This window comes from Streptomyces sp. NPDC001315 (assembly GCF_042896175.1).
GTDB lineage: Bacteria > Actinomycetota > Actinomycetes > Streptomycetales > Streptomycetaceae > Streptomyces.
Map to the genome: position 1 here is coordinate 881,583 of NZ_JBIAWZ010000001.1, position 204,135 is coordinate 1,085,717.

General features: G+C 70.8%; 183 protein-coding genes, 6 pseudogenes and 1 riboswitch (1 of these 190 cut by a window edge). Of the genes and pseudogenes, 86 read left to right on the plus strand and 103 right to left on the minus strand.

Annotated elements, in window-relative coordinates:
• Window positions 1-194 carry the 3' end of a nucleopolyhedrovirus P10 family protein gene (locus tag ACFY16_RS03845; protein ID WP_390645449.1) on the plus strand. 520 nt of this gene lie to the left of the window's left edge, so 194 of the gene's 714 nt are visible here — the last part of the coding sequence; its start codon lies beyond the left edge, outside the window; the stop codon is at window positions 192-194.
• A 3-nt stretch (window positions 195-197) separates the two neighbouring features.
• On the opposite strand, the gene ACFY16_RS03850 is transcribed toward ACFY16_RS03845, so the two are convergent.
• The 3 genes from ACFY16_RS03850 to ACFY16_RS03860 all read right to left on the minus strand — a co-directional run bounded on the left by ACFY16_RS03850 (window position 198) and on the right by ACFY16_RS03860 (window position 3,275).
• A complete protein-coding gene (locus ACFY16_RS03850; protein WP_390645450.1) occupies window positions 198-1,001 on the minus strand; it encodes an enoyl-CoA hydratase/isomerase family protein in 804 nt (267 codons plus the stop codon).
• A gap of 118 nt (window positions 1,002-1,119) precedes the next feature.
• The gene (locus tag ACFY16_RS03855; protein ID WP_006123601.1) at window positions 1,120-1,341 is read right to left on the minus strand and encodes a helix-turn-helix domain-containing protein; all 222 of its coding nucleotides are present in this window, start codon (window positions 1,339-1,341) and stop codon (window positions 1,120-1,122) included.
• A 335-nt stretch (window positions 1,342-1,676) separates the two neighbouring features.
• Entirely contained in the window at window positions 1,677-3,275 is a 1,599-nt protein-coding gene (locus ACFY16_RS03860; RefSeq protein WP_390645451.1) for an ABC-F family ATP-binding cassette domain-containing protein, read from the minus strand.
• 306 nt (window positions 3,276-3,581) lie between these two features.
• On the opposite strand from ACFY16_RS03860, the gene ACFY16_RS03865 reads away from it, so the two are divergent.
• Window positions 3,582-4,472: a neutral zinc metallopeptidase gene (locus ACFY16_RS03865; RefSeq protein WP_390645452.1), complete on the plus strand. Its 891-nt coding sequence runs from the start codon at window positions 3,582-3,584 to the stop codon at window positions 4,470-4,472.
• 81 nt (window positions 4,473-4,553) lie between these two features.
• Window positions 4,554-4,967, plus strand: a complete 414-nt coding sequence (locus ACFY16_RS03870; protein ID WP_390645453.1) for a VOC family protein — start codon at window positions 4,554-4,556, stop codon at window positions 4,965-4,967.
• An 11-nt stretch (window positions 4,968-4,978) separates the two neighbouring features.
• Here the strand turns inward: ACFY16_RS03870 and ACFY16_RS03875 are convergent, their stop codons facing one another.
• The 3 genes from ACFY16_RS03875 to ACFY16_RS03885 form a co-directional block, all read right to left on the minus strand.
• Entirely contained in the window at window positions 4,979-6,418 is a 1,440-nt protein-coding gene (locus tag ACFY16_RS03875; RefSeq protein WP_390645454.1) for a hypothetical protein, read from the minus strand.
• A gap of 169 nt (window positions 6,419-6,587) precedes the next feature.
• Window positions 6,588-7,715, minus strand: a complete 1,128-nt coding sequence (locus ACFY16_RS03880; RefSeq protein ID WP_390645455.1) for an alpha/beta hydrolase — start codon at window positions 7,713-7,715, stop codon at window positions 6,588-6,590.
• 80 nt (window positions 7,716-7,795) lie between these two features.
• Window positions 7,796-8,548, minus strand: a complete 753-nt coding sequence (locus ACFY16_RS03885; protein WP_390645456.1) for a class II aldolase/adducin family protein — start codon at window positions 8,546-8,548, stop codon at window positions 7,796-7,798.
• A gap of 196 nt (window positions 8,549-8,744) precedes the next feature.
• On the opposite strand from ACFY16_RS03885, the gene ACFY16_RS03890 reads away from it, so the two are divergent.
• The 10 genes from ACFY16_RS03890 to cobI all read left to right on the plus strand — a co-directional run bounded on the left by ACFY16_RS03890 (window position 8,745) and on the right by cobI (window position 22,638).
• Window positions 8,745-9,494 (plus strand): lysozyme, encoded by a 750-nt coding sequence (locus ACFY16_RS03890; protein WP_390645457.1) that lies wholly within the window; start codon window positions 8,745-8,747, stop codon window positions 9,492-9,494.
• A gap of 143 nt (window positions 9,495-9,637) precedes the next feature.
• Window positions 9,638-10,906 (plus strand): anion permease, encoded by a 1,269-nt coding sequence (locus ACFY16_RS03895; RefSeq protein ID WP_390645458.1) that lies wholly within the window; start codon window positions 9,638-9,640, stop codon window positions 10,904-10,906.
• A 34-nt stretch (window positions 10,907-10,940) separates the two neighbouring features.
• Window positions 10,941-11,162 (plus strand): hypothetical protein, encoded by a 222-nt coding sequence (locus tag ACFY16_RS03900; RefSeq protein ID WP_390645459.1) that lies wholly within the window; start codon window positions 10,941-10,943, stop codon window positions 11,160-11,162.
• A 162-nt stretch (window positions 11,163-11,324) separates the two neighbouring features.
• Window positions 11,325-11,460, plus strand: a riboswitch (cobalamin riboswitch).
• Between the two features lie 100 nt (window positions 11,461-11,560).
• A complete protein-coding gene (locus tag ACFY16_RS03905; protein WP_390645460.1) occupies window positions 11,561-12,505 on the plus strand; it encodes a cobalamin biosynthesis protein in 945 nt (314 codons plus the stop codon).
• Window positions 12,502-14,034, plus strand: coding sequence for a cobyric acid synthase (locus tag ACFY16_RS03910; RefSeq protein WP_390645461.1), 1,533 nt, complete (start codon window positions 12,502-12,504; stop codon window positions 14,032-14,034). The genes ACFY16_RS03905 and ACFY16_RS03910 overlap by 4 nt, the downstream gene beginning before the upstream one ends.
• The gene (cobN, locus tag ACFY16_RS03915) at window positions 14,031-17,681 is read left to right on the plus strand and encodes a cobaltochelatase subunit CobN (RefSeq protein WP_390645462.1); all 3,651 of its coding nucleotides are present in this window, start codon (window positions 14,031-14,033) and stop codon (window positions 17,679-17,681) included. The genes ACFY16_RS03910 and cobN overlap by 4 nt, the downstream gene beginning before the upstream one ends.
• Window positions 17,682-17,781: 100 nt before the next feature.
• On the plus strand, window positions 17,782-19,779 hold the full coding sequence (locus ACFY16_RS03920) for a putative cobaltochelatase (protein ID WP_390645463.1): 1,998 nt from the start codon (window positions 17,782-17,784) through the stop codon (window positions 19,777-19,779).
• The gene (gene cobO / locus ACFY16_RS03925) at window positions 19,779-20,387 is read left to right on the plus strand and encodes a cob(I)yrinic acid a,c-diamide adenosyltransferase (RefSeq protein WP_390645464.1); all 609 of its coding nucleotides are present in this window, start codon (window positions 19,779-19,781) and stop codon (window positions 20,385-20,387) included. The genes ACFY16_RS03920 and cobO overlap by 1 nt, the downstream gene beginning before the upstream one ends.
• Window positions 20,381-21,892: a cobyrinate a,c-diamide synthase gene (locus ACFY16_RS03930; RefSeq protein WP_390645465.1), complete on the plus strand. Its 1,512-nt coding sequence runs from the start codon at window positions 20,381-20,383 to the stop codon at window positions 21,890-21,892. The genes cobO and ACFY16_RS03930 overlap by 7 nt, the downstream gene beginning before the upstream one ends.
• Window positions 21,889-22,638: a precorrin-2 C(20)-methyltransferase gene (gene cobI / locus ACFY16_RS03935; RefSeq protein ID WP_390645466.1), complete on the plus strand. Its 750-nt coding sequence runs from the start codon at window positions 21,889-21,891 to the stop codon at window positions 22,636-22,638. Before ACFY16_RS03930 ends, cobI begins: the two co-directional genes overlap by 4 nt.
• 20 nt (window positions 22,639-22,658) lie before the next feature.
• Here the strand turns inward: cobI and ACFY16_RS03940 are convergent, their stop codons facing one another.
• A complete protein-coding gene (locus ACFY16_RS03940) occupies window positions 22,659-23,387 on the minus strand; it encodes a ZIP family metal transporter (RefSeq protein WP_390645467.1) in 729 nt (242 codons plus the stop codon).
• 83 nt (window positions 23,388-23,470) lie between these two features.
• Between ACFY16_RS03940 and cobM the strand changes: the two genes are divergently transcribed.
• From cobM to cobC, 6 genes are read left to right on the plus strand one after another with little or no spacing between them, the layout of a single operon-like run.
• On the plus strand, window positions 23,471-24,289 hold the full coding sequence (gene cobM, locus ACFY16_RS03945; protein ID WP_390645468.1) for a precorrin-4 C(11)-methyltransferase: 819 nt from the start codon (window positions 23,471-23,473) through the stop codon (window positions 24,287-24,289).
• Entirely contained in the window at window positions 24,286-25,533 is a 1,248-nt protein-coding gene (gene cbiE, locus ACFY16_RS03950) for a precorrin-6y C5,15-methyltransferase (decarboxylating) subunit CbiE (RefSeq protein WP_390645469.1), read from the plus strand. Before cobM ends, cbiE begins: the two co-directional genes overlap by 4 nt.
• Window positions 25,530-27,257: a precorrin-3B C(17)-methyltransferase gene (gene cobJ / locus ACFY16_RS03955; protein WP_390645470.1), complete on the plus strand. Its 1,728-nt coding sequence runs from the start codon at window positions 25,530-25,532 to the stop codon at window positions 27,255-27,257. Before cbiE ends, cobJ begins: the two co-directional genes overlap by 4 nt.
• Window positions 27,254-27,844 (plus strand): precorrin-8X methylmutase, encoded by a 591-nt coding sequence (locus ACFY16_RS03960; RefSeq protein ID WP_390645471.1) that lies wholly within the window; start codon window positions 27,254-27,256, stop codon window positions 27,842-27,844. Before cobJ ends, ACFY16_RS03960 begins: the two co-directional genes overlap by 4 nt.
• A complete protein-coding gene (locus ACFY16_RS03965) occupies window positions 27,841-28,767 on the plus strand; it encodes a sirohydrochlorin chelatase (RefSeq protein WP_390645472.1) in 927 nt (308 codons plus the stop codon). Before ACFY16_RS03960 ends, ACFY16_RS03965 begins: the two co-directional genes overlap by 4 nt.
• Window positions 28,757-29,824 (plus strand): Rv2231c family pyridoxal phosphate-dependent protein CobC, encoded by a 1,068-nt coding sequence (gene cobC, locus ACFY16_RS03970; RefSeq protein ID WP_390645473.1) that lies wholly within the window; start codon window positions 28,757-28,759, stop codon window positions 29,822-29,824. The genes ACFY16_RS03965 and cobC overlap by 11 nt, the downstream gene beginning before the upstream one ends.
• Window positions 29,825-29,924: 100 nt before the next feature.
• Here the strand turns inward: cobC and ACFY16_RS03975 are convergent, their stop codons facing one another.
• From ACFY16_RS03975 to ACFY16_RS03995, 5 genes are all read right to left on the minus strand, one after another.
• Window positions 29,925-30,845, minus strand: a complete 921-nt coding sequence (locus ACFY16_RS03975) for an SCO1860 family LAETG-anchored protein (RefSeq protein WP_390645474.1) — start codon at window positions 30,843-30,845, stop codon at window positions 29,925-29,927.
• A 246-nt stretch (window positions 30,846-31,091) separates the two neighbouring features.
• Entirely contained in the window at window positions 31,092-32,183 is a 1,092-nt protein-coding gene (locus tag ACFY16_RS03980) for an amidohydrolase family protein (protein ID WP_390645475.1), read from the minus strand.
• Window positions 32,184-32,204: 21 nt separating this feature from the next.
• Window positions 32,205-32,996 (minus strand): amino acid ABC transporter ATP-binding protein, encoded by a 792-nt coding sequence (locus ACFY16_RS03985; RefSeq protein WP_390645476.1) that lies wholly within the window; start codon window positions 32,994-32,996, stop codon window positions 32,205-32,207.
• Window positions 32,993-33,829, minus strand: coding sequence for an amino acid ABC transporter permease (locus ACFY16_RS03990; protein ID WP_390645477.1), 837 nt, complete (start codon window positions 33,827-33,829; stop codon window positions 32,993-32,995). Before ACFY16_RS03990 ends, ACFY16_RS03985 begins: the two co-directional genes overlap by 4 nt.
• Window positions 33,826-34,677, minus strand: a complete 852-nt coding sequence (locus ACFY16_RS03995) for a transporter substrate-binding domain-containing protein (RefSeq protein ID WP_390645478.1) — start codon at window positions 34,675-34,677, stop codon at window positions 33,826-33,828. Before ACFY16_RS03995 ends, ACFY16_RS03990 begins: the two co-directional genes overlap by 4 nt.
• A gap of 207 nt (window positions 34,678-34,884) precedes the next feature.
• Between ACFY16_RS03995 and ACFY16_RS04000 the strand changes: the two genes are divergently transcribed.
• From ACFY16_RS04000 to thpD, 6 genes are all read left to right on the plus strand, one after another.
• Window positions 34,885-35,985, plus strand: coding sequence for a pyridoxal-phosphate-dependent aminotransferase family protein (locus ACFY16_RS04000; RefSeq protein WP_390645479.1), 1,101 nt, complete (start codon window positions 34,885-34,887; stop codon window positions 35,983-35,985).
• Window positions 35,986-36,210: 225 nt separating this feature from the next.
• Window positions 36,211-36,726 (plus strand): DinB family protein, encoded by a 516-nt coding sequence (locus ACFY16_RS04005; protein WP_390645480.1) that lies wholly within the window; start codon window positions 36,211-36,213, stop codon window positions 36,724-36,726.
• A 305-nt stretch (window positions 36,727-37,031) separates the two neighbouring features.
• On the plus strand, window positions 37,032-37,547 hold the full coding sequence (gene ectA, locus ACFY16_RS04010) for a diaminobutyrate acetyltransferase (protein ID WP_390645481.1): 516 nt from the start codon (window positions 37,032-37,034) through the stop codon (window positions 37,545-37,547).
• 13 nt (window positions 37,548-37,560) lie between these two features.
• A complete protein-coding gene (gene ectB / locus ACFY16_RS04015; RefSeq protein ID WP_390645482.1) occupies window positions 37,561-38,832 on the plus strand; it encodes a diaminobutyrate--2-oxoglutarate transaminase in 1,272 nt (423 codons plus the stop codon).
• Between the two features lie 63 nt (window positions 38,833-38,895).
• The gene (locus tag ACFY16_RS04020; protein WP_390645483.1) at window positions 38,896-39,318 is read left to right on the plus strand and encodes an ectoine synthase; all 423 of its coding nucleotides are present in this window, start codon (window positions 38,896-38,898) and stop codon (window positions 39,316-39,318) included.
• A 7-nt stretch (window positions 39,319-39,325) separates the two neighbouring features.
• Window positions 39,326-40,216, plus strand: a complete 891-nt coding sequence (gene thpD, locus ACFY16_RS04025) for an ectoine hydroxylase (protein WP_390645484.1) — start codon at window positions 39,326-39,328, stop codon at window positions 40,214-40,216.
• A 67-nt stretch (window positions 40,217-40,283) separates the two neighbouring features.
• Here thpD and ACFY16_RS04030 read toward each other — a convergent pair whose 3' ends face one another.
• From ACFY16_RS04030 to ACFY16_RS04050, 5 genes are all read right to left on the minus strand, one after another.
• Window positions 40,284-41,336 carry an aminotransferase class V-fold PLP-dependent enzyme gene (locus tag ACFY16_RS04030; RefSeq protein WP_390645485.1) on the minus strand — a complete coding sequence of 351 codons (1,053 nt, stop codon included), beginning with the start codon at window positions 41,334-41,336 and terminating at the stop codon, window positions 40,284-40,286.
• Between the two features lie 95 nt (window positions 41,337-41,431).
• Window positions 41,432-42,148, minus strand: coding sequence for a DsbA family oxidoreductase (locus ACFY16_RS04035; protein WP_390645486.1), 717 nt, complete (start codon window positions 42,146-42,148; stop codon window positions 41,432-41,434).
• A 75-nt stretch (window positions 42,149-42,223) separates the two neighbouring features.
• Window positions 42,224-42,769 carry a GNAT family N-acetyltransferase gene (locus ACFY16_RS04040; RefSeq protein ID WP_390645487.1) on the minus strand — a complete coding sequence of 182 codons (546 nt, stop codon included), beginning with the start codon at window positions 42,767-42,769 and terminating at the stop codon, window positions 42,224-42,226.
• 111 nt (window positions 42,770-42,880) lie between these two features.
• Window positions 42,881-43,489, minus strand: a complete 609-nt coding sequence (locus ACFY16_RS04045; RefSeq protein WP_390645488.1) for a DUF1349 domain-containing protein — start codon at window positions 43,487-43,489, stop codon at window positions 42,881-42,883.
• Window positions 43,490-43,560: 71 nt separating this feature from the next.
• On the minus strand, window positions 43,561-45,090 hold the full coding sequence (locus ACFY16_RS04050) for an aldehyde dehydrogenase (NADP(+)) (RefSeq protein WP_390645489.1): 1,530 nt from the start codon (window positions 45,088-45,090) through the stop codon (window positions 43,561-43,563).
• Window positions 45,091-45,234: 144 nt separating this feature from the next.
• Here ACFY16_RS04050 and ACFY16_RS04055 point away from each other — a divergent pair, with 144 nt between their 5' ends.
• The 3 genes from ACFY16_RS04055 to ACFY16_RS04065 all read left to right on the plus strand — a co-directional run bounded on the left by ACFY16_RS04055 (window position 45,235) and on the right by ACFY16_RS04065 (window position 48,096).
• Window positions 45,235-46,008 carry an IclR family transcriptional regulator gene (locus tag ACFY16_RS04055; RefSeq protein ID WP_390645490.1) on the plus strand — a complete coding sequence of 258 codons (774 nt, stop codon included), beginning with the start codon at window positions 45,235-45,237 and terminating at the stop codon, window positions 46,006-46,008.
• A gap of 3 nt (window positions 46,009-46,011) precedes the next feature.
• Window positions 46,012-46,485, plus strand: coding sequence for a GNAT family N-acetyltransferase (locus ACFY16_RS04060; RefSeq protein WP_390645491.1), 474 nt, complete (start codon window positions 46,012-46,014; stop codon window positions 46,483-46,485).
• Between the two features lie 153 nt (window positions 46,486-46,638).
• A complete protein-coding gene (locus ACFY16_RS04065) occupies window positions 46,639-48,096 on the plus strand; it encodes a peptidoglycan D,D-transpeptidase FtsI family protein (protein WP_390645492.1) in 1,458 nt (485 codons plus the stop codon).
• 87 nt (window positions 48,097-48,183) lie between these two features.
• Here ACFY16_RS04065 and ACFY16_RS04070 read toward each other — a convergent pair whose 3' ends face one another.
• Entirely contained in the window at window positions 48,184-49,635 is a 1,452-nt protein-coding gene (locus tag ACFY16_RS04070) for an NCS2 family permease (protein ID WP_390645493.1), read from the minus strand.
• 268 nt (window positions 49,636-49,903) lie between these two features.
• On the opposite strand from ACFY16_RS04070, the gene ACFY16_RS04075 reads away from it, so the two are divergent.
• Together ACFY16_RS04075 and ACFY16_RS04080 are read left to right on the plus strand one after the other, a co-directional pair.
• Entirely contained in the window at window positions 49,904-50,470 is a 567-nt protein-coding gene (locus ACFY16_RS04075) for a SigE family RNA polymerase sigma factor (RefSeq protein WP_390645494.1), read from the plus strand.
• Entirely contained in the window at window positions 50,467-51,324 is an 858-nt protein-coding gene (locus ACFY16_RS04080; RefSeq protein WP_390645495.1) for a hypothetical protein, read from the plus strand. The genes ACFY16_RS04075 and ACFY16_RS04080 overlap by 4 nt, the downstream gene beginning before the upstream one ends.
• 187 nt (window positions 51,325-51,511) lie before the next feature.
• On the opposite strand, the gene ACFY16_RS04085 is transcribed toward ACFY16_RS04080, so the two are convergent.
• From ACFY16_RS04085 to ACFY16_RS04150, 14 genes and pseudogenes are all read right to left on the minus strand, one after another.
• Window positions 51,512-52,306, minus strand: a complete 795-nt coding sequence (locus ACFY16_RS04085) for an HAD family acid phosphatase (RefSeq protein WP_390645496.1) — start codon at window positions 52,304-52,306, stop codon at window positions 51,512-51,514.
• Between the two features lie 292 nt (window positions 52,307-52,598).
• Window positions 52,599-52,655 (minus strand): annotated as a pseudogene (locus ACFY16_RS04090) (hypothetical protein); the annotation flags it as partial.
• A gap of 93 nt (window positions 52,656-52,748) precedes the next feature.
• Entirely contained in the window at window positions 52,749-54,068 is a 1,320-nt protein-coding gene (locus tag ACFY16_RS04095; protein ID WP_390645497.1) for a polysaccharide lyase family 1 protein, read from the minus strand.
• A 257-nt stretch (window positions 54,069-54,325) separates the two neighbouring features.
• Window positions 54,326-55,663 carry an ABC transporter substrate-binding protein gene (locus ACFY16_RS04100; protein WP_390645498.1) on the minus strand — a complete coding sequence of 446 codons (1,338 nt, stop codon included), beginning with the start codon at window positions 55,661-55,663 and terminating at the stop codon, window positions 54,326-54,328.
• An 83-nt stretch (window positions 55,664-55,746) separates the two neighbouring features.
• Window positions 55,747-56,223, minus strand: a complete 477-nt coding sequence (locus ACFY16_RS04105; RefSeq protein ID WP_390645499.1) for a hypothetical protein — start codon at window positions 56,221-56,223, stop codon at window positions 55,747-55,749.
• Between the two features lie 33 nt (window positions 56,224-56,256).
• The gene (locus ACFY16_RS04110; RefSeq protein ID WP_390645500.1) at window positions 56,257-57,801 is read right to left on the minus strand and encodes a family 43 glycosylhydrolase; all 1,545 of its coding nucleotides are present in this window, start codon (window positions 57,799-57,801) and stop codon (window positions 56,257-56,259) included.
• On the minus strand, window positions 57,798-58,643 hold the full coding sequence (locus ACFY16_RS04115) for a PmoA family protein (protein ID WP_390645501.1): 846 nt from the start codon (window positions 58,641-58,643) through the stop codon (window positions 57,798-57,800). Before ACFY16_RS04115 ends, ACFY16_RS04110 begins: the two co-directional genes overlap by 4 nt.
• Window positions 58,643-59,806 (minus strand): Gfo/Idh/MocA family protein, encoded by a 1,164-nt coding sequence (locus ACFY16_RS04120; protein ID WP_390645502.1) that lies wholly within the window; start codon window positions 59,804-59,806, stop codon window positions 58,643-58,645. Before ACFY16_RS04120 ends, ACFY16_RS04115 begins: the two co-directional genes overlap by 1 nt.
• A 160-nt stretch (window positions 59,807-59,966) precedes the next feature.
• A complete protein-coding gene (locus ACFY16_RS04125; RefSeq protein WP_390645503.1) occupies window positions 59,967-60,863 on the minus strand; it encodes a carbohydrate ABC transporter permease in 897 nt (298 codons plus the stop codon).
• Complete coding sequence (locus ACFY16_RS04130; RefSeq protein WP_390645504.1) at window positions 60,860-61,795, minus strand: carbohydrate ABC transporter permease; 936 nt, start codon at window positions 61,793-61,795, stop codon at window positions 60,860-60,862. The genes ACFY16_RS04125 and ACFY16_RS04130 overlap by 4 nt, the downstream gene beginning before the upstream one ends.
• A gap of 171 nt (window positions 61,796-61,966) precedes the next feature.
• Complete coding sequence (gene araD / locus ACFY16_RS04135) at window positions 61,967-63,712, minus strand: L-arabinonate dehydratase (RefSeq protein ID WP_390645505.1); 1,746 nt, start codon at window positions 63,710-63,712, stop codon at window positions 61,967-61,969.
• On the minus strand, window positions 63,709-64,620 hold the full coding sequence (locus ACFY16_RS04140; protein WP_390645506.1) for a dihydrodipicolinate synthase family protein: 912 nt from the start codon (window positions 64,618-64,620) through the stop codon (window positions 63,709-63,711). The genes araD and ACFY16_RS04140 overlap by 4 nt, the downstream gene beginning before the upstream one ends.
• Window positions 64,617-65,273, minus strand: coding sequence for a GntR family transcriptional regulator (locus tag ACFY16_RS04145; protein WP_390645507.1), 657 nt, complete (start codon window positions 65,271-65,273; stop codon window positions 64,617-64,619). Before ACFY16_RS04145 ends, ACFY16_RS04140 begins: the two co-directional genes overlap by 4 nt.
• 156 nt (window positions 65,274-65,429) lie before the next feature.
• Window positions 65,430-66,179 (minus strand): MBL fold metallo-hydrolase, encoded by a 750-nt coding sequence (locus tag ACFY16_RS04150; RefSeq protein WP_390645508.1) that lies wholly within the window; start codon window positions 66,177-66,179, stop codon window positions 65,430-65,432.
• 186 nt (window positions 66,180-66,365) lie between these two features.
• Between ACFY16_RS04150 and ACFY16_RS04155 the strand changes: the two genes are divergently transcribed.
• The gene (locus ACFY16_RS04155) at window positions 66,366-67,598 is read left to right on the plus strand and encodes an MFS transporter (protein ID WP_390645509.1); all 1,233 of its coding nucleotides are present in this window, start codon (window positions 66,366-66,368) and stop codon (window positions 67,596-67,598) included.
• Here ACFY16_RS04155 and ACFY16_RS04160 read toward each other — a convergent pair.
• Both ACFY16_RS04160 and ACFY16_RS04165 read right to left on the minus strand, forming a co-directional pair.
• Complete coding sequence (locus ACFY16_RS04160; protein WP_390645510.1) at window positions 67,535-68,698, minus strand: hypothetical protein; 1,164 nt, start codon at window positions 68,696-68,698, stop codon at window positions 67,535-67,537. The genes ACFY16_RS04155 and ACFY16_RS04160 overlap by 64 nt on opposite strands.
• Window positions 68,695-69,636: a 5-dehydro-4-deoxyglucarate dehydratase gene (locus ACFY16_RS04165; RefSeq protein ID WP_390645511.1), complete on the minus strand. Its 942-nt coding sequence runs from the start codon at window positions 69,634-69,636 to the stop codon at window positions 68,695-68,697. The genes ACFY16_RS04160 and ACFY16_RS04165 overlap by 4 nt, the downstream gene beginning before the upstream one ends.
• Window positions 69,637-69,907: 271 nt before the next feature.
• Here ACFY16_RS04165 and ACFY16_RS04170 point away from each other — a divergent pair, with 271 nt between their 5' ends.
• Both ACFY16_RS04170 and ACFY16_RS04175 read left to right on the plus strand, forming a co-directional pair.
• Window positions 69,908-70,717, plus strand: a complete 810-nt coding sequence (locus ACFY16_RS04170) for an NAD-dependent epimerase/dehydratase family protein (RefSeq protein WP_390645512.1) — start codon at window positions 69,908-69,910, stop codon at window positions 70,715-70,717.
• A 118-nt stretch (window positions 70,718-70,835) separates the two neighbouring features.
• Window positions 70,836-72,047, plus strand: a complete 1,212-nt coding sequence (locus ACFY16_RS04175) for a TerD family protein (protein ID WP_390646089.1) — start codon at window positions 70,836-70,838, stop codon at window positions 72,045-72,047.
• Between the two features lie 94 nt (window positions 72,048-72,141).
• Here the strand turns inward: ACFY16_RS04175 and ACFY16_RS04180 are convergent, their stop codons facing one another.
• Window positions 72,142-72,708 carry a TetR/AcrR family transcriptional regulator gene (locus ACFY16_RS04180; RefSeq protein ID WP_390645513.1) on the minus strand — a complete coding sequence of 189 codons (567 nt, stop codon included), beginning with the start codon at window positions 72,706-72,708 and terminating at the stop codon, window positions 72,142-72,144.
• A gap of 144 nt (window positions 72,709-72,852) precedes the next feature.
• On the opposite strand from ACFY16_RS04180, the gene ACFY16_RS04185 reads away from it, so the two are divergent.
• Complete coding sequence (locus ACFY16_RS04185; RefSeq protein ID WP_390645514.1) at window positions 72,853-74,289, plus strand: MFS transporter; 1,437 nt, start codon at window positions 72,853-72,855, stop codon at window positions 74,287-74,289.
• 102 nt (window positions 74,290-74,391) lie between these two features.
• Here the strand turns inward: ACFY16_RS04185 and ACFY16_RS04190 are convergent, their stop codons facing one another.
• The 3 genes from ACFY16_RS04190 to ACFY16_RS04200 form a co-directional block, all read right to left on the minus strand.
• Window positions 74,392-75,972 carry a TROVE domain-containing protein gene (locus tag ACFY16_RS04190; RefSeq protein WP_390645515.1) on the minus strand — a complete coding sequence of 527 codons (1,581 nt, stop codon included), beginning with the start codon at window positions 75,970-75,972 and terminating at the stop codon, window positions 74,392-74,394.
• Between the two features lie 496 nt (window positions 75,973-76,468).
• Entirely contained in the window at window positions 76,469-77,917 is a 1,449-nt protein-coding gene (locus ACFY16_RS04195) for an alkaline phosphatase PhoX (protein ID WP_390645516.1), read from the minus strand.
• 174 nt (window positions 77,918-78,091) lie between these two features.
• Window positions 78,092-79,534, minus strand: coding sequence for a hypothetical protein (locus ACFY16_RS04200; protein WP_390645517.1), 1,443 nt, complete (start codon window positions 79,532-79,534; stop codon window positions 78,092-78,094).
• Between the two features lie 293 nt (window positions 79,535-79,827).
• Between ACFY16_RS04200 and ACFY16_RS04205 the strand changes: the two genes are divergently transcribed.
• The gene (locus ACFY16_RS04205; protein ID WP_390645518.1) at window positions 79,828-81,654 is read left to right on the plus strand and encodes an endonuclease/exonuclease/phosphatase family protein; all 1,827 of its coding nucleotides are present in this window, start codon (window positions 79,828-79,830) and stop codon (window positions 81,652-81,654) included.
• 15 nt (window positions 81,655-81,669) lie between these two features.
• Here the strand turns inward: ACFY16_RS04205 and ACFY16_RS04210 are convergent, their stop codons facing one another.
• The 6 genes and pseudogenes from ACFY16_RS04210 to ACFY16_RS04235 all read right to left on the minus strand — a co-directional run bounded on the left by ACFY16_RS04210 (window position 81,670) and on the right by ACFY16_RS04235 (window position 84,968).
• The gene (locus ACFY16_RS04210) at window positions 81,670-82,422 is read right to left on the minus strand and encodes an SRPBCC domain-containing protein (protein ID WP_390645519.1); all 753 of its coding nucleotides are present in this window, start codon (window positions 82,420-82,422) and stop codon (window positions 81,670-81,672) included.
• Window positions 82,423-82,446: 24 nt separating this feature from the next.
• The gene (locus ACFY16_RS04215) at window positions 82,447-83,064 is read right to left on the minus strand and encodes an ArsR/SmtB family transcription factor (protein ID WP_390645520.1); all 618 of its coding nucleotides are present in this window, start codon (window positions 83,062-83,064) and stop codon (window positions 82,447-82,449) included.
• A gap of 233 nt (window positions 83,065-83,297) precedes the next feature.
• Window positions 83,298-83,828, minus strand: coding sequence for a DUF3618 domain-containing protein (locus ACFY16_RS04220; protein ID WP_390645521.1), 531 nt, complete (start codon window positions 83,826-83,828; stop codon window positions 83,298-83,300).
• Window positions 83,825-83,995 (minus strand): annotated as a pseudogene (locus ACFY16_RS04225) (phage holin family protein); the annotation flags it as partial. The pseudogene ACFY16_RS04225 and the gene ACFY16_RS04220, both read right to left, overlap by 4 nt.
• Before the next feature lie 83 nt (window positions 83,996-84,078).
• Entirely contained in the window at window positions 84,079-84,819 is a 741-nt protein-coding gene (locus tag ACFY16_RS04230) for a hypothetical protein (RefSeq protein ID WP_390645522.1), read from the minus strand.
• On the minus strand, window positions 84,816-84,968 hold the full coding sequence (locus tag ACFY16_RS04235; RefSeq protein WP_390645523.1) for a hypothetical protein: 153 nt from the start codon (window positions 84,966-84,968) through the stop codon (window positions 84,816-84,818). The genes ACFY16_RS04230 and ACFY16_RS04235 overlap by 4 nt, the downstream gene beginning before the upstream one ends.
• 112 nt (window positions 84,969-85,080) lie before the next feature.
• On the opposite strand from ACFY16_RS04235, the gene ACFY16_RS04240 reads away from it, so the two are divergent.
• The 3 genes from ACFY16_RS04240 (at window position 85,081) to ACFY16_RS04250 (ending at window position 87,600) form a co-directional block, all read left to right on the plus strand.
• Window positions 85,081-85,809, plus strand: coding sequence for a class I SAM-dependent methyltransferase (locus ACFY16_RS04240; RefSeq protein ID WP_390645524.1), 729 nt, complete (start codon window positions 85,081-85,083; stop codon window positions 85,807-85,809).
• Between the two features lie 93 nt (window positions 85,810-85,902).
• A complete protein-coding gene (gene dapA, locus ACFY16_RS04245; protein ID WP_390645525.1) occupies window positions 85,903-86,805 on the plus strand; it encodes a 4-hydroxy-tetrahydrodipicolinate synthase in 903 nt (300 codons plus the stop codon).
• Window positions 86,806-87,096: 291 nt separating this feature from the next.
• Window positions 87,097-87,600, plus strand: coding sequence for a hypothetical protein (locus ACFY16_RS04250; protein WP_390645526.1), 504 nt, complete (start codon window positions 87,097-87,099; stop codon window positions 87,598-87,600).
• A 238-nt stretch (window positions 87,601-87,838) separates the two neighbouring features.
• Here ACFY16_RS04250 and ACFY16_RS04255 read toward each other — a convergent pair whose 3' ends face one another.
• The 3 genes from ACFY16_RS04255 to ACFY16_RS04265 form a co-directional block, all read right to left on the minus strand.
• A complete protein-coding gene (locus ACFY16_RS04255) occupies window positions 87,839-88,114 on the minus strand; it encodes a hypothetical protein (RefSeq protein WP_390645527.1) in 276 nt (91 codons plus the stop codon).
• Between the two features lie 687 nt (window positions 88,115-88,801).
• Window positions 88,802-89,239, minus strand: coding sequence for a DUF6228 family protein (locus ACFY16_RS04260; RefSeq protein ID WP_390645528.1), 438 nt, complete (start codon window positions 89,237-89,239; stop codon window positions 88,802-88,804).
• Window positions 89,240-89,498: 259 nt separating this feature from the next.
• Entirely contained in the window at window positions 89,499-89,780 is a 282-nt protein-coding gene (locus tag ACFY16_RS04265; RefSeq protein ID WP_390645529.1) for a hypothetical protein, read from the minus strand.
• Window positions 89,781-90,013: 233 nt separating this feature from the next.
• Between ACFY16_RS04265 and ACFY16_RS04270 the strand changes: the two genes are divergently transcribed.
• Window positions 90,014-90,328, plus strand: a complete 315-nt coding sequence (locus ACFY16_RS04270; RefSeq protein ID WP_390645530.1) for a hypothetical protein — start codon at window positions 90,014-90,016, stop codon at window positions 90,326-90,328.
• 1,085 nt (window positions 90,329-91,413) lie between these two features.
• Window positions 91,414-91,592, plus strand: a pseudogene (locus tag ACFY16_RS04275) (GntR family transcriptional regulator); the annotation flags it as partial.
• Here ACFY16_RS04275 and ACFY16_RS04280 read toward each other — a convergent pair.
• The 3 genes from ACFY16_RS04280 to ACFY16_RS04290 all read right to left on the minus strand — a co-directional run bounded on the left by ACFY16_RS04280 (window position 91,575) and on the right by ACFY16_RS04290 (window position 94,448).
• Window positions 91,575-91,709, minus strand: a complete 135-nt coding sequence (locus tag ACFY16_RS04280) for a hypothetical protein (protein WP_390646116.1) — start codon at window positions 91,707-91,709, stop codon at window positions 91,575-91,577. The pseudogene ACFY16_RS04275 and the gene ACFY16_RS04280 overlap by 18 nt on opposite strands.
• 385 nt (window positions 91,710-92,094) lie before the next feature.
• A complete protein-coding gene (gene dapD, locus ACFY16_RS04285) occupies window positions 92,095-93,084 on the minus strand; it encodes a 2,3,4,5-tetrahydropyridine-2,6-dicarboxylate N-succinyltransferase (RefSeq protein ID WP_390645531.1) in 990 nt (329 codons plus the stop codon).
• Between the two features lie 152 nt (window positions 93,085-93,236).
• The gene (locus tag ACFY16_RS04290) at window positions 93,237-94,448 is read right to left on the minus strand and encodes an MFS transporter (protein ID WP_390645532.1); all 1,212 of its coding nucleotides are present in this window, start codon (window positions 94,446-94,448) and stop codon (window positions 93,237-93,239) included.
• Window positions 94,449-94,567: 119 nt separating this feature from the next.
• Here ACFY16_RS04290 and ACFY16_RS04295 point away from each other — a divergent pair, with 119 nt between their 5' ends.
• Window positions 94,568-95,464, plus strand: coding sequence for a winged helix-turn-helix transcriptional regulator (locus ACFY16_RS04295; protein ID WP_390645533.1), 897 nt, complete (start codon window positions 94,568-94,570; stop codon window positions 95,462-95,464).
• Here the strand turns inward: ACFY16_RS04295 and ACFY16_RS04300 are convergent.
• Entirely contained in the window at window positions 95,430-96,050 is a 621-nt protein-coding gene (locus tag ACFY16_RS04300; protein WP_390645534.1) for a TetR/AcrR family transcriptional regulator, read from the minus strand. The two genes, ACFY16_RS04295 and ACFY16_RS04300, sit on opposite strands and share 35 nt — an antisense overlap.
• Window positions 96,050-96,370 (minus strand): DMT family transporter, encoded by a 321-nt coding sequence (locus ACFY16_RS04305; RefSeq protein WP_390645535.1) that lies wholly within the window; start codon window positions 96,368-96,370, stop codon window positions 96,050-96,052. The genes ACFY16_RS04300 and ACFY16_RS04305 overlap by 1 nt, the downstream gene beginning before the upstream one ends.
• Before the next feature lie 209 nt (window positions 96,371-96,579).
• Here ACFY16_RS04305 and ACFY16_RS04310 point away from each other — a divergent pair, with 209 nt between their 5' ends.
• On the plus strand, window positions 96,580-97,422 hold the full coding sequence (locus ACFY16_RS04310; RefSeq protein WP_390645536.1) for an AbfB domain-containing protein: 843 nt from the start codon (window positions 96,580-96,582) through the stop codon (window positions 97,420-97,422).
• 89 nt (window positions 97,423-97,511) lie between these two features.
• On the opposite strand, the gene ACFY16_RS04315 is transcribed toward ACFY16_RS04310, so the two are convergent.
• Genes ACFY16_RS04315 through ACFY16_RS04350 form a run of 8 tightly spaced genes read right to left on the minus strand, consistent with a single transcriptional unit; the run spans window position 97,512 to window position 104,091 of the window.
• Entirely contained in the window at window positions 97,512-97,844 is a 333-nt protein-coding gene (locus ACFY16_RS04315; protein WP_094214784.1) for a metal-sulfur cluster assembly factor, read from the minus strand.
• Window positions 97,841-98,308: a Fe-S cluster assembly sulfur transfer protein SufU gene (sufU, locus tag ACFY16_RS04320; RefSeq protein ID WP_390645537.1), complete on the minus strand. Its 468-nt coding sequence runs from the start codon at window positions 98,306-98,308 to the stop codon at window positions 97,841-97,843. Before sufU ends, ACFY16_RS04315 begins: the two co-directional genes overlap by 4 nt.
• A gap of 16 nt (window positions 98,309-98,324) precedes the next feature.
• A complete protein-coding gene (locus tag ACFY16_RS04325) occupies window positions 98,325-99,581 on the minus strand; it encodes a cysteine desulfurase (RefSeq protein WP_390645538.1) in 1,257 nt (418 codons plus the stop codon).
• Window positions 99,578-100,342: a Fe-S cluster assembly ATPase SufC gene (gene sufC, locus ACFY16_RS04330; RefSeq protein WP_390645539.1), complete on the minus strand. Its 765-nt coding sequence runs from the start codon at window positions 100,340-100,342 to the stop codon at window positions 99,578-99,580. The genes ACFY16_RS04325 and sufC overlap by 4 nt, the downstream gene beginning before the upstream one ends.
• A gap of 7 nt (window positions 100,343-100,349) precedes the next feature.
• Complete coding sequence (locus ACFY16_RS04335) at window positions 100,350-100,673, minus strand: non-heme iron oxygenase ferredoxin subunit (RefSeq protein WP_390645540.1); 324 nt, start codon at window positions 100,671-100,673, stop codon at window positions 100,350-100,352.
• Window positions 100,673-101,854: a Fe-S cluster assembly protein SufD gene (gene sufD, locus ACFY16_RS04340; protein ID WP_390645541.1), complete on the minus strand. Its 1,182-nt coding sequence runs from the start codon at window positions 101,852-101,854 to the stop codon at window positions 100,673-100,675. The genes ACFY16_RS04335 and sufD overlap by 1 nt, the downstream gene beginning before the upstream one ends.
• Before the next feature lie 57 nt (window positions 101,855-101,911).
• The gene (sufB, locus tag ACFY16_RS04345; RefSeq protein ID WP_390645542.1) at window positions 101,912-103,333 is read right to left on the minus strand and encodes a Fe-S cluster assembly protein SufB; all 1,422 of its coding nucleotides are present in this window, start codon (window positions 103,331-103,333) and stop codon (window positions 101,912-101,914) included.
• A complete protein-coding gene (locus ACFY16_RS04350) occupies window positions 103,330-104,091 on the minus strand; it encodes a helix-turn-helix transcriptional regulator (protein ID WP_390645543.1) in 762 nt (253 codons plus the stop codon). The genes sufB and ACFY16_RS04350 overlap by 4 nt, the downstream gene beginning before the upstream one ends.
• Before the next feature lie 229 nt (window positions 104,092-104,320).
• Between ACFY16_RS04350 and ACFY16_RS04355 the strand changes: the two are divergent.
• The 4 genes and pseudogenes from ACFY16_RS04355 to ACFY16_RS04370 form a co-directional block, all read left to right on the plus strand.
• Window positions 104,321-104,431, plus strand: a pseudogene (locus ACFY16_RS04355) (aminoglycoside N(3)-acetyltransferase); the annotation flags it as partial.
• Window positions 104,432-104,462: 31 nt separating this feature from the next.
• The gene (locus ACFY16_RS04360) at window positions 104,463-105,386 is read left to right on the plus strand and encodes an ABC transporter ATP-binding protein (protein WP_390645544.1); all 924 of its coding nucleotides are present in this window, start codon (window positions 104,463-104,465) and stop codon (window positions 105,384-105,386) included.
• Window positions 105,387-105,442: 56 nt separating this feature from the next.
• Window positions 105,443-106,159 carry an ABC transporter permease gene (locus ACFY16_RS04365; protein WP_390646090.1) on the plus strand — a complete coding sequence of 239 codons (717 nt, stop codon included), beginning with the start codon at window positions 105,443-105,445 and terminating at the stop codon, window positions 106,157-106,159.
• A gap of 70 nt (window positions 106,160-106,229) precedes the next feature.
• Entirely contained in the window at window positions 106,230-107,243 is a 1,014-nt protein-coding gene (locus tag ACFY16_RS04370; protein WP_390645545.1) for a heme A synthase, read from the plus strand.
• 1 nt (window position 107,244) lies between these two features.
• Here the strand turns inward: ACFY16_RS04370 and ACFY16_RS04375 are convergent, their stop codons facing one another.
• The 3 genes from ACFY16_RS04375 to ACFY16_RS04385 form a co-directional block, all read right to left on the minus strand.
• Window positions 107,245-108,354, minus strand: a complete 1,110-nt coding sequence (locus tag ACFY16_RS04375; RefSeq protein WP_390645546.1) for an amidohydrolase family protein — start codon at window positions 108,352-108,354, stop codon at window positions 107,245-107,247.
• A gap of 170 nt (window positions 108,355-108,524) precedes the next feature.
• Window positions 108,525-108,881, minus strand: coding sequence for a hypothetical protein (locus ACFY16_RS04380; RefSeq protein WP_390645547.1), 357 nt, complete (start codon window positions 108,879-108,881; stop codon window positions 108,525-108,527).
• A gap of 110 nt (window positions 108,882-108,991) precedes the next feature.
• A complete protein-coding gene (locus ACFY16_RS04385) occupies window positions 108,992-109,945 on the minus strand; it encodes a heme o synthase (RefSeq protein WP_390646091.1) in 954 nt (317 codons plus the stop codon).
• A gap of 377 nt (window positions 109,946-110,322) precedes the next feature.
• On the opposite strand from ACFY16_RS04385, the gene tkt reads away from it, so the two are divergent.
• Genes tkt through pgl form a run of 5 tightly spaced genes read left to right on the plus strand, consistent with a single transcriptional unit; the run spans window position 110,323 to window position 116,958 of the window.
• On the plus strand, window positions 110,323-112,410 hold the full coding sequence (gene tkt / locus ACFY16_RS04390; protein WP_390645548.1) for a transketolase: 2,088 nt from the start codon (window positions 110,323-110,325) through the stop codon (window positions 112,408-112,410).
• Window positions 112,411-112,444: 34 nt separating this feature from the next.
• Window positions 112,445-113,563: a transaldolase gene (gene tal, locus ACFY16_RS04395; RefSeq protein ID WP_390645549.1), complete on the plus strand. Its 1,119-nt coding sequence runs from the start codon at window positions 112,445-112,447 to the stop codon at window positions 113,561-113,563.
• 4 nt (window positions 113,564-113,567) lie between these two features.
• Window positions 113,568-115,091 (plus strand): glucose-6-phosphate dehydrogenase, encoded by a 1,524-nt coding sequence (zwf, locus tag ACFY16_RS04400; protein ID WP_390645550.1) that lies wholly within the window; start codon window positions 113,568-113,570, stop codon window positions 115,089-115,091.
• On the plus strand, window positions 115,088-116,179 hold the full coding sequence (gene opcA / locus ACFY16_RS04405) for a glucose-6-phosphate dehydrogenase assembly protein OpcA (protein WP_390645551.1): 1,092 nt from the start codon (window positions 115,088-115,090) through the stop codon (window positions 116,177-116,179). The genes zwf and opcA overlap by 4 nt, the downstream gene beginning before the upstream one ends.
• Window positions 116,176-116,958, plus strand: coding sequence for a 6-phosphogluconolactonase (gene pgl / locus ACFY16_RS04410; RefSeq protein ID WP_390645552.1), 783 nt, complete (start codon window positions 116,176-116,178; stop codon window positions 116,956-116,958). Before opcA ends, pgl begins: the two co-directional genes overlap by 4 nt.
• 194 nt (window positions 116,959-117,152) lie before the next feature.
• On the opposite strand, the gene pgi is transcribed toward pgl, so the two are convergent.
• The 11 genes from pgi to uvrC form a co-directional block, all read right to left on the minus strand.
• On the minus strand, window positions 117,153-118,808 hold the full coding sequence (gene pgi, locus ACFY16_RS04415) for a glucose-6-phosphate isomerase (RefSeq protein ID WP_390645553.1): 1,656 nt from the start codon (window positions 118,806-118,808) through the stop codon (window positions 117,153-117,155).
• 201 nt (window positions 118,809-119,009) lie between these two features.
• Window positions 119,010-119,297: an RNA polymerase-binding protein RbpA gene (locus ACFY16_RS04420; RefSeq protein WP_007448238.1), complete on the minus strand. Its 288-nt coding sequence runs from the start codon at window positions 119,295-119,297 to the stop codon at window positions 119,010-119,012.
• 257 nt (window positions 119,298-119,554) lie between these two features.
• Window positions 119,555-119,791: a preprotein translocase subunit SecG gene (secG, locus tag ACFY16_RS04425; protein ID WP_351142251.1), complete on the minus strand. Its 237-nt coding sequence runs from the start codon at window positions 119,789-119,791 to the stop codon at window positions 119,555-119,557.
• 124 nt (window positions 119,792-119,915) lie between these two features.
• Window positions 119,916-120,692 (minus strand): triose-phosphate isomerase, encoded by a 777-nt coding sequence (gene tpiA, locus ACFY16_RS04430; protein WP_390645554.1) that lies wholly within the window; start codon window positions 120,690-120,692, stop codon window positions 119,916-119,918.
• Window positions 120,693-120,698: 6 nt separating this feature from the next.
• Window positions 120,699-121,910 carry a phosphoglycerate kinase gene (locus tag ACFY16_RS04435; RefSeq protein WP_390645555.1) on the minus strand — a complete coding sequence of 404 codons (1,212 nt, stop codon included), beginning with the start codon at window positions 121,908-121,910 and terminating at the stop codon, window positions 120,699-120,701.
• Between the two features lie 127 nt (window positions 121,911-122,037).
• Window positions 122,038-123,048: a type I glyceraldehyde-3-phosphate dehydrogenase gene (gene gap / locus ACFY16_RS04440; RefSeq protein ID WP_390645556.1), complete on the minus strand. Its 1,011-nt coding sequence runs from the start codon at window positions 123,046-123,048 to the stop codon at window positions 122,038-122,040.
• A 194-nt stretch (window positions 123,049-123,242) separates the two neighbouring features.
• Window positions 123,243-126,200, minus strand: a complete 2,958-nt coding sequence (locus ACFY16_RS04445; protein WP_390645557.1) for a M14 family zinc carboxypeptidase — start codon at window positions 126,198-126,200, stop codon at window positions 123,243-123,245.
• A 153-nt stretch (window positions 126,201-126,353) separates the two neighbouring features.
• Complete coding sequence (gene whiA / locus ACFY16_RS04450; RefSeq protein WP_351142255.1) at window positions 126,354-127,343, minus strand: DNA-binding protein WhiA; 990 nt, start codon at window positions 127,341-127,343, stop codon at window positions 126,354-126,356.
• The gene (gene yvcK, locus ACFY16_RS04455) at window positions 127,334-128,401 is read right to left on the minus strand and encodes a uridine diphosphate-N-acetylglucosamine-binding protein YvcK (protein ID WP_390645558.1); all 1,068 of its coding nucleotides are present in this window, start codon (window positions 128,399-128,401) and stop codon (window positions 127,334-127,336) included. The genes whiA and yvcK overlap by 10 nt, the downstream gene beginning before the upstream one ends.
• On the minus strand, window positions 128,398-129,477 hold the full coding sequence (gene rapZ / locus ACFY16_RS04460) for an RNase adapter RapZ (protein ID WP_390645559.1): 1,080 nt from the start codon (window positions 129,475-129,477) through the stop codon (window positions 128,398-128,400). Before rapZ ends, yvcK begins: the two co-directional genes overlap by 4 nt.
• On the minus strand, window positions 129,474-131,558 hold the full coding sequence (gene uvrC, locus ACFY16_RS04465; RefSeq protein ID WP_390645560.1) for an excinuclease ABC subunit UvrC: 2,085 nt from the start codon (window positions 131,556-131,558) through the stop codon (window positions 129,474-129,476). Before uvrC ends, rapZ begins: the two co-directional genes overlap by 4 nt.
• A 429-nt stretch (window positions 131,559-131,987) precedes the next feature.
• On the opposite strand from uvrC, the gene ACFY16_RS04470 reads away from it, so the two are divergent.
• Window positions 131,988-132,185 (plus strand): hypothetical protein, encoded by a 198-nt coding sequence (locus tag ACFY16_RS04470; RefSeq protein ID WP_390645561.1) that lies wholly within the window; start codon window positions 131,988-131,990, stop codon window positions 132,183-132,185.
• A gap of 209 nt (window positions 132,186-132,394) precedes the next feature.
• Window positions 132,395-133,354 (plus strand): hypothetical protein, encoded by a 960-nt coding sequence (locus tag ACFY16_RS04475; protein ID WP_390645562.1) that lies wholly within the window; start codon window positions 132,395-132,397, stop codon window positions 133,352-133,354.
• A gap of 28 nt (window positions 133,355-133,382) precedes the next feature.
• On the opposite strand, the gene ACFY16_RS04480 is transcribed toward ACFY16_RS04475, so the two are convergent.
• Window positions 133,383-133,802: a Rieske 2Fe-2S domain-containing protein gene (locus ACFY16_RS04480; protein WP_390645563.1), complete on the minus strand. Its 420-nt coding sequence runs from the start codon at window positions 133,800-133,802 to the stop codon at window positions 133,383-133,385.
• A gap of 330 nt (window positions 133,803-134,132) precedes the next feature.
• On the opposite strand from ACFY16_RS04480, the gene ACFY16_RS04485 reads away from it, so the two are divergent.
• Window positions 134,133-135,182, plus strand: a complete 1,050-nt coding sequence (locus ACFY16_RS04485) for a LacI family DNA-binding transcriptional regulator (protein ID WP_390645564.1) — start codon at window positions 134,133-134,135, stop codon at window positions 135,180-135,182.
• Window positions 135,179-136,090, plus strand: a complete 912-nt coding sequence (locus tag ACFY16_RS04490; protein ID WP_390645565.1) for a carbohydrate kinase — start codon at window positions 135,179-135,181, stop codon at window positions 136,088-136,090. The genes ACFY16_RS04485 and ACFY16_RS04490 overlap by 4 nt, the downstream gene beginning before the upstream one ends.
• 116 nt (window positions 136,091-136,206) lie before the next feature.
• Here the strand turns inward: ACFY16_RS04490 and uvrA are convergent, their stop codons facing one another.
• Window positions 136,207-139,245: an excinuclease ABC subunit UvrA gene (uvrA, locus tag ACFY16_RS04495; protein WP_390645566.1), complete on the minus strand. Its 3,039-nt coding sequence runs from the start codon at window positions 139,243-139,245 to the stop codon at window positions 136,207-136,209.
• A gap of 223 nt (window positions 139,246-139,468) precedes the next feature.
• On the opposite strand from uvrA, the gene ACFY16_RS04500 reads away from it, so the two are divergent.
• Window positions 139,469-140,155, plus strand: a complete 687-nt coding sequence (locus tag ACFY16_RS04500) for a maleylpyruvate isomerase family mycothiol-dependent enzyme (RefSeq protein WP_390645567.1) — start codon at window positions 139,469-139,471, stop codon at window positions 140,153-140,155.
• 46 nt (window positions 140,156-140,201) lie between these two features.
• Window positions 140,202-140,858, plus strand: a complete 657-nt coding sequence (locus tag ACFY16_RS04505; RefSeq protein WP_390646092.1) for an MBL fold metallo-hydrolase — start codon at window positions 140,202-140,204, stop codon at window positions 140,856-140,858.
• A gap of 648 nt (window positions 140,859-141,506) precedes the next feature.
• Here the strand turns inward: ACFY16_RS04505 and ACFY16_RS04510 are convergent.
• Window positions 141,507-143,027: pseudogene (locus ACFY16_RS04510) on the minus strand (zinc ribbon domain-containing protein); the annotation flags it as partial.
• A gap of 562 nt (window positions 143,028-143,589) precedes the next feature.
• Between ACFY16_RS04510 and ACFY16_RS04515 the strand changes: the two are divergent.
• From ACFY16_RS04515 to ACFY16_RS04525, 3 genes are read left to right on the plus strand one after another with little or no spacing between them, the layout of a single operon-like run.
• Window positions 143,590-144,474: an ABC transporter substrate-binding protein gene (locus ACFY16_RS04515; protein ID WP_390645568.1), complete on the plus strand. Its 885-nt coding sequence runs from the start codon at window positions 143,590-143,592 to the stop codon at window positions 144,472-144,474.
• Window positions 144,471-145,412, plus strand: a complete 942-nt coding sequence (locus ACFY16_RS04520; RefSeq protein ID WP_390645569.1) for an amino acid ABC transporter permease — start codon at window positions 144,471-144,473, stop codon at window positions 145,410-145,412. The genes ACFY16_RS04515 and ACFY16_RS04520 overlap by 4 nt, the downstream gene beginning before the upstream one ends.
• The gene (locus ACFY16_RS04525; RefSeq protein ID WP_390645570.1) at window positions 145,409-146,164 is read left to right on the plus strand and encodes an amino acid ABC transporter ATP-binding protein; all 756 of its coding nucleotides are present in this window, start codon (window positions 145,409-145,411) and stop codon (window positions 146,162-146,164) included. The genes ACFY16_RS04520 and ACFY16_RS04525 overlap by 4 nt, the downstream gene beginning before the upstream one ends.
• 10 nt (window positions 146,165-146,174) lie before the next feature.
• Here ACFY16_RS04525 and aroQ read toward each other — a convergent pair whose 3' ends face one another.
• Window positions 146,175-146,648, minus strand: coding sequence for a type II 3-dehydroquinate dehydratase (aroQ, locus tag ACFY16_RS04530; RefSeq protein ID WP_390645571.1), 474 nt, complete (start codon window positions 146,646-146,648; stop codon window positions 146,175-146,177).
• A 184-nt stretch (window positions 146,649-146,832) separates the two neighbouring features.
• Here aroQ and ACFY16_RS04535 point away from each other — a divergent pair, with 184 nt between their 5' ends.
• On the plus strand, window positions 146,833-148,104 hold the full coding sequence (locus tag ACFY16_RS04535) for an MFS transporter (RefSeq protein WP_390645572.1): 1,272 nt from the start codon (window positions 146,833-146,835) through the stop codon (window positions 148,102-148,104).
• Window positions 148,105-148,237: 133 nt separating this feature from the next.
• Here the strand turns inward: ACFY16_RS04535 and ACFY16_RS04540 are convergent, their stop codons facing one another.
• The 6 genes from ACFY16_RS04540 to ACFY16_RS04565 form a co-directional block, all read right to left on the minus strand.
• Window positions 148,238-149,338, minus strand: coding sequence for a calcium:proton antiporter (locus tag ACFY16_RS04540; RefSeq protein WP_390645573.1), 1,101 nt, complete (start codon window positions 149,336-149,338; stop codon window positions 148,238-148,240).
• Between the two features lie 177 nt (window positions 149,339-149,515).
• Window positions 149,516-150,517 (minus strand): TerC family protein, encoded by a 1,002-nt coding sequence (locus ACFY16_RS04545; RefSeq protein ID WP_390645574.1) that lies wholly within the window; start codon window positions 150,515-150,517, stop codon window positions 149,516-149,518.
• A 288-nt stretch (window positions 150,518-150,805) separates the two neighbouring features.
• A complete protein-coding gene (locus tag ACFY16_RS04550) occupies window positions 150,806-152,965 on the minus strand; it encodes a TerD family protein (RefSeq protein ID WP_390645575.1) in 2,160 nt (719 codons plus the stop codon).
• Between the two features lie 51 nt (window positions 152,966-153,016).
• Window positions 153,017-153,595 (minus strand): TerD family protein, encoded by a 579-nt coding sequence (locus tag ACFY16_RS04555; protein WP_390645576.1) that lies wholly within the window; start codon window positions 153,593-153,595, stop codon window positions 153,017-153,019.
• Window positions 153,596-153,749: 154 nt separating this feature from the next.
• Window positions 153,750-155,894: an excinuclease ABC subunit UvrB gene (gene uvrB, locus ACFY16_RS04560; protein WP_390645577.1), complete on the minus strand. Its 2,145-nt coding sequence runs from the start codon at window positions 155,892-155,894 to the stop codon at window positions 153,750-153,752.
• A 39-nt stretch (window positions 155,895-155,933) separates the two neighbouring features.
• On the minus strand, window positions 155,934-156,800 hold the full coding sequence (locus ACFY16_RS04565) for an MHYT domain-containing protein (protein WP_390645578.1): 867 nt from the start codon (window positions 156,798-156,800) through the stop codon (window positions 155,934-155,936).
• A 281-nt stretch (window positions 156,801-157,081) separates the two neighbouring features.
• On the opposite strand from ACFY16_RS04565, the gene ACFY16_RS04570 reads away from it, so the two are divergent.
• The 4 genes from ACFY16_RS04570 to ACFY16_RS04585 all read left to right on the plus strand — a co-directional run bounded on the left by ACFY16_RS04570 (window position 157,082) and on the right by ACFY16_RS04585 (window position 160,568).
• A complete protein-coding gene (locus ACFY16_RS04570) occupies window positions 157,082-157,954 on the plus strand; it encodes a glycerophosphodiester phosphodiesterase (RefSeq protein ID WP_390645579.1) in 873 nt (290 codons plus the stop codon).
• Window positions 157,955-158,037: 83 nt separating this feature from the next.
• Window positions 158,038-158,592, plus strand: a complete 555-nt coding sequence (locus tag ACFY16_RS04575; RefSeq protein ID WP_390645580.1) for a methylated-DNA--[protein]-cysteine S-methyltransferase — start codon at window positions 158,038-158,040, stop codon at window positions 158,590-158,592.
• A gap of 153 nt (window positions 158,593-158,745) precedes the next feature.
• Entirely contained in the window at window positions 158,746-159,654 is a 909-nt protein-coding gene (locus tag ACFY16_RS04580; protein ID WP_390645581.1) for a pseudouridine-5'-phosphate glycosidase, read from the plus strand.
• Window positions 159,651-160,568 carry a carbohydrate kinase family protein gene (locus ACFY16_RS04585; RefSeq protein ID WP_390645582.1) on the plus strand — a complete coding sequence of 306 codons (918 nt, stop codon included), beginning with the start codon at window positions 159,651-159,653 and terminating at the stop codon, window positions 160,566-160,568. Before ACFY16_RS04580 ends, ACFY16_RS04585 begins: the two co-directional genes overlap by 4 nt.
• 267 nt (window positions 160,569-160,835) lie before the next feature.
• On the opposite strand, the gene ACFY16_RS04590 is transcribed toward ACFY16_RS04585, so the two are convergent.
• Window positions 160,836-161,630, minus strand: coding sequence for a methyltransferase domain-containing protein (locus ACFY16_RS04590; RefSeq protein WP_390645583.1), 795 nt, complete (start codon window positions 161,628-161,630; stop codon window positions 160,836-160,838).
• A 254-nt stretch (window positions 161,631-161,884) separates the two neighbouring features.
• Here ACFY16_RS04590 and ACFY16_RS04595 point away from each other — a divergent pair, with 254 nt between their 5' ends.
• Complete coding sequence (locus ACFY16_RS04595; protein WP_390645584.1) at window positions 161,885-163,012, plus strand: magnesium and cobalt transport protein CorA; 1,128 nt, start codon at window positions 161,885-161,887, stop codon at window positions 163,010-163,012.
• 265 nt (window positions 163,013-163,277) lie between these two features.
• Here ACFY16_RS04595 and ACFY16_RS04600 read toward each other — a convergent pair whose 3' ends face one another.
• A complete protein-coding gene (locus ACFY16_RS04600) occupies window positions 163,278-163,910 on the minus strand; it encodes a uridine kinase (protein WP_390645585.1) in 633 nt (210 codons plus the stop codon).
• Between the two features lie 664 nt (window positions 163,911-164,574).
• Between ACFY16_RS04600 and ACFY16_RS04605 the strand changes: the two genes are divergently transcribed.
• The 3 genes from ACFY16_RS04605 to ACFY16_RS04615 all read left to right on the plus strand — a co-directional run bounded on the left by ACFY16_RS04605 (window position 164,575) and on the right by ACFY16_RS04615 (window position 167,555).
• Window positions 164,575-165,273 carry a DUF2293 domain-containing protein gene (locus ACFY16_RS04605; protein ID WP_390645586.1) on the plus strand — a complete coding sequence of 233 codons (699 nt, stop codon included), beginning with the start codon at window positions 164,575-164,577 and terminating at the stop codon, window positions 165,271-165,273.
• 155 nt (window positions 165,274-165,428) lie between these two features.
• Entirely contained in the window at window positions 165,429-165,908 is a 480-nt protein-coding gene (locus tag ACFY16_RS04610; protein WP_390645587.1) for a DUF1772 domain-containing protein, read from the plus strand.
• Between the two features lie 159 nt (window positions 165,909-166,067).
• Complete coding sequence (locus ACFY16_RS04615; protein WP_390645588.1) at window positions 166,068-167,555, plus strand: glutamate synthase subunit beta; 1,488 nt, start codon at window positions 166,068-166,070, stop codon at window positions 167,553-167,555.
• A 78-nt stretch (window positions 167,556-167,633) separates the two neighbouring features.
• On the opposite strand, the gene ACFY16_RS04620 is transcribed toward ACFY16_RS04615, so the two are convergent.
• Window positions 167,634-168,146: a carboxymuconolactone decarboxylase family protein gene (locus tag ACFY16_RS04620; protein WP_390645589.1), complete on the minus strand. Its 513-nt coding sequence runs from the start codon at window positions 168,144-168,146 to the stop codon at window positions 167,634-167,636.
• Between the two features lie 47 nt (window positions 168,147-168,193).
• Between ACFY16_RS04620 and ACFY16_RS04625 the strand changes: the two genes are divergently transcribed.
• On the plus strand, window positions 168,194-169,621 hold the full coding sequence (locus tag ACFY16_RS04625) for a PLP-dependent aminotransferase family protein (protein WP_390645590.1): 1,428 nt from the start codon (window positions 168,194-168,196) through the stop codon (window positions 169,619-169,621).
• Between the two features lie 132 nt (window positions 169,622-169,753).
• Here ACFY16_RS04625 and ACFY16_RS04630 read toward each other — a convergent pair whose 3' ends face one another.
• The 3 genes from ACFY16_RS04630 to ACFY16_RS04640 all read right to left on the minus strand — a co-directional run bounded on the left by ACFY16_RS04630 (window position 169,754) and on the right by ACFY16_RS04640 (window position 171,833).
• Window positions 169,754-170,569, minus strand: a complete 816-nt coding sequence (locus tag ACFY16_RS04630) for an SAM-dependent methyltransferase (RefSeq protein WP_390645591.1) — start codon at window positions 170,567-170,569, stop codon at window positions 169,754-169,756.
• Window positions 170,570-170,696: 127 nt separating this feature from the next.
• Complete coding sequence (locus tag ACFY16_RS04635) at window positions 170,697-170,972, minus strand: DUF397 domain-containing protein (protein ID WP_390645592.1); 276 nt, start codon at window positions 170,970-170,972, stop codon at window positions 170,697-170,699.
• Window positions 170,973-171,833: a helix-turn-helix transcriptional regulator gene (locus ACFY16_RS04640; protein WP_390645593.1), complete on the minus strand. Its 861-nt coding sequence runs from the start codon at window positions 171,831-171,833 to the stop codon at window positions 170,973-170,975. It lies immediately after the preceding gene.
• Between the two features lie 281 nt (window positions 171,834-172,114).
• Between ACFY16_RS04640 and ACFY16_RS04645 the strand changes: the two genes are divergently transcribed.
• The 3 genes from ACFY16_RS04645 (at window position 172,115) to ACFY16_RS04655 (ending at window position 175,485) form a co-directional block, all read left to right on the plus strand.
• A complete protein-coding gene (locus tag ACFY16_RS04645; RefSeq protein ID WP_390645594.1) occupies window positions 172,115-172,849 on the plus strand; it encodes an ATP-binding protein in 735 nt (244 codons plus the stop codon).
• 32 nt (window positions 172,850-172,881) lie between these two features.
• Window positions 172,882-173,283 (plus strand): hypothetical protein, encoded by a 402-nt coding sequence (locus ACFY16_RS04650; protein WP_390645595.1) that lies wholly within the window; start codon window positions 172,882-172,884, stop codon window positions 173,281-173,283.
• Window positions 173,284-173,541: 258 nt separating this feature from the next.
• On the plus strand, window positions 173,542-175,485 hold the full coding sequence (locus ACFY16_RS04655) for an ABC transporter ATP-binding protein (RefSeq protein WP_390645596.1): 1,944 nt from the start codon (window positions 173,542-173,544) through the stop codon (window positions 175,483-175,485).
• A 21-nt stretch (window positions 175,486-175,506) separates the two neighbouring features.
• On the opposite strand, the gene ACFY16_RS04660 is transcribed toward ACFY16_RS04655, so the two are convergent.
• Both ACFY16_RS04660 and ACFY16_RS04665 read right to left on the minus strand, forming a co-directional pair.
• Entirely contained in the window at window positions 175,507-175,677 is a 171-nt protein-coding gene (locus ACFY16_RS04660) for a hypothetical protein (protein WP_351142327.1), read from the minus strand.
• Between the two features lie 281 nt (window positions 175,678-175,958).
• Window positions 175,959-177,902: an FUSC family protein gene (locus ACFY16_RS04665; RefSeq protein ID WP_390645597.1), complete on the minus strand. Its 1,944-nt coding sequence runs from the start codon at window positions 177,900-177,902 to the stop codon at window positions 175,959-175,961.
• Window positions 177,903-178,153: 251 nt separating this feature from the next.
• Between ACFY16_RS04665 and ACFY16_RS04670 the strand changes: the two genes are divergently transcribed.
• From ACFY16_RS04670 to ACFY16_RS04705, 8 genes are all read left to right on the plus strand, one after another.
• The gene (locus ACFY16_RS04670) at window positions 178,154-179,854 is read left to right on the plus strand and encodes a trypsin-like serine peptidase (RefSeq protein WP_390645598.1); all 1,701 of its coding nucleotides are present in this window, start codon (window positions 178,154-178,156) and stop codon (window positions 179,852-179,854) included.
• Between the two features lie 4 nt (window positions 179,855-179,858).
• Window positions 179,859-182,141, plus strand: coding sequence for a tetratricopeptide repeat protein (locus ACFY16_RS04675; protein ID WP_390645599.1), 2,283 nt, complete (start codon window positions 179,859-179,861; stop codon window positions 182,139-182,141).
• Window positions 182,142-182,238: 97 nt separating this feature from the next.
• The gene (locus tag ACFY16_RS04680) at window positions 182,239-183,648 is read left to right on the plus strand and encodes a VWA domain-containing protein (protein WP_390645600.1); all 1,410 of its coding nucleotides are present in this window, start codon (window positions 182,239-182,241) and stop codon (window positions 183,646-183,648) included.
• Window positions 183,645-184,604, plus strand: a complete 960-nt coding sequence (locus ACFY16_RS04685) for a hypothetical protein (protein WP_390645601.1) — start codon at window positions 183,645-183,647, stop codon at window positions 184,602-184,604. Before ACFY16_RS04680 ends, ACFY16_RS04685 begins: the two co-directional genes overlap by 4 nt.
• On the plus strand, window positions 184,601-185,842 hold the full coding sequence (locus ACFY16_RS04690; protein WP_390645602.1) for an ABC transporter substrate-binding protein: 1,242 nt from the start codon (window positions 184,601-184,603) through the stop codon (window positions 185,840-185,842). The genes ACFY16_RS04685 and ACFY16_RS04690 overlap by 4 nt, the downstream gene beginning before the upstream one ends.
• Window positions 185,843-185,866: 24 nt before the next feature.
• Entirely contained in the window at window positions 185,867-186,199 is a 333-nt protein-coding gene (locus tag ACFY16_RS04695) for a CU044_2847 family protein (RefSeq protein ID WP_390645603.1), read from the plus strand.
• A 394-nt stretch (window positions 186,200-186,593) separates the two neighbouring features.
• The gene (locus ACFY16_RS04700) at window positions 186,594-187,013 is read left to right on the plus strand and encodes a RidA family protein (protein ID WP_390645604.1); all 420 of its coding nucleotides are present in this window, start codon (window positions 186,594-186,596) and stop codon (window positions 187,011-187,013) included.
• Entirely contained in the window at window positions 187,010-187,468 is a 459-nt protein-coding gene (locus ACFY16_RS04705; RefSeq protein WP_390645605.1) for a GNAT family N-acetyltransferase, read from the plus strand. Before ACFY16_RS04700 ends, ACFY16_RS04705 begins: the two co-directional genes overlap by 4 nt.
• A 137-nt stretch (window positions 187,469-187,605) precedes the next feature.
• On the opposite strand, the gene ACFY16_RS04710 is transcribed toward ACFY16_RS04705, so the two are convergent.
• Complete coding sequence (locus tag ACFY16_RS04710; RefSeq protein WP_390645606.1) at window positions 187,606-188,295, minus strand: uracil-DNA glycosylase; 690 nt, start codon at window positions 188,293-188,295, stop codon at window positions 187,606-187,608.
• An 86-nt stretch (window positions 188,296-188,381) separates the two neighbouring features.
• Here ACFY16_RS04710 and ACFY16_RS04715 point away from each other — a divergent pair, with 86 nt between their 5' ends.
• Window positions 188,382-188,942 carry an RNA-binding S4 domain-containing protein gene (locus tag ACFY16_RS04715; RefSeq protein WP_390645607.1) on the plus strand — a complete coding sequence of 187 codons (561 nt, stop codon included), beginning with the start codon at window positions 188,382-188,384 and terminating at the stop codon, window positions 188,940-188,942.
• A gap of 16 nt (window positions 188,943-188,958) precedes the next feature.
• Here ACFY16_RS04715 and ACFY16_RS04720 read toward each other — a convergent pair.
• Together ACFY16_RS04720 and ACFY16_RS04725 are read right to left on the minus strand one after the other, a co-directional pair.
• Window positions 188,959-189,231, minus strand: a pseudogene (locus tag ACFY16_RS04720) (DoxX family protein); the annotation flags it as partial.
• A 39-nt stretch (window positions 189,232-189,270) separates the two neighbouring features.
• Window positions 189,271-190,182, minus strand: a complete 912-nt coding sequence (locus ACFY16_RS04725; protein ID WP_390645608.1) for an acyltransferase domain-containing protein — start codon at window positions 190,180-190,182, stop codon at window positions 189,271-189,273.
• A 77-nt stretch (window positions 190,183-190,259) separates the two neighbouring features.
• Between ACFY16_RS04725 and ACFY16_RS04730 the strand changes: the two genes are divergently transcribed.
• Window positions 190,260-190,526 carry a DUF6343 family protein gene (locus ACFY16_RS04730; RefSeq protein ID WP_390645609.1) on the plus strand — a complete coding sequence of 89 codons (267 nt, stop codon included), beginning with the start codon at window positions 190,260-190,262 and terminating at the stop codon, window positions 190,524-190,526.
• Between the two features lie 17 nt (window positions 190,527-190,543).
• On the opposite strand, the gene ACFY16_RS04735 is transcribed toward ACFY16_RS04730, so the two are convergent.
• The 5 genes from ACFY16_RS04735 to rpsA all read right to left on the minus strand — a co-directional run bounded on the left by ACFY16_RS04735 (window position 190,544) and on the right by rpsA (window position 196,146).
• Window positions 190,544-190,924 (minus strand): tetratricopeptide repeat protein, encoded by a 381-nt coding sequence (locus tag ACFY16_RS04735; RefSeq protein WP_162469890.1) that lies wholly within the window; start codon window positions 190,922-190,924, stop codon window positions 190,544-190,546.
• A 72-nt stretch (window positions 190,925-190,996) separates the two neighbouring features.
• Window positions 190,997-191,617: a dephospho-CoA kinase gene (gene coaE, locus ACFY16_RS04740; protein WP_390645610.1), complete on the minus strand. Its 621-nt coding sequence runs from the start codon at window positions 191,615-191,617 to the stop codon at window positions 190,997-190,999.
• Between the two features lie 135 nt (window positions 191,618-191,752).
• Window positions 191,753-192,691: a PAC2 family protein gene (locus ACFY16_RS04745; protein ID WP_390645611.1), complete on the minus strand. Its 939-nt coding sequence runs from the start codon at window positions 192,689-192,691 to the stop codon at window positions 191,753-191,755.
• A 141-nt stretch (window positions 192,692-192,832) separates the two neighbouring features.
• Complete coding sequence (locus tag ACFY16_RS04750) at window positions 192,833-194,359, minus strand: flavin monoamine oxidase family protein (RefSeq protein ID WP_390646093.1); 1,527 nt, start codon at window positions 194,357-194,359, stop codon at window positions 192,833-192,835.
• Window positions 194,360-194,652: 293 nt separating this feature from the next.
• Window positions 194,653-196,146 carry a 30S ribosomal protein S1 gene (gene rpsA, locus ACFY16_RS04755; RefSeq protein WP_351142370.1) on the minus strand — a complete coding sequence of 498 codons (1,494 nt, stop codon included), beginning with the start codon at window positions 196,144-196,146 and terminating at the stop codon, window positions 194,653-194,655.
• Window positions 196,147-196,512: 366 nt separating this feature from the next.
• On the opposite strand from rpsA, the gene ACFY16_RS04760 reads away from it, so the two are divergent.
• Both ACFY16_RS04760 and hrpB read left to right on the plus strand, forming a co-directional pair.
• Window positions 196,513-197,322 (plus strand): class I SAM-dependent methyltransferase, encoded by an 810-nt coding sequence (locus ACFY16_RS04760; protein ID WP_390646094.1) that lies wholly within the window; start codon window positions 196,513-196,515, stop codon window positions 197,320-197,322.
• Window positions 197,323-197,326: 4 nt separating this feature from the next.
• Window positions 197,327-199,903, plus strand: a complete 2,577-nt coding sequence (hrpB, locus tag ACFY16_RS04765) for an ATP-dependent helicase HrpB (RefSeq protein ID WP_390645612.1) — start codon at window positions 197,327-197,329, stop codon at window positions 199,901-199,903.
• Here hrpB and ACFY16_RS04770 read toward each other — a convergent pair.
• The 3 genes from ACFY16_RS04770 to ACFY16_RS04780 form a co-directional block, all read right to left on the minus strand.
• A complete protein-coding gene (locus ACFY16_RS04770; RefSeq protein ID WP_390645613.1) occupies window positions 199,893-200,885 on the minus strand; it encodes a DUF3068 domain-containing protein in 993 nt (330 codons plus the stop codon). The genes hrpB and ACFY16_RS04770 overlap by 11 nt on opposite strands.
• Before the next feature lie 21 nt (window positions 200,886-200,906).
• A complete protein-coding gene (locus ACFY16_RS04775) occupies window positions 200,907-201,041 on the minus strand; it encodes an SPW_0924 family protein (protein ID WP_390645614.1) in 135 nt (44 codons plus the stop codon).
• A gap of 141 nt (window positions 201,042-201,182) precedes the next feature.
• The gene (locus ACFY16_RS04780; RefSeq protein ID WP_390645615.1) at window positions 201,183-202,904 is read right to left on the minus strand and encodes a lytic murein transglycosylase; all 1,722 of its coding nucleotides are present in this window, start codon (window positions 202,902-202,904) and stop codon (window positions 201,183-201,185) included.
• Window positions 202,905-203,171: 267 nt separating this feature from the next.
• Here ACFY16_RS04780 and ACFY16_RS04785 point away from each other — a divergent pair, with 267 nt between their 5' ends.
• Window positions 203,172-204,038, plus strand: a complete 867-nt coding sequence (locus tag ACFY16_RS04785) for a DUF4184 family protein (protein ID WP_390645616.1) — start codon at window positions 203,172-203,174, stop codon at window positions 204,036-204,038.
• The last annotated feature ends 97 nt before the right edge of the window (window positions 204,039-204,135 follow it).

The following is a 204,135-nucleotide window of genomic DNA, read 5'->3' on the forward strand; positions in this document are numbered from 1 at the left end:
CGCTCGGCGGCCGGTCGGTGCACATCGGGGAACGACGGAGTGAGGCCGCACTGCCGCACCGCCACGCGCGCGTGGAGATCACGGTGCTGCCGGACCACCGGGCCCTGGACGTGGCCCGGGCGGTCCGCACGGTGGTGGGCGAGGTGCTGCCGGATCACCCGACGGTGGCGGTGCTGGTGACTTCGGTCAGCTGAGGCTCATTCGCCGACGCCGGCCAGATCCCGCAAGCGCCGGGCCTGGGCGGCCCGCTCGGCGCCGCGCTGCTCGTCGTACGTACGGTCCGCGGCCCCGCGCAGCAGAGCCTTGGTCTCGATCACCGCGTCCCGGGGCGCGGCCAGGATCGCCGCGGCCAAGTCCCGCACGGTGGCGTCGAGTTCCGCCACCGGCACCGAGACGTTGGCCAATCCGGTGTTCACGGCCTCCTCGGCCGACACGAACCGGCCGGTCAGACAGATCTCGACCGCACGGCCGTACCCGACGAGGGACACCAGCGGATGCGTACCCGTGAGGTCCGGAACGAGTCCCAGACTGGTCTCGCGCATGGCGAACTGCACATCGTCGGCGACGACGCGCATGTCACAGGCGAGCGCGAGCTGGAAGCCCGCGCCGATGGCGTGTCCCTGCACGGCGGCGATGGACACGACGTCGTTGCGCCGCCACCAGGTGAAGCCCTCCTGGAACTCGGCGATGGCAGCGTCGAGCTCGGTGTCGCTACCGCGCGCGAGGTCGATGAAGGACGGCTCGCCCTCGATCCCTTCCGGCGTGAACATCTGCCGGTCGAGGCCGGCGGAGAAGGACTTGCCTTCGCCGCGCAGCACGACGACCCGGACGGAGCCCGGCAGCAGCCGCCCGGCCTCGGCGAGCGCCCGCCACATCGCGGGGCTCTGCGCGTTGCGCTTGGCCGGGTTGACCAGCGTCACCGTGGCGATCGCGTCGTCAACGGTGAGCCGTACGCCGTCCTTGTCGAGCAGAGGAGCGAGTTTCTGGTCGGGCGAAGCCATGGGGCGCCTCCGATGGGTGCGGTCAGCTAGCGGTCAGCTAAGTGACTGCACAGTAACCACCCGGCCGATCAGCCGACCGACCGGGTGGTCACCATCGAAGCCGACGGGCCGCCCGGGGTCAGGCCGAAGCGGCCTTCTTGCCCCGTGTCGCCCCGCCACGCCCACGAAGCGTGACGCCCGATTCGCTGAGCATCCGGTGCACGAAGCCATACGAGCGGCCGGTTTCCTCGGCCAGTGCCCGGATGCTCGCACCGGAGTCGTACTTCTTCTTCAGGTCTGCCGCGAGCTTGTCGCGCGCGGCGCCGGTCACCCGGCTGCCCTTCTTCAGAGTCTCGGCCACCCGTGCCTCCTCATGGGAAGTGCGCTCTGGTCCCCTCATGATCACCCCTCCGGGGCTTCATGGCCACCCATTCGGCAAGGTCCGTACGACAGGCTTGTGACGACAGGAGTGTGTCCCCACATACGGAATCTGTGATTCCACCGACGGACATACCTGCGGCCGAACGGGTTATTCAGCGAAGTGCCAGGTCAGGGACGCACGACGGCCGATCCCTTGTCGACAAAGGGATCGGCCGTGAAATGGATGTAGGACACACCTCGATACGAGGAGATCTCACACAGATGATGGATCACGGATCGGCCGAATGATCCATACGCTGTGGATCAGGCTTTCGATCAAGCCAGGGCGACGAGATCCGCGTAGTCCGAGCCCCACAGGTCCTCGACACCGTCGGGCAGCAGAATGATCCGCTCCGGCTGGAGTGCCTCGACCGCGCCCTCGTCGTGCGTGACCAGAACGACCGCGCCCTTGTAGGTGCGCAGCGCGCCGAGGATCTCCTCGCGGCTGGCCGGGTCGAGGTTGTTGGTCGGCTCGTCGAGGAGCAGGACGTTCGCCGACGACACCACGAGGGTGGCGAGGGCGAGACGGGTCTTCTCGCCGCCGGAGAGGACACCGGCCGGCTTGTCGACGTCGTCGCCGGAGAAGAGGAAGGAGCCGAGCGTCTTGCGCACCTCGACGAGATCGAGGTCGGGGGCGGCGGAGCGCATGTTCTCCAGGACCGTGCGCTCCGGGTCGAGGGTCTCGTGCTCCTGCGCGTAGTAGCCGAGCTTGAGGCCGTGGCCCTCGACGACCTGGCCGGTGTCGGGCGTCTCGACGCCGCCGAGCAGCCTGAGGAGGGTGGTCTTGCCGGCGCCGTTCAGACCGAGGATGACGACGCGCGAGCCCTTGTCGATGGCCAGGTCGACGTCCGTGAAGATCTCCAGGGAGCCGTACGACTTCGAGAGTCCCTCCGCCATGAGCGGGGTCCTGCCGCACGGCGAGGGCTCGGGGAATCGCAGCTTGGCGACCTTGTCCTGCTGGCGCACCGCTTCGAGGCCCGAGAGGAGCTTGTCGGCGCGCTTGGCCATGTTCTGCGCGGCGACGGTCTTGGTCGCCTTGGCGCGCATCTTGTCGGCCTGCGCGTTGAGCGCCGCGGCCTTCTTCTCGGCGTTCTGGCGCTCGCGCTTGCGGCGCTTCTCGTCGGCCTCGCGCTGCTGCTGGTAGAGCTTCCAGCCCATGTTGTAGACGTCGATCTGGGCGCGGTTGGCGTCCAGGTAGAAGACCTTGTTGACGACCGTCTCGACCAGGTCGACGTCGTGGGAGATCACGATGAAGCCGCCGCGGTACGTCTTCAGGTAGTCGCGCAGCCAGACGATCGAGTCGGCGTCCAGGTGGTTGGTCGGCTCGTCGAGCAGCAGCGTGTCCGCGTCCGAGAACAGGATCCGGGCCAGCTCGATACGGCGGCGCTGACCACCCGAGAGCGTGTGCAGGGGCTGGCCGAGCACGCGGTCGGGCAGGTTGAGCGCGGCGGCGATGGTGGCGGCCTCGGCCTCGGCGGCGTACCCGCCCTTGGTGAGGAACTCCGTCTCCTGGCGTTCGTACTGCCGCAGGGCCTTGTCGCGGGTGGCGCCCGAACCGTTGGCGATGCGCTGCTCGTTCTCGCGCATCTTGCGGATCAGGGTGTCCAGGCCGCGCGCGGAGAGGATGCGGTCGCGGGCGAGTATGTCGAGGTCGCCGGTGCGCGGGTCCTGCGGCAGGTAGCCGACCTCGCCGGAGCGGGCGACGGTGCCGGCGGCGGGGATGCCTTCGCCGGCGAGGACCTTGGTGAGCGTTGTCTTGCCCGCGCCGTTGCGACCGACCAGGCCGATGCGGTCGCCCTTGGTGATACGGAAGGTGGCGGACTCGATGAGGATGCGGGCACCGGCGCGCAGCTCGATACCGGAGGCGGAGATCACGGACAGACTCCAGGACGGGAGGGTTGGCGGGTGGGCGGCTGAGGACGTTCCCGCCGTCTAATGCGCGAGGAGAATGGCCATAGACGTCAGTCTAACGGGGCGATGCAACCACTTTTTCTGCGTTCAGGCGTTCGACGCGCCCGCCGTGACGTACGGCACGCTCGGGCCCGGAGGTGCCTGACTCCCGGTGCCGCCCGGGTGGGCTCAGAAATGCGTCCTTCGTACGGGAGGTCGTCCGGGGTGCCCCGCACGACCTCCCGGGTGAGGATGGCGACTGGGGGACGACGTTGCGGAGGCGATGCGCCCATGCAGTTCGACGACGACGCCCGGCTGGACACCTCCGAGGTCCAGGACGTGCGCGGCAGCCGGATCCCCGGCGGCAGGGCGACCATCGGCGGCGGCATCGCGGGGCTGATCGCGCTGCTCCTCGGGCTGTTCTTCGGCGTCGGCCCCGACGAGCTCGGTCTGTCGTCCGGGAACGACCAGCCGGCCGCGACCTCGTCCTCCCTGGCCCAGGTCCAGCAGAGCTGCCGTACCGGGCAGGACGCGAACGCGAAGGACGACTGCCGGATGGTGGCGGTGGTCAACAGCGTGCAGGGCTTCTGGAGCCAGGAGTTCCAGCGCCGCGGCGGCAGGTATACGCGCTCTCCCACGGTCTTCTTCAGCCGGCAGGTCGGTACGGCGTGCGGTACGGCGACCTCCTCGGTCGGGCCGTTCTACTGCCCGGGCGACCGGAAGGTCTATCTGGACCTGGGGTTCTTCGACGAGCTGCGGACGAAGTTCGGCGCCGGCGGCGGGCCGTTCGCGCAGGCGTACGTCGTGGCGCACGAGTACGGGCACCACGTGCAGGACCTGGTGGGCACGCTCGGCCGGGCCCAGGACGGGCGGCAGGGGGCGAACAGCAACGCGGTGAGGGTGGAGCTCCAGGCGGACTGCTACGCGGGGGTGTGGGCGCACCACGCGACCACCACGAAGGACGCGTCGACCGGGCGCCCGCTGATCACCAGCCTCACGAACGCCGACATCCGGGACGGCCTGGACGCGGCGGCGGCCGTGGGCGACGACCGGATCCAGGCGAGGTTCCAGGGGCGGGTGACGCCGGAGACATGGACGCACGGGTCGGCGCAGCAGCGGCAGCAGTGGTTCTACCAGGGCTACCGGACCGGCGACATGGCGCAGTGCAACACCTTCCGGTGAGGCGGGGGCCGTTGTCAGTGGGCGCTGCGAGACTGGGCGGCGGGTGACTTTCCCGGCAGCGCGCACGAGGGAGTGGTCGGCATGGCAGGCACGAGCGGCGGGCGCCCGAGCATCTACCCGACGCTGCTGTACGCGGACGCGAAGGCGGCGATCAGGCAGCTCACGGAGGCCTTCGGGTTCATGGAGCTGTCCGTGTACGAGGGCGAGGACGGCTCGGTGATGCACGCCGAGCTGGTGCAGGGCAACGGCGCGGTGATGGTCGGCTCCAAGGGCCGCGGCGGCGTCTTCGACACGGCGATGAAGGGCGCGGGGCCGGTGGGGGTGTACGTCGTCGTGGACGACGTCGACGCACACCACCAGCGCGCCGTGGAGCACGGCGCGGAGATCGTCATGCCCCCGACGGACCAGGACTACGGGTCGCGGGACTACATGGCCCGGGACACCGAGGGCAACATCTGGAGCTTCGGCACGTACGCCCCCGAGATACAGGGCTGACCCCCGGGAGGTCAGTTCCCCCCGGTGTGCACCTGGAAGGCCGCCCGGCGGACCGCCTTGGCCAGGGCCGGGTCGGGGTGGGCCGCGGCGAGCGCGACCAGGACCTGCACGGTGCGCGGGTGACCGACGGCACGTACCTCGTCGAGCAGCCGGGGGACGGTGGGCTGCAGCGCGGACTCCAGGTGGCGGACGAGCATCGGGGCCTCTCCGTGGTCGGCGACGGCGGCGGCGGTGTCGACCCACAGCCATGTGGCCTCTTCCCGGGTGAGCACCTCGTGGGCGTCCTCGGGGTCCACGCCGTCGTGCTCGGCGAGCCACAGCAGGGCGTACGGCCGCAGCGTCGGCTCGTCGGCCACCGAGCGGACGACCGGCTCGGCGGGGGCACCGACGACGCGCAGCGCCTCGAAGGCGAGGCCGCGCAGCAGGGCGTCCTCACCGCGGGCGGCGGCCAGGAGATCGGTGACGGCGCGGCCGACGGGGCGGGCGGCGAGCCAGGCGCGGTACTCGGCGCGGGCCGCGTTGGGGCGCAGCTGGGCGCAGCCGCGCAGCATGTCCTCGGCGGCCTGCTCGATGTTCCCGGCGGGGCTCTGCGCGGCGACGCAGATCTGCTCCAGCTTGACCCAGACCGCCCAGCTGCCCAGCGGGGTGAGCGTGGCCTGTCCGTCGCCGTAGGTGAGCGCGCCCACGGAGGCGAGGGCGTGCAGCGACCAGTCGAGAAGGGGGGCGAGTTCGGACTCCTGGGCGGGCTCCGCCGGGTCGGCGTATGCGGAGGGCGCGGTGGGCACGGCGGCGGCGCTGGGTACGGCATGGGGGCCGTACGGGATCTCGCAGCGTTCGGTGCGCAGCTCGGTGACCCGCTGGGCGAGCAGGTCGAGGAGTTGGGCCACGGGAACGGGCCCGGCGGACAGCTGGAGGAAGGAGAGCACCTGCGGCATGGCCGAGACGACCTCGGCGACGGTCGCGGGCTCATGGTCCGCGGGTTCCGGCGAGGCGAGCGACCAGGCGTCGAACAGGGCGACCCAGCCGCGCAGTACGGCGCTGTCGTCGCGGTTCCAGGCGCGCAGCCGCCAGCCGGGGCGGGCGCTGTCGCCGTGCACCTCGACGAGGCCGGCGAGGCGGGCCGTGTCCCAGTCGGCGCGGACCTGAGCCGGGGTCAGGCCGAGATCCAGGGCCGCCTGTTCCGCGGTCGCGTCGGCGAGGGTGGCCTTGCCGTCGGCGGTCGCGCCGTCGCGGCCGGGGCCGAGGGCGGCGTCGGCCCAGCGGGCGACGCGGGCGGCCGGGGCCAGACCGGAGCGAGCCATTCTGGCCAGTTCCGCGGGGGCCGGTGTGCCCTCCGGAGGTCGGGGTGCGGGGCGGCGCGAGCGCCGCTGGTTCACAGCTCTGGGGGCGGCGGCCAGGGGTCGGGGGCGGACGAGTCGAAGCCTGGAGTCGCGCGGGATACGGGACGTCACGGGTGCAGTCTTCCGGTTGACCGTGCGAAAACCCAAACGGAATGTCACGGCGGGCGACGGGACTGGCCAACGCACGTGCTCGGGAGAGGGGCTGACAGGTGTGATCAGGCCAGTGGTACGGCATTAAACGGAATCGGGCCGACCGGTCGGTGACGGGTGCTCGGCACGGTCACATCAGGGGGGTCAGAAAACGCCGCAGGCCCTCCTCGTAGGTCGCCGGGTCGGCGTTCCACATGGCGCCGTGCGGGGCGCGCGCGACGGGCTGGAGGGTGACCAGGTCGGGCCGGCGGCCGGCGAAGCGGCGGGAGAGGGGCCAGGGGGCCACCGTGTCGTCGGGGCCGTGGAAGATCAGGGTCGGCACCTGGAGCAGGCCGGGGTCGGCGGCCTCGTCGGCCCCGTCGCTGTTCATGCCCGTGCGGCCCTGCGCGGCGAGGACGGCCAGCGGCAGCAGCGCTTCCGGCGTGCGGCGGGCCGCGGCCAGGGCGCGCAGCGTGGTCTCCCAGCTGAGGACCGGGGAGTCCAGGACGAGTCCCGAGACCCGGTCACGCAGTCCCGAGTGCGCGGCGGCGCGCAGGGCCATGTTGGCGCCGGTGGACCAGCCGTGCAGGACCACCCGCTCGGCGCCGTAGCGCACCGCGTAGTGGATCGCGGCGTCCAGGTCGCGCCACTCGGTCTCGCCGAGGTGGTTCAGGCCGTCCGCAGGGCGGGGTGCGCCGAGGTCACCGCGGTAGGCGAGGGCGAGCACCGGGAAGCGGTGGCGGTGCAGGAACTCCATGATGTTCATCGGGTGTTCCCGGGTGGTCCCGAGGCCGTGGACCGCGATCACCCAGGTTTCGCGGGCGCCCGGGACGAACCATGCCGGGAGGGAACCGAGTTCGCCCGGGACGTCGACGTCGGCGTGGTCGAGGCCGAGGGCGGCACTCGGGTTGCCGATGTGCACGTTCGGGGTGAGCCACACCTTGTCGTGCTGCCGCAGCGTGCCGTGGGTGACGCGTTCCAGGCGGCGTACGACGGTGTCGGCGGTGTGCGGGGCGGCGTCCAGGACGTCGCCGACCACGGCGTGGGAGCCGTCGCCCGCGAGGCCGTAGACGCCGGGCCGCAGCGAGGCCAGGTCCCTGGTCAGGGTGATCTGCCCGGCGGCCGTGCCGTGCACGGTGAGCCGGGGTTCGGTGGGCAGGGGCCTGCCGGGTGGCGCCTTGAGGGCGGCATCGCTGGCGAGTCGGCCCGCGGCCACGGCGGCGGCACCGGCCCCTATCACTGCGGTGACGGCAGCGGCCGTCGCTTTGGCAGGGCGCACCAGTCCAGTGTCGCGGCGGACCGGGCGAGCGGCCAGTGGGCGGCCCGGGCGGGGTGACGTGAGCAAGCGCGGGAGGGGAGTCAGCGCCGCTGCCCGTACCCCCGCAGCCGCTCCCCCGCCTCCGCCATCTGCTCGGCCGACAGCAGGTTCGGCGTCAGGCCCGGCACCGAGGACGCCGTCAGCCACAGCCGGCACATCCACTCCAGCTGGGCCGTGCGGTCGTAGGCCTGGTCGAGGGTGGCGCCGTAGGTGAGGGTGCCGTGGTTCTGGAGGAGGCAGCCGGTGCGGTCGGCAAGGGCGTGGCGCACGTTCTCAGCCAACTGATCGGTGCCGTATGTCGCATAAGGGGCGACCCGGACGGGTCCGCCGAGGGCGCCGGCCATGTAGTGGATCGCCGGCAGCTCGGGGACGAGCGTGGAGACGGCCGTGGCGTGCACGGCGTGGGTGTGCACGACGGCGCGGGCGTCGGTGCTGCGGTAGACGGTGAGATGCATGGGCAGCTCGCTGGTCGGGACGAGGGTGCCGAGCACCTGGCGGCCGTCGAGGTCGACGCCGGTCACGTCGTCCGGCGTCAGCCGGTCGTAGGGCACACCCGACGGCGTGACCAGCACGGTGTCCCCGACGCGCACCGAGACGTTGCCGGAGGTGCCGACAACCAGCCCCTCGGACACGGTCCGGCGGGCCGTCGCGACGAGGGCGGCCCAGGCGCGCGCCCCCTCCTCACCCACACCGCTCCCCCGCGGCTCCCCCACACCTCCGGCGCCCTCCCGCACAACCTGTGCGCCGCCCCGGACGCCCCGTCCGCCCCGCTCGTCGCGCCGCTGCTCAGCCATGCCGCGATCCTGCCAGGCGCGGCCGCGGCGCGCTGCGGGGCCGGGGCACTGTAGGCCGGAAGCCGCAGCTCCGTAAGGGCGCATATACGTATAGATGCCTTTCTCGAGCCCCTTGGCCGGAGATCGACGGGCATGCACCGGTCCTCCAGTAGCCTCTGGGGGATTTGTCGTGCACGCAGCCATTCCGGGGGGAAACATGGCCCGTGATCGCAAACCGTCCCGCCACCGTGCCGGCGTGATAGCCGCATCGGTGGCGGCTCTCACGCTCGGGGGGACCGCGCTCACCGAGCTGCCGGCCTCGGCGGCGAGCCCGCCCAAGGGGCACGATGTCTCGTCGCACCAGAAGAACGTCGACTGGCCGAAAGCGAAGGCCAAGGGAGCCACGTTCGTCTACGTCAAGGCGACCGAGTCCACCACCTACCGCAATCCCTACTTCGACCAGCAGTACAACGGCTCGCGCAACGCGGGCCTGGTCCGCGGGGCGTACCACTTCGCGCTGCCGGACAAGTCGTCGGGCAGGACACAGGCGGCGTACTTCGTGCGCAACGGCGGCAGCTGGACCTCGGACGGCAGAACGCTGCCGCCCGCGCTCGACATCGAGTACAACCCGTACGACGGCAAGCACAAGTGCTACGGGCTGAGCAAGGCGAAGATGGTCGCCTGGATCTGGTCGTTCAGCGACGAGGTGAAGCGGCTCACCGGCCGCCGTCCGGTGATCTACACGACCACCCACTGGTGGAACACCTGCACCGGCGGCAGCAGCGCCTTCGCCTCCAGTCACGCGTTGTGGATAGCCCGCCACAACTCGGCCGAAGCCGGATCACTGCCCGCCGGGTGGTCGTTCTGGACCTTCTGGCAGTACGACAACAGCGGCAGCCTGCCGGGTGACCAGAATCTCTTCAACGGCTCGGCGAGCCGCCTGAAATCGTTCGCCCGGGGCTACTAGCCGTGCGGCATCCGGGCCGCTGCCTCCGAACGGAGCGGCGGCCCTCCGTTTATGACACTCCAACGCCCGCCTCAGTTCACCTTCCGTTCACCCAGGTTACTTACCTTCGTCCAGCCAATGACCTCGAACGATTGCCTGGGTAAATGGAAAGCTTCTCGCTGATCCTCGCGATTGTGGTGGTAACCGCACTTGCGTTCGATTTCACGAACGGTTTCCACGACACCGCCAACGCGATGGCCACGACCATCTCGACCGGTGCCCTCAAGCCCAAGGTCGCGGTGGCCATGTCCGCCACGCTCAACCTTGTGGGCGCTTTCCTCTCCGTGGAGGTCGCCAACACGATCTCCAAGGGTCTCGTCGACGAGACCGGCATCCGTCCCGAGGTCATCTTCGCCGCCCTGGTCGGCGCGATCCTCTGGAACCTGGTGACCTGGCTGGTGGGCCTGCCCTCCAGTTCCTCGCACGCCCTGATGGGCGGTCTGATCGGCGCCACCATCGCCTCGGCGGGCACCGGCGCCGTCCACGGCGACGCACTGGTCACCAAGGTCATGATCCCCGCCGTCGCGGCCCCGATCGTCGCGGGTGTCGCCGCGCTGTTCGCCACCCGCCTGTCGTACACGCTGGGCAAGAAGGCCGACGGCAAGTCCGCCGCGAAGGGCTACCGCGCGGGCCAGATCGCTTCGGCCGGCCTGGTCTCGCTGGCCCACGGCACCAACGACGCGCAGAAGACGATGGGCATCATCACCCTCGCCCTGGTCGCCGGCGGCGCCGTCGCGCCCGACTCCGACCCGCCCGTCTGGGTCATCCTCTCCGCCGGTCTGGCCATCGCGCTCGGCACGTACCTCGGCGGCTGGCGCATCATCCGCACCATGGGCACGGGCCTGACCGACCTCCAGCCGCAGCAGGGCTTCGCCGCCCAGACCAGCGCCGCGACGGTCATCCTGGCCTCCTCCCACCTCGGCTTCTCCCTCTCCACCACCCACTCGGTCTCCGGCTCGGTGATGGGCGCGGGCCTCGGCCGCAAGGGCGGCGTCGTGCGCTGGTCCACCGCGACCCGCATGCTCGTCGCCTGGGTCCTGACCCTGCCGGCGGCCGCCGTGGTCGGTGCCCTCGCCGAGTCCGTGACCGACCTGGGCGACTGGGGCACGGCGGTCGTCGCCGTCTTCCTGATCGCCTCCAGCGCCGCGATCTGGAAGCTCTCCCGACGCGAGGTCGTCGACCACAACAACGTCAACGCCACCCAGGAGCCGGCCGGCGTCGTGACCACGGCGATCGCCGCGGTGACCCCGCCCCCCGCGGGCACGGTGACCGAGGACCTCACGGCCACGATCCCCGCCCCGGCCACGATCCCCGCCCAGGCCACCGCCGCGGCCGCCGCCGACCCGGTGTCCCCGCCGGCCGCCGCCGTCTGAGCCCCGCGCACCCGGTTAAGAAGGAAGCATCACCATGAAGATCGACTGGGCAACCCTGGGTTCCGTGTTCGGCGTCAGCCTCGTGGTCACCGTGGCCCTCGTGTCCCTGTTCACCCTCGGCATCATGGGCCTCTCGCGCCAGGAGCGGGCCTCCGCGCAGGGTGGGTCCGCCACGCTGGCCGTGACGGGCGCGTACGCGTGCTTCGCGGCCTGCGCGGCCGCGGTGGGCTACGGGATCTACCTGATCGTCGCCTGACTCCCAGGCACACCGTTCGTCGAGACGAGGGCGGGAGGCACCCACGGGTTCCTCCCGCCCTCCCCTTTGCCCAACCGGCTTCACACAGCAGGCACATGCCGCGCGTGTGGGCCTTCACACACTCCTCCACCCCAGGTCAACAGCAGGTTGACGGCCCTTCCGGGCCCGTGGTGGACTGCCGGAGCCATCTACGGCGGCAGGAGAGGAAGCCGGTGCGAATCCGGCGCGGTCCCGCCACTGTCACCGGGGTAGTAAGCCCCGGGAGCCAGGAACTCTCACCGCCGGTCTCGTCGAACCAGGGCGCGGACACCCTGAGTGAGGACATATCGCCATGCTCGGCTGCGGATTGAGACTCAGCACCAGGTCGTTGCCCGGTCCCGCCGCGATCGGCTGAGCGGATGCGTGCCGATCGCGTCTTCGCGTACGGCGCCACGGCCGGCCTCCTGGGCGACCTGTTCCTCGGCGATCCGCGCCGTGGGCATCCGGTCGCCGCGTTCGGGCGGGCGGCCGGGGCCGTGGAGCGGGTGTTGTGGCGGGACCATCGGGGCCGGGGCGCGCTGCACACCATGGTGTGCGCCGGCGGCGCAGTGGCGCTCGGCGCCGTGGCCACCCGCGCCGTACGCACCTCCACCGCCGCCTCCGTCGCCCTCACCGCCGCCGCCACCTGGGCCGTCGTCGGGGGGACTTCGCTCGCCCGGGAGGCCCGGGCCGTCGGGCGGGCCCTGGAAGCCGGGGACGTCGAGGGTGCCCGCGCCCGGCTGCCGCATCTGTGCGGGCGGGATCCGCAGGCCCTCGACGCCGACGGGATCGCCCGGGCGGTCGTCGAGTCGGTCGCCGAGAACACCTCGGACGCCGTCGTCGGCGCGCTGGTGTGGGGGGCCGTCGGGGGCGTGCCGGGGCTGCTCGGGTTCCGGGCCGTGAACACCCTCGACGCCATGGTCGGCCACAGGTCGCCCCGCTACCTGCGCTACGGGTGGGCGTCCGCCCGGCTCGACGACGTCGCCGGCTGGCCGGGGGCCCGCCTCACCGCCGTACTCGCGGCCGTGGCCGGAGACGATCCGCGGGGGGCCGTACGGGCCTGGCGGGCCGACGCGGCCAGGCATCCGAGTCCCAACGCCGGTCCCGTGGAGGCCTCGTTCGCGGGGGCCCTCGGCGTGCGGCTCGGCGGGACCCTCTCCTACGCCGGGCGGGTCGAGCACCGGCCCGTACTCAACGGCGGTGACGGGCGCGCCGTCCGGGTCGCGGACATCGACCGGGCCGTACGGCTCTCCCGTCGCGTCGGCTGGCTCGCGCTCGGTGTCAGTGCCGCCGCGCGACTTCTCGTGAAGGGGCGTACGTCATGAGCGGTGGTCTCCTGGTCGCCGGCACCACCTCCGACGCCGGCAAGAGCGTCGTCACCGCGGGGATCTGCCGGTGGCTGGTGCGGCAGGGCGTCAAGGTCGCGCCGTTCAAGGCGCAGAACATGTCCCTGAATTCCTTCGTCACCCGCGAGGGCGCCGAGATCGGGCGCGCGCAGGCCATGCAGGCGCAGGCCGCGCGCGTCGAGCCGACCGCACTCATGAACCCCGTGCTGCTCAAGCCCGGGAGCGACCGGAGCAGCCAGGTCGTCCTCATGGGCAAGCCCGTGGGCGAGATGACGGCGCGCGGCTATCACGGCGGGCGGCAGCAGCAGTTGCTCGGCACCGTCCTCGACTGTCTCGCCGAGTTGCGGGGCACGTATGACGCAGTGATCTGTGAGGGGGCGGGCAGCCCGGCCGAGATCAACCTGCGGCGTACCGACATCGTGAACATGGGCATCGCCCGCAATGCGCGGCTACCCGTCCTGGTCGTCGGGGACATCGACCGTGGGGGCGTGTTCGCCTCCTTCTTCGGGACGGTCGCGCTGCTGTCGCCCGAGGACCAGGAGTTCGTCGCCGGGTTCCTCGTGAACAAGTTCCGCGGCGATGTGTCGCTGCTGGAGCCCGGGCTCGACATGCTGCACGGCCTCACCGGGCGACGGACGTACGGTGTCCTGCCCTTCCAGCACGGCCTCGGGATCGACGAGGAGGACGGACTGCGGGTCTCCCTGCGGGGAGCCGTGCGGGAGTCCACGGTCTCCTCCCCCGTCGGCGAGGACATCCTGCGGGTCGCCGTCTGCGCGATCCCGCTCATGTCCAACTTCACGGACGTGGACGCGCTGGCCGCCGAACCGGGTGTCGTCGTGCGGTTCGTGGACCGGGCGGAGGAACTCTCCGACGCCGATCTCGTCGTGATCCCGGGGACCCGGGGGACGGTGAAGGCCCTGGAGTGGCTGCGGGAGCGGGGCCTCGCGGACGCGGTGGCGCGCAGGGCCGCCGAGGGGCGGCCCGTGCTCGGCGTCTGCGGCGGCTTCCAGATCCTCGGCGAGCACATCGAGGACGAGGTCGAGAGCCGCGAGGGGCACGTCGACGGGCTCGGCATCCTGCCCGTACGGGTGCGGTTCGCCCGCGAGAAGACCCTCACCCGCCCCGTCGGCGAGGCCCTCGGTGAGCGCGTCGAGGGGTACGAGATCCATCACGGGGTCGCCGACGTCACCGGCGGGGAGGCGTTCATCTCTGACGCCGACGGACACAGCCTGGACGGCTGCCGGGTCGGCCAGACCTGGGGCACGCACTGGCACGGCTCGCTGGAGTCGGACGGTTTCCGGCGGGCCTTCCTGCGCGAGGTGGCGGCCGCCGCGGGCCGTCGGTTCGTACCGGCCCCGGACACCTCGTTCGCCGCGCTGCGCGAGGAGCAGCTCGACCGGCTCGGCGACCTGATCGAACAGCACGCGGACACGGACGCGCTGTGGCGGCTCATCGAGTCGGGCGCGCCGCAAGGACTGCCTTTCATCCCACCGGGAGCGCCCGCATGAGCACAGTGTTGTTGTTGTCGACCGCCGACACCGATCTGCTGGCGGCCCGGGCCTCCGGCGCGCCTTACCGGATCGGCAACCCGACCCGGGTCGACGTCGCCGAGGAGCTCCCGGGGCTGATCGAGGGCGCCGGCATCGCCGTCGTACGGCTGCTGGGCGGCAAGCGGGCCTGGGAGGACGGGCTGGCCGCGCTGAAGGCGTCCGGGATTCCCACCGTGCTGCTCGGCGGGGAGGCCGTGCCCGACGCCGAGCTGATGGCCGAGTCGTCGGTTCCGGCGGGGGTCGTGGCGGAGGCGCTGCGGTACCTCGTGGAGGGCGGGACCGCGAACCTGGTGGAGCTTGCCCGGTTTCTGTCCGACACCGTCCTGTTGACCGGTGAGGGGTTCGTCGAGCCGCTGAAGATGCCGGAGTACGGGGTCCACGGTGACCGTGGACGGGAAGAGGGCCGTCCGACCGTCGGCGTGCTCTTCTACCGTGCCCATGAGCTCAGCGGCAACACCGGCTTCGTGGACACCCTGTGCGACGCGATCGAGGCGCGGGGCGCCAACGCGCTCCCCGTGTACTGCGGTTCGCTGCGCGGTGCCGACGCCGGACTGTACGAGATCCTCGGGAAGACCGACGCGCTCGTCGCCACCGTCCTCGCGGCGGGCGGTACGCACGCCTCGCAGGCGTCCGCGGGCGGCGACGAGGAGGCCTGGGACATCGGCGCGCTCGCCGACCTCGACGTGCCGGTCCTGCAGGGCCTCTGCCTCACCTCCTCGCGCGCCGCGTGGGACGAGTCGGACGCCGCGCTCTCTCCCATGGACGCGGCGATGCAGGTCGCGATCCCGGAGTTCGACGGGCGTCTCATCACCGTGCCGTTCTCCTTCAAGGAGCAGGGCCCGGACGACGTCCCGGTGTACGTCGCCGACCCGGAGCGGGCCGCGCGGGTCGCCGGCATCGCCGTACGGCACGCGCGGTTGAAGCACAAGCCGAACGCGGAGAAGAAGCTCGCGCTGGTCTTCACCGCCTACCCCACCAAGCACTCACGGGTCGGCAACGCGGTCGGGCTCGACACGCCCGCCTCGGCCGTACGGGTCCTCGACGCGCTGCGTGACGCCGGGTACGGGCTCACCGCCTACCCCGACAACGGCGACGAGCTGATCCACCGGCTCATCGAGGCCGGCGGCCACGACGTCGAGTGGCTCACGGAGGACCAGTTGGCCGCCGCGCCCGCGCGCGTGCCGCTCGCCGACTACCAGGCGTGGTTCCACGAGCTCGACCCCGAGCTGCGCGACGGGATGGTGGAGGCGTGGGGCGAGCCGCCGGGCTCCCTGTACGTCGACGGGGACGACATCGTCCTGGCCTCCCTCCGGTTCGGGAACGTCGTCGTCGTGATCCAGCCGCCGCGCGGCTTCGGCGAGAACCCGATCGCGATCTACCACGACCCCGACATGCCGCCGTCGCACCACTACATGGCCGCGTACCGGTGGCTCGAGAACTCCTTCGGCGCGGACGCCGTGGTCCACATGGGCAAGCACGGCACGATGGAGTGGCTGCCGGGCAAGGGTCTGGGGCTCAGTGGCGGATGCGCGCCGGACGCCGTCCTCGGCGAACTGCCCCTGATCTACCCGTTCATCGTCAACGACCCCGGCGAGGGCACCCAGGCCAAGCGACGCGGCCACGCCACGGTCGTCGACCATCTGGTGCCGCCGATGGCCCGCGCCGACACCTACGGCGACCTGGCCAAGCTGGAGCAGCTCCTCGACGAGTACGCGCTCGTCTCCGACCTGGACCCGACCAAGGCGCCGGCCGTCCGGGCCCAGATCTGGACGCTGGTCAAGGCGGCCGAGCTGCACCACGACCTGCATGTCGACGAGCAGCCCGACGACGGTGACTTCGACGAGTTCGTCATGCACATCGACGGCTACCTGTGCGAGATCAAGGACGTGCAGATCCGGGACGGGCTGCACATCCTCGGCGGCGGGCCGGAGGCCGAACCGCGCGTGAACCTCGTGCTCGCCGTGCTGCGCGCCTCGCAGGTGTGGGGCGGTACGGCGAACGCCCTGCCCGGCCTGCGTGCGTGCCTCGCCGAGCATTTCGGCCTGGTCGAGAAGGAGTTGCTGGGCGAGCCGGGTGCGCCGGTGAAGGTGCCGGACGGGCTGACCTCGCTGGTCGAGGGACCCGCACGCACGGGAGCCGACGCGATCGACCTGCTGGAGCAGTTGTGCCGCCGGTTCGCCGAGGGCATGGAGGAACGCCGCTGGGACACGGCGGCCGTTCCCGCTCTGGTGCGCGAGGTCGTGGGCGTCGAACTGCCGGCTGCTGTCGCGGTGTTGGAGTTCGCGTGCGACGAGGTCGTGCCGCGGCTCGCGAAGACGACCGACGAGATCGACCACATCCTCAAGGCACTTGACGGCGGTTACGTCCCGGCGGGCCCGTCCGGCTCGCCAACCCGTGGGCTCGTCAACGTCCTGCCGACCGGCCGGAACTTCTACTCCGTCGACCCCAAGGCCATTCCGTCCCGGCTGAGCTGGGAGGTCGGGCAGTCGCTGGCCGACTCCCTCGTACAGCGGTACCTCCAGGACACCGGCGAGTACCCGAAGTCCGTCGGCCTGACGGTGTGGGGTACGTCGGCCATGCGCACGCAGGGCGACGACATCGCCGAGATCCTCGCGCTGCTGGGCTGCCGTCCGGTCTGGGACGACGCCTCGCGCCGCGTGACCGGGTTCGAGGTCGTGCCCCTGGCGGAGCTCGGCCGGCCGCGCATCGACGTCACGGTGCGTATCTCCGGTTTCTTCCGGGACGCGTTCCCGCACGTCGTGGGGCTGATCGACGACGCGGTGCGGGCGGTGGCGGAACTGGCCGAGCCCGCCGAGCAGAACTTCGTCCGCGCGCACGTCGACGAGGACGCCGGGGAGCACGGTGACCGGCGGCGGGCCACGGCTCGTATCTTCGGCTCCAAGCCGGGGGCGTACGGGGCCGGGCTGCTGCCGCTGATCGACGCGCGGAACTGGCGCTCCGACGCCGACCTCGCCGAGGTGTACGCGGTGTGGGGCGGCTACGCCTACGGGCGCGGGCTCGACGGGCGGGCGGCGCGCGGCGACATGGAGACGGCGTTCAGGCGGATCGCGGTGGCGGCGAAGAACGTCGACACGAGAGAACATGACATCGCGGATGCCGACGACTATTTCCAGTACCACGGCGGCATGGTCGCCATGGTCCGGCACCTGACGGGGACCAACCCCGAGGCGTACGTGGGTGATTCCGCGACACCGGACCAGGTGAAGACGCGCACATTGGGCGAGGAGACGCACCGGGTTTTCCGGGCGCGGGTGGTCAATCCGCGCTGGATGAGCGCCATGCGGCGGCATGGCTACAAGGGCGCCTTCGAAATGGCGGCGACTGTGGACTACCTCTTCGGGTACGACGCCACGGCCGGGGTCGTGGACGACTGGATGTACGAGAAGTTGTCGGCCGAGTACGTCTTCGACCCGGAGAACCGGGACTTCATGCGGGAGTCCAACCCATGGGCGCTGCGCGGCATCACTGAGCGTCTCCTGGAAGCAGCCGACCGAGGGCTGTGGGCCGAGCCGGACCAGGAGACCCTCGACCGGCTCCGAGCGACCTACCTCGAGCTCGAGGGAGATCTGGAGGGCGACGAATGAGCACCTTCCGAACCCCCGCGTCGGCGGGGAGCACACACGCGGCCCCGCAGCGTGCAGCCGAGCCGAACTCCCACCCGTCATCCGAAGGAGTGATCACCGCGTGAGCACGCCCTACCCGTTCACTGCCATCGTCGGCCAGGACGACCTGCGCCTGGCGCTGCTCCTCAACGCGGTGAGCGCCAGAGTCGGCGGAGTTCTCGTGCGCGGCGAGAAGGGCACCGCGAAGAGCACGGCCGTGCGCGCCCTGTCGGCGCTCATGCCGGAGGTGGACGTCGTCGCCGGGTGCCGGTTCTCGTGCGACCCCGCCGTGCCCGACCCGGCCTGCCCGGACGGGCCACACGAGATGGGGTCCGGTGCGTCGCGGCCCGCGCGGATGGTGGAGCTGCCGGTGGGCGCGTCGGAGGACCGGCTCGTCGGCGCGCTCGACATCGAGCGTGCTCTGGCCGAGGGCGTGAAAGCCTTCGAACCAGGTCTCTTGGCCGACGCGCACCGCGGCATCCTGTACGTCGACGAGGTCAACTTGTTGCACGACCATCTCGTCGACCTCTTGTTGGACGCCGCTGCCATGGGCGCCTCCTACGTCGAGCGCGAGGGTGTCTCCGTACGGCACGCCGCTCGCTTCCTGCTGGTCGGAACCATGAACCCCGAAGAGGGCGAGTTGCGACCCCAGTTGCTGGACCGTTTCGGCCTGACGGTGGAGGTCGCGGCCTCGCGCGAGGCGGAGCAGCGGGTGGAGGTCGTGCGGCGGCGGCTGGCGTACGACGACGACCCGGCCGGGTTCGCGGCGCGTTGGGCCGACGAGGAGGCCGCCGTACGTCAACGCATCATCGCCGCACGGCAGTTGTTGCCGTCCGTGCGCCTCGGCGACGGGGCGCTGCTGCAGATCGCGGCGACGTGTGCGGCCTTCGAGGTCGACGGCATGCGGGCCGACATCGTGATGGCGCGTACAGCGACGGCGCTGGCGGCCTGGGCGGGGCGTACCGACGTGCTCGCCGAGGACGTACGGCAGGCGGCGCTGCTGGCGCTGCCGCACCGGCGCAGGCGGAATCCCTTCGACGCGCCCGGGTTGGACGAGGACAAGCTCGACGAGACGCTGGAGGAGTTCGGCGGCGAGGACGAGGATCCCGACCCGGACGGGCCCGGTGGCGGTGGTGGGCATCCCGTGCCCGACAGCGGTCCGCAGGGCGGTGACACGTCCGCTCGGCCCGAGGCCGGGAAGGACGGGGAGCCACAGGCCTCCGGTGCCGGCTCGGGCGAGCAGGCCCCCGCACGGGCTGCCGAGCCGTTCCGCACCAAGGCGCTGAGCGTGCCCGGGATCGGCGAGGGTGCCGCCGGGCGGCGTTCCCGGGCGCGGACCGAGCACGGGCGGACGACGGGGTCACGGCGGCCGCAGGAGAAGCTCTCCAAGCTGCACCTGGCGGCGACCGTCCAGGCGGCGGCACCGCATCAGCGGGCGCGGGGTCGCTCCGGGCCGGGGCTGGTCGTGCGCCGGGGCGATCTCAGGCAAGCGGTGCGAGAAGGCCACGAATCCAATCTCGTGCTGTTCGTCGTCGACGCCTCCGGGTCGATGGCGGCCCGGCAGCGGATGAGTGCCGTGAAGGGTGCTGTCCTGTCGCTGCTGCTCGACGCGTACCAGCGGCGGGACAAGGTGGGGCTGGTGACCTTCCGGGGGGCGGCGGCGGAGGTGGCGTTGCCGCCGACGTCGTCCGTGGACGCGGCTGCGGCGCGGCTGGAGTCGCTGCCGACCGGCGGGCGGACACCGCTCGCGGCCGGGCTGTTGCGCGCGCACGAGGTGTTGCGTGTGGAGCGGCTGCGGGATCCCGCTCGGCGGGCGCTGGTCGTGGTCGTGACGGACGGGCGGGCCACGGGTGGGCCGGAGCCGGTGGCCCTGGCCGGGCGCGCGGCCCGGTTGTTCGCGGCCGAGGGTGTCGCGTCCGTCGTCGTGGACTGCGAGTCCGGGCCCGTGCGGCTGGGGCTCGCCGGGCAGCTGGCGGGTGAGCTGGGCGGTACGGCGGTGACGCTGGACGAGCTGCGGGCGGACTCGATCGCCGGGCTGGTCAAGGATGTGCGGGGGAGCAGCAGGGGGAGGGCCGCGTAATGCCTCAGGGACAGCCGAGTGTCGTGCCGGACGACGGACTGACGACCCGTCAGCGGCGCAATCGTCCACTGGTCGTCGTGCACACCGGGATCGGCAAGGGCAAGTCCACCGCCGCGTTCGGGCTCGCGCTGCGTGCCTGGAACCAGGGCTGGCCCATCGGGGTGTTCCAGTTCGTCAAGTCGGCGAAGTGGAAGGTCGGCGAGGAGAACGCTCTTCGGGTGCTGGGGGCGTCCGGTGAGGGCGGGACCGTCGACTGGCACAAGATGGGCGAGGGCTGGTCGTGGGTGCAGCGCGATCTCCAGGGGGACAACTTCAGCAACGAGGAGAAGGCCCGGGAGGGCTGGGAGCAGGTCAAGCGGGACCTGGCGGCCGAGACGTACAAGTTGTACGTGCTGGACGAGTTCGCGTACCCGATGCACTGGGGCTGGATCGACACCGATGAGGTGATCTCCGTGCTGCGGGACCGGCCCGGTACGCAGCATGTCGTCATCACCGGGCGGAACGCGCCCGAGAAGCTCGTCGGCTTCGCCGACCTCGTCACCGACATGTCCAAGGTCAAGCACCCGATGGACGCGGGCCAGAAGGGCCAGAGGGGCATCGAGTGGTGACGTCCGTACCCCGGCTGGTGATTGCCGCGCCGTCCTCCGGCAGCGGCAAGACCACCGTCGCCACGGGGTTGATGGCCGCCTTCGCGGCGCGGGGGCTTTCCGTGTCCCCGCACAAGGTCGGTCCCGACTACATCGACCCCGGGTATCACGCGCTCGCCACCGGGCGGGTGGGGCGCAACCTCGACGCGTACCTGTGCGGGCCGGAGTTGATCGGGCCGCTGTTCGCGCATGGGGCGCGCGGGTGCGATGTCGCTGTCGTCGAAGGTGTCATGGGGCTCTACGACGGTGCCGCGGGGGAGGGTGAACTGGCGTCCACCGCTCATGTCGCGAAGCTGCTGCGGGCGCCGGTGGTACTGGTCGTGGACGCCTCGTCGCAGTCGCGGTCCGTGGCGGCGCTGGTGCACGGGTTCGCGTCGTGGGATCCGGAGATCCGGGTCGGGGGCGTGATTCTGAACAAGGTCGCGTCGGATCGGCACGAGGAGTTGTTGCGGGAGGCGTTGGACTCGGCGGGGGTGCCCGTGCTGGGGGTGCTGCGGCGGGTCGCGCAGGTGGACACGCCGTCCCGGCATCTGGGTCTGGTGCCGGTCGCCGAGCGGCGGGCGGAGGCGGTGGCGGCTGTCGCCGCGATGGCTGCGCAGGTGCGGGAAGGGTGTGATCTGGAGGCGTTGCTCGGGCTGGCGCGGGGCGCGGGGGCGTTGTCGTGTGCGGCTTGGGACGCGGCTGAGGTGATTGCTTCTTCGCCCCTGCCGCCCCTTCCCTCCCCCACTCTCGGCTTCGCTCGAGCGGGGGGACCCCCATCGTCCCTGGGGGCTCTGCCCCCAGACCCCCTTTTTCAGCCCGGACGGCCTCGTCCGCAAGCTCCCCCGCTCTCGGCTTCGCCCGAGCGGGGGGACCCCCGCGACGGGCTGGCAGTAGCCGTTGCCGGTGGGCCCGCGTTCACCTTCTCCTACGCCGAGCACGCCGAGCTGCTCACCGCCGCCGGCGCCGAGGTCGTCCCCTTCGATCCCCTCCGGGACGAGCAACTCCCGGAGGGTACGCGGGGGTTGGTCATCGGCGGTGGCTTTCCCGAGGTGTACGCCGCCGAGCTGTCCGCCAACGAGCCGCTGCGCAAGGCCGTTGCCGAGCTCGCGCTGGGTGGTGCTCCCGTCGCCGCCGAGTGTGCCGGGCTGCTGTATCTGTGCCGGGAGCTGGACGGGCTGCCCATGTGCGGGGTGCTCGACACCCGGGCGCGGATGAGCGAGCGGCTCACCCTCGGGTACCGGGACGCCGTGGCCGTGAGTGACAGCGTGCTCGCCGCCGCCGGGCAGCGGATGCGCGGGCACGAGTTCCATCGGACCGTCGTCGAGCCGGGGGCGGGAGAGAGTCCCGCCTGGGGGGTTCGTGCTCCTCGGCCGCGGGTCGAAGGTTTTGTACAAGCAGGTGTGCACGCGAGCTATCTGCACACCCACTGGGCGTCCGCGCCCGGTGTCGCCCGTCGGTTCGTCGAGAGGTGCCGGACGTCATGAGCAGCAGGCTGATCGGAGTCGGGGTCGGTCCCGGCGACCCCGAGCTGGTGACCGTCAAGGGGGTCAACGCGCTGCGGGAGGCCGACGTGGTCGTCGTACCCGTCATGGCCGCGTCCGACGGCTCCGATGGCGGTGAGCGCGGGCGGGCCGAGGCGACCGTGCTGCACTACGTGCCCGAGGAGAAGGTCGTCCGGGTGGTGTTCGCGCTCAACGAGCGCAGCGACCGGGCGCGGCGCGAGGCCGCCTGGGACGCGGCCGGGACGCGGGTCGCCCGGCTGCTCGAGGCGCACGACAGCGTCGCCTTCGCGACCATCGGTGACCCGAACGTGTACTCCACCTTCACCTATCTCGCGCAGACCATCGCCGAGCTGGTGCCGGGCGTCGTCGTCGAGACCGTGCCCGGGATCACCGCCATGCAGGATCTCGCGGCGCGTTCGGGGGCGGTCCTCACCGAGGGGACCGAGCCGCTGACGCTGGTGCCCGTCACCGCGGGGGCCGCCGTGCTCAAGGACGCGCTGAACGGGACCGGCACCGTCGTCGCGTACAAGTTCGGGCGGCAGGCCGAGGAGGTCGCGGAGGCGCTGCGCGAGACCGGACGGATCAAGGACGCCGTGTGGGGCTCGGCGCTGGGGCTGGCGGAGGAGTCCATCCGGCCGGCCGCCGACCTCGGGGACGGCCCCCTGCCCTATCTCTCGACGCTCATCGCACCCGCGCCGCGGGCCGGCGGGCGGGGCGGCAAGCTGTGACGGCCCGCGGACGGTCCGGCTCACCCGGCCAGGCCCACCACCAGCCAGATGAACGCCGCGCCCGCGATCGTGCACAGCAGGGTCGAGCGGGCGGGGTGCTCGTGGTGGGCCTCGGGGAGGATCTCGGCCGCCGCGAGGTAGAGCAGCACACCGCCGAAGAGGCCGAGATAGCCGCCGAGCAGTTGCTTCGGGATGGTGAAGAACAGGGTCGAGGCCGCGCCGACGACCGGTGCCGCCGCGTCCGCGAACAGCATGATGAGGGCCTTGCGGCGGGCGTTCCCGTACAGGCTGGTGAGCGTGTACGTGTTGAAGCCGTCCGCGAAGTCGTGGGCGATCACCGCGAGCGCGACCGCCGTGCCCATCCCGCCGCCGACCTGGAAGGCCGCGCCGATCGCCACACCGTCCAGCGCACTGTGCCCGACCATCGCGGCAGCCGCCGTCAGACCCACCTCGGGAGCCCGGCCGTCGGTCTCCTCGGCGCCATGTGCGGCCTGGCGGGCGGCCAGCAGACGTTCCACCAGATGGGCGAGCAGGAAACCGGCCACGAAGAGCAGGAGCGCGGCCGGCACGCCGTAGATCTCGGTGCCCGCCGCCTCCAGTGCCTCGGGCAGCAGGTCCAGGCCGACCACGCCCAGCATCAGGCCGCCGGCCAGGCCGAGGACCAGGTGGCGGCGGTCGGTGACCCGCTGTGCCGTCCAGCCGCCGGCCAGCGTCATCAGGAACGCGCCGAGCGCGACGAAGACCGCCATGTGCCCTTGCTATCCGATCGACCCCCGCTCGCGCACGTCCGACCCCCATCACGTTGAAGTTCCGTACGAGAGGACTCGAACCCATGGCCGATGCCCCCACCGGCAAGGTGACCTTCGTCGGTGCCGGCCCCGGCGCCGCCGACCTGCTGACGTTCCGGGCCGCGCGCGCCATCGCCGAGGCCGACGTCGTGATCTGGGCCGCGAGCCTGGTCCAGGCGGATGTCCTCGAGCACGCGCGGGAGGACGCGGAGATCCTCGACTCGGCGACCATGTCCCTGGAGGGCGTGGTGGCCGTCTACGAGCGGGCCCGGGCCGAGGGCCTGCGTGTCGCGCGTATCCACTCCGGCGATCCCGCTCTGTGGGGCGGTACGCAGGAGCAGGTCGACCGGTGTGCCGGGATCGGGATCGAGACGGAGATCGTGCCCGGGGTCTCCTCCTTCTCGGCCGTCGCCGCGCTCGCGCAGCGCGAACTGACGATCCCCGAGGTCGCGCAGTCCGTGATCCTCACCCGGCTCGGCGGCGGGAAGACGCCGATGCCGCCCGGGGAGGAGGTGCGCGAGTTCGCCAAGCACGGGACGACCATGGCGGTCTTCCTGTCGGCGGCGCGCAGTGGTCAGCTGGTGCGGGAGCTGCTGGAGGGCGGCTACCCGACCTCCACCCCCGTCGTCGTCGCGTACCAGGCCACCTGGCCGGAGGAGCTGATCGTGAAGTGCACGATCGGCACGCTGGAGGAGACGGTCAAGGAACACAAGCTCTGGAAGCACACCCTGTTCCTGGTCGGCCCGGCGCTCAACGCCGGCGGCACGCGCTCGCACCTGTACCACCCGGGCCACTTCCACGGCTACCGCAAGGCCGACCCGGAGGCCCGCAAGGCCTTGCGCGCACGGGGTGCCGGCACGTGATCACGGTTGTCGGCACGGGAACCGGCGCGCCGCCGCCGGGGGACGTCCTCGCGGGGGCGGAGCTCGTCGTGGGCGGCCGACGGCACCTGGACGCCGTACGGCCGCGGCTGCCGGAGACGGCCGAGCTGATCGTCCTCGGGGCGCTGGCGCCCGCTCTCGACACCATCGGGGAGTACGTCGGGAAGGGGCGGCCGGTCGTCGTGCTCGCCTCGGGGGATCCGGGGTTCTTCGGGATCGTGCGGGTGCTCGCACAGCGGTTCGGGGCCGGGGCGCTCGACGTCCGGCCCGGGGTGTCGTCCATTGCCACCGCGTTCGCGCGGATCGGGCTGACCTGGGACGACGCCGTGGTCGTCAGCGCGCACGGGCGGGAACTGCGTACGGCGGTCAATGTGTGCCGCGCCCATCCGAAGGCCGCCGTGCTGACCGGGCCCGGCGCCGGTCCCGCCGAGCTGGCGGCCGCCCTCGCCCGCGCGTCGGCCGAGCGTGTCCTCGTGGTGGCCTCCGCGCTGGGCGACCCGGAGCGCGAACGCGTCGAGCGGGTGACGCCGGCTCAGGCCGCCGCCCGTGACTGGGGTTCGACGGTGAGCGTGGTGCTGTGCCTGGACGAGTCGCGGACGGTCGGTGACGTGCGTTCGGTCGCCGGCGCGGCGCCAGGGCCCGCGGGCTGGGCGCTGGACGAGACCGGGTTCGCGCACCGCGACTCGATGATCACCAAGTTCGAGGTGCGGGCGCTGGCGCTGGCCCGGCTCGGGCCGCGCCCCGGCGACCTGGTGTGGGACGTCGGCGCGGGCTCCGGCTCCGTGGCGGTGGAGTGCGCGCGGCTGGGCGCCGCCGTCTCCGCGGTGGAGAAGACCCCGGACGGCGTCGGGCGGATCCGCGCCAACGCCGCCGCGCACGGCGTCGACGTGCACGTGGTGCACGGCACGGCGCCGGACGCGCTGGCGGAACTCGACGATCCCGACGCCGTGTTCGTCGGCGGCGGGGGCCGTGAACTGCCCGGGATCGTCACCGCGTGCGCGTGGCGGGCCCGGCGGACCGTGGTCGTCGCGATGGCCGCGCTCGACCGGGTACCGGCGGCACGTGCGGCGCTCACCGGCGCCGGGTTCGACTGCGACGGCGTACTGCTGCAGTCGTCGCGGCTCGCGCCGCTGCCGGGGGACGTGACCCGGCTGGCGGCCACCAATCCCGTTTTCCTGCTGTGGGGCACCCGCCCCGCGGTGCGTACCGAAGGAGTTGCCCAGTGATCGGCCTCATTTCCGCCACCGCGGCGGGGGCGGCGGCGCGCGACCGGCTGGCCGCGGCATGGCCGGACCGTACGCGGGTGTACGACGGACCCGTGGGGGACGCCGTACGGCGGGCGTTCGCGGAGTGCGAGCAGTTGGTGTGCTTCCTGGCGACGGGGGCGGTCGTACGGCTCGTCGCACCGCTGCTGGGCGACAAGCGGACCGACCCGGGTGTGGTGTGCGTCGACGAGGGCGGGCGGTTCGCCGTGTCGCTGGTGGGCGGGCACGGCGGCGGCGCCAACGAACTCGCCCGTGTGGTGGGCGGGTTGCTGGGTGCGGAGCCGGTGGTGACCACGGCGACGGACGCGGTGGGCGTCCCCGGGCTGGACACGCTCGGCCTCCCCCTGGAGGGGGATGTCGCCGGGGTGACCCGGGCCCTGCTGGACGGGGAGCCGGTGGCGCTCGACGCCGAGGTGTCCTGGCCGCTGCCTCCGCTGCCGGTGGCGGCGCGGGGGGCGTACACGATCCGGCTGACCGACCGCGCGGTGGAGCCCGCCGCACACGAGGTGCTGCTGCGTCCGCCGTCCCTGGTCGTCGGTGTCGGCGCCTCCAGGGGCGCACCGGCGGACGAGGTGCTCGGGCTGGTCGAGCGGGTGCTGCGGGACGCGGGGCTGTCCGCGCGTAGCGTCGCCGAACTCGCCACCGTCGACGCCAAGGCCGAGGAGCCGGGCATCCTGGCCGCCGCCGAGCGGCTCGGTGTGCCCCTGGTGACGTACTCCGCCGAGGAGCTGGCGGCCGTCGAGGTGCCGAACCCGTCCGACGCGCCGCTCGCCGCCGTCGGTACTCCCTCCGTCGCGGAGGCCGCCGCCCTCGTGCGGGGCGGTGAACTCCTCGTCCCCAAGCGGAAGTCCGAGCGTGCGGACGGGCAGCCCGCGATGGCGACCTGTGCCGTCGTACGGCGGCCGGGGCGCGGGCGGCTCGCGGTGGTCGGGCTCGGGCCGGGCGCCCGGGACCTGCTGACCCCGCGTGCCGAGGCGGAGCTGCGGCGCGCCTCCGTGCTCGTGGGGCTCGACCAGTACGTCGACCAGATCCGCGATCTGCTGCGGCCCGGCACCCGGATCCTGGCGTCGGGGCTGGGCGCGGAGGAGGAACGGGCACGGACCGCGGTCGCCGAGGCCCGGCGCGGGCAGGCCGTCGCGCTGATCGGGAGCGGGGACGCGGGCGTGTACGCCATGGCCTCGCCCGCGCTCGCCGAGGCGTCCGACGACATCGACGTGGTCGGGGTGCCCGGCGTGACGGCGGCGCTCGCGGCCGGGGCGATCCTGGGTGCGCCGCTGGGCCACGACCATGTGTCGATCAGCCTCTCCGACCTGCACACGCCGTGGGAGGTCATCGAGCGGCGGGTGCGGGCCGCGGCGGAGGCGGACATCGTCGTGACGTTCTACAACCCGCGCAGCCGGGGCCGCGACTGGCAGCTGCCGAAGGCCCTGGCGATCCTCGCGGAGCACCGGGAGCCGGCGACGCCGGTCGGTGTCGTACGGAACGCGTCTCGCCCGGACGAGTCCAGCCGGGTCACGACGCTGGCCGCCCTGGACCCGGCGACGGTCGACATGATGACGGTCGTGACCGTGGGCAACACGGCGACCCGGCAGATCGCGGGGCGCATGGTCACCCCGCGCGGCTACCGCTGGCAGGCTCCATCGATCAGTGGCTCCGCCACGGACCCGCAGGAGGACACCAAGTGAACCGTGTGGTCCACCCGATCGAGCAGGAGTCCTTCCGGCGGCTGCGCGCCCGCCTGGACACCTCGCACTTCCCGCCGCTGTCGCGGGCGGTGGTGGAGCGGGTCATCCACTCCGCCGCCGACCTCGACTACGCCACCGATCTCGTCCTGGACGAGGGGCGGTTGGAGAAGGCGCACGCCGCCCTGCACGCGGGGGCGCCGGTGGTCGTGGACGTGGAGATGGTCGCGGCCGGGATCACCCGCCGTGAGACCGTCTGCCGGCTGAAGGACGCCAGGTCCGGTCCCGGGCTGACCCGTTCGGCGCACGCGATCCGGCTGGCGTACGAGGAGGTCGGCCCCGGCGCCCTGTGGGTGATCGGCTGTGCGCCGACCGCCCTGGAGGAGCTGCTGACGCTGGACGCCTCCCCCGCGCTCGTCATCGGTCTGCCCGTCGGTTTCGTCGGGGCGGCCGAGTCCAAGGCGGCGTTGCGCGAGAGCGGGCTGCCCGCGGTGAGCAACGTGTCCGAGAAGGGCGGTTCGGCGGTCGCCGCGGCCGCGCTCAACGCCCTGCTGTACCACTCCGTTTCGCACTCCGAGGAGAAATCGTGACCACCCCGCCGCCCGCCCTGCTCATCGCCGGCCATGGCACCCGGGACGATGCCGGAGCCGAGGCGTTCCGCGACTTCGTACGGGAGCTGGGTCGCCGCCACCCCGAACTGCCCGTCGCGGGCGGCTTCATCGAGCTGTCCCCGCCGCCGCTGGGCGATGCGGTGACCGAGCTGGTGGAGCGGGGGGTACGCCGGTTCGCCGCCGTGCCGCTGATGCTGGTGTCCGCCGGGCACGCCAAGGGCGACATCCCGGCGGCACTGTCCCGCGAGAAGGAACGGCACCCCGGGATCTCGTACACCTACGGGCGTCCGCTGGGCCCGCACCCGTCGCTGCTGAACGTGCTGGAGCGGCGGCTCGACGAGGCGCTCGGCGGTACCGGCCGGACGCCCGAGGACCGGGCCGACGTGACCGTGCTGCTGGTCGGGCGCGGCTCGACGGACCCGGACGCCAACGCCGAGGTGCACAAGGCGGCGCGGCTGCTGTGGGAGGGGCGCGGATACGCGGGTGTGGAGACGGCGTTCGTGTCGCTGGCGGCGCCGGACGTGCCGAGCGGCCTCGACCGGTGCGTGCGGCTGGGCGCCCGCCGGATCGTCGTCCTGCCCTACTTCCTCTTCACCGGCATCCTGCCGGACCGGGTGCGGCAGCAGACGGAGGGCTGGGCGGCCGCGCATCCCGAGGTCGAGGTGCGGTCGGCGGACGTGATCGGTCCCGAGCCGGAACTCCTGGACCTGGTGATGGAGCGGTACGCGGAGGCGGTGAAGGGCGATCTGCGGATGAACTGCGACTCGTGCGTGTACCGCATCGCGCTGCCGGGCTTCGAGGACAAGGTGGGGCTGCCGCAGCAGCCGCACTTCCACCCGGACGACGACGGCCACCACGGGCACCACCATCACGGGGGGCACACGCACTCGCATGCGCACTGAGGATTCCATCGCGGACGGGCACGACCTGCGCCACCACGGGGACGCCGAGGTGCGCGACGACGGGGCACAGCTGGTCGACCTGGCCGTCAACGTCCGCGCGGACACTCCCCCGGCCTGGCTGCGGGAGCGGATCGCGGGGTCGCTGACCGGGCTGGCCGCGTATCCGGACGGGCGGGCCGCACGGGCGGCGGTGGCGGCTCGGCACGGGCTGCCGACGGACCGGGTGCTGCTGACGGCGGGCGCGGCGGAGGCGTTCGTGCTGCTCGCGCGCGCACTGAAGGTGCGCCGGCCGGTGGTCGTGCACCCGCAGTTCACGGAGCCGGAGGCGGCGCTGCGGGACGCGGGACACACGGTGGACCGGGTGCTGCTGCGGGCGGAGGACGGCTTCCGTCTGGATCCGGCGGCGGTGCCGGAGGACGCGGACCTGGTGGTCATCGGCAATCCGACGAACCCGACGTCGGTGCTGCATCCGGCCGCTTCGATCGCCGGACTCGCCCGCCCGGGACGGACGTTGGTGGTCGACGAGGCGTTCATGGACGCGGTGCCGGGCGAGCGGGAGGCGCTGGCCGCGCGGACGGACGTGCCGGGACTTGTGGTGCTGCGCAGCCTCACCAAGACGTGGGGCCTTGCCGGGCTGCGGATCGGGTACGTGCTGTCGTCCCCGGAGACGATCTTCGCGCTGGAGCGGGCCCAGCCGCTGTGGCCGGTCTCCACGCCGGCGCTGGCGGCGGCCGAGGCGTGCGTGGGTCCGCAGGCGCTGGCGGAGGCTGCCCACGCGGCCCATCGCGTCGCCGGTGAACGGGCCCATCTGGTCGCGGGGCTGGCGCAGTTCGCGGCGGCGGGGGTGCGGGTCGTGGAGCCGGCGGAGGGGCCGTTCGTGCTGGTGCGGATGCCGGAGGCGGGCGCCGTGCGGCATCGGTTGCGGGAGCTGGGGTTCGCGGTGCGGCGCGGGGACACGTTTCCGGGGCTGGGCGAGGAGTGGGTGCGGCTGGCGGTGCGGGACCGGGGGACGGTGAGCGGGTTTCTGCGGGCGCTGGGACGGGCGTTGGGACAGTGAGGCGGGGGGTCTCGCCCCCGCCGCCCCTTCCCGTCCCATCCCGGGGTGCGCTGCCCCGGCCCCCCGCTCCTCGAACGCCGGAGGGCCGGATTCTCTGTGCTCAGCCCCGACGCCGCGCCACCGCCACCGCTCCTCCGCCGGCCACCACCAGCGCTACCGCGCCGCCCGCGATGTACGGCGTCACCGAGCTCCCGCCGGTCTGCGCCAGGTCGGCCTTCGCGGGCGCGCCCTGCGCCTTCACGTCGGATCCCGGGTCCGCCGCGGATCCCGGGTCAGCGCTTGCCGGTGCCGCCCCCGGCGCCTCGCACGTCGCCCTCGCCAGGGACAGTGTGCCCTCCACCTCGGCCACGTTCAGCTTCAACGGGTTGACGGACACCGTGAGTTCCAGCGCGGTCGCGGCCGCCGTACGGGAGGTGGTCTCCCGCTTCGACAGGTCCAGGCGTACCTCGCCGACGCCGGGCACCTTGACGTCCGTGGGGCCGCCCGCGGTCAGCGTGACCCGCTTGCCGAGGACGGTCACCGAGCCGAGGACGTCGGACGTCGCGACCGGTGTCTTCCCGGCCTCGCAGGTCGCCTTCGAGGTGATGCCCTCGACCTCGATGACGGACAGCAGGGGCAGGCCGGGGACGTGGAGCCTGACGTGGGCGAGGTCGGTGTAGCCCTCGGCCTTGGTGGACGTGACCGTCGCCCTGGCCGTCGCCACGTCGGCGCGCAGCACGCTGAAGGGCTTTCCGCCGTCGACGCCGTCGAGGTGAGCCGTCAACGCGGTCTGCTGCGCGTCGTTCTGCTGCCGCGGCGCCTGGACCTCGTTGAGGGAGACCGCGAGCGGGACGTCCACGGTCTTGTTGAGGAGGGCCACGTCGAGGCCGGTGCGCAGGACGGCGGCGCTCGCGCGCCCCTCGTCGGTGGTCGCGTGGGCGGCGCCCGCCGTGGCGAGGGCCGCGGGACCGGCGGCCAGGGCCGTGGCCGCCGCGACGGCGGCGAGACGGCGTGCGGGCATGCGGAAGTGATTGCCGTTCAAGGTGGGGGACCCCCAGAAGAGACGTGCTTGGGACCCGGCAAGGATTACGCACTGCGAGTGAACAGGCGGCAATCCCCCGTCACTTCACTCCATCGTGGGTTTCCCGTGAACGTTTTCGATTCTCACGGCACGGGTGTTCCATGCCGCCACCCCCGTACCTCCCTCCGTGCGAGCGCACGGGTTGACGCACCCGCGCACGCGAGGGAGTGCAACGACGTGCCCGCCCAGTCGGTCACGCCTCGTCAACTACTCGACGATCCGCCCGTTCAGCACCACTCGCAGCGGAGCCGCCAGCACCCGTACGTCCGCCCGCGGATCCCCCTCGTACACGACCAGGTCCGCCGCGGCCCCCTCTTCCAGCCCGGGCCGGCCCAGCCAGCCGCGCGCAGCCCACGTCGTGGCCGCCAGAGCCTCGACCGGGGGGATCCCGGCGGTCACCAGTTCCGCGACCTCGCCCGCCACCAGGCCGTGCGCGAGGCTGCCTCCGGCGTCGGTGCCGACGTACACCGGGATGCCGGCGTCGTGGGCGGCGCGCACCGTGTCGTAGCGGCGCTCGTACAGCCGTCGCATGTGGGCCGACCAGCGCGGGTACCTGGCCTCGCCGCCGGCCGCCAGCTGCGGGAAGGTGGCGATGTTGACGAGGGTCGGGACGATGGCCACGCCCCGTGAGGCGAACAGCGGGATCAGGTCCTCCGTGAGACCCGTCGCGTGCTCGATGCAGTCGATGCCCGCCTCGACCAGGTCGCGCAGGGAGTCCTCGGCGAAGCAGTGGGCGGTGACGCGCGCGCCGAGGCGGTGGGCCTCCGCGATCGCGGCCTCGACCGCCTCGCGCGGCCAGCAGGCCGACAGGTCGCCGAGGTCACGGTCGATCCAGTCGCCGACCAGCTTGACCCAGCCGTCGCCGCGCCGGGCCTCCTGGGCGACGTACGCGACGAGGTCGTCCGGCTCGATCTCGTGGGCGAAGCCCCGGATGTAGCGGCGGGTGCGGGCGATGTGCCGGCCGGCCCGGACGATCTTCGGCAGGTCCTCGCGCTCGTCGATCCAGCGGGTGTCGGAGGGCGAGCCCGCGTCGCGGATGAGCAGGGTGCCGGCCTCGCGGTCGGTCAGCGCCTGCTTCTCCGCCACGTCCTGGTCGACCGGGCCGTGCGGGCCCAGGCCCACGTGGCAGTGCGCGTCGACGAGGCCGGGCAGGGCCCAGCCCTCGACGGTGCGGATGTCGCGGGCGCCGGCGGGACGGTCGTAGGAGATCCGGCCGCCGACGACCCACAGCTCGTCGCGGATCTCGTCCGGGCCGACGAGGATCCGCCCCTTCACGTGCAGCACCGCGTGATCGCTCATGTACGGCACCTTAGTGAGCCGCTAGGCGGACCCGCCCACCTGGTCGGACGTCTCCTCCTCCACCTCGGCCATCGCGGGGTCGAGGAGGCGGGAGAGGAAGTGGCGGGTGCGTTCGTGGCGCGGGTTTCCGATGACCTCGCCGGGGGCGCCGTCCTCGACGATCACTCCGCCGTCCATGAAGACGACCCGGTCGGCGACCTCGCGGGCGAAGGTCATCTCGTGGGTGACGACCATCATCGTCATGCCCTCGTTGGCGAGCATGCGCATGACGGCGAGGACATCCCCGACGAGCTCCGGGTCGAGCGCAGAGGTCGGCTCGTCGAACAGCATCACCTCGGGGCCCATCGCCAGTGCGCGGGCGATGGCGACTCGCTGCTGCTGGCCGCCGGAGAGTGAGGCCGGGTAGGCGTCCGCCTTCTCCGACAGGCCGACGCGCTCCAGGTTCTCGGCGGCGACCTTCGCAGCCTCCGCCTTGCCCCGCCCGAGCACCCGGCGCTGCGGCAGGGTGAGGTTCTCGGTCACCGACAGGTGCGGGAAGAGGTTGAACTGCTGGAAGACCATGCCGATACGACGGCGTACCGCGTCGATGTCGACGTCGGGGTCGGTCAGCTCGGTGCCACCGACGAAGACCTGCCCCTTCGTGGGCTCCTCCAGGAGGTTCACGCAGCGCAGCAGGGTCGACTTGCCCGAGCCCGACGGGCCGATGACGCAGACGACCTCGCCCTGGCCGATCTCCAGGTCGATGCCGCGCAGCACCTCGTTGTCGCCGAAGGACTTGTGCAGGTCGCGTACTTCGATCTCCGGTCGGCTCATTTCACGGCCTCCTGAGCCTTGGCCTCCATACGGCGTACGACGAAGCCGAGCGGGATCGTGACCAGCAGGTAGCACAGGCCGGCGACGAGGATCGGCGTGGAGTTGGCGGTCGTGCTGGCCAGGTCACGGCCGTACTTGGACAGTTCGCGTTCCTCCAGGGTGACACCGAGGAACAGCACCAGCGAGGAGTCCTTGAAGAGGAGGACGAGTTCGTTGGTCAGCGGCGGGAGGATGATGCGGAACGCCTGCGGGATGATGATCGAGACCATCGCGCGGGCGGGCGAGAAGCCCAGCGAGCGGGCCGCCTCCAGCTGCCCTTTGGGGACCGCCTGGATGCCCGCGCGGATCGTCTCCGCCATGTACGCGGCCGCCACCAGGCCGAGCGCGAGGGCGACCTTGCCGTACGTCCCGCCGGGGATCTCCGTGCCCGGGAAGGCCAGCGGGACGGCCACACCGATGAAGATGAAGATCAGCAGGGCGGGCAGCCCGCGGAAGATCTCGATGTAGACGCCGGCGAACCAGCGGTACGGGCCCACCGACGACAGCCGCATCAACGCGATCAGCATGCCGAGCACCAGGCCGACGACGAAGCCGGACAGCGTGTACAGCACGGTGTTCTTCAGCGCCAGCGTGATGACGTCCGGGAACATCTGCCGGGCGATGTCCCACTGCGCGAACTGGTTCTTCAGCCGGCCCCAGTCGGCCGTGACCGCGAAGGCGATCACGGCGGCGACGAAGACGACGTACTGCGCGCCACGCGACAGGCTGCGCTTCTGGCGCCGGGTCAGGCCCTTCCTGCGGGGCTGGACTTCGACCTTCGCGGTATCACTCATGAGGCGGACGGCGAGGCGGCGGACACGTCGTACGGGCCGATCCACTTCTCGTAGAGCGTCTTGTACGTGCCGTCGGCCTTGGCCTCGGTGATCGCCTTGTTGATGGCGGCGAGGAGCTCGGTGTTGCCCTTCTTCACCGTGAAGCCGTACTGCTCACCGGTGTTGAGGTTGTCGACGACCTTGAAGGCGTCGGCGTTGGCCTTGTCCTTCAGCCAGCCCTGGACGACCGGGAAGTCGATGACGACGGCCTTGACCTGGCCGCTGCGCAGGCCGTTGAGGACGGCGTCGGAGGACTCGAAGGAGACCGGGTCGAAGCCCTGCTTCCTGACGTAGTCCTCGCCGGTGGTCTGGGCCTGGGCGCCGAGCTTGACGCCCTTGGACTTCACGTCCGTGAGGGAGGTGATGCCGCTCTTCTTGTCGACCAGGACGGCCTGGGTGGCTTCGAAGTAGGGGTCGGAGAAGTCGACGTTCTTCTTGCGTTCCTCGGTGATGGTCATGCCGGCCGCGGCCACGTCGCACTGGCCGGAGTTGAGGAACGCGCCGGTCTTGAAGTTCTCGAACGGTGTGTCGAGGATCTCCTGCTTCACGCCCAGGTTCTTGGCGACCAGGTCGATGAGGGAGACGTCGAAGCCCTGCACCTTGCCGTCGATCTCCGACTGGAAGGGCGGGTACGGCAGGTGGGTGCAGGTGGTGAGCTGCCCGGCCTTGACGAGTTCGACCCCGCCGGCCGCGGTCTTGGTACCGCTGCCTCCGCCGTCGCTCGAGGAGCAGCCGGCCACGAGGACCAGTCCGACCGTCGCTGTGGTGGCGGCCAGGACGCGGGTCCGGCGTCCGAGGAGCGTGTTCACGGGGTGACCTCCTGAAGGGGTCCGTGGGGGGCTGTGAGTGAACTGTGGGTTCCGATTATAAGGAGATGTTTGGGTCTCTCAAATCAAACCGATGACTTCGTGACTGTCCGGCCTGGGAAGTAGCCGGTCGGAGAGGCGGTGGTGCCCGCCGGATACCCTCGACTCCGTCGACCACTCGTGAGTGAAGAGAGCGAAGAGAGCACCGCCGTGACCCACCCCTTCCTCGACCTGCCCCCGCTGAGCGCCGCGCACTTCGCCTCGATCGAGGACCGCGTGGCCCGGCTGCTCGACACCCGGCAGGACGTCGTGATCATGCAGGGCGAGGCGCTGCTCCCGCTGGAGGGCGCGATCCGCGCGACGACGGGTCCCGGCACGACGGCCCTGAACGTGATCACCGGCCCGTACGGGCAGACCTTCGGGAACTGGCTGCGCGACTGCGGGGCCACGGTGGTCGACCTGGCTGTGCCCTTCCACACGGCTGTCACCGCCGACCAGATCCGGGAGGCCCTCACCGAGCACCCGGAGATCGACTTCGTGTCCCTGGTGCACGCCGAGGCGGCGACCGGCAACACCAACCCGGTCGCGGAGATCGGCGAGGTGGTGCGGGAGCACGGCGCCCTGTTCTACCTGGACGCCGTCGCCTCCGTCGGGGCCGAGCCGGTGCTGCCGGACGCGTGGGGCGTCGACCTGTGCGTGATCGGCGCGCAGAAGGCGATGGGCGGTCCGGCCGGTGTGTCGGCGGTGTCGGTGAGCTCGCGGGCCTGGGCGCGGATGGCCGCGAACGCCGGGGCGCCGCGCCGGTCGTACCTGTCGCTGCTCGACTGGAAGGAGCGGTGGGTCGACGGCGGCCGCAAGGCGCTGCTGCACGCGCCGGCCCAGCTGGAGATGCTCGCGCTGGAGGCGTGCGTCGAGCGGATCGAGACGGTGGGGCTGGAAGCGGTGATGGCCCGGCACCGGGGCGCCGCGCTGGCCACGCGGGCGGGGGCGGTGGCTCTGGGCGGGGGGCTGGAGCCGTACGTGTACGAGGCGAAGGACGCGGCGCCGGTCGCCACGACGCTGCGGACGCCGTCCGGGGTGGCGGCGTCGGAGCTGGTGGCCCGGGCGCTGGCGTCGGACCCGACGTTGCCGCTGGCCGCGGGCGGGGGTGCGTTGGCGAAGGAGATGATCCGGGTCAACCACTACGGGGTGGACGCGACGATGGGGGCGGTGCAGGCGTGTCTGGCGGCGCTGGGCGCCGCGCTGGGCGAGAAGGGGCTGGACGTGGATCTCGAGGGGGCTCGGCGGGCCGTGGAGGATGCGTGGCGGTAGTGGCGTGGCGGTAGCGGTGGGCTGAGGTTCCGGCCTCTTTCGCCCCCGCCGCCCCTTCCCGTTCCCGACCCTGGGGGCTCCGCCCCCAGACCCCCCTTTCGACCCGAACGGCCTCGTCCTCGGACTCCCCCACTCACGGCTTCGCTCGAGCGGGGGCCCCATGACGGGCCGAAGACCCGGCTCGTCCTCAACCGGCGGACGGGCCGGATCCCTACGCTGTCGCCCATGACTGCATCCCTTCCCGACGGCCGCCCCATCCCCCTCATGACCGGCGGCGAGCGCCCGATGCTCGAGAGCTGGCTCGCCTTTCACCGCGCCACGCTGGAGCTCAAGTGCGCGGGGCTGGACGACGCGCAGTTGCGCGTCGCGGCGGCCGATCCCTCGTCCCTCACCCTGCTCGGGCTCGTCCAGCACCTCGCCGAGGTCGAGCGGAACTGGTTCCAGCGGGTGTTCGCGGGTCTCGACGTCCCACCGGTGTACGACGAGGAGAGCGGGTACGCCCTCGCCCCCGGGCGGGGTCTCGACGAGGTGCTGGCGGTCTGGCGCCGGGAGATCGCGCGGGGGCAGGAGCTCTACGCGGGACGGTCGCTGGAGGACACCGGGCGGATCGCGGACGGGCCGATGGCCGGTCTCGAGGTCAGTCTGCGCTGGGTGCTCATTCACCTGATCGAGGAGTACGCGCGACACAACGGTCACGCGGACATTCTTCGGGAGCGTATCGACGGGGTGACCGGAGCCTGAATTCGGAGTAATTCCGGAATTCCTATCGAGGGTAGCTTCCCGCATTCTTCTGCCCGCTCACCCCGTATCTAAACGCAAAGATTCCGCTAACGCTTTCCGGTGTGATTCGCGGGGATTTCGTGAAGGTCACACCCATGTGACGCGTTCCACAGGAAGGTTGTTTTGCGGCTTTCGTGCCGGACAAACCGGCACATTCACCATGCAGCTGCGCGCCTGCTCACGCCCGCGTGATAACACGGAACCGGCTCGGACGTAAGCCCCTCCCTCCATGCATTTTTTAATTTCCCTCGGTAAATTCAATTCGCATGACTGCCGCACAAGCAGACCTGCACATCGACCGCCCGTCGGTCACGGACGGGGCCGCTCTCTGGCGAATCGCCAAGGACTCCGGGACGCTCGACCTGAACTCCTCCTACAGCTATCTGCTGTGGTGCCGCGACTTCGCCGGTACGTCGGCGGTGGCACGCGGAGAGGAGGGGCGGCCCGTCGGATTCGTCACCGGATACGTCCGGCCGGAGCGTCCGCGCACCCTGCTCGTCTGGCAGGTGGCGGTCGACCCGGCGTACCGCGGCCGCGGGCTCGCCGCCTCGCTGCTCGACGGGCTGACCGCCCGGATCGCGGCCGAGCGCGGGCTCACCTCCGTCGAGACCACGATCACGCCGGGCAACACCGCCTCCGAGCGGCTGTTCACCTCGTACGCCGCCCGCCACGGGGCGACCGTCACCCGTGAGGTGCTGTTCGGCTCGGAACTGTTCCCGGACGGTCCGCACGACCCCGAAGTCCTGTACCGCATCGGCCCGTTGACCCACCCGTCGCACTGAGGAGCGTTTCGCCGTGACCATCACGCAGCCCGACCTGAGCGTCTTCGAGACCCTGGAGTCCGAGGTGCGCAGCTACTGCCGCGGCTGGCCCGTCGTCTTCGACCGTGCGCAGGGCAGCCGCATGTACGACGAGGACGGCCACCAGTACCTCGACTTCTTCGCCGGCGCCGGTTCGCTCAACTACGGCCACAACAACCCCGTACTCAAACGGGCGTTGATCGACTACCTGCTTCGGGACGGTGTCACCCACGGGCTCGACATGTCCACCGTCGCCAAGCGGTCGTTCCTCCAGACCTTCCAGGACCTGGTGCTGCGGCCGCGCGACCTGCCGTACAAGGTCATGTTCCCGGGCCCGACCGGCACCAACGCCGTCGAGTCGGCGCTGAAGCTGGCGCGGAAGGTGAAGGGGCGCGAGGCCATCGTGTCGTTCACCAACGCCTTCCACGGCATGTCGCTCGGGTCGCTCGCCGTGACCGGCAACGCGTTCAAGCGGGCCGGGGCGGGCATCCCGCTCGTCCACGGGACGCCGATGCCGTTCGACAACTACTTCGACGGTCAGGTCCCGGACTTCCTCTGGTTCGAGCGGCTCCTCGAGGACCAGGGGTCCGGGCTCAACAAGCCCGCCGCCGTGATCGTCGAGACGGTCCAGGGCGAGGGCGGCATCAACGTCGCGCGCCCGGAGTGGCTGCGGGCGCTCGCCGACCTGTGCGAACGCCAGGACATGCTGCTGATCGTCGACGACATCCAGATGGGGTGCGGGCGCACCGGCGCCTTCTTCTCCTTCGAGGAGGCCGGGATCACCCCCGACATCGTCACCGTGTCGAAGTCCATCAGCGGCTACGGGCTGCCGATGTCGCTGTGCCTGTTCAAGCCCGAGCTCGACGTGTGGGAGCCGGGCGAGCACAACGGCACCTTCCGCGGCAACAACCCGGCGTTCGTCACGGCGACGGCCGCGCTGGAGACGTACTGGGCCGACGGGTCCGCCATGGAGAAGCAGACCCGGGCCCGCGGCGAACAGATCGAGCAGAGTCTCGTCTCGATCACCGAGGAGAACCTCGCCGACGTCAAGGAGTACCGGGGCCGGGGGCTGGTGTGGGGCCTGGAGTTCCACGACAAGGGCCGGGCCGACCGGGTCGCCCGGCGGGCCTTCGAACTCGGGCTGCTCGTCGAGACGTCGGGTCCGGAGAGCGAGGTCGTCAAGCTGCTGCCCGCTCTCACCATCACCCCCGAGGAACTGGACGAGGGCCTGCGCGTCCTCGCCCGCGCCGTACGCGAAACCGTCTAGCGCCCTATACGGGGCCGACCGGCGCCGTACGCGCAACCGTCTAACAAGGAGGTACACACCACCGTGATCGTCCGTTCGTTCAAGGACATCGAAGGCACCGACCGGCATGTCAGGGCCGCCACCGGCACCTGGGAGAGCAAACGCATCGTCCTCGCCAAGGAGCGGGTCGGCTTCTCGCTCCACGAGACGATCCTGTACGCCGGGACCGAGACGTCGATGTGGTACGCCAACCACATCGAGGGCGTCGTCTGCGTCGAAGGCGAGGCCGAACTGACCGACGACGAGACCGGGCAGAAGTACACGATCACGCCCGGCACCATGTACCTCCTCGACGGGCACGAGCGGCACACGATGCGGATCAAGGAGGACTTCCGCTGCATCTGCGTCTTCAACCCGCCCGTGACCGGCCGGGAGGACCACGACGAGCACGGCGTCTACCCGCTGCTCACCGAACCCGAGCCGGAGCCCGAGCCCGAGGAGGTGTGACATCCCCGTGACCACCACCGTCACCGATCTCTACCCCAGCCGCGGCACCACCGAGGTGTCCGTCCCCCGCCAGGACCCCGTCGTCTGGGGCGCCCCCGACACGCCGGGGCCGATCTCCACCGCCGACCTCCAGACGTACGAGCGGGACGGCTTCCTCGCCGTCGACCAGCTCATCGCCGAGGACGAAGTGGCCGTCTACCGACGGGAGTTGGACCGACTGGTCGCCGATCCCGGGATCCGCGCCGACCCGCGATCCGTCGTGGAGCCGAAGTCCAAGGAGATCCGGTCCGTCTTCGAGGTCCACAGAATCAGCGAGGTCTTCGCGCGTCTCGTCCGTGACGAGCGTGTGGTCGGCCGGGCCCGGCAGATCCTCGGCTCGGACGTCTACGTCCACCAGTCGCGGATCAACGTCAAGCCGGGCTTCGGGGCCAGCGGCTTCTACTGGCACTCCGACTTCGAGACCTGGCACGCCGAGGACGGTCTGCCGAACATGCGGACGGTGTCCGTCTCGATCGCGCTGACCGAGAACCACGACACCAACGGCGGGCTCATGATCATGCCGGGCTCGCACCGCACGTTCCTCGGGTGTGCGGGAGCCACGCCCGAGGACAACTACAAGAAGTCGCTGCAGATGCAGGACGCGGGCACGCCGTCGGACGAGGCGCTGACCGCGCTGGCGGGCGAGTACGGCATCAAGTTGTTCACGGGCAGGGCCGGTTCGGCGACCTGGTTCGACTGCAACTGCATGCACGGCTCCGGGGACAACATCACGCCCTTCCCGCGCAGCAACGTCTTCATCGTGTTCAACAGCGTGGAGAACAAGGCGGTGGAGCCGTTCGCGGCGCCGGTACGGCGGCCTGAGTTCATCGGGGCCAGGGATTTCACTGCCGTCCGGTGAGTCCGGCCCGGCCGGGCTTCACGGCCCGGCCGGGTCGCCGTCGGCGCGCCGCGCGTCGCGCGCCGGGTCAGCCGGACAGGACGTCCAGCAGGCGGTCGACGTCCGCGGTCGTGTTGTACAGGTGGAAGGAGGCGCGCAGATTGCCGGCGCGGTTGGAGACCTCGATGCCGGCCCGGCTCAGCTCGGGCTGCCGGTGACCGATTCCGGGCACGGAAACGATCGCCGAACCGGGCGCGGGCAGGGGCGCGTGGCCGAGCCTGGCGAGTCCCGCGCGGAAGCGGTCGGCGAGAGCGAGGTCATGGGTGTGTACGGCGTCCACGCCGAGTTCCTCGATGAGCGCGAGTGAGTGGCGCAGCCCGGCGTAGGTGAACAGGGCGGGGCTGACGTCGAAGCGGCGGGCGGAGTGGGCGAGTTCGGCCACCGGGCCGTAGCAGCTGTCCCAGGGGTTCTCCCCCGCTACCCAGCCGGCCAGCACCGGCGTCAGGCCGCCCAGGTCCTCCGGTACGACGAGGAAGGCCGCCCCGTGCGGGCCGAGCAGCCACTTGAAGCAGGTGGAGACGGTGTAGTCGGCCGCGTCGGCGTCCACCGGCAGCCAGCCGGCGGCCTGGGACCAGTCGACGTAGGTCCGGGCCCCGTGCGTGCGGGCCGCCTCGCGGAGCGCGGGCAGGTCCGCGATCCGTCCGTCGGCGGACTGCGCGGCGCTGACCGCGACGAGCGCGGTGCCCGGGCGGACGGACTCGGCGAGCCGCTCCAGGGGCACGGCGCGCACCTTGAGGTCGCCGCGGGCGTAGAAGGGGTTCACCACGGAGGTGAAGTCGTCCTCGGCGGTGAGGACTTCGGCACCGGCGGGCAGCGAGGCGGCGATCAGCCCGGTCTGCGCGGCGACCGAGGCCCCGGCGGCCACCCGGGCGACCGGGACTCCGGCCAGCCGGGCGAACGCGGCCCGGGACGCCTCCACGTCCGCGAACAGCGGGTCCAGCGGCCTGCCGTCGGCCCTGATCTGCACGGCCTCGTGCAGGGCGGCCACCGTACGGGCCGGGAGCAGCCCGCTGCTCGCGGTGTTGAGGAAGGTGTTCTTCGGGGCGAACTCGGCACGGACGAGGCTCTCGAAGGTCTTCATGGGACCACTGTGCGGCCGCGCGAAGTCGTAGTCCATTGCGGATTTCTGCGTGGTTCCGCCAACGAACGCTTATGGATGGGCCCCTACCTGCGCTTTCAGTGCTGCGGCACGGCACACCCGTCCGGGCCGCATGCCTCCGCGCCACCGTCGTCGATCAGCTTCAGCGGCGAGCGCTCGCCCCAGGCCTGCGTCAGTGCCTGGGCGAAGACCTCCGCGGGCTGGGCGCCGGAGACGCCGTACTTGCGGTCGAGGACGAAGAACGGCACGCCGTTCGCGCCGAGCTGCGCGGCCTCGCGCTCGTCGGCGCGGACCTCGTCGGCGTAGGCGGCCGGGTCGGCCAGGACCTCGCGGACCGCGTCGCTGTCGAGCCCGGCCTCGACAGCCAGCTCGACCAGCCGCTCGTCGCCCTCGGAGAAGACGGACCGCTCCTCGGCGAAGTTGGCCCGGTACAGGATCTGGATCAGTTCGTCCTGCTTGCCCTGCTCCTTGGCGAGGTGCAGCAGGCGGTGCATGTCGAAGGTGTTGCCGTGGTCGCGGCCCCGGGTGCGGTACGCCAGCCCCTCGGCGGCGGCCTGCGTGCCCAGGTTCTCCTCACCGGCCTGTGCCTGCGCCTCGCTCATGCCGTACTTCTTGGTGAGCATCGAGAGCACGGGCTGGATGTCGTTCTTGGCCCGCCCGGGGTCCAGCTCGAAGGAGCGGTGCACGACCTCGACCTCGTCGCGGTGCGGGAAGGCCTCGAGCGCCTTCTCGAAGCGGGCCTTGCCCACGTAGCACCAGGGGCAGGCGATGTCGCTCCAGATCTCGACGCGCATGTCTTCGGCTCTCTCCAGGTCGCACGGGTACGGAGACTCCCTCCGCCGCGTGCGTGAACGTTCAAGCAGCCTGTTTCATTCCCGGCTGTTCCGTTCCCGGCTGTTCCGTTCCCCGCTGAGCTCCCCGGCCACCGCATACCGCAGGAAGAGGTGGTGATCATTCTCGGCCGGCGGGTGCTCCGGGTCCGGAACCCACCCCTGGCGGCCGTAGAAGGCCTGGGCCCGCCGGTTGTCGACGTGCACGTCGAGCAGGGCCGTGTGCCTGCCGTCGGCCCGCCACTCCCCCACGCAGGCCGCGTGCAGGGCCGAACCGACGCCGGTCCGCCAGTGGCCGGGGTCGACATGGAACTGGAACAGCTTGACCGTGCCCGCCGGGGCGCCCTCCGGTGTGCGGAAGGAGGCGAGGCCGACGATGCGGCCCTGCTCGACGGCGCACAGCACATGCCCGTCCGGGCGCGCGATGGCACCCCGCCAGGTGGCGAGCCAGTCGGTGCCGTCGTCGGGGATCCCGTCCGGGTAGTACGTGGCCCTGGCGCGTGCGTGCAGCGCGGCGACGGCCTCGGCCTCTGCGGCCAGGACGGTACGGATCACCCGGTCGCCGGTCACTCTGTCACTGATCACGCAACGAAGGACGTGGCCACCGCCGCCCCGGTTCCGAGGCGGCCGGACTCACCGCGGGGCTGCGGGTGGGCCTGCTGATCAGCGCGGCGCTGTTCGTGGTGACGTTCCCGCTCAGCTGCCGTCTCGCAGGTCGTCCGGCCAGGCAGGCCGGAACTCGAGGTGGTCGTACGTCACGACGCACCCCTCCCCCATCGGCGACTGCGCCATGAAACCGACCAGGGCCGCGCCCGTCTCCTTCTCCTCGCCCAGGGTGAACAGCCGGACGAAGGTCCAGCGCTTCCCGTCGCGGGAGGCGTGGAAGGCGAAGGCGCGGCCGGTTCTGCTCACCCGCAGCCAGACCGAACTCCCCTCCACCGTGAAGGAGTTGGCGTCGTCGGAGTGTCCCCGGGTGACCACCGTGCACACGGTGGGTACGTCCGGGGAGTACTCCAGGCAGAGCTTGGCCCAGGCCCGCTCGCCGACATGGACGTAGAGCACCCCCGCGTCGAAGGCGCCGGCGAAGCCGACCGTGACGCGGGCGATCAGCTGGAAGTCCCCCTCCGGCGACCCGAGCAGCCGGGGCGCGTCGGAGGCGGGATCCAAGGCCTCACCGGTGGGCGGGACGAACCGGTCCTGCCGGGGTCCGGCCCATCCGCTGAGGATGCCGTCCTCGTAGGACCAGTGCCCGTCGGGGCCGTAGGTGCGGAAGGGGAAGGGCAGTTCGGGAAGCTCGACGTCCATCACCACAGTCTCTCAGGCCGACTGAAGGAACCCAGGGGCGCCGGCCGCGAAAGCCGGCGCCCCTTACGGCACTATCGCTCCAACTGGCCGTTGAACCGACGAGGCAGCCCCAGCGGATTCTCGTCCCGCAGCTCCGCGGGAAGCAGCGCCTCGGGAGCGTTCTGGTACGCGACCGGCCGCAGCCACCGCTCGATGGCCGTGCCACCCACCGACGTGGACGTGGACGTCGTAGCCGGGTACGGCCCCCCGTGATGCTGGGCCGGCGCCACAGCGACACCGGTCGGCCACCCGTTGACCAGCACACGTCCGGCCAGCGGGGTCAGCTCGGCGAGGATCTCCGCGCCGCGCCCCTCACCCGCCGCCTCCTCCGCGGACAGCTGAACCGTCGCCGTGAGGTTTCCGGGCAGCCGCGACAGCACACCCCGCACCTCGGCGTCGTCCTCGTAGCGGGCCACCACGGTGACCGGCCCGAAGCACTCCTCGAGCAGCAGGTCGTGTTCGCCCTCCGCGGCCAGCCTGCTCGCCGGCACGGTCAGGAAGCCCGCGCTGACGGTGTGCTCGCCGCCCGCGCCCGGCGTCACCGGGGAGTCCACGTCCGGCAGCTCCGCACGCTCGGCGACACCGGCGATGAAGTTGTCCCGCATACGGTGGTCGAGGAGGACCCCGGAGTCCGTGTCGCTCACCGCGGCCGTGAGCGACTTGACCAGTCCGTCGCCCGCCGCGCCGGACGGCACCAGCACCAGCCCGGGCTTCACGCAGAACTGCCCGACGCCCATCGTCATCGACCCGGCGAGCCCGGCCCCGATGGCCTCCGCGCGCTCCGTGGCCGCGGCCTCGGTCACGACGACCGGGTTCAGCGACCCCAGCTCGCCGTGGAACGGGATCGGCGCCGGCCGCGCGGCCGCCGCGTCGAACAGCGCCCGCCCACCCCGGATGGAGCCGGTGAAGCCGGCGGCGCTGACCAGCGGGTGCCTGATGAGCTCGAGGCCGGCCTCGAAGCCGTGCACCAGACCGAGCACGCCCTCCGGAATGCCATGCTCCGCGGCGGCCCGGCGCACCACCTTGGCGACCAGCTCGGACAGGGCCGGGTGGTCCGGGTGGGCCTTGACCACGACCGGGCAGCCCGCGGCCAGCGCGCTGGCGGTGTCGCCGCCCGCGACGGAGAAGGCGAAGGGGAAGTTGGAGGCCGAGTAGACGGCGACGACACCCAGCGGCACCTTGTAGCGGCGCAGGTCCGGGATGGGCGGGGTGGCGGTGTCGTCGGGGTGGTTGATGACCACGTCGAGGAAGGCGCCCTCGTCGACGATGTCCGCGAAGGCCCGCAGCTGGAAGCAGGTGCGGGCGAGTTCGCCGGTCAGCCGGACCGGGCCGAGCGCGGTCTCCGCGTCGGCGGCCTCGACGAGCTGCTCCTTGGCCGCCTCCAGCTGCGCGGCGGCGCTGCGCAGGAAGGCCGCGCGGACGGTGCGGTCGGTGAGGGCGCCGCGCGCGTCGTGCGCGGCACGGACGGCGGCGTCCACCTCGTGGGCTGTGGCCTCCACCGCAACCTGTTCACGCTGCTTCCCGGTACGGGGGTCGACACTCCAGACTGGTGCTGCTGCCACCGCGGGTTCCTCCACATCAAATGCCGCATGCTATGCCGCAGTATTAACGTCATCCACCAGGGGCGTTCGATATACTGAACACTGTCTCTGATGATGAATATGCTGTTGGAGACTATTTCCCGTCGAACGAAGGGGTCAAGGGCGATGTCGGCAGGCGAGACGGGGGGCGGGGCGCAGGTCAAGTCCGCCGTACGGACGGTTGAACTGCTCGAGTACTTCGCCGGACGGCCCGGTATGCACTCCCTCGCGTCGGTCCAGGAAGCCGTCGGCTATCCCAAGTCCAGCCTGTACATGCTGCTGCGCACGCTGGTGGAGCTGGGCTGGGTGGAGACGGACGCGACGGGCACGCGGTACGGCATCGGCGTGCGCGCGCTGCTCGTCGGCACCTCCTACATCGACGGCGACGAGGTGGTCGCGGCGGCCCGCCCGACGCTGGACCGCCTCTCGGACGACACGACCGAGACCATCCACCTGGCCCGCCTGGACGGCACGAACGTCGTGTACCTGGCCACCCGTCAGTCGCAGCACTACCTGCGCCCCTTCACCCGGGTCGGCCGCCGGCTCCCCGCGCACTCCACGTCCCTCGGCAAGGCGCTGCTGAGCACGTACCCGGACGAGCAGGTCCGCAAGATGCTGCCCGAGACGCTCCCCGCGCTGACCGAGAACACGATCACGGACCGCGAGAAGCTCATAGAGGAGCTGCACCAGGTCCGGGAGCAGGGCTTCGCCGTGGACCGCGAGGAGAACACGCTGGGCCTGCGCTGCTTCGGCGTCGCGATCCCCTACCGCACCCCGGCCCGCGACGCGATCAGCTGCTCGGTCCCGGTGGCCCGCCTCACCCCCGCCCACGAACAGATGGTGAAGGACGCCCTGTTCGACGCCCGCGACCGGCTGACGCTCGCCACCCGGAGGCTCTGAACGATGGAGGTCGCTCTCCGCAAGGTGCACGACAGCGACCTGCCGGTCTTCTACCGGCAGATGAACGACCCGGAGTCCCTCCGGATGGCCGCGTTCACCCCCGAGGACCCGGCCGACCGGAACGCCTTCGACGCCCAGTGGAAGCGGATCCGCGCCACGTCCGTGGTCCGCACCGTCCTGGCCGACGGGGATGTCGTCGGGAGTGCCGCGGTGTACGGGGAGCCGGGCGAGCGCGAGGTCACGTACTGGGTGGACCGCGCGTACTGGGGGCGCGGGATCGCCACGGCCGCGCTGCGGGCCCTGCTCGCCGAGGTACGTGAACGCCCGCTGTACGCGCGGGCGGCGGCCGACAACGAGGCGTCGCTGCGGGTCCTGCACAAGTGCGGCTTCCGGGAGAGCGCCCGGGCCAGTGGGTTCGCCAACGCGCGCGGCGAGGAGATCGCGGAAGTCGTACTGAAACTCCAGCATGAGGCATGAGGCATGAGGCATGAGGCATGAGGTCTGAGGTCTGAGGTCTGAGGTCTGAGGTCTGAGGCCACCCTCACATCCGTACGATCTTCATGAACATACGATGAGAAAACCAGGCGGAAAGGAACGATTCCCTCCGCCTCGTTCGTCTCCCCGAGCGGGATGAACAAGACGATCAGGCGCGCATCGGTCTTCGCGCTGCTCCTCGTGTTCGCTCTGCTGGTCAGGGCGACATGGGTGCAGTTCTACGAGGGCACGGCGCTCGCGGACGACAAGGACAACCGGCGCAACGCGATCGAGACGTACGCGGAGCCGCTCGGGAACATCATCGTGGCCGGGGAGTCGATCACCGGCGCGGCACGGACGAAGGACGGCGACCTCGAGTACAGACGCACCTACACGGACGGCAAGCTGTACGCGGCGGTGACGGGCTACGCCTCGCAGAGTTACGCGCCGACCCAGCTGGAGGGCATCTACCAGGACCTCCTGAACGGCACGGACAACCGCCTCAAGACCGCCATGGACACGGTCACCAACAAGCGTGCGGATCCGGGCAACGTGGTCACGACGATCGACCCCGCTGTGCAGAAGGCGGCGTACAAGGCGCTCGGCGACAACAAGGGCGCGGCCGTCGCGATCGACCCGACGACCGGCAAGATCCTGGCGGTCGTGTCGACCCCGTCGTACGACCCGTCGTCGCTCACCGACGCCAACACCGCCGGGACGGCCTGGAAGAAACTCACCGCCGACTCGGAGAAGCCGCTGACCAACCGTGCGCTGCGCCAGCCGCTGCCGCCGGGCTCGACGTTCAAGCTGGTCGTGGCCTCCGCAGCGCTGGAGAACGGGTTGTACTCGTCGGTGGACGAGAAGACCGACAGCCCGGACCCCTACACCCTGCCGGGCACCACCACGGTCCTGAAGAACGAGAGCACCTCCGCGCCCTGCGAGAACGCCACGATCCGGGTCGCGCTGCAGTACTCCTGCAACAACGTCTTCGGGCACATGGCCGTGCAGCTCGGGCAGGACAAGGTGCGGGCGATGGCGGAGAAGTTCGGCTTCAACGACGACAGCCAGGACGTCCCGGTGCGGGCCTACGCCAGCGTGTACCCCTCGGACATGGACAAGGCGCAGACGGGCCTTTCGGGCATCGGCCAGTTCGACGTCACCGCGACCCCGCTCCAGATGGCCATGGTGTCGGCGGCCATCGCCAACGGCGGCAAGCTGGTCTCGCCGCACATGGTCTCGCAGATCACCGACAGCGGCGGCGATGTGCTGAAGAACTACGACGACGAGGCGGGGACCACCCAGGTCGTCAGCTCCGGCACCGCCGAGCAGCTCCAGTCGGCGATGCAGACGGTCGTCGAGAAGGGCACCGGCACGAACGCGCTGATCGACGGCGTCACCGTGGGTGGCAAGACGGGCACGGCCCAGCACGGCGAGAACAACAGCAAGACGCCGTACGCGTGGTTCACGTCGTACGGCAAGTCCGACTCGACCGGCAAGGAGGTCGCCGTGGCGGTCATGGTCGAGCAGTCGGACGCGGCCCGCTCGGAGGTCAGCGGCAACGGACTGGCCGCGCCGGTGGCCAAGGCGATGATGCAGGCGGCGCTGCAGAGCTGAGCGCCGGCTGAGCCTTGGCCGCGCGACCAGCCGCGGGCCGTCCGTGGCTGGTCGCGCGGTTCCCCGCGCCCCTTTGGGGGCGCGGGTCTACTTGACGCCGAGGATCTGCTCGATCGGGTCGATCGCGAAGTACACCAGGAACAGCGCCGACGCCGCCCACAGCAGCCAGTGGATCTCCTTCGCCTTGCCCAGGACCGTCTTGATCAGGACGTAGGCGAGGAAGCCCGCGCCGATGCCGTTGGTGATCGAGTACGTGAACGGCATCACGGCGATGGTCAGGAACGCGGGGATGGCGATCTCGTACTGGTCCCAGTCGATGTTCTTGACCTGGGTCATCATCAGGAAGCCCACGGCGACCAGGGCCGGGGCGGCCGCCTGGAGCGGGACGATGGTGAGCAGCGGGGTCAGGAACAGGGCGAGAGCGAACATGCCGCCGGTGACCAGGTTGGAGAAACCGGTGCGCGAGCCCTCGCCGACGCCGGCCGCCGACTCGATGTAGGAGGTCGCGGAGGAGGACGAGGCCGCGCCGCCGGCGACCGCCGCCGCACCGTCGATCAGCAGCACCCGGCCGAGGTCGGGCACCTTGCCCTCGTCGTCCAGCAGACCCGCCTCGGCGCTGATGCCGACGACCGTGCCCATGGTGTCGAAGAAGTCGGACAGGATCAGCGTGAAGACCAGCAGGACGACGGTGATGGCACTGGTCTCACTGAAGGAGCCGAACAGGCTGAAGTGACCGATCAGTCCGAAGTCGGGAGTGTCGACCACCTTGTCCGGCCACGACGGCGTGGTCAGGCCCCAGGTCTTGATGTCGGCGATCGAGTTGATGACGATGGCCACGACCGTCATCGTCACGATGCTGATGAGGATGGCGCCCTTCACCTTGCGGGCGAGCAGTCCGACGGTCAGCAGCACACCGAGACAGAAGACGAGGACAGGCCAGCCACTGAGGGTGCCGGTGCCGCCGAGCTGGACCGGCACGGTGGTGCCCGCGACGTCGGGGATGCGGCTGACGAAGCCGGCGTCGACGAAGCCGATGAAGGCGATGAACAGGCCGATGCCGACACTGATCGCCTGCTTGAGCGGTTGCGGGATGGCGTGCATGACGGCCTCGCGCAAGCCGGTCACCACCAGCACACAGATCAGCAGGCCTTCGAGGACGATGAGGCCCATCGCGTCGTCCCAGCTCATCAACGGGGCGATCTGGAAGGCGACGACGGCGTTGAGGCCGAGTCCGGCGGCGAGCGCCAGCGGGAGGTTGCCGCCGACGCCCATGATGATCGTCATGACGGCGGCCACCAGGGCGGTGGCGGTGGTGAGTTGGACGGCGTCGAGCTGGTGGCCGAACTTGTCCTTGGCGCTGCCCAGGATGATGGGATTCAGGACAAGGATGTAGGCCATCGTGAAGAACGTGGCGAAGCCGCCACGTATCTCCCGGCCGAAGCTGGATCCCCGCTCGGAGATTTTGAAGAACCGGTCGACGCTGTTCGCCGCGGGTGGCGCCGCACTTGGCCGGTCGGTCACCTTCTGCGTTTCGGACATGGCGGGTACTCCTCGTTGCCTGAATGATCGGTGCGCGGATGCTGGCTGGATTGTTCCCTCGTCGAACCGGTTTCAGGTTTTCTCCGTGTTACGGAATCAGGTTCGGGCAGCCATACGCCGTTCGAAGCCCCGTACGAGCCAAGCGGTCGATCACTGCTACGCTTCCGGATCTCGCCCCGGCCACCTCCCCGGGCTTCCTCATGTCATTTGCATGACACACACAGGCGGCCCGCCGGGTGCCGCACGCCGCACCGAGAAGAGGTCACCCGTGGGCACAGTCGTCGACGACGCCGCCTCGGTGGAGTTCCATGCCTTCTTCGAGCGCCACTACGCCGAACTGTCCCGCCTCGCCCACCTGTTGACGGGAGAGGCGGACGCCGCCGACGATCTGGCGGCGGACGCGCTGCTGGCGCTGTGGCACCGCTGGGACCGGGTCCTGGCGGCCGACCACCCGGTGGCGTACGCGCGGGGTGTCGTCGCCAACCTGGCCCGTACCCGCATCCGCAGCGCGGTCCGCGAGCGCCGGAGAATCGCCCTCTTCTGGTCGCAGCGCGAGGAGAAGACGGAGAACCCGGACATCGCGGGCGTTGTGGACGTCCAGTCGGCGCTGCGTAGACTCCCGTTCCGCAAACGCGCCTGCGTGGTGCTGCGACATGCCTTCGACCTCTCGGAGAAGGACACCGCGCTCGCCCTGGGCGTCTCGGTGGGCACGGTGAAGAGCCAGACCTCGAAGGGAATGGCCGAGTTGCAGAAATTGCTCGGCGCTCAGGAAACCCGGCAGAAGATGCACGCGGTGATGGCGCGCACCAGTGAGGCCGGAGGAAGGGACCGATGACGATGCAGCAGGACGTGCACGACGAGCTGCGCGCCCGGCTGCACGAGGCGGCCGAGGCACACGAGCCGGACCGGGCCCGCGTCCTGGCCCGGATCGAACGCGGGATGGCCGGGCAGGAGCGGCCGGACCACCGGGCGACGCGCCCGCCCCTGTGGAGCTGGGTGCGGATCGTGAGTGCCACGGCCGCGGTCGCGGGCATGCTCGCGGTCGGCGGGTACGCGGTCGCCTCCGCCGTGAAGGACGACGCTCCCCCGCAGCAGGCGGTCGCGGTCTCCCCGACGCCGGCCGGATCCCCGCACGCGACGAACCGTCCGCCGGCCTCACCCCGCTCGACGCCCAGCTCCGGCGGCGCGCACACCTCGGGCAAGCCGAGCACGTCCCCCTCACCCACCGCCCCGAAGTCCACGCCCTCCGCCTCCTCGCTCCCGCCCGCCGACGGCAGCGAGGACGGCCCGCTGTGGTCGGACGGCTCGGTGGACCCGCACAGCAACGACTTCTGGGCGCAGAGCAACATCACCTTCAAGACCTCCGAACAACTGACGTCGCTCACCGTTCAGTTGAAGGTGGCGCAGACCGGCGGGATCAGCTCGACCGGTGCCTGGCGCTCGCTGCCCGAGGACGACTTCACGCTGACGGTGGACAAGCAGGAGGGCTTCCTCGTCTACACCTGGGTGCTCAAGGAGGGCCGTACGGTCGCGGTGGGTGAGTGGGTGTTCGCCGGGCAGTACGACCACGACCGCGGCGGCCGGGACGCGAAGGACGACCGCTACACGATCACGGCCACCACGAGCGGCCAGGAGCGCTCGGTGGGCGGCGACTTCGCCGCCCACGACGACGCCGAGGGCGACTCGTAAGAAATCTCCGGAGAGGCGGCAACCCTTTCCCCGCCCGTGGCGACCAGAAGACGCGACGAACTTCGCGTCCGACTCGCCGGTTCTCATCCCGCTCCCAGGTGGCGTACGCGACGGGACCGGCCCCCGCTCGGTCCGTGGATCGAACGGGGACGGTCCCGTCGGTCAAGCCCGTACCGACCGTCGCGGACTAGCTGACGAAGTACGTCGGGTTGGGCAGCTTGTACGTCCGGTCGGCGTAGCCGCCGTCGAGGTCGGAGTACTGGTCGCCGAAGTTGGCGATGACGTCGTACCCGAGGTCCTCGATGTGCTTGCGGGTGCCGGACTTGTACTGGACGGTCGTGCAGGTCCAGGTGCCCGGGGTGGCGCAGGCGCTGAGGTAGGACGGCGGGTTCGCCTTGTCCTTGAGGAACATGTGGTCGGCGTCGAGGTTCACATCGGCGCCGACCTTCTTCAGGTTCTCGACGGCGGCGGAGCGCTGCGCCTCACTGAGACCCGAGTTGTAGAAGACCTCGACGCCCTTGGACTCCGCGTACCGCACGAGCTCGGGGCTGCCGAAGACGGCCGGGCGGTCGGCCTTGTTGACGTAGTCCGCCCACGTGGCCGAGTCGTAGGTGTAGTTGTAGCGCCTCTCGTAGTCGAGGCTGAGCAGCAGCGTGTCGTCGATGTCGAAGACGACCGCGGGCTTCTCACCCTTGTGGTGTCCCTTGCGGGCGGCCTGGTCGATGTACTTCTTCGCGTCGGCGTCGATGCGCGCCAGGTCCTTGGCGTACTGGCTGTCGGTGGACGGCTGGTACACGCCGTTGCCGTCGAGCGCGGTGCCGTAGTAGGTGTCGATGTCCTTCACCAGGAGCCCGATGTTGTAGGGCTCGTGGGTGGAGTTGGCCGTGGACTGGCCGGCCGTGGCGGCGCCGGCGCCGTAGAGACCGGCGCCGGCGACGACGACGGCTGCGGCGAGCGCCGCGATACGCAGTGGCTTATGCATGACAGGTTTCTACGCGCGTCACCCTGGCGGACGCGAGCCCCGTTGCCTGATCGATACCTCCTTCACAGGCAAAAAACGGGTCAAGCGCCCCGGACGGGCTGGTCCATGGTCGCGCCGATGGTGGTGCTGCCCGTCGTCAGGAACGTGGTGGCGGGCGTGTGCACGACGATCGTCCGGCCGGGGCCGGCCACCTGGTCCACGGCCGCCTGGTCCTCCCCGCCTGGACGGAGTCGCCGGGGCGGACATGGAGGACGCGGCGGTCGTGGGCGAGAGCGGGGGCGGCGCCCGCGCCGGCGCTCGTCAGGAGGAATCCCCTGCGGGAGAGGGGGTGGGGGAGGTGCGAGGGCATGCGACTGCTCCTTCGCGGTGTGGCTCGTGCGGGTCGGGGGACGGGCCGGGGCGGTGCGCCCCGGCCCGATGGGCGGGTGCGTGTGCGGGGACGTCAGCGCAGGCGGCCGGCACCGGCGCCGCAGTCGACGATGCCGGGGACGGCCTTCGCCGGGTCGACCTTGGTGCGCAGGGTGGGCGTCCAGCCGGCGCCCGACTGGAGGACCTCGCCGGGGATCTCCGCGTTGTGGACGGCGATCAGGTCGGTGAGCGTGCCGTTGACGTAGTTGTCGGCGGCGGTGACCGGCGAGACGTTCCACCTCTTCAGGGTCTTCGCCGCGCTGATCCCGTCCGGCAGGGTGAACGCGTTGTGTTCGGCGACGAGCTGGGACTCCTTGCCGATGCCGAAGCTGTAGGAGTAGCCCTCGTCGGCCACGAAGTGGTTGTTGTAGGAGTCGACCTGCCCGAAGCGGACCCGGGGCGCGCGCTCCACCAGGCCCGAGAACAGGTTGTGGTGGAAGGTGACCTTCAGGTGTCCCCGGTCGCCCACGGCGGTGGACTCGCTGTCGCTGTTGCCGATCAGGATCGTCTTGTCGTGCTCGGTGAAGACGTTCCAGGAGGCGGTGACGTAGTCGGCGCCCCGGACGATGTCCAGTTCGCCGTCGTGCTGCTGGTAGAGCATGCCGAAGTAGGTGGGCGCCGCGCTGTCGGGGTGGCTGCCGTCGGTGAACGTGTTGTGGTCCAGCCACACATGGGTGGAGCCGTAGACGACGGCGGTGTCGTACTCGGAGTTCCAGTTGCCGTTGGTGCCGTCGGTGGGGTCCCACTGCGGGAAGCAGTCGATGGGGCTCTCGAAGGCGAGGTTGCGCACGATGACGTTGTCGACGGCCTTGATCTGGAGGCTGGCGCCCTTGAAGCCGGCGTTCTTGCCGACGCCGATGATGGTGGTGTTGGCGGGGATGTCCGCCTTGATGGCCGTGTCCTGGTCGGCGGCGGAGGCGCGGCGCAGTCCCTCGGGGCTGTCGTCGGGCTCGGCGCTCAGGTCGGTGTCCAGGCCCCAGGCTTCCGGTGAGTACTTCGCGAGGTAGGCGTCGAAGTCGTAGCCGGGCGCGGCGAAGGCGTCGCAGCCCTCGGAGACGGCGTCGATCGTCCCCTGCACCTTGATGATCTTCGGTGCGGTGCCGCCCTCGGCGAGGGCGGCCTTGAACTCCGCCCAGGTGGTGACGGTGTGGACATGGGCGGAGTCGGCGGCGGCACCTCCGGTGGTGCCGGTGCCGTAGGAGCCCCAGCCGTCGTTGGCGCCCAGGGTCTGGCGGGTGACGTCTCGGGTGTGGGCCTGGGCGGTGGTGCCGGTCATGGACAGCACGAGGGCGGTGCAGCCGATCAGCGCGGCCGCTCTCACTGTGGCATGGCCATGCCATTTCTGTGTCTTCATTGTGCGGCTCTCTCTTCCGGTTCTGGGATGGTTACGCGGCGGTCTGCGGCCAGGTGGTCCAGGACTCGGGGATCTCCTCGTCGACAACGGCGGCCACAGCAGCCGAGATGACCTGTCTGCGGGTAAGAGACACAACGGTGCCTTTCGAACCGGGGTTGAGGACGTTTCCCCAGGGGCGCGGGTCCGTATCGATATGCGGCTCCGCCGCGTGGGCGCGACCGGCTCGCGGCCGCGCCCACAACCGAAACCACCCGAGCTCAGTGGTTCTTCTTCCAGTCGGCCTGTGCGGCGTTCAGCTGGTCGGCAAGCGTGTCCAGGAATTCCTTCGCGCTCATCTTCCCGAGCAGCACCTTCTGGTAGTTCGGCTCGTTGTCGGCCTTGGAAATGGTGTTCCAGTCCGGCAGGTAATACGGCAGCTGCACAATCTTCGTGTCGCCCCCGTTCAACGCCTCCGCCGCCAGCCTCGTCGGCTCGGCACTCTGAATCCACGCGTCTTTCGCGGCATCGGTGTTCGCCGGCACCTGCCCCGCCGACTCGTTGAACTTGGAGTTCTCCGCGGCCGAGACGGCGAATTCGATGAACTTCCAGGCGGCCGTCTTGTTCTTGCTGGACTTGAACAGGCTCAGCCCGTCGACCGGATTGGAGATCTGCACACGCGTGCCGTCGTCCTGCGTCGGGTTCGGGATGCCCTTGAACTTGTCCGCGCCCAGCGCCTTCAGATGGTCCTGGTAGGAGCCCAGGTTGTGGCTCAGCATGCCGATCGTGCCGCTGTCCCACTGCGCGACCATCTTGGTGAAGTCGTTGTTGACGTCGGCGGACGGGGTGTCCTTCTTGTACAGCGCGACGTACTTCTCCAGGGCGGCCACGTTCTTCGGATCGTTGACGGTGGTCTTGTCGCCGTTCCAGAAGGAGGTGATGCCGGTCTGGCCGTACACCGCGTCGAGGGCCGGCGCGATGGATCCCTCACCGCCTCGGATGGTGAACCCGAACTTGTTCTTGCCCTTGTCGGTGAGCTTGTCGGCGGCCTGGTAGAACTTCGACCACGTGGTCGGGGCGTCGAGCCCGGCCGCCTGGAACAGGTCCGTCCGGTACCACAGCGTGCCGTTGTTGGCCGAGGTCGGCACCTGGTACAGCGTGTCTCCGCCACCGGCCGACTTGCTGACGTCGAGCAGGTTCTGGCTCAGCTTGCCGTTCAGCGAGCTCTTCTCGAGCCGGCTGTCCAGCGGCTCCAGAGCTCCCTGGACCGCGACCTCGGCGAGCACCGCGGTGCCCACGCCGCCGACGTCGGGCAGGCCGCCGCCCTGGATGGCGGTGTCGTACTTGGACTGGGCGCTCGCGGCGGGGATCCCGACGTAGTTGACCTTGATGTCCGGGTACTTCTTCTCGAAGTCGGCGATGATCTGCTTCCAGATGTCGGTGCGGACACCGCCGTTGTTGTCCCAGAAGGTGATCGTGCCCTTGCCGGAGCCCTCGTTGCCCTTGTCCCCCGCCGCGCCGCTGCCGTCGTCGCCGCAGGCGGTGGCGGTCAGCGCGAGCACGGAGCCCAGGGCGACGGCCATGGCGGCGCGCCTGCTTCTGCGGATGCTGCTCTTCATAGGTCGGCTCTCTTCTTCCGGATCCACGGAGATATGACGTTGCGGGGGGTCAGTGACGGTCGTGCGGCGCCAGGTCGCCCGGCTCATGCAGGACCCGTGCCGATCTGCTTCTGCGGCCCCGAGAACCGCGTCACCAGGGCGGGCACGGCTGCCGCCGGGTCCAGCCGACAGGCGTAGAAAAAACGGGGGTCGAAAGCGGTACCCCACTCGTCCTGCCGCCCGGTCGTGTTCTTGAGAATCGACCCGCGCTGCACCAACTCGGCGGCGACGGCCCCGGCGACCCGGATGACGTACGGCCCCTCGGCGGCCGCGTACTTCGCCAGCGAGGCCTGGTCGGTGACCGTGACGACCTCGCCGCCGGCTCCGCCGGAGGTGCCGTCCGCGAGGGAGGCGAAGCCGTGGGGCTGGTCGGTCCAGCGGGAAGCGGCCGACTCGTAGGCCGAAACGGTGGCGGCCTCGGCCTCGCCGACCGTGCCGAGTCCGAGGGCGGCGACCGGGCTCGCGACGGCGGCCAGGACGACGCCCCGCGTCGGCAAGCGCTTGCTATGGAGGTGCGTCATTGCGTCTCCCAACAGGCGTGCGGGTGGGGTGGGTTACAGGGGACTGATCCGGAACTGTGTGAACGTGGCCGCACCGGCGTGCCCGTGCCCCTCGGGCGCCGACGCGAACAGGCCGAGCAGGGCGCCGACCCAGCGCCAGGGCATGGCGGCGAAGACGGGACCCGACGTACGGAGGCCGTCACCGGCATCGGACGAAAAACGGCACCGCGCTCCGGCCCCGATCTCGATCCGCAGCCTCGCCCGCCCTTCGGGCGCGAGCCGTGGATGCTCGGCATCGCGCTCCTTCCCCCACTGCCCGAAAGGCGTGGGAGGTGCCCCCACGGCGACAGCCTCGGCGAACCGGTGCACGAGATGCACCGACCCGTCCGCACCCCGCTGGAGGCCGATCCAGCCGAACGCGTCCCCGAGGACCGCGAGCCCGGCCCGCGCCCCCGGCTCCTCGCTGTGCAGCTTCAGCTCCACCTCGACGGCGACGGGCTCTCCGGGCAGCCGCTGGGTGAGTACGCTCGGCAGTTTCCGCAGGTCGTGCACGTCGGCCGAGCGTACGCAGGTCAGCCGCAGCCCGTCGCCGGAGTGCTGGGTGGCCCAGCCGTCATGGGGGTTGGCCGTCCACGACCACTGGCGCCCGTACCGTCCGCCGGGGAAGTCGTCGTCGGTGGCGGGCGCGGCGGACGGCTGCGGCGGCAGGGCGGGCCGCCGGTGTACGGCGACGGGGGCGCCCCCTTCGCCGATCACCGGCCAGCCTCCCCCATCGCCCCACCGCATCGGCTGGAGGTGGACGACACGGCCGTACGCGCCGCGCTGCTGGAAGTGCAGGAACCAGTCCTCGCCGGACCCGGTGCGCACCCAGCCACCTTGGTGGGGGCCGTTGACGTCGGTGTCCTTCTGCTCGAGGACGATCTTCTCCTCGTACGGGCCGAAGAACTCCCGGGCCCGGAAGGCGCCCTGCCAGCCGGTCTCCACTCCCCCCGCGGGCGCCAGGATCCAGAACCAGCCGTCGTGCTTGTAGAGCTTGGGCCCTTCGAGGGTGAACCAGCCGGGGATCCGGTCCCCGTCGACGATCAGCTTGCCGTCGTCGAGGAGGGAGGTCCCGTCGGGGTGCATACGGTGGCCGGTGAGGCGGTTCTTCACGCCGGAGCGGGACTTGGCCCAGGCATGGACGAGATACGCCTCACCGGTCTCGTCGTCCCACAGGGGACACGGGTCGATGAGTCCCTTGCCCTCCTTCACGAGGTGCGGGCGGGTCCAAGGGCCGCGTATCTCAGGGGCGTTGATCTGGAAGATGCCCTGGTCGGGGTCGCCCCAGAAGATCCAGAAGCGGTCGTCGTGGTGCCTCAGCGACGGAGCCCAGACCCCGCAGTCGTGGCGCGGAGCCCTGAACTCCTCCCAGGGTTCGAGGCGTTCGAGGGCGTGCCCGACCAACGTCCAGTTGATCAGGTCGCGGGAGTGCAGCAGCGGCAGGCCGGGGGCGCGGCCGAAGCTGGACGCGGTGAGGTAGAAGTCGTCGCCGACGCGGACGACGTCCGGGTCGGACCAGTCGGCGTTCAGGACGGGATTGCGGTAGGTCTCCTGGGTCACTGGCCGGCCGCCTTCCGCACCAGTGCCGCGGCCGCGTCCCGGCCGAGGCGGCCGTCGGCGACCACGGTGACGATCCGGCGTACGGCGGTGTCGCCGGGCTCGATGGTCAGCCGCTCCTCGGACGCCAGGGACGAGCCGACGCCCGGGTACTCGGTGGCGCGTACGAACCAGGGGTCGCGGCGGGTGGCGTCCGTGGCTCCGGCGAAGACCAGCGTCCAGGTGGCGCCGGCCAGGGCGAGCCAGTCGGCGCGGGTGCCGTGGACGCCGGCCTCGCCCTCGGTGTCGGCGGTGAAGACATCCGGGGGCCGGTCTTCCTTGCGGGCGCGCCAGAAGTAGCCGCCGTAGGCCGCGCCGGAGCGCCCGTTGGTGGCCGGGCTGCCGATCGACAGCGGGTCCGGGGTGACATTGGTGAGGGAGAAGGTGAAGTCCAGCGCCCAGGCGGCCTCGGTGAGTTCGACGGCCGCGACCGTACGGCGCTCGCGCAGCAGCTCCGCGCCCGCGGCCACCCAGCGCAGCTCCTCCACGAAGCCGTCGGGATCGCGCAGCTGGAAGGCCGTGTGCCGCTGGGCGCCGTGGTTGTCGAGCTCGGTCGGACCCTGGTCGCGGACGAAGGTACGCCCGCCCCAGAAGTTGTGCCCCTCGACGTCGGGAACGGCGACACCGACGCCGAGATGGTGGATGTGATCGGCAGGGCTGAGTTCGGTCACGACCGTGCCGGCCAGGGTGGTGACGGGGTGCAGATACGGGCGGGGGGAGAGCCGCCCGGGCAGCTCGGGCCGGGTCACGTAGCGGCCGACCGGGCGGCCCGCGACGCGCAGAACCGGTGAGTCGTTCGCCGTCATCAGGTACTCACCTCTTTCGGGTTCGCTGTCGTGAGCGCCCAGGGGGCGCCCAGTTCGGAGTAGAGGGCGAGGGTGTCGGCGGCGGCCGCGACGAGTCCGTCGATGCCGGGCACGACCCGGCGGCCCTCGGCGGAGAGCAGGTGCCAGGCACCGGCGGGCAGCGGCGCCGGGTCGGGGGCCAGCCGGATCGCCTCGACGACCTTCATGAACGCGCCGGTCGCGTCCGGCGGGACGAGCAGCGGGGTCCGCCCTGTCTCGTCGGTGAGGTGCTCGACGAGGTTCTCCAGCAGGTCCGTACGGCCGTACTCGTACTCCTCCGGGCCGTGATCCGCGCGCTGGAGGAGGACACGGTCCTGCTTGTACCAGAAGGTGATCCGGCCGCGGCTGCCGTGCACGACGACGTACGGCTCGTCCGGGTCCTCGGCGCACAGCGTCGCGGCGACCGTGACCCGGTGGCCCTGCGCGGTGGTGACGCGGACGCAGGACGTGTCGTCGGACTCGATGTCGTTGGCGCGCAGCAGCTCGGTCTCGATGTGGGTGACGTCCTCGGCGCGGCTGGAGCCGCCCAGGGCGAGCGCGGTGGCCACGGCGTGTGCGAGGGGGTTGGTGAGGACGCCGTCGATCACGTCGACGCCGTTCAGCCGCCGCCGGCCCGCCCAGGGCGCCCGCCGGTAGTAGGCCTCGGCGCGCGCCCAGGCGCCGGCGCCGCCGATCCCGGCCACCGCGCCGATCGCCCCCTCCGCGATCAGCTCGCGGATCGCGGGCAGGGCGTGCGCGCCCAGCGACTGGAAGCCGATCTGGCACACGACACCGGCCTTCGCGACCCCGTCGGCCATCCGGCGGAACTCGGCGTAGGAAGGGGCCGGCGGCTTCTCCAGGAGGATGTGCACGCCCCGCTCGGCGGCCGTCAGTGCGAGGTCGGTGTGGGTCGGGATGGGCGTGCAGATCACGGCGATCCGGGCGCCGGTGGAGTCGAGGAGCGCGCCGAGGTCGGCGGACTGCTCGGGCTGACCGAGGCCGTTGAGCTCGTCCGCGGTGAGCGGGGTCAGCTCGCACACGCCCGCCAGCCGTACGAGTCCCTTGTCCTGGAGCCGACGGATGTTGTCGAGGTGCCAGCGGCCGTGACCCCGTGCTCCGGCGAGGACGATGGGCAGTGCGGTCATGGGATCCTCCCGGCGCCGGCGCCGCGCGCCACCTCTCGGTCGGCCGCCTCGGCGCTGTCGATCTTTCCGTGCAGGGTAGGCGTCCGGCCGACGTCGGCTGTGAGAGCTCGCTCGCTTCCCGAAGGGTGACGCGCGCCTGATCGCCCAGACGTTCGACAACTCATCCCTTCACCGCCCCCGCGCTGAAGCCGGTGATCAGCCACTTCTGGATGAACGCGAACACGATCACGACGGGTACGGCCGCGATGATGCCGCCCGCGGCCAGCGCGCCCAGGTCGACGCTGTCCGAGCTCATCAGGGTGTTGAGGCCGACCGGGATGGTCTGCTTGCTCTGGTCGGACAGGAACATCAGGGCGAACAGGAAGTGGTTCCAGGCGTGCACGAAGGCGAAGGAGCCGACGGCGATCAACCCGGGCCGCAGCAGCGGCAGTACGACGATACGGAAGGCGGTGAACCGGGTGCAGCCGTCCACCCAGGCGGCCTCCTCCAGGGAGTACGGCACGTTCCGGATGAAGCCGCTGATGAGGATCATCGACAGCGGAAGCTGGAAGACCGTCTCGGCGATGATGACGCTGCCCAGCGAGTTGATCATCTGGAGCTTGGCGAAGATCTGGAACAGGGGCACCAGGAGCAGCGCGCCCGGGACGAACTGCGAGCACAGCAGGGCCAGCATGAAGGCCCGCTTGGCCTTGAAGTCGAACCGGGCGAGCGCGTAGCCGCCGGCCAGGGCGACGACGGTGGTCAGGAACAGGGTCGCCACGCCGATGAGCACGCTGTTCTGGAAGTACGTGCCGAAGCTCCGCTCCGTCCAGACCTTCTCGAAGTGGTCGAAGGTCATCGGCCAGGGCACGAGCGAGGTCGAGCCGGCCGGGCGCACGGCGAAGAGCAGGATCCAGTAGAACGGGATCAGGGTGAAGAGCAGGTAGACCGACAGGGGGAGGTAGATCTGCCAGCGCGGGGCCTCGTCCCAGGCCCGGCGGCGCTTGGCGGGGCCCGGGGCTTCGGGGGCGACCCGCTCGGGAGCGGGTGCGACCACGGTCGCCTCTTTGGTGATCACTTGTCCTCGCCTCCGAACTTGCTCAGCCGCAGATAGACGACCGAGCAGAAGAGCAGGATCACGAACGCGACCGTGGTCAGGGCGGACGCGTAGCCGAAGTTGTGGGCGTCGACGCTGGTGTTGGCGATGTAGAGCGGGAGCGTCGTGGTCTCGCCGGCCGGGCCGCCACCGGTGAGGGTGTAGAGCAGGTCGACGTTGTTGAACTCCCAGACCGCGCGCAGCAGCGTGGACAGGACGATCGCGTCCTTCAGGTGGGGCAGCGTGATGTGCCAGAACTGCTTCAGCCGGCTGGCGCCGTCGACCTCGGCGGCCTCGTACAGGTCCTTCGAGACGGACTGGAGGTCGGCGAGGATGAGGATCGCGAAGAAGGGGACACCGCGCCACAGGTCGGCGACGATCGCCGCCGGGAACACCGTGGAGGTGTCCGACAGCCAGCTGGTGCCGTAGTCGCCGATGCCCATGTCCGCGAGGTAACGGGTGATGCCGGTCTGGGAGTTGTAGAGCAGCACCCAGATCGCGGAGGTCAGCACGCCGGAGACGGCCCACGGGGAGAAGACCAGAGCACGGCCGAGACCCCGGCCGACGAAGGTCTGGTTGACGATCAGCGCCAGCGCGAGACCGCACAGCAACTGCAGCCCGACCTCGACGACGACCCACTTGGCGCTGAAGGTCAGCGTGTCCCAGAACTGCGGGTCGTCGGTGAAGGCGTGGACGAAGTTGTCGAAGCCCGCGTAGCCGTTTCGCCACGGCTTGGTGGGGTTGTAGTTCTGCAGGCTGTAGTAGAAGACGCTGATGACCGGGTAGGCGATGAAGCCCAGCATCAGCAGGGCCGCCGGGGCGATCAGCAGATACGGGAGCCTGCGGGGCGTGGCGGAGGCACGGCGCCGCCGGGGTGGCGCGGGCGGTTTCGCCACGGCTGCGGCTTGGGCCATGACTGTTCTCCGTTCGCTTGCGGTGGGTCGTGTGCGGGGGGCGGGTTGCGTTGCGTCGCGCAGGAAGCGCTTGCTACCAGCTCATGCGTGAAGCGCTTCGCGTGTCTCGTTCGATCTCGTTTTCTCGTTCGATCTGCGGATCAAGGGAGCGGGAGGCCCGGAAGGCCGCCCTCACCCCGCGTACGGGTCCGGCACCTTGCCCGGCCGGGCCAGGAACTCGAAGTCGCAGCCGGTGTCGGCCTGGGTGACCTGCTCGTTGTAGAGCGCGCCGTAGCCGCGTTCGTAGCGCACGGGCGGCGGTGTCCACTCCGCCCTGCGCCGCTCCAGCTCCTCGTCGTCCACGTCGAGATGGAGGGTGCGTGCCTCGACGTCCAGGCTGATCGAGTCGCCCGTGCGCACCAGGGCGAGCGGTCCGCCGATGTACGACTCCGGTGCCACGTGCAGCACACAGGCGCCGTAACTCGTGCCGCTCATCCGGGCGTCGGAGATCCGCACCATGTCCCGCACGCCCTGCTTGAGCAGATGGTCGGGGATGGGCAGCATCCCGTACTCCGGCATGCCCGGGCCGCCCTTGGGGCCGGCGTTGCGCAACACCAGCACGCTGTCCGCGGTGATGCCGAGCTCCGGGTCGTTGATGGTCCGCTGCATCGTCCTGTAGTCGTCGAAGACGACCGCGGTTCCGGTGTGCTTGAGCAGGTGCCGCTCGGCGGCGATGTGCTTGATGACGGCGCCGTCCGGGCAGATGTTGCCGCGCAGGACGGCGACCCCGCCCTCGCCCGCGACCGGGTTGTCCCGCGGGCGGATGACGTCGTCGTTGTGCACCTGGGCGCCGGTGATCTGCTCGCGCAGGGTGTCGTACGAGATCGTCGGCCGGTCGAGGTGGAGCAGGTCCGGGATGCGGGAGAGGAACCCGGGGAGGCCGCCAGCGAAGTGGAAGTCCTCCATGAGGTACGTCCGGCCGCCGGGGCGGACGTTGGCGAGAACGGGGACCGTGCGGGCGATGCGGTCGAAGTCGTCGAGGGTGAGAGTGACGCCGGCGCGGCCCGCCATGGCGATCAGGTGGATGACGGCGTTGGTGGAGCCGCCGAGGCCGAGGACGGTGGTGACGGCGTCCTCGAAGGCGTCACGGGTGAGGATGGCGGAGAGGGTCCGCCCCTTGTGGACTTGTTCAACGATCCTCATGCCGGATGACGCGGCCATCCGATCGTGCCCCGAGTCCACGGCGGGAATGCTCGACGCCCCCGGAACCGTCACACCGAGCGCCTCCGCGGCGGCCGTCAGCGTGGACGCCGTACCCATCGTCATGCAGTGCCCGGGCGAACGCGCGAGCCCGTTCTCCAGCTCGGCCATCTCGCAGTCGCCGATGAGGCCGGCCCGCTTGTCGTCCCAGTACTTCCACATGTCGGTGCCGGAGCCCAGGACCTCGTTGCGCCAGTGTCCGGGCAGCATGGGCCCGGCGGGCACGAAGACGGTCGGCAGGTCGACGGAGGCCGCCCCCATGAGGAGGGCGGGGGTGGTCTTGTCGCAGCCGCCCATCAGCACGGCACCGTCCACCGGATACGACCGCAGCAGTTCCTCGGTCTCCATCGCGAGCATGTTGCGGTAGAGCATCGGCGTCGGCTTCTGGAAGGTCTCGCTCAACGTCGACACCGGGAACTCCAGCGGGAAGCCGCCCGCCTGCCACACACCCCGCTTCACGGCCTGGGCCCGGTCCCTCAGGTGCACATGGCAGGGGTTGATGTCGGACCAGGTGTTGAGGATCGCGATGACGGGCTTGCCGAGGTGCTCCTCGGGGAGGTAGCCGAGCTGGCGGGTGCGGGCGCGGTGGCTGAAGGAACGCAGTCCGTCGGTGCCGTACCACTGATGACTTCTGAGCTCCTCCGGGCGCTTCACCGGGCGCTCTTCCCCGGGCTTCATATGGACCACCCGGCGGCGATGGCGGCGACCTCGGCCCGCTCCTGCTCCGGCAGGGCCCTGCTGGGCGGGCGGACCTCGCGACGGCACAGGCCGAGGGAGGCAAGGGCTTCCTTGACGACGGTGACGTTGTTGGCGGAACCGCCCGCCGCACGCAGTTCCTCGAAGCGGCGGATCTGTTCCCAGACCTTCATGGCGGCCGGGTAGTCACCGGATCGAAGCGCTTCGATCATGTTCAGCGAAACGGACGGGGCGACGTTCACGAGTCCGGAGGTGAAGCCGGTGGCCCCCGCGGAGAAGTACGAAGGGGCGTAGGGCTCGGCGAGACCGGCGACCCAGACGAACCGTTCCAGTACGGCGTCGCGGGCGAAGGCGGCGAAGCGGGAGGCGTCGGGGACGGCGTACTTGACGCCGATGACGTTCGGGCAGGCGTCGGCGAGCTCGGCGAGGCGGGCGCCGGCCAGCTGCGCGTTGCGGATGTACGGGACGACACCCAGCTCCGGCACGGCCTCGGCGATGGCGCGGTGGTAGTCGACCCAGCCGCGCTGCGAGACGTAGGGGTGGACTGGCTGGTGGACCATCACCATCTGCGCGCCGAGCTCGCGGGCGTGGCGCGCGGAGGCGACGGCGGTGGGGATGTCGTGCCCGACCCCGACGAGGATCATTGAACGATCCCCCGCCTCATCGATCGTCAACTCAGTGACCAGACGGCGCTCTTCGGGAGTGAGGGCGTAGAACTCGCCGGTGTTTCCGTTGGGAGTGAGGGTGGTGATCCCGCCGTCGAGCAGACGGCGCAGCAGAGCCCGGTGAGCGTGCTCGTCGACGGAGCCGTCCTCAGCGAACGGGGTCACCGGGATCGCCACCACGTCGGCCAGGGCCGCCCGCTGGGTCTCGAACGCCACGCTGCTCATTCCTGACCTTCCTCTGCCTCGGCCTGGGGAAACGCTCGCCGCACGAAGGACGCGATGTGGGCGTGCAGGGCGCTCGCCGCACCGTCCGCGTCCCCGGCCAGGGCGAGCCGCAGGATCTCCCGGTGCTCACCGGCCTCCCGCTCCCAGGAGGGCGAGGCCGCCCAGGCGACCGCGGAGACCAGGGCCGCCTGGTCGCGGACCTCGTCGAGCATGCGGCCCAGCAGCGGATTGCCGCACGGCAGGTACAGGGCGCGGTGGAACTCCCGGTTGGCCAGGGAGCGTTCGGCGGCGTCCGTGGCGTCGTCGGCCCGGGTCAGCGCGTCACGCGCGGCGTCCAGGGAGGCCCCGCGCCGTACCGCACGCTTCAGCGCCTCGGGCTCCAGGAGCAGCCGGACGTCGTAGACCTCGCGCGCCATGTCCGCGTCCACCATGCGCACCGTGACGCCCTTGTACTGGTTCATCACGACGAGTCCGGTGCCGGCCAGGGTCTTGAGCGCCTCGCGCACCGGGGTCTTGGACACCCCGAACTGCGCGGCGAGCTCGGTCTCGACCAAGGCCTGACCGGGCGTCAACTTTCCGGTGAGGATGCGGTGTTTGATCCCTTCCAGCACGAACTGCGTGCGGGAGGGGATCGGCGTGGGCACAGAGGTCATGCGCGCCTCTCGGATCTCGCGTATCGGATCTCGCGTATCGCGTCTCATATATGACGTACGAAGTACGACGCGTTGAAGGTAGGAGTGGCCCTGTGTTTCGTCAATGCTTCTGGCAAAGGAAGTCGAGGTTGCCGGGACGGAAGGGGCGCGGACGCCTCAGAAGTTCCGCGTCTCACCCTCGCGCGCGGCGGAGGTCCTGCCGCCGAAGAGCGCGGCGGCGCGTTCGACGGCCGCCTCCCGGGTGAGTGTGGGACCCACATGGGTGATCAGAAGTTCTCGCGCGCCCTTCGCGTACGCGGCCGCGTCCTCGGGTGTGAGATGCACCTGGCGTTCGCCTTCGCGACGGCGGTCGATGTCGGCCTCGCAGAGGAACACGTCGGCGCGGTGGGCGAGTCGGGTGAGCGCGTCACAGGGACCGCTGTCCCCGGAGTACGCCAGGACGCTCCCCTGGCATTCGGCGCGCAGTCCGTACGCCTCGGTGTCGTGGAGGACGGCGTGTGAGGCGAGCCGGAGGTTCCCGTGCTGTGCGACATGACCGTCGTGCACGGGACGGAGGTCGATGACGCCGCTCAGGAAGCGTATGTCCGGACGCCCGAAGAACCCGGCGAGGCGGCGCGCGCAGTCCTCCGGGGCGTACACGGGGATCGGGGCCGGCGGGGTGAGCCCGCCGTAGGCGAACGCGTAGACGGCGGAGAGCAGGTCGGCACTGTGATCGGCGTGCAGGTGGGAGATCCAGATCGCCGTGAGCCGAGCGGGATCGGTGTGCCGCTGCAACTCGGCAAAGGTTCCCGGTCCGGCGTCCACCCACACCTCGGCGCCCCCACCACGGAGCAGATAGCCGGAGCAGGGGCGGTCCGGCTGCGGGTGCGGGGAGGCGGTGCCGAGGACGGTGAGGCTCATGGGCATGGCCGGGAGACTACGTTTCCCGGCCCCCGCCCGCTCTCCGATCGGGATCGTTCACGGCTTCCGGCCCGGGTCCCGGCCGCTCAGTCCCCAGGAACGGCAGACCGACGGCGACCGCGGAACCCATCGCGGCTTCTACGGCACCTGCCCGATGCCCGTGCCCCCGCCTTAGCACCACGATGACCAGGCATGACGACAACCTGGACAGTGGTGCGCGTGCTGCGCGACCGCACCGCGGCGCTGTATCTGGCGGCCCTCGTGGTCTCCGGATTCGGCACCTCGGCGCTGTGGCTGGCGGCCGGCGTGTGGGTGAAGGACCTGACGGGTTCGGACGGGCTGGCGGCGCTGTGCATGCTCGCCATGTGGGCGCCGTCCCTGGCCGGCCCGCTGCTGGGCACCCTGGCCGACCGCACCCGCCGCAAGCCGCTGCTGATCGCGGTCGACCTGCTCATGGCGGCACTGCTGCCCACGCTCTTCATCGTCGACTCCCCGGGCGGTCTGTGGCTGCTCTTCACGGTCCTGTTCGTGTACGGCGCGGCGTCCGTCGTCCACGAGGCGGCCAAGTCGGCGCTGGCCGCCGCCGCGGTGGACCCGGCGCTGCTCGGCGACTTCAACGGGCTGCGGATGACCGCCGTGGAGGGCATGAAGCTGGTGGCCCCGCCGGCGGGGGCGGGGGTCTACGCGGCGTACGGCGGCCCGAGCGTCGCCCTCCTGGACGCGGTGACCTTCGTGTGCGCGGCCCTCCTCTACGCCTGCGTCCGGGTCCGTGAGAGCAGGCCCGAGCCGCCCACGACGGGCTGGCGGGAGCGGACCGCCGAGGGCGCCCGCCACCTGTGGGCGCACCCCAGGCTGCGCGGCCTGGTCCTGGCGGGCGGTACGACGATGCTCTTCGCGGGGCTCAACGGAGCGCTGGTCTACGCCGTCGTGGACGGCCTCGGCCACTCCCCCGCGTTCACCGGCGCGCTCGCCGCCGTACAGGGCGCCGGGTCGGTCGCGGTCGGGTTGGCCTCCGGTCCGGTTCTGCGCCGCCTCGGTGAACGGTGGTTCGCGGCGACCGGGATCGCGCTGACCGCCGTCGCCGTGGCGCTGCGGGCGGTCCCCTCCGACGCGGTGGCCCTGGGGTGCGGCGCGGCGATCGGCATGGGGCTGCCCTGCGTGCTGATCGCCGCGCTCACCGCCGTACAGCGTGAGACCCCGGGCCCGCTGCTGGGCCGCGCCGCCGCCGGCGCCGACACCCTGATGTTCGCGCCGAACGCGATCGGGCTGGCCGTGGGCGCGGGCCTGGTCGAACTGGTCCCCTACCAGCCGCTGCTGGTGCTGTTCGGTGCGGCACTGCCGGTGGCGGTCGTACCGCTGTTTCAGCGTGCGGCGAGCGCCTCCCGCACCGCAGCCAGGTCGCCGTCCGACGCCAACCCCGCGTGATAGAGGCGCAGTTGGGTGGCGCCGAGGTCGCGCGCCCGTGCCGCGTCCGCCGCCAGGGTGCCGGGGCTGCCGCCCATCCCGGAGACCACGGTGAAGTTGGCGGCGACGACCGCCCCCTCCCGCCCCTGCTCCGCGAAGGGCGTCAGGAGGCCGGTGCCGCCCGCGCAGGGCACGACCACGCCGTCCGCGACGGACAGGATGTGCGCGGGGTCGACGCCGGCGTTCGCGCCGCAGTGGTACGGCACCGGGTCCGCGTGCAGCAGGACCTGGAAACCGTCGGGTGCGGCCGCGCGGACCGCGGCGACGGCCGCCTCCTGGAGCGTGCGGGCCGTTTCGTCGCGCCACGCGCGTGTGGCGGTCGCGTACGTCTCGCCGAGCATCTTCTCGACACCCGCCCAGCCTCCGTCGTCGGCCGCGCCCTGCCACAGCGGCTCGAGCGCGTCGCGTACGGCGGTCGCCAACTCGTCGGCGTCCAGGCCCTGTTCTCCGTACCCCGCCCGGCAGGCCGGGCAGAAGCAGAGCGCCATCAGGTACTGTCCGGCGTCCCCCAGGCCGACCCCGCCGGTCTTGTCGTGGGCGTGCAGATGGGGCAGCCCGTACCAGCCGAGGGACTCCAGCTCGGTGCCGCCCGCGCCGGGGCGTACGGCGGCCTCGGCGGCCAGGTCGACGAGGTACGCGCGCGTGGCGGGCTGCGCGATGCACGGCGCCCAGGGGTAGCGGTCGCCGTAGGCGTTGACGACCGAGGTGTCCGGATGCTCGGCGCCCAGGCGGGAGTTGTGCGCGAGGACCACCCAGGTGTGCACGTCCAGACCGGCGGCCGAGAGCGCGGCGGCCGCCTCGCCGTAGGCGTCCCCGGGCGCCCAGTCCCCGGCCGGGTACGGGCGCAGGGCACGGCCCGCCCAGCGGCCGTCGGCGGGGTAGAGCACGGCCGCGTGCTCGGCGGTGACGATGCGGTGGCGCGGGTGACGCGGGGTCAGGGCGCGGGTGGAGTGGTAGGCGGCGGCGAGGGTGACCTGCTCGACGCCGAGGGCGGCGATGCGCGCGGGCGCTTCCGGATCGCCGTTGACGTCCCAGGGGTAGACGAATGCCGACGCCTTCACTTGTCCTCCTCCAGCAGCGCGTAACCGCGTTCGATCACCTGAGCGAGTTGCTTGACATGGTCCTCGGTCGGCTCGTGCAGCGGCGTCCGCACCTCCCCGACGTCGAGCCCGCGCAGCCGTACGCCGGCCTTGACCAGGGAGACGGCGTAACCACGGCCCTGGGCGCGCAGTTCGACGAAGGGGCGGTAGAAGCCGTCCAGGAGGCGGTGCGCGGTGGTGTCGTCGCCCGTCCGGAGCGCCTGGTGGAAGGCGAGGGCGATCTCGGGGACGAAGCAGAAGACGGCGGAGGAGTAGAGGGTGATGCCGAGGGCGCGGTAGGCGAGCTGGGTCTGCTCCGCGGTCGGCAGGCCGTTGAAGTACAGGAAGTCGCCGGGCACCTCGGACCGTACGGCGCTCACGATCCGCTGCATGAGGTCCAGGTCGCCGAGGCCGTCCTTGAGGCCGATGATCCCGTCCGTGCGCGCCAGCCCGACCACGGTCTCCGGGGTGAACACGGCGTTGTCGCGCTGGTAGACGATGACGGGCAGGTCCGTCGCCGCGGCCACGTCCCGGTAGTGCCGCAGCAGCCCTTCCTGGCCGGCGACCACGAGGTACGGCGGCATGGCGAGCAGGCCGTCCGCGCCGGCCGCCTGCGCGAGCCGCGCGTACCGTACGGCGAGCGCGGTCCCGTACCCGGCGCCCGCGACCACCGGGACGCGCCCGTCGGTCGCCTCCACGGCCGCCCGTACGCACGCCTCGAACTCCTCGGGCGCCAGCGCGTGGAACTCCCCGGTGCCGCAGCAGGCGAAGACGGCGGCGGCACCGGCCTCGACTCCACGGCTCACGTGCGTGCGGTAGACGTCGAGGTCGACGGAGCCGTCGGGCCCGTAGGCGGTGACGGGGAAGAACAGCGGCCCGCTGGGGATGCCGAGTCGAGCGGCGAGAGGGGCTGGCGTCACGGGCTCTCCCTGGGACAGGCGCTCACGTTTCCGATCCGCGCTCATGCTTCTGATCGGTGTCTACATTTCTGAACATGCTCACCCTATGGAGGCCGTTCCGGGCCGGTCAAGCGCCCAAATCCCCGACACAGAAGCGGATTCACCAGGTCCGCGCCACATCCGCGCCACACTTGACGGGACCTGCCGACGATCCTTAGCGTTTCCACGGATGTGAATATCGTCCACAGATGCGGCCACCTGTCTTAGGCGGCGGACCCAAGGAGACCCGAGGATGCCCGCTCCCCGCACCGTTCTGCTCACCGGCGCCGCCGGCGGGCTCGGCACCCTGATGCGGAACCTGCTCCCGGCCTTCGGCTACGAGCTGCGCCTCCTCGACGTGCGCCCGATCGAGGGCGACCCGGACGCGATCACGGCGGATCTGGCCGACCGGGAGGCCCTGCGAGAGGCCGTCCGGGGTGTCGACGCGATCATCCACCTCGCGGGCATCTCCCTGGAAGCCCCCTTCGAGAAGATCCTCAGGGCGAACATCGAGGGGACCTACAACCTGTACGAGGCCGCCCGCGAGGAGGGTGTCGGGCGCATCGTCTTCGCCTCCTCCAACCACGCGGTGGGCTTCACGCCCGCGCCCTTCGCAGACGCCCCCCTGATCCCGATCGACACCCCGCGCCGCCCGGACACCTTCTACGGCCTGTCCAAGTCGTTCGGCGAGGACCTCGCGCAGCTCTACTGGGACAAGCACGGCCTGGAGACCGTCTCGGTGCGCATCGGCTCCTGCTTCCCGGAGCCCACCAGCGTGCGCATGCTGTCGATCTGGATGAGCCCCGCCGACGGCGCCCGCCTCTTCCACGCGGCCCTGACCGCCGAGCACGTCGGCCACACCGTCGTCTACGGCTCATCCGCGAACACGCGCCTGTGGTGGGACCTGACGACCGCGCGGGCGCTCGGCTACGAGCCGCGGGACGACTCCGAGCCGTACGCCGAGAAGCTGATCGCCGAGCAGGGCGAGCTGGACCCGGACAACATCGCGCACGCCCATCTGGGCGGCCACTTCGTGAGCGACCCGCCGATCTGGCCGTACTGACCGCACCCCCTCGCGCCGAGGGGCGGGGGCGAATCACCCGCCCGGGACGCCGCACCCAATTGGCCGCTGGGTAAGGGAACGGTAAAGCGACCCCGCTCGTTCACCCGGCATGACAGCTATGACCCCCGGCTCGAACATCCCTCTGTCCGCCGCCCGCGTGACGGTGGACGTCGCCGCCCCCGTGCGGCTCGACGTATCGGGCCTGCTGCTCACCGCCGACGGCAAGGTGCGCTCCGACGACGACTTCATCTTCTACAACCAGCCGACCGGCCCGGGCGTGACGTACCGCTCGGGCGGCGGCACGGCCCCCGACGCGATCACGGTCGACACCTCCGTCGTGCCCCCGGGCATCGAGAAGATCGTCATCACCGCGAGCCCGGACGCCGCGGGCCAGACCTTCCAGGGCATCGAGCCCACGGCCACGATCCGCAACGCGGACGACAACAGCGTCCTGGCCACGTTCACGCCCCCGCAGCTCGGCACCGAGACCGCACTGGTGGTCGTCGAGGTCTACCTCCGCAACGGCGCGTGGAAGGCCCGCGCGGTCGGCCAGGGATACGCCAACGGCCTGGCCGGCATCGCCACCGACTTCGGCGTGTCGGTCGAGGAACCCGCCGCGGCCGCCCCGCCCGCCCCCGCGCAGCCGGTCGCCCCGCCCCAGCCGACCATGCAGCCCCCTGTCACTGCGCCCGCCCCGCCCCTGACCGCTCCCCCGGCTCCGCCCGCGCCGCCGGCCGCCGCCCCCGGCACCGGGAAGATCAACCTCGACAAGGGCCGGGTCAGCCTCCAGAAGAACCAGACCGTCTCCCTGGTCAAGGGTGGCCGCCCCCTGCTCTCCCAGGTCAAGATGGGCCTCGGCTGGGAACCCGCGTACCGCGGGAGCGACATCGACCTGGACGCCTCGGTCATCGCCTACGGCCCGCAGCGCAACCACGTCGACAGCTGCTACTTCGGCAAGCTCTCCATCGTGGGCGGCGCCATCAAACACTCCGGTGACAACCTCACCGGCGAGGGCGGTGGCGACGACGAGGTGATCACCGTGGACCTCGGCCGTCTGCCGCAGGAAGTCACCGGCCTGGTCTTCACCGTCAACTCCTTCTCCGGCCAGAAGTTCACCGAGGTCGCCAAGGCCTACTGCCGCCTGCTGGACGCCGCGACCGGCGAGGAACTCGTCCGCTTCGACCTCACCAACGCCGAGCCGCAGACGGGCGTGCTGATGGCGAAGCTGATCAGGCAGTTCTCCGGCGAGTGGGAAATGACCGCGATCGGCGACTTCGTCAAGGCACGCACCGTACGGAACATGGTGAAGCCGGCGGCCCAGGCGCTGTAGCCCTCCGGGCCCCGAAGGGGGCACGCGGAGACAAGGGGCTCGGCCGGCGACGGGCGAGCCCCTCCACCGCCCCCACCCGCAGCCGCTTCACCGCCTACGCCCGCAGCCCCTCCGTCAGCAGCGACACATACCGGCGGATGGACCTCCCCTGCCCGTCGGCCAGTTCCGACGCCGTCGCCACACCGTGGGCCAGCCGCAGGACTTCGATCGGCTCGATGTCGCGTCGCAGCGTCCCCTCCTCCTGCGCCGCCTCGACCAGCCGCGTCGCCGCTCCCTTCATGGAGGTGCCGCACGCCGTCACCGTGGCCGAGCTGCCGTCCGTGACGGCCGAGCCCAGCAGGGCCTTCAGGCCGCGCACCTGGATCGTCCCGACACAGAGCTCGTAGAGCCACTCCACCAACGCCTCGCCCGGAGGCAGTTCCTTCCCGAGTTCTTCGGCCCGTACGGCCAGCGCCTCGATGCGGTCCACGTACGCGGCCTCGAGCAGCGCCTGCCGCGTCGGGAAGTGGCGGTAGAGCGTGCCGGACCCGACGCCGGCCCGCTTGGCGATGTCATCCAGCGACGCGCCCTCCCCATGCTCGGCAAAGGCCTCCGCCGCAGCCTTCAGCAACCGCTCATAGTTGCGCCGAGCGTCCGCGCGCATGGGCTTGACCTGCGTCATCCAGTTACTCCTTGCAAACCGGGGACCCTCTCCGTATCTTATCGAGCATTAAACGGAGACAGTCCCCGCTTATCTCTGCGGGCAGTCCGTGCTGCCCGCATGTTCCACCACATCACCGCGGGGACACCAGACAGGGAGCACTCCATGTCCACCCCGTCCACCCGCTCCACGGCCACCGCAGCGCCCCCCGCCCCGCGCGAAAGCGCCCGGCTGCGTACCGTCCTCCTCGTCATCGTCACCGCCTATCTCATGGTCGGAGTCGATTCCACCGTCGTGAACGTCGCCCTCCCCGACATCCAGCAGGACCTCGACTTCTCCCCCATGGGCCTGTCCTGGGTCCTCAACGCCTACACGCTCGCCTTCGGCGGACTGCTGCTCCTCGGCGGACGCGTCGGCGACATCGCGGGCCGCCGCCGTACGCTCGCCGTCGGCGTGCTGCTCTTCGCCGGCTCCTCCCTCCTCGGCGGCCTCGCCACCGAGAGCGCCTGGCTGCTCGCGGCCCGCGCACTCCAGGGCGTGGGCGCCGCCCTCACCGCGCCCAGCACCCTCGCCCTGATCACCACCAACTTCCCCGAAGGCCCGCGCCGCAACCACGCCCTCGGCGTCTACGCGTCCATGGCGGGCATCGGCGCCTCCCTCGGACTGGTCCTCGGCGGCATGCTCACCTCCTGGGCGTCCTGGCGCTGGGCCCTGCTGATCAACGTGCCGATCGGCATCGCGGTCGCCGCCGCCCTCCCCCGCTTCGTCACCGAAACCCCCCGCCACGCGGGCCGGTTCGACGCGGCGGGCGCGTTCACCGGCACGGCCGGGATGACCTCGCTCGTGTACGCGTTCATCCGTGTCTCGGAGGGCGGCTGGAGCGATACCCAGGCACAGGTCGGCTTCAGTACGGCGGCGGCCCTGCTGGCCGGCTTCACGCTGATCGAGTCCCGCGCGGACCAGCCGATCCTGCCGCTGCGCCTGTTCTCGAGCCGCAACCGCGCGGGCGGCTACGCGGGCGTCCTGCTGCTGCCCGCGGGCATGTTCGGCGCCTTCTACTTCCTCACCCTGATCAGCCAACAGGTCCTGGAGTACAGCCCGTTGCGCGCGGGGTTCGCCTTCCTGCCCATGACGCTGGCGATGTTCACGACCGTGCGCTTCGTGCCACGGCTCCTGGCGCGCCTCGGCGCCAAGCCGGTGCTGCTCACCGGCATGACCCTGCTCATCGCCTCCGGCGTGTGGCTGTGGCGGCTCGAATCCGGAGACGGCTATCTGGCGGGCCTGTTCGGTCCGCTGCTGCTGATGGGCCTGGGCGTCGGCCTGAGCTTCATGCCGCTCAACGCGACCATCCTCGCGGGCGTCGAGCCGCGCGAGGCGGGCGCCGCCTCCGGCCTGCTCCAGACCCTCCAGTGGCTCGGCGGCACGCTCGGACTGTCCGTCCTGGTCACCGTCTTCGGCACGGCGACCCGGCACGCGACCGGATCGCCGGCCGAGATCCTCACCGAGGGAGCGGCCCGCGCGTTCGGCGTCGGCGCCCTGATCGCACTGGCCGCCCTGCTGGTGTCCGCGTTCGTGATCACGGGCAGGCGGCAGGCCGCCTGAAGCGACGCGCCGGCACAACGCGCTGTATGCCTTGAACGGCGGCTGCCCGTCGCACAGGAGTGGGGCCCGCACCCAGGTGCGGGCCCCACTCCGTCCGGACGGTCAGGCAATCCAGGGCCAGTCCGCGTCCCGCGCGGCCTCAAGAAGCGGAACCATCCGGAAAGCCGCGTCCGAGAGGCCGCCGAAGGTGTGCCTGTTCCCCTTCCCGGACGGGCCGTGGCCTGCCCGGTACCCGGCCAGGTTCCAGGTGTAGACCGGGACGTCGGCCGGGACCTGCTCGGTCGGGTCGCCGTGGTGGCTGTACGCGTACTGCTCGTCGGTGACGATCAGCACCCGGTCGTGCTTCTTGTAGTGACGCCGCACCGCCTCCACCGTGTCCGTGCCGCCCAGGTCGCCGAAGCGCTCCAGGACCTTCAGCACCGACTCGCCCTTGCGGAACTTCACGCGGTTGCTGCTCGTGCCGAACTGGACGAGATCCGCGTCCGCCGCCCGCAGCGCGAGCGCCGTGCCGAAGATCGCCGCCGCGTCGGCCCGGTTGAGCTCCGAGCGGTCGGACAGCCGCGAGTAGAACATCGAGCCCGAGCGGTCCACGAGCACCAGCGTGCGGCCGGGCAGCGCGGGCACATTGGCCAGCGAGTGGCCGAGCGCCTGCTCCAGCGGATACGACCAACGCAGCGAGGGCGCGTGCTGGTACGCGGCGAGGTACCGGAAGGGGAACTGCCGGGAGCGGGCGACCTCCGCCGGGTCGCTGATCCGGGCGGCGACCGTGGCAGCCACCTCGTCGGACACGCCTGCCTGGTCGAAGTTCCGCAGGTTCCGCACGAGCCCCATCGCGCCCATGGACGGGATCACGGCCTCCCAGGCCTCCTTGTCCATCGGGCCCTGCAGCCAGCCCGCCAGTGCCTCCCACGTCATCCCCGCCGCGGCGAGCCGCTCGGCACCGCCCGCCGAGGTGACCACCGCGCGCCGCTCCTCCACCGGCAGCGCCATCAGCTCGCGGTGCGTGGTCAGGACGCGGTTCGACACGGGCGGCACGGCGGTGTCCGGGTTGTGCCGGCGGTCGAGGGCGTACTGGAACAGCTCGCCCTGCCACGGCTTGTCCGGGTCCGGCGCCGCGTGCACCAGGTTGAGGATGTCGCCGAAGCGGTAGCCCTTGGACGCGGTGTCGTACTTCAGCAGCGACTTGCCGCTGTACAGGCGCCGTACGGCGTCGGCGATGCCGCGCTTGACCGGCTTCGGGACGTTGCGGCCGTACACCGAGGTCCAGTACGCGAGCAGCTCACCGGGCTCGTCCGGGCGCTGGAGCACGGAGGCCACGACCTGCCGGTTCGACGGGCCGTCGGTCGCGCCGGCGTCCAGTCGCGCCTTCACGTACTCGGCGGCGCCCACGATGGAGGCGGTACGGAGGTTGCCCTCGCCGCGCAGCCAGCCGAGCAGGCCGGCGGTCCAGGCCGGGTCCTCGACGGCGAGCCGGCGTACGAGCTCGGCGAAGCGGTCGTCGCGATCCTTGGCTCGCTCGTAGAAGGTGTCCGCGGCAAAGTGGGACACCGCCAGCAGGAAGAGCTCGGAACGCGCGTCGCGCTCGTGGCCGCGGCCGCCCTCGTAGGTGCGGAGCACCCGGCCCGTCGACGTCACCCGCGAGGTCGGCTGCGCCTTCGCGGTACGGGTGTTGAAACGCGCCATGGTGAATTCCCCCGAATTCTTCTACGACTTTCCAGTCGTGTTTCCGGAGGGAGGCGCAGCAAAAGGAGGGTGCCCGAGATCAGGGGTATCGGCGACGGACTTTATTCGGATGCTCTGCCGATTGAGCTACACCGACCCGAAGTCGATGACGGGACTTGAACCCGCACCTTCCGATCCCCGAAGTAACCGTTGCCTGCGCACCGGGCACCCACCATGAGCTGCGCCTCCCGAGATCAGAGTCGGCTGCGGCCTGAGATGTTTTACGATCGAAGTAGCCGCTGCCTGCGCACCGGGAGGTGCATGAAGTTGTGGTGTCCAGAGTTCAGGTCGGCGGAACCGACGTAGGTGCTCTAACCCCTGAGCTACACCGGCCTGTGGTGCCGGTGGCGGGACTCGAACCCGCGGCCGCCCCATTATGAGTGGAAGTAGGTCCTGCCTTCGCACCTGGACAGGAATCACTCTAGGAGGCGTACCGCGGGACGAGCGACCGAATTAATTACCCGCGCTTCTGGCGCTTCCAGGGCCCCGTGATGGCCAGCATGATGCCCGGCGTCTGAATGTTGGCGAACAGCGTCTTTCCGTCGGGCGAGAAGGTGACGCCGGTGAACTCGCTGTACTCGGGCTTCTCCGCGGTGCCGATGTTCAGCTCGTTGCGGGCGATGGGGTACGTCCGGCCGCTGTCGGTGGCGCCGAACAGGTGCTGGACGCCCTCGCCGTCCTCCGCGATGACGAGACCACCGTAGGGGGAGACGGTGATGTTGTCGGGGCCGTCGAAGGCACCGTCGACGGACGGGTCGGGGTTGACGCCGAGCAGGACCTTCAGGGTGAGCGTGCGACGCTTGGGGTTGTAGAACCAGACCGCGCCGTCGTGCTGGACGGGGCTCTCGGTGCGGGCGAACGAGGAGACGATGTACGTGCCGCCGTCACCCCACCACATGCCTTCGAGCTTGCGGGCGCGGGTGACCTCGCCGGTGCCGAACTGCTTGCGCACCGAGACCGTCTTCGCGTCGCGGTCGGGGACGTCGACCCAGTCGACGCCGTACACCGTACCGATCTTGGTGGCGCGGGAGAGGTCGTCGACGAACTTGCCGCCGGAGTCGAAGCACTTGAAGGCCTGGAGCACGCCCGCGTCCTCGGCGAGGGTGCGCAGCTTGCCGTGGCCGTGGCAGAAGTCCTCGGGCGGGGTCCAGCGGTACAGGAGGCCGTTGGGGTTGGCCGCGTCCTCGGTGAGGTAGAGGTGGCCGCGCTCGGGGTCGACGACGACGGCCTCGTGGGCGTAGCGGCCGAGTGCCTTGATGGGCTTGGGGTTGCGGTTGGCGCGACGGTCGGCGGGGTCGACCTCGAAGACGTAGCCGTGGTCCTTGGTGAAGCCGTTGGTGCCGGTCTTGTCCTCGGTCTCCTCGCAGGTGAGCCAGGTGCCCCAAGGGGTGTTGCCGCCCGCGCAGTTGGTGGCGGTGCCCGCGATGCCGACCCATTCGGCGACGTGGCCGCCGGGGCGGATCTCGACGACCGTGCAGCCGCCGGCCGCGGCCGGGTCGTAGACCAGGCCCTCGGTGAGCGGCACCGGGTGGGGCCACTGGGCGCGGGGGCCGGCCAGCTCGTGGTTGTTGACGAGGAAGGTCGTGCCGCGGGGGCCGTCGAACGTGGAAGTGCCGTCGTGGTTGGACGGGGTGAACTCGCCCGACTCCAGCTTGGTCTTCCCGCTGTAGGTGATGACGCGGTACTTGAACCCGGCGGGCAGGGCGAGGAGGCCTTCGGGGTCGGGGATCAGCGGTCCGTAGCCGACCCCGCCGTGTGCGCCGGCCGACTCCTGCCCGGCGCTGTCGGTGTCCGTGGACGCGAGGGCGTTCGGCGCGGTGGCGAGAGCGCCGACGCTGCCCGCCAGCGCGACCCCGGCACCGGTGATCGCGGATTGTCTGGCGAAGTCCCTGCGGGTGAGCGACATGGTGTCTCCTGTGACGGTGGCTGTGCCGTGGAGGGTGGCGGACCTCGGTTCGGCGCCACCGTCCCGCCCGCGTCTGAACAGGAGTTGAACACCGGGCGTCCGGTGCGGGCTCCGTTCCATGAATCCGTACGGGCCCGCCCCACAGGAAGCAAAGAAGTGCTGTGGCGGTTGCGCTCAGCCCTGTTGCTGCGACCGCGCCTTGAAGGCCGCCTTCCGGGCTTCCTTGGCCACCTTCTTGTCGGGGTGGAGGCGGCCCATCGCCTCCAGGACGTCGGCCGTGGCCGGGTGGTCCACCCGCCAGGCGGCGGCGAAGAAGCCGCTGTGCTGCTCGGCGAGTCCCTCCACGAGGGCCTGGAGTTCCTCGGAGTTGCCTTCGGCCGCCAGCTGTGCGGCCACGGTGTCGATGGTGAGCCAGAAGACCATGGCCTCCGACGGCACGGGCACGTCGGGGGCGCCCCGCTCGCTCAGCCACACCCGGGCGAGACCGCCCAGTTCGGCGTCGTCGAGGACTTCGCGCAGCGCCGGTTCGGCCTCCGCGCCAACCAGGGACAGGGCCTGCTGGCAGCGCAGTCGCCGCAGTGGTGCGCCGGCGTCGGTGCCGCGTGCCGCCGCGAGCAACTCCCGCGCCGCCGCGAGGGGTTCGCGGTGTTCCAGCCAGTGCTCGGTCTCGGCGTGGGCCGCCGCCGGCGGGAACGCGGCCGTCCCGTCGAGCAGCGCGTCCGCACCCTTGTCCGACAGGTCGCCGACGGCGGGTGCCTCGAAGCCGGCCTCCAGCAGCCTGGCGCGCAGCCCGTACCGGCCCAGGGGCGTGAGGCGGACCATGCCGTAGCGGGAGACGTCGGTGTCCTCGACCGCTGCCGAGGGTTCCTCGGCGGCGTCCTCGGTGTCCGCCATGAGCGCCTCGTCGACCGGCTGGTACTCCACCAGCCCCACGGGCTCCAGCAGCCGGAACTGGTCGTCCAGCCGCATCATCGCGTCGGACACCTGCTCCAGCATGTCGTTGGTGGGCTCGCCCATGTCGCCGGGCACGATCATCGAAGCGGCGAGCGCGGGGAGCGGTACCGGGGCGTCGCCGGGGCCGTCCTCGCTCACCGTCAGCAGGTACAGGTTGCCGAGGACGCCCTCGAGGAACTCGGCCTCCGCCTCCGGGTCCCAGTCCAGCTCGGAGAGGTCGATCTCGCCGCCCTCGCCCATCGCCGCGACCAGGTCGTCGAGGTCGGGCACGCTCGCGTCGGCCAGCACGGTCTCGAGCGCGGCCAGCCACACCCCGAGCACGTCGTGCGGCGCGCCGCCGACGAGCAGGGCGAGGTCCTCGCCCGCCGCCACGGTGCCCGCCTCCTCGTCGACGACCTCGACGAGCCCGGCGTCCACGGCGATCCGCCAGGCCTCGCTCGCGAGGGCGGCGGCGTCGTCGCCGGTCAGCCCCAGGGTCTCGGCCGCCGCGGGCAGTTGCTCCTCGACGAGTCCGCCCCCGGCGTCGACGCGGGTGCCGGGTCCGGCCCAGCGGGCGAGCCGGGCGGCCCGCGAGAGCAACGGCGTGGACAGGGCGTCCCGCGCCAGCTCCGCTTCGGGGTGCAGCCGCACCGGCGGCAGGGAGGAGCTGGGGCTGTCTGACATCGGTTGGTTCTCCTAGGGCGCCTTGACGGCTGTACGTATCACGGTTCAACCACTCAGCCTAGACGGATTTCCACCCATGCCGCCCGGTTCATGTGCTCGTCGGGGTCCGTACCTGGCTGAAACCTTGACAAGTGGCCTGAGCAGGCTGGAGATTGACGCGCGTAGAAAGCCGGCGGACATCTGTTCACCGGAATTTCTACGCGCGTCGCCACCGCCCACAGGTCGCGGCCCCATGGCTCCACGTTCCGCGCTCGTTCGTCCCGGCGCTCACCTGTGTCCCCGGAGGGATCCCGTTGCCGAGCAAGTCCTCCGCGCGCCTTGCCGCGCTCACCGTCGCAGCCGTCTGCTCCGCGGCCTCGATCGTCGTCCTCACCTCGCCCGCGCACGCGGACTCCGTGCGCATCCATGACATCCAGGGCACCACCCGGATATCCCCGTACGCCGGCCAGAAGGTCACGGACGTGGCCGGAATCGTCACCGGCGTACGCACCTACGGCTCGTCCAGAGGTTTCTGGATCCAGGATCCGAACCCGGACGCCGACCCGGCCACCAGCGAGGGCGTGTTCGTCTTCACCAGCTCCACCCCGAAGGTCGCGGTCGGTGACTCCGTCATGGTCACCGGCACGGTCTCGGAGTACGTCCCGGGCGGCGCCTCGACCGGCAACCAGTCGCTGACCGAGATCACCAAGCCGACGGTCACCGTCGTCGCCGGCGGCAACGCCGTCCCGGCCGCCGCGGTCGTCGACGCGAAGTCCGTGCCGGACGCGTACGCCCCCGCGGGCGACAGCGCCGCGAGCGGTTCGATCAACGCCCTGCCCCTGGCGCCGGCGAAGTACGCCCTGGACTACTACGAGTCCCTGGAAGGCATGAACGTCCAGGTCGCCGACGCCCGCGTGGTCACCGCCACGGACCCGTACGCCGAGCTGTGGGTCACGGTGAAGCCGCGCGAGCACGCCAACCGCCGCGGCGGCACCGTCTACGGCTCGTACGACTCGCAGAACACCGGCCGCCTCCAGATCCAGTCCCTCGGCTCGACCGCCGCCTTCCCGGTGGCGAACGTCGGCGACACCCTCACCGGCACCACCACCGGCCCGCTGGACTACAACCAGTACGGCGGCTACACCCTGGTCGCGGGCGAGATCGGCACCCTGGAGAGCGCCGGTCTGGAGCGCGAGACGACGCGGAAGCAGTCGCGCGGCGAGCTGGCGGTGGCGACGTACAACGTCGAGAACCTCGACCCGGCCGACGCCACCTTCGCGGAGCACGCCTCCGCGATCGTGAACAACCTCCAGTCGCCCGACATCGTGTCCCTGGAGGAGATCCAGGACAACAACGGCGCGACGGACGACGGCACGGTCGCCGCCGACCGGACGGTGACCAAGCTGATCGACGCGATCGTCGCGGCGGGCGGGCCGAGGTACGAGTGGCGCTCCATCGACCCGGCCGACGACACCGACGGCGGCGAGCCGGGCGGCAACATCCGCCAGGTGTTCCTGTTCAACCCGGAGCGGGTCTCCTTCACCGACCGTGCGGGCGGCGACGCCACGACCGCCGTCGGCGTCGCCAAGGTGCACGGCAAGGCTCAGCTGACGGCCTCCCCCGGCCGGATCGACCCGGCCGGCACGGCCTGGACGTCCAGCCGCAAGCCGCTGGCCGGCGAGTTCGTCTTCCGTGGCAGGACGGTCTTCGTGATCGCCAACCACTTCAACTCCAAGGGCGGCGACCAGGGTCTGACCTCGCAGTACCAGCCGGTCGCGCGCAGCTCTGAGATCCAGCGCCACCTCCAGGCGACGGCCGTCAACGCCTTCGTCAAGAGCATCCTCGACACGCAGAAGAACGCGGACGTCATCGCCCTCGGCGACATCAACGACTTCGAGTTCTCCGACACCGCGAAGATCCTCGAGGGTGACGGCGAGCTGTGGTCGGCGATCAAGTCGCTGCCCAGGAGCGAGCGTTACACCTACGACTACCAGGGCAACCAGCAGGTCCTCGACCAGATCCTGGTCAGCCCGTCGATCCGGCGGGGCTGCGACTTCGAGTACGACAGCGTGCACATCAACTCGGAGTTCAACGACCAGATCAGCGACCACGACCCGCAGGTGCTGCGGTTCAAGCCGTAGCCCGTACCGGGGCCCCTAGGTCCGGGGCTGGCTGAACACCCCGTTCAGCCAGTCCTGCCAGGCGGTCTCGTTCACCTTCGCGTCGGCGTCCGGCGCGAAGTCGTGGACGGAGATGCCGACCGGCGCACCCCAGTGGTTGCGTCCGAAGAAACGGATGAGGGCGTCGTCGGTACGCAGCCCGAGGAAGTACGGGTTGCGGTAGTCGACCACGGCGTCGAGCGCCTGCCCGGCCGGCCCGCGGGCCGTCACCCGCTCACCCTGTGCCGTGTCCTCGGCGAGGCCGAGGGCCCGGCCCACGGCGGCGAAGGCGTCGGCGGCCGTGGACGCCCCGGGCCCGTTGAGCGTCGCGAAGGCGACCGGGCGGCCCGCGAAGTGGGTGAGGTACTCGCGCAGGGTGTGCAGATAGAAGTCGGTGTGCTTGCTCGCGCCGTCGTACTGGTTGTCCCAGTCGTCGGTGAAGATCCCGCTGTGCACGTACCGCACCCAGGCACGCCGGCCGCCGTCGCGCGGCTCGATCGTGTTGTCGAGCTGGTTGAGGCTCTGGGTCGGGAAGCCGACGTCCTCGCTGCGTGAGGTAAGGCGGTGCGGCGGGTCCCAGTTCGTGAGCGTGGACCCGAAGGGGCCGGTACCGCTCTCCCCGTCGTACTCCATCGGCCACAGCCAGCCGCCGGTTCCGTGGGTGATGGCCTCCCACACCTCCTCCGGAGGGACATCGACCTCAAACTCACGGACGATCTCGAATTCCCTGGGCTCGGATTCCTTGGACATGGCTGGCTCCTGACTGCTTTCCGTTTACTTCTGGTCGAGTTCCGGGGCGGCGTGGGGCTGGGGTTTGACCGTGGGATGAAGGGCTACGACGATCCGGTGGTCGCGGCCGTCCTCGGTGTCGGGGGCGTCGTACTTGCGGATCAGGGCGCTCACCCCGGCCGTGAGCTCCTCGACGAACGCTGCCCGGTCGGCGGCCGAGGCGAAGCGCACCTCGCCGTCCAGCGCGTACGTCGCCAGCCGTTTGCGGGCCTTCGCGGCGCCGGTGATCAGCGAGCCGACGTCCCGGACCAGCCGGGCGCCGAGGGCGAGCAGCCAGCGCGCGGAAAGCTGGTCGCGGAAGCGGTCCGGGTCCGGCTGCACGGCGGCGAGCGCGAGCGGCGAGATGACGTACGACGCCGCCGTCGCACGCATCAGCCGCTCGGTGACGTTGCCCTTGCGTCGCTCGCCGGCCAGCTCCACCAGGCCGTGCCGCTCCAGGGCCTTGAGGTGGTAGTTCACCTTCTGCCTGGGCAGCCCGACCTTGCCGGCCAGCATGGCGGCGGAGGCGGGGCCCGCGGCCAGCTCGGCGAGCAGCCCGGCCCTGATGGGGTCCAGGGAGACGGCCGCGGCCTCGGGGTCCTCGATTACGGTGACGTCCAGCATGCGTCCAGCGTCTCACCGAAAACTTTTTTCGTCCAGAAGGGGTAAGTGTTCGGTGGGCGATCCTCGGACGGCCCTCAGGCGGTTGCCGGGCAGGCCCGGGGCGGTTGCCGGGCGGGCCATCGACGGCTGCCGGGCCATCCACGGACGACTTGCCGGGAGGCTGCCTGGCAGTGCTCGGCCCGGGCCGGAGAACCGGCTCGGGCCGAGATGAGCCGCCGCTGTACCGGCAGCCGCTACCGCCCGTCGCGCCGTCGCCGCAGCACCCCGGCCGCGACGATCGCCGCCCCCGCCGCCCCGACGATCAGCACCGGCCGCGGATGGCGCAGCCCGGCACGGACGGCGGTGCGGAAGGGCCCCGGGAGCACGTGTTCCGCCGAGCGCCCCGCCCGCGTCGCCGTGTCATGGAGGCTGTGCCCCGCCCGTGCGGCCGTGTCCTGCACGCCGTGCGCGGCGCGTGCGGCCGTGTCCTGCACGCCGTGCGCGGCGCGTGCGGCCGTGTCCTGCACACCGTGGCCGGCACGTACGGTCGCGCCCTGCGCGCCATGGCCCGCCTGCGTGGCGCTGCTGCGCAGCTGGACGGTCATCGCGCCGGCCCGGTCCCTGACGTCGGCGGCACGGGCCATCGCGCGCTCCTTCACGTCCGCCTTCGCCGCCAACTCATGAACGCTGTCGCCGAGTTGACTCCTCGTCCGCTCGATCCGGCGGCGCAGCTGTTCGGCCCTCTTGGCCCCGGCCGCGCCTCGCGCTGTCCTGCCCGTCGTCATCGGTGGGCCCTTTCCCTGATCTGTTCGACATCGGCCGTGACGCTGCTGAGGGTCTCCTCGGCCGTGGGGGGCAGGGCGGCTCGACGCACCTGGGCACGACCGGTCGCGGCCGACAGGCCCGCGAGCGCGAACAGCGCGCCCGTCACGATGAGCGCCGCGACCCACACACGGGCCGGACGTCCATGGTCCCGGTCACGATGTCCCGCCTCCTCTTGGTCACGGAACCTTCGGGTACCCGGGCGGAGCGCCCCTACCCCCGCCGCTCCCCACCAGGCCCACCCTCGCCCAACCGCGCCAGCTGGGTCTGGAACCAGTCCAGCCGGGCCTGCAACAGGGCGGCCTCGGCGGCGAGTTCGGGCACGCCGAGGCCGTCGGGGGCGGCGAGGTCCGCCGCCGGTGCCCGGCCACCGGTACCGGCCCGCAGCCCGTCGGCGCCCACCACGCTCCGCAGCCCGGCACCACTCGCCACGACCCGCAGCCCGTCGCCGGCCAGCCGGGCGAATGCCGCGAGCGACAGGGACGTACGGCCGCGTACGCAGCCCGCGCACGCGGCCGCCAGGGCACACCAGCCGGGCCGTCCCCAGCCGGCGTCGGCGAGTGCGGCCGCGACCGTGCCGCAGGCGCACGGTCCGAGGGTCGCCGTGCGCACCCGCTGGCGGGCGTAGCGAAAGCCGCGCTCGAAGCGGATGTAGTAGCCCAGGACGGAGACCTCGAGCAGGACGGCCGCCCGGTGCTCGGCCGTGCACAGCAGCGCCTCGGCCGCCGTACGGTCGTGCACGCAGTGGAAGCCGCAGTCGCAGCGGCGGTGCGGTGCCCGGTGCCGCAGGCCGTAGACACAGGACGCGTCGGCCACGACTCCGTACGGCAGCGCGCCGCCGAGCGACACACCGGTGAACCCGGCCCGGGTGCCGTCCTGGGACAGCACCGGGTGGGCGATCTTGAATCCGGTCGGCGGCTCCGTCGGGCGTTCCTCCGGAAGCCGCAGCCTCATCGGACGGCCGGCACCTCTTCGGGCGCGGCGGCGCGCACTTCCTGCACTTCTCCGGAGAGCTCGAGTTCCTCTTCCTCCGGCCGGACGTCCGGCCGGACCTCCGGCCGCTCCTCCGCGACGCCGGTGGCGAGTGCCTTGCCGAGCTTCATGACGCCTCCCATGACCAGGGGTCGATGACCGTCCTGCCCATAGTGACCCATGAGTGACCGAATTGGACACAGGGCCTCCACCCACCGCACCGGCCCCGCGTACCGTCGCCCCATGACTGACGAGGGGTACCGGCATCCACGGCTCGCCGCGATCTACGACCCGCTCGACCCCGATCGCGGTGATCTCGAGGCGTACGTCCGCATGGCGGAGGAGTTCGGGGTGCGGCGCGTGCTGGACATCGGCTGCGGGACGGGCGTGTTCGCGCTGCTGCTGGCCGACCGGGGCATCGAGGTCGTCGGGATCGATCCCGCCCCGGCCTCCCTGGACGTGGCGCGGGCCAAGCCGGGCGGCGGGCGGGTGCGCTGGATCTGCGGTGACGCGACGACCCTGCCGCCGCTGCGGGTCGACCTCGCGACGATGACGGCGAACGTGGCCCAGCACATCACCGACCCTCAGGCGTGGCGGCAGTCCCTGCGAGGGGCCCACGCGGTACTGCGGCCCGGCGGGCGTCTGGTCTTCGAGACGCGGGATCCGGCGCGGCGGGCGTGGGAGGAGTGGAACCGGGAGGCCTCGTACGCGGTGACGGAGATCGCGGGCGTCGGTGCGGTGGAGAGCTGGGTGGAGGTGACCGAGGTGAGCGGGCCGCTGGTGACGTTCCGCTGGACCCATGTGTTCGCGGCGGACGGGCAGGTGCTGACCTCGGACTCGACGCTGCGCTTCCGCGAGCGGGAGGAGGTCGAGGCGGACCTGGCCGCCCAGGGATACGTGGTGGAGGACGTGCGGGACGCACCCGACCGCCCCGGCCGCGAGTTCGTCTTCGTCGCACGGCGCCGTCCATGATGCCCAGGACGCGCCCACCTCTCAGCAATCCTTATGAATACCTCGTAGAAGAATTAAGTGGAGCTTCACGATCGCGCTGCCGAGACTACTCCCATGACGAACGCAGGCTCCTCGAACCCTCCCCTCGGCCGCGCCCTCTGCGCCATGATCACGCCGTTCACCGAGGCGGGCGCGCTCGACCTCGACGGTGCGCAGCGGCTCGCCGGCCGGCTGGTGGCGGAGGGGTGCGACGGACTTGTCCTGTCCGGTACGACGGGTGAGTCGCCGACCACGACGGACGCCGAGAAGTCGGCGCTGATCAGGGCCGTACGCGAGACCGTGGGCGACCGGGTCTCCCTCGTGGCGGGCGTGGGCACCTCCGACACCCGGCACACCGTGGAACTCGCCCTGGCGGCCGAAAAGGCGGGCGCCGACGCGGCGTTGGTGGTCACCCCCTATTACAGCAGGCCTCCGCAGGACGCCGTCGAGGCGCACTTCCGGGAGGTCGCGGACGCCTCCGGGCTACCGGTCGTGCTGTACGACATCCCCGGCCGCACCGGTACCCGCATCGAACCCGACACGATGATCCGCCTCGCCGAGCACCCGAGGATCGTCGCGGTGAAGGACTGCTCCTACGACTTCCTCGGCACCCAGAAGGTACTGTCCCGCACGGACCTGGCGTACTACGCGGGCTGCGACGAGCACAACCTCGCCCTGTACGCGGTGGGCGCCGCCGGATACGTCAGCACGGTCGCGAACGTGGTCCCGCGCCAACTCCGGTCGGTCCTGGACGCGTTCGAGGCCGGCCTCCCGGCGGAGGCGGCCCGCCTCCAGCAGCGGGCCACGCCCCTCATCGAGCTGATGATGGCGTCGGGCCTGCCCGGCACCGTCACCGCCAAGGGACTCCTGGGCGCCCTCGGACTGCCCGCCGGCCCGGTCCGCGCACCGCTGCGCCCCGCCGACCGCGAGGCGGTCGACGGACTCCTGGCGGCATACGAGCGGCTCGTGGCCGCCTGATCCGAGCGCTGCTCAGCGCTCGGCGAAGACAGGGTCCCGCTGCCGCCCAGGTCCTCGCCCGCGTGCCGGTCGCCGCCCTGAGCAGCACGGCGGTCTTCGGCAACGCAGACGACCCGCTGTCCACGAACTCCCGGAAACCCGCCGACGGTTCGCATCCACCTTCTCTTCCCGGGACGGACCCGGCGCCCAGCCTCTGTGTCCCATGTGACGCGAGTGCCTGGTCTCCGCTATGCCTGTCCCCGGCAGGAAAATCCCCGGTGCCTCCCGGACCCGTTGCCGTACGGTGGCCGGATGAGCCGCCCCCTGCTCTTCCTCGACGTCGACGGCCCCCTCAATCCGTACGCCGCGCAGCCGGAGCAGCGGCCCGAGGGCTATACGACGATCAGGGTCGCCCTGCACCCGGGCAGGCCACTGCGGGTCTGGCTGAACCCCGACCACGGGCCTGCGCTTCTCGGCCTGCCGTTCGAGCTGTGCTGGGCCACGACGTGGATGGACGCGGCGAACCGCTGGATCGCACCGGTCGTGGGGCTGCCCGCACTGCCGTATGTCGACTTCGGCACCCATCTGTTCGCCCAGCGGTCCGACGGCGTGCACTGGAAAACCGAGGCGATCGTGGCATACGCCGAGGGCCGGCCCTTCGCCTGGGTGGACGACGAGCAGAGCCCCGCCGACGACGCGTATGTGGCCGCCCGCCATCCCGGCCCCGCGCTGCTGCACCACGTCAGTCCGCGGCTCGGGCTGCGGGAGGACGACTTCGCGGCGCTGGCGGAGTTCGCGGAGGGACTGCCGGGGTGACGAAAGCGCCCTCCCGCCCCCAGGGCGGAAGGGCGCTCAGGCGCGCTTGCGACAGCGGCGAGCGGCCCGAGATCCCGCAGGTCACCGACTCGCCAGCTCAGCCCGGATCCGCATACGCGATCTTCCGAACTGGCGATGTACAGCAGCAAGGTGCAGCAACGCAACCACCGCGCCCGCAGCCCACCGCTACCAGCCTCGGCAGGCCGACGACGCCCCCGCAGACCACAACGGTTTCGGCCTATATCGCCCAGGTATCAAAAATGCCCGACTCCTTCCCGATGAAGAGCGCTACCGAAGCAGGAACCAGCAAGCAAACACCGATGCCGCCAAGCACATATGGCGCCACTGGCGTCGCTTTCGGGAAGTGGCCATCGGGTCGACGCATTCGCGCAACAGCGAAGCGCCGGACAAACAGAGCGGCACTCAACATGAGCAGGAACGCGCCGACAATCTGCAGCGCCATCAAGCCGCATTCAATAAGGAAGAGGAGCAAGTACGAGAGCAGCACCCCCACGACTACCCTCACTTACTCAGATTTCGGCATTACTCAGATTCCGGTCGGCTTTCATTGCCGTCGGCTGCAACCACGCGCAAGGCGGACAATAGGATCATGGCCTGGACTGCGTCAATCCGTACAGCTGAACGCGTGCCCGATGCGTGCCCGACCGGTTGGTAAGTCGCGGCCATCTACGGGCTCCCCCGCCCTGGACCAGCATCCGCGACATGCACCACCACGGCAGGTCAAGGGCACGACCGATCCATTCTCAGCTACGGATCAGAAGGCTTCTGACATCCACAGCTGACATCAACGACACCGGACGAAGGTGTACAGGGGCGGTGCCGGCTATCTGCCGATCCTCAAGGGTGATCCGCCGATGGCCGAGGTCATCTGCGATGAAGAGCTGGGAGAGCTTGTAGTCGCGAGGATGCTTGCCGCAGGGGTGGCAGTCGTAGCCGATCCGAGCGAGTGTCAAGTCACCGGCTGATGTCTGACATCAACGAATGACACCAACAGCGGCGAACCAGGACGGACCGGAGCGGTCCCCAGCAGTCATCACACCCCAGCCGAGCCAGGGCACCTCAACGTCCAGGCGGACCGTGATCGACCTGATAAGGATGAGGCCACAGATTCAAGCCGGTAGCCGTTGCGGGTGCTCGTCGCACTTCAAGGACGGTGTGCACCGACTTGGGATTCTTTCGGCTACTTAGCGATGCGCGCAATGAACGTGTGGATGTCGGCGGCGAGGGTGCGCATGTCCTCGCCTGCCGCGTGAGCCGTGGTGGTCTCGAAGTGCCATTCCTCGGAGGGCGCCCGATCGTGGATGCCCCAGGTCAGTTGGACGTGGCTACCACGGTGCTCCGCTGAGAGGGTCAGGTCGTAGCAGAGGGAGTGCCAGGTACGTGCGCCTGCCCACCCCCGGAAGCCTTCGGCAAGCGAGGCGAGGAAGGTGTCGAGGCCGTCGCCGTCCCAGGTCTGCACCGAGGTCTCAACACTTCCCCAGGGCCCGCAGGCCCTGATGAGGAAGTCGAGCGTTGGTTCATCTTCGAACGGGCGTGTCGGCTCCGACAGCAGTACGTGGACGGGACCGGGGTCCCCCACCTGGACGGCTGGGCGTCCGGAGTCGTCGTAGTCGATCACGCGAACAGGTTAGAAGACCGGGCTGGCGGACAGTCACCGCTCTCGGACGGAGCAGCATCGGGAGCGGCCTTCTTCAGACGCGATCGTCCACCATGGCTGTGGATCTCGCACACAATCTGGTTCCTGACGGCCTTTGGGATTCGGCTGTACAGCAGCGAAGTACAGCAACCGCAACGACCAGTCCCCCGCTTTGGCAGCCGCACCAGACCGATGCACGTCCGATACGACCGTCGATGACCGATCTACATAGAGCTACGGATCAGATGTTGTCCCTGACCCGTAGCTCTTCCTTCCGCCGACGGGCGTAGCCCTCCAAGTCCTGCTTGATGGTCATGACGTCCTCAACACGGATGCGGATGGGCCCGCAGTGCAGGGCATCGCAGGAGCGGGGAGAGCTGCCGTCGATGAGGGAGACGCCGCTGAGTACGATCCCCGCCACCTCATCAACCGCAGTGCATAGCACCGGATGGAACGAGCAGTCTTCGTAGATGTCGCCCACCTGGATGCCGTTCGGGTTACCGGGGTCTGGTGTCTCGCTCATGGGAGCACCGTCTCAGTTTCCGTCTCATTCAGCGACAGTCAGGAGCGTTCGGGAGGGGCCGGAAGCGAGAAGCCAACCCCCGATCATCCGCACGCGAACGCAAGTGCACCAGCCCGAATAGGACTCTGGACAGGACCAACAGACTTGGAAAGCGTGTTGGTCTCGCGCGACCGGGCGGTGAGGCGTTGCGACCTCCTGTCGACAACGCTCGCCGCCCTGACCATGATTGGCCAATGCCCGAGTTCAGTTGGCCGGACCGCTCCCTGATACCGGCCTCGGATGCCATAGACCAGAGCTGGCCAGCAACAGTCTCCGCACTACCCCTTGGATCTCACGTCAGCGGACGGGTCATCGGCCGACAGCCGTTCGGTGTCTTCCTCCTCCTCGATGGCATGCCGAATGCAGTCGGCCTTGCCGAGATCACCGCCATGCCTCACCGCATGGAACTGCCTGCCTTGGGCGCCACCGTCGCCGGCGAGGTGATCTGGCACGCGGACCACGACCGTCAGGTGAAGATCCGCCTCGATGAATGGCACGTGCGCGGCTGATCACCCCCTGGTCGCCGCAGCGCTGCACCACTACCGCACCAGAACGAGCGAGGAGCAGCGGGGAACCACGGTGAAAGCGGCCGACCCCAGGAGGAGCACGGGCCGAACGTCCGCCCAGGTCCGCACCCCAACCGCCCTCAAATGCCCGCAGCGTCCCAAGCTGATGTCTCGATGTCCCGGAGGGCTGGTTGACCGGCTGCGGTAGCAACGGGTGGGGCACAGGCGGACCAGAAGCCGCACCACAACCGCACCAGATCGGGCGGGGAACAGCACGGAATCACGGTGAAGGGAGCCATCACCCAAGACACTTCAGGTGGAGGGGTAGCGCGGCCGGACACCGAACTGCAACGGGCGACTAGCCTGCGGAACAGAGGCCGTCGTTCGGGCAGAACACAACCCCCGTGTAGTTGTAGCCAGCCCGTATGGTCACGGGATTTGGGTCGGGGGGGATGTTGACGTATGAACCCGCGTCAGCTGTAGCGCTGAAGTGGACCGTCGTCCCGATTGTGAAGCTCGCAGTGCAGGTGCCGGTCGGGTTAGGTGCCGGGTCACCGCCGTACGGATCCCATGCCAAAGTGTGGCAGTTTATCCCGGTGGGGCTGCTGGTGATGGTTCCGCCACCCCAGCCGTCACTGACGTACGCGTGAAGTTGCGCGGTGGACTGAGCTTGAGCCGGGGCGACGAAGCCGATCGCGGCGGCCGTGGCGAGTGCGGTGATGACTCCCGTCGCACGCCAGGCGCGGTTTCGGTACTTACTCATGGGCGGCCCCTCTGATCGAACCGACCCCCTGCGACTAGGCTATTCGCCCCCTCGGGGACCCACAAACCGGGCAGGTTTGCCGTCACCGCCGGCGGCGGTTGCTTTCGACGGCCGCAGACACTGTGTCTACGGAGACGGGGTTGTCCGGAGATTCCTTCGATACGCCTTCGCCGACGCGCCCCTGTCGAGCCGCGCTGATGTGAGTCATGCGGGTAACCGAGTCGTGCCCTACGACACCACCGCATAGTCGGTGAGTGTCTTACTGCGTGACAACGCCCGCGCACAGCGGCGGACACCCACGGACGCTCATGGACGGTCGCCACAGGTGAGAAGCGCCCTGGCCCAAGGTGGAGCACCTGCCCAAGTTGCTTCGGGACGAAGCGGTTTGAAGGCCGTCGGCAGACAGGGCTACTGGGAGAGCCGGACCGACGCCAAGGTGCGGCTCCGACGGAGATCGCGGCGCGTCTCGGTATCGCCGAGGGCGAGCTATGCGTCCGAACGGCACGCGTGCTGCCATGCGGAATCGGGGCCGGCGAGGGTGGGGTTCTGCCATCGCAGCGGCAGCAGGCCGTACCAGAGCCAGTACCAGAGCAGCAGAAATACGGGGACAAAGAGTGCCATGGTGGGGCGTATCCCTCCAGAAAGAGCGTTGTAACGCACAAGGTGGGGGGCTGGAAGTATGCCCCCCTGGACAAAGCCCTGCCAGGGCTTGTCGAATGCGAGTCGAAGGTCAGTCGACCAGGCGCCGGGCTCGGCAAGAGAAGCAGGTCAACAAGGGGTGTACTACTCGTGCCGCCAGGCGCCTTCTAAGCGCCTGGCCAGCCGCCCGGAAGCGAAACGCCCGCAAGGGAAGCAGGATCTCTCCCTCAACGCGCGAGCGCCCTCCCGGGCCGTCCTGGGGCCGTGGAAGGGCGCTCGATGGTGACCGACGTCGACAACCGCCGACAGCTAAGCAGCAGGTCAAAGCGTGATCGGTGGGGCGGCCGCAGGTCACCGCCGCCAGTGATCAGTTGTGGCTGTGCAGGACCTCGTTCAGACCGCCCCACTCCGCGTTGTTCGGGCGGCCCTCGACCGCGCCGGTGACCGAGTTGCGGCGGAAGAGGATGTTGGAGGCGCCGGACAGCTCGCGGGCCTTGACGATCGTGCCGTCGGGCAGGGTGACGCGGGTGCCGGCGGTGAGGTACAGGCCCGCCTCGACCACGCAGTCGTCGCCGAGGGCGATGCCGACGCCGGCCTCCGCGCCGACCAGGGAGCGCTCACCGATGGCGACGCGCTGCTTGCCGCCGCCGGAGAGGGTGCCCATGGTGGAGGCGCCGCCGCCGATGTCCGAGCCGTCACCGACGACGACGCCCTGGGAGATGCGGCCCTCGACCATGGAGGTGCCCAGGGTGCCGGCGTTGAAGTTCACGAAGCCCTCGTGCATGACGGTGGTGCCGGCCGCGAGATGGGCGCCGAGGCGGACTCGGTCGGCGTCGGCGATCCGGACACCGGCCGGGGCCACGTAGTCCGTCATCCGCGGGAACTTGTCCACACCGAAGACGCTGAGGTGCAGGCCACGCGCGCGGGCGGCGAGCCGCACGGTCTCCAGGGTGTCCACGGCGACCGGGCCGACGGAGGTCCAGGCGACGTTGGCGAGGAAGCCGAAGATGCCGTCCAGGTTCTGCTCGTTCGGCTTGACCATACGGTGCGAGAGCAGGTGCAGACGCAGATAGACGTCGTGCGTGTCGAGCGGCTTGTCGTCCAGCGAGGAGATGACCGTACGGACCGCGACGATCTCCACGTCCCGCACCTCGTCCTTGCCGAGGGCGGCGACGCCGTGCTCACCGAGCAGCTCGCGGGTGCGCTCGGCGTCGAGCCGCTCGGTGCCGGCGGGACCCGGATCGGCGGACAGCTCGGGCGCGGGGAACCAGGTGTCGAGAACGGTGCCGTCGGCGGCGACGGTGGCAAGCCCGGCGGCCACGGCGCCGGTGGTACGAGGAGCAGTCGTGTCGGTCATGAGGGAAACCTAACCGGCCAGGGGCCACGGAGGCCAACCAACCGGGGGCCGTCTCAGGTGGCGGGCGGGGGCGTCCCGAGGAACCGTCGCGGCGGTGCGTGCCGGGGACGGGGGCGGTCCGGGCTGCGGGCAACCCATGCCCCGCGCCCCTGTCACACACGTTGCTCCGCAGCCCGCACCACCACCGCCTCCCCCACCCCACGCCGCAGCCGACCCGCCCCCAGCACCGCGCCCCCGGCAACCAGACCCAGCCCCGCGCACAGCGGCCACAGCGCCCCCGGTGCCGCCTCGTACAGAGTGCCCCCGAGCGGTGCCGCCAGGACCACTCCACTGATGGACACCCCGGCGTACAGCGACTGGAAACGGCCCTGGACATGCTCCGGAGCCTGGTCGGCGACGTAGGCGGTGGCGGTGGTCTTGTAGAGGAGTTCGCCGAGCGTGAGGAGGGTCATCATCACGACGGCCGTGCCGAGGCCGGCCCCGGCCGGCAGCACCGCGTAGCCCGCGCCGACCAGCAGCAGCCCGCCGCCCACGATGTGCAGCGGCGACCGGCGGCGCAGCGCGAGCGCCACGGGCAGTTCGAGGCACAGCAGGACCCCGCCGTTGATCGCCAGCAGGAACCCGTACACGCGGGCGTCGAGGCCGTGGTCGGCGAGGTAGACGGGGAAGGTCGAGTACTGCTGCCGGTAAACGACGTCGACGACGAGGATCGCCGGCAGCACCACCAGTACCGCCGGCCGGGCCCACAACGCCGACCACACCCCGCCCTCCCCGTGGTCCGGCCCCGCCGCCCGTTTCACCGCCCCGCGGGCCGGGACCACCCGGGCCGTCCAGCAGGCGAGCCCGACACTGCCGAGCCCTTCGGCGACGTAGAGCCAGTCGTAGGAAAACCGGGTGGCGACCAGTGCGCCCAGCACGGGCCCGACGGTGAAGCCCCCGTTGGACGCGGCCCGTACCACCGCGAACGCCTGCCGCCGCGTCCCCTCGGGCACGATCACCGCGACGAGCGCGGAGTTGGCGGCGCGCTGCACTCCGGACGCGTACTGGGCGACCGGGAGTGCCAGGTACAGGGCAGGGGTCGGCAGCACGGGTACCGCGGCCAGCAGCACCCCCGAGCCCACCGCGGCCGCGAGCAGCACACGCCGGTGCCCGAACCGGTCCCCGAACCAGCCGCCGGTGAAGTTGCCGGCAACCAGGCCGACGCCCCCGGCGCCGCTGAGCAGGCCCGCCTCGCCGGCGCCCAGCCCGCGCGGGCCGGTCAGATAGAGGAAGAGGTAGGCGAAGCCGACGCTGACGACCATGTTGGCGAACGTGCCGCCGGCCAGCAGCCACACCGTGCGCGGAATGTCCCGCAGCCCTCGCATCCGTCCCCGTCCTCCCCGAGCCGACCCACCACCCAGTCAGTTCCTTTTGGGAACTTACTGTGCCAGCATGGCAGCCTCGGGTCAACGACGCCGACCGGGCGCACGAAGGGACGGGAGCCATGGCCCGCAGAACGAGCCTGGAGGACGCCACCTGCGCCATCGCCCAGGCCCTGGACGTCGTCGGCGACTGGTGGACCCTGCTGATCGTGCGCGACACCGCGCGCGGAGTGCACCGCTTCGACGACCTGCAGCGCGAACTCGGGCTGTCCCGCAAGGTGTTGACCGAGCGGCTGCGCCTCCTGGTCGAGGCGGACGTACTGACCCGGGTGCCGTACCAGGACCGTCCCGTACGCCACGAGTACCGCCTCACCCCGCGCGGCCACGCCCTGCTGCCCGTCCTCGTCGCCCTCCAGGACTGGGGGGACGCCTGGGTCCTGGGCGACGGGACGACGACGGCCACGGCGGCGGAGGCGTCACGGGAGGCCCAGCGGGTCCACGAACTGCTCGGCACCCGGATTCCCGAGCTCCGGCTTCTCGACCATCAGGGCGAGCCGCGCGACCCGGTCGCCGCGGACGCCCCGTACACCGTCCTGTACTGCTTCCCCGGCGCCTACGCCCGCCCCGACGCCTACCCGCCGGGCTGGACCGACATCCCCGGCACCCCCGGCTGCACCCTCGAGTCCTGCACCTATCGCGACCGGCTCGACGAGTTCACCGCGGCCGGCGCCACCGTGCACGGCGTCTCCACCCAACGCCCCGACGAGCAGCGGGCGTTCGCGGACAAGGAGCGGCTGCGTTTCCCGCTGTTGTCCGACGCAGAGCTGTCCCTGATCACCGCGTTGCGCCTGCCGACCTTCCGCGCGGCGGGCACGAGCCGTCTGAAGCGGCTCACCCTGGTCGTCGACCGGGACCGGGTCGTCCGGGACGTGCAGTACCCGGTCGCGGATGTCGTGGGGAGCGTGGCGGCGGCGCTGGCGACGGTCAGGCGTCTGGGCGCGCCGCCCCCGGGGGAGTGACGTCCGGGCGCGCCGACTCCGGGAGATTGACGTCCGGGCGCGCCGCCCCCGAGGGAATGACCCGCCCCAGCGCTTCTCTGGCGTACTCCTCGTCGTACGGCGAGTCGGTCAGCAGCACCTGAAGGCAGATCCCGTCCATCAGCGCGACCAGGGCCCGCGCCGTCACGGCGTCCGTGCGGGACGCGAGCAGTGCGGCAAGGCCGTCGGCCCACTCGGCGGCGACCGGCCGCAGAGCGGGGCGGCGCAGGGCGGCCAGGTAGAGCTCGTACTCCAGCTCGACGCCGGTACGGTCCCCGGCCAGCCACTCGCCCAGCAGCGCGGCCAGCTCGGCGGCCAGGTCGGCACGCGGATCGGCCAGGTCGCCGTGCGTGGCAACCACCTTGGCGAAGCCCTCGTTCGCCTGCCGCAGCGCGGCGACCATCAGCTCGTCGAGGGTCTTGAAGTGGTACGTCGTCGAGCCGAGCGGGACGTCCGCCTCGGCCGCGGCCGAACGGTGACTCAGCCCGGCCAGGCCCTTCTCCCCCACCACCCGGATCGCCGCGTCGATGATCCGTTGCCGTCGCTCGGGGTCGTAGCGGCGGGGCATCAGCGCGCGCCTCCGAGGTTGAGCACCATCACTCCGCCGACGATCAGGACGATGCCGGCGACCTTGGCGAGGGTCAACGCCTCGCCGAACAGCACGAGTCCGATGACGGCGATCGTCGCGGTGCCCGCCCCGGCCCAGATCGCGTACGCCGTACCGACCGAGACGGTCTTCAGTGTCTGCGCGAGCAGCGCGAAGGCGACGACGTAGCCGAGGGCCGTCAGCAGCGAGGGCCACAGCCTGCTGAAGCCGCCGCTGTACTTCATGGCGGTCGTCGCGGCCACCTCGGCCGCTATGGCGCCGGCGAGCGTCAGGTATCCCATGTGTACGAGCGTACATAACAGCAGGGCGCAGGCGGGCCGCGCACAGTTCGTGGAACCGGGTCTCCACCCGCAAGTCACTGCTCTCCCATGGAAACCGCTCACCGAAACAGGTGTCCGGAGCCCCGCACCTCCACTACTCTTTCACCACTCACACCCCCCACCATCACGGCCGCAGCCGTCACCCTGGTGCGTCGCCGGAGGAACCGCGCATGCCAGAAGACAAGCCCCAGCCCCCTCAGCAGCAACCGTGGGAGAACGGCTGGGCCCCGGACACCACCCGGGCTCCGGGAACGCGCCGCCTGTGGCTGGCCGGCGTTCTCGCGATATCGACCATCGCAGCCTGCGTCACCGCGATAACCGTCACCAGGAAGGGATCTGACGAGGCGTCACCCTGGACCCGGAGCACCTCGCCGGGGCCCGAGGCGACGCTGCCCGGCCTCATCTCCTTCGCCACGCCGTCCACGCCCGGCGCCAGGACACCCGGCAGGTCGGGCGACCCGTCGCCGACGGCGACAACCACGACACCCACGCCCAGTGCCACGTCCGGCGACGCGAGCGCCACGGCCTCCGCCGAGCCGACCAAGTCCGCGGGCTCCGGCGGCGGTTCGCCGTCCACGCCCAAGCCGTCGACGGCCTGGACATCCGTCCGTTCCGTCAACTACCCCGACCGCTACTGGCACGTGAGCGGTGGCCTGGTGAAGCTCGACACCGTCACCTCGGCCTCGGCCCGCCGGGACGCCACCTTCACACGGGTCAAGGGCCTGGCCGACGCCTCCTGCTACTCCTTCACCACGGCCGACGGCACCTATCTCCGCCACCGCGAATTCGTCCTCCGCGCCGAGAGCAACGACGACTCGACCCTCTTCGAACAGGACGCCACCTTCTGTCCCCGCCCGTCCGCTTCCGCCTCCGGCGCGGTCCTGCTGGAGTCGGTCAACTACCCCGGCCGCTTTCTGCGCCACAAGAACTTCCAGCTCCGCCTGGACCCGTACCAGAACACCGACCTGTACCGCGCCGACTCGACGTTCCGACTGGTGGACGGCCTGAGCTGAGGCCGGGAACGACAGTGGCCCCCGGCTGTCGCCGGGGGCCACTGCATGTCCGTCACATGTCCGCGGGCACGGACTCGGACGGCACGAACTCAGACGTTGAAGCCCAGTGCCCGAAGCTGCTCGCGCCCATCGTCCGTGATCTTGTCGGGGCCCCACGGCGGCATCCACACCCAGTTGATGCGGAGTTCGCTCACGAGGCCGTCCGTGGCCGACTTGGCCTGGTCCTCGATCACGTCCGTCAGCGGGCAGGCCGCCGAGGTCAGCGTCATGTCGATCGTCGCGATGTTCGCGTCGTCGATGTGGATGCCGTAGATCAGGCCGAGGTTGACGACGTCGATACCCAGTTCGGGGTCGACGACGTCGTACAGCGCCTCGCGGAGTTCCTCCTCGGAGGCGGGCTTCATCTCAACGGTCTCGCTCATGCCGTCTTCCTTTCGGCGTCGGCTCCGCCCAGGGCCTGGGCCGTCGCGTCCTTCCACGCCATCCAGCTGAGGAGAGCGCACTTCACCCGGGCCGGGTACTTGGAGACACCGGCGAACGCGACCGCGTCCTCCAGCACCTCCTCCATCGCGTCGTCCGGCTCGATCCGGCCCTTGGACTGCATCAGCTCCAGGAAGGTCTCCTGGATCTTCTGCGCCTCGGCCAGCTCCTTGCCGACGAGGAGGTCGTTCAGCACGGAGGCCGAGGCCTGGCTGATGGAGCAGCCCTGGCCCTCGTACGAGACGTCCTCGATCGTCGAGCCGTCGTACTTCACGCGCAGCGTGATCTCGTCACCGCACGTCGGGTTCACATGGTGCACCTCGGCGTCGCCATCCCGGAGACCGCGCCCGTGCGGGTGCTTGTAGTGGTCCAGGATGACTTCCTGGTACATGGAGTCCAGCTTCACCTTTGCAGCACGCCCCTCAGCCGAAGAAGTTCCGTACGTGCTCCAGGCCGTCGACCAGAGCATCGATCTCGGCCGGCGTGGAGTACAGGTAGAACGACGCTCGTGTGGTCGCAGGAATTCCGTAACGCAGGCACACGGGGCGGGCGCAGTGGTGCCCCACCCGGACCGCGATGCCCTGCTCGTCGAGGACCTGGCCCACGTCGTGCGGGTGGATGTCGCCGAGCGTGAAGGAGATCGCCGCGCCCCGCTCCTCGGCCGTCGTCGGGCCGATGATCCGCAGGTCGGGGACCTCGGTCAGCCGCTTCACCGCGTACTCGGTGAGCGCGTGCTCATGGGCGAGGATCTTGTCCATGCCGATCGCGGACAGGTAGTCGATCGCCGCGCCCAGACCGACCGCCTGCGCGATCGGCGGGGTGCCCGCCTCGAACTTGTGCGGAGCGGGAGCGTACGTCGACGAGTGCATCGACACCGTCTCGATCATCTCGCCGCCACCGAGGAAGGGCGGCAGGTCCTCCAGGAGCTCCTGGCGGCCCCAGAGGACGCCGATACCCGTCGGGCCACACATCTTGTGGCCGGTGAAGGCCACGAAGTCGGCCTGGAGGGCCTGTACGTCCAGCGGCATGTGCGGCGCGGCCTGCGAGGCGTCGATGCAGACCAGCGCACCGACCTCCTGCGCGCGGCGCACTATCGCCTCGACCGGGTTGACCGTGCCCAGGATGTTCGACACCAGCACGAAGGAGACGATCTTCGTCTTCTCCGTGATGATCTCGTCGATGTTGGACAGGTCGAGGCGGCCGTCGTCGGTGAGGCCGAACCACTTCAGCTTCGCGCCCGTGCGCTGCGCCAGCAGCTGCCACGGCACGATGTTGGAGTGGTGCTCCATCTCCGTGATGACGATCTCGGTGTCATGGTCCACGCGGTAGGGCTCGTCGGCCCAGCCCAGCATGTTCGCCACGAGGTTGAGCGACTCGGAGGCGTTCTTGGTGAAGATCACCTCGTCGCGGCTCGGCGCGTTGATGAACGCGGCGACCTTGTCGCGCGCGCCCTCGTACAGCGCCGTGGCCTCCTCGGCGAGCACATGCACACCGCGGTGGACGTTGGCGTTGTAGCGCTCGTAGTACTCGTTCAGGGCGTCGAGTACCTGGCGCGGCTTCTGCGAGGTCGCGGCGTTGTCCAGGTACACGAGCTTCCGGCCGTCGTGGACCTGGCGGTCCAGGATGGGGAAGTCCTTGCGGATCGCCTCTGTGTCGAGGAGGCCCGGCAGCTGTGTCACGCGGATGCGCCACCCTTCGTGTACGCCTCGTAGCCCTCGTCCTCCAGCTTGTCGGCGAGTTCGGCGCCGCCGGACTCGACAATGCGACCTGCGGAGAAGACGTGGACGTAGTCGGGCTTGATGTAGCGCAGGATGCGCGTGTAGTGCGTGATCAGCAGGGTGCCGACCTCGCCGGTCTCGCGGACGCGGTTGACGCCCTCGGAGACGATGCGCAGGGCATCGACGTCCAGGCCGGAGTCGGTCTCGTCGAGGATCGCGACCTTCGGCTTGAGCAGCTCCAGCTGGAGGATCTCGTGGCGCTTCTTCTCGCCGCCGGAGAAGCCCTCGTTGACGTTGCGCTCGGCGAAGGACGGGTCCATGTTGAGGCGCTCCATGGCCTCCTTGACCTCCTTCACCCAGGTGCGCAGCTTGGGGGCCTCGCCGCGGATCGCCGTGGCGGAGGTGCGCAGGAAGTTGGAGACCGAGACGCCGGGGACCTCGACCGGGTACTGCATCGCCAGGAACAGGCCCGCGCGGGCGCGCTCGTCGACGGACATCGCCAGGACGTCCTCGCCGTCGAGGGTGACGGTGCCGCCGGTGATCGTGTACTTCGGGTGACCCGCGAGCGAGTAGGCGAGGGTCGACTTGCCGGAGCCGTTGGGGCCCATGATGGCGTGCGTCTCGCCCTGCTTCACGGTGAGGTCGACGCCCTTGAGGATCTCCTTCGTGGCGTTGTCGGCCTCGACGGTGACGTGCAGGTCTCGGATTTCAAGCGTTGCCATGGGTGCCTCAGGACTCCTGGGTGAGGGAGACGAGCACGTCGTCCCCTTCGATCTTTACGGGGTATACGGGGACGGGGCGCGTCGCGGGAAGGCCGGACGGCTTGCCGGTGCGGAGGTCGAAGCTGGAGCCGTGCAGCCAGCACTCGATCTGGCAGTCCTCCACCTCGCCCTCGGAGAGCGAGACGTTCGCGTGCGAGCAGATGTCGTGGATCGCGAACACCTCCCCTTCGGTCTTCACGACCGAGACCGGCGTGCCGTCGAGTTCCACCCGCTTCGGGGTGTCCTCCTCCAGCTCGCTCAGCCCACAGGCGCGTACGAAGGTGGTCGTCATCAGACCGACGCCTCCAGCTCCTCGTCGATCTTCACGAGGAGCCGCTCTTCGATGTCGTCGACGCCGATCTGCTGGACCAGCTCGGCGAAGAAGCCGCGGACCACCAGACGACGGGCCTCCTCGGCGGGGATGCCACGGGCCATCAGGTAGAAGAGCTGCTCGTCGTCGAAGCGGCCGGTCGCACTCGCGTGCCCCGCGCCGACGATCTCGCCGGTCTCGATCTCCAGGTTCGGCACGGAGTCGACGCGGGCGCCGTCGGTCAGAACCAGGTTGCGGTTCATCTCGTACGTGTCCGTGCCCTCGGCCTTGGCCTCGATGAGGACGTCGCCGATCCACACCGCGTGGGCGTTGTCGCCCTGGAGCGCGCCCTTGTAGGCGACGTTCGACTTGCAGTGCGGGGTGTTGTGGTCGACGAGGAGACGGTGCTCCTGGTGCTGACCGGCGTCCGTGAAGTACAGACCGAAGAGCTCGGCCTCGCCACCGGTGCCGGCGTACTGGACACGCGGGTGGAGGCGTACGAGGTCGCCACCGAAGGTGACCACGAACGACTTGAAGGTCGCGTCGCGGCCGATCAGCGCGTTGTGCTGGCCGACGTGCACGGCCTTGTCGTCCCAGTCCTGGACCGAGACGACGGTCAGCTTGGCGCCGTCGCCCAGGACGAAGTCGACGTTGGCGGCGAGCACCGCGTCACCGGTGTGGTCGATGACGACGACGGCCTCGGCGAAGGCTCCCAGCTCGACGACCTGATGGCCGTAGGCGACGCCGCCCTCGCCGTGCACGGCGATACGGATCGGCTCGGTGAGCACCGCCTCCTTGGGGACGGTGACGACACCGGCCTTCTCGAACGCCGAGAATGCCTGCGCGGCGACGCGGTCCACCGGGGTGCCGGCCTTGCCGATCCGGGCGTCGTCACGGCCGACGGTCTCGACCGTGACGCCCTCGGGGGCCTGGACGTCGACCTTCACGCCGTCGCCGGTGGCGACCGCGGTGCCGTCGTGCAGCCCGCGCAGGCGCTCCAGCGGGGTGAACCGCCACTCCTCCTCACGGCCGTGGGGGACCGGGAAGTCCGCCACGTCGAAGGAGGGGGGCGCGCTCATGCGCGTGGCGACGGTCGACTCGGCGGCCACCGCGATCTGGCCGGCGGTGGTGGATCCCACCGGGAAGTTCTGAGCCTCAGCCATGGCTGTCGGTCTGCTCGCTTTCTTACGTGAGTGGCTTGACGGGACGGCGGGCGGTGCTTAGCCGACCGCGCCTTCCATCTGGAGCTCGATCAGCCGGTTGAGCTCGAGGGCGTACTCCATGGGCAGTTCCTTGGCGATCGGCTCGACGAAGCCGCGCACGATCATCGCCATCGCCTCGAACTCGCTCAGACCGCGGCTCATCAGGTAGAAGAGCTGGTCCTCGGAGACCTTGGAGACGGTCGCCTCGTGACCCATGGACACGTCGTCCTCGCGGACGTCCACGTAGGGGTAGGTGTCGGAGCGGGAGATGGTGTCGACGAGCAGCGCGTCGCACAGCACGTTCGACTTGGATCCGGCGGCGCCCTCGCCGATCTCGACGAGACCACGGTAGGACGTACGACCGCCACCACGCGCCACGGACTTCGAGACGATGTTGGAGGAGGTGTTCGGCGCCATGTGGACCATCTTGGAGCCGGCGTCCTGGTGCTGGCCCTCGCCCGCGAAGGCGATGGAGAGGGTCTCGCCCTTGGCGTGCTCGCCCATCAGGTAGACGGCCGGGTACTTCATCGTCACCTTGGAGCCGATGTTGCCGTCGATCCACTCCATGGTCGCGCCCTCGTACGCCACGGCGCGCTTGGTGACCAGGTTGTAGACGTTGTTCGACCAGTTCTGGATGGTCGTGTAGCGGCAGCGGGCGTTCTTCTTGACGATGATCTCGACCACGGCGCTGTGCAGCGAGTCCGACTTGTAGATCGGGGCCGTACAACCCTCGACGTAGTGCACGTAGGCACCCTCGTCGACGATGATCAGGGTCCGCTCGAACTGGCCCATGTTCTCCGTGTTGATGCGGAAGTAGGCCTGGAGCGGGATCTCCACGTGCACGCCCGGCGGCACGTAGATGAAGGAGCCACCCGACCACACGGCGGTGTTCAGCGAGGCGAACTTGTTGTCACCGACCGGGATGACGGTCCCGAAGTACTCCTTGAAGAGCTCCGGGTGCTCCTTCAGCGCGGTGTCGGTGTCCAGGAAGATGACGCCCTGCTCCTCCAGGTCCTCGCGGATCTGGTGGTAGACGACCTCGGACTCGTACTGAGCCGCGACACCGGCGACGAGGCGCTGCTTCTCCGCCTCCGGGATGCCGAGCTTGTCGTACGTGTTCTTGATGTCCTCGGGCAGGTCCTCCCAGGACTCCGCCTGCTTCTCCGTGGAGCGAACGAAGTACTTGATGTTGTCGAAGTCGATCCCCGACAGGTCCGATCCCCAGTTCGGCATCGGCTTCTTCTCGAAGAGGCGCAGGCCCTTGAGGCGGAGCTTGGTCATCCACTCCGGCTCGCTCTTCTTCTCGGAGATGTCGCGGACGACGTCCTCGTTGATGCCGCGCTTCGCAGAGGCGCCGGCCGTGTCGGAGTCGGCCCAGCCGTATTCGTACTTGCCCAGACCCTCGAGTTCGGGGTGAGCAGTCTCCGTGGGGAGAGTCATGCGGGGTTCCTCCCGGCCGTGCTTGCAGATGCGTCAGGGCTATTGAGTTGCGTATGGGAAATCTTGGGGATGAACGTCGTGCAGACGCCGTCGCCGTGCGCGATGGTCGCCAGCCGCTGCACGTGCGTGCCGAGCAGCTGGGAGAAGATCTCGGTCTCCGCCTCGCACAGCTGCGGGAACTTCTCCGCGACATGGGCGACCGGGCAGTGGTGCTGGCAGAGCTGCTCACCCTTCTGCGGGAGGGGCGCGCTGCGCGCCGTAGCAGCGTACCCGTCCACGCTCAGGGCCTTGGCGAGGGCTTCGGTGCGCTCTTCGGGGGCGGCGGCCTCGATCGCCTCACGGTACGCGGCGGCCTGCTCGGCGATCCTCGCGCGGGCGAAGGCGACGACCGCCTCGTCCCCGCCGAACCGCTCCTGGATCCAGCGCAGGGCGTCCGCGGCGAGCTCGTCGTACGACTGGTCGAAGGCGTCCCGGCCGCAGTCGGTGAGCGCGAAGACCTTCGCGGGGCGGCCACGCGTGCGTGCGCCGTACACCCGCTGCTCCCGCGGCTCCACGACGTCGTCGGCGACCAGCGCGTCCAGATGCCGTCGTACGGCCGCCTGGGTGAGCCCGAGCCGTCCGGCCAGCTCGGCGACGGTCGACGGCCCGTGGTCCAGGATGGATCGCGCGACCCGGTTGCGCGTCGAGCGCTCTCCGGTCGCGAGCTCCTCCTGCGGGGCCCCCGTGGGGGTCTCCCGAGCCTCGCCGTCGTATTTCACAACACCATTGTTGCGTAATTCCTCAGAGCCAGGCAAGCCACGTCCCCACGGCCGTACGGTGCCCTGCATCACTTAGGCATACCTAAGCTGACCTGGGAAAACGATCTTTGATCGATCAAACCATGGCGTCTGCAGGTCTCTTCCGGAACACTCCCGAACCATGCCCATACCCCCTCCCACCGGCCCACTTGTCACCTGGGGCACGGTCGCCGAGCAGCTGCGCACGCCGGGCGCGGCCGACGTACGGCTGTTCGCCGTGGCGGACGCGGTGGCGTACGCGGAGCGGTGGCCGGCACCGCACCGGCCCCGTGAGGAGGAGATCCCGCACCCGCCCGTCTGAGGCGACCGGCGCGTACCTAGACTCTGGATCCATGCGAAGTGAGCCTGTCGTCCAGGTCCAGGCCCTGGTGAAGCGGTACGGGACGAAAACCGCGGTGAACGGCCTCGACCTGGTGGCCGGGGCAGGCGTCACCGCCGTGCTCGGTCCGAACGGCGCCGGCAAGACGACCACCGTCGAGACCTGCGAGGGATACCGGAAGCCGGACTCGGGCACGGTGCGCGTCCTGGGCCTCGACCCCGTGAGACAGGCCGGTGAGCTGCGGCCCCGGATCGGCGTGATGCTCCAGTCCGGCGGTGTCTACTCGGGCGCGCGGGCCGACGAGATGCTCCGGCACGTGGCGAAGCTGCACGCGCACCCCCTGGACGTGGACGCGCTCATCGAGCGCCTCGGGCTCGGCAGCTGCGGCCGTACGACGTACCGCCGTCTCTCGGGCGGCCAGCAGCAGCGGCTCGCCCTGGCGATGGCCGTCGTCGGGCGCCCGGAGCTGGTGTTCCTGGACGAGCCGACGGCCGGCCTGGATCCGCAGGCCCGCCGCGCGACCTGGGACCTGGTCCGGGATCTGCGCACGGACGGCGTTTCCGTGATCCTCACGACCCACTACATGGACGAGGCCGAGCAGCTCGCCGACGACGTCGCGATCATCGACACGGGCAGGGTCATCGCCCAGGGCTCCCCCGAGGAGCTGTGCCGCGGCGGCGCGGAGAACACGCTGAGGTTCACGGGCCGGCCGGGCCTGGACGTGAAGTCCCTGCTGAAGGCGCTCCCCGCGGACTGCACGGCCGCGGAGCTGACGCCGGGCTCGTACCGGGTCGTCGGCAAGGTGAACCCCCAACTGCTGGCCACCGTCACCTCCTGGTGCGCGCAGCACGGGGTGATGCCGGACCGGATCTCGGTGGAGCGGCACACCCTCGAAGACGTTTTTCTGGAGCTCACGGGCAAGGAGCTGCGTTCGTGACGACGACCATCCCCGGTGCGTACACCCCGAAGCCGGGTGCGGCCCCCCTCCCCCGCATGATCGCGGCTCAGGCCGCGCTCGAGACGAAGATGCTCCTGCGCAACGGCGAGCAGCTGCTGCTGACGGTCGTGATCCCGACGTTGCTGCTCGTGCTCTTCAGCTCCGTGGACATCGTCGACACCGGCGCGGGCGAGGCCGTCGACTTTCTCACCCCCGGCATCCTCGCCCTCGCCGTGATGTCGACGGCGTTCACCGGCCAGGCCATCGCGACGGGCTTCGAGCGGCGCTACGGGGTGCTGAAGCGCCTGGCGTCCTCCCCGCTGCCTCGCTGGGGCCTGATGACCGCGAAGACGGCCTCCGTGCTGGTCACCGAGGTCCTTCAGGTGATCCTGGTGACGGTGATCGCCTTCGCGCTGGGCTGGTCGCCGCACGGCAACCCCCTCGCCGTACTGCTCCTCCTGGTCCTGGGGACCGCCGCGTTCTCGGGGCTCGGCCTGCTGATGGCCGGGACCCTCAAGGCCGAGGCCACCCTGGCCGCCGCCAACCTGGTGTTCCTGCTGCTGCTCGTCGGCGGCGGGGTCATCGTCCCGCTGGAGAAGTTCCCGTCCGGCGCCCAGGACGTGCTCGGGCTGCTGCCCATCTCGGCCCTGTCGGACGGCCTGCGGGACGTGCTCCAGCACGGGTCCGGGATGCCGTGGGGCGACCTGGGGATCCTGGCCGTGTGGGGGGTCGTGGGGCTGGCGGCGGCCGGAAGGTTCTTCCGCTGGGAGTAGGCGCCGGAGCAAGAGTGAGGCACGGCGCACCGCGGACCCTCGTGAAAGCATGCACAAGCGGCCGCCTACGATGGGGCACGTGCCAAACGTGACCCGCGCCGACGCCGTAGCGGCCGCGCGCAACCCCCTCGCCTTCATCGCCGAACGCTGGACCCCGGGCCCCCGGACGGTCCAGCGGGCGGCTCTCGCCGCGCTCGTCATGTCGGTGGTGATCGTGGTCACCGGCGGCGCCGTGCGCCTGACGGGCTCCGGCCTCGGCTGCCCGACCTGGCCCAAGTGCACCGCCGACTCCCTCACCGCCACCAGCGCGATGGGCTTCCACGGCGCCATCGAGTTCGGCAACCGCATGCTGACGTACGTACTGTGCGCGGCGGTCGGCTGGGCGATCATCGCCGCGCGTTCCGAGAAGCCGTACCGCCGCAGCCTGACCCGGCTGGGCTGGGCGCAGTTCTGGGTCGTGATGGGCAACGCCATCCTCGGCGGTGTCGTGGTCCTCGTCGGCCTCAACCCGTACACGGTCGCGGCTCACTTCCTGCTCTCGTCCGCCCTGATCGCGGTCGCCACCGTGATGTGGCAGCGCACCCGGGAGGGGGACGGGCCACCCAAGCCGCTGGTCGGCAAGTCGGTGCAGCAGCTGGTGTGGTTCCTGGTCGCCGCCTCGGTGCTGCTGATCGCCGTCGGCACGGTGGTCACCGGCTCGGGTCCGCACGCGGGCGACTCCAGCGAGGTCGAGCGGATGCCGCTGGACTGGGAGACGATCAGCAAGCTGCACGCCGTACTGGCCTGGATCGTGGTGACGCTGACGTTCGCCCTGTGGTTCGTCCTCAAGGCGGTGGACGCGCCCAAGGGGCCACTGGACCGCACCCGCGAACTGTTCCTGGTGCTGCTCGCCCAGGGCGTCATCGGCTACGTCCAGTACTTCACGAACCTCCCCGAGGCGCTGGTCGGGCTGCACATGCTCGGGTCGGGCCTGGTGTGGATCGCCGTACTGCGCGTGCTGCTGTCGCTGCGCGAACGGCCGGAGACAGCGGAAGCCGAGCTGCCGGGCCTGGCGGCCGAGGCGACGGTCGCCACGCGCGCGTGAGTCACGTTTCCAGCCCGTAGACCCGTCTGGCGTTGCCCGCCGCCAGCATCCCCGCCACGCGCTGCGCGTCCGTCAGCGACCACGCCCCCTCGGCGACCCAGGAACCGAGCACCCGGCCGAGGGCCTCGCGGAAGAGTCGTGCCCCCACCACGTGCAGCTCGGGCAACCCCTGCGCCCCGCTGGAGAAAAGGATCTTGCCGAAGGGGGCCAGCTCCAGGATCTCCGCGAGGACGGTCGCGGCGCGGGCGCCGGTGCGCACGAGAGCGGCCCCCGAGTCCGTGTAGACGTGCGGGAAGACGCCGGCGAGGTGGGCGGCGTGGCGGTGGTACGGGTAGCCGTGCAGCAGGACGAGGTCCGTGCCCAGACCCGCCGTCGCCCGTACGAAGTCCGTGAGCAGCACCGGGTCCGTACGGTCGATGCGCAGCCCCGGTTCGCCGAGCCCCGCGTGCAGTTGCAGGGGCAGCCCGGAGGCGACCGCGATCCACAGCAGATGGCGCAGCAGCACCGGGTCACTGAGCTCCCCGCCGACCCGCCGTCCGGCCAGCCAGCGGCCGGCCGCGCCGCGTACCTCTCCCGGTCCGGGCGGTTCGGGCGCGAGCGCCAGCCCGTGCCGGACCCCCGCGACCGAGGTGAAGGCGACGGCCTGCGCGGCGGCGCCGTGCACCGCCTCGGCGAGGTTGGCGAGGAAGGACTCGACGGTGCCGGAGGTGTCGGCGACCTGCTCGGCCAGGAGTTCCAGGCGCACGATCTCGTGCGCCTGCGCCTCACCGGCGGACGCCATCTCCAGGGGCCCGGTCAGGTCGCCGGGCAACCCGGTGTCGACAAGGTACGTCGTGATGCCGCTGCCGCGCAGCAGTCGGCGGCCCGCCTCCAGTACGCCGAGTTCACGACGCCGGGCGAGATAGCGGGCGGGCGTGCAGTGCGGTTCCAGGCCGAGCAGCGGGGGGCACCAGCGGCGTACCGCGAACCCGGTCTGCGTGTCGAAGAGGGTGGTGCCCGGTGCGGGCGGGCCCTCGGTGCGGGCCAGCTGGGCCTCGAAGGTGCCGAGGCCCAGCTCCGTTCTCAGTACGCCGTGGCAGTACTGGTCCACGAGGGACGGCGTGTCGATCATCCGGGCTCCCCGCGGGTTGACTACGTCGTTCTGCGGGGCCTAACGGGTGAACGAGGTGTCAGGTGGCGGGGCCATGGGTTCTTTGGCGGCTGCGGGCCGTCTGTGGCTGGTCGCGCCCACGCGGCGGAGCGACATGATGTCACCGGCCCGCGCCGCTCAGGGTGGGCTGTTCAGCCGTTGGCCGGGCCGCCCACCTGGATTCCCGCCATGCGGTTCCACTCGTACGGCCCGGTCTTCACCTTGGCCGCGAACTCGCCGTCGAACGCCTCGTGGACGGTGATCCCGGACTTCTCCACGGCCTTCTCGGCGACCGCGTGGGAGGGCGCCACCAGGTCGCCCCAGCCGCCGTCCTCGCCGACGAGCACGATGCGGGCACCGCGCTCCCCGATGTACGCGACGTGCCCCTCGGCCCCGCCGTGCTCCTTGGCGAAGGAGCTGATCCGCTTGGCGAGCTTGGCCGCGGTGCGCTCGGCCTTCGCGGCCTGCTTGGCGTCGGTGCCCTCGTCAACCTGCTTCGTTTCTGCCATGGCCAGATGCTACCGACGAGTAGATCAAACGGCGACGGGCGGGGTGCGTGGCCTTGACCACGCACCCCGCCCGTACGGAAAACCAGGGGTCTCAGGACTGTCAGGGGTGTCTAACGAAGGAAGGGGTCCACCGCGACCGCCACGAAGAGGAGCGACACATAGGTGATCGACCAGTGGAACAGCCGCATCTCCTTCAGCTTGGCGCCCGTCACCTCGGCCTTCGCCCGGTTCTGCAGGCCGTGCGCCTCCCACAGCCAGAAGCCGCCCGCCAGCAGCGCGACCAGGGTGTACAGCCAGCCGGTGTAACCGAGCGGGGTGAGCAGCAGCGAGACGATGACCATCACCCAGCTGTAGAGGACGATCTGCTTGGCGACCACCTTGTTGGAGGCGACGACCGGCAGCATCGGCACGCCCACGCGCGCGTAGTCCTCCTTGACCTTCATGGACAGCGGCCAGTAGTGCGGCGGCGTCCAGAAGAACATGACGAGGAAGAGGATGACCGGCGCCCACGACATGGAGTTGGTGACGGACGACCAGCCGATCAGGACCGGGAGGCAGCCGGCGATGCCGCCCCACACGATGTTCTGCGACGTGCGCCGCTTGAGAAGCATCGTGTAGACGACCACGTAGAAGAGGAGCGCGCCGAGCGACAGCCACGCCGACAGCCAGTTGACGGTCAGACCGAACAGCAGCGTCGAGACGACCGCGAGGGTGATGCCGAAGACCAGGCACTCGGCCGGGCTGACCATGCCGGTGACCAGCGGACGCTGCGAGGTGCGGTCCATCAGCGCGTCGATGTCCCGGTCGATGTACATGTTCAGCGCGTTGGCGCCGCCCGCGGAGAGATAGCCGCCGACACAGGTCAGCAGCACCAGCTTCAGATCCGGTACACCCTGTTGCGCCAAGAACATCACCGGAACGGTGGTGATCAGCAGCAGCTCGATGATCCGGGGCTTGGTCAACGCCACGAACGCCTTGACACGGGCCCCGAACGGCCGGTGGCCCGGGTTCTGGCTCGTCCCGAGCACCCCCACTGGACGGGATTCGACGGCCGTCACGCACACCCCTGACAGAGACATCCCAGCAAGCCTCCCCGTGTGAAGTCCGGGTAAAGGCTCGCGCGTACCACGCCACTGTAGACGTTGCCCATACCTCGGCCTTCGCGGGGGTGGGGTCGTGTTGAGAGGGGCTGCTCATCGGTCGTACTGAGGCTCGATTGAGCAGTCAGATGAGCGGCTCCGTATTCAGTTGCCAAATGCGATTCGCGCCAGTCGAGAGGCGGATCCGCGGGAGTCCCGGCAGTCTGTAATGACTCGAAAAAACGCACGTTCTTACGGGGGTAGGCTCGACAACGGCCGGTGGGCGCCCAGTGCACCGGCAGCCGGTGGGCGCACGCCCAGAACACCGGTATTCGACATGTGGAGAGGAGCCCTGACCCAGGGTGAGCACCAAGCCGACCACCACAGACCTCGAGTGGACCGAGTTGGACCAGCGGGCCGTCGACACCGCCCGCGTCCTGGCCGCCGATGCCGTACAGAAGGTCGGAAACGGCCATCCGGGTACGGCGATGAGCCTGGCGCCTGCCGCCTACACCCTCTTCCAGAAGGTGATGCGGCATGACCCCGCCGACCCCGAGTGGGTCGGCCGCGACCGCTTCGTGCTGTCCGCCGGTCACTCGTCCCTGACCCTCTACACGCAGCTCTACCTGGCCGGCTTCGGCCTGGAGCTGGACGACCTGAAGTCCTTCCGCACCTGGGGCTCGAAGACCCCGGGCCACCCCGAGTACGGGCACACCAAGGGTGTGGAGACCACGACCGGGCCGCTGGGCCAGGGTGTGGCGAACGCGGTCGGCATGGCGATGGCCGCCCGCTACGAGCGCGGTCTGTTCGACCCGGACGCCCCGCAGGGCGAGTCCCCCTTCGACCACTTCGTCTACGCGATCGCCGGTGACGGCTGCCTCCAGGAGGGCATCTCCGCCGAGGCGTCCTCGCTGGCCGGCCACCAGAAGCTCGGCAACCTCATCCTGCTGTGGGACGACAACCACATCTCGATCGAGGGCGACACCGAGACGGCCGTCTCCGAGGACACCGTCAAGCGCTACGAGGCGTACGGCTGGCACGTGCAGCGGATCGCGCCGAAGCCGGACGGCGACCTGGACCCGCATGCCATCTACAACGCGATCGAGGCCGCGAAGCAGGTGACGGACAAGCCGTCCTTCATCGCGATGCGCTCGATCATCGCCTGGCCGGCCCCGAACGCGCAGAACACCGAGGCCGCCCACGGCTCGGCGCTCGGCGACGACGAGGTCGCGGCCACCAAGCGCGTCCTCGGCTTCGACCCGGAGAAGTCCTTCGAGGTCGCCGACGAGGTCATCGGCCACACCCGCGGAGCGCTGGAGCGCGGCCGTCAGGCCAAGGCGGAGTGGGAGAAGTCCTTCCAGGAGTGGCGCAACAGCAACGCGGAGCGCGCCGCCGAGTTCGACCGCGTCGCCGCGGGCGAGCTGCCCACCGGCTGGGAGGAGAAGATCCCGGTCTTCGAGCCCGGCAAGGGCGTCGCCACCCGCGCCGCCTCCGGCAAGGTGCTCCAGTCCCTCGGCGCGGTGATCCCCGAGTTGTGGGGCGGCTCCGCCGACCTGGCCGGGTCGAACAACACGACGATCGACAAGGACAGCTCGTTCCTGCCGGCGGACAACCCGCTGCCGGAGGCGCACCCGTACGGCCGAACGGTCCACTTCGGTATCCGCGAGCACTCCATGGCCGCGGAGATGAACGGCATCGCGCTGCACGGCAACACCCGTATCTACGGCGGCACCTTCCTGGTGTTCTCCGACTACATGCGCAACGCGGTACGCCTGTCGGCCCTGATGCACCTGCCGGTGACGTACGTGTGGACGCACGACTCCATCGGCCTCGGCGAGGACGGCCCGACGCACCAGCCGGTCGAGCACCTGGCCTCGCTGCGCGCCATCCCGGGCCTGAACGTGGTCCGCCCGGCGGACGCCAACGAGACCGCGATCGCCTGGCGCGAGATCCTCAGGCGCTACACGAAGGTGTTCGGCAAGGGCGCCCCGCACGGTCTGGCGCTGACCCGCCAGGGCGTGCCGGTGTACGAGCCCAACGACGACGCGGCCAAGGGCGGCTACGTGCTGTTCGAGGCCGAGGGCGGCGACGCCCAGGTCATCCTGATCGCCACCGGTTCCGAGGTGCACGTCGCCGTCGAGGCGCGCGAGCAGCTCCAGGCCGACGGTGTGCCGACGCGCGTCGTCTCCATGCCGTCCGTGGAATGGTTCGAGGAGCAGGACCAGGGGTACCGGGACAGCGTCCTGCCGCCGTCCGTGAAGGCTCGTGTCGCGGTGGAGGCCGGTATCGGTCTCACCTGGCACAAGTACGTCGGGGACGCCGGTCGCATCGTTTCCCTGGAGCACTTCGGTGCTTCCGCCGACGGCAAGGTCCTCTTCCGCGAGTTCGGCTTCACTGCCGAGAACGTGGCCGCGAAGGCGCGGGAATCCATCGCCGACGCCCAGCGCTGACCCTCATATACGACACGTAGGAGATGCATTTTCCATGACAGACGCACTGAAGCGCCTCTCCGACGAAGGCGTCGCGATCTGGCTGGACGACCTGTCGCGCAAGCGGATCACGTCCGGCAACCTCGCCGAACTGATCGACCAGCAGCACGTCGTGGGTGTCACCACCAACCCGTCGATCTTCCAGAAGGCGATCAGCAGCGGTGACGGTTACGAGCAGCAGCTCGCCGACCTCGCCGCCCGCAAGGTCACCGTCGAAGAGGCCATTCGCATGATCACGACGGCGGACGTCCGCGACGCCGCCGACATCCTGCGCCCGGTCTTCGACGCCACCGGCGGTCAGGACGGCCGGGTCTCCATCGAGGTGGACCCGCGCCTGGCGCACAACACCAGGGCGACCATCGCCGAGGCCAAGCAGCTGGCCTGGCTCGTCGACCGTCCCAACACGCTCATCAAGATCCCGGCCACCAAGGCGGGCCTCCCGGCGATCACCGAGGTCATCGGTCTCGGCATCAGCGTCAACGTCACACTGATCTTCTCGCTGGAGCGCTACCGCGAGGTCATGGACGCCTACCTCTCCGGCCTGGAGAAGGCCAAGGAGCGCGGCCTGGACCTGTCGAAGATCCAGTCCGTGGCGTCCTTCTTCGTGTCCCGCGTGGACACCGAGATCGACAAGCGGATCGACGCGCTGGGCACCGACGAGGCCAAGGCCGCCCGTGGCAAGGCGGGCGTCGCCAACGCCCGGCTCGCCTACCAGGCGTACGAGGAGGTCTTCTCCTCGGACCGCTGGCTGGCCCTCGACAAGGCGCAGGCCAACAAGCAGCGCCCGCTGTGGGCCTCGACCGGCGTCAAGGACCCGGCGTACAAGGACACCCTGTACGTCGTCGAGCTGGTGGCGCCGAACACGGTGAACACCATGCCGGAAGCCACGCTGGAAGCCACCGAGGACCACGGCGAGATCCGCGGCAACACGATCGCCGGTACGTACGAGCAGGCCCGCGCCGAACTCGACGCGGTCGAGAAGCTCGGGATCTCGTACGACGACGTGGTCCAGCTGCTGGAGGACGAGGGCGTCGACAAGTTCGAGACGTCCTGGAACGACCTGCTCAAGTCGACCGAGGCGGAGCTCCAGCGCCTCGCCCCTTCGGAGGGCTGAAACGTTGTCAAGCAGCAACCCGCTGCGTGACCCCGCCGACCGACGGCTCCCGCGTATCGCGGGGCCGTCGGGCCTGGTCATCTTCGGCGTAACCGGCGATCTGTCGCGCAAGAAGCTGATGCCCGCCGTCTACGACCTCGCCAACCGCGGGCTGCTGCCGCCGGGCTTCTCGCTCGTCGGCTTCGCGCGCCGCGAGTGGCAGAACGAGGACTTCGCGGCGGAGGTCCACGACGCCGTCAAGGAGCACGCCCGTACGCCGTTCCGCGAGGAGGTCTGGCAGCAGCTCATCCAGGGGATGCGCTTCGTCCAGGGCACCTTCGACGACGACGACGCCTTCGAACGGCTGCGCGGCACCATCGAGGAGCTCGACAAGGCACAGGGGACGGGCGGCAACTTCGCCTTCTACCTCTCCGTGCCGCCGCGTTCCTTCCCCGTGGTCATCCAGCAGCTGAAGAAGCACGGTCTCGCCGACCAGACGAGCGGCTCCTGGCGGCGCGCGGTCATCGAGAAGCCCTTCGGTCACGACCTGAAGTCGGCCGAGGAGCTCAACAAGGTCGTGCACGAGGTCTTCGGCTCGGACCAGGTCTTCCGCATCGACCACTACCTGGGCAAGGAGACCGTCCAGAACATCCTGGCGCTGCGCTTCGCCAACACGATGTTCGAGCCGATCTGGAACCGGTCCTTCGTGGACCATGTGCAGATCACCATGGCCGAGGACATCGGCATCGGCGGCCGCGCCGGCTACTACGACGGCATCGGCGCCGCCCGTGACGTCATCCAGAACCACCTGCTCCAGCTGATGGCCCTCACCGCGATGGAGGAGCCCGCCTCCTTCGACGCGGACGCGCTGGCCGCGGAGAAGACCAAGGTGCTCGGCGCGGTACGGCTGCCGAAGGACCTGGGCAAGGACACCGTGCGCGGCCAGTACGCGGACGGCTGGCAGGGCGGCGAGAAGGTCATCGGCTACCTCCAGGAAGACGGCATCGACGCCAAGTCGAAGACCGACACCTATGCCGCGATCAAGGTGGGCGTCGACAACCGCCGCTGGGCGGGCGTGCCGTTCTACCTCAGGACCGGCAAGCGCCTCGGCCGCCGCGTCACGGAGATCGCGGTCGTCTTCCAGCGCGCCCCGCACTCCCCCTTCGACACGACGGCCACCGAGGAGCTGGGCCAGAACGCGATCGTCATCCGCGTCCAGCCCGACGAGGGCGTGACCGTCCGCTTCGGCTCGAAGGTGCCGGGCACGTCGATGGAGATCCGGGACGTGTCCATGGACTTCGCCTACGGCGAGTCGTTCACGGAGTCGAGCCCTGAGGCGTACGAACGGCTCATCCTCGACGTCCTGCTCGGCGACTCGAACCTCTTCCCGCGCACCGAGGAGGTCGAGCTGTCCTGGAAGATCCTCGACCCGATCGAGCAGTACTGGGACAAGCACGGCAAGCCCGCGCAGTACCCGTCGGGCACCTGGGGACCGGCCGAGGCGGACGAGATGCTCGCACGAGACGGACGGAGCTGGCGCCGGCCATGAAGATAGACCTGACGGACAGCACCGCCAGCAAGATCAACAAGGCCCTCGTCAAGGGCCGCCGAGCCATCGGCACCCCGGCCGTCGGCATGGTGCTCACCCTCGTCATCGTCACCGACGAGGAGAACGCCTACGACGCCCTCAAGGCCGCGAACGACGCCTCCCGCGAGCACCCCTCGCGCACGCTCGTGGTCATCAGGCGCGTCTCCCGCTCGCCCCGCGACCGCACGAAGTCCCGGCTCGACGCCGAGGTTCGGGTGGGCGCGGACGCGGGCACCGGCGAGACGGTGGTCCTGCGGCTGTACGGCGAGGTCGCCGACCACGCCCAGTCGGTCGTCCTGCCGCTGCTGCTGCCCGACGCCCCCGTGGTGGTCTGGTGGCCGGTCAACGCGCCCCTGGACCCGGCCAACGACCCGCTGGGGGCCCTCGCCCAGCGCAGGGTCACCGACACCTACGCCGCCGAGCAGCCGGTACGGGAGCTGTCCGCCCGCGCCGACGCCTACACGCCCGGCGACACGGACCTGGCGTGGACCCGCATCACGCCCTGGCGTTCGATGCTGGCCGCGGCCCTGGACCAGGTGGTCTGCGAGGTCAAGGCGGTCGAGGTGGAGGGCGAGGAGTTCAACCCGAGCTGTGAGCTGCTCGCGATGTGGCTCGCGGACCGGCTGGAGGTCCCCGTCAAGCGCTCCCTGTCGGCCGGCCCCGGCCTGACGGCGGTCCGCATGACCACCGACCACGGCTCGATCGCCCTCGACCGCGCGGACGGCACGCTGGCCACGCTGTCGATCGGGGGCCAGCCGGACCGCGCGGTGGCGCTCAAGCGGCGGGAGACCGCAGAGCTGATCGCGGAGGAGCTGCGCCGGCTCGACCCGGACGACACGTACGCCTCGGCGCTGCGGTTCGGGGTGGACCGGCTGCACGCGGCGCCGACGGTCGTACAGGAGCCGACGGCCGCGCAGGAGCCTGCGGTGGACGCGTCTGCGACCGCGCAGGAGCCGGTGGCGGAAGCAACCGCGGCCCCGGCGAAGAAGACGGCCGCGAAGAAGACAGCCGCGAAGAAGGCCCCGGCGAAGAAGGCGGCGGCGAAGTGAGCACTCCCCAGCTGGTCGTGCACCACGACAAGGAGCTGATGGCGCAGGCCGCAGCGGCCCGTCTGATCACGAAGATCGTGGACGCACAGGCCTCCCGGGGTTCGGCGTCCGTGGTCCTCACGGGCGGCCGCAACGGCAACGGGCTGCTGGCCGCACTGGCCGCGCAGCCGGCCCGGGACGCCATCGACTGGGGCCGCCTCGACCTGTGGTGGGGCGACGAGCGGTTCCTGCCCGAGGGCGACCCCGAGCGCAATGTCACGCAGGCCCGCGAGGCGCTGCTGGACTCGGTGCCGCTGGACCCGAAGCGCGTGCACGCCATGCCCTCGTCGGACGGTCCCTACGGCGCGGACGCGGACGCGGCAGCGGCCGCCTACGCGGAGGAACTGGCCCGCGCGGCCGGCCCCGAGAACCACGGTGCGGTGCCGACCTTCGACGTCCTGATGCTGGGTGTCGGCCCGGACACCCACGTGGCGTCGCTCTTCCCGGAGCTGCCCGCCGTACGGGAGACCGAGCGCACGGTGGTCGGCGTCCACGGCGCGCCCAAGCCCCCGCCGATCCGTGTCACCCTCACCCTCCCGGCGATCCGGGCGGCCCGTGAGGTGTGGCTGCTGGCGGCCGGCGAGGACAAGGCGAACGCCGCGGCGATCGCCCTGTCGGGCGCGGGCGAGATCCAGGCCCCGGCGGCCGGCGCGTACGGCCGGCAGCGCACCCTGTGGCTGCTGGACTCGGCGGCGGCCTCCCAGCTGCCGCGCTCGCTGTACCCGCCGGCGTCGCCCTGACGGCGGATTCGGCTCTTTCCGGAACCCGTACGGTCAACGACCGTACGGGTTCCGGCCGTTGCAGGGGCTGAGCGTGCCGCCCAACTCCCCCTCGAACCAGCCACCTTGCACTCCCCCGAGCCATGGCCTTCGTGATCGTCGGGGAGTCCACGGGAAGCGGACGGCCGCACGCCGCCCGCTTCCCGCATCCGTGGTCACTGCCGGCCGCGCAGCTTCCGGTAGGTGGCGACCAGGGCCTTGGTGGACTCGTCCAGGCCGGGAACGTCCGCGCCCTCGGTGAGGGCGGGTTCGACGCGCTTGGCGAGGACCTTGCCGAGCTCGACGCCCCACTGGTCGAAGGAGTCGATGTTCCACACCGCGCCCTGGACGAACACCTTGTGCTCGTAGAGCGCGACGAGCTGGCCGAGGACCGACGGGGTCAGCTCGCGCGCCAGAATCGTGGTGGTGGGGTGGTTGCCCTTGAACGTCTTGTGTGCCACCAGCTCCTCGGGCACACCCTCCGCCCGTACCTCGTCGGGGGTCTTGCCGAAGGCCAGCGCCTGTGTCTGGGCGAAGAAGTTGGCCATCAGCAGGTCGTGCTGCGCCTTGAGCTCGTCGCCCAGTTCGGCGACCGGCTCGGCGAAGCCGATGAAGTCCGCCGGGATGAGCTTCGTGCCCTGGTGGATCAACTGGTAGTAGGCGTGCTGCCCGTTGGTGCCGGGCGTGCCCCAGACGACAGGCCCGGTCTGCCAGTCGACCTCGCGCCCGTCGCGGCCTGTGGACTTGCCGTTGGACTCCATGTCCAGCTGCTGCAGGTAGGCGGTGAACTTGGAGAGGTAGTGCGAGTAGGGCAGCACCGCGTGCGACTGGGCGTCGTGGAAGTTGCCGTACCAGATGCCCAGCAGGCCCAGCAGCAGCGGCACGTTGGCCTCGGCGGGCGCGGTGCGGAAGTGCTCGTCGACGAGGTGGAAGCCGTCGAGCATCTCGCGGAAGCGGTCCGGGCCGATGGCGATCATCAGGGAGAGGCCGATCGCGGAGTCGTACGAGTAACGCCCACCGACCCAGTCCCAGAACTCGAACATGTTGGCCGTGTCGATGCCGAAGTCGGACACCTTCTCGGCGTTCGTCGACAGCGCCACGAAGTGCTTCGCGACGGCCTCCGGCCCGGCCTGCAGGTGGATGAGCAGCCAGTTGCGGGCCGAGGTGGCGTTGGTGATGGTCTCGATGGTGGTGAACGTCTTCGACGCGATGACGAACAGCGTCTCGGCCGGGTCGAGGTCGCGGGTGGCCTCGTGCAGGTCGGCGCCGTCCACGTTGGAGACGAAACGGACCGTCAGATCGCGGTCGGTGTAGGCGCGCAGCACCTCGTAGGCCATCGCCGGGCCCAGGTCCGAGCCGCCGATGCCGACGTTCACCACGTTCTTGATGCGCTTGCCGGTGTGGCCGGTCCACTCGCCCGAGCGGACCCGGTTCGCGAAGGCGGACATCCGGTCGAGGACGGCGTGCACGGCGGGCACCACGTTCTCGCCGTCGACCTCGATCACGGCGTCCCGCGGGGCACGCAGCGCGGTGTGCAGCACGGCCCGGTTCTCGGTGGTGTTGATCTTCTCGCCGCGGAACATGGCGTCCCGCAGGGCGAAGACGTCCGCGGCGGCGGCCAGCTCGCGCAGCAGCCGCAGCGTCTCGTCGGTGACGAGATGCTTGGAATAGTCGATGTACAGGTCACCGACCTGGAGCGTGTATCCGCTGCCCCGACCGGGATCGGTGGCGAACAGATCCCGCAGACGAGTGTCGGCGAGCTCCTCGCGGTGCTTGGCCAGAGCGGTCCACTCGGGCGTCTGGTTGAGCCTGGTACGGCCGTCTGCGTTCATATCCGACTTCAGCCTTCTTTCCTGCCTGTCCCTGCTGCGTACCTTGCCCCGCTACCGCTTCCAACCTAATTGATCAGTCGAGCGGCGGCGCAACTACAGGTACGTCCGGCTGACGTCCGCGTGTCAGCGCGGTGAAGGACAGGACGGAGAAGACATGAGGTCCGGTCGCACATCTCGCGATGTCCGACCGGACCTCAGTTCCTAGATCTCGCCCCGCAGTTTGGCGAGCGCCTCGGCGAGGATCGCCTCGCCGTCCGCGTCGCTGCGCCGCTCCCGCACGTAGGCGAGGTGCGTCTTGTAGGGCTCGGTGCGCGGCGGGTCCGGGGGGTTGTCCCGGTCCTGGCCGGCCGGGAAGCCGCAGCGCGGGCAGTCCCAGGTCTCGGGCACCTGTGCGTCGCTGGCGAAGCTGGGCTGCGTCTCGTGCCCGTTGGAGCACCAGAAGGAGATGCGCAGCCGCGGCGCTGACTCGCCGCGCTCGGCCTCGCCCATCGGCCCCGCCCCGACCCGGCTTCCTCGGATCGCGTTGCCACTTGCCACGGTGTAACTCCCTGCGTGATGGTGCCGCGAAGCGAGTCGGCGTTTCGCTTCACTGCGAGCGCCTCAGTCTACGTAAGGCCCAACGCGCGTCCAGTGATTGGAGTTACAGCCCCCACACTCAGACGCAAGCCCCATGATAGGCCGCGCTCAGCTGCGCGTACCGAACATGGGGCCTTACGCACGAAATGTGCTTGCGCGCACTCCGCCGATCAGCTGTTGCCCTTCATCAGGATGCCGAGCACGATGATGGACGCGAACCACAGCAGACCGATCACCAGGGTGATGCGGTCGAGGTTGCGCTCGGCGACCGAGGAGCCGCCGACGGACGACTGCATGCCGCCACCGAACATGTCGGAGAGGCCGCCGCCCTTCCCCTTGTGCATCAGCACGAGCAGCATCAGCAGCAGGCTGAAGACGATCAGGGCGATCGAGAACCCCAAAACCACGGCTGGACCAACTTCCTCGGAACTGGATGGACGACGGGGGCCGGACTCGGAAAGAGCCCCGGCCCCCGCAAGGGTACGACGGATCGCCGCTACCGCATACTCACAGATCGACTCACCGGTCGACTCACTGGTCGCGGAAGCGCACGATCTTGACGAACTCGTCGACGTCCAGCGAGGCACCGCCGACCAGCGCACCGTCGATGTCGGCCTGCGCCATGATCTCGGCGACGTTGCCCGACTTCACGGAGCCGCCGTACTGGATGCGGACCTTGTCGGCCAGCTCCTGCGAGTACAGCTCGGCGATCTTGCCCCGGATGGCGGCGCAGACCTCCTGGGCGTCCTCGGCGCCGCAGACCTTGCCGGTGCCGATGGCCCAGACGGGCTCGTAGGCGATCACGATCGACTCGGCCTGCTCGGCCGGGAGGTCCTTCAGACCACCCTCGACCTGCGCGAGGGTGTGGGAGACGTGCGTGCCCGCCTCGCGGACGTGCAGCTCCTCGCCGACACACAGGATCGGGGTCAGGCCGTGCTTGAAGGCGGCCTTGACCTTGGTGTTCACGATGTCGTCGGTCTCGTTGTGGTACTGGCGGCGCTCGGAGTGGCCGACCGCCACATACGTGCACTTGAGCTTGGCGAGCATCGAGCCGGAGATCTCGCCGGTGTAGGCGCCGGAGTCGTGCGCGGAGACGTCCTGGGCGCCGTACTTGATCCTGAGCTTGTCGCCGTCGACCAGCGTCTGCACGGAGCGCAGGTCGGTGAAGGGCGGCAGGACGGCGACCTCGACGGCGTCGTAGTCCTTGTCGGCCAGGGCGAAGGCGAGCTTCTGGACGTGGGCGATGGCCTCGAGGTGGTTGAGGTTCATCTTCCAGTTGCCCGCCATCAGCGGCGTGCGAGTGGTCATGCGGGGTCAGTCCTCCAGTGCGGCAAGGCCGGGGAGCGTCTTGCCCTCGAGGTATTCGAGGGAGGCGCCGCCGCCGGTCGAGATGTGGCCGAATGCCGACTCGTCGAAGCCCAGGATGCGCACGGCCGCGGCGGAGTCGCCACCGCCGACGACCGTGAAGGCCTGGGAGTCGATGAGGGCCTGGGCGACCGCCTTGGTGCCCTCGGCGTAGTCGGGGTGCTCGAAGACGCCCATGGGGCCGTTCCAGAAGACGGTGGCCGCGTCGGCGAGCTTCGAGGCGTACAGCTTGCGGGTTTCCGGACCGATGTCCAGACCCTCCTGGTCGGCCGGGATGGCGTCCGCGGCGACGGTGGTGGGGTTGGCCGGGGCCTTCGTCTTCAGGTCCGGGAACTCCGTGGAGACGAGGACGTCGACGGGCAGGACGAGCTCGACGCCGGTCTTCTCCGCGCGCTCGATGTACTCCTGGACGGCCGGGATCTGGTCCTCCTGGAGGAGGGAGATGCCGACCTCGTAGCCCTTGGCCTTGAGGAAGGTGTAGGCCATGCCGCCGCCGATGAGCAGCCGGTCGGCCTTGCCGAGCAGCTGGTCGATGACGGCGAGCTTGTCGGAGACCTTGGCGCCACCGAGGGCGACGACGTACGGGCGCTTGACGTCCTCGGTGAGCTTCTTCAGGACGCCGACCTCGGTGGCGATGAGGTAGCCGGCGTAGTGCGGCAGGCGCGCGGGGAGGTCGTAGACGGAGGCGTGCTTGCGGTGCACGGCCCCGAAGCCGTCGCCGACGTAGACGTCGGCGAGAGCGGCCAGCTGGTCCGCGAACTCGCCGCGCTCGGTGTCGTCCTTGGCGGTCTCGCCGGCGTTGAAGCGCAGGTTCTCGATGACCGCGACCTGTCCGGGCTGGAGGCCGTTCACCGCGTCGTGGGCGGCCGGGCCGACCGTGTCCTGGGCGAACGCGACCGGGGCGCCGAGGAGTTCACCGAGGCGCTCGGCGGCGGCCAGCAGCGAGAAGGCCGGGTCCGGGGCGCCCTTGGGGCGGCCCAGGTGCGAGGCGACGACCACCTTGGCGCCCGCGTCCACGAGAGCCTTCACGGTGGGCAGGACGGCGCGGATACGGCCGTCGTCGGTGATGACTCCGTCGGCCAGCGGCACGTTGAGGTCGGCGCGGACGAAGACCCGCTTGCCGTCCACGCCTTCGGCGAGAAGTTCGTCGATCGTCTTCATAAAGGGACTCCTAGGGAAGCTCTTCAGATCCGAGGGCTGATCGATCAATACGCAGCGCAGGGCTCGGGCAGCGCGGCTGTGCGCTGCCCGAGCCCTGGCTCACGGAGGTTCCTGCCTGCTCTGGGACTTAGAGCTGGCCGCCGACGAAGACCGTGAGGTCGACGAGGCGGTTGGAGTAGCCCCACTCGTTGTCGTACCAGCCGAGGATCTTCACCGAGTTGCCCTCCTGGACCATGGTCAGGGAGGAGTCGAAGGTGCAGGAGGCCGGGTCGCTGACGATGTCCGAGGAGACGATCGGGTCCTCGGTGTAGGCCAGGTAGCCCTTGAGGTCGCCGTCCTCGGAGGCCTTCTTGAACGCGGCGTTGACCTCGTCCTTGGTGACCTCGCGCTGGAGGGTCACGACCAGGTCGGTGGCCGAGCCGGTCGGGACCGGGACGCGCATGGCGATGCCGTCCAGCTTGCCCTTGAGCTGCGGGAGGACCAGGGCGGTGGCCTTGGCGGCGCCGGTGGTGGTCGGGATGATGTTCTCGGCGGCGGCGCGGGCGCGACGCAGGTCCGAGTGCGGGAAGTCCAGGATGCGCTGGTCGTTGGTGTACGCGTGCACCGTCGTCATCAGGCCCTTGACGATGCCGAAGTTCTCGTCGAGAACCTTGGCCATCGGCGCCACACAGTTGGTGGTGCAGGAGGCGTTGGAGATGACGTGGTGGTTCGCCGGGTCGTACTTGTCCTGGTTGACGCCCATCACGATGGTGATGTCCTCGTCCTTGGCCGGAGCCGAGATGAGGACCTTCTTGGCGCCGCCGGCGATGTGCTTCTCGGCGTCGGCCTTCTTCGTGAAGATGCCGGTCGACTCGATGACGATGTCGACGCCCAGCTCGCCCCACGGGATGTCCGCGGGGTTGCGCTCGGACAGGACCTTGATGGTGTGGCCGTCCACGGTGATCGTGTCGGCGGTGTGCGACACCTCGGCCTTGAGGCGGCCCAGGATGGTGTCGTACTTCAGCAGGTGAGCGGTGGTCGCGGTGTCACCCAGGTCGTTGACAGCCACGATCTCGATGTCAGCACCCTGCTCCAGCAGCGCGCGGAAGTAGTTGCGACCGATACGACCGAAGCCGTTGATGCCTACGCGGATCGTCACGAACCGATCTCCTCGTTGGTACGCCGGCTATGCGGTGCCGGCGAGCTCTGTTTGGGATGTCCCCGACCGCCTACGACCCTACCTCCCTGAGGCCCCCGGAGTGACATTGAGACGCCCCATACACGGCGAGGCGGTCCGTACCCGCCAGTAGGGGTACGGACCGCCCGCTATGTTCATGCCATTTTCACACAGGGTCACCCGGTGAGCGCGGTAAGCGCCTTGCCGATCAGGGCCTTGCGGTCGGCCGCCGCGGTGACGTGCTCCAGACCGAAGCCCAGCAGCACGGTGTCGTCCGTGGTGACCGCTCCGTAGGTCTGGAACAGCGCTCCGGTGCGCGTCCAGTCCTTGAGGACGGCCGGGCTGCCCGCGGGCGGTCCGGCGACCTGCCAGGAGCCCAGGGAGGTCTCGAAGCCCTCGGTCCCGGTGGCCGTGCCGCCGACGACGAGCGCGGCGTCGTCGGCGAGTACGCCGCGGCCGCCGGTGCCCGGGTCGGTGACGTAGCTGAGCGAGACCTCGACGGACCTGCCGGCGTACGCGCTCAGGTCGAAGTTCACCTGCTGCCAGCCGTTGGAGGCGCCGGTGAGAGCGTTCCAGGAGCCGCTGGAGCCGGTCGCGGTGCAGCCGTCCGACGTCAGGGTCAGGTAGTGCGTCAGCCAGGGGTGCTCACCGATGTAGAACCCGGCCCCGCACTCCGCCGGGACCTCGGTGCTGGTGGCGCCGCCCGCCTCCGGGAGGGTCGTCCAGTCCTCGGCACCCACGGTGTGCGCCTCGGCCACCGCGTTGTCGTAGCCCGGCTCGGTGTCCCACAGGAGCTGGGTTCGCAGCGTGGGCTTGTCGGCCGCGCTGACCCCCGTGAGGTCGATGGTGCGCGTGAGGCGCTTGTAGGCGTCGTCGGTGTGGACGGCGGCCGCCATGTAGGAGCCCGAGTACGGCCCGTACGGGTTCACGGTGCCGGCGAACTGGCCCGCGCCCGCGCTCGCGAACTGCGGATATGTGGCGACGGGCAGCTCGTCCGAGGTGACCTTGTAGGTACCCGCCCGGTCGAGCGGGTTGCCGGGCGCGGCGCCGAGCGTCCCGCCGGAGCCGGCGAGGTCGCCGGAGCCGGTGAAGCCGGTGGCACCGGGGGTCGACGTGCGCGAGTAGGCGCCCAGGTAGTACTGGCTGAAATCGTTCGAGGGAGTGCCGTCACCGAGGTCGACGCTGCCGCCGGCCGACTCGCCCGCCTCGATCAGCTTGCCGCCCTCGTTGAGGAAGGCGCGCAGCTGGAGCTGGGTGGGGTTGCCCGGGACGCTCGCGCCCGTGTAGTGGACGACCGTCCTGAAGTGGTCCAGCACGCCGAGCGCGTCGGGCGCGCCCTGGGTGGCGACGTCCCAGACGATCGCCTTGCGGCCGTTGGCCTTCAGCGCGTCCACGTACGTCTGCGCCTGTGTGGCGGCCGCGCCCTCCTCGGCGACGACGAGCGTGTCGGCCCTGGGCCGGTCGGCCACCGTGTAGGTGAAGTGTTCGCTGGAGGTGGGTTTCCCGCTCTTCGTCTCGCCGGTGAACCACACCTCGACCTTGTCGCCCGGCCGGCCGTCCTGGACCTTGGCCCGGTACTCGTCGAAGTAGAGGTTGTCGTCACCGCCGTACGTCTCGCCGCCCTTCCAGGGCTTGAGCGCCTGGTCGAGCGTGCGGCCGCCGTTGACGCGGTACTTGAGCTCCTTGTCGCGCACCGCCTTGCGGACGACGACGGAGACCTCCTGGTCGGCGCCGCGCGCGTACGACGTCGAGAACGCGGCCGGGGTGAAGTCGGCGGCGTTCAGGCCGACCGAGGACGACGGCTGGTCGGGGTGGGCGGCGGTCTCGGCGACGGAGAGCGCGAACGGGACGTTCTTGGCGAACTCCTGCTGGATCAGCTTCTCGTCGTCCGGGAAGTTGAAGGACGACTGGCAGTCGGAGGCGTTCCAGGTGTCGGCCGGGTCGAGGTTCGACACGGTCTGGCAGGTCGACATCTCGGGGGTGAACATCGCCATGCCGTTGACGTTGCCGGCGTGGCCGTCCGCCTCGCCGTTGGTGGTGTACAGCTCCGAGGAGACCTGCGGGTGGTAGCCCGGGACGGCGGAGTTGTCGGGGGTGCCGGCGAGTGCCCTGTAAAGCACGTCGTCCGGGGTCGGGGTGGCGACCTGCCAGCCGACGCCGTAGAGGAGGAGTTCGGCGGCGGAGTGGTAGTTGATGCCGTACGTGAAGCCGATGCGCTTCTCGAAGGCGTCCAGCGCCTGGGTCTCGGGCTCGGAGGCCGGTGAGGCGCCTCGGTAGGTCTCGCTGGTGGGGTTGGGGGACGAGCCCTCGTCGTCGTAGCCCCACTTGTAGGCGAAGTTGCGGTTGAGGTCGACGCCGTCGCCGGTGCTGATGGCGCCGTCGCCGTTGACGTCCCGCAGGTTCTTGCGCCACAGGCGCGTGTCGGAGTCCTGGAAGGTGTAGTCGTAGCCGTCGGGGTTGGCCGACAGGACGAACCACAGCTCGGTGGAGTCGACGATCTTCTTGATGCGTTTGTCGGTCTTGTAGTTGTCCAGGTAGTAGTGGAGCAGCCGCCTGGTCATCTCCGGCGTGATCCACTCGCGCGCGTGCTGGTTGGACATGTACAGCACGGAGGGCTTGGAGCCGTCCTCGGACTTCTTGGCGCCCTTGGTCAGTTTGACCGCGAGGATGTCCTGGCCGTCGACCGTCCTGCCGATGGAGACGACCTTCGTGAGGTCGGGGTTCTCCTGGCCGGTCCTGACGATCTCCTCCTTCAGACCGCCGCTGCCGCTGTACGGTCGGAACACACCCTCGGCGGCGGCCTCGACGCGGTTCTCCGCCTTGGCCGAAAGGGTGTGCTCGGTGAGGTCGAGGCCCTGCTTCTCCAGCTTTTTCGCCTGGTCGTCGGTGAGGTAGACCTCGACGCCGGCCGTGCCGCTGTCGGGCACCTGTTCGCCGAGTTCGTGGCCGTCCTGTCCGGCGGCCAGCAGCAGGGGAATCTGCTGCTTGGTGACTTCGGCACGGAAGACCTTGACCTCGTCAGCGTCGGACTTCTGTGCCGAACTCCCGGTCTGGGCCTGGGCAATGGGTGCGATGCTCGCTCCGCCGATCAGGAGCGCGCCGACAGCGAGGATCGATCTCGCTCTGTGTCTCATGAACCCCCCTAGCAGTGGTTCGCCACGACAGCGGCGAACACTTGCCAGGCTCATGACAGTTCATGATCGAGTCAAGGGCGCGCCAAGGACGGTCAAACGCCGGTGCCTACGTCCCAAGCAGGCTTCAGCACCGGCGTGTTGCGGGCTTCGGGGTCAGCCGACGAGGTTGTCGGCCAGCTCCTCGGAGATGTTGGCCTCCGTGCCCGGGATGCCCAGGTCGGAGGCCCGCTTGTCGGCCATCGCCAGCAGTCGGCGGATACGGCCGGCGACCGCGTCCTTGGTCAGCGGCGGGTCGGCGAGGGCGCCCAGCTCCTCCAGGGAGGCCTGCTTGTGCTCCATGCGCAGCCGGCCGGCGGCCGCGAGGTGCTCGGGCACCTCGTCGGCGAGGATCTCCAGGGCCCGCTGGACGCGGGCACCGGCGGCGACGGCGGCGCGGGCGGAGCGGCGCAGGTTGGCGTCGTCGAAGTTGGCGAGACGGTTCGCCGTGGCGCGCACCTCGCGGCGCATCCGCCGCTCCTCCCAGGCCAGCACGGACTCGTGCGCGCCGAGGCGGGTGAGCAGGGCGCCGATCGCGTCGCCGTCCCGGACGACGACCCGGTCCACGCCCCGGACCTCGCGGGCCTTCGCCGCGATGGACAGGCGGCGGGCGGCGCCGACGAGCGCGAGCGCGGCCTCGGGGCCGGGGCAGGTCACCTCGAGGGAGGAGGAACGACCGGGCTCGGTCAGCGAGCCGTGCGCCAGGAACGCTCCGCGCCAGGCCGCCTCCGCGTCACAGGTCGCCCCCGAGACCACCTGCGGGGGCAGACCGCGGATAGGGCGGCCCCGGCCGTCCACGAGGCCGGTCTGCCGGGCCAGCTGGTCGCCGCCGGCGACCACGCGCACGACGTAGCGCGAGCCGCGACGCAGACCGCCCGGTGCCATCACGATCAGCTCGGAACTGTGGCCGAAGATCTCCAGGATGTCCCGCTTGAGCCGACGCGCCGCCATCGCGGTGTCCAGCTCCGCCTCGATCACGATGCGCCCGCTCACCAGGTGGAGGCCGCCGGCGAACCGCAGGATGGCGGAGACCTCCGCCTTTCTGCAGCAGGTCCGGGTGACGGGGAGCCGGGAGATCTCATCCTTCACCGCTGCCGTCATCGCCATGGGCCGATCCTTCCATGCATCCGAAAAATACGGTCGTACGCGGCGGCGAGGAGCTCCGGGTCGTGTCGCGAAGTCCCATCGGCCCGGGCCACGGGCGCCAGCTCGACCGCGGCCCCGAACCGTTTGGCGGCGTCGGTCAACGAGTCGCGGTCGGGCACGGCGGCCTCGTCGGCCAGCACCACGTCCAGGGCGAGTTTAGGGGCGTGTCGTCCCAAAACCTCCAAATGACGCTGCGGGGAGAAGCCATCGGTTTCTCCGGGCTGCGGTGCGAGGTTCAGGGAGAGTACCCGGCGCGCCTTGGTCTGCGTGAGCGCGTCCAGGAGTTCGGGCACCAGCAGGTGCGGGATGACCGAGGAGAACCAGGAGCCGGGGCCGAGCACCACCCAGTCCGCGTCCCTGACCGCGGCGACGGCCTCGGGGACGGCGGGCGGGTCGTTCGGTACGAGGTGTACGGACTGCACCTCGCCGGGGGTGAGGGCGACCGTCGCCTGGCCGCGGACGGTGTCGACCTCGTCGGGCCGGTCCGGGTCGTGCCCCTTGACCAGGGCCTGGAGCTCCAGGGGCACGGCGGACATGGGCAGCACCCGCCCGTGCGCGCCAAGGAGCTTGCCCACCAGGTCCAGGGCCTGGACGTGGTCGCCGAGTTGCTCCCACAGGGCGACGATCAGCAGATTGCCGACCGCGTGCTCGTGCAGGTCGCCCTGGGACTGGAAGCGGTGCTGGATGACGCGGGCCCACGTCTGGCCCCAGTCGTCGTCGCCGCACAGGGCGGCCAGCGCCTTGCGCAGGTCGCCGGGCGGCAGCACGCCCAGCTCGTCGCGCAGGCGGCCGCTGGAGCCGCCGTCGTCTGCCACGGTGACGACCGCGGTGAGGTCACCGGTGATCCGGCGCAGTGCGGCGAGCGAGGCGGACAGGCCCATGCCGCCGCCGAGGGCGACGACCTTGGGCTGGGTTCCGCGGCGGCGCGGCTTGCCGCCACGGGCCTCGACCGGCCGGCTCGCACGCCCCTCGGGTACCACCCGGCGCAGTCGGCTCAGCCGCGGAGTACGTCCCGTCATTCCCGTCCCATGTCCCGGTGCACGACCACCGTCTCCACACCCTCGGCCGCGAGCCGCGCGGCGAGCTTCTCCGACATCGCGACCGAACGGTGCTTGCCACCCGTACAGCCGACCGCGATGGTCACATAGCGCTTGCCCTCACGGCGGTAGCCCGCGGCAACCAGCTGGAGGAGCTCCGCGTAGCGGTCGAGGAACTCCTTCGCGCCGGGCTGGTTGAAGACGTACGCCGCCACCTCCTCGTTGACACCGGTGAAGGGGCGCAGCTCCGGGACCCAGTGCGGGTTGGGCAGGAAGCGCATGTCCACGACCAGGTCGGCGTCGACCGGGAGGCCGTACTTGAAGCCGAAGGACATCACGGTGGCCCGCAGCTCGGGCTCCTCCTCGCCGGCGAACTGGGCGTCCATCTTGGCGCGCAGCTCGTGCACGTTCAGGCTGGAGGTGTCGATCACCAGGTCGGCGTCGCCGCGCAGCTCGCGCAGCAGCTCGCGCTCGGCGGCGATCCCGTCGACGATACGGCCGTCGCCCTGGAGCGGGTGCGGGCGGCGCACCGACTCGAAGCGGCGCACCAGGGCGTCGTCGGAGGACTCCAGGAAGACGATCCGGCGCGTGACACCCCGGGTGTCGAGGTCCGCGAGGGACTCCCGGAGGTTGTCGAAGAAGCGGCGGCCGCGGACGTCGACGACGACCGCGATCCGCGCCACGTTGCCCTGGGAGCGGGCGCCGAGCTCCACCATGGTGGGGATCAGGGCCGGCGGGAGGTTGTCGACGACGAACCAGCCGAGGTCCTCCAGACACTTGGCGGCCGTCGAACGGCCGGCCCCCGACATGCCGGAGATGATCACCAGCTCCGGGATGGCCGCCTCGGGGATCCCGGGCGGCGCGCTGTCCGTACTCACCTGTGCTCCGTCTTCCTGGCGTGCATCCTGCTGGCGTGCGCCTTGCTCGGGTGCGTTCTGCTGGCGTTCACCCTGCTGGGGTGCGTCCTGCTGGGGTGCGTCCTGCTGCGGGGAATTCTCGCGTGCTTCCCTGAGCGTCTGATCTCGCTGCGCTGTGGGCTGTGTCTCGTGATCGTTCATGGTTCCTGCCCCCGTCGTTCGTCCGGGGCGCCCGCGGTCACGGGCTCCCCCGGGGAGCCCGCCGTCGTCTCGGGCGCCCCGACTTCCTCGTCTTCCATGATCTCTCCAGTAGCCGTGTTCACGGCGGGGGCGGCCGGGGCCGCCTGGGCGAGGGCCACGGCGATGGTCTCGGCCGTCTTGCGGCCTATGCCCGGGACCTCGCAGATCTGGTCGATTGTCGCGGATCGCAGCTTCTTCACCGAGCCGAAGTGCTTGATCAGAGCCTGCTTGCGCGTGTCGCCGAGGCCCGGTACGTCGTCCAGAGGGCCGGCCCTGAAGCGCTTGGCGCGCTTGGTGCGCTGGTAGGTGATGGCGAAGCGGTGGGCCTCGTCGCGGACGCGCTGGAGCAGGTAGAGGCCCTCGCTGGTGCGGGGCAGGACCACGGGGTCGTCCTGGTCCGGCAGCCAGACCTCCTCCAGACGCTTGGCCAGGCCGCAGACGGCGATGTCGTCGATACCGAGCTCGTCCAGGGCCCGCTTGGCCGCCGCGACCTGCGGCTGTCCGCCGTCGACGACGACGAGCTGGGGCGGGTAGGCGAAGCGCTTGGGACGGCCGTCGTCCTCGGTGAGGGTGTTCCCATTGCCGATCTCGCCGTCGGTCTCACCATCCCCGGTCTCACCGTCGGTCCACTCCCCCGTCCGCTCCTTCTCGGCCAGGTAGCGCCGGAAGCGGCGGGTGATCACCTCGTGCATGGAACGGACGTCGTCCTGGCCCTCGAAGCCCTTGATCTGGAACCGGCGGTACTCGCTCTTGCGCTGCAGTCCGTCCTCGAAGACGACCATGGAGGCCACGACGTCGTCACCCTGGAGGTGGGAGATGTCGTAGCACTCGATCCGGAGGGGGGCGCTGTCGAGTTCGAGGGCGTCCGCGATCTCCTCCAGGGCGCGTGAGCGCGTGGTCAGGTCGGAGGCGCGCTTGGTCTTGTGCAGGACGAGCGCCTGCTGCGCGTTGCGCTCCACCGTCTCCATCAGGGCCCGCTTGTCGCCGCGCTGCGGGATGCGCAGCGAGACGTTGGAGCCGCGGCGTCCGGTCAGCCACTCCTGCACAGGCTCCAGGAGCTCGGGCAGGGCCGGAACGAGTACCTCCTTGGGGACGGCGTCCCCGGTCTCCTCGCCGTAGAGCTGCTGGAGGGCGTGCTCGACGAGGGCGCCGGTGGTGATCTCCTCCACCTTGTCGGTCACCCAGCCGCGCTGGCCGCGCACGCGTCCGCCGCGGACGTGGAAGATCTGGACGGCCGCTTCCAGCTCGTCCTCGGCGACCGCGATGAGGTCGGCGTCGGTCGCGTCGGCGAGCACGACCGCGTTCTTCTCCATGGCCTTCTTCAGGGCCTCGATGTCGTCGCGCAGGCGGGCGGCCCGCTCGTACTCCATCTCCTCGGCCGCCTCCATCATCTGCTTCTCCAGACGACGGAGGTAGGCGCCCGTGCGGCCGGCCATGAAGTCGGAGAAGTCCTCGGCGAGTTCTCGGTGCTCCTCGGCGGAGACGCGTCCCACACAGGGCGCAGAGCATTTGCCGATGTAGCCGAGCAGGCAGGGGCGGCCGGTGCGGGCGGCGTTCTTGAAGACGCCGGCCGAGCAGGTGCGCACCGGGAAGACGCGCAGGAGCAGGTCGACCGTGTCCCGGATGGCCCACGCGTGCGCGTACGGCCCGAAGTAGCGGACGCCCTTTTTCTTGTGACCGCGCATCACCTGTACGCGCGGGAACTCCTCGTTCATCGTCACCGCGAGGTACGGGTAGCTCTTGTCGTCGCGGTATTTGACGTTGAACCGGGGGTCGTACTCCTTGATCCAGGAGTATTCCAACTGCAGCGCCTCGACCTCCGTGGACACGACGGTCCACTCCACGGACGCGGCGGTCGTGACCATCGTCCGGGTACGCGGGTGCAGGCCCGCCAGGTCCTGGAAGTAGTTCGCCAGGCGCTGGCGCAGGCTCTTCGCCTTCCCGACGTAGATCACCCGGCGGTGCTCGTCACGGAACCTGTACACCCCGGGAGAGTCCGGGATCTGTCCCGGCTTGGGGCGGTAGCTGGAGGGGTCGGCCATGTCTCACACCCTACTGGCGCGCAGTGACACACCGGCGATGCTGTGGACAACGCCAGGGACGTCCGGGACGTCCGGGTGCGGTCGGCCGCCCGCCGGGAGCCGGCCGGCGGCGTCCCCGTGCCCCGGCGGTGGCGGCCCTCGGGACCGGCGTCGCCGGCGCTTCCGGCTCCGCTGGGGCGGAGGATCGTGATCAGGCCGCGGAAGATCGTGCGCAGGCGCGCGGAGCGCTGCCGGAGTGATCTGGGGCGCATCGCCCGCTCTCGGCCGTCGACGGGACGGCGGTCAGGCTCCGCGGCCCCGGCCATGTGGCCGGCATCGGCCATGTCAGGCCATGTCGGACGCCGGACAGCGCACGCTCCCGGACCGGCCCGCTCTGGCGGGTGACCGTCGTGGGCGCCAGGTCCCTGTCGATGCGCTGTCCCAGCGTCGATGACAGCGCCCGGCTCGGTGTCGCCGACGTACCCGCGGTGGTCATCATCTCGACGACGCTCCCGTAAGAACTCCGAGGAGCTCATCGCGGCCGGCCTCGCGCGCGGGTTCCTGCACAAGTCGGTGCTGTCGGTGCGCGCGATCAAGGACGTGCTGGACGGCGGAACGGTTACGGCGCCGACGCCACGGAGGACCTGAAATGTCGCAGTGCGGACTCGGCCAGGAGTGTGCCGCGGTCGGGCGTCAGGTGTTGTCGGGACTTGGTCAACACGCTTCAATGCGGGGGAACTCGGGGCCATGAACGACGGCGTACGGATGTGAAGGCTCCCCACGCCGACGGGGTGGCCCCGATCACCCCCCGCGAACGGTCTGACCAGCCGTTGTGACCTTCACAGAAAGGCCCCTGCATGCCGCACGCCACACAGCACGCGGACGTCGCCCTCGACGTCGCCGCCGCGGAACTGGACACGGCCCTGCGAGGCGGCCCCTTCCACGTCGCCCTGCGCGCCGCGATCGCGGCCCGTGGACTGCCGCTGCAACGCGTGCAACACCATCTCTCGCGCTACGGAGTGAAGGTCGGCGTCACGAGCCTGAGCTACTGGCAGCAGGGCGCCCGCCGCCCGCAGCGCCCCGAGTCGCTGCGCGCCGTCCGGGCGCTCGAGGAGATACTGCAACTCCCCGAGGAGTCACTGATCCGGCTGCTCGCCGAACCCGACGAAGGCACCCTCGGCGACCGGTCTTCGTCCCGCTCCTACCGCTCCCTCGTCGCGGCCTCGGGAGTCCTGGAACAGCTGCTGACCGAGCTGGAGTGCCCGCTCGACAGCGGGCTGCACACCCTTGGACACCACGAGCGGGTACGGATCGGCGCGCGCCGCGAGCTCCTGGGACGCGAGTCGCACCACATCGTGCGCGCCCACCGCGACGGCGTCGACCGCTTCGTGGCCGTCCACCACGGCGACCAGGGATGCGCACCGGAACGTATGGCGGTGCAGGCCCTGGAGAACTGCCGTACGGGCCGTGTCCGTTGGCACCGCGACACCGGTGTACTCGTGGCTGAGCTGCTCTTCGACACCCGGCTGCGCTCCGGCGATACGTTCCTCTTCCGCTACGGCGTCGAGGACGGCACGGCCGACGCCTCCCGCGAGTACGTCCGCGAGGCCGGCATGGCGGGCGGCCAGTACGCCCTCGAGGTGCGCTTCGACGAACACGCGCTGCCGATACGCTGCCACCGGTTCACCCAGCACTCGGCGGCGGCCCCGCGCAGCGGCCGTCAGGAGCTGGCGCTCAGCCGGCGGCACCGCTCGGTACACCTCGTCGAACCCCGGGTGCGCTCGGGGATCGTCGGCATCGGGTGGGACTGGGAGTGAGCGACCGGGCGCTCGGCCCGACCGCCGATCAGGCCTCCGGCCCGGCGACGATCCTGCCGCCCTTGACCTCGACCGGCAGCTCCTTCAGCGGCACGGTGGCCGGGTCGTGCAGCACCTCGCCGGTCAGGGCGTCGAACCTACTGCCGTGACAGGGGCAGACGAGGGTCGTCCCCTCCAGTTTGTTGATGGGGCACAACGCGTGCGTGCAGATCGTGCTGTACGCCTTGAGGGTGCCGTCGTCGCGTCGGCCGACGACCACGTTGTGGTCCCGGTACAGCTTGGCGCTCCCCTTGGCGATCTCGCTCTCGGCACCGACCTCGACGGGCGCGGTCGGGCCGGCGTGCGAGGCCTGCCCCGTCGAACAGGCGGCGAGGCCGAAACCGGCGACGGGCACGACGGCCGCCCCTCGCAGGAGGGTGCGGCGGCTCGGGACGGGACGGCCAGGCATGAGGAACTCCATGTGTCAGCGGGCGGTGCTTGTTGACCCTAACGGGGGCGCTCATTCCGGATCGGTACGGGGGCGTCTGACGCAAACGTTTGCGCAAGCGTTTACGTCAGCGCGCCGGATGGGGTACGTTCCCGGCCGAAGGGCCCACTGCGGCCCATGGAAGGCCCACGTGACGGCCAGGGTGGATGGCCAAGGCAGACGGCCCAGGTGGACGGCCGGGCGGACAGCCGGGACGGACAGCCGGACGGACGGCCGGACGGACGGCCGGGCAGACGGCAGGGACAGTCGGCCGGAGTGGACGGCCGGGTAGACGACCCAGAAGGGGACGCGATGCCGACCATGGCTGACGTCGCACGGTCCGCCGGTGTGTCCGTCGCGACCGTCTCGCACGTCCTGAACGACACCCGCCCGGTGCTGCCCCACACCCGCCAGGCCGTCCTGGACGCCATCGACGAACTCGGCTACACGCCCAACACCCTCGCCCGCTCCCTGGTGACCTCCCGCACCCGGTCCATCGGGCTCGCGGTGTCGGCGATCAGCAACCCGTACTTCACCGAGATTTTCCAGGGTGTCGAGACCGGCGCCCTGGAGCATGGCTACAGCCTGCTCATCGCCGACCCGCACGACGATCCGGAACACGAGCGCAAGGTCGTCCAGCTCCTGCACGAGCGGCGCGTGGACGGCATGATCGTCGCACCGTCCGCGAAGCCGGGTGAGCTCGTCGCCTACCTCACGCGCCACCACGTGCCGACCGTCTTCCTCGACCGGGTGGTCGACGTCCCCGCGGACGGCGCCCCGCGCTTCGACCAGGTCTGCGCGGAGAACACCGGGCCCGTGACCCGGCTGGTCACCCATCTCGCGGGCCTCGGCCACCGGCGGATCGCCCTGGTCGCGGGCCCGCCGGGGCTCGGCACCACCAGCGAACGGATCGCCGGCTACCGCCACGGCCTCGCCACCGCCGGGCTTCCCCACGACGAACGGCTCGTCGCACACGGCGGCTCCACGACCGAGGCCGCCGAGCGTGCCACCGCAACCCTGCTCTCCCTCGCCGCGCCGCCCACCGCCCTCGTCACCGCCAACAACGCGATGACCATCGGGGCGCTACGCGCCCTGCGTGAGCGCGGCCTGTCCGTACCCGAGGACATCGCGCTGTGCTGCTTCGACGACTTCGCCTGGGCGGACCTGTTCTCGCCCCGGCTCACCGCGATCGCCCAGCCCAGCAAGGACATCGGCGCCCAGGCGGTACGGGTGCTCCTGGAACGCCTCGCCGCGCCGGACCGCCCCGCCCGGACCGTCCGGCTCCCCTGCACCTTCGTCCACCGCACCTCGTGCGGCTGCGCCGAGCATCCGAAGCAGCCCGAGAAAGGAACCGACTCGTGATCGTCGTCGCCGGTGAGGCACTGATCGACCTGGTACCGCAGGGCCCCGGCGCCCTGGCGAACCTGAAGCCGACGCTGGGCGGCGGCCCCTACAACACCGCCGTGGCCCTCGGCCGGCTCGGCTCCCCCACGGCCTTCTGTTCCCGCACCTCGTACGACGCCTTCGGTGAGGCCCTGCTCGACGGGCTGCGCGAGGCGGGCGTGGACGTGTCGGCCGTACAGCGCGGTACGGAGCCGACCACCCTGGCCGCCGCCACGATCGCCGCGAACGGCTCGGCCGCCTACTCCTTCTACGTCGAAGGCACCGCCGACCGACTGTTCACGGTTCCGAACCGGCTGCCCGGCGGGGCTCGCGCGGTGTCCTTCGGGACCTGCTCGCTGGTCCTCGAACCGGGCGCGAGCGCTTATGAGGAGTTGATGCGCGCCTCGGCCGCGCAGGGTCTGTTCACCACGCTCGACCCGAACATCCGGCCGGGACTGATTCCGGACGCGGACGCCTACCGGGCCCGCTTCAAAAGCTGGCTGCCGTCGGTCTCGCTCCTCAAGGTCTCCGAAGAAGACGCCCGTTGGCTGGGTGGCACCCCACGCGAGTGGCTTGCGGCCGGGCCGTCGGCCGTTGTGATCACGCTGGGCGGCGACGGACTCACCGTCTTCACCCGGGCCGGCGGGGTGCACTCCGTGCCGGGCGAGAAGGTCGACGTCGTCGACACCATCGGCGCCGGAGACACAGTGAACGCGGCCCTGCTGCATGGCCTGTCGACCCAGGACGCGCTCTCCTCGGAGGCGCTCGCGGCCATGGGCACCGACAGCTGGACCCGGCTGCTGAGGTTCGCGGCACGCGCGGCCGCGATCACCTGCTCCCGGGCGGGCGCGGAACCGCCGTACGCCTCTGAACTGGGCCGGCTGTAGGGGCGTCGAGCGGGGCGACAAGGGACGGCGCCCCGCGGGGAGTTCCCGCGGGGCGCACGTGTTTTCCGTACTTCTTGAGCCTTCTTCGGCTTTCTTCGACGGCGTGGCCGACCGGCTCAGGCCTTGCGGGCTCGCGCCGTCTTCTTCGCCGGCGTGGCCTTCTTCGTGGCGTCGGCCGCCTTCTTCGTCGCCGTGTTGTTGGCTGCCGTGACCGTCTTGACCGTGGCCGTCTTCTTCGCGGTCGACTTGGCCGCGACCGTCTTCCTGGCCACCGTCCGACGCGAGGCCTGCGCCGGAATGGCGTCGCTGATCCGGTCGGCGGAGAGGATGTCGCGCAGGAACTTGCCGGTGTGGCTGGTCGCAACCCCGGCGACCTGCTCGGGCGTGCCCTCGGCGATGACGAGGCCGCCGCCGGCGCCGCCCTCGGGCCCCATGTCGACGACCCAGTCCGCGGTCTTGATCACGTCGAGGTTGTGCTCGATGACGATGACCGTGTTGCCCTTGTCGACCAGCCCGGACAGGACCGTCAGCAGCTTGCTGATGTCCTCGAAGTGCAGACCGGTGGTCGGCTCGTCCAAGACGTACACCGTGCGCCCGGTGGAGCGGCGCTGGAGTTCGCTGGCGAGCTTCACGCGCTGCGCCTCACCGCCGGACAGGGTGGTGGCGGACTGGCCCAGCCGGACGTAGCCGAGACCTACGTCGTTCAGCGTCCTGAGGTGGCGGGCGATCGACGGGACGGCCTCGAAGAAGTCCATCGCCTCCTCGATCGGCATGTTCAGCACGTCGGCGATGGACTTGCCCTTGTAGTGGACCTCCAGGGTCTCCCGGTTGTACCGGGCGCCGTGGCAGACCTCGCACGGGACGTACACGTCCGGGAGGAAGTTCATCTCGATCTTGATCGTGCCGTCGCCCGCGCAGTTCTCGCAGCGGCCGCCCTTGACGTTGAAGGAGAAGCGGCCGGGCAGATAGCCGCGCACCTTCGCCTCGGTCGTCTCCGCGAACAGCTTGCGGACGTGGTCGAAGACACCGGTGTACGTCGCCGGGTTCGACCGCGGGGTGCGGCCGATGGGCGACTGGTCGACGTGCACGACCTTGTCGACGAGATCGTCGCCGTCCACGCGCGTGTGCCGCCCGGGCACGCTTCTCGCGCCGTTCAGCTCGCGGGCCAGGTGCGTGTAGAGGATGTCGTTGACCAGAGTCGACTTGCCGGAGCCGGAGACACCGGTGACCGCGGTGAACACGCCCAGCGGGAAGGACACGTCGATGTCCTGCAGGTTGTTCTCGCGGGCGCCGTGCACGGTGAGCTGCCGGGACGGGTCGAGCGGGCGCCGGATGTCCGGGACCGGGATGGCCTTCTTGCCGGACAGGTACTGCCCGGTCTGCGACTCGGCATTGGTGAGCAGCTCCTTCAGAGAGCCGCTGTGCACCACCTTGCCGCCGTGCTCACCCGCGCCGGGACCGATGTCGACGACCCAGTCGGCGACCTTGATGGTGTCCTCGTCGTGCTCGACGACGATGAGCGTGTTACCCATGTCGCGCAGCCGGACCAGGGTCTCGATCAGCCGGTGGTTGTCGCGCTGGTGCAGGCCGATGGACGGCTCGTCGAGAACGTAGAGGACGCCGACGAGTCCGGAGCCGATCTGGGTGGCCAGGCGGATGCGCTGCGCCTCGCCGCCCGAGAGCGTGCCGGCCGCGCGGTTCAGCGAGAGGTAGTCCAGGCCGACGTCGACCAGGAACTTGAGCCGTTCGTTGACCTCCTTCAGCACCCGCTCGGCGATCTTCTTGTCGCGGGCGCTCAGCTTGAGCTCGCCCAGGAAGTCCGCGCAGTCGCTGATGGACATCGCGGAGACCTCGGCGATCGACCTCTCCATGATCGTGACCGCGAGGACGATCGGCTTCAGTCGGGTGCCCTCACAGGTGGGGCAGGGCACCTCGCGCATGTAGCCCTCGAAGCGCTCGCGGCTGGCGTCGCTCTCGGCCTCGCTGTGCCGGCGCTTGACGAAGGGGACGGCGCCCTCGAAGGGGGTCGTGTACACACGCTCGCGCCCGTACCGGTTGCGGTAGCGGACCTCGATCTGCGTCTTGTGGCCGTAGAGCAGGGCCTTCTTGGCGCGCTGCGGCAGACCGGCGAAGGGGATGTCCGTCCGGAAGCCGAGCGCGTCCGCCAGGGCGCCGATCAGCCGGCCGAAGTAGTCCTTGGTGTGCCCGTGCGACCAGGGGTGGATGGCACCTTCGTCGAGGGACTTGTCCTCGTCCGGGACGATCAGCTCGGGGTCGACTTCCATGCGCGTGCCGATGCCCGTGCACTCGGGGCAGGCGCCGAAGGGTGAGTTGAAGGAGAAGGAGCGGGGCTCGAGCTCCTCGAAGGACAGGTCGTCGTACGGGCAGTACAGGTGCTCCGAGTACATGCGCTCGCGCTCGGGGTCGTCCGCGGGGAGGTCGACGAAGTCGAGCACGACCATGCCGCCGGACAGGCCGAGCGCGGTCTCCACGGAGTCGGTGAGGCGGCGCTTCGCGGAGTCCTTCACCGTGAGGCGGTCGACGACCACCTCGATGGTGTGCTTCTCCTGCTTCTTCAGCGTCGGCGGGTCGGAGAGCTGGATGGTCTCGCCGTCCACGCGCGCGCGGCTGTAACCCTTGGTCTGGAGATCGGCGAACAGGTCGACGAACTCGCCCTTGCGCTCGCGCACCAGCGGCGACAGCACCTGGAAGCGGCTCCCCTCCGGCAACTCCAGGACCTTGTCGACGATGGCCTGCGGCGACTGGCGCGAGATCGGCCGGCCGCACTCGGGACAGTGCGGCTTGCCGATGCGCGCGAAGAGCAGCCGGAGGTAGTCGTAGACCTCGGTGATCGTGCCGACCGTCGAGCGCGGGTTGCGCGAGGTCGACTTCTGGTCGATGGAGACCGCCGGGGACAGGCCTTCGATGAAGTCGACGTCCGGCTTGTCCATCTGGCCGAGGAACTGCCGAGCGTACGAGGAGAGCGACTCCACGTAACGGCGCTGGCCCTCGGCGAAGATCGTGTCGAAGGCCAGCGAGGACTTGCCCGACCCCGACAGGCCCGTGAAGACGATGAGCGAGTCTCGTGGGAGGTCGAGCGAGACATTCTTCAGGTTGTGCTCGCGCGCGCCACGGACGATGAGACGGTCGGCCACGCCGGTCCGCACCTTTCTTGAGAGAAGTGACAGGGGCGGGCCCCTGTGCTTTCTCAGACTAGGGGGAGCCACTGACAACGCCGGTCGGATTCCCAGGTCGCATAACAATCCCCGACCATCCAGCATGCCCGACGCCGCACTCGACCATATAGCACGTGCATTCGATTTGCGGTCCCGTCCCGCTTCCTTCACCCGAAGGAGTGGCGGGGCTAGGGTCGGCCCCATGATTGATCACGCACGTGACCTGGCCTCTGTACGTGACGCGACCGACCAGCTGCTCAACGCAGCCGCCGAAGTGAACAACGCATCCGTGGCCGAGCCGTCACGCCTGCCCGGCTGGAGCCGCGGCCACGTCCTCGCCCACCTCGCCCGGAACGCGGACGCGCTCGTGGACGTCCTCGAGGGGCGCCCCATGTACGCCTCCGCCGACGCCCGGGACGCCGACATCGAGCGGGACGCGCCCCGCCCTCTCGACGTCCAGCTCGCCGACCTGCGCGACAGCGCGGCCCGCTTCCAGGAGGCGGGGGCCGCCCCGGCCGACTGGTCGCGCACGGTGGAGCTGCGCAACGGGGTCACCGACGTCGCGGCCCGGGTGCCCTTCCGGCGATGGGTCGAGGTCGAGCTGCACCACGTGGACCTCGGGATCGGGTACGAGCTGGAGGATCTGTCGGCGGAGTTCACGGAGCGGGAGATCGACTTCCTGGTCGCGCGGTTCACCGGGCACCCCGATGTGCCGTCCACCCGGATCACCGACGGCACGCACGCGTGGCGCACCGGCAGGGACGCGACCGAGCCCGAGGTCACCGTCACCGGCTCGCGGGCCGACCTGCTCGGCTGGCTCGCGGGGCGGCGTGACGGGTCCGGGCTGACGGTGGTGGGAGGCACGCTGCCGACGCTCCCTCCGTTGTAGGACACGGGCGTCCCTCGGGCCGCTCCCCCGCTATAGGCTGACCGCCATGACGTACAGCGGACAGGTGACGGTCGGCGGCCCGGCGGACGTGCACGAACTCAAGGACCTGATGATCACCAAGATCGCGGTCGGCCCGATGGACAACAATGCCTATCTGCTGCGCTGCCGAGCCACCGACGAGCAGTTGCTGATCGACGCGGCCAACGACGCGGACACGCTGCTCGGCATGATCGGCGACGACGGCATCGCGTCCGTCGTCACGACCCACCGGCACGGCGACCACTGGCAGGCGCTCGCCGCGGTCGTCGCGGGCACCGGCGCCCGTACCTACGCCGGCCGGGACGACGCCGAAGGCATCCCTGTGCCGACCGATGTCCTGGTCGACGACGGCGACACCATCCGGGTGGGGCACGTGGAGCTCACCGCGCGCCATCTGGTCGGGCACACGCCGGGCTCGATCGCCCTCGTCTACGACGACCCGCACGGGCACCCGCACGTGTTCACGGGGGACTGTCTCTTCCCGGGCGGCGTGGGCAACACCTTCAAGAACCCGAAGGCCTTCGCCAGTCTGATCCACGATGTCGAGACGAAGATCTTCGACGTCCTCCCGGACGAGACCTGGGTCTACCCGGGACACGGCAACGACACCACGCTGGGCGCGGAGCGCCCGCGTCTGCCCGAGTGGCACGCGCGAGGATGGTGAAGCGTCTCTAGAACTCTGTGTGTGCCTGGGGTTTCCGGGCTTTTCGGGCGCGGCGTGGCCGTGTGCGGTCGCTGTCCGGTGGTCCGATCCTCGGGGTGAGGGGGTGGGCCGGGGTGGCGTGCAGGTGGTGGAAGCCGGTCCGCTCGGCGGCGCGGGTGCGTCGTCGACAGGTTCTGCGTGAGAACCGCCTGCGTCCGGAGGGAAGAAGGTCTCCTTCTGCCTGGGCGTGGGCGGGTACTCCATGACCTGGCACCGGCCCGGTGGGGGCTGGTGCCGGGGTGTCATGCCCCGCCGGACGCTGGACCACCCGGGTGGGGGTGGTGGCGGGGACCGTACGCACATCGGGCACACGGCGGGAAGTCTTCGAGTCCGGGACCCGCCCTCGGGCGCGCGGGGCGTCTTGGTGCCGGGGCGGGTGGGTCTGTTGGGGGTGGGGCGCCCCTTGCCCGGGCTGGTCTTGGTCTTCGGGCTGTTGGGGCGGGGCGGTGCCTGTTCTGTTTGGCGTTGGCGGCGCAGGCGGCGGGTGGTCTTCTTCGGACGCCTCACCAGGGCCACGGTGCCGTCCACAGTGGTGCGGATGGTGCGGGTCCCGGTGGTGCGGTCGGTGGTGGTGTGGGTCTGGGCGAGCAGGCCGCGGGAGACGATCCGGCGGGCGGCGGCACGGTCGCGGTCCATGGACAGTCCGCAGCCGGTGCAGTGCGCCCACTTCCAGCCGCGCTCGCCCAGCCGGTCGGGGGCGGGGTGGTGGGTGAGTTTGCCGAGGCAGCCGGGGCACAGCTTGGAGGTGCCGCGGGCCGGGACGGTGACCACCGCGATGCCCGCCCGCGCACCCAGATGCCGGATCGCGTCGGCCACCGTGCCGCGTACCTGTCCGGACAGGCGGGCGTTGCCGCGCCGTTGGCCGCGGGCTTCCAGGGTGGTGAGGTCTTCGAGGTAGAGGACGCTCGCGCCGAGCGCTGTCGCCTGGTCGACGGCCCAGCGGGCCGCCGCCCAGGCCAGCGCGTTGTTCAGGTGCCGGATCCGGGCACACACCCGCCCGTGCTCGACCTCCAGCGCCCGCGCCCGGTCGAGGTACTCACCCCAGCGAAGGTGCGGGGAGCCCAGCCCGTCCGCGAGGGCCCGGTAGTGATCGCGCTTGGCGGCGAGGTGCTCGCGCACGCCGCGCAGCCGGTGCAGGGCGGCGCTGACCGTGGTGGCGTCGAAGATGAGGGGCCGGCCGTCGGTGAGGACCCGCCGGGTTGGTCCTGTGCCGGTGAGGCGGCCGAGTGTGCCGGTGAGGAGGGTGTTGACGCCCCAGTCGAAGCCGACGGCCACGGTATGCCCGCTCGCCTTGACGGGTGGGGCGGGCCTCGAGTGCGGCAGGTCGACGGCGATCCGGCCCTGGGGGGTGGGGCGCAGGCTGGGGGTGTGCAGCACCGCGTCCGGGGGGACGGTGCCGGGCAGCCGGATGTCGATCACGTGCCAGGCCCAGTCACGGCCCGAGGCAGGAGCCGCACACAGCGGCAGCTTGAGACGCAGCCGGGCGGTGGCCTCATCCACCCGCGCAAGGGTGACCTGCTGACGGTCCATCGCCGCCAGCAACACCACCGCAGCCACCCGCGGCGGCCCCTCCAAGGCGCACAGTCCGGCCGGAAGCTTCCCATGTTCGGACAGGTAGGCGCGGATCTGGCGGGTGCGGTTACGGATCTCCGCACCGCTCACCCCGGCGGGCAGCAGTCCCCGCAGCGCCGCCCACTCCTCCTCACTGCGCCGCCGCGGATCGGCGGGCCAGGTGGCCAGGACCGCACTCACGATGCTGCGCCGGTGCAGGGCCAGCCGCAGCGTCCTGGCCGCGTACTCCTCCGCGCCGCGGCGCACCCGGTCCGACACATACACCCCGGCCGGGGGCGTGAGGTCCTGCGGCCAGCCCAGGCGGCGCAGCGCCATCCACCCCTTGGACGGCAGCGCCTCACCCCGCCCGTCCACCCCGCCGGCCAGCACATCCAGACAGGCCTCGTCCCACCGGGAAGCCACCACAGCACCCGTCAGCTCCCGGCTCAACTCCGCCAGGAAACCCACCCGTTCGAACAGCACGCCCTGCCCGACCCGCTCACCGCTGCCCTCCAGCACACCAGCAAAGGCGGTACAGGTGGCCGTCGCCATCAACTTAGCCACCCCCACCACCCCCATTCCCCCGCACGATCCCGGTCGGCCCCGCCGGAACGACCGCTCCCGGCACTCCGATCGACCTAACGAGCGACTATCACACAAGGACACGGCCTCGCCATGTAACAGCGGAAACCGCTACCAGGCAGGAGGAAACGGGTGGCAGAGTCCAAGGAACCGCCCCCATGACGCGAAGCAGCATCAACCAGCCTGCTTAAGTCAAACCCCCAACAGTTGAATACCCTCCGTATACAGGGGTGGTGAACCCTCGATGCGGGGGTGGTGAATCCACGGCACACGGGGAGCGCAGGCCACTGAACGCGCGCCCCGTGTGAATCGTGTGCACGCGCCGACGCCATACGCGCGCTCCCGGCGTGCGTGGTCGCGGTGTCAACTGGCAGCAGCCCTGCACAGGATGACGGCTCCTGCGCGGTACGGGCCGCCGGCCTCTCGATCCCCGCCCTCGACCGGCGGCCCAGGCGAGCCGCACCGCGCTTGTTCACAAGAACGCAACACCCGTTCCCACTATGCGAACAACTGCCGTCGTGACGTCGACAAACGCGGCTTTCGCTGCCAATCTCCCGCCATGCGCCTCTCCCCTCGTGTTCTGCGCCGCGCCGTCGCCGGCGCCACCGTAGCCCTGCTCGCCACCGCCGTCGGCTGTGCTCCGCAGCCGGAGGAGAACGCTGCTGCCAAGCCCTCCGGTTCGAGCGCGAACGCCTGCGCCAAGGGCGGACTGGCCACGAAGACGTCGGGCAAGCTGACGATCGCCACCGACGAGCCCGCGTACGAGCCGTGGTTCAAGGACGACAAGCCCGCGAGCGGCAAGGGCTTCGAGTCGGCGGTCGCGTACGCCGTGGCCAAGCAGCTCGGCTACGACAGCAACGCCGTCGTGTGGCAGAGCGTCCCCTTCAACAAGGCGTTCGCGCCCGGTGAGAAGACCTTCGACTTCGACATCAACCAGGTGTCCATCAGCGCCGAGCGCCAGAAGGCGGTGGACTTCTCCTCCGGCTACTACGACGTGCGCCAGGCCGTCATCGCGCTCAAGGGCTCCAAGGCGGCGAAGGCCACGAGCATCGCGGACCTGAAGGACGTCAAACTGGGCGCCCAGGTCGGTACCACCAGCCTCGACTACATCGACGACGTGGTGAAGCCGAAGCAGGCCGCCGCCGTGTACGCCAAGAACGACCAGGCCAAGTCCGCTCTGAAGAACGGTCAGGTCGACGCCGTCGTCACCGACCTGCCCACCGCCTTCTACATCACGGCGGCCGAGGTGACCGACGCGAAGATCGTTGGCCAGTTCGAGAACCGGACGGGCACTGCGGAGCAGTTCGGGCTCGTGCTCGACAAGGGCAGCGCGCTCACCTCCTGCGTGACGGGCGCCGTGGACGCCCTGCGCAAGGACGGGACGCTGGCGAAGCTCGAGCAGGAGTGGCTCTCCGACGCCGTCGACGCCCCGGTGCTCAAGTGACGTTCACGAAGGAGGAGTCCGGCCAGGAGGACGCGGACGACAACGGTGACAGGCCGGGCGACGGCAGGGATGGCGCACCGGGGGCCGGTGACGCGTACACGCCGTCGCAGCGGCGGCTGGAGCGCGAGCGCTTCAAGCGTGTCCGGGCCCGTCGCGCCACGGCGATCGCCGCGCTCTCGACCCTGGTCACGGGCGTCGTCCTCTACCTGGTCGTCGTCAGCGCGCCCGGCTGGCCGCGCACCAAGGAGACGTTCCTCAACGGGCAGTACGCGCGCGAGGCGTTCCCCAAAGTCCTCGAAGGGCTGTGGCTGAACGTCCGGCTGCTGCTCGTCTGTGGCGCCGCCGTGCTGGTCCTGGGCATGGTCATCGCCATCGCGCGGACCCTGCGCGGCCCGGTGTTCTTCCCGCTGCGGTTCCTGGCGGCCGCGTACACCGACTTCTTCCGCGGGCTCCCCCTGATCATCAACCTGATGATCGTGGTCCTGGGCGTTCCGGCGCTGCGTCTGCAGGGTGTGACCGTCGACCCGGTGCTGCTGGGCGGTACGGCACTCACCCTGACGTACTCGGCGTACGTGGCCGAGGTGTTCCGCGCCGGCATCGAGTCCGTCCACCCCTCGCAGCGCGCCGCGGCCCGCTCGCTCGGCCTGAACAACCGACAGGCCCTGCGGTACGTCGTGCTGCCTCAGGCGGTGCGCCGCCAGGTGCCGCCGCTGCTGAACGACCTGGTGTCGCTCCAGAAGGACACCGGGCTCGTGTCCATCGGCGGCGCGATCGACGCCGTACGGGCCGCGGACATCATCGTGGGCCGCAGCCTCAACTACACGCCCTACATCGTCGCGGGCCTGGTCTTCGTGGCACTGACCATCCCGATGACCCGCTTCACGGACTGGGTGACGGCCAGGATGGACCGTCAGCGGGCCCAGGGAGGAGCCATATGAGCGACCACGCTCCGGTGCTGCGGATGGAGGCCGTCCGCAAGACGTTCGGCGGGTCGGTCGTCCTTCGGGACATCGACCTGGAGGTCGCCCCGCACACGGTGACCGCGCTGATCGGCGCCTCCGGCTCCGGCAAGTCCACGCTGTTGCGGTGCGCGAACCTCCTGGAGGACATCGACGACGGTGCGATCTGGCTGGACGGCGAGGAGATCAGCGACCCGCGCGCGGATCAGGACGCGGTACGCCGTCGTATCGGCGTGGTTTTCCAGGCGTACAACCTGTTTCCGCACATGACGGTCCTGGAGAACATCACGCTCGCCCCGCGCCGGGTGCACGGCGTGTCCCGCGCGGAGGCCGAGGAGAGGGCCAGGGAGCTGCTGGAGCGGCTCGGGCTGGCCGCCAGGGCCGGGGAGTACCCCGACCGGCTGAGCGGGGGCCAGCAGCAGCGTGTGGCGATCGTGCGCGCCCTGGCCGTACGCCCCCGGCTGCTGCTCCTCGACGAGGTGACCGCGGCCCTGGATCCCGAGCTCGTGGGCGAGGTCCTCAACGTCGTCCGCGACCTGAAGGACGACGGCATGACCATGGTGCTGGCCACCCACGAGATGGGCTTCGCCCGCGAGGTCGCCGACCAGGTTTGTTTTCTGGACGGAGGTGTGGTGCTGGAGCGCGGCACCGCGGCGCAGGTCTTCGGCGACCCGCAGCAGGAGCGCACGCAGCGCTTCCTGCGGCGGATCGTGGAGGCGGGCCGCCTGTAGCTCCGCAGGGCTACGCGTCGGTCTGTGCCGCGCCGGCCAGCGCGGCGACCCGCTCCACCCCGAACGCGTAGCCCTGCACCCCGCACCCCGCGATGACGCCGTCGGCGCGCAGCGAGACGTACGAGTGGTGCCGGAACGCCTCGCGCTTGTGGATGTTGGAGATGTGGACCTCCAGCACCGGCAGGCCGTCACAGGTGTTGAGTGCGTCCAGGATCGCGACGGACGTGTGCGAGTAGGCGGCCGGATTGATCACGATCCCGCAGTGGTTCAGCCGTGCCTCGTGGATCCAGTCGACCAGCTCGCCCTCGTGGTTGGACTGGCGGAAGTCCACCGTGCCACCGTGCGCGGCCGCCGCCTTGACGCACAGGGCCTCGATGTCGGCGAGCGTGTCGGAGCCGTAGATCTCCGGCTGGCGCTGCCCCAGAAGGTTCAGGTTGGGGCCGTTGAGGATCATGATCGGGGCGTTGGCCAGGGTGCGGGGCACGGTTCCTCCGGTCCGTTCGGGCGGTGCGTTCGCGAGGGGCGGTCCGTCCCTCGGGAACGCCGTTCGGACCCGGTCTATCACGGTGCCGCCGAACCACGATCACCCCCGCGCGCCCCCGTAACCAGCTGTCACCATGGGTAGTTGACGCGGCATGCACGATGTACGCACCGTAAGGACACCCGGCATGCTGCGGCTCGCGACCGCCTCGCTCGCCGGGACGGCCATCGAGTTCTACGACTTCTTCGTCTACGGGACCGCCGCGGCGCTGGTCCTGGGACCCCTGTTCTTCCCGACGTTCTCGCCGTTGGCGGGGACACTGGCCGCCTTCGGTACGTTCGGCGTGGGCTTCGTGGCGCGGCCGCTGGGATCCGTGCTGTTCGGTCACGTGGGGGACCGACGCGGCCGCCGTCCGGTGCTCGTCGTGTCGCTGTTGCTGACGGGCGCCTCGACGGTCGCGGTCGGCTGTGTGCCGACGTACGACACGATCGGCGTGGCCGCTCCCGTACTGCTCCTCGTCCTGCGGTTCCTCCAGGGGCTGGGGCTCGGCGGGGAGTGGGGCGGGGCCGTGCTGCTGACCGCGGAACACGCGCCTGCGGAACGGCGCGGGCTGTGGTCGAGCTTCCCGCAGGTCGGGCCCGCGGTGGGCTTCGTACTGGCCAACGGCGTGATGCTGGTCCTGTCGGCGACGCTGTCCGACGCGCAGTTCGCCCAGTGGGGGTGGCGGGTGCCGTTCTGGGTGGCGGGGGTGCCGGCCGTGGCGGGACTGTGGTTGCGCTCGTCGGTCACCGAGAGTCCCCGTTTCCTCGAAATCGACGACCACGCGCGCGTGCCGCTCGCCGAGGTCGCACGCGACCACTGGCGGCTGGTGCTGCTCACGGCAGGTGCGCTCGCGGCCGGGTACGCCATCTTCTACGCCGTGACGACCTGGTCCCTCGCCTACGCGACGGAACGACTCGGGGTGAGCCGTACGGTCATGCTGGCGTGCATCATGGCCGCAGTGGTGGTGAAGGGCGCGCTGACGCCGCTGGTGGCGGTGTTGGGCGACCGCTTCGGGCGGCGGCCGCTGTGCCTGGCCGGGTGCGCGGCTTCCGCCCTGTGGATGTTCCCGATGGTTGCGCTCCTGGCCACCGGTGAGCCACTGCTGATGTTCCTCGGCTCCCTGGGCGCGTTGATCGCGTTCGTCACGATGTTCGCCGTGATCGCCGCCTATCTGCCGGAGCTGTACGAGCCACGGGTGCGGTGCACCGGCGCCGCGGTCGGCTACAACCTCGGCGGCGTCGTCGGGGGCGCGCTCACGCCGATCGTGGCGACGGCACTCGCCGAACACGGCGGGCGGGTCCCGTGGGGCGTCGGTGCCTATCTGACGGGAATCGCCCTGCTCAGCCTCGGCTGCTTCGCGCTGCTGCCGGAGACCCGGCCGGTGCGGGTGCCGACGGCGAAACCGGTCATGGATTGATCACCGCCTCCGCCCGCGGCAGAACCGTGTCTCCGGCCTGCGGCAGCCCGTGACGGACCGATCCTCGGCTTCCGGACGCGCGGGAGAACCCGTGATGCCTGATCGCTGACCTTAAGGACAGGCGGGGAGCCGGTTATGGATTGATCGCCAGCTCCAGGTAAGCGGCGAAGAGCACCAGATGGACGCCGCCCTGGAGCGGTGTGGCCCGGCCGGGCACCACGGTCAGCGAACTCACCACCACCGTCAGCACGAGCAGCACCATGTGGGTCGAGCCGAGGCCGAGGACGAGCGGGCCGGAGAGCCAGACGGACGCCAGGGCGACCGCGGGGATGGTCAGGCCGATGCTGGCCATCGCCGAACCGAGCGCGAGGTTGAGGCTGGTCTGCACCCGGTCGCGACGGGCGGACCGCAGCGCGGCGATGGTCTCGGGAAGCAGCACCAGCAGCGCGATGATCACACCGACGACGGCATGGTGCAGCCCGGCGGCTTCCACGCCCGACTCGATCGTCGGTGACACGGCCTTGGCGAGGCCCACCACTCCGATCAGGGCGAGGCCCAGCAGCCCCAGGCTGATCCGGGCGGTGTGGCGGGACGGCGCCTCCGCGTGGTCGTCCTGGTTGATCACCCCGCCCTGCCGGGTGATCGGCAGGAAGTAGTCGCGGTGTCGCACTGTCTGGGTCGCCACGAACAGGCCGTACAGAATCAGCGAGGACAGCGCGGCGAAGGTGAGCTGTACGCCCGAGAACTCGGGGCCCGGCCTGCTCGTGGTGAACGTGGGCAGCACCAGGCTGAGCGTGGCCAGGGTGGCGACGGTCGCGAGGGCGGCACCGGTGCCCTCGGGGTTGAAGATCGCCGTGCCGTGGCGCAGCGAGGCGACGAGAAGGCACAGGCCGACGATGCCGTTGCAGGTGATCATCACGGCAGCGAAGACCGTGTCCCTGGCCAGGGTCGAGCTCTTGTCCCCGCCGTCCACCATGAGGGTGACGATCAGGGCGACCTCGATGATCGTGACGGCGACGGCGAGCACCAGGGAACCGAACGGTTCACCCACCCGGTGGGCGACCACCTCGGCGTGGTGCACCGCGGCCAACACGGCCCCGGCCAGGACCACCGTGACCAGCGCGACCACCACGCCCGGCAGGTGGCGCCCCCAGGTGAGGACGAGCAGAACGACCGCGACCACCGGTACGAAAGACGTCCACTGCGTGGTGAGCGACCTGCGCAGAGCGATCATGGCGCGATCGTCGCAGAGACGATCCGACTTCGCATTCCGCGACTTCTGGGACATGATCGCTCCCGCCTCCGTTGCCCGCGCCCGCATCTCGTCGATGCCCTCGGTCCACCGGGGGCGGGTGCCGGCAATTCGCCGCGCACCCTCCCCATGGTGGTGGTTGTGCCTACGCCCACGCGGTCAGACGTCGATGCTGTCCTTCGGAGCGCCTTCGCTGCCGGCCTGCGCCGTCTCGGCCGCCGTCTGCTTCCGGGACGCCCGCAGACTGGTGATCGTGGTGACGATCAGGACGGAGCAGATCACCCCGAGCGAGACCGGGATGCTGATCTCCGGGACGTGGACCCCGGACTCGTGCAGCGCGTGCAGCACCAGCTTCACACCGATGAAGCCCAGGATGATCGACAGGCCGTAGGAGAGGTGGACCAGCTTCCTCAGCAGGCCGCCGATGAGGAAGTACAGCTGCCTGAGGCCCATGAGCGCGAACGCGTTGGCCGTGAAGACGATGTACGGATCCTGGGTCAGGCCGAAGATCGCGGGGATGGAGTCGAGCGCGAACAGCACGTCCGTCGTACCGATCGCGAGCATCACGACCAGCATCGGGGTCATGACCCGCTTGCCGTTGTGCTGGATCCACAGCTTGGTGCCGTGATAGCGGTCGGCCACACCGAAGCGGCGCTCGGCGGCCTTGAGCAGCTTGTTCTCCTCGAACTCCTCGTCGTCCTGGTCGGCCCGGGCCTCCTGGATCAGCTTCCAGGCGGTCCAGATGAGGAAGGCGCCGAAGAGGTAGAAGACCCACGCGAAGCTGGCGAGGATCGCGGCGCCCGCGGCGATGAAGATGGCCCGCAGGACCAGGGCTATGAGCACGCCGACGAGGAGCACTCGCTGCTGGTACTGCGTCGGCACCGCGAACTTCGCCATGATCAGGACGAAGACGAAGAGGTTGTCGACGCTCAACGACTTCTCGGTGATGAAGCCCGCGAAGAACTCGCCGGCGGGCTGACCGCCGCCGAAGAGGAGCAGGCCGAGGCCGAAGAGTCCGGCCAGGGTGATCCAGACGATCGTCCAGATGCCCGCTTCCTTGATGGACACGTCGTGCGGCTTGCGGCCGATGAAGAAGTCGACCGCGATCAGGGCGGCAAGGCCCGCGATGGTCAGGACCCACAGGGTCAGGGAAACATCCACTGCGCCTCCGGCAGTACGTAACGGCAAGTAGTCAGCGTCGTCGCGCTGCCGGAGGTCTCTTCCACCCCGGGCTGCGGCGCTCTTGACGCTCCGCAGCCACACGGGCCGACGCCCCGGGATCTGACCTGATCCGTATTGACGGGTACGCCGCAGCAGACAGGGAGTACTCCCCTCCGTATGGAAGACAGTACCCCAATCACCAAAGAAAGGTAAAGCGATTGGCAAAAGAAAGACCAAATACCCTGGTCACATGCCTTTACGTATGCTTGGTAAAACCGCGGGAGGCCGTCACTCGTGCCAGGTGCGACGGGCCGCAGCCACCTGCGTGAGCACGTTACGGAGCATCTGGCCGCCCGGTGGCACGAGCGAGGGCTCGTACGTCCAGGCGTGCCCGACCCACGGGTCGGCGAGGTGATCGTCCGGCAGCGGAGTGAGCCGCAGCAGCGAACGCCACAACGGGTCCAGCAACGGACCGTAACCGGATGCGTCCTCACGGTCGGCCACCATCATCAGGTGGACGCCGACGGACGGGCCCTCGTCCGCCAGGTAGCGCAGCTGTGTCACGGCACGGTCGTCGAAACCATGCGGGAAGTCGTTGACGACCAGCAGCTGCTGGGAGGTGTCGAAGCCGGGCGGCAGGGAGTCGGCCGCGCCTCCACGCACCGCCATCTGCACCAGGTCCACACGCTGGGTGAGCCGTCCCAGGACATTCGCCACCCCCGCGGCGCCGACGGCGGGCGGGGACGCGAGCACGCCGGTCTGCGCCAGCGGCGCGAGTGGTTGCGCCGCCGAACCGGCCGGGTCGATCACATGCACGGTGAACTCGCCCGCCGGGTGCACCGCGAGCAGCCGGGCCGCGAGCGCCACCGCCGTCTCCATCGCGAGGTGCCGCAGTTCGTGAGCGTCGGCGAACGACCCGTCGAACGATCCGGCCTGTCCGCCGTCGATCCACAGACCGCGCTCCAGCGGCAGCCTGACCAGCATCGGAATGCGCAATCGGGGCGCCTCGGGGAGATGGAGGTCGCCGATGCGCAGGGCCATGGGCATCTCCATCGGCACGCGGTAGTCGTGCCAGACGGAGCTGTCCCAGCCGGCGTACGCCGGCGGCAGGGCGGGTTCGACGACCTCGGCCTCGGCGGTCAGCTGGACGAGGTCCCGGTCCAGGGCCTGTCCGGCCTGGTCGACGAGCTGAGCGTGCTTGGCGCGGGCCGCCTCGCGCGCGGCGTCACCCTGTCCACCGATCCGGCTGCGCGGGTCGGAAAGGACCTGGTCGAGTTCCTTGTCCCTGCGGGCGTCGGCGAAGTCGACGGCACTGCGATACGCGGCCGTGGTGCGGGCCAGGTCCTCGAACATGCCCCACACCTGGTTGTAGAGCCGCTCGTCCATCGACCAGCCGGTCGCGTCGCCCGCGACAGGCCGCGCGGGCTGCCCGGGCGGGGCCGGGGGTGCGGTCGGCGGAAGCGGCGGTGGAGCGGCGTTCTGCCGACGGGGATGGCTGTAGTTGATCGGACCGGCTGCGGCAGAAGGGTCGTCGTAGGGCGAGGTCACAGCCGCTGGATCGTTCGGCGCGGCGGAGGACACGGCCGAGGGAGTGGTCGGCGCGGAGGGAGGAGCGACGGTGGTGGGCTCAGCCGGCGCGGGGAAGGGACGGTCGGCGGACGGACCGGTCGACGCGGCATCTCCCGGATACGCGGGCTGCGGCCCGGACTGCCCTGGGGCGCCGGGTTCCTGGGGGCCGTACGGGTCCTGCACTCCGTGCTGGGGCACGGGTTGCGGCGATACGGGGCCGGTGGCGCCCTGGAGTGCGGTGCCGCCGTGCTCCGGGCCGCGGGCCGCCGGCTGCCGGGCCCGGTCACCGTCCGCCATACGCGGCGAGGGCGCCTGGACCGAGCGGGCCAGGCCCTGGGCCACCGCCTCGTCGATACCGGCCGCGAGTTGCCGGGCCTCGGGCAGGCCCTGGTCGGTGAGGAGCTCGGCGAGGCCGCCCGCGTAACCCTGGCCGACGGCACGCACCTTCCAGGCGCCCTGCCGACGGTAGAGCTCCAGGGCGACGACGGCCGACTCGACGTCCAGCCCGGTGACGGTGTAGCTGGCGACCTCGGTGCCGTCCAGACCGGTGACGGCGACGAAGGGCGCCGCGACGGCGCCGAAGCGGGCGGGGCCGCCGGCGCCGTCCGGCAGGGCGAGGAGCACGTTCACGCGGTGCACGACCTCCGGCATGGCGGCCAGGTCCACCGCCAGGTGATGATCGGCGGCCACCTGCCGGGAGACCTCGAGCCCGGGCAGAGCGGGGGCGCCGGGGTGGGCCACCCACTCGACGCCGTGGATCCTGCCGTGCTCGTCGCCGAGCGTGGCGCCGGCCACAAGCGGCGTGCCGGCCGAGACCCGGATCTCCAGACGGACCTGGGAGAGCGGGTGGTTCTGCCCCCGCACCAGCTCGGCCGTCATCGCCTTCGTCCCCCTGTGTCGCCGTGTCGTCTCGTGCCGCTCGCCCGCCGCTTACAGAAGCGGCAGGATCGCCGGCATCAGGTCCTGGAAGGTGCGGCCGTTGGCCGGGGCGCCGAGGGCCGTCATCGACCATCCCGGGCCGGACCGGTGCACCTTGGCCATGACCTGAGCCGTGTAGGCGCCGCCGCCCGCCAGCGTGTAGCGGGCGAGTTCCTGGCCGTTGGTCTCGTCGACCAGACGGCAGAACGCGTTCTGCACTTCCTGGAAGGTCTGGCCCGTGAAGGAGTTCACGGTGAAGACGATCTGGTCGATGTGGACCGGGACGCGCTGCAGGTCGACGAGGACGGCCTCGTCGTCACCGCCCTGCCCGACACCGCCGACGAGGTTGTCGCCGGTGTGGCGCACCGAGCCGTCGTCGCTGACCAGGTGGCGGAAGAAGACCACGTCGACCGGCTGCTTGTCCGCGAACAGGACGGCGGAGGCGTCGAGGTCGATCTCACGGGTGCGCGAGCCGAACAGGCCGCGCCGGGGAGCCGCCTGCCAGCCGAGACCCATGCGCACCGCGGTCAGGCTGCCCCCGTCGTTCTTCTGCAGACTGATGGCCTGACCCTTGGTCAAGTTGACGGTCACGGCTTCTTCCCCTCTCGAACTGTCCCCTGTTGCCGCGGAGTCCGCGGTTGCCCAGAACCCTACGCAGAGGTACTGACAGTGCCGAACCCCGGTCCGCACTTTGTGTCGGTCTTGCAACACAGTGCGCTACGCCAGGGTCCGGCGGAGCGGGCGGTCAGGCCAGGCCTGCCTCCCGCATCTGACGCAGTTCCTTCTTCATCTCGGACACCTCGTCGCGCAGCCGGGCCGCGATCTCGAACTGCAGGTCCGCGGCAGCGGCGCGCATACGCTCCGTGAGCTCCTCGATCTGCTCGGCGAGCTCGGCCGCAGGACGGTCGGTCGGCACCGTCTCCTTGCCCTTGGCGGACTTGCCGGCCTTCGCGCCCTTGGCCGCCTTGCCGCCGAGAGAGGGCACCGGGGCCTTGGTGCCGTGGCCGTCCTTCTTCGCCTTGCGATAGCCCGACCCGAGCAACTGCTCGGTGTCGACGTCCTCGCGGGCGATCTGCGCCACGATGTCGTTGATCTTCTTGCGCAGCGGCTGCGGATCGATGCCGTTCGCCGTGTTGTACGCGACCTGCTTCTCGCGCCGACGGTTGGTCTCGTCGATGGCCCGCTCCATCGCCGGGGTGATCTTGTCGGCGTACATGTGGACCTGGCCGGACACGTTGCGCGCGGCGCGGCCGATGGTCTGGATCAGGGAGGTGCCGGAGCGCAGGAAGCCCTCCTTGTCGGCGTCGAGGATCGCCACCAGGGACACCTCGGGCAGGTCGAGGCCCTCACGCAGCAGGTTGATGCCCACCAGGACGTCGAACTCGCCGGAGCGCAGCTCGCGCAGCAGCTCGACACGGCGCAGGGTGTCGACGTCGCTGTGCAGATAGCGCACCTGGATTCCGAGCTCCAGGAAGTAGTCCGTGAGGTCCTCGGCCATCTTCTTGGTGAGCGTGGTGACCAGGACGCGCTCGTCCTTCTCGACGCGGCCCCGGATCTCGTGGACCAGGTCGTCGATCTGCCCTTCGGTGGGCTTGACGACGACCTCCGGGTCGATGAGGCCGGTGGGCCGGATGATCTGTTCGACGACGCCGTCCGCGCGCGAGAGCTCGTACTTGCCGGGGGTCGCCGACAGGTAGACCGTCTGCCCGATGCGCTCCTGGAACTCCTCCCACTTCAGGGGGCGGTTGTCGAGGGCGGAGGGCAGCCGGAAGCCGTGGTCGACAAGGGTGCGCTTGCGGGAGGCGTCGCCCTCGTACATGGCGCCGATCTGCGGGACGGTGTTGTGGGACTCGTCGATGACGAGCAGGAAGTCGTCCGGGAAGTAGTCGAGCAGGGTGTTCGGCGGGGAACCGGGCAGGCGGCCGTCGAAGTGCATCGAGTAGTTCTCGACGCCGGAGCAGCTGCCGATCTGGCGGAGCATCTCGATGTCGTAGGTGGTCCGCATCCGCAGGCGCTGGGCCTCCAGAAGCTTGCCCTGCTTCTCCAGCTCGGCCAGGCGCTCCCCCAGTTCCTTCTCGATGTCGTTGACGGCCCGCTCCATGCGCTCGGGTCCGGCGACGTAGTGGGAGGCCGGGAAGACGTACAGCTGCTCGTCGTCGCTGATGATCTCGCCGGTGAGCGGGTGCAGGGTGGAGAGCGCCTCGATCTCGTCGCCGAACATCTCGATGCGGACGGCGAGCTCCTCGTAGACGGGGAAGATCTCGATGGTGTCGCCGCGGACCCGGAAGGTGCCGCGGGTGAACGCCATGTCGTTGCGCGTGTACTGGATGTCCACGAAACGGCGCAGCAGCTGGTCCCGGTCGATCTCGTCGCCCACCCTGAGCGGGACCATCCGGTCCACGTACTCCTGCGGGGTACCGAGGCCGTAGATGCAGGAGACCGAGGCGACCACGATCACGTCGCGCCGGGTGAGCAGCGAGTTGGTCGCGGAGTGGCGCAGCCGCTCGACCTCCTCGTTGATCGAGGAGTCCTTCTCGATGTAGGTGTCCGACTGCGGGACGTAGGCCTCGGGCTGGTAGTAGTCGTAGTACGAGACGAAGTATTCGACCGCGTTGTTCGGAAGCAGCTCGCGGAATTCGTTCGCCAGCTGGGCGGCCAGGGTCTTGTTCGGCGCCATCACGAGCGTGGGGCGCTGGAGCTTCTCGATCATCCACGCCGTGGTGGCGGACTTGCCGGTGCCGGTCGCGCCCAGCAGGACGACGTCCTTCTCACCGGCTTCGATGCGCTGGGCCAGCTCGGCGATGGCCGCCGGCTGGTCGCCGCTGGGCTGGTAGGGACTGACGACCTCGAAGGGCGCCACCGTGCGTTCGATGCTGGAAACGGGCCGCATGGATCCACCGTACGACCCCCCACTGACAACGGGGCCGGGTCAGCGGTCCTGCGGGGTGCGGGACCGGCGTTGTGCCGCCTCCCGGCGGGGGCGGAGCGGAACGCGGCGGCCTGTGTGCTCGACGGCGGGATGGGCCGGGACACCGGGCTTGTGCTCGGCAGGGGCCCAGTCGGACTTCCCCATGATCATCAGCGGATCGAACACCACGACGACGCCGGCGAGGCAGAGGAAGGCGAGCGGGCCGATCAGCATGGGCGCGAGCAGCGCCGCGGGCGAGTCGCCGGAGGTGGAGTGGGGCGCGGCGTGGAGGTGGACGCTGAGGGCGGCCATCCCCGTGTAGTGCATGCCGCTGACGGCGAGTCCCATCACGAGGCTCGCGCCCATGCTCCACATCAGCCCGCGGACCTGGCCCGCCGCCCACAGGGCGGCGGTGGCGGCGGCCATGGCGATGACGACGGAGGCGGCGACGGTGAGCGTGTTGTACTCCAGCTTCCCGTTCAGGCGCATGCCGGCCATGCCGAGGTAGTGCATCGAGGCTACGCCGAGGCCGGTGATCGTGCCCCCGGTGAACAGCGCCGTTCCGCTGGCGCCCTTGTAGCCGACGATGAAGATCCCGACGCCCACCATGACGATGGCGACGCCGAGGCTGGCGTACGTCGTCGCTTTGTCGTAGTGGATCGGCGCCTCTTCGACCGAGAAGCCCATCATCGCGATGAAGTGCATGGTCCATATGCCGGAGCCGATCGCCGCCGAGCCGAGGGCGAGCCAGCCCGGGCGCCAGGAATGGGCGACGAGCAGGGCTCTGGTGGTGCAGCGCAGGCCGAGGGCGCCACCTAGGCAGGCCATGAGGTAGGCCACCAACGGTGTGACGAGCCCGTAGCTGAATCCGTCGACCGTGCCTTGCATGCGCGGCTGCCCTTCCGCCCTGTTGCGTCCCGGAAATTCCTGAAATGCGCCCCCCTCCCAGGACCGCAGGAGCGGTCAGGGTTGAGGCAGAGAGTATGACTCCCACCGGAATGGTCGAACGATTTTCCGGCAAAGAAACACGCCTTTGCCGCAGATGTGCGGTAACAGTGAGCGGACTTGGGCAACTCCATTCAATCCATGCCCATCCTGCACACACGCCGTTATCTACTCTCTGCTGTCACAGTTGAGCTGTCCGTGATCGCTCGATGCAAGGAGTACGCATGTACGCGCGCGCAGTTGCCGCCATGACCACCGCGCTCCTGGCCACCTTGACCCTTCTGATCCCAGCCTCCGACGCCCGGGCCCACACCAGCCGGCAGCCTTCGGTCATCGCTCACCGAGGCGCTTCCGCCTACGCCCCCGAGAACACCCTGGCCGCCATCGACAAGGCTGCCGAGCTGGGCATCGGCTGGGTGGAGAACGACGTCCAGCGCACCAAGGACGGCGAACTCGTGGTGATCCACGACGACAGCCTCCGGCGCACGACCAATGTGAAGAAGGTCTTCCCCGGCCGCTCCCCCTGGAAGGTGAAGGACTTCACTGCCGCGGAGATCGCACGCCTCGACGCGGGAAGCTGGTTCGGCCCCGCCTACGCGGGCGCGCGCGTGCCGACACTGAAGCAGTACATGCGCCGCGTCGAGCACAACCACCAGAACCTGCTCCTGGAGATCAAGAATCCGCAGTTGTACCCGGGCATCGAGCAGCAGACCCTCAAGCTCCTCGGCAACGAGGGCTGGCTCGACCGGCAGCACCTCGCCCGCCGGCTGATCGTGCAGAGCTTCAGCGCGGACAGCGTGCGCACCGTCCATGACCTGAAGCCTGGCGTCAGGACCGGATTCCTCGGTAGCCCGTCCGTGGCGGACCTGCCCGCGTACGCGAAGTTCACCGACCAGATCAACCCCTCGTACGGTTCCCTGTCCGGGACCTATGTGTCCCTGGTCCACGCGTTCACGGGGCCGCACGGCAGGCCGATGGAGGTCGCCGCCTGGACCGTCAACGACGCGGCGACCGCCCGGACGGTCGCCCGGTACGGCGTCGACGGCGTCATCACCAACAAGCCCGACGTGGTGCGGCAGGCTTTGTCCGGGTCCTGACACCCGCCCCGGTCCGGGGAGCCGGCGGCGGCCGGTGCCCGTTCCCCGGGGTGTTGTCAGTGGCGGGCCGTACGGTGGGTCGCATGAACAGCCATGGGCAGTACGAGCAGCAGGTCGTGTGGACCGTCCTCGCCACCGACATCGGTCCGCTGCTGCTGGCCGCGACCGGCGAGGGCCTGGTCAACGTCGTGTTCCACGCCACGGACACGGCGCGTGACAAGGCGCTCCACCGGCTCGCGGACCGGCTGGGCACCGAGCCCGTCGAGGCGCCCGGCTCCCCGCTGCTGGCCGAGGCGATACGCCAGGTCGAGGCGTACTTCGCGGGTGAGCGGCGCGCCTTCGAGCTGCCGCTGGACTGGTCGCTGATCTCGGGCTTCAACCGGCAGGTTCTGCGGGAACTGGCGTCCGGCGTCCCCTTCGGCGCGGTCGTCGGCTATGGCGATCTGGCTGGGCGGGTCGGTCAGCCTGGCGCGGCCCAGGCGGTGGGTGTGGCGATGGGTTCCAATCCACTGCCCGTGGTCGTGCCCTGCCACCGGGTCGTCGAGAGCGACGGCGGTATCGGCGGGTTCGGGGGCGGCCTGGAGACCAAGCGGAAGCTGCTCGCGCTGGAAGGGGTGCTGCCCGAGCCGCTCTTCTGATGGCCCGGACGCAGGACCAAGGACGGCGCCGGCCGTTGAGGCGTACGGAGGGGAAGGGTGCCCACCGGTGGCGTCCCCCACAGTCTCCAAGGGTTTGACCGGTCACGCCGCCCGCCAGAGATGAGGGAAGACCGCGAGACGGGAGGCAGGCGCGTGGTGCTGTTGGTGTCCGAAGAGGTGCGGGAAGCGATCGACGCGCGTCGGCCTGTCGTGGCCCTGGAGTCCACGATCATCGCGCACGGGCTGCCGCGCCCGCGCAACCTGCAGGTGGCGCTGGAGCTGGAGGCGGCCGTGCGGCAGGAAGGCGCCGTCCCGGCCACTATCGCCGTACTCGACGGGCGGCCCCTTGTCGGCCTGGACAAGGAACAGTTGGAGCGGGTCGCGAACGAAGAGGGGATCCGCAAGCTGGGCCATCGTGACCTGCCGCTCGCGGTGGCCTCCGGGGCGAGCGGGGCGACGACGGTGTCGGCGACCGCGCTGCTGGCCGCGCTCGCGGGCGTACGGGTGTTCGCGACGGGTGGACTCGGCGGGGTGCACCGCGAATGGACGGTGACGCAGGACGAGTCGGCGGACCTGGGCCTGTTGGCGCGTACGCGGATCACGGTGGTGTGCGCGGGCGTGAAGTCCATCCTGGACGTGCCGGCGACACTGCAGCGACTGGAGACGCTGGGCGTAGCGGTGGCCGGGTACGGCACGGACCGCTTCCCCGGCTTCTACCTGTCCGACTCGGGCCATCCCGTGGACTGGACGCTCGAGACTCCGCGACAGGTGGCGGACGTCATGCGGGCACAGGACGCGCTCGGCGGGCCGGAGTCGGCGCTGATCGTCGCCAATCCCGTCCCCGAGGAAGAGCAGCTGGATCCCGAGCTGCACGCGCGCGTGCTCGCCGACGCGCTGCACGCGTGTGAGGAGAAGGATGTCACCGGACAGGCGGTGACGCCGTTCCTGCTCGACTATCTCGTGCGCCACACGGACGGTGCCTCGCTGAGCGCCAATCTGGCAGCCGTGCGCGGCAACGTGCGGCTGGCGGGCCGGATCGCGGCGGCGTGGTCCGGGGGGTGACCGCCCGGCGGGACGGCGGCGCACTGCTGGTCGTCGGGGACGTGGTGACGGACATCGTGGCCCGGCATCGGGGTCCGCTCTCCTCCGGCACCGACACGGCCGCCTCGATCCGGACCCTGCCAGGTGGCGCGGGCGCCAACGTGGCGTGCTGGGCCGCCCATTGGGGTTGTCCGGATGTGCGGCTGCTCGGGCGGGTGGGTGCGGACGCGGCCGCGTGGCACGAGCTGGAGCTGACTCGCCACGGGGTGCGTCCCCGGCTCGTCGTGGACCCGCAGGCGCCGACCGGGACGGTGATCTGCCTGGTCGACACGGGCGCCGCGGCAGAGCGCACGTTTCTCACCGACAGCGGCGCGTGTCTGCGGCTCGACCCGGGTGACTGGTCGGAGGGGCTGCTCGACGGGGTCGCGTGGCTGCACCTGTCGGGTTACCTGCTGTTCTCGGAACCGAGCCGGGCAATGGTCGCGGTGGCGATGGAGTCGGCACGCGCGCGTGGAGTGCCGGTGAGCCTGGACCCGGCCTCGGCCGGCTTCCTCGTGGAGCTGGGCGTCGACCGTTTCCTGGACCTCGTCGCCGGCGTGGAGGTCCTGCTGCCGAGCCGGGACGAGGCACACCTGCTCACCGGGCTGCCCGATGTGGCGGACGCGGCGGCCAAGCTGAGCCGCCACGTCCCGCTGGTGGTCGCCAAACAGGGCGCCGACGGTGCGTTGGTGGCCCGGTCCGGCACGGTGCGGGCCCGGGTCCCCGCCGCGCCGGCGACCCCCCAGGACACCACGGGAGCCGGCGACGCCTTCACGGGCGCGTTCCTCGCGTCCCTGCTCGCCGGCGCCGAGCCCGAGGAAGCGACGACGGAAGGGTGCCGCGCGGGGGCGCAGGCGGTCGAGCGGACAGGCGGGAGACCACCTGGCTCCGAGTGAGGGCAGCGGACCACAGGGCGTTGTGCGGGCCCAAGCCACGTCGGAGACCTCGGTCACCCCTGTGCGAGGAGAACCGCCTCTGCTCCCCGGCGCCGAGCTCGAGGAAGCGGCGGCGGGGAGCAGGGTGCCGCACGAGGGTGCGCAGGCTGTCGAACGGGCGGGCGGGAGACCACCCGCTCCCGCTGAGGCAGCGGACCACAGGGCGGAAGCGCGGGCCCAAGCCACGTCGCTGCCGTCGATCACCCCGGCGAGAGGAGGCCCGGCCTCCTACGCCTTACGCCCCCACGCCGAGATCATCGGAGCGGTGGCCAGGTCCATGCTGCCGGCGGCCACGTTCGCCAGATGGCGGTCGATGTCCTCGTCCGTGGCCAGGCCGGCGGTGACGAGCCGGTCACGGATCTGACGGACCGTGGCGGACTCCAGGGCGGTGCAGGCAGGTGAGGCGACCGGGAAGTACGCGTCGGCCTCGACCTGGCGCAGCCCGGCCTCGCGAAGCAGCCGCGGGAGCTTGCGCCCATAGGCGAGGTCGGCGCCGCGGTCGGCCAGGAGTTCACGGAAGCCGTGCCGCAGCCGGTTCGCCAACTGCTGCTCGGGGCCGTACTCCTCGGGGCACAGTAGGGGCTGCAGAGCGGGGTCGGCGTCCTCGACCAGGAGCCGTCCGCCGGGGCGCAGGGCCTTGATCATCGACCGCAACGCCCGCTCCCGGTCCGGCACGTGGACGAGGACGAGCCGGGCGTGCACAAGGTCGAAGTCCTCCCCCGGCGGCTCCTGCGCACCCACGTCGTGGACGCGCACCTCGACCGGCGGACGGGCCGCCTCGGCCAGCTGCGAGGTGTCGATGTCGGTCGCGACGACCTTGCCGGTCGGCCCGACCTTCTCAGCCAGCCAGGACACCACGGAGGTGCCGCCTGCGCCGACTTCCCAGCAACGCCAGCCGGGCCCGACGCCGAGTCCCGCCAGGTGCCGGAACGTCGTGGGGTCGAAGAGGGCTGTGAAGGCGTCGAAACGCTCTGCCGCCTCGGTCTGCTGGTTGTCGAGAAGATACCCATCGTCTTGCGTCATGCCGTGATCATCCCAGTTGCCCCGCTTGCCCCGGACAGTCGACCCTCGGTACGACGAGCTGTCCGCCGTCGGCAGCCCATCCGCCCGCCGTCGGAAATCAGTCCCCGCACAGCCGGGGGCCGATTCGTCCACAGCCGGGAACAAAGCGGAATCCTCCGTTTCCACAGGCTTACCCGCCCCTCACGCAGGCCTGGCAAACTGGCACGCCAGGGCGCAGAAATGCGGCGCAAGGAGATCCACGCAAGGAGATCCAGATGTCCATGGCAGGGAATTTGCGGAAGGTCACCGGCCTCGGCAGGGTCGGCGGCCTCCGCAAGGTGGCACGGCTGACCCGGCGGCGCCCGCGCGTCGACCTGAGTCATCCCGCGCGGTCCCCGCTGGGCTCCTCCGTGGTGAACTGCGTGACGTACCGGGACGGCGTCCGGGCCCCGGGCGGCCGCGATCTGGTCGACGCCGTGGAGCAGGTACGCAAGAGCGGCGACGGCTTCGTCTGGCTCGGCCTCCACGAGCCCACCGACCAGGAGTTCGCGGGCATCGCCGAACTGTTCGACCTGCATCCGCTGGCCGTCGAGGACGCGATCGAGGCCCACCAGCGCCCGAAGGTCGAGCGGTACGGCGAGACGTTGTTCGCGGTGTTCAAAACGGTCTGCTACGTCGAACACGAGGAACTCACCGCGACCAGCGAGGTGGTGAACACCGGCGAGATCATGGTGTTCGTCGGCCGCGACTTCGTGATCTCGGTGCGGCACGGACGACACGGCTCACTGGGTCCGTTGCGCGAGGAGTTGGAGAGCAACCCCGACCAACTCGCCAAGGGGCCGTCCGCGGTGCTGCACGCGATCGCGGACCACGTGGTCGACGACTACCTCAACGTCACCGACTCGGTGCAGTCGGACATCGACCAGGTCGAGACGGACGTGTTCGCGGCGGACGGCGCGCGGGCCGACCCGGGCCGTATCTACCAGCTCAAGCGGGAGCTCCTCGAGCTGAAGCGGGCGGTGGTCCCGCTCGGCCGGCCGCTCCTGGACCTCTCCGACCGACCGATGCGGGCGGTCGACCCGGAGATACAGGCCTACTTCCGCGATGTCTCCGACCATCTGCTGCGGGCCACGGAGCAGATCGCCTCGTTCGACGAACTGCTCAACTCGATTCTGCAGGCGCACCTCGCCCAGGTCACGGTCGCGCAGAACGAGGACATGCGGAAGATCACAGCGTGGGCCGCGGTGATCGCCGTACCGACGATGGTCTGCGGCGTGTACGGGATGAACTTCGATCACATGCCGGAGCTGCACTGGCGGTTCGGCTACCCGCTCGTCATCGGCCTGATAACCGTGGCCTGTCTGGTGCTGTACCGCGGCTTCCGACGCAACGGCTGGCTCTGACCGGCAGCTCCGGGCGGGGCGGCGTTCCGACCGAGAAGCCCAGGATCTTCCACGGGACGACACGGATGATCACGCAGGCCTCGTCTTCCTTCTCGGCGGGCGGGTCGACGCCGAGGTGCTTGTGCGACATCTCGTACGGGAGCCGCTTGCCCTCGTCCGGGACGATCTCGGCGGTCCAGCGGACCTCGACCGAGGTGCAGGGGTCGGCGAGACCGAAGACCGACAGGCGCACGAAGGGGCTTTCGCGGATCTCTGCCCGGCTGGATCAGCCGCCCCACGCCGGGTGACGCGGATCGTCGGCACGCACCAGGACGTCGGCGGTGCCGGCCGGGTCGGTCTCCTGCTCGTACTGCTCGAAGGCGGGGAGCGTCCAGTGATCGGCTTCGGGGGTGCGGCGACGCAGGGCGGGCGGCGAGAGGAGGACGTGGACGGTCAGGTCGAAAGGGAACCAGTGACGCAGCAGGAGGGGACCGTGCAGCAACAGGATTCCGCCTGGCGGGAGTTGGACGTAGGCGCTGCGGGTGGCGCGGTCGGTGGCCGGGTCCCAGAGATCGGGCAGGATCCGGCCGTCGCCGCCCGGTTCGAGAGGGCCGAACACCTCGCGCCACAGGGCGCCGGTGTCGAACCAGCCGTTGTAGTAGGCCTCCACATCGTGATGGCCGTATTCCAGTCGAAGCGAGGCGGGGCGCAGGAAGCCCTCCGTGCCGACGACGAGCGAGGGGCGGCCGCGTATACGCAGGGCCTCGGCGACACGCTCGGCGAGATCTCCGGGGCGGGCAGCCGGGGCCCCGTCGAAGGCGATCCGCGGCCAGGGGCTGCCGTCGCCCGGCTTCAGGTCGAGCAGCCGCTCGGCGAGGAGGTCGCCGAGCCGTTCCCAGGTGATCGCTTCGAGTCGCACACGGCCATGATGCCGCGCCACCCCGGGGCGGCGGCGGTCACCACCACGCCACACGCCCCACGCCCACGCCCACGCCCGCACCTAACCCACCCCCCACTCATCCCCCAACGCACCAGCACCAGCGAAAACCCTGCGGCTGATCAGGCTCACTCCTACTCAGTCCCTGCTGGGCGGACTCGCCGGGACGGGCGTGGGGCGCGTCGTCGCCGTGGGACTGTTGGCGAACCTCCTCGGGGCGGACGGGCGGCCGGCGATGGATGATCCCGTGGCCTTTCCGCCGGAGATACGGCCCTTCGTGCTGGCGCACACGGCAGGGCTGGAGCGGTTGCGGAAGGAGCGCGACGGAGGCGTCGACTGGGTGATGCTCACGCCGGGCGGCGGACTGGAGCAGGACGCCCCGCGCACCAGGCGCTACCGCTTCGGGGGTGAGCGGATACCCGACGATGCGTCTGTCCAATCGCACTCGTCACACCTGTCACACCCGCTGTCACACCCGTCACACCCGCTGTCGCACCTGTCGTCCGCGGACGCCGTGGTGCGGTGCTCGACGAGATCGAGGTGCCGAGCCGGCACCGTACGCGGGTTTCGGTGTTCGCCGACGGGGGGCACGACCGGCGGACCCGGACCGGCGTAGAGCGGGCTCACCAGCGGGAAAGAACCCGGCATGGCGTTCTTCGCAACTCCCGCGCCCCGTACCGGACTCCTCGTCGTTCAGCCGCTCCGGAGGAAGCAGTGCGCCGGGTGTCGTCGCGGGCCGCTGCCGATGCTCGTCCTCGAGGACGGTGCGCCGCGCTGCCTCGACTGCGCCGACCTCGGCCATCTGGTCTTCCTGCCGCGCGGCGACACGGCACTGACCCGCAGGTCCCGCGAGGAGAGCGCGCTGTCGGCGGTGGTCGTGCGGTTCAATCGGCGCAAGGCCCGCTACGAGCGCCAGGGCGTCCTGGTCGAGGAGGCGGCGCTGGCCCGGGCCGAAGAGCGTTGTCTGGCGGACGCGGAGGCGCGGCGGCGGCGCCGGGTGCGGGACGCCCGGCGGCGGGCGGCCGAGGACGTGGCGTTCACGGACGCGTTCGCGGCGGAGATACGGCGGCTGCTCCCCGGCTGTCCAGCAGGCCGGGCGCGGGCGATCGCGGCGCACGCCTCGGTGCGCGGCAGTGGGCGGGTGGGGCGCAGTGCGGCCGGGCGGGCGCTCTCCGAAGGGGCGGTGGTCTCGGCGGTCGTGGCCTCCGTACGGCACCTGGACACGCCGTACGACCAGCTACTGATGGGCGGTGTGCCGCGACACGAGGCGCGGCGGCGGATCGCGGCGGACGTGGAGTCGGCACTGGAGGCGTGGCGAAGAGGCGGGCCCGGCTCCGCCAGGTGAGGGGCGGGCGGGCTGCACGGGTGGGCGGGCGGGACGCTCGCGCATGCCTCCGCGCTTTCCCCGACCATAGTCACTGTTCACGTACGCGATTTCACTTGTGGTGACGGAAGGTACCGGGCAAGATCTCGGCTCGACGGGTGGGAGCTGACGTAGACATGATCGATGGACCGTATGTGGTACTGGCGGCGCTGGGTGTCCTCGGCGCGGGGCTGATGGCCGTGGTCTTCTGTGCCTTCTCGGTGCTGGTCATGCGGGGGCTGAAGGCGCTGCCGCCGGCCCGGGGGGTCGCCGCCATGAACGCGATCAACTCCTCCGCCATGACACCCGCGTTCATGCTTGTGTTCCTCGGGGTGGCCGCGCTGTGCGCGGTGATCGCCGTGGTGACGTTCGTACTGTGGCCGGACGACGGGACGGTCGAGCTGCTGCTGGGCAGTGCGCTGTACCTGGCTGGTTCCTTCGGGGTGACGGTGGTCGCGAACGTGCCGCGCAACGAGCAGCTGATGAAGCTGGAGGCGGGCACTCCGGAAGCCGCCGCCTACTGGCCGGTGTACGTGCGCGAGTGGACGATGTGGAACCACGTCCGCATGGTCGCCTCGGCCGCCGCCGCGGTCGTGTACCTGCTGGCGCTCGTCTGAGAAGGCAGTGGTCGAAGCAGGCGCCGGATGGAGAGGGCGCCGGGCGGGGAAAGCGCTGTCGGCCGCTCTGCGTGTGCGGTCGAGGAGACGTATCGTGGCCGAAAGAGTGCCGCCCGAATGACGCACGGCCCGTCGCACGCGCAAGCAAGGAAGACGGCCATGGCCGATCCCAAGGGTTTCATGACCACGCCCCGCCAGAACTGGCCCCGCCGGCCGGTCGAGGAACGGGTCCGGGACTGGGACGAGGTGTACGTCCCCGGGGCGCTGCTGCCCATCATCAGCAAGCAGGCAGACCGCTGCATGGACTGCGGCATACCGTTCTGCCACGAAGCCTGTCCGCTCGGCAATCTGATCCCCGAGTGGAACGACCTGGTCTCCCGTGAGGACTGGCGGGCGGCGAGCGACCGGCTGCACGCGACGAACAACTTCCCCGAGTTCACGGGCCGGTTGTGTCCGGCACCGTGCGAGGCGGGGTGCGTGCTCGCGATCAATCAGCCCGCCGTCACCATCAAGAACGTCGAGTGTGCGATCGCCGACCGGTCCTGGGAGGAGGGCTTCGTGCCGCCCCGGCCGCCGGACCGGCTGTCCGGGCGGACGGTGGCGGTGATCGGCTCGGGCCCGACCGGGCTCGCCGCGGCCCAGCAGCTGACGCGGGCCGGACACACCGTCGCCGTGTACGAGAAGGACGACCGGCTCGGCGGACTGATGCGGTACGGCATCCCCGCGTTCAAGATGGAGAAGCATCATCTGGAGCGGCGGCTGGAGCAGATGCGGGCCGAGGGGACCAAGTTCCGTACGTCGACGGCGGTCGGGCGGGACGTCGAGGCCGCCGAGCTGCGGGCGCGGTACGACGCCGTGGTGATCGCCACGGGAGCCACCGCGTGGCGGGAACTGAACGTTCCGGGCCGCGAGTTGACCGGCATCCACCAGGCGATGGAGTACTTGCCGCTGGCCAACCGGGTGTGTGAGGGGGATCTGAAGGCGTCCCCGATGTCCGCCGCGGGCAAGCACGTCGTGATCGTCGGCGGCGGCGACACCGGAGCGGACTGTCTGGGGACCGCGGTGCGTGACGGAGCCGCGTCCGTCACGCAGTTGGACATCTACGCGCAGCCGGGCGCCGAGCGCGACGAGGACGCCGAGCCCTGGCCCACCTACCCGAAGGTCTACCGGCTGTCGGCCGCGCACGAGGAGGCCCGCGATCTGGAGACGGCACCGGCTGCGGACGCGGACGCGCGGCTGTTCGCGGCGTCCACGCTCCGCTTCACCGGCGACGGGAGCGGGCATGTACGGTCGCTGCATCTGGTCGAGGTGGACGCGCAGCGTCGGCCGGTGACCGGTTCCGGACGGATACTCCCCGCCGACTTCGTCCTGCTGGCCCTCGGCTTCTCCGGACCCGACCGGGAGGATGGGCTCGTCGACCAGCTGGGGCTGGGACTCGAGCCGCGCGGCACGATCACCCGGGACGGCGACTTCGCGACAAACGTCCCCGGGGTGTTCGCCGCCGGGGACGCGGCACGTGGACAGTCGCTCATCGTGTGGGCGATCGCGGAGGGGCGAGCGGTGGCCGCGGCCGTCGACCGTTATCTGACGGGCAGTTCCCAGCTTCCGGCCCCGATCGGGCCGTACGACAGGCCCATGGCCGTATGACTGACCCACTGCCGCCGTATGTATGACTGCCCCGCAGCTGTATGACGACCCCAGAGTCGTACGACGGGCCCGCGGCAGCTAGCGCCGCTCGTCCGTGCCCGCGACCTTCGCCGTCGACAGCGCCACTCGGTTCCACGTGTTGATCGCGAAGATCAGGGCCAGTAGGTGCGCCAGCTCCTGCTCGTCGAAGTGGGCGGCGGCCTGGGCGTAGACGTCGTCCGGGACGCCGGCGTCGGACACCAGGGTCACCGCCTCGGTCAGGGCGAGGGCCGCCTGTTCCTTCTCGGTGAAGAAGTGGCGGGCCTCTCGCCAGACGGCGACCATGTGCAGCCGGTCCTCGCTCTCACCGGCCTTGCGGGCGTCGTTGGTGTGCATGTGGAGGCAGTAGGCGCAGTGGTTGAGGTGCGAGGCGCGGATCTGGACGAGTTCGACGAGGGCCGGGTCGAGGGCGTCGCGAGCCGCTGCGTCGAAGCCGATGAGGGCGCGGAAGACCTTCGGGGCGGCCTTCGCGAAGTTGAGGCGGTTCATCGTGTTCGCGGTCGTGTTCGCGGTCATGTTCGTGTCCGAGTTCGTGTTCGAGTTCGTCGTCATGTCCATCAACCTACGGTCCGGAAAGACCTCTTGTAGGGTGCATTTCCATGGCAGAATCGTGGGTCAATTCGGCGGAGCGGATCGGCAGCGACCTGCATCTGGAGCTGTCGCTGTCCGAGCCTGGCGGTCGCCGGGCCACGCTCATCCGGGCGCTGCGCGACGCCGTGCGCAACGGCCGACTGGCTCCCGGCACCCGGCTGCCGCCGTACCGCTCGCTCGCCGCAGACCTCGGCGTCGCACGCAACACGGTGGCGGACGCGTACGCGGAGCTCGTCGCGGAGGGCTGGCTGACCGCCCGCCAGGGCTCGGGCACACGGGTCGCCCAACGGGCCGAGCCCCTGCGACACGCCGCACGCGTGCCCAAAAAGGCACCCCCACGCGCGCGTGGCCCACGGCACGATCTGCGGCAGGGCACCCCGGACGCGTCGTCCTTCCCGCGCGCGGCGTGGCTCGCCTCCTACCGGCGGGCCCTCCAGCAGGCGCCGGCCGAGGTGTTCGGGCCAGGCGATCCGGCCGGCCGTGTCGAGCTGCGGGAGGCCCTCACCGAGTACCTGGCACGCGCGCGTGGCGTACGCACGGAGCCGGGCCGGATCGTGATCTGCTCCGGCTTCGCACACGCCCTGCGGCTGCTGTTCGGGCAGGGCGCAGGAGGTGTACTGCGCGGCCCGCTGGCCGTAGAGGCGTACGGGCTGGGCTTCCACCGGGAACTGCTCGCCATGGCGGGGGTGCGGACCGTGCCCCTGTCCCTGGACGAACACGGGGCGCTCGTCGACGGGTTGGAGCGCGAGCGGGCCGCGCTGCTCACGCCCGCGCACCAGTTCCCGACCGGCGGTCCGCTGCACGCCGCGCGCCGGGCTGCGTTGATCGACTGGGCACGCACGCGTGACGGGGTGGTCATCGAGGACGACTACGACGGGGAGTTCCGCTACGACCGCAAGCCCGTCGGCGCCGTCCAGGGCCTCGACCCCGAGCGGGTGATCCACATCGGCTCGGTCAGCAAGAGCCTGTCGCCGGCACTGCGGCTGGGTTGGATGGTCCTGCCGGAGCGGTACGTCGGGGACGTACTGGCCGCCAAGGGCGTACGCGAGGCGTGGGCGAGCGTGCTGGACCAGCTGAGCTTCGCCGACTTCATCGTCTCGGGGTCGTACGACCGTCATGTGCGGCGTATGCGGCAGCGTTACCGGAGCCGCCGCAACCGACTCGTCGAAACGCTCGCCGCGCGGGCCCCGCACGTCGAGGCCACCGGGGTCGCGGCAGGTCTGCACGCGGTGCTCCGGCTGCCCCCGGGCACCGAGCGGTCCACGGTCAAGGCGGCCGTCTGGCAGGGCGTGGCGCTGGACGGCCTCGCCGCGTTCCGGCACCCGGAGACGGACATGGCGGCGCGGGACGGGCTGGTGGTGGGCTACGCGACGCCCTCGGACCACGCGTACGGGGCGGCACTCGACGCGCTGTGCGGGGTGCTGCCGCCACCGTGAAGCGCTGTGCCGGGTGCGTGCTGCGCTGCCGAGGCACTCTGCGGGGGTGCTGCCGCCACCGTGAAGCCGCGGCAGCCACCGAGTCCTTTACCGTGCCCCCACCGCCCCGGACGCCTTACCGCCCCGTACGCCTCACCTCTTGCGCCCCACCGCCCCGTACCCCGGAATGACCCCGTCGTCCTGCCCCGGGACCGGCTCGCCCAGTTCCGGGTGCCACTCGTGCACGATCGAGACTCCGGGCTCGACCAGGTCCAGACCGTCGTAGAAGCGGCTGAACTCGTCGCGGGAGCGGAGCGCCAGGGTGACGCCGGCCGCCCGGAGCTTCTCGGTCGCCGCCGCAGACTCCTCCGGTGTGAAGTCGGCGGTGGCATGGGTCATCATCAGGTAACTGCCGGAGGGAAGTTCGGACAGCAGCCGGTCGACCAGCTCGTGCGCACCGTCCTCGTCGGAGATGAAGTGCAGCAGCGCGACCAGGGACAGCGCGATCGGCCGGTCGAAGTCGAGGATCTTCCTGGCCCCCTCGACGATGCCGGCCGGGTCCCGCACGTCGGCCTGCAGGTACTCGGTCACGCCCTCGGGCGTGCTGCGCAGCAGGGCCGCCGCGTGGGCCAGCACGATCGGGTCGTTGTCGCAGTAGACGACGCGGGCGTCGGGCGCGACGCCCTGGGCGATCTGGTGCAGGTTCGGCTCGGTCGGGATGCCGGTGCCTATGTCCAGGAACTGCCGTACGCCGTTCTCGGCCAGCCAGCGCGTGGCGCGATGCATGAACGCGCGGTTGACCCGGGCCATCACCGGGACGCGCGGGTCGAGGGCGAGCATCTGCTTGCCCATCGCCTCGTCGACGGGGTAGTTGTCCTTGCCGCCGAGGTACCAGTCGTACATCCTCGCGGGATGCGGTCGGTCGGTGTCCATCTGGACGGCGCCGGTGGGGTGGTCCTGCCCAGTCATGCGGCACTCCGTAAGTGTCTGGCGCGGTGGGTGATCAAGTCGGAGCCAAGATAAGAAAGTTGTCGAGGAATCTGAGTCAGAAATCGGCTTAGCGAGGTCGAGCGACAGAACAATCAAGCCAGGTCGTTCAGGACAGCAGGAAGTCCGCCTCCCCCGCCTTCGCGCCTTCGATGAAGGCCGTCATCTCGTCGGACGTGTAGATCAGCGCCGGCCCGTCGGGGTCGGTGGACTGGCGGACGGCGATCCGGCCGTCCGCCAGCTTCATGGCCTCCAGGCAGTTGCCCCCGTTGCCGCCGCTCCACGGCTTGTGCCAACCCTCGCTGCCCAACTCCGCCGCGGGCATGCCGTTGTAGACCCGCTCGGTGCGGATCCGCTGCTTGGGCTGGGACTTGATGCGATCCATTCACAACTCCTTGCGGAGATCCCGGAGGATCTCCTTCGTGCGATGTGCGGTGGCGGCCTGCGCCGCCATGCGGTCCATGACCTCGAGGTGGGTCGCCACCTCGGCACGCGCGTCGAGGTAGACGGCGCCGGTCAGGTACTCGCTGTAGACCATGTCCTGAAGTTCGGGCACGGCGAATCGGAACAGCACGAAGGGGCCGTACGTGCCGGGATGCGGCCCGTTGGCGAACGGGGCGATCTGCAGCGTCACGTTGGGCAGCTTCGTGGCGTCGAGCAGCTTGTCGATCTGGGCTCGCATCACCTCCGCATCGCCGACCGGGCGGCGCAGCACGGTCTCGTCCATCACGACCCACAGCCGGGGTGCGTCCTGACGGGTGAGCAGTCCCTGGCGCTGCATGCGCAGTGCGACATGGCGCTCGATGTCGTCGGGGCTCGTCTGGCCGATGGCGCCCGATTTCAGGACCCCGCGCGCGTAGTCCTCGGTCTGGAGCAGTCCGGGCACGAAGTGGGGCTCGTACTGGCGGATGAGGCCGGCCGCGCCCTCCAGGCTGACGTGCATCGAGAACCAGCCGGGCAGGATGTCGTGGAACCGCTGCCACCAGCCGGGCTGGTTGGCCTCCTCGGCCAACTGGACGAACGCCTCGGCCTCGCCGTCGGAGACGCCGTAGGCCTTCAGGAGCAGTTGGAGGTACGGGATCTTGAGCGTGACCTCGGCCATCTCCATGCGGCGGACCGTGGCGGGGGCGACCCGAAGGATACGGGCGGCCTCCTCGCGCTTGAGTCCGGCGCGTTCCCGCAGGTCCAGCAGGCGCCTGCCGAGGACGACCTGCCCCACGGTCGGCGCGGACCGCGGTTCGCTCACGCTCCACCTCCACAAAGAGTTCTGACAGGCCGCCAGTCACCCAGAGCGCCGTCAGTCCGGCCAGTCCGGTCAGCCCGGATACGAAGGAACGGCAGAGGAATCCTGACAGCCCTACGGCGCCATTCGAAGACCCATTCGAAGATCTGGACGGATCTCCGGTGATCCCAACTGGCGCCGCTCGAAGTGCTGTTGCGAGCAGTGTGCCACGGCCTTCCACCGCGTCACACAGCACTCTGCATTTTTCAGAGTGACACTTGCCAAGTGTTCACGGCGGGGCGATAGTGGCAAGCGTGATTCCGTCCGCGCCCTTAGGAACAGACGCCGCCGCAGGCCGCCTCCTCGGTCTCGGCGCCGATGGGGGTCCCCCCGCTCAAGCCCGTTCGAGGGTGGCGGAGGGATCCGGCCCCGTCAGGGCCGCCACCGAACGCCGGTTCCGCTTCGAGCTGGCCGCACACCCGGGTTCGCCCGCGCAGGCCAGACGTCTGGCACGGGCCCGGCTGACCGGCTGGTCGGTGTGCGAGGACACCTGCGACACGGCGGCTCTGGTCATATCCGAGCTGGTCACCAACGCGATCGTGCACACCGCAAGCAGTCGCGTCGTCTGCGAGTTGCACGACGGCGACGACCGGGTGCGCATAGCCGTGCGCGACGAGGGCTGCGCGCCGGGTGAGCCCCACCCGTCCCCGCAGCGGCCCGAGGAGGAACACGGGCGGGGACTGCTCCTGATAGAAGCCCTGTGCCACTCCTGGGGCACCCAGGAGCACGGCCCCGGCCTGCTCGTCTGGGCGGAGCTCCCCCGCGACGCCGACATCCCACGCGACGCCGACACCCCACGCGACGCCGACGCCCCGCGCGACCTCGACGAGCCCCACAACGACCTGGGTTGGGGCGCCCGCCCGAAGCCCGGTCCGCCCGGCGGCCCGGGTGACGACGACGAGCCGCGGCAGGAGCGGCGCGGAACGGGGATCGCAGAGGTCCCCCCGCTCGAGCGAGGCCAAGACCGGGGCAGCGAGTGAGCGCCGCATCCGGCCCGGGCCAGGTGTTCACCATGGACACACTCGTACGGCTGCGGCGCGGTCCGCACACCCCGCCCGCTCCCCGCCGTCTCGCCGTCCCCGACGGCATGACCGTCCCGCTGGGCTGCGACGCGGTGGCGGTACCCGCGCACTTCGGACCTCTGGTGCTGCCCCGCCTGCCCCGCGTGGGATGCGTCTACGCCGACGGGACACACTGGTGGTGGATCGTCCCGTCCGACTCCGACTACGCCCTGGAGTGGCCCGCGCCCGCGCACTACGCCACCGGGGCGCTCGTCCCGGACTCCGCGCGCACCCCGGTTCTCATCCACCGACCGGACGACACAGTTCCGTACACGCCGCCGATCCCGCTCTATCTGACGCTGTGCCGGCTGACGGGAACCACGCCGACCTGGTCGCGCCCGATCAGCGCGTGACCCGGGGGACCGCCCCGGGAGGACCGTCTCCCTACGACGGGGACCGCCCCGGCAGGACTGCCCTCCCCACGACGGGGCTGCCCCTGGGAGGAATGTCTCCCGACGACCCCGCCGGCGCCGCCCCCCGCGTACGCCCGCGCGCTCCCGCTTCCCCGATGTGCGCCCTGCCCTGAAGCAGCACCTCCCGCAATAGTGGCCGTTCGTCATGGTGGCCGTTCGTCATCGTGGCCGTTCGTCCGCGATCGGGGGAGGTCGACGGTGGCAAAGCGGCGCGACGCGGGCAAACCCGAGGTGTCCGAGTCGGAGCGGCTGCTCTTCGGCGGTCCCCTCCGCTACGACATGGGCTGGAACCAGCACGCGGACGCCTTCCTCGAACTGAACTTCCGCGCCATGCTGACCCGTCTGCCCGCGTTGCTCACCTCCAGCTTCCGGCTGGCCCGGCAGGCCGACCGCGGCGCCGCGCGGGCCGTGCTGACCGCGGAGGCGGTCCAGGGCCTGGCGCAGGCGGTGAGCCTGCTCGCGGTCAACAGCGTGCTGGGCCGGCTGATGGGCACAGGCCCCCTCGAGGACCGGCTGCGCGGCGCCGTCCCCGCCCTGGCCGCCATGGCCACCGTCCTCCTGGTCGGGGCGCTGCTACGCGCCGCGTCGACATACGCCACCGGTCGGCTCGAGCCCAAGGTGGAGCGGGTGGCGACCGAGTTGTACCTGGAGCGGGCGGCGGCCGTGGAGCTGTCCGCGATCGAGGACCACGCCTTCCACAAGCTGCTGGACACCGCACAGTACGGCGCCTCCTCCGCCCGTCGGATGATCATGTACGGCACGCGCGTGGTGAACGCGATGATCTCGCTCGTCGCGGCGGCCGGCGTCCTGACCGTGCTGCACCCGGCGTTGCTCCCGCTGCTGGTGACGATGACCCTGCCGAGCGCGTGGAGCGCCCTGACCAACGCCCGGCGCCGCTACGAGTCCTTCCACATCTGGGTGCAGCACGCCCGCGCCGGACACCTCATCAGCGGTCTGCTCACCGAACCGGCGGCCGCGCCGGAGATCCGGGTGCACGGGGTCGGCCCGTTCCTGCTGCGCCACTTCCGGGCGATGTCGGAGACCGCGGAGGCGGAGCAGGCCCGGCTGGCCCGGCTCGCGGCCCGCACCGGCCTGATCGCGGCGGCCTGGACAGGGCTGGCGACGGTGGCGACGTACGCGACGCTCGGCGGTCTGCTGCTCACCGGCACGATGGCGCTGTCCGTGGCGGGCACGGCCGTGATCGCGATCCGCACCGGCTCCGCGAGCCTGGACACGCTGGTCCTGGAGGTGAACGCGCTGCACGAGGAGGCCTTGTTCGTGGGCGATCTGGAGCGCCTGTACGTCGAGGCGGCCGACCGTGCCATCCCGGCCGGGGGCACGCCGCTGCCGGAGGACCCGCGGGAGATCAGTTTCGAGAACGTCACGTTCAGCTATCCGGGAGACTCCGCCCGTCCCGCGCTCGACGACGTCAGCCTCACCTTCCCCCTCGGTCGGATCATCGCGCTCGTCGGCGAGAACGGCTCGGGCAAGACGACCCTGGTCAAGCTGCTCGCGGGGCTGTACAAGCCGGACCGGGGGCGGATCCTGTGGGACGGCGTCGACGCGGCGACCGCCGACCGGCGCCGGCTGGCCGAGCGGATCGCGATGGTGGCACAGGACTTCAAACGGTGGCCGTTCACGGCCCGGGTCAATGTCGCCGTCGGCCGCTCCTCGGCGCCCCTGACCGAGGAGCGGTTGACCGCGTCGATCAGCGAGGCCGGCGCGGAGGAGGTGGTCGCGGACCTGCCCCGGGGCCTGGACACCCTGCTGGCCCGGAACTTCAGCGGCGGGCACGAGCTGTCCGGCGGGCAGTGGCAGCGGCTCGGCATCGCGCGGGCCGCCTACCGGCGCGGGCGCATCCTGATCGTGGACGAACCGACTGCCGCCCTGGACGCCCGGGCCGAGCTGGAGGTCTTCGAGAAGATCCGGGCGCTGGCCGGCACCGGGCAGACGGTCGTCCTCATCACCCACCGGCTGGCGTCCGTGCGCCATGCCGACCTGGTGCACGTCCTCGACCAGGGCCGGCTGGTGGAGTCCGGTACGCCCGACGAACTCCTCACCAGCGGCGGGGTCTACGCGGAGCTGTACGCGCTCCAGGCCGAGCAGTTCACGACGAAGCTGCCCGCCCCGAAGGCGGGCTGAGTCGTCTTGCCCTGTCGCCGCTCACTCCGTGTCGCCGCCGCGGACGATCACCAGGAACGTGTCCGTCGCGAGGTCCATGACGACCTCGGCGGGCAGGCCCTCCTGACGCCGCGCGTGCGCGAACTCCTCCGCAGGCCACGAACCGCGCGGCCCACCCGCGGGAAAGCGCTCGAGCACTGTTCGCCCGTTCACCACCCTGCACCTCCAGAAAGCGTCGTTCTTTGTAGGAGTTAACGCCTTCTGGGGGTCGGACGCCTCGCTCAGTGACGGGACTGAGACGTAGTTGACACTCGTTCACCGCGCTGTGTGAGGATCCGGTAACTTTCCGAACCCATGGGCACCATCCATGTCAGTTCTCGTACTCATCCTGATAACGAACGTGTTCACTGAGCGCGGCCGAGGCGCGGGGGATGTGCCCGGTGGGCGGACGACACCCGGTGCGGTGCTGGTGCACACCGTGCCCGCACACCGCGCTACCCCGCGAGCGGAAGCTCCGGCAGTCGTAGCCCCACCCGCCTGCGCCTCTTCGCCAGGTCGTCCAGCAGCTCGGCGAGCCGCTCGGTGTGCCCGCGCGTGAGGCGGCCGGTGTCGTCGAGGTGCACGGCGCACGCCGTGGTCGTGTCGACGAGCCGTTCGAGGGTGGCGACGATCTCGTCGGTGCCCTCGGCGTGCCGCGCGAGCGCGGGAAGTTCGGCGGCGGCGAGGGCGATGGCGGTGCGGGCCTCGGCGAGCGTCCGGTAGGCCTCGCGGCGGAGGGTCCAGCGCAGGGCACGGGTGTCGGAGTCGGTCGCCTCGGCGTCGTATGCCCCGTATCCCCCGTGCCCACGCAGGACACGGCCGCCGTCGCTTCGCAGGCCCTGGCCGTCCGACTCCCGCAGGACATGCGCGAGGTACGCGTGCGCCGCCTCGCTCGCCGCCGCGAGCCGGGCCCGTACGCCCCCGCCGCGCTGCCCCGGCATCGGCACATGGCCGACGATCAGGACGATCGCGCAGGCCAGCAGGGTCTCGCCGATGCGGCCGACGGAGGCCTGTGGCTCGCCGCCGACCATGACGAGGGCCAGGACGAGCACGGTGACGACGGCGGTCTGGGCGGCGAAGTGCCGCGTGGCGACGGGAATCAGGGCACCGCTGACGGCCACGAGCGCGATGAGCCCTTCCGGCCGCGGCAGCACGGCGGCGAACCCGGCGAAGACGAGGGCGCCCAGGACCGTGCCGGCCGCACGGCACAGCACGCGTGAGGCGAGCGGCCCGAGGTCGGGCTTGACGAGGAAGACGGCGGTGGCGGGCAGCCAGTACCAGTGCTCGTGCGGCCCGTACCAGCGGGCGTGGTGCAGGGCCTGGGCGGCGGCCGCGCTGGCCCCGAAGCACAGCGCGACCCGCAGACCGTACTCCCGCCCGCCGGCCCCGAACACGGACCGGAGCAGGGTCCCGGCGGTGCGCCTGCGGATGTGCAGGTCGCGCCCCCTGCCCTGGTCGAAGGCGTCGGCGGCGTGCAACAGGGCGTCGTCGAGGGCGCGCAGGGCGGGCGCGGAACGGTGGGGCGCGGGCAGCGGCCCGGTGTACGTGTTGCCCCGTACCGCGGCGGCGAGCCGCCGGGGCCCCTCGGACACGCGGCCGGAGACGGCCTCGCCCGCCCAGGCGAGCGCGGTCGCGGCCTCGGCGAGCGGTAGCGCGGCGGCGTACTGCGCGTGCAGCCGCTGCTCGGCCGCGGAACTCGCGTACCGCCGCAGCCGGGGCCCGGCGAGGGCGTCCTGCGCGTGATCGAGCGCCGCGGTGAGCGCTGCGCGCCGGGCGGTGGCGTCGTCCGTCCCGACGGCTTCGAGCAGTACGGCGACGGCGTCGTACACGGCCGCCACGGCGTCCCGCTCCCCGTCGAACCGGAAGTCCCCGGCGATGGCACCGGGCGTGGGGAGAGCCAGTCGCAGCCCGAGCAGCCACCCGGCGCCCGCCAGGAAGGCGAGCGCCCGCTGCCATCCCGGCTCCGGCAGCGGCATCCCGGCCCCGATCGCGGACGCGACGAGCAACTGCGTTCCGGCCCCGGAGGCGACGGGCCCGACGGCACTGACGCTCCCGGCGACCAGCCCGACGAGGGTGAGGAGCACGGTCAGCACGACCGCCCCGACATGCTGCCCGGTGTACGTCCCGACGAGCAGCCCGGCCGCGCCCGCGGCCGCGGGCACCCCGATCCGCTTCACCGAGGCCCGCCGGCTGCCGGGCCGGTCGTTGATCCCGGCGAGCATGGCGCCGATCGCGGCGATCACTCCGAGGGACGTACGGCCGAGAAGAACGGCGGCGAGGAGCAGCGGCCCGGCGGCCAGCGCGCCACGCACGACCGCGCTCCAGGGAACCGGCCCGCGCTGGGCGCGGAGCGCATGGGCGAGCCAGGGCGGAAGGGGCGGAGCAGCGGGGCGGTACACGGGAGGCTCCTGTCGTCTGTGCGAGGGCGGGGGTGAGCCTTCGGGCGACGGCGGCCGGGCTTGGGGTGTGGTCTCCACGGTAGATCGTGTTCTTGGCGGGGATGGGACGGTCGTATTTCGGCGATGTGACGGTTGTCCGCAGTGGCGGTTTCTTCATGAACGCAACCCCGTGGTGCGCCGAGTGCGCCTCCGGACATGGTTCGCGCCGACAACTCGGGCTCATGAGGCGGAAGTTGCCATACCTTGGAAGGATGACGGCGCATCACCACAGGGAGAATCCGTGGCGGGTGAGGGTGGACGACGAGGGGGGAAGTCCCTGTGGTGCCGGTGTGCTTCTCGACGACATGCACGTGCTGACCTGCGCACACGTCGTCCGGGACGCCGGCGCGGAACCACGGGGAACCGCGTCCGGCGTGCTGATCAGGAGCGTGGCGTGCAGCCCGGAGTGGACGCGCGTCGCACGCGTGGCCCCGGACTCCTGGGTGCACGAGAACGGCACCCGGCGCGGTGACGTGGCGCTGCTCCGGCTCGACGAGCCGGCCGGCTGCGGGAACCGGACCAGGCTGTGGAAGGCACCTCTCTCCGGCGGCAAAGTGCGTGTGTACGGTTTCCCGCGGGCCGAACCGTACGGGATCAGCACGGAGGCCGTGCTGGTGGGCGCCGGCGGCCGTCAGGGCGAGTGGGGTCAGCTGCAGCGGGTGAACGCGGGCGATCCTTGGATCGAGAAGGGCTACTCGGGCGCCGGAGTGATGGCGCTGGGCGGCGCGTTCGACAGGCACGTCATCGGCATCGTGGTGGCGGATTACGTCGACGGTGAGGCCAGGGCGGCCTGGATGCTGCCGACCGAGACGATCCTGACCCATCTGCCGCAGATCAACGACTTCACCGGCGGCCACCGGTCCAACGAACTGGAGCCGTCCGGCGGCGGGTTGCCCAAGGACGTGCTGGACGACCCGCTCCGGCTCGCCATGACCCAGGAACTCACCCGGCTGCTCGAAGGCGGCTGGGCGGGTACCGCCGTCGTCGCCACCGACTCCTCGCTCAGGGCGGGCTCCTCGTGGCTGGTGCGTCTCGTGCGCACGGCCGACCCGGCGTCCCGGGCGACCGTCTCCGACGCCGAGCTCAGTGGGGCGCCCGGTGACACGGTCCTCGGGCTGGGCTCCATCGACGCGGCCTACGACGCCTGCGACAAATCCGTCGCCGAGGTGCGCGGCTATCTGGTCGGCCGGTTCGGGCTGCATGCCGGCAACGACCACGAGGCGGTGCTGGAACTGCTGCGTCGTAAGCCGTCCGCCTGTGTGGTGGTGGGCCGCGTCGACCGGGCCGCCGACCCGGACGCCCTCGTACGGGACCTGCTGAGGCCGCTGGCCCTCTCTGCCCGCGCGCGCGGCCTGCGACTCGTCCTGGGTTTCGAGAACCGGCCACCCGCCGAACTCCCCTACGACGTGTCCCTCGACCCGGCACCGCTCAGCGGAACCGCCTCCAGGAGCGTGAACGCGGCAGAGGTCCAGGCGGCCGTCGGGCAGCTCGCCGCCAAGGAGGGGAAGGCGGCCCGTCTGCAGAGCGAGTGGGGACTGAAGTTCTTCGGCGCGCCCCGGCTCCCGCCGCGTGCCGCGCCCCGCCTGCGGATCCGGCTGGCCGTCGCCCGCACCACGGAGCCGAACCCCGAACTCGCCACGGCCCACGCGGAGGCCGTCAGGGCCCGCCGCGAGGTCGAAGGGTTCGGCAACGCCCTGCAAGCGCTGATCGACACCTATGAGGACCTCCGCACGAGCCTGGAGCTGCACCGCGTACGCGCCGCACGGTACTTCGGCGAGGAGGACCGGCGGCTCGCCGAGCTGCACGCCCCCGCGGCCCGGGCGCTGCAGAGCGTACCGATCGACCTGACGGCCGCCCGCAAGCTGGTCAGGCGCTACATCGACGAGGTAAACCGCCGTATAGACGAAGGGTGACGCCGTGGAGCCGTGCAATCGCCCCGACTGCGCGGGCGAGATCGACCAGCAGGGTTTCTGCACCGCCTGCGACCGTGAGCCGCTGCCGCGCGAGCACAGCGTCGGTGCCGCGCAACGCGACGGCGCCGGCATCAGCGCCGGCGGGACGCCAAGGCCGGGTGCCGGCGCGACGCAAGGGCCGGGTGCCGACGCGTCGCAAGCGACGGACGCCGACGTGACGCAGGCCGCGGACGTGAGCCTCACGCGGAGCGATGGCACCGGTGTGGCACAGGGAACGAGCGCCGGTGTGGCACAGGGCGTGAGCGTCGGTGTCGCGCCGGTGCGCCCGGACCCCTGGTACGGCCTCGGCCTGGCCGACTCCGGTCACGTGCCCGAACCAGCGGAAGTACCGCTCCCACCGGCCGGTCCCGTCGCCGAGGAACACCGCTTCTGCGCGAATCCCGCCTGCGGGGAACCGGTCGGCCGCGGACGCGGCGGCGAGCCGGGCCGGATCACGGGCTTCTGCCCCCACTGCGGCACCCGTTTCGACTTCGCCCAGCCCCAGGGCCTGACCATCGCCGGACGCTACGACGTCCAGCGCGTTCTCGGCTCGGGAACGTTCGGGCAGGCGTACCTCGCCCACGACCGCAATCTCGAGACGCAGGTGGTCCTCAAACGCCTGAACCGGTCGGTGGCCGAGACGGCAGCGTATGAGCGGGACGTGCTGGTCGGGCTGCGGCACGACAGCATCGTGCGCATCCTGGGCTACGAGCCCCAGGGTCCGCATCTCGTCCTCGAGTACGTGCCGGGCGACCGGTTCTCGGCCCGGGAGGGCGACCGGCTCGAGACCCTCCTCGCGCACGGCCTCCGCATCCTCCAGGCGCTCGACTATCTGCACGCCAGGGGCCTCCTGCACTGCGACGTCAAGCCGTGGAACATCATCCGGTTCCGCGAGGAGGGCTCCGCCGGAGCGCTCGACCGGGTACGGCTCATCGACTTCGGCGCGGTGCGGTCCCGGAAGGCCCGGGGGCCGGTCGTCGCGTTCACCAAGGTCTACGCGCCCCCGGAGAACGATCCGGAGCACGCGCGACCCACCGGCGGCTTCGACCTGTTCGGGCTCGGCGTGACGCTGAGAGAGGTGTGCCGCACCCATCTGACGAAACCGGAGTTGCCCGGCGTCACATCGCTCGAACTGCTGCTGAAGCGCGCCACGGACACCGCGGCACCGGCACGGCGATTCGTTTCGGCACGGCAGTTCGGCGAGCAGCTCAGCGGGGTGATCCGGCAGATCGTGGCGGCGAAGCCGACCTGTCGGCAGGTGACGAGGCCATCGGCATTGTTCGGCTCGATGACCGAACCGCTGCACGGCGGCCTCGGGGCGGCACGGCCGCTCGGTCACTGGGTCCGGGCGACGCCGACCGGGGGCGCGCTGCTGACGATGCCCCCTGCCTTCTCCTCGCCGGTGCCCGAGGACATAGCGGCGGCCCTCCCGGCACCCCTGACCGACCCCGACGACCCGGACGTCGTCGCGGCGGCCGGGAACGCGCTGGCCGAGACCCGGCTCGCGCTGCGCAGAAGGGACGCGAAGGCGGCCGGGCGAGCACTCGAACGCGCGGACCTGCCTCGCTGGCACTGGCTGCACGCCTGGTACTCCGGTCTGCTCGCCCTGGCACACGAGGACGCCACGAGAGCCTCCGGCCACTTCACCGACGTACGCAGAGCGCTTCCGGGCGAGCTCATCCCGCTGCTCGCACTCGGCCTGTGTGCCGAGCTCGACGGTGACACCATGAGCGCCCGGACCCACTTCGACACGGTCTTCGAAACCACGCCCGCGCTCGGCGCCGCGGGCTTCGGCCTCGCCCGGATACACCTGCTGGCCGGTCGGCGCGCGCAAGCGGTGCAGACCGCCGAGCTGCTGGCCCAGGAGTTCCGCTACGAGCGCGAGGCGCGGATCGCGGTGGTGCGTCTGCTCGCCACGGCCCTCACCCGGCCGTCCCCTGCCGCGCCGACGGAGGACGACCTGGAGCGGGCCCGCACCGCGCTGGCCGGCCTGCATGTGGACGAGGCCGAGGCCGCCGCACTGCGCGCCGAGGTCCGGTACGCGGAGTTCCTGCTCACCCGCGACCGGCTGAGGCTGTCCGAAGCGGTGCGAGGACTCGGCGCCCACGCCCCCACAGAACGCGAGTACGTCGCACTGGTGGACCTGGCGAACCGGCTGCGTCCGGAGCTGGAGTGGAGATGGCATGTCCGGCGCAACCGAACCGGTCATAACCGTTTCGGACCAAAAGCCGGGACGCTAAGCTCCTGACGCGTTACGCAGGGGACACGGGACGACACACAGCGAAACATTTCGGGTGGTGCCCGCCATGGACAGCTCGCCATTAGGGCTCAGGTTCGACGTCGACGTGGACACAACCGCGGACCTGGCCAACGACGAGACACGCGCGGACGCCCTTGTCACCGTCACGGCGCGTTCGGCCGTGGACGCGACACCGCGCCCGGCGATCGCCGAGATCCTCGTCATGGACAAGTCGCTGTCCATGGCCGGCCGCAAGCTGGACGAGGCGAAGCGCGCGATGTGCGCGGCCATCGACACGCTGCGGGACGGGACCCGGCTGGGGATCGTCGCGGGCACCCACAAGGCCGAGGTGATCTATCCGGCAACCGGCGGCCTCGCCGTCGTCGACGCCGCGGCCAAGGAGGCGGCCAAGAACAGGGTCGCCGCGCAACTCGCCGAGGGCGGTACGGCGATCGGCCAGTGGCTGGCCCGCGCCGACCGGCTCTTCGAGACGGTGACGGCCCCCGGCACCGTACGGCACGCGGTCCTCTACACGGACGGAAGGGACGAGCACGAAACGCCGGAACAACTGGGCGAGGTGCTCAAGGCGTGCACCGACCGGTTCGTCTGCGATGTGCGGGGGCTCGGCGAGGACTGGCAGTACAAGGAGCTGCTGCGGATCACCGAGGCGTTGCACGGCGACGCCCAGGCCGTCGTCACCGTCTCCGACCTCACCGAGGACTTCACCCGCCTCATGCGGCAAGCCCAGCGGATCGTCGTGGCCCGGGTGTATCTGGGCCTGCACCTCAACGACTTGTTCCAGCTGGCCTTCGTACGGCAGACACTCCCGGTCCAGGCCGAACTGACGGTCGGTCGACCACAGGGCGGCGAGATCCACGTCCCGCTCGGCTCCTGGCCGCCCGAGACCCGCCAGTACCAGGTGTCGCTGCGCTTCGACCCCGAGACCCTGCCCGTCGAGGAGAGGCTGCGCGCCGCGCGCATCACCCTGTACGCCGAGGGGACCGACGGCACGCGCGAGCCGTGCTCCGAGATGCGTCCCATGGTCGTACAGCGGCGGGCCGCCCCCGGCTTCCCGGTCCCGCCGCCCGAGAGCTTCACCCGCATCGAGGCCGAGTACGAGCTCGGCATGGCGATGCGGGCCTGCGCCGACGCCCAGCAGGCGGGAGACTCCGAGCGCGCCGCCCGGGAGCTGCGCATCGCGGTGGGGCTCGCGCAGGACCTCCGGGACGCCGTACGCCTCGAACAGTTGCGCAAGGTGTCGGCCACCGGACCCGACGGCCGGCTGCGGGTGCGCTCCGACGCCTCCCGGGGGGAGATGCAGGAGCTCGGGCTGGCCTCGACCAGGACAGCGGCCCCGCCGCTCGACGCGGTCGACGCCACGCCCGCCTCCGGCGCGCTGCGGCGCCGCTGCCCGCAGTGCGGCGAGACGACCTCGGCGGGCTCGGTCACGTTCTGCGAGGCGTGCGGCCACCGCTTCGACGGCGGGGCGGACGGCGCACCGGTGGGCGCGTCGTGACAGCCGCCGCGGAGTCCCGGTGGGTCCTCGGTGGCAGGGTCGCCGACTGGACGACGCGGGTGCGGGCCACCCACCCGACCGTGGTGCTGCGCTGGCTCAGGGCGGGCTCCCTCGCCATGGTGCTCGTCACCGCGCTGCTGTTCCTGTTGGTGTCCGCCCAGGCCACCGAACAGGTCGCCGCCGCCCGCCGCACCGACCAGGCAATCAAGGACATGAACCAGGCGTACGACACGGCCATGCACGCGGACACGGCACTCGACAAGGCCGCGGACACCGAACAGGTCTCCCTGATCGGCACGGGCACGGAGTTCGCCAACGACACCGCGCGCGTGAACACCCTCGTCACCTCGGCGGCCGAGGGCAACGCGGCCGGACAGCGAGGTCTGGCCCAGTTCCAGTTCGTCCAGGGCCAGTTGACCACCTGTCTGCTGCTGGCCGACGAGGCGGTCCGCGACTACGCCCGCAGCGGCTCGGCCGGCCTGGAGGCCGCCGGCCAGGCGCTGACCGCCCCGCGCGAGAAGGACCCCGCCACGCACAAGCCCATCGCGGGCACGGGCGGCCTCACGGAATCGCTCATCGACCTGGAGGACATGCAGCGGGAAGCGCTCGGCACACAGCGGCAGTCGCACTGGCTGAACCCGGCCTACGTCTGGCCCCTGCTCGTCGGCCCGGCGTTCATCATGCTCCTGTGCGTCCTCGCGACCGGTTACGTCGTCGCGCGCCACTTCCGCCGGTACGTCAGCCCACGGCTCGTGGCCGCGCTGCCGGCCACCGCGACGGTGGGCATCACGGTCAGTCTCCTGTGCCGGCACGACGCACAGGTGCTGAGCCCGGATCCACTGGTCGGGCACTGGCTGACGAGGACGCTCGCCCTGTGCCTCCTCGTGGTCGCCGGGGTGCTCACCTACCTGGGCTACCGTCCGCGTCTCGCCGAGTACAGGTTCCCGCGGTCATGAGCATGCTGAGGAGCCGCCTCGCGCGCTGTGTCCTGGCCCTCTGTGTGCTGCTGACCGCGGCCGGGTGCGGCGGCGGGCCGGACCACGACAGGGTGACGATCATGGTGCCCTGGTCCGGCAACGAGTTCCAGGCGTTCTACTCCGTCATCAAGGCGTTCGAGAAGGACACCGGTATCCATGTGGACGTGCAGGTCACCCGCGCCCTGACCCAGCAGCTCGACGCCGCGGTGGCGGCCGGAGCACCGCCCGATCTCGCGATGCTGCCGAGTGTGGGGGCCATCTACAAGTACGCGGACACCAAGAAGAAGGACAGGAAACTTCAGCCGCTCGACGTACCCACGGGCGCGTATCTGCAGCCGTTCCGCGATCTGACGGAGGTGCGGGGCGGGATCTACGCGGTGCCGGTCAAGGTCGACGTCAAGAGCCTCGTCTGGTACGACGCCGCGGTGACCTCGCCGCCGTCGTCGGCCGACGCCCGGACCTTCGCCGCGAAGAAACCCGGAACCTGGTGTCTCGGACTGGAGTCCGGCCCCACCTCCGGCTGGCCGGGCGCCGACTGGATCGCCGACATCCTGCTCGCCGAGGGGAACGGCGATGCCTACAAGCAGTGGCTGTCGGGCCGGAAGAAATGGGACTCGGACCCGGTCAAGGAGGCCTGGAAAGCCTGGCGGAACCTCGTCGGCACCAGCGTCGGGGAGGCGTCCACCCTCAACTTCGCCAAGGCGACCGAGGGCATGACCGCAACGCCTCCCACCTGCACTCTCGCTCACGGCGCGCTGTCCGCCATGGGTTTCCAGGAGGGACAGAGGTACGACTTCGTCACGTCCTCGTCGACGAAGCGTCTGGAGGTCTCGGCGGACTTCGTCGGCATGTTCACCACCGGCAACCGGAGCGCCGAGAAACTCATCGCCTACCTCGCCGGCAGGAAGGCTCAGCAGTCCTGGGTGAACCAGCGGGGAGGCAACGGCTTCTCCGCCGACAGCAAGGTGGCCTACGACAACCCCGTCCAACGGCAGATCGCCAAGATGCTCCGGCCGGACTCCGGTTACACGCTGTGCTTCGGCGCCGCCGACGCGATGACGCCGGACGTGTCCGCCGCCTTTTACCGGGCCGTCCTCGATTATTCGTCCGACGACACGGAAGATCCCACGGACCTTCTCAGGAAACTCGACGACGTCCAGAAGAACCTGGGGAACTCCCAGGTCCCCTCCACCAAGCTCTGCGCCAAGTTGACCTGATCCAGGCCCGCACCGAGGAGCCCCATGCCGGACGCAGTCCAGTTCACCCTCTCCGACGGAACCGTCGTCCTCGTCGCCCCGCCCGCCCGCGCGGGCACGGGAGCCGTCGGCCTCGGAACCCGCCTGGAAAGCGCGGAGAGAACCCTCCGCCAGGCCCTCACCCCGATCACCACGGCCGCCGCCGAAGTGATCGAGGAGTTCCGTGCCCTGGCCCACCGCCCGGACGAGGTGGAGGTCACCTTCGGCGTGGTCCTGGACGGCAAACTGGGAGCGGTGATCGCGAGCGCCCATGCCAGTGCGCATCTGGATGTCAGCTTGCGGTGGAGGGGGACGGAGGGGGCGTCCGCGGGCTCGTGACAAGTGTCAGTGGTCCGGGGCTGCGTCTGCCCCGGTCCTTGTGACGCCGCCCAACAGCTTCTCCGCGTCCGCGATCGCCCGAACCGGTCGCCGGGCCGCGGGCCCGCGGCTGGACGGCCGGGATGGTGCGTCGACTGCTCGGCGAGCCCGATCTGTTCCGCACCGATCCGTACTTCCGCTCAGCCCCGCGGACCTACCGCGTCGAGCGGGTCGAAGCCGCCGAGCGGAGCGAGGAGTTCAGAGAGCTGTGTCGGCGGCTGCCGCGCGCTCGTCCGCTGGAGGGTCCGTCACCAGGGACGGGGCAGGGACCGGATATTCGGATGCGAGCGGCGCCACGAAGCCTGCATCATCAGCGGGTTGTTCTTCGGCCGACGACCGTCACGCGGAAGGTCCCATGATCAAGCGCACCACCGTCCCCAGCCTCTTCCCGCCGCCCACCTACTCCCATGCCTCCGTCGTCGAGGCGGGCACCAGGCTCGCCTTCCTCGCCGGGTCCGTCCCGCTGGACGCGGGCGGAAAGCTGGTCGGCGAGGGGGATCCCGTGCGGCAGGCGGAACAGGTGATCGCGAATCTCGGGGAACAACTGGGCTCGGTGGGCAGCGACTTGGCGCATGTCGTGTCGACCGATGTGTATGTGGTGAGCAGCGAACCGGCCGTGCTCTCCGCCGTGTGGGATGTCGTCGAGGCGTCCGGGCTCAGCAGCGGCCCGCACTCGTCGACCCTGATCGGCGTGGCCTGCCTGGGGTACAGGGGGCAGCTGGTGGAGATCACGGCCACCGCCGTCGTTCCGGAACCGGAGGGCGCACACCCGTGACTCCTGATCCCACTGTGGTCCTTCGCCGGGCGACCGGCCCCGACGCCGCCCAGGCGGCGGACGTGTGGCTGCGTTCGTTCGACGCCGCGCTGCCCACCGTCGTCAGACCTCGGTCCGACGACGACGTACGCGACTACTTCCGGGAAGTCGTGGTGCCGCTGCGGGAGACGTGGGTCGCGGAGGCGCTCGGCGCGGTCGTCGGCGTCATGGTGCTCAACGGCGAGCTGCTCTCCCAGCTCTATCTCGACCCCGACTGGCGCGGACGCGGCATCGGCGACCGGTTCGTCGGACTCGCCAAGGAGCGCAGCCCGCAGGGCCTGACTCTGTGGACCTTCCAGGTCAACGAGCCGGCCCACCGCTTCTACGAGCGGCACGGCTTCGTGGCCGTCGAGCACACGGACGGCAGCGGCAACGAGGAGCGGGAGCCGGACGTGCGGTACGTGTGGCGGCCGTAGGCCTTCACCCATACCGGCATTCCCCCCATCGGCGCGCCATCACCGCGCACCCCCGCCCCGCCTCCACGCCCGCCTCTTGGGACGGTACACCCGGTTGCTGTCACCGACGGTGACGGGCGTACGACGCCGTCGTCGTCCTATGTCCCGAGCCCCGCCGCCTGCGCCGCCGTACGCAGCACCTCGTGCAGCATCCCGGGAGTGAGCCGGCCGGTGAAGGTGTTGCGCTGGCTGACATGGAAGCAGCCGAAGAGGTCCAGGCCGTCGAGGGGCACGCGGGCTCCGTGCGCGAAGGCCGGCCGCGGCCGGGGGACGGTCCAGCCCGCCTCGGCGAAGGCGGGCAGCGCCGCCTGCCAGCCGAACGCGCCGAGCACGACCACCGCTCGCAGCGTCGGCCGCAGCAGCGTCAGCTCCTGGACGAGCCACGGCCGGCAGGTGTCACGTTCCCCCGGCGTCGGCTTGTTGGCGGGCGGGGCGCAGTGCACGGGCGAGGTGACGCGGACCCCGTACAGCTCCAGGCCGTCGTCGGCGGCGACGGAGGTGGGCTGCGAGGCGAGACCCACGTCGTACAGAGCCCGGTACAGCACGTCCCCGGAACGGTCACCGGTGAACATACGGCCGGTGCGGTTGCCGCCGTGGGCGGCGGGGGCGAGGCCGACGATCAGGAGCGACGCGTCGGCGGGTCCGAAGCCGGGCACCGGGCGTCCCCAGTACGTCCAGTCGGCGAAGGCGGCACGCTTGGTGCGGGCGACCTCCGTGCGCCACTCCACGAGCCGGGGGCACGCGGCACACCCGGCGATCCGGGCGTCCAGAGCGGCCAGACTGTCCATGAACCCACCGTAGACCTACGTGACGACCCCGCCTCGGACGGAAATCCCGGCGGATCCGCCGGGCCCCGGGGACTAGAGTCGGGACCATGGTTTCTGAGGGCTCGGACCACGAGACGACGGACGCGAGCGATACTGCGGCGGGGACCGGCACGTCAGGGGCCGGGGCCGGCGAGGACAGCGCGAACGCGTCGGACCCGAAGACCGCCGCCGCGATCGCCGCCGCCGAGGCGGCCGGACCCGCGAGCGGCGAGTCCGTACGCGTGGACAGCTGGATCTGGTCCGTGCGCCTGGTCAAGACCCGCTCCCAGGGCGCCACCGCCTGCCGGGGCGGGCACGTGCGCGTGAACGGCGAGCGCGTCAAGCCCGCCCACTCGGTCCGCGTCGGCGACGAGGTGCGCCTGCGCCAGGAGGGCCGGGAGCGGATCGTCGTCGTCAGGCGTCTCATCCGCAAGCGCGTAGGTCCCCCGGTGGCCGTGCAGTGCTACGTCGACAACAGCCCGCCGCCCCCGCCCCGCGAGGCCGTCGCCCCGGCCGGCATCCGCGACCGGGGCACCGGGCGCCCCACCAAGCGGGACCGCCGCGAGATCGAGCGCCTGCGCGCCCTGAACGGGCTGCGCGGCCCGGGCGGCCGTCCCGAAGGGCAGTGACCGCGGGCCGCCAGCGTCACGGCCGACGCCGCCGGGCCAGGCGCGGCAGCTCGGCGTTGTGCCCGCGCCTGGCCCGGGCGACGAGGGCGAGCGGCACAAGCAGGATGAGCGGTGTCGCCGCGTTCCGCCCGTCGAAGACGGGCAGCCGGCCGACGAACGCCCCGATCATCGGCGCGCCCGGCGCGACGGCCGCAACCGACTGCGGCACCGGAATCAACGGGGTGACCGCGCCCGCCAGTTCAAGCGCCCCGGTGGTGTACATGCCCGCACTGCCCCAGCCGGTGTCATCGCCGTCCGGGACCTGTCATGGCGCCTGTCACGGGGTCGGCTACGAGGCGTCGTACAGGGGGAACCAGCCGTGGCCGACATACCAGTGGCCGCCCTCCCGGAGGTGGTCCACGACGGACCGCTCCAGACGGGTACGGCGCGGCAGCCGCTCCAGCGGCTCGTCCCCGGTGCCGAAGACGAAACGGACCGGCGTCATGTCCTCCGGCTCCGCCGGCAGATGGCTGAGCCGGAACCGCTGCTGGAAGCGGACGATGTTGGAGCGCTCCGGCAGGTACGTCCGCAGCTGGGGGTCCAGCAGCCAGGAGCCGCAGGTCACGACCTGGTAGGGCTCCTCCGGGTAGTGGCGGGCGAAGAAGTCCCGTGCCAGCGCGAGGGAACGGTCGCAGGCCTGGGGGGTCAGCGGGCCGGCGAAGTCCGGGATGTGCAGGCCGAGGCCGAGGTCACCGGGCCCGAGGGGAAGCCCCTCGGCGGCGATGGACTCGCTCGTCCACGAGCCGATCCGGCCGCGCTGGAACTGCAGCCGCCCCAGCTGGAACAGCTCGCCGCGGAAGTGCAGGGACAGCCAGCGCGGACGCAGCATGCCGCCCGTGCCGTACCGCCTGCGGTGCGCCGCGATGTTACGGCCGGCGTCCGCGAGGGTGCGCCGGGTGACCTCGGGCGGGATGCCGCGGTCACGGTGGTGGGCGCGCACGGACGGCAGCGCCGCGATCAGCACGAACAGGGGGAAGAAGCGCTGGAGGGCGCCCGGCGCCCAGTCGAGCTCGGGCAGGTCGGCGCCCCCGCGGATCTCCCCCGTCTCCCGGACGAGCTCCTCGACGGACCGCTCCAGGAACCCCCGCAGCTCCGGATCGTCCACCACCCGTCGGCCCAGCCGTACGAGTTCGTTGATGTCCTCGTGCGGTACGGCGAGGTCGGACAGCACCTCGGCCAGCTCATCGGTATCCGGCAGCATGCGGTGAACCCCCTCTGCGGACCGCCTGGAGAACGCCCGCACCGAAGAGTACTTTGCAAGAAGGAGTAGTGATCCTGATGCGTACGGGCAGTGAGCCGGTGACAGCGCGCAGTGCACTGCGGCTGCGCTTGTGGCTGAGCGTGTGGGGGTTGATCTGGACGGTCTTCGGGACCGCGGCCTTCACGCTCGCCGGGCGTCCCGGCTGGGCCGCCGCGTGCGGGGTGTTGTGGCTGGTCATCACCGTCGACCTGTCGATGATCCTCAAGCACATCAGGCAGGGCCCGCACTACCAGCCGGGCCCCGACGTCCCGCCGTACCGGCCGCCGGATCACCGTGTGCGCTGACCCGGGGGGCGGCAGACTCAGGAGTCGAAGCGTGCGGCCTTCAGGTACTGCGGCTTCGGATCCAGCGCGGCGGCGAGGCGGAAGTGGCGCTTGGCCTGGTCGTGCCGTCCCTGGCGCTCGTAGGTGCGGGCGAGCGCGAAATGCGCGAACGCGTTGTCCGGCTCGCGCTCCAGGACGATCGTGAACTCCAGCTCGGCCGGGCGCAGTTGCGCGGCCGCGAAGAAGGCTCGCGCGCGCAGCAGCCGGGCGGCGGTGTTCTCCGGGTGCGCCGCGATGACGCCGTCGAGCAGCTTCACCGCGCCCCGCGGGTCCCGTGCGGCGAGCAGCTGCTCCGCGGCGCGGAAGTCGATGACATGCGTCTCCGGAGTACGTCCGGTCGAACCGCTGGTTTCGGGCACGCGAAATTCCTTCCCTCGCTGGAAGGGTTCAACGCCCTGATCCAGTACCCCTATTCCTGGGTGGTTCCCGGGTCACTCCTGGGTCGGCGCCGGTGACGCGTGCGCCGTGCGCACCAGATCCGCCCATACCTCCCGAACGCGCCGCTCCAGATCGGCCAGCGGGACGTCGTTGTCGATGACGACGTCGGCGATCTCCAGGCGCTTCTCGCGGGTCGCCTGGGCGGCCATGCGTGCGCGGGCGTCCTCCTCGGTCATGCCCCGCAGCCGTACGAGCCGGTCGAGCTGGGTCTCGGGGCTCGCGTCGACGACGATCACGACGTCGTAGAGCGGCGCGAGGCCGTTCTCGGCGAGGAGCGGGACGTCGTGGACGACGACGGAGTCCTCGGCGGCGGAGCTCTCCAGCTCGCGGGAGCGGGCGCCGACCAAGGGGTGGACGATCGAGTTCAGGACGGCGAGCTTGTCCGGGTCGGCGAAGACGATCGCGCCCAGCCCGGTCCGGTCGAGGCTGCCGTTCTCGGCGAGCACCTCTTCGCCGAAGGCGTCGACGATCGCCGCGAGTCCGGGAGTTCCCGGCTCGACGACCTCCCGCGCGATACGGTCCGCGTCGATCAGCACGGCCCCGCACTCCACGAGCAGCCGCGACACCTCACTCTTACCGGCACCGATGCCACCGGTCAGGCCCACGGACAGCATGACCGCGCCACCACCTCCACGAACCCCGCTGCCGCGGGGACAACTTGCCGATTCCGATGCCACCGGTCAGACCCACCGAGTCACCTCCGCGTCGGCGGAGACGGGTGGGGCGCGGTCATCCGGCAGCGTATCGGATCAGTTGTCGCCTTCCCGCTCCGCCAGGAACTTCTCGAACTCCCGCCCGATCTCGTCCGCCGACGGAATGTCGACGGGATCGGCGAGCATGTTGCCGCGGGTCTCGGCGCCCGCTGCCGCGTCGTACTGGTGTTCAAGACCCTGGACCAGGGCCGTGAGCTCCTCGTCGCCCTCCTGGATCTGCCGGTCGATCTCCGTCTGCGTACGGTGCGCTTCCGTGCGCAGGGCGTGCGCGACCCCGGGCAGGACCAGGCCGGTGGCGCCCGTGATGGACTCCAGGACGGTCAGCGCCGCGTCCGGGTACGGGGAGCGGGCGACGTAGTGCGGCACGTGCGCGGCGACGCCCAGGACGTCGTGTCCGGCCTCGATGAGCCGGTACTCGAGGAGCGCGGCGGCGCTGCCCGGCACCTGCGCCTCGTCGAACGGGCTGTGGTGGCCCGGGACGAGGTCCGTGCGGTTGCCGTGCGGGATGAGCCCCACGGGGCGGGTGTGCGGGACGCCCATGGGGATGCCGTGGAAGGTCACGGACAGGCGGACGCCGAGCCGCTCCACGATCTGCTGGACGGCCGCGGCGAAGCGCTCCCACTCCACGTCCGGCTCGGGGCCGGACAGCAGCAGGAAGGGCGCTCCGGTGGCGTCCTGGACGAGCCGCACGTCGATGGCGGGCTCGTCGTAGTCCGTCCACTGGTCGCGGCGGAAGGTCAGCAGCGGGCGGCGGGCCCGGTAGTCGACGAGCCGGTCGTGGTCGAAGCGGGCCACGACCTGGTGGGGCAGCGAGTCGAGCAGCCGGTCGACGATCTGGTCGCCGGTCTCACCCGCGTCGATGTATCCGTCGAAGTGGTAGAGCATGACAAGTCCGGCCGACTCCTGGGCCAGCGCCATGTCGACGACGGCCAGCCCCTTCGGCTCCCATGCGTACAAACCCTGCGGATCAAGCACTTGGACCGCTCCTCCTCGTGTTCGTACTGCACAACGTGATCAGGGGCGCGGGCATTCCCGGCCCGCGCCCCTGATCAGGCGACTCTCACTGCCTTTTCACCCCGTACCGCGTCAGGACGACGCTCACCACGGTTACGGCGGTCACGACGACAGCACACGCGTGTGGAGAGCGGTCACCGCCTTGCGGGCGGACGAGAACGCGCCGTGCTGCCAGGCGTCCATGTAGCTGAGCCAGTCTCCGGCGAAGAGGACGCGTCCGGTGGGCTCGTTGAGCGGCTTGTAGCGGGGGTCGTCGGGTCCACCCGGGGTGTAGTGCCAGGCGGCCTCCAGGTGGGGCGTCTGACGCCAGTGGTGGGAGAAGGAGGAGACGAGTTCGCTGCGGTACTTCTCGCCGTAGATCTTCACGCCCGCGGCCACCGCCCGTTCCTCGCGCTGCTTCGGCGCGAGCGCGGCGTAGGAGTCCGCGTCGCTGCCGTAGTTGTAGTACCCGATGAGGACGCCCCGCTCACCGTGGAAGCCGTACGACGGGTGCCAGATGTGAGTGACGTCCTGGTCGGTCTCGGTGATGCCGCCGTAGATGTTGTGGTCCAGCTCCCACCAGCGGGACTTGTACTCCAGGCCGATCTTGGCCGCGGACGACGGGGTGATCGCCTCCAGCGCGCTCTGCACCCCGGAGCCCAGGTTGTGCGGGATCTTGGCGAGGATGTTGGGCGGGAGGGCGCCGATGCAGTAGTCGGCGTCGACGACCTTCGTACGGCCGCCCTGGGTGTAGGTGACGGAGACGCCGTTCCCCTTGTCGGTGATCTTCGAGACGACCGCCCCGGTACGGATACGGTCGGCGCCTATCGCCCTGGTCAGCGCCTTCGGTATCTGGTCCATGCCGCCGACCGGCTGGAACATCAGCATGGCCTGGTCGAATTCGAACTCGAAGGAGAAGTACCGGCCGACGGCGCTGCCGAAGATCTCGGAGGCGGTGGGTATGTCGCCGCGCAGCACGCCCGGGGTCCCGGCGGCGGCCGGCCAGGTGGTGTAGCCGCGGTTCGAGCCGCCTTCGTACGTCAGCTTGTCGCCGAGTTCGCCCCAGTCCGCGAGGAACTCGATGAGCTTCTCCTGGTCGGTGGCCGTCAACTCCTTGTCGAGTGCGCCCTTGTTGGTGGCCTTGGCGAGCAGCTCCGAGACGTAGCCGTACACATCGGCCTTCGCGGTCCGGTACCGCATCGGCTTCGTCATGCCGGTCGACTCGTTGTAGAGGTACGCGTCGGCGTTGACGTTGGTGAACACCTCGATGGGAACGCCGAGTTCACGGCAGTAGTCGAGGGTGATCATCCACTGCGGGATGCGGGCGGGGCCGCAGTTCATGTAGTGGCCGTCCGCGAACCGGGCGGTCTGCTTGGTGCCGCTGAGGTCGACCGTCGTGTCACCGCCGCGCACGGTGAAGTTGCGGCCGCCGGTGCGGTCTCTGGCCTCCAGGACCGTACAGTCGTAGCCCGCCTTGCCGAGCTCGTACGCGGCGGCCAGTCCGGCGATGCCGCCACCGACGATGACGACCTTCGCGGCGGCGCGCCCGGTGAGCGTGAAGTCGCTCGCGCTGAGGGCACGGAAGGGCTGGTCGCGCTGGGCGGCCTGCGCGGTGGGGGCGAGGCCGAGGGCCCCCATGGTGGCGAACATCGCGCCGGCGCCACCGGTGAGACCCACGTTGCGCAAGAACGAACGTCGACTCGTACCGGGCCCGCTCTGAAGCTGTGCCATGTCTGGGCTCCCCTTTCGATCTTGAACGACCGGGGAAGCCTCCCAATGGCTGGTTACGGCCCGTCAGTTATTCGTGTATCGCACATGTTTCTGCGTCCGCACAGGTCCAGCGGGCTGGACACAAGCGGTGTCCGGGGTCGGCAGACGCACTGAGGGCCCGCACCCGGGGGGTGCGGGCCCTCAGCAGAGAGCTAGCTACTGCTGCTCAGCGATCAGCTCTGGCCGCCGGCCAGCTTCTCGCGCAGCGCGGCAAGCGCCTCGTCCGAGGCCAGCGCGCCGGAGGTGTCGGCGCCCTCGGAGGAGTACGAACCGCCACCGGCAGCGGCCGGAGCCGCAGCCTCGCCGCCCTCGGCGGCAGCGGCCTCGTCGGCCTCGCGGGACTTGATGACCTGAGCCTGGTGCTGCTCGAAGCGCTGCTGCGCCTCGGCGTACTGGTGCTCCCACGCCTCGCGCTGGGTCTCGTAGCCCTCGAGCCAGTCGTTGGTCTCGGGGTCGAAGCCCTCGGGGTAGATGTAGTTGCCCTGGTCGTCGTACGACGCGGCCATGCCGTACAGCGTCGGGTCGAACTCGACCGAGGCCGGGTCGGCACCGAAGGCCTCGTTGGCCTGCTTCAGCGAGAGGCTGATGCGACGACGCTCGAGGTCGATGTCGATGACCTTGACGAAGATCTCGTCGTTGACCTGGACGACCTGCTCCGGGATCTCCACGTGGCGCTCGGCCAGCTCGGAGATGTGGACCAGACCCTCGATGCCCTCGTCCACGCGGACGAACGCACCGAACGGAACCAGCTTCGTGACCTTACCCGGAACGACCTGGCCGATCTGGTGGGTACGGGCGAACTGCTGCCACGGGTCTTCCTGGGTCGCCTTCAGCGACAGGGAGACGCGCTCACGGTCCATGTCGACGTCGAGGACCTCGACGGTGACTTCCTGGCCGACCTCGACAACCTCGGAGGGGTGGTCGATGTGCTTCCAGGACAGCTCGGAGACGTGGACCAGACCGTCGACGCCACCCAGGTCCACGAAGGCACCGAAGTTGACGATCGAGGAGACCACACCGGAGCGGACCTGACCCTTCTGGAGGGTCGTGAGGAACGTCTGGCGGACCTCGGACTGGGTCTGCTCCAGCCAGGCACGGCGGGACAGGACCACGTTGTTGCGGTTCTTGTCCAGCTCGATGATCTTCGCCTCGAGCTCCTTGCCCACGTAGGGCTGGAGGTCGCGAACGCGGCGCATCTCGACCAGGGAGGCCGGGAGGAAGCCACGGAGGCCGATGTCGAGGATGAGACCACCCTTGACGACCTCGATGACGGTACCGGTGACGATGCCGTCCTCTTCCTTGATCTTCTCGATGGTGCCCCAGGCACGCTCGTACTGGGCGCGCTTCTTCGAGAGGATCAGGCGGCCTTCCTTGTCCTCCTTCTGAAGGACAAGGGCCTCGATCTCGTCGCCGACCTTGACGACCTCGTTCGGGTCGACGTCGTGCTTGATCGAGAGCTCTCGGCTCGGGATGACACCTTCGGTCTTGTAACCGATGTCGAGCAGGACCTCGTCCCGGTCGACCTTCACGATGACGCCGTCGACGATGTCGCCGTCGTTGAAGTACTTGATCGTCTCGTCGATCGCGGCGAGGAAGGCTTCCTCGTTACCGATGTCGTTGACCGCAACCTGCGGGGTGGTGGCGGTGGTCTCGGTGCTGCTCGTCATGTGGGAAAGGGCTCCGGTACGGACATTGAAGTCGTAGGTACTGCTACGCCGGGAGCCCGTATCGCTCTGAAGAAGCCGGACAGCCAAGGAAGCGCCACACCGAAAACTCTGGTGGCGCCTCGAAAACCGAGGGGACATACAACAGATGCGAGCGCAGCCTGCTACGTCTGAGGTGCGCAGGCTCGCAGCGCAACTTGTAGCATACGGGGGCAGCCGGGCAGGGTCAATGCGCGAAGCCGCACACCCGGGGCGGATCACCGCATTCCCGGCACAAGTACCGCCCCACAAGGCCGTGCAGGCCGGAGAAACCTCCTCCGTGACACGCCCGGGCGGGTTGCACGGAAGAGTACGACGAGGGAGCCGATCATCCAAGAGCCCGAAGCCTTCGAGCCGGAAGCCACCCGACGTGACGCGGACGTCACGGAGAGCACCCGGGCCAACCGGGGCTGGTGGGACCGCAACGCGGACGAGTACCAGGTCGAGCACGGCACCTTCCTCGGCGACGACCGCTTCGTCTGGGGCCCCGAGGGGCTGGACGAGGTGGAGGCCGAGCTGCTCGGCCCGCCCGAGGAACTGAAAGGCAAGGACGTCCTGGAGATCGGCGCCGGCGCGGCCCAGTGCGCGCGCTGGCTGGCCGCCCAGGGTGCGCGTCCGGTCGCCCTGGACCTCTCCCACCGCCAGCTCCAGCACGCGCTGCGGATCGGCGGATCGTTCCCTCTGGTGTGCGCCGACGCGGGCGCGCTCCCCTTCGCGGACGCCTCCTTCGACCTGGCGTGCTCGGCGTACGGGGCGCTGCCGTTCGTGGCCGACCCGGTGCTGGTGCTGCGCGAGGTGCGCCGGGTGCTGCGGCCGGGCGGCCGCTTCGTCTTCTCGGTGACGCACCCGATCCGCTGGGCGTTCCCGGACGAGCCGGGCCCGGAGGGGCTGTCGGTGGCAGCCTCCTACTTCGACCGCACGCCGTACGTCGAGCAGGACGATGAGGGGCGCGCGGTGTACGTGGAGCACCACCGGACCGTCGGCGACCGCGTCCGGGACATCGTGGCGGCGGGCTTCCGCCTGGTCGACCTGGTCGAGCCGGAGTGGCCGGCGTGGAACACCTCCGAGTGGGGCGGCTGGTCGCCGCTGCGCGGGAACCTGATCCCGGGAACGGCCGTCTTCGTGTGCGTACGAGACTGAGTGCGTGATCCGTTACGACGCCCTGGAAGCCCTGCCCGTACGCGACGCGCTGCCCGCCCTGGACGACGCTCTGCGGGGACACGGCACGGCCGTTCTCGTGGCGCCGCCCGGCACCGGCAAGACGACGCTCGTGCCGCTCGCCCTGGCGGGCCTGCTCGACGAGGGCCCGGCGCGGCGGGTGGTCGTCGCCGAGCCCCGGCGGATCGCGGCGCGGGCGGCGGCCCGGCGGATGGCCTGGCTGCTGGGCGAGAAGGTCGGCGGGAGCGTGGGCTACACCGTGCGCGGGGAGCGGGTCGTCGGGCCCCACACGCGTGTGGAGGTCGTCACGACCGGTGTGCTGCTTCAGCGGCTGCAGCGGGACCAGGAGCTGGCGGGCGTCGACGTGGTGGTGCTCGACGAGTGCCACGAGCGGCATCTGGACGCGGACACGGTGGCGGCGTTCCTGTGGGACGTGCGCGAGGCCCTGCGGCCGGAACTGCGTCTGGTGGCCGCCTCGGCGACGACCGACGCGGAGGGCTGGGCGCGGCTGCTGGGCGGGGCGCCGGTGGTCGAGGCGAGGGGTGCCGCGTACGAGATCGAGGTGATCTGGGCGCCGCCGGCCCGTCCCGTACGGCCGCCGCACGGGATGCGGGTCGACCCGGCGCTGCCGGCGCACGTGGCGTCGGTGGTGCGGCGGGCGCTGGCCGAGCGGTCCGGGGACGTGCTCTGTTTCCTTCCGGGCGTGGGCGAGATCGCGCGGGTCGCCGGTCAGCTCCGGGATCTCGGGGACGTCGACGTGCTCCAGGTGCACGGGCGGGCGCCGGCGGCCGTGCAGGACGCGGTGCTGGCGCCGGGAGCGCGGCGCCGGGTGGTCCTCGCGACGTCCGTGGCGGAGTCGTCGCTGACGGTGCCCGGGGTGCGCGTGGTGGTCGACTCGGGGCTGGCCCGGGAGCCGCGCGTCGACCACGCGCGCGGGCTGAGCGCGTTGACGACCGTACGGGCGTCGCAGGCGGCGGGGCGGCAGCGGGCGGGGCGGGCCGGGCGTGAGGCGCCGGGGGTGGTGTACCGGTGCTGGTCGGAGGCGGAGGACACGCGTCTGCCGCGGTTCCCGGCACCGGAGATCAAGGTGGCCGACCTCACCGCGTTCGCCCTCCAGGCGGCCTGTTGGGGCGATCCGGAGGCGTCCGGTCTGGCGTTGCTGGATCCGCCGCCGGGCGGGGCGATGGCGGCGGCGCGGTCCGTACTGAGGGCGATCGGCGCGGTCGACTCCGCCGGGCGGGCCACGGAGCGGGGGGCTCGTATGGCGCGGCTGGGGCTTCATCCCCGGCTGGGGCGGGCGTTGCTGGACTCGGCGTCCTTGGTCGGCGCGGAGCGGGCGGCCGAGGTGGTGGCGCTGCTCAGCGAGGAGCCACCGCGGGAGTACGGGGACGACCTGGCGGCGGCCTTGCGGGGTGCCCGGCGCGGCGGTGACGCCTACGCGGGGCGGTGGCGGCTGGAGGTACGGCGCCTGCGGTCGGCCGCTGCCGACATCGCCGGCCGGGCCACCCGTGACTCTCTTCCGGTGGAGCCGGATCTCTCTCTTGCGCCCGCCTCCAGTCCGGTCCGGGCGGCTGGGTGGTCAGGCGCCGGCGAGGATCAGGTTGTCGGGCTCGTCGCCGCGCTCGCCTTCCCCGAGCGGGTCGCCAAGGTGCACGGCGGGTCGTATCTCATGGTCTCCGGGACTCGGGCCGAGGTTCGCGAGGGCTCGGGGTTGCGCGGGGCGCCCTGGCTCGCGGTCGCCGTGGCGGACCGGCCGCTCGGCAAGGGGCACGCGCGTGTGCAGCTCGCCGCCGTGGTGGACGAAGAGGTGGCACGGCTGGCCGCGGCGCCGCTGTACGGCGAGGGCCAGGAGGTGCACTGGGCCGACGGCGACGTCGTCGCGCGGCGGGTCGAGCGGCTCGGCGCCGTGGAGCTGGCGGTGCGGGGTCTTGCCGACGCCGACCCCGGCCTCGTACGCAACGCGCTTGTCGAAGGGCTGCGGCAGGACGGGTTCGGGTTGTTGCGGTGGACGCCGGATGCGGGCGTACTGCGCCGACGGCTCGCCTTCCTGCGCCTGCGTCTCGGCGATCCGTGGCCGGACGTCTCCGACGACGCGCTGCACGCGCGCGTGGACGAGTGGCTGGAGCCGGAGCTCGGCCGGGCCCGGCGGCGCGCCGACCTGGCGCGGATCGACGCCGGGCAGGCGCTCGCCCGGCTGCTTCCCTGGGCGTCCGGCGACGCCGCCCGCCTCGACGAACTCGCCCCCGAGCGGATCACCGTACCCAGTGGGTCCAGAATCCGGATCGACTACGACAATCCCGAGCAGCCCGTGCTCGCGGTGAAGTTGCAGGAGATGTTCGGGCTCCAGGAATCGCCGGTCGTCGCGGGGGTGCCGCTCCTCGTGCACCTCCTCTCCCCCGCGGGCCGGCCCGCGGCCGTCACCGCCGACCTCGCCTCCTTCTGGAAGGACGGCTACAAGGGCGTACGGGCCGAGCTGCGCGGCCGCTATCCGAAGCATCCGTGGCCCGAGGACCCCGCCTCCGCGGAACCGACCCGGTACACCAACGTCCGGCTCAGGCGGTGACCGGCTCCGGTTCGACCGCCTGGGTGGGTGCCGGGTCGTCCGGACGCCTGCCGCGGGCCTCCAGCCAGAGGGAGAGCGACAGCAGCAGCGTGCCCAGGATCAGGAAGCCCCAGGGCAGGTACGACGTCAGCAGCAGGACCGTCGTGCGGTTGGACTTGACCAGGTCCACCGTCGACTCGATGTAGTCCTCGCGCATCTTGACGTCCCCGGCGAAGGCGGTCACCTTCTCCCGCCCTCCCAGGAGGCTGCCGCCGCGGAGTTCCTCCTTGTGGAGTTCCTCGCCGTAGACGGGCGCTCCGGTGACCGGTTCGACCCAGAACTTGCGGACTGTGGTGTACCAGATGCTCGTGCCGGTCTTGGCGAGCGATGCCCGGTCGATGCCCTTGACGGGCATGGTCCTGGGGAACTGGACCTTGGTCCAGGGAATGGTCTGCTCGAAGTAGTAGACGTTGAGGCCCCGGAAGTTCTGGGTGCCCTTGTAGTGGATGGGGTTGGTGGTGCGGGTCTGCGCGTCGAAGTACTCGTAGTCCCGTTTCTCGGTCAGGAACGGCCACTTGAACTCGATGCCCTGGCGTCTCACCGGGTCGCCGTCGACCATCTCGCCGGTGGCGTGCACGGGTTCCTGGCTGTGCGCGTCGAAGATGTACCGCTCGGGGATCCGGGAGACCATCTTGCCGTCGGGCCCCTGTATGTAGGAGAGGGAGTCCCAGACGACGACGTCACGGCCGGCGGTCTCCTCGATCTTGTCGGAGGCTTCGACGTTGCCCTTGAGGGTCTGCACGATGGTGACCTTGGGGACCGTCCTGGCCTTCATGGTGCCGTAGTCGAGGAGGGTCGCGTCCTTCGCCTCCAGGACCATGTCCTGGTAATAGTTCGCCGGGATCTTGGCGAAACGCGGGAAGGCGTACCAGCGCAGCAGCGGGGACAGTGCCGCGAAGAACACGGCGAGAGCGAGCAGGATCAGGCTGGCCTTGCGACGCATCCCGTCCTCCCTCCCAGGCGGTTACGGATGTGCGGGCACCGTCGTCAGCATCGGTTTCGGGGACGTCTTGCCGGTCGGTGCGCCGATGGCGGCGATCGTGAGAACCAGGGCGAACGCGAGGACGAGACCGGTCGCCGCGGCGATCAGGGCGCGCATACGGAGCCTCCCGACGGACTGGAACTGATACATCGTCAGGTCGGGCACCGTAGCAACGGGCGGCCGAGATGAGAACACGTTGCACACACGGACGAGGGCGCCCCGCCGCCGAAGCGGAGGGGCGCCCTCGTTCCGCGCCGGTCAGGCGGCGGGAGTCTCGGAGGCCGACTCGGAGGTGCTGGGCGTCGGGCTCGGCGTCGTCGTCTCGGCCGCCGCGACCGTCAGCTCGACGGTCAGCGTCGCGCCGCCCGTGGTGGTGATGCGGAGCAGGAACGTGCCGGTGGTGTCGTCCGCGTACAGCTTGGGCAGCTTCAGCAGGCCGTTCTCGTCCGTCGTCAGGTCCGTCAGGGTGCGTACGGTCTTGCCGTCCGCGTCCTTGAAGTAGGGACCCTTGTCGTTCTCGGTCGGGTCGTCGGCCGACTTGATGAGCGTGGCGGTGGCCGCGACCTTGTCCGCGACGGCGCCGTTGTCGGTGGCCTTCACCTCGACCTGGTCCGCGAACTCCCCGCCCGGGGTGCAGGTCAGCGCGGTGTCGCTGGTGCGGGTGAGGGTGTCCGCGGCGCGGGCGGTGACGGTGGCCGTGTAGTCGAGGGCGGAGACCGTACGGCCGACGAGGAGGGCGCGGACGGTGAAGTTGCCGGTCTTCTCGCCCGCCTGCAGCGTGGGCGCGACCGCGACGCCCGCGGTGTTGGTGACGACCGTGGCGACGGTCTCGCCACCGGTGAAGGTGGCGTCGGTGTCGCCGACGATGGTGAAGCGGATCCTGACCTTGCCGACGCCCTTGCCCGCCTCGGTCTCGGCGCGCGTGCTGATCTTCCTGCCGAACGCCTCGCCCGCTGTCGCGGTCAGCTTCAGCGTGCCCACGTCCTCCAGATGGTCCACCGTGTCGGTGGGCGTCGGGGTCGGGGTCGGGGTCGGGCTGCTCGGAGTCGCGGGCTCCGTGCCCGGGCTCGTGGGCGGCGTGGTGGGGGTCTGACCGGGCGTGGGCGTCCCCGGCGTCGAGGGGGAGGCGGTCGACCCGCCGCTGTGGTCGTCGCTGCGGTTGGAGGGCACGGTGCCGGTGCCGTCCGGGATCTCGTGGGTGCCCTTGCGGTAGTACTCCAGCCACGACAGGACCGTGTTCAGGTAGTCCTGCGAGTTGTTGTAGCTGAGGATCGCGCGGTTGAGGTCGGCCTGGGTGGACAGGTCCCAGCCGTTGCGGCACAGGTAGTGGCCGGCCGCGAGCGCCGCGTCGTAGACGTTGTTGGGGTCCTTGGCGCCGTCGCCGTTGCCGTCGCGGCCCGCCCACGCCCAGGTGGACGGGATGAACTGCATGGGGCCCACGGCCCGGTCGACGGTGCTGTCGCCGTCGTAGGCGCCGTTGTCGGTGTCCTTGATGTAAGCGAAGCCGTTGCCGTTCAGCTTCGGGCCGAGGATCCGGCCGAGGGTGGTGCCGTTCGCGTCGACGTTGCCGCCGCGGGCCTGGCCCGACTCGACCTTTCCGATGGCGGCGAGGAGTTGCCAGGGCAGGTTGCAGCCGGACTTGGACTCGGCCAGTTCGGCCGCGGCCTTCTTGTAGGCGTCCAGGACGGTCGCGGGTATACCCGCCTCGGTCGTGCCCGTGGCGGCGGGGCCGGCGCTCGCGCTCGGCGCGGGGTTCGGGCTCTTCAGCGGCGGCAGGTCCGTGTAGTACGGCGAGTTGCCGGTGGCGGCACCGTCGTCGACGGAAGTCTCGGGCGAGGCCTGGGCGTCGGCGGCCGTCTGTCTGCCCTGGTCGTCGGTCACCCCCGGTGCCTGGGACGCGGAGAGAGCCGCGACCGCGGCCGCTGCCACAGTGGTGGCGACCGCCCCCTTGCGGAGCCTCCTGCCGAATTGCGCCGCCATAGAGTGAACCCCTCCCATGGACGCCCGAGCGCGCCCGACCGACTCTGTCTTCTCTTCCCGCCCTGTTGTGACGATCGACCCGCCTCGAGGGTTGCCCCCCTGGGCGTGTGACCCAGGCGACCCTACGGCAACTTCCTTTGCTCGGGCACCCGTTCGTGCCCGATTTTCACCAGTTGGCCAAGTTCGGTTCTCCGGGACGGCCGTCCCGCATACTGTCGATGATCACCTGTCCGACCGTCCGGCCAATGTCCGTCGCGGGGAGCCCCGTTGCCATTCACTCTCAGTCACGCGGCGGCCGTGCTGCCTGGCGTGCGCACCGATGGATCCGGCCGGGGGCGGCTGGTGCCGGCCGTGCTCGTCGCGGGTTCCTTCTCGCCCGACATGACCTACTACGCAGCGAGTGTCGTCTCGGGAGCGATGGAGTTCGGCGACGTCACGCACTCCTTCCCGGGTGTCTTCACGGTCGACGTGCTCGTCGCCTGGGCGCTGGTGGGGCTGTGGCTGCTGGTGCGCGAGCCGCTGGTGGCGCTGCTGCCGCGGGCCCGCCAGGGGCGGTGGGCGTCGCTGCTGCGCTGCGGGGCGCCCCGCGCGCGCGTGCGCCCGGTTTCGGTGGGGTGGTGGTACGTGTCCGCGGTGCTCGGCGCGCTGACGCACGTCGTCTGGGACGCGTTCACGCACCTCGACCGCTGGGGGATGCGGCTCTTCCCCGTCCTGGGCCGGGAGGTGGCGGGCTCGCCCTTGTACTGGTACCTGCAGTACGGCGGCTCGGCCGTGGCCGCGGTCGTGATCGTCACGTTCGTGGTGGTCGCTCTGAGAAGAGCGCCGACCGGCCCGTCGGCGGGAGTGCCGGTGCTCTCGGTACGGGACCGGTGGTGGGCGGCAGCGGTGATCGGCGGCTGCGCGTCGGCCGCGGCGGTGCAGCGGGTTTCGCGGTGGTGGGAGTACTGGGGTGCGACAGCCAAGCCGTGGGAGCTGATCCCCACCTTGTGCTTCGGCGCGGGCGCGGGCCTCGTGCTGGGTCTGCTGCTGTACGCCGTCGGCGTCCGCGTGTGGCGTCCGGCGGCCGCGTCCGCCACGCAGGACCGGGAAAGCGTCACCGTCGGGCGCGACGGTCCGGGGGCGGACGGAGCCTGACAGGCACTGTGGCCTCCAGCAGGCCGCGTCCGCCGCACAGGACCGGAAAGCGTCACCCTCGGGCACGACCGTCCGGGGGCCGACGGAGCCTGACAGG

Bases quoted from the DNA above. Each gene is read 5' to 3' on its own strand.
- ACFY16_RS03850 (WP_390645450.1), bottom strand. From the start codon at position 1,001: ATGGCTTCGCCCGACCAGAAACTCGCTCCTCTGCTCGACAAGGACGGC.
- ACFY16_RS03865 (WP_390645452.1), top strand. From the start codon at position 3,582: ATGCAGTTCGACGACGACGCCCGGCTGGACACCTCCGAGGTCCAGGAC.
- ACFY16_RS03870 (WP_390645453.1), top strand. From the start codon at position 4,554: ATGGCAGGCACGAGCGGCGGGCGCCCGAGCATCTACCCGACGCTGCTG.
- ACFY16_RS03885 (WP_390645456.1), bottom strand. From the start codon at position 8,548: ATGGCTGAGCAGCGGCGCGACGAGCGGGGCGGACGGGGCGTCCGGGGC.
- ACFY16_RS03890 (WP_390645457.1), top strand. From the start codon at position 8,745: ATGGCCCGTGATCGCAAACCGTCCCGCCACCGTGCCGGCGTGATAGCC.
- ACFY16_RS03895 (WP_390645458.1), top strand. From the start codon at position 9,638: ATGGAAAGCTTCTCGCTGATCCTCGCGATTGTGGTGGTAACCGCACTT.
- ACFY16_RS03900 (WP_390645459.1), top strand. From the start codon at position 10,941: ATGAAGATCGACTGGGCAACCCTGGGTTCCGTGTTCGGCGTCAGCCTC.
- ACFY16_RS03905 (WP_390645460.1), top strand. From the start codon at position 11,561: ATGCGTGCCGATCGCGTCTTCGCGTACGGCGCCACGGCCGGCCTCCTG.
- ACFY16_RS03910 (WP_390645461.1), top strand. From the start codon at position 12,502: ATGAGCGGTGGTCTCCTGGTCGCCGGCACCACCTCCGACGCCGGCAAG.
- cobN (WP_390645462.1), top strand. From the start codon at position 14,031: ATGAGCACAGTGTTGTTGTTGTCGACCGCCGACACCGATCTGCTGGCG.
- cobO (WP_390645464.1), top strand. From the start codon at position 19,779: ATGCCTCAGGGACAGCCGAGTGTCGTGCCGGACGACGGACTGACGACC.
- cobI (WP_390645466.1), top strand. From the start codon at position 21,889: ATGAGCAGCAGGCTGATCGGAGTCGGGGTCGGTCCCGGCGACCCCGAG.
- ACFY16_RS03940 (WP_390645467.1), bottom strand. From the start codon at position 23,387: ATGGCGGTCTTCGTCGCGCTCGGCGCGTTCCTGATGACGCTGGCCGGC.
- cobM (WP_390645468.1), top strand. From the start codon at position 23,471: ATGGCCGATGCCCCCACCGGCAAGGTGACCTTCGTCGGTGCCGGCCCC.
- cobC (WP_390645473.1), top strand. From the start codon at position 28,757: ATGCGCACTGAGGATTCCATCGCGGACGGGCACGACCTGCGCCACCAC.
- ACFY16_RS03980 (WP_390645475.1), bottom strand. From the start codon at position 32,183: ATGAGCGATCACGCGGTGCTGCACGTGAAGGGGCGGATCCTCGTCGGC.
- ACFY16_RS03985 (WP_390645476.1), bottom strand. From the start codon at position 32,996: ATGAGCCGACCGGAGATCGAAGTACGCGACCTGCACAAGTCCTTCGGC.
- ACFY16_RS03990 (WP_390645477.1), bottom strand. From the start codon at position 33,829: ATGAGTGATACCGCGAAGGTCGAAGTCCAGCCCCGCAGGAAGGGCCTG.
- ACFY16_RS04005 (WP_390645480.1), top strand. From the start codon at position 36,211: ATGACTGCATCCCTTCCCGACGGCCGCCCCATCCCCCTCATGACCGGC.
- ectA (WP_390645481.1), top strand. From the start codon at position 37,032: ATGACTGCCGCACAAGCAGACCTGCACATCGACCGCCCGTCGGTCACG.
- ACFY16_RS04030 (WP_390645485.1), bottom strand. From the start codon at position 41,336: ATGAAGACCTTCGAGAGCCTCGTCCGTGCCGAGTTCGCCCCGAAGAAC.
- ACFY16_RS04035 (WP_390645486.1), bottom strand. From the start codon at position 42,148: ATGCGCGTCGAGATCTGGAGCGACATCGCCTGCCCCTGGTGCTACGTG.
- ACFY16_RS04045 (WP_390645488.1), bottom strand. From the start codon at position 43,489: ATGGACGTCGAGCTTCCCGAACTGCCCTTCCCCTTCCGCACCTACGGC.
- ACFY16_RS04055 (WP_390645490.1), top strand. From the start codon at position 45,235: ATGTCGGCAGGCGAGACGGGGGGCGGGGCGCAGGTCAAGTCCGCCGTA.
- ACFY16_RS04060 (WP_390645491.1), top strand. From the start codon at position 46,012: ATGGAGGTCGCTCTCCGCAAGGTGCACGACAGCGACCTGCCGGTCTTC.
- ACFY16_RS04065 (WP_390645492.1), top strand. From the start codon at position 46,639: ATGAACAAGACGATCAGGCGCGCATCGGTCTTCGCGCTGCTCCTCGTG.
- ACFY16_RS04070 (WP_390645493.1), bottom strand. From the start codon at position 49,635: ATGTCCGAAACGCAGAAGGTGACCGACCGGCCAAGTGCGGCGCCACCC.
- ACFY16_RS04080 (WP_390645495.1), top strand. From the start codon at position 50,467: ATGACGATGCAGCAGGACGTGCACGACGAGCTGCGCGCCCGGCTGCAC.
- ACFY16_RS04085 (WP_390645496.1), bottom strand. From the start codon at position 52,306: ATGCATAAGCCACTGCGTATCGCGGCGCTCGCCGCAGCCGTCGTCGTC.
- ACFY16_RS04095 (WP_390645497.1), bottom strand. From the start codon at position 54,068: ATGAAGACACAGAAATGGCATGGCCATGCCACAGTGAGAGCGGCCGCG.
- ACFY16_RS04100 (WP_390645498.1), bottom strand. From the start codon at position 55,663: ATGAAGAGCAGCATCCGCAGAAGCAGGCGCGCCGCCATGGCCGTCGCC.
- ACFY16_RS04105 (WP_390645499.1), bottom strand. From the start codon at position 56,223: ATGACGCACCTCCATAGCAAGCGCTTGCCGACGCGGGGCGTCGTCCTG.
- ACFY16_RS04115 (WP_390645501.1), bottom strand. From the start codon at position 58,643: ATGACGGCGAACGACTCACCGGTTCTGCGCGTCGCGGGCCGCCCGGTC.
- ACFY16_RS04120 (WP_390645502.1), bottom strand. From the start codon at position 59,806: ATGACCGCACTGCCCATCGTCCTCGCCGGAGCACGGGGTCACGGCCGC.
- ACFY16_RS04130 (WP_390645504.1), bottom strand. From the start codon at position 61,795: ATGGCCCAAGCCGCAGCCGTGGCGAAACCGCCCGCGCCACCCCGGCGG.
- araD (WP_390645505.1), bottom strand. From the start codon at position 63,712: ATGAAGCCCGGGGAAGAGCGCCCGGTGAAGCGCCCGGAGGAGCTCAGA.
- ACFY16_RS04140 (WP_390645506.1), bottom strand. From the start codon at position 64,620: ATGAGCAGCGTGGCGTTCGAGACCCAGCGGGCGGCCCTGGCCGACGTG.
- ACFY16_RS04145 (WP_390645507.1), bottom strand. From the start codon at position 65,273: ATGACCTCTGTGCCCACGCCGATCCCCTCCCGCACGCAGTTCGTGCTG.
- ACFY16_RS04150 (WP_390645508.1), bottom strand. From the start codon at position 66,179: ATGCCCATGAGCCTCACCGTCCTCGGCACCGCCTCCCCGCACCCGCAG.
- ACFY16_RS04155 (WP_390645509.1), top strand. From the start codon at position 66,366: ATGACGACAACCTGGACAGTGGTGCGCGTGCTGCGCGACCGCACCGCG.
- ACFY16_RS04170 (WP_390645512.1), top strand. From the start codon at position 69,908: ATGCCCGCTCCCCGCACCGTTCTGCTCACCGGCGCCGCCGGCGGGCTC.
- ACFY16_RS04175 (WP_390646089.1), top strand. From the start codon at position 70,836: ATGACCCCCGGCTCGAACATCCCTCTGTCCGCCGCCCGCGTGACGGTG.
- ACFY16_RS04180 (WP_390645513.1), bottom strand. From the start codon at position 72,708: ATGACGCAGGTCAAGCCCATGCGCGCGGACGCTCGGCGCAACTATGAG.
- ACFY16_RS04185 (WP_390645514.1), top strand. From the start codon at position 72,853: ATGTCCACCCCGTCCACCCGCTCCACGGCCACCGCAGCGCCCCCCGCC.
- ACFY16_RS04190 (WP_390645515.1), bottom strand. From the start codon at position 75,972: ATGGCGCGTTTCAACACCCGTACCGCGAAGGCGCAGCCGACCTCGCGG.
- ACFY16_RS04195 (WP_390645516.1), bottom strand. From the start codon at position 77,917: ATGTCGCTCACCCGCAGGGACTTCGCCAGACAATCCGCGATCACCGGT.
- ACFY16_RS04200 (WP_390645517.1), bottom strand. From the start codon at position 79,534: ATGTCAGACAGCCCCAGCTCCTCCCTGCCGCCGGTGCGGCTGCACCCC.
- ACFY16_RS04210 (WP_390645519.1), bottom strand. From the start codon at position 82,422: ATGTCCAAGGAATCCGAGCCCAGGGAATTCGAGATCGTCCGTGAGTTT.
- ACFY16_RS04215 (WP_390645520.1), bottom strand. From the start codon at position 83,064: ATGCTGGACGTCACCGTAATCGAGGACCCCGAGGCCGCGGCCGTCTCC.
- ACFY16_RS04220 (WP_390645521.1), bottom strand. From the start codon at position 83,828: ATGACGACGGGCAGGACAGCGCGAGGCGCGGCCGGGGCCAAGAGGGCC.
- ACFY16_RS04230 (WP_390645522.1), bottom strand. From the start codon at position 84,819: ATGAGGCTGCGGCTTCCGGAGGAACGCCCGACGGAGCCGCCGACCGGA.
- ACFY16_RS04235 (WP_390645523.1), bottom strand. From the start codon at position 84,968: ATGAAGCTCGGCAAGGCACTCGCCACCGGCGTCGCGGAGGAGCGGCCG.
- ACFY16_RS04240 (WP_390645524.1), top strand. From the start codon at position 85,081: ATGACTGACGAGGGGTACCGGCATCCACGGCTCGCCGCGATCTACGAC.
- dapA (WP_390645525.1), top strand. From the start codon at position 85,903: ATGACGAACGCAGGCTCCTCGAACCCTCCCCTCGGCCGCGCCCTCTGC.
- ACFY16_RS04250 (WP_390645526.1), top strand. From the start codon at position 87,097: ATGAGCCGCCCCCTGCTCTTCCTCGACGTCGACGGCCCCCTCAATCCG.
- ACFY16_RS04265 (WP_390645529.1), bottom strand. From the start codon at position 89,780: ATGAGCGAGACACCAGACCCCGGTAACCCGAACGGCATCCAGGTGGGC.
- ACFY16_RS04270 (WP_390645530.1), top strand. From the start codon at position 90,014: ATGCCCGAGTTCAGTTGGCCGGACCGCTCCCTGATACCGGCCTCGGAT.
- ACFY16_RS04280 (WP_390646116.1), bottom strand. From the start codon at position 91,709: ATGGCACTCTTTGTCCCCGTATTTCTGCTGCTCTGGTACTGGCTCTGG.
- dapD (WP_390645531.1), bottom strand. From the start codon at position 93,084: ATGACCGACACGACTGCTCCTCGTACCACCGGCGCCGTGGCCGCCGGG.
- ACFY16_RS04290 (WP_390645532.1), bottom strand. From the start codon at position 94,448: ATGCGAGGGCTGCGGGACATTCCGCGCACGGTGTGGCTGCTGGCCGGC.
- ACFY16_RS04295 (WP_390645533.1), top strand. From the start codon at position 94,568: ATGGCCCGCAGAACGAGCCTGGAGGACGCCACCTGCGCCATCGCCCAG.
- ACFY16_RS04300 (WP_390645534.1), bottom strand. From the start codon at position 96,050: ATGCCCCGCCGCTACGACCCCGAGCGACGGCAACGGATCATCGACGCG.
- ACFY16_RS04305 (WP_390645535.1), bottom strand. From the start codon at position 96,370: ATGGGATACCTGACGCTCGCCGGCGCCATAGCGGCCGAGGTGGCCGCG.
- ACFY16_RS04310 (WP_390645536.1), top strand. From the start codon at position 96,580: ATGCCAGAAGACAAGCCCCAGCCCCCTCAGCAGCAACCGTGGGAGAAC.
- ACFY16_RS04315 (WP_094214784.1), bottom strand. From the start codon at position 97,844: ATGAGCGAGACCGTTGAGATGAAGCCCGCCTCCGAGGAGGAACTCCGC.
- sufC (WP_390645539.1), bottom strand. From the start codon at position 100,342: ATGGCAACGCTTGAAATCCGAGACCTGCACGTCACCGTCGAGGCCGAC.
- ACFY16_RS04335 (WP_390645540.1), bottom strand. From the start codon at position 100,673: ATGACGACCACCTTCGTACGCGCCTGTGGGCTGAGCGAGCTGGAGGAG.
- sufD (WP_390645541.1), bottom strand. From the start codon at position 101,854: ATGGCTGAGGCTCAGAACTTCCCGGTGGGATCCACCACCGCCGGCCAG.
- sufB (WP_390645542.1), bottom strand. From the start codon at position 103,333: ATGACTCTCCCCACGGAGACTGCTCACCCCGAACTCGAGGGTCTGGGC.
- ACFY16_RS04360 (WP_390645544.1), top strand. From the start codon at position 104,463: ATGCGAAGTGAGCCTGTCGTCCAGGTCCAGGCCCTGGTGAAGCGGTAC.
- ACFY16_RS04365 (WP_390646090.1), top strand. From the start codon at position 105,443: ATGATCGCGGCTCAGGCCGCGCTCGAGACGAAGATGCTCCTGCGCAAC.
- ACFY16_RS04370 (WP_390645545.1), top strand. From the start codon at position 106,230: ATGGGGCACGTGCCAAACGTGACCCGCGCCGACGCCGTAGCGGCCGCG.
- ACFY16_RS04375 (WP_390645546.1), bottom strand. From the start codon at position 108,354: ATGATCGACACGCCGTCCCTCGTGGACCAGTACTGCCACGGCGTACTG.
- ACFY16_RS04380 (WP_390645547.1), bottom strand. From the start codon at position 108,881: ATGGCAGAAACGAAGCAGGTTGACGAGGGCACCGACGCCAAGCAGGCC.
- tal (WP_390645549.1), top strand. From the start codon at position 112,445: ATGACAGACGCACTGAAGCGCCTCTCCGACGAAGGCGTCGCGATCTGG.
- opcA (WP_390645551.1), top strand. From the start codon at position 115,088: ATGAAGATAGACCTGACGGACAGCACCGCCAGCAAGATCAACAAGGCC.
- pgi (WP_390645553.1), bottom strand. From the start codon at position 118,808: ATGAACGCAGACGGCCGTACCAGGCTCAACCAGACGCCCGAGTGGACC.
- ACFY16_RS04420 (WP_007448238.1), bottom strand. From the start codon at position 119,297: ATGGGCGAGGCCGAGCGCGGCGAGTCAGCGCCGCGGCTGCGCATCTCC.
- tpiA (WP_390645554.1), bottom strand. From the start codon at position 120,692: ATGACCACTCGCACGCCGCTGATGGCGGGCAACTGGAAGATGAACCTC.
- ACFY16_RS04435 (WP_390645555.1), bottom strand. From the start codon at position 121,910: ATGAAGACGATCGACGAACTTCTCGCCGAAGGCGTGGACGGCAAGCGG.
- ACFY16_RS04445 (WP_390645557.1), bottom strand. From the start codon at position 126,200: ATGAGACACAGAGCGAGATCGATCCTCGCTGTCGGCGCGCTCCTGATC.
- whiA (WP_351142255.1), bottom strand. From the start codon at position 127,343: ATGGCGATGACGGCAGCGGTGAAGGATGAGATCTCCCGGCTCCCCGTC.
- yvcK (WP_390645558.1), bottom strand. From the start codon at position 128,401: ATGACGGGACGTACTCCGCGGCTGAGCCGACTGCGCCGGGTGGTACCC.
- rapZ (WP_390645559.1), bottom strand. From the start codon at position 129,477: ATGAACGATCACGAGACACAGCCCACAGCGCAGCGAGATCAGACGCTC.
- uvrC (WP_390645560.1), bottom strand. From the start codon at position 131,558: ATGGCCGACCCCTCCAGCTACCGCCCCAAGCCGGGACAGATCCCGGAC.
- ACFY16_RS04470 (WP_390645561.1), top strand. From the start codon at position 131,988: ATGACAGCGCCCGGCTCGGTGTCGCCGACGTACCCGCGGTGGTCATCA.
- ACFY16_RS04475 (WP_390645562.1), top strand. From the start codon at position 132,395: ATGCCGCACGCCACACAGCACGCGGACGTCGCCCTCGACGTCGCCGCC.
- ACFY16_RS04480 (WP_390645563.1), bottom strand. From the start codon at position 133,802: ATGCCTGGCCGTCCCGTCCCGAGCCGCCGCACCCTCCTGCGAGGGGCG.
- ACFY16_RS04485 (WP_390645564.1), top strand. From the start codon at position 134,133: ATGCCGACCATGGCTGACGTCGCACGGTCCGCCGGTGTGTCCGTCGCG.
- ACFY16_RS04500 (WP_390645567.1), top strand. From the start codon at position 139,469: ATGATTGATCACGCACGTGACCTGGCCTCTGTACGTGACGCGACCGAC.
- ACFY16_RS04505 (WP_390646092.1), top strand. From the start codon at position 140,202: ATGACGTACAGCGGACAGGTGACGGTCGGCGGCCCGGCGGACGTGCAC.
- ACFY16_RS04515 (WP_390645568.1), top strand. From the start codon at position 143,590: ATGCGCCTCTCCCCTCGTGTTCTGCGCCGCGCCGTCGCCGGCGCCACC.
- ACFY16_RS04525 (WP_390645570.1), top strand. From the start codon at position 145,409: ATGAGCGACCACGCTCCGGTGCTGCGGATGGAGGCCGTCCGCAAGACG.
- ACFY16_RS04535 (WP_390645572.1), top strand. From the start codon at position 146,833: ATGCTGCGGCTCGCGACCGCCTCGCTCGCCGGGACGGCCATCGAGTTC.
- ACFY16_RS04540 (WP_390645573.1), bottom strand. From the start codon at position 149,338: ATGATCGCTCTGCGCAGGTCGCTCACCACGCAGTGGACGTCTTTCGTA.
- ACFY16_RS04550 (WP_390645575.1), bottom strand. From the start codon at position 152,965: ATGACGGCCGAGCTGGTGCGGGGGCAGAACCACCCGCTCTCCCAGGTC.
- uvrB (WP_390645577.1), bottom strand. From the start codon at position 155,894: ATGCGGCCCGTTTCCAGCATCGAACGCACGGTGGCGCCCTTCGAGGTC.
- ACFY16_RS04565 (WP_390645578.1), bottom strand. From the start codon at position 156,800: ATGCAAGGCACGGTCGACGGATTCAGCTACGGGCTCGTCACACCGTTG.
- ACFY16_RS04570 (WP_390645579.1), top strand. From the start codon at position 157,082: ATGTACGCGCGCGCAGTTGCCGCCATGACCACCGCGCTCCTGGCCACC.
- ACFY16_RS04575 (WP_390645580.1), top strand. From the start codon at position 158,038: ATGAACAGCCATGGGCAGTACGAGCAGCAGGTCGTGTGGACCGTCCTC.
- ACFY16_RS04590 (WP_390645583.1), bottom strand. From the start codon at position 161,630: ATGACGCAAGACGATGGGTATCTTCTCGACAACCAGCAGACCGAGGCG.
- ACFY16_RS04595 (WP_390645584.1), top strand. From the start codon at position 161,885: ATGTCCATGGCAGGGAATTTGCGGAAGGTCACCGGCCTCGGCAGGGTC.
- ACFY16_RS04605 (WP_390645586.1), top strand. From the start codon at position 164,575: ATGGCGTTCTTCGCAACTCCCGCGCCCCGTACCGGACTCCTCGTCGTT.
- ACFY16_RS04610 (WP_390645587.1), top strand. From the start codon at position 165,429: ATGATCGATGGACCGTATGTGGTACTGGCGGCGCTGGGTGTCCTCGGC.
- ACFY16_RS04615 (WP_390645588.1), top strand. From the start codon at position 166,068: ATGGCCGATCCCAAGGGTTTCATGACCACGCCCCGCCAGAACTGGCCC.
- ACFY16_RS04620 (WP_390645589.1), bottom strand. From the start codon at position 168,146: ATGACGACGAACTCGAACACGAACTCGGACACGAACATGACCGCGAAC.
- ACFY16_RS04625 (WP_390645590.1), top strand. From the start codon at position 168,194: ATGGCAGAATCGTGGGTCAATTCGGCGGAGCGGATCGGCAGCGACCTG.
- ACFY16_RS04630 (WP_390645591.1), bottom strand. From the start codon at position 170,569: ATGACTGGGCAGGACCACCCCACCGGCGCCGTCCAGATGGACACCGAC.
- ACFY16_RS04635 (WP_390645592.1), bottom strand. From the start codon at position 170,972: ATGGATCGCATCAAGTCCCAGCCCAAGCAGCGGATCCGCACCGAGCGG.
- ACFY16_RS04650 (WP_390645595.1), top strand. From the start codon at position 172,882: ATGGACACACTCGTACGGCTGCGGCGCGGTCCGCACACCCCGCCCGCT.
- ACFY16_RS04670 (WP_390645598.1), top strand. From the start codon at position 178,154: ATGACGGCGCATCACCACAGGGAGAATCCGTGGCGGGTGAGGGTGGAC.
- ACFY16_RS04690 (WP_390645602.1), top strand. From the start codon at position 184,601: ATGAGCATGCTGAGGAGCCGCCTCGCGCGCTGTGTCCTGGCCCTCTGT.
- ACFY16_RS04695 (WP_390645603.1), top strand. From the start codon at position 185,867: ATGCCGGACGCAGTCCAGTTCACCCTCTCCGACGGAACCGTCGTCCTC.
- ACFY16_RS04700 (WP_390645604.1), top strand. From the start codon at position 186,594: ATGATCAAGCGCACCACCGTCCCCAGCCTCTTCCCGCCGCCCACCTAC.
- ACFY16_RS04710 (WP_390645606.1), bottom strand. From the start codon at position 188,295: ATGGACAGTCTGGCCGCTCTGGACGCCCGGATCGCCGGGTGTGCCGCG.
- ACFY16_RS04715 (WP_390645607.1), top strand. From the start codon at position 188,382: ATGGTTTCTGAGGGCTCGGACCACGAGACGACGGACGCGAGCGATACT.
- ACFY16_RS04725 (WP_390645608.1), bottom strand. From the start codon at position 190,182: ATGCTGCCGGATACCGATGAGCTGGCCGAGGTGCTGTCCGACCTCGCC.
- ACFY16_RS04730 (WP_390645609.1), top strand. From the start codon at position 190,260: ATGCGTACGGGCAGTGAGCCGGTGACAGCGCGCAGTGCACTGCGGCTG.
- coaE (WP_390645610.1), bottom strand. From the start codon at position 191,617: ATGCTGTCCGTGGGCCTGACCGGTGGCATCGGTGCCGGTAAGAGTGAG.
- ACFY16_RS04750 (WP_390646093.1), bottom strand. From the start codon at position 194,359: ATGTTCGCCACCATGGGGGCCCTCGGCCTCGCCCCCACCGCGCAGGCC.
- rpsA (WP_351142370.1), bottom strand. From the start codon at position 196,146: ATGACGAGCAGCACCGAGACCACCGCCACCACCCCGCAGGTTGCGGTC.
- ACFY16_RS04770 (WP_390645613.1), bottom strand. From the start codon at position 200,885: ATGCGTCGCAAGGCCAGCCTGATCCTGCTCGCTCTCGCCGTGTTCTTC.
- ACFY16_RS04775 (WP_390645614.1), bottom strand. From the start codon at position 201,041: ATGCGCGCCCTGATCGCCGCGGCGACCGGTCTCGTCCTCGCGTTCGCC.
- ACFY16_RS04780 (WP_390645615.1), bottom strand. From the start codon at position 202,904: ATGGCGGCGCAATTCGGCAGGAGGCTCCGCAAGGGGGCGGTCGCCACC.